This is a genomic window from Streptomyces sp. NPDC107454, from assembly GCF_055582885.1.
In genome coordinates this window covers 1-230,686 of record NZ_JBVJPA010000007.1, presented here as the reverse complement: position 1 = coordinate 230,686, position 230,686 = coordinate 1, and the positions used below count along the sequence as shown (strand labels likewise).

Genomic DNA, 230,686 nt, shown 5'->3' with positions numbered 1-230,686 from the left:
CACCCGGCACAGATCTGTGCGCCCGCACCCAGCAACACCAGGTACCCTCACGGAGCCCGCCCGCGGGCTGCCCACCGACGACCTGCGAAAACCTTCTGGAGACTGACGACGATGGCCGACCGGGTCACGGTGATCGGCTGGGACGGCTCGCCCTTGACCGCCGCGGCGCGTTCCGCCCTCGGCGCGGCCACCCTGGTGGCCGGAGCGGCACACCACCTGGCGCTCCCCGAGGTACCCCGGGCCGCCGAACGCATCCGCCTCGGCAGCGTCTCCCTCGCCGCCCGCCGCATCGCGGGCCACCGCGGCAGCGCCGTCGTCCTCGCCGACGGCGACCCCGGCTTCTTCGGAGTCGTACGCACCCTGCGGGCTCCCGAGTTCGGCCTGGAGGTCGAAGTCGTGCCCGCCGTCTCCTCGGTCGCCGCCGCCTTCGCCCGTGCCGGCATGCCCTGGGACGACGCACAGGTGGTCGTGGCGCACCGCCGCACCCTGCGCCGCGCGGTGAACGTCTGCCGCGCCCACACCAAGGTCGCCGTCCTCACCTCGCCCGGCGCCGGCCCCGCCGAACTCGGCCTGCTCCTCGAAGGAGTCCACCGCACCTTCGTCATCTGCGAGGAACTCGGCACCGCGAGCGAGCGGGTCACCATCCTCACCTCCGACAAGGCCGCCGACCACACCTGGCGCGACCCCAACGTCGTCATCGTCATCGGCGGTTTCGTGGCCGCGGCCGAGGACGGCGGCTGGATCGCCGGACGCGACCCGGGCACCGGACCGCGCGGCTGGGCGCTGCCCGCCCAGGCGTACGGCGGCGCACTGGGCGAAGGCGAAACGGATCTGCTGCGCGCCGCCCAACTCGCCCGGCTGGGCCCGCGCGTCGGAGACCTCGTGTGGGACATCGGCTCCGGCAGCGGCGCCTTCGCCACCGAGGCGGCGCGCACCGGCGCGGCGGTCATCGCCGTCGACCGCAACCCCGGTTCCTGCGCCCGTACCGAGGACTCCGCGCGCCGCTACGGCGTCCAGATGCAGATCGTGCACGGCGCCGCGCCGCACGTCCTGGAGAACCTCCCCGAGCCCGATGTCGTACGCGTCGGCGGCGGGGGAGTGCAGGTCGTCTCGGCAGTCGCCGACCGCCGTCCGCAGCGCATCGTGACGCACGCGGCGACCCGCGACGCGGCCGAACTCGTGGGACGTGATCTCAGCGAGCACGGATATCAGGTCGAATGCGCCCTCATTCAGTCCGTCGAACTCGACACAAGGGCCTGGACGGAGACCGAGCGGAGCGTCGCGTTCCTGCTCACGGGCCGTCTGCCCGATCGCAACCCGTGATCCTGTTGTCGTACTGCGCGCGGTAGGCTGGCCGATCGTTGTACCGCTCCAGGGCGATCGGCCTTTCGTAGGCCAATGTCCGGAAAACGCGCCCGTTTTGAGGCGTGTGTGGTACGGCAGAACCTGAGGACGCGCAACGTGGCGCAGTCCACAGCGGGCCGTCGCGGATCAAGCTGTCGCGAGGGTCGGACGACCGGGACAATGCCTGTTAATGGCTTTGTCGTCTTTGTTGGCGGGTCGTTCGTGCCGCTGGGCACGCACGCTCGTTCTTCACTGCGGGGCGGTCGGTGCGCCGTTCCGGGCGAGCAGGACTTGGAAGCACTAACCGATGGGCGAGGGGTACGCATGACCGACACCGGCCAGGTCCCGGGCGAGGGACTGCCGGAGAACGCAGGCATGGTGGAGCAGCCGGGCGTTCTCGCCCCGGGCGCGTACACCTTCCTCGACCCCTCCGAGAACCCCGCCGAGGACGACGACCTGCTTCTCATGCCGGGCGCACAGGGAGCATGGGGCAACGAGGTGGCCCCGCCGCCCCCGCAGCCCCTCGTCGAGGAGCAGCCTCTCGTCCATGAGCCGGGGCCGCACGAGACGGCCGGCCGGGACAGCGGTTCGCTCGACCTCAGTGGCGTCCGCGTACCCGGCGCCGCGCCCGCCCCGCAGCCGACGGCGCCGCGCCGTCCGCTGCACCTCGGGCCGCCGACTCCGGACGGCTCCGCGAGCCCGGTGCGTTCGCTCGCCGATCGCGGCCCCGCCGCCGCGCCCATGGCCACCCCGATGAACCCCGTGACTCCCCCAACTCCGGTACGGCACGCGGGTCCCCCGACGACCGGTCCCGAGTACCTCGACGTATCGCAGCTCTCCGAGATCCCGCCGCAGGGCGCGGTGCCGTGGGGAGCGCCGCCGGTGGGTCCCGAGGGGGCGGCTGCAGAAACGGTCGTCCCGTCGGCCGTCCAGGGCCCCGAGGCCGCAGGGGTCGCCGAGGCGCTGACGGTGCCGGAGGCGGCGCCGGCCGCGGAGGCCGGCGAGCCCGCGGAATTCGCTCCGGTTCCGCAGGCAGCGGAAGCGGTCGAGGCGGCCGAGGCTCAGGGATTCGTGCAGGTGCCCCAGGCTCCGGAGCCCGCCCACGCGCCCGAGGTGCCGGAGGGGCACTTCGTCCAGCAGGCGGTGGAGGTCGCGCCGAGCCCCGGGACCGGGCCGGGCCTTGAGGCCGAGCAGAGCTTCGAGATGGCGCCGAGTCCCGAGGCCGAGCAGAGCTTCGAGATGGCGCCGAGCCCCGAGACCGGGCCGAGCTTCGAGGTGGCGCCGGGACCTGAGGCCGCGCCCGCGCCGGACGGCTTCCCGGCCCCCGAGGTTCCGGAGACGACTCCCGCTTCGACGCCCTTCCCGGTGGCCCAGGACCTCCCGCACCCGGCCCCGACCGCGGACGACACCGCCGGGCACCTCGCCGACACCCCGGCACAGGTTTCCGAGGCGGCGGAGCCCTTGGCGACCGAGCAGGTGCTCCAGCCCCCGCAGGACCCGCAGTCGACGCCCGCCGCCGAGGCGGGAGCCACCGAACAGGCCCCCTCACTCGCGGACCAGGCCACCCACCTCGCCGAGCCCGTCGCTCAGGCGGTCGACCAGGCGCCCCCGTTCCCGGCTCAGGACGCCCGGTTCCCGGAAGCAGGTGTCCACACCCCGGAACCCGCGGTCCAGTCGGCGGACACCGGCGTGGAGCCCGCGTCCCACGCGGAGGCCGCGCAGCCCGAGTTCGCCCCGGAACCCCTCGTGGTGTCCGCCGCCCACGCCGCCGCCGAGGCCCAGGCGCAGGTGGCGCGCGCCGCGGACGACTCCTACGGGCACGCACTCCCCGGCGTCGAGGCCTTCCCGGTCCAGGCCGCGCAGTTCGCGGCTCCCGCCGCGGCCCACGCCGCGTTCGCCGAGGCCGGTGCCGGTGTACCGGTCGGCGTGGCCGTCCACGCTCAGGCGCCGCACGCGGCCACGAACCAGTCGCACGGCGAGCACCGCCCCGGCGACACGGCAGGCGCACCCGGATTCCAGGGCGCCCCCCTGGACTCCGCCGCGGACCAGCCCCTCGGCCGGTTCGTGCCCGTCGAGGGCACGGTGCCGACGACCCCGCACCTGGCCCCGACCCCGCCGCACGCCATGACCGTGCCGCCGCTGCCCACGGAGGAGCGACCCCCGGTCGAAGAGCCCCCGGCGATGGCGGAAGCGGTGGAGAGCCAGGAGGCTCCCCTCGCCCCGCTCGCCGAGGCGGAGCCCGCCATCGAGGCGGAGCCCGTCGCCCCGGTTCCCGCGCCCCGCGCGGCCGAAGCCGGGACGACCCCCGTACCGGAGCCGTTCGAGGCGGACCCGGAGCCCGTAGTAGTCGCACAGCAAGCGGACGACCTGGACACCCAGGTCGCCGACCAGGAAGAGAGCACGGCCGCAGTGGAAGACGTACGAGAGTCCACCGGCCCCGCGGCCCCCGGCTACGACGACGCCGAGCGCGAGGCCGTGCTGCGCGTGATGCGCGAGCGCCGCGACATCCGCAACGGCTTCCGCAGCGACCCGATCCCGCACGACGTACTGCTGCGGGTCCTCGAGGCCGCGCACACCGCGCCGTCCGTCGGCCACTCCCAGCCCTGGGACTTCGTCGTCATCCGCTCCGCCGAGACCCGGCGCACGATGCACGAACTGGCCGCCCGGCAGCGCGAGGCGTACGCCAAGTCGCTGCCCAAGGGGCGCGCGAAGCAGTTCAAGGAACTGAAGATCGAGGCCATCCTCGACACCCCGGTGAACATCGTCGTCACCGCCGACCCGACCCGCGGCGGCCGTCACACCCTGGGCCGTCACACCCAGCCCCAGATGGCCCCGTACTCCTCTGCGCTCGCGGTCCAGAACCTGTGGCTCGCGGCCCGCGCCGAGGGCCTCGGTGTCGGCTGGGTCAGCTTCTTCGACGAGCGCGAGATGGTCCGCGCCCTCGGCCTGCCCGAGCACCTGGACGTGGTGGCCTACCTCTGCGTCGGCTACGTCGACGAGTTCCCCGAGGAGCCCGAGCTGATGCAGGCCGGCTGGTCCAAGCGCCGCCCGCTGTCCTGGGTCGTGCACGAGGAGACGTACGGCCGTCGCGCGCTGCCCGGTGAGGAACCGCACGACCTGCTCGCCGAGACGGTCTCCAACATCCGCCCGCTGGACGCCAAGGCGCTCGGTGAGGCGTGGGAGCGCCAGAAGCGGATGACCAAGCCCGCGGGCGCGCTCGGCATGCTGGAGATCATCTCCGCACAGCTGTCCGGCCTGTCCCGGATGTGCCCGCCGCCGATCCCGGAGCCCGCCGCCGTCGCGATCTTCGCGGGCGACCACGGCGTGCACGCCCAGGGCGTCACCCCCTGGCCGCAGGAGGTCACCGGCCAGATGGTGGCCAACTTCCTGGGTGGCGGCGCGGTCTGCAACGCCTTCGCCAACCAGGTGGGTGCCGAGGTCTGCGTCATCGACGTGGGCGTCGCCTCCGACCTCCCCGCGACCCCGGGTCTCCTCCCGCGCAAGGTCCGCGCGGGCACCGCCGACATGACGACCGGCCCCGCGATGACCCGCGAAGAGGTCACGGCCGCCATCGAGGTGGGCATCGAGACGGCCCGCGACCTCGTGGCGGCCGGCAACAAGGCCCTGCTGACCGGCGAGATGGGCATCGCCAACACCACCGCGTCGGCGGCCCTGATCTCCGTCTTCACGGACACCGACCCGTCCGAGGTGACGGGCCGGGGCACCGGCATCAACGACGAGACCCTCGCCCGCAAGACCGAGGTCGTGCGCCGCGCCATCGAACTCCACCAGCCGGACCCGGCCGACCCCATCGGTGTCCTCGCCGCGATCGGCGGCCTCGAACACGCCGCCATGGTCGGCCTGCTCCTCGGTGGCGCCTCCCTGCGTACACCGGTGATCCTGGACGGCGTCAGCGCCGGCGCCGCCGCCCTCGTGGCCCGCGCCATCGCCCCCGAGGTCCTCGCGGCCTGCATCGCGGGTCACCGCAGCGCCGAGCCCGGCCACGTCGCCGCCCTGAACAAGCTGGGCCTGCGCCCCCTGGTCGACCTGGATCTGCGCCTCGGCGAGGGCACGGGCGCCCTGCTGGCGCTGCCGGTGGTCCAGAGCGCGGCGAGGGCGATGCACGAGGTGGCGACGTTCGACTCCGCAGGGGTCACCGAAAAGTAGACCGACGACGCACCCGCTCGTGCGGGGGTTCGGGGGCGCAGCCCCACGCGGCGGAGCCGCACAGTGTCACTGCGGGGACGGGGCGGGCTCGGGGAAGGAGCCCCTCCCGCCCCCGCCGTATCGTGGACCCGCATCCAAAACAGCACGTCAAGGCCGCTCCAGCCGAGCGCAGCGGCCCCGTACGAGGAGCCGCACCGCCATGGCCGAAAACCCCGCCTACCCCGTAGGCCTCCGCCTCACCGGTCGCCGCGTAGTCGTCCTCGGCGGTGGCCAGGTCGCCCAGCGCCGCCTCCCGGCGCTCATCGCGGCGGGCGCGGACATCCACCTCGTGTCGCCCGGTGCCACCCCCTCCGTCGAGGCGATGGCGGACGCGGGCGAGATCACCTGGACGAGGCGCCCGTACGAGGACGGCGACCTCGCCGACGCCTGGTACGCCCTGATCGCGACCAGTGACCGGCAGGCGAACACGGACGCCTCCGCCGAGGCGGAGCGCCACCGCGTCTGGTGCGTCCGCTCCGACGACGCCGACGCGGCGACCGCCTGGACCCCGGCCACCGGTCACAGCGAGGGCGTCACGGTCGCCGTCCTCACCACGAACGCCAAGGGCCGCGACCCCCGCCACACCGCCGCGATCCGCGACGCGGTGGTCGAGGGGCTGCGTGACGGGACCCTCGTGGCGCCCCACCACCGCACCCGCACCCCGGGTGTCGCCCTGGTCGGCGGGGGCCCCGGCGACCCCGACCTGATCACGGTCCGCGGCCGGCGACTGCTCGCCGAGGCCGACGTGGTCATCGCCGACCGCCTGGGCCCGCGCGACCTGCTCGCCGAACTCCCGCCGCACGTCGAGGTGATCGACGCGGCGAAGATCCCCTACGGCCGGTACATGGCCCAGGAGGCCATCAACAACGCGCTCATCGAGCACGCGAAGCAGGGCAAGTCGGTCGTCCGGCTCAAGGGCGGCGACCCGTTCGTCTTCGGCCGTGGCATGGAGGAGGCCCAGGCGCTCGCCGAGGCCGGCATCGTCTGCACGGTCGTCCCCGGCATCTCCAGTTCGATCTCGGTGCCGGGTGCGGCCGGTATCCCGGTCACCCACCGGGGTGTCGCACATGAGTTCACCGTGGTCAGCGGCCATGTCGCCCCTGACGACGAGCGATCCCTCGTCGACTGGCCGGCCCTCGCCCGGCTGCGCGGCACGCTCGTCGTCCTCATGGGCGTCGACAAGATCGGCAGGATCGCCGAGACCCTGATCGCGCACGGCAAGCCGGCCGAGACCCCCCTCGCCCTGGTCCAGGAGGGCACGACCGCCGCCCAGCGCCGCGTCGACGCGACCCTGGCCACGGTCGCCGAGACCGTACGCGCCGAGGACGTGAAGCCCCCGGCGGTGATCGTCATCGGCGAGGTCGTGAACGTGGGTGTGCACAGCCCGCTGAACGCTTCCGAGTAACCACCGGTAACCCAACCCGTGCCCAGCCGTTGGCACCGCACCCAGGACAAGGCAGTATCACCCTGTGGCCGATCTCATCACCGTTGAGAACCCCGACGACCCGCGCCTGCGTGACTACACGGGCCTGACCGACGTGGAGCTGCGCCGTAAGCGCGAACCCGTCGAGGGCCTGTTCATCGCCGAGGGCGAGAAGGTCATCAGACGCGCCAAGGACGCCGGGTACGAGATGCGCTCGATGCTCCTGTCCGCCAAGTGGGTCGACGTCATGCGCGATGTCATCGACGAGCTCCCGGCCCCGGTGTACGCGGTCAGCCCGGAACTCGCAGAGCAGGTGACCGGCTACCACGTGCACCGGGGCGCGCTCGCGTCCATGCAGCGCAAGCCGCTGCCGACGGCCGAGGAACTCCTGCGGTCCGCGCGCCGGGTGGTGGTGATGGAGGCGGTCAACGACCACACCAACATCGGCGCGATCTTCCGCTCCGCCGCGGCCCTCGGCATGGACGCGGTCCTGCTCTCCCCGGACTGCGCGGACCCGCTCTACCGCCGCTCCGTGAAGGTCTCGATGGGCGCGGTCTTCTCGGTCCCGTACGCCCGTCTCGAGACCTGGCCCAAGGGCCTGGAGACGGTCCGCGACGCGGGCTTCAACCTGCTCGCCCTCACCCCGGACGAGAAGGCGAGGTCCCTGGACGAGGCGGCCCCGCACCGGATGGACCGGGTCGCGCTGATGCTGGGCGCGGAGGGCGACGGCCTGTCCACGAAGGCCCTGATGGCGGCGGACGAATGGGTCCGCATCCCGATGGCCCACGGCGTCGACTCGCTCAACGTCGGCGCGGCGGCCGCGGTCGCCTTCTACGCGGTCGCGACGGGCCGCCCCCAGCTCTAGGGCCTGTCCGAAGCGACCTGGACCCGGCCCCAGGGCCTGTCGCCAAAAACCTAGGGCCTGTCCAGTCGGCTCCGGTACTGCTTGGCCATCAGACCGCCGGGCGATGGCGCGTACGACGACTGTGCCTGTCGTACGTCCTTGCGCGTGCCCCCGTCGTCCAGCCCGCGTGCCGGCCCCTGGCAGCCCTGCGCCGCCGCGATGCCCAGCGCGACGAGCAGCGTCACCACGACGAACACGAAGAGCCGCTGACGCAGCAGCCGCGGATTGGCCGGCCGCCGCCCGGTCCCCGTGGTCCGGGGCGCGGGACGCCCGGCGCCGCTGCGAGGCGCGGGCCTGCTGCCGGAGCGTCCGGTACCCCGGGCGGGCGCGGGTCGCGCACCCGACTGCGGCGGCCGTGAGCCCCCGTTGGTGCCGCCCGTGCGCGGCGGCGGTGTGCCCTGCGGGCGGCGCTGGGTGGGCTGCTCGGCGTACTGCTCGGCCAGGCGTCCCGTCGGCCGGTCGGGATCACTGCGCTGCGCGGGCGGGCGGACGTCCGCCATGCCCTGCGCCTCGCGCGCCGCGATCTCCTTGAGTCGCAGGGAGAGTTGGAGCGTGCTGGGACGCTCCTCGGGGTCCTTGGCCAGACACGCGCGGACGAGCGGAGCCAACGCGTCCGGAACACCGTGCAGCTGCGGTTGCTCGTGCACCACTCGGTACAGCATCACCTCGGAACTGCCGTGTCCGAAGGGCGAGTCGTTGGTCGCCGCGTACGCCAGCGTGGCGCCGAGCGCGAACACGTCGGTGGCCGGGGTGACGGCGGCGCCGCGCACCTGCTCGGGCGCGAGGAACCCGGGCGAGCCGACCGCCGTACCGACGTGCGTCAGGGTGCTCGCCCCCGTTGCCCAGGCGATGCCGAAGTCGATGATCCGCGGCCCCTTCGGGGACAGCAGGATGTTGGACGGCTTGAGGTCCCGGTGCACGACACCGGCCTCGTGCACGGCGACGAGCCCCTCGGAGAGCGCGGCCCCGACGGCGGCCACGTCGGCGGCCGACATCGGGCCCTCCTCGGCGACCTTGTCGTGCAGCGAGGGCCCCGGCACGTACTGCGTGGCGAACCACGGCCGGTCCGCCTCGAGATCGGCGGCCACGAGCCGCGCCGTGCAGCCGCCCCTGATCCGCCGGGCCGCCGAGACCTCGCGGGCGAACCGTGACCGGAACTCCTGATCCTCCGCCAGATCCGGTCGGATCACCTTCAGCGCGACCCGCTGGCCACGGCGGTCGGAGCCCAGGTAGACCACGCCCATTCCACCCGCGCCGAGCCGCCTGTGAAGCCTGAACGAGCCGACGACACGCGGGTCCTCGCGCCTCAGGCGCATCATCGCCATGTCCATCCCCGCTGCCCGGTCCGTTTGACGAGCCACAGCTTACGTTTCCGCGGCCGGGTGCGCGCAGAGGCCGCGCCCTCACGGTCCGATCGATTGTCAGTGCCGGGTGGGAAACTTGAAAGACGGTCAGGGAATGCGAGAACACGGCTGCCTTGGGCTGCCCGTGATCCCAACCGTCCGTCGCAGAAGGGGGATTGAACCTGTGAAGGGTGATCGCGTGGAGATAGTCGTGGACGCCGGGGACACGACGCGTACGTACGAGGTGGTGGCGAGCAGAGCGGGTCGCAGAGTGGAGACCGCGGTGCGCAGGGGGGTGGTGGAAGTGAGCGAAGTCACCCGAAACGGATCGGTGGTGCGCACCGCCCGCTTCATGGCGACCCGGGTGCTGGCGCTGGTCGAGCAGCCGGTGCCGAGGGAGGACGGCTCGGAACAGTCCGGGCACACCGGACGCCCCCTCCGGGAAGACCCTGAGACCTAGGTCCTCATCTCCACCCAGGGGAGTACACCGCAGGTCATCGCTCATCCTCCGGGAGGCCCGGCAATCGGTACGAGGGCATGACGACCGATCGCCGCCGCGCCCATAGATTTGAGGTCAAGCGGCGGGTGCAGCACTCGTCCCCCGAGGTCAGACACCCGCCGCTGCCAAACCACATAGATGCTCGGTCAGGAGAGGGACCATGGCCCACACGGCACCGCGGACGGCGATCCGCACAGGACGCAAGGCGTACAGCGCCGCGTTCCGCCCGCGTCGTCAGGGTCAGCGCCACCCCTTGGTGGCGACAGCGATGGTCCTTCCTCTGGCGGCCCTGCTCGTAGTCGTCTTCGGCGGCTGGGACGCGGTGGTCACACAAGCGTCGTCCGTGGGCGTGATGCTGGGGCGCTGAGCGGCGCCCCAGGCCCGGAAGAGCGGTCCGGGCGGGGACATCCGGCCATGAAACCCCGTGGGGACGGGGGTGCGGCGGACGGCACAAATGCCCGCGCAGCTGGGGAGCTGCGCGGGCATTGTTTTGCCCTGGCACCGGGGCGCAGCCCCGTGCCCCAGGGGCGCGGGGACCTGCGCGACCAGCCACAGACGGCCCGCGGCCAAGGAACCCACCCGGGGGTCTGGGGGCGGAGCCCCCAGGTACGGACGGGACGGGTAGAGGCGGAGAACGTACGCTCGCGAGGTACCGACCGCACACCCCAGGGGGCCCCGTGACCGCAGACGTGCTTCCCGCCCTGACCGCCGGGGCGCGCACCGCGGCCCACCCCGCCGACACCCCCTGCACACACCACGACTCCGTTCTCGCCGACCGCCACGACGGCACCGTCGTCCGCCACGGCGACACCGTGGCCAAGGCGCACGCCCCCGGCACGGACCACGCCGAACTCTCCCGCCGTCTCGAGCTCGCCGCACACCCCGCCCTCACCGGCATCCTCCTCGCCCCGCTCCGCCCGAAGCCCGTCGACCTCCACGGCCGCCCGGTCACCTTCTGGCCGTATGGCACCCCGGTCGACCCGGGGGCCCCCGAGGCCGCTCCCTGGGAGGCCGCCGCGACCCTGCTGGCCCGCCTCCACCGGACCCCCGCGCCGGACGGCCTGCCGCCCATGCGGGGCCCCGCCAAGGCGGCCCGGGCGATCACCCGGCTGCGGACGGCGGGCCCGCACCCGGCCGCCGCCCCGGTGCTGCGCGCCTGGGCGGCCCTGCCCGCCTGGGCCCGCGCCGAGGCCTCCATGCCGGCCGCGGGGATCCTCTGCCACGGAGACCTGCACCTGGGCCAGCTCGTCCGCCACCCCGCGCCGACCGGCCCCTGGCTCCTCATCGATGTGGACGACCTCGGCGTGGGCGTGCCGACCTGGGACCTGGCACGCCCGGCCGCCTGGTACGCCTGCGGTCTGCTCCCGCCCGACGAGTGGACCCGCTTCCTGACCGCCTACCGACGGGCCGGCGGCCCGGCCGTACCCGCCGATGGCGACCCCTGGCCCGCCCTGGACGTGGCGGCCCGCGCCCTCACCGTGCAGACCGCGGCCCTGGCGATCGCCAAGTCCGTGGAGGAGGAGCGCCCCTTGGACGAGGTGCAGCAGGCCGTGATCGACGCCTGTGACCGAATGTGAGCCGTCCCGCCCGAGTTGGCGCAGGCCCCGACCGCGTAGGGTGCAACCGTTCGAGGCCGGACAGTGTCTGTCCTGGTGGAAGCGGTACCGAACGGCGAGGAGTTGAGCCGAGCATGCAGTGTCCGAAGTGCCACGCGCCGATGCACACGTACAACCGCAATGGCGTCCAGATCGAGCAGTGCAGCGGCTGCCGCGGGATATTTCTCGACTACGGCGAGCTGGAGGCGCTGACGCGCGTGGAGGCCCAGTGGTCGCAGCCCGCGCCGCCCCCGCAGGCCTACCCCTCGGCGCCCGCGCCCGCGTGGGGTGCCCCGCAGCACGGCGGACACGGAGGCCATGGCGGCGGTCACTACGGCGGGCACCAGCGCCACAAGAGCTTCGGCCACATGCTCTTCTCCTCCTGAGCACGACCGGAGGAACGACCTGACACGACGAAGCCCCCGACCGTACGAGACGGCCGGGGGCTTCGGCTGGTGCGCGATACTGGGATTGAACCAGTGACCTCTTCCGTGTCAGGGAAGCGCTCTCCCGCTGAGCTAATCGCGCAGGTGACCCTGCAGAGGGTGCGGGTGGTGCGTACTGCGTGCGCGATACTGGGATTGAACCAGTGACCTCTTCCGTGTCAGGGAAGCGCTCTCCCGCTGAGCTAATCGCGCGGGGATCCAGATGGATCGGGTCCTTGCGGACCAGTGGACGATACTGGGATTGAACCAGTGACCTCTTCCGTGTCAGGGAAGCGCTCTCCCGCTGAGCTAATCGTCCTTGGAGGTGGAGACGGGATTTGAACCCGTGTAGACGGCTTTGCAGGCCGTTGCCTCGCCTCTCGGCCACTCCACCAGGAGTGTGGGGGTTCGGGATGATCCCCCTCTTCCTGCGAGCGGACGACCAGGTTCGAACTGGCGACCTCAACCTTGGCAAGGTTGCGCTCTACCAACTGAGCTACGTCCGCGCGTCGTTTCCGTTCGGCTTGCGCGTCCCGGCGACGTGTTGAACTCTAGCGGATTCCCGGGCCAGCACAAAAACGCGTTTGCGCAGCGTGCTGCGGTCTGTCCGGCAAAGGACACGGTCAGGGCACCCGCAGGTCACCCGACCTAGACTCGACTGCGTGCTCGACCTCCCTCCTCTCGCCCGTTTCGGTGGCCTCGTCGCGACCGGTCTCCTCGACGTCACCAGCGACCCCGCGGCCCTGGACTCGGCCGGTTTCTGGGCCGTCGCGGCCGACTTCGAGGGCGGCCTGGTCTGCGCCCGCTTCGCCGACGTACGCACCGAACCCGTGCCCGCCCCCGTCCCCGGGCAGTGGCAGGGACCCACCCCCGGTGACTGGACGTCCTCCCTCGACCACGCCGCGTACACCGCCGGCGTACGCCGCATCCGCGCCCACATAGCCGCCGGCGAGGTCTACCAGGCCAACCTCTGCCGCGTCCTGTCCGCCCCCCTCGCCCCCGACGCCGACATCGACGCCCTCACCGCGCTGCTGGCCCGCGGCAACCCGGCCCCCTACGCGGGAACGATCCGCCTGCCCCGCCACGGCGTCGAGATCGCCACCGCCTCCCCCGAACTCTTCCTGCGTCGCACCGGCCCCGTCATCGAATCCGGCCCCATCAAGGGCACCGGACGCACCGAGGCCGACCTCCTCGACAAGGACCACGCCGAGAACGTCATGATCGTGGACCTCGTGCGCAACGACCTCGGCCGCGTCTGCGCCACCGGCACGGTCACCGTCCCCGATCTGTGCGTCGTCGAAAAACACCCCGGGCTGGTCCACCTCGTCTCCACCGTCCGCGGCCACCTGCGCGCCGACACCGGCTGGCCCGATCTGCTGGCCGCCGTGTTCCCGCCCGGCTCCGTCACCGGAGCCCCCAAAACCAGCGCCCTGACCATCATCGAGGCCCTGGAGACCGCACCCCGCGGCCCCTACTGCGGCGGCATCGGCTGGGTCGACGCCGACCGCGCCACCGCCCAGCTCGCCGTCGGCATCCGCACCTTCTGGACCGACCGCGCCGAAGGCGTCCTGCGTTTCGGCACCGGCGCCGGCATCACCTGGGGCTCCGACCCCGAAAGGGAATGGCAGGAGACCGAGCTGAAGGCCGCGAGACTGCTCGCGGTAGCGTCGGGACAGTACGGAGACGCGTACGAAAGTGGAAGGACTCTCTGACGTGAAGATCTGGCTCGACGGCGGTCTGCAGGACATGGAGTCCGCCCGCGTCTCCGCCTTCGATCACGGGCTGACCGTGGGTGACGGCATCTTCGAGACCGTGAAGGCGGTGGAGGGACGGCCGTTCGCGCTGACCCGCCACCTCGACCGGATGGTCCGCTCGGCGCGCGGCCTTGGGCTGGCCGCACCCGACCTCGACGAGGTGCGCGGCGCCTGCGCCGCCGTCCTGGACGCCAACCCGATGCCGCTCGGCCGACTGCGGATCACCTACACCGGTGGCTACGGCCCGCTCGGCTCCGACCGCGGCGAACACGGCCCGACCCTGCTCGTCGCCCTCGGCGAGTCCACCCGCCGCCCCGACTCCACCGCCGTGATCACGGTGCCCTGGACCCGTAACGAGCGCGGCGCCCTCACCGGCCTCAAGACCACCTCGTACGCCGAGAACGTCGTCGCCCTGGCCCGCGCGCGCGAACAGGGCGCGAGCGAGGCGCTGTTCGCCAACACGGTCGGGCAGCTGTGCGAGGGCACGGGGTCGAACGTCTTCGTCGTCCTCGACGGCGAGATCCACACCCCGCCCGTCGCCTCCGGCTGTCTCGCCGGCATCACGCGTGCGCTCGCCGTCGAATGGACCGGCGCCAGGGAGACCGATCTTCCGCTGGATGTCCTGGAGCGTGCGGACGAGGTCTTCCTGACGTCCACGCTGCGGGACGTGCAGGGTGTGCACCGGGTCGACGGGCGTCAACTCCCGGGCGCGCCGGGCCCGGTGACCGCCAAGGCCATGCGCGTCTTCGAGGAGCGGGCCGGAAGCGACCTCGACCCGTAGAGGTCACGCGTGGCACGTCAGCGCGCAAGAAGGACGACGGCGAAACAGGATGACGGCAAAACAGGATGACGACGGGGCACGGGACGGGTAGAACACCCCTGATGACCACCACCCTGCGGCCGACCGAGCCGCTTCAGCGCGGAGGTGACGGGGCGCTGTCCCGCCGCTACAAGGTGTGCGTGAACAGTCGTCCCGTGGGCGGGATCCACCTCTCCACGCATCCGGAGTATGGCCCCACCGTGGCCCGAGTCGGAGAGCTGTACGTCGAGGAACCCGACCGTGGGCGGGGCCGGGGCACGGTGGCCGTGCTCGCGGCCGAGGAGGTCGCCCGCGGCTGGGGCTGCAAGCGCGTCGAGACGTCGGTGCCCGGGGACGCGGACGGTGTGCTCCGGCTCGCCACGACGCTCGGGTACGTCCTGAGCAACCGGGTCATGACCAAGCCCTTGGACGGCCCCGGCCCCGCACTGCCGGTCGGCAGTGTCGCCCGGCCCATGACCGAGGCCGAGTACGTGCCCTGGCTGGCGAAGGAGCGCGAGGAGTTCGCCCGCTCGCAGATCGAGCGGGGCGTGCCCGAGGCGGAGGCGTACCGCAAGACGGACCAGGGGCTCGCCCGGTTCCTGCCGGACGGACTGGCCAGCGAGAACACGGTGCTCAGTGTCCTGGAACACGAGGGGACCCCGGTCGGCACGCTGTGGCTGGTCCTGTGGCCCGACGCGGCGTTCGTGCTCGGCGTCGAGACCGGCCCCGAGCACCGGGGCCGCGGCCATGGGCGCACCCTGATGCTGCTGGCCGAGGCCCGGGCGGTGGCCGGCGAGAGGGACCGCATCGGCCTCAACGTGTTCGCGGGGAACACCCCGGCGGAGAAGCTGTACGAGTCACTCGGCTATACGACGAGCGAGTACTACCTCTACAAGAACCTGCTCTGAACCACTTCTACGAGAACCTGATCTGAATCACTTCGCGAGAACGAGGACTACGCGTCCTCGGCCAGCAGGCGGTCGGCGATCTCCTCGATGCGCTCGCGCAGGCCCTCCTGGCTCTTGCCGCCGTCGAGCCGCTCGCCGCCGATGACGTACGTCGGGGTGCCGGTCACGCCGATGGCCTTGCCCTCGGCCTGGTCGGCGTCGACGATCAGGATGTGCCGGCCGTCGATCAGGGCGGTGTCGAACTCCTCGGCGTCCAGACCGAGTTCGCGGGCCACCTCGATCAGGAAGGGCTCGCCCTTGCGGTCCAGTTCCTCGACACGGTCGAGGACCGCCTCGACGTACGGCCAGGACCGGCCCTGCTCCGCGGCCTCCTCGACGGCCTGCGCGGCGGCGAAGGCGTGCTTGTGCTTCTCCAGCGGGAAGTGCCGCAGCCGCAGCTCCAGACGGTCGCCGTAGCGGGCGCGCAGCGCACGCAGGTCGGCGAGGGCGCTGCGACAGTCGGGGCACTGGAGTTCGCACCAGACGTCCAGGACGGCGGTGGCGCGGGCTGCGGGGGAGTCGTTCATGGCACCCAGTCTCCCAGCCCTGCCGACGGCCCCCCAACCGGGACCTGGGGAGGACCCCGACCCGGAGATGTCCCTGAGGTCCGCCCGGAGCATGGCATATCGGGCGTGGGGCGGTGCAGGATGGAAGTGACGAACCGACCCGCTCTGCCGAGCGCTGCCCTGGAGGACCGGATGATTGCCGAGACTGTCTGTTCCGCCGTCTCCGCGGCCGGCCTCGGCATCGCCGCGGTCACGGCCTACCGCAAGCGGTTCCTCTCCGCCGCCCGCATCGCCGCCTACTCGCTGGTGCCGGTCGGCCTGGTGATGACCGGAGTCGTCGGCTGGCTGGCCGACACCGCCTTCAGCCCCACCGCGTGGGCGGGCTTCGGTGTGCTGGGCGTGGCCTGGCTGCTGTTCATGACCACGCGGGCGGTGGAGCGGCGTGGCGGCGGGACCCGTAAGGAACGCAAGGCGGCCGCCCGGGCCGCACAGCGGGAGGCGGTGGCCCCCGCGGCCTCGGCGCCCTCGCTGACCCAGGGCTCCCGTCCGGCCGCCCGGCCCGCGACGACGCCCCGGGCCGCGGGTTCCGACGACGACTTCAGCGACATCGAGGCCATCTTGAAGAAGCGCGGCATATGACGGACTGAAACGACACAGAGGATCATGGGAGAGCGCGGAAACGATCACGTTCGTGCCTGCTCATCGCGGATATTGGCGAACTCCCGGTCATTCCGGGCGTGTTGATCGCGGAGCGGGTGGTGGCTGCGTCATCATCGCCGCGAGATGCTGGACACAACACAGAGCGACACCGCCGCCCCTCCCGAGGAGCCGCGGGGTTGTCTCTACGCGCTTTCCCAGCCACCGCTGATGATCTTCCTTGCGGTGATCGGCTGTCTGCTGCTCATGGCTTCGCTGCACGACCTGCTGCTGCTCTGAGCCGTACACGGAGCCCCTGGCGTCACCCGCCGAGGGCTCCGTCAGCCCGCCGCGCGTTCAGCGTCCGTCAGCCCGCCGCTTCCTTGCGGCGCGCCCGGTACGCCGCCACGTGGAGCCGGTTTCCGCAGGTCCGACTGTCGCAGTAGCGGCGCGAGCGGTTCCGGGAGAGATCCACGAAGGCGTGCCGGCAGTCCGGGGCCTCGCAGCGCCGCAGCCGGTCCTGCTCCCCGGCCACCACGAAGAACGCCAGCGCCATCCCGCAGTCGGCCGCGAGGTGGTCGGCGACGGAGGCACCCGGCGCGAAGTAGTGCACGTGCCAGTCGTAGCCGTCGTGGTCGGTGAGCCGGGGAGTGGTGCCCGCGACGGCGACCAGCTCGTTGATGAGGCCCGCGGCGGTACGGGGGTCGTCGGCGGCGAAGACTCCGGCGAACCGGCCGCGGACCGCGCGTACGGCCGCGAGGTCCTGCTCCGACAGCACGCCGACATCACTGATCCCGTGCTTTCGTACGAAATTGTCGAGGGACGCGACGTCCGCGAGCCCGTCCGGCGTGTCGTTCTCCGCCGCGGTGTTCACCAGGTCCACCACGGCGTCGAGAGAGCGCCGGGTGTCGTGGGTGATCAGCACGTTTCGCTCCCTGGCCTGGGGGTCGGGCGGGCGCCCTCCGATGCTGGCCGATGGTAGTGGCTTCCTGGGATGGGGGAGCGGGGGCGGTCGATCCGCACGCGGTCCGCCATGACTCCGGGCCGGTTCACGGGCCAGTCATGGGCTGGTTCACGCCCCACGAACGGCACCTTGCACCCGCCCGAAAACAGCTCAGCCCCGTCCGGGCCGGCGCTGAGTCTGGTGGGCCGCGTGGGTCCGCCGGGTGTGCCCCGCCCGGTCTTGTCGGCCCGGCCCGACCCGACCCGACCCGGCCGGCGCCTGCCCCGTGTCCCGTGCGGCGCCCTCGTCGGCTCTCAGCGGCTCTCGCCGGCCCACGTCGGCCTCCCCGACCGGGGCAGGGCAGGAAGGCCCGCCCCGGCCCCGCGCACCGGTGCTGGGGCCGTCCAGGCCTGCCCGTGACCACGCGCACCGGCGCCGCCCCCGCGGGAGTCCGCGGCGACGGCGCCGGTGTTCGTGCCCTTTGCGGTGGTGCCCATTGCAGATGTTTAGGCCCGAGCCGTCTCCCCGAGTGGACGGCGCCGGGCGGCTCTATGGGGGTCTCGTCAGCTCTCGGCCAGGATGTGTGAGAGCTCCGTGTCGAGATCGAAATGCCGGTGTTCCGTGCCCGGGGGCACGGCGGCGTCCGTCCGCTTCAGGAACGATTCCAGGGCCCGCGCCGGGGCTTCCAGGAGGGCCTCGCCCTCCGGGGAGCTCAGGGCGATGCATACGACGCCCTGGCCGTGGCTCCGGGACGGCCAGACTCGGACGTCGCCGGTACCGGTGGGCCGATGCAGGCCCTCGGCGAGGAGGTCGCGGGCGAACACCCACTCGACGGTTTCCTCGGCTCCGGTGTGGAAGGTGGCGTGCACGGCGTAGGGATCGGCCGTGTCATACCGCAGTCCTGCGGGTACAGGCAGTGAGGACTCGCTCGACACAACGAGGCGCAGGTGCAGCTCGCAGCTGACCGTGGTGTTCATAAGCGCCAGGGCCTTTCGCTCAGTGTGCGCTCGGGGATTCGCACGTCGGCGAAATCGACATGCCACCTACGGTGCCGTTGTAAACCCCTCTGAGTGTTTTGCGTGTCTTTACGTAACTCTTCCGGCCGAGAGCAGGTTCGCCGGATAGGGCCATTCCGGTGACTGGTTTCTCTCCGGTAGGGTTTGGCCGTATGAATACGGGGAGTGACGAGCCGGGCGAGGTCGCCACGGCCGATGATGAGACGAAGATCGAGGGGCCCCTCGGATCGCGGGCGCCGGAATTCATCAAGGCCCGCCGTGCGCTGCATCTGAGCTGGCAGGTGGGTGTTTTCGTCGTGGGGCTCGCGGTGGTCGCCGCGGGCGTGATCATGCTTCCGCTGCCGGGCCCCGGCTGGCTGGTGATCTTCGGCGGCATGGCGATCTGGGCGACCGAGTTCGTCTGGGCGCAGCTGGTGCTCCGCTGGACGAAGCGCAAAGTCACGGAGGCGACACAGCGGGCACTCGACCCGAAGGTGCGGCGCCGCAACATCATTCTCACGAGTGTCGGTGTCGTCATCGTCGCGGCGCTCGGTGGCGTCTACCTCTGGAAGTTCGGCGTCCAGATGCCGTGGAACATCCAGGAATGACCGACGGGTGAAGGTCCGTTCTGGGGCTCCTTGGCTGGTCGGAGCCACCCCTGACATGGGGTAATGTTCTCTCTGCGCCCGGGCGATTAGCTCAGCGGGAGAGCGCTTCGTTCACACCGAAGAGGTCACTGGTTCGATCCCAGTATCGCCCACCAGCACGACAGGCGACCCAGTTCCACGCATCATGTGGGCAGGGTCGCCTTCGTCATTTCCGCACCACCCCGCAGGGCCGGAGGGCGCGCCCACGGCGCCGACAGGCCGCACTCCGTGCCGGCGGCGGAACCGGTAGCGGTCCTCGCGCGAGCGCCGGATGTGGGGGCCGGAGTCACGGTCGCAGCCGCCCTCGAGATCGGCGCCGGCACCCACGCTCGGACCCAGCCCCGCCCACGCCCCCGAACACCCTCCGCACGCGGACTCCGGGCGGGCGGTAAACCTCTCTCAAGCCGCTGACCTCAGTAGATGCCCGTCCCCCAGGGGGCGCCCGCCCGACCTCCGCCCCCGCACCGGTGGTTTCCCGTCATGGGTCTAGCCACGTCGATGACGCGGCTCCGCTCGCCCGTCCGGCACCGGGCGTCGGCCGGACCACCGCGCAGCTGTCCGCGCTGCTCGCGGGCATCGCCGCCGGGATGCGGCGCGGCGTCGGGTGCGTTGCAGGCATTGCCCTGGGGAGCCTTGAGCTCCGCGTAGCTACTCCGCACAGCTCCTCCGCATCGCGGCACGCGCCCCCTGCATCGGCCCGCGGACCAGGTCGAACGCCGGACCAACCCGAGCGAGCCGCTGTCGGCGGGTGCATTAAGCGGTCCGCATCGTGGGCCCCCCCGCATCGGCCTGCGGACCAGGACGAACGCCGGACCAACCCGAGCAAGCCGCCGTCGGAGCGCGCTTCAAGTGGTCCGCATCGCGGGCCCCCGGCATCGGCCCGCGGACCGGGGCGAACACCGGACCAACCCGAGCGAGCCGCTGTTGGGGCGCGCTTCAACTGGTCCGGATCGCGGGCCCCCGGCATCGGCCCGCGGACCAGGACGAACGCCGGACCAACCCGAGCGAGCCGCCGTCGGAGCGCGCTTCAAGTGGTCCGCATCGCGGGCCCCTCGCATCGGCCCGCGGACCGGGGCGAACACCGCGTCACCCCGAGCAAGCCACCGTTCGCACCAGTCGTCCCGCATCGCGGCACGCGCCCCTCACCGGCCCGCGGGCCGGGGCGAACGCCGGACCAACCCGAGCGAGCCGCCGTCGGAGCGCGCATCGAGCGGTCGGCATCGCGGGACGCCCCCACGCCGCCCCGCCGACCAGGTCGAACGCCGGACCAACCCGAGCAAGCCGCCGTCGGAGCGCGCTTCAAGTGGTCCGGATCGCGGGCCCCCGGCATCGGCCCGCGGACCAGGTCGAACGCCGGACCAACCCGAGCAAGCCACCGTACGCACCAGCCGTCCCGCATCGCGGTACGCGCCCCCACGTCGCCCCGCCGACCAGGACGAATACCCGACCACCCCGAGCGAGCCGCCGTCGGTACCCCCACCGACCGCCCACGTCGGCACGACCCGCCCAGGCCCGTCCGGACACCCGCCAAGGTCCGGTCCAGACCCACCAGCGCCCCGTCCAGACCCCCCCCGAGCCCCCGAAGCCCACCCCCTGCCCATCTCTCCGTCCTCTCCGCCCTCACCAACCCCACCCATACGTACGCCAGTTCGAACATCACCCCCTCGCGAATACCCACCCCCAACCCCCTCACTCTCGGTCCCCCACCCCTCCTCCGTCCCCACCCCGCCCCCGCATCCCCACCCGCCCGGCACTTGTTTTCGGCCCGACCCCTCGCTCGCCCGCCCCGCCGTTTCCCGTTCGAAACCCCGACCGCACGCCCCGGACCTGCGCATTCAAGCGCCCCCGCGGGAGCGGCGCCCCCGACATCCGTCGCCACGCGGCCGAACCGCGTCACATCAATTCCTGTCCGAATCATTGACGCGCCTGGAAGCCCTCCGTACCTTGTGCCAGCAAGCGCTTACTTGAAACGATTCATGCAGGCGGCAACGACGTCGCGGGGAGGCCCGACTGTGGGTAACAACGGGAGTGTTGAGAGGCGTACGGTCCTCAAGGCGGCCGGAGCTTCACTGGCCACGCTGGGGCTGGCCGCGACGACGGGCTGCGGCGGGGACAGCGGCAGTTCCGGGGACGGGACGGTCACGATCCGGTACGCCTGGTGGGGCGCCGACGAGCGGGCGAAGCGGATCAACCAGTCCATCGCGCTCTTCGAGAAGAAGTACCCGAAGATCAAGGTGAAGACCGACTTCCAGGATTACGTGGCCTTTTGGGAGAAGTTCCAGACCCAGGCCGCCGGTGGAAATCCCCCGGACGTATTCCAGAACGCGGTCGGATTCCTGCGGAAGTACGACAAGAGAGGCATCCTGCTCGACCTCAAGCCTCAGATAGACGCGGGAAATCTGAGCCTCGACAACTTCCGCGCCGGAGTCGAGAAGGTCGGTCAGGTCGACGGAAAGCAGCTCGGTATTCCGGTCGGATCCAACACCATGTCACTTGTCATCGACGAGAAGGTGTTTGAGAAGGCGGGCGTCAAGCCGAAGCAGGGCTGGACCTGGGACGAGTACTTCGCCGCCCTGAAGAAGATCCACGACACCCAGAAGCTGCCCGGCGACACCGGCTACTTCAGCATCATGTACCTGTACGACCTCTACCTTCGGCAGAACGGCAAGGCGTTCTTCACCAAGGACGGACTCGGCTTCGACGAGGCCGACCTGACGGAGTGGTGGACGGACGGCTACAACCGCGTCAAGGCGGGCATCGTCACCGACCCCAAGCGGGTCGAGCAGGACAAGCCCAAGTCCTCGCTCTCGGCGGCCCACGGCGCCTCCGAGTTCACCTGGGACAACTTCACGGTCCGCTACACCGCCGAGGGCACCAGCACCTACGGGCTCGCGCCGATCCCGACCACCGACGGCAAGCAGACCGGTCAGTACCTCGCCTCCCTGATGCTGAGCGCCTCCGCCCGCACCAAGCACCCCAAGGAGGTCGCCCAGTTCATCAACTTCATGGTCCACGACCCCGAGGTCGGCAAGATCATGGGCTACGACCGGGGCATCCTCGCCACCACCGAGCAGTTCGACGCGTACAAGCCGGCCGACGCGCCCAACCAGGCGATCGCGAAGTACGAGACGGATGTCGCCGCGGCCGGAGTGCTCGGCACCATCACCCCGCACCCGGCGGGTGCCGACACCTGCGAGTCCGCCTTCCTGCGCATCGGCGGTGACATGTCGCAGGGCACGACGAAGGTCGCCGACGCGGTCAAGCAGTTCTTCTCCGAGGCGAAGACCGCCCTCGCCGCCTGATGGGAACCGCCGTGACGCTCGTCAAGGACTCTCCGCCCGACGCCCCGGAGATACGCCCCGAGGCCCCCGCCGCCAAAAAGCGGCGGGGGCGCCGGGAAAACCTCGCCGGCTATCTCTTCATGTCCCCGTGGATCGCCGGCTTCCTGCTGCTGACCGCGGGCCCGATGGCCGCCTCCCTCTACTTCGCGTTCACCGACTACAACCTCTTCAATTCGCCGAAGTGGATCGGCTTCGACAACTTCACCAAGATGTTCCACGATCCGCGGTGGCAGAAGTCGGTCGAGGTGACGGCCAAGTACGTCGTCATCGGCACCCCGCTCAAGCTGCTGCTCGCGCTCGGAGTGGCCCTGCTGCTCGCACAGAGCCGACGGGGACAGGCCTTCTACCGGGCCGCCTTCTACGCCCCTTCGCTCATCGGCGCGAGCGTCTCCGTCGGCTTCGTCTGGCGCGCGCTCTTCTCCGACGACGCCATCGTGGACCGCACGCAGACGTTCCTCGGCTTCCACACGGGAGGCTGGGTCGGCGACCCGAACTGGGTGCTCTACAGCCTGGTCGCGCTCACCGTCTGGCAGTTCGGCGCCCCCATGGTGATCTTCCTGGCCGGACTCAAGCAGGTGCCGAGGGAGCTGTACGAGGCAGCGGAGGTGGACGGCGCCGGACCGTTCCGCAGGTTCTGGAACATCACCCTGCCGATGATCTCGCCGGTGCTCTTCTTCAACGTGCTCCTGGAGACCATCCACTCCTTCCAGATCTTCGGCTCCGCCTACGTGGTCTCCAACACCCAGTGCGGACCGGCGGACGCCACGCTCGTCTACACCTGCTACCTGTACCAGAAGGGATTCAAGGAGTCCCAGATGGGCTTCGCGTCCGCCATGGCCTGGATGCTGCTGCTCGCCGTGGCGCTGGTGACGGCCGTCCTCTTCTGGTCCCAGAAGCGTTGGGTGCACTACGAGGAGGACGCCCGATGAGCACCACCCTGCGCAAGCCACTGGAGGCCGGTGGCCGCAAGCGTGCCGGCTCGCTGGTCTGGCACATCGGCGCGCTGCTGATCCTCGCGGTCGTCCTCTACCCCGTCATCTGGGTCATCGGCGCCTCGTTCAAGCCCAGCCGGGACATCATCGGCAGCCTGAACCTGTTCCCGACCAGCCCCGTCCTCGGCAACTTCAAGGGCCTGGCCGACGGCATCGCGGACATCTCGATCGCGACCTTCTTCCAGAACTCCCTCTTCTACGCGCTCGGCTCCGTCGTCGGCATCCTCATCTCCTGCTCGCTGACTGCCTACGCCTTCGCCAAGATCCGGTTCGCCGGGCGGAACCTGCTGTTCTCGCTCATGATCGGCACGCTCCTGCTTCCGTATCACGTGCTGCTCATCCCGCAGTACGTGATGTTCCAGAAGATGGAACTGGTCAACACCTACGTTCCGCTGCTGATCGGCAAGTACCTGGCCACCGAGGCGTTCTTCGTCTTCCTCATGGTCCAGTTCATGCGGAACCTGCCGCGCGAACTCGACGAGGCGGCCCGGCTCGACGGCTGTGGCCATCTGCGGATCTACTGGTCGATCGTGCTGCCGCTGTGCCGCCCCGCGCTCATCACGAGCGCGATCTTCACCTTCATCAACGCCTGGAACGACTTCATGGGCCCGCTGATCTACCTCAACGAGCCCAGCAAGTACACGGTCTCGCTCGGCATGATGATGTTCCGCGACCAGGAGGGCGTCGCCAACTACGGCGGCATGATCGCGATGTCACTGGTCGCCCTGCTGCCGGTGCTCCTCTTCTTCCTCGCCTTCCAGCGCTACCTGATCGACGGTATGGCGACCTCCGGATTGAAGGGCTGAGATGGCCACCAGCCAGCTGCGGGCGCGGGCGGAGCGGAAAAGGCGTGCGAAGGCGCGCAAGGCACCCCGCGAATCCGTCTTCGCCGAGCGCTTCGCGGTGTTCGCGGAGTGTCTGCTCACCGGGGTGTGGATCGCGGTGGCCTCGCTGCCGCTGGTGACCTACCCCGCCGCGTTCGCGGCCGGTGCACGGCATCTGCGGCGGCGTACCTCCCACGAGGCGGGCGGTCTGCGGGAGTTCGTCGCCGACTTCCGGGCCGCCGTCCGGGGCGGCTGGATCGCCGGGGTCGCCGGCTGGGCCGCGGCCGCCGCCGTCTGGGTGGACGTCCAGGCCGTGCGCGCCGGTGTCCCCGGCGGCCCGCTCGTCGGGGCCGTCGGTCTCTTCGCCCTGATCGGCCTCGCCGTGGCCGGGCTGCGCGCGGCGGCCGTGTGGGAGCCCGGCGCCTCCTGGCGGGCGCTGCTCGCCCAGGCAGGACGCCGTACGGTCCTCGATCCGGCCGGCTCGTTCCTGCTCGTGGGCGGACTGGCCGTCGTGGCCGCTTCCGCCCTGTTCATCGCGCCGCTTGCGGTCCCCGTCCTGGGGGCCGTCGCGGCGGCGGCCGTCGCCGTCGAGGCGCGCCACCACCGCCGCTGAGCTCCTCGCAGGTCGGCGCCCCCGGCGCCGTACCTCGCTCTGTCATGCCCCTGACTTCCCCGCACGGAAAGGAAAGGCCATGTCTCCCATCCCCCGCAGGTCCCTGCTGAAGGCGGCCGCAGTCGCCGGAGCCGCCGCACAGTTCAGCTGGGCCCTGGGAAGCACGAACGCGCAGGCCGCCGCCGGATCCGAGGCCGCCGACACCGACCCCGTGACCCTGGACTGGCTGGAGGACGGCGCCCTCGGTGCCGCCCCCGGCTCCACCGTCGGCGTGCCCTGGCCCAAGGGCGCGTACCAGCAGGACCAGACCTTCGCGCTCACCGACGCCTCGGGCAAAGACGTGCCGGTGCAGTCCTGGCCGATCGCGTACTGGCCGGACGGCTCTCTCAAGTGGACGGCGCACGCCGTCAGTTCCGGCTCCGGGAAGCTCACGCTCGCCGCCGGTGCGCCCGCCGCCCCCGACAAGAAGGTGACCGTCGACAAGAGCGGCGGCACCATCGACATCTCGACCGGCGTCATCACCGCGAAGATCGGCAAGAGCGGCTCCACCCTCGTCAGATCGGTGAAGCGCGGCTCCACCGAGATCGCCAAGGACGGCCGGCTGGTGCTGATCCGCCAGCCCGAGATCGAGGACGACGACCAGGGCGCCGAGAAGTACGAACGGTTCGAGAGCGTCATCGCCGAGGTCACGGTCGAACAGGAGGGCCCGGTCCGTGCCGTCGTCCGCATCGACGGCAAGCACCGCAAGGGCAGCCGCAGCTGGCTGCCGTTCTCGATCCGGCTCTACTTCTACGCGGGCGCCGACTCCTTCCGGATGGTGCACACCATCACCTTCGACGGGAAGCAGGAGCCGGGGAAGACGAGCGGCGACTTCATCCGCGGCCTCGGCGTCCGCTTCAACGTGCCGATGCGCGACGCGGCGTACGACCGGCACATCCGCATCGGCGGCGACGGCTCCGGTCTCCTGCGTGAGGCCGTGCAAGGCATCACCGGGCTGCGCCGCGACCCGGGCGCGGCCGTGCAGGCGGCCCAGTTCGCGGGCGAGAAGCTGCCCGACCCGTCCACCTGGGACCAGCGGGTGACGACCCGCCTCCAGTACATCCCCGAGTGGGGCGACTACACCCTCTCCCAGCTCTCCGCCGACGGCTTCACCCTGCGCAAGCGCACCAAGAAGGGCCACGGCTGGATCGGCGCGGGCGGTGGACACCGGGCGAGCGGGTTCGGTTACGTCGGCGGGGCGAGCGGCGGTCTCTCCTTCGGTCTCAGGGACTTCTGGGAGAAGTACCCGGCGCAGCTCGACATCCGCGACGCGGCGACCGACGAGGCCGAGGTCACCCTCTGGCTCTGGTCGCCCGAGGCGCAGCCCATGGACCTGCGCTTCTACCACGACGGCATGGGCCAGGACACCTACGCCGAGCAGCTCGAAGGTCTCAACATCACCTACGAGGACTACGAACCCGAGTTCGGCACCCCCTACGGCATCGCGCGCACCTCCGAACTCCTCTTCTGGGCCAACGAGTCGACGCCCACGCCCGAGACCCTCGCCGGACAGGTCGCGGCCGTACGTGTGTTGCCGCAGCTCGCCGCCCCGCCCAAACAGCTCATCAAGGCCAAGGTCTTCGGCGGCCTCTTCTCCGAGCCGGACCGCTCCACCGCCGCCAAGGCGAAGATCGAGGACCACCTCGACTTCCTCTTCACCTATTACAAGGACCAGGTGGAGATGCGCCGTTGGTACGGCTTCTGGGACTACGGCGACTTCATGCACTCGTACGACACCGTGCGCCACCAGTGGCGCTACGACGTCGGCGGCTACGCCTGGGACAACTCCGAGCTGTCGCCCGACATCTGGCTCTGGATGGCCTATCTCCGCTCGGGCCGCTCGGACATCTTCCGTTTCGCCGAGGCGCTCACCCGGCACACCGGCGAGGTCGACGTCTACCACCTCGGCCAGTGGGCGGGCCTCGGCACCCGGCACGGCGTGCAGCACTACGCCGACAGCGCCAAACAGCAGCGCATCGCCAACACCACATACCGCCGCTATTACTACTACCTCACCGCCGACGAGCGGGTCGGCGACCTCATGCACGCCAACGTCGACTCCGACGAGACGTTCCTCGTCCTCGACCCGATCCGCAAGATCCGCACCGAGCCGTACACCCCCGACCGGCACGCCCTGTCCATCGGCTTCGGCACCGACTGGAGCGGTCTGGTCTCGGCCTGGCTCACGGAGTGGGAGCGCAAGGGTCCGAAGTGGGAGAAGGCCAAGGCGCGCGTGCTGTCGACGATGGAGACGATCGCCGCCCAGCCCAACGGCTTCGTCCAGGGCAGCGGGCTGTACGACCTCGACACCGGCAGGTTCGCCATCGCCTCCGCGCCGGTCGTCTCGGTCTCGCACCTCTCCGCCGTCTTCGGCCTCAACGAACTGTGCGCCGAGCTGATCGACCTGGTCGACGTGCCGAAGTTCAAGGAGGTCTACCTCGACTACTGCCGCTACTTCAACGCCACCAAGACCGAACAGGCGGCGCGCTACGGCTCCAACTTCGGCTCCCTGCTGCTGTTCCAGGGCCACTCGCGCCTCGACGCGTACGCCGCCGTCCAGACCGGCGACGCGACGCTCGCCAAGCGCGCGTGGACGAAGTTCTACAGCTCCGACGGGTACATGGAGTCCTCGCCCTGGAAGACCGAGCCGCTGAGCGGCCCGGTCACGCTGGTTCCCGGCAGCGAGGCCAACTGGGTCAGTTCGAACGACAGCGCCCTGTACGGCCTCGCCGCCATCGAGAACCTGGCACTGCTCGGCGACAAGATGCCGTAGCCCCAGCCGGCTAGCGCATTCTCCCCAGCACCTCCCGCACGCGTCGCGCGTCCCGGATCCGCTGCTCGTACGTCGCACCGAGTGCGAGCAGCACCAGACCGGCGAGTGCGGGAGGCACCCAACGCGGCAGCGCACCCGCCATCTGCACCAGGTACGGGGCGAGTTCGTGCAGGGCGTCCAGCGCGAGCACGCCGCCCCCGAGGACGAGCGGGGCCCGCAGCCGGTGCCGGGCACCGACGAGGGTGACCGCGAGGGCCGCGACTGCGAGCAGCAGGGGGCGCGGCCAGTCAGGGTCGAGCCACGCCGTCAGGAGACTCGGCACGAGCGTGACGGACAGCCCCGCTCCGTACGCCGTCCAGGACGAGGCCAGCGGATCCCTCCGGCGCATGAGCGCCCCCACCAGCAGCGCCGGGACGGTCACCGGCAGTGTGTACGCCTCGACGGAGCCGACGCCCCAGCACGCCAGCCGGACCCAGGCGGCCAGCACGAACAGGGCGGTGGCCGCGTAACCGACGGGCCGCCGGTCCTCGCGTACGGCGGTGCCCGCGGCGATCACCGCGCACAGGGCCAGGACCAGGGCCAGCAACGGCGGGTCGGGCACCGCGAGGCCGACGGCGAGCAGCCCGGCGACGGTGCCCGTCACCTCGACGGGCACACGCGCGGGGGAGCCGGCGAGGCGTGCCGCGAGCAGGGCCGCGACGACCGGGACGAGGAGGACCAGCAGCGCGATGTACTGCGGCTGCCAGCCGAGGGACGCGCCCACGGCACAGGCCAGGGCGGTGGCGTACGCGAGGGCGGCGACCGGGGCGAGGCGCGAACGCCCGGACACGGCGGCGAACAGCACGGTCAGCGCGGCGAGGACGCCCAGAGTCGTGCCCTGGGTGGCGAGGGAGAGGCACGCGAGGCTCACCGAGCCGACAAGGGCCAGGAGGAAGAGGACCGGGCGCGGCTCGGCGGAGCGGACGACGTACGCCAGTGCCGCCACGATCGTGAGTCCTTGCGCCGACATCCCGGCCCAGTAGGGGATGCCGAGGGCCGCGGGAAGGACGAGCGCGGTCGCCCAGAAGAGGGCCGACGCGCCGATCGTCGCGCTGGGGCGCCACTGCGTACCGCGGACGGCCAGGGCGAGGACGGCGGCGACGGCCACGAGGACGAGCGGGGCCGTGGCCGCGTACGGAGGCCAGGGGAGGCCGTCGCTCGCGACCGCCTCGCGCGCGGTCGAGGGGGCCCCGGTCCAGACACGTCCCACCCAGGCCAACGGGCCCAGCAGGGCTACGACGACCGGCGGCAGCGCCCACACCACCGCGACCGCCTGCACGGAGGCGGCCGCCAGGGCGAGGCCGCGCCTCATCGGCTCGGGCAGCCGGGTGCGTACGGCCGCCAACAGGGCCACCGCGCAGACCAGATACCCCGGAACCGTCCACGCGCCCGGCAGCGACGAGCGCGGGACGCCACCGAGCGCGGCGACCGTGAGCAGGCCGCCGGCCGAGGCGGCCCAGGTGGCGACGTTCCTGTCCGGCAGCCGCCACGCCGCCGCCAGAGCGATCGCCGCGGCGAAGAGGAGGAGCGCCGCCGCACGGGCGACGGCGCTCGGACCGGTGGCCGTCCAGGACAGCCAGCCGGCCGCGAAGGAGCCCCAGCCGCCCAGGCCGAACGCGCCCACGGTGGCGACGAGACGTATGGACCGCACGGGCACCCGGAGCGCGAGGGCCGTGTCGAGCGCAGCCGTGACCAGCAGCGCGGCCGTCATGGCGGGGGCGCCCGCGTCGGCCGCGGCCGCCCAGAGGATCAGCGGGAGCTGCGCGGCGGCCAGCGCGGTGGGCAGGGGCAGGCGCAGCGTGAGCCGCGCGGGGGTGGCCGGTTCACCGGTCGGCCGGCGCGGCCCGCCGAGCGCGAGTCCGTACGCCGTCCACAGGGCCGCCAGCAGGGCCGACGCGATGGCCGCGTAGCCCAGGCCGTTGGTGTCGGGGAACGCGACCTCGTGCAGCGCGTATGCGTCCAGGACCGTCAGCGCGAGTCCCAGCCCCGCCACGGCCTCCGCCGTCGAGCGCAGCCTGTGCCGGAGCAGGAGCACGGGTGAGCCGAGCGCGGCCAGCGTCACCGCGCCCAGCACCAGCGCACGCCCCGCGATCCCCATCCGGCCCCAGCTGACCAGCGTGAACGCGATCGCGGCGATGGTCAGGAGGGCGCCGCCGAGAACGAGCAGCACGTTCTGGACGCGCGGCGCCGTGGTCTCGGGCCGGCGCAGGGGCGGGGGCGGGAGCGGCGGCGCCACGGGCGGCCGGAGCGCGGTGATCAGCCAGGCGCGGCGCGCCAGCAACAGGGCCCGGCGCGCGTCGAGTTGCCGCAGCTCGGTGTCCAGGAGCCGCAACTCCTCGGCCGGGGGCGGAAGGTGGGTCATATTCCGGGAGTGTGGTCCCGGTCACCTTCTCCGGCATGAGTGCGCGTACTCATGCCGTACTCAGATGCCCGCTCGGGCACACTCCGTCCATGGACTGGAGCCATTACCGCTTCCGCAGTGTGTGGGCCCTGCCCGCGCCGCCCGCCGAGGTCTACCCCGTTCTCGAACAGGCCGAGGACTACCCGCGCTGGTGGCCCCAGGTCCGTGAGGTGACCCGGATCGACGAGCGCAGCGGCATCATGCGCATCCGCTCGTTCCTGCCCTACGACCTGGTGTTCACGGCGCGCGAGCTGCGCCGCGACCCGGCGGCCGGGGTCCTGGAGATCGCGATGGCGGGCGACATCGACGGCTGGGCGCGCTGGACGCTCACCACCGCCGGGTCCGGCACCCGCGCCCAGTACGACCAGGAGGTCGACGTGAGCAAGCCGCTGCTGCGGCGGTTCGCGGTGCCGGGAAGGCCGGTGTTCCGCGCCAACCACGCCCTGATGATGCGCGCGGGACAGCGCGGACTGGCGGCCCGGCTCACGGGTGACTGACGGCTCATCTCGAAGCGGTTTGAACCACACCCGCAGGGACCTGTATTGTTCAGTGCGTTCCCGGGCGATTAGCTCAGTGGGAGAGCGCTTCGTTCACACCGAAGAGGTCACTGGTTCGAACCCAGTATCGCCCACCCGGAGAAGACCGGTCCGTCACCGACGGACCGGTTTTTCGTTGTCCCGAGCGGGCTTAGGCCGCCGCCGGCAGTTCCGGACGCAGCGGCCACGCGGGATCCACCGCCTCCGGTGAACCGCTGCGCGCGAACCACGCCTGAAGGCCGCGCGCCTGTGCCGCGTGCCACACCGCTTGCAGGGTGTGCAGCTCGGCGGGGGAGAGCCGCTCCAGCCTGGTGGCGAAACGACGCCCCACCGCCCGTACGACCTCCATCGAGGCCAGTGCGTCCGCCGCCGCGTCGTGCGCGCCCTCCAGCACCACGTCGTAGTGCGCGCACAGGTCGGTCAGGGTGCGGCGGCCCTTGCGGTAGCGGTCCAGATGTTTGTCCAGAACGCGCGGATCGAGCACACGCAGCGGCGCCGGATTGAACCACCGGTCGAGACTGGTGGCGCGATGGCGGCGCAACTCCCGGTCCAGGAGCGTCAGATCGAACGGCGCGTTCATCACGACGAGCGGGCGGCCCGCCGCGGCCTGTTCGCCCAGCACCTTGGCTATCTCGTCCATCACCGGCGACGGCCAGCGGCCGTTGCGCTGAAGGTGTTCGTCTGTCAGCCCGTGCACCGCCGTCGCACCCGCGGGCACCGGCACTCCCGGGTTCACCAGCCAGCGGGTCACCCGGGGCCGGGAACCCGCGGCGTCCTGGACGACGACGGCGGCCGACACGATCCGGTCGGTCTCGACGTCCACGCCCGTGGTCTCCGTGTCGAACGCGGCCAAAGGGCCTTCGTACCAGCACGTCATACGTACACAACTCCTCGTTCACCCACGGCAGCTGACGCACCGTCTTCTGCCCGTTTGGTGATACCCGGGCTGTTTGCGCCGTACGCCGGAAGGAGACAACACAGGTACGGGTCTTTGCAGTTCAGCGGCCCGTCGCGGGGAATCACTTGGCTTGGAAGGCTGTTGGACTCATGGCACTCGCGCAGCCCGAGCGGGGCGGGCTGCTGCCCCAGCGGACGGCACCCCATCGCGGCACACTCGCCACCACCGCCTGCATGGAGACCTTGCAGGTGGGCTACTTGCACGCCGTCGCGGCCGCGGCGGGCTGTTCGCTGTCCCAGCCCTTTCCCGACAACGGCATCGACTGGCACGTCAGCCACAGCGCCCCCGGGCACACGGTCGACGACGAAGTCACCATCAAGGTGCAGCTCAAGTGCACGTACCAGATCCCGCCGAACCCACCTGGGCCCGCCTTCTCCTTCACGCTCGACAACGAGCACCTGGCGAAGCTCGCCCGCACCCCGGTCTCGGTGCACAAGATCCTGGTCGTGATGCTCGTGCCCAGGTCCCAGGACGACTGGCTGCGCGCCAGCCACGACCGCCTCGACCTGCGGCACTGCTGCTACTGGATCAACCTCGCCGGCCACGCGATCACCGGCCGGCGGCGGACCACCGTGCGTATACCGACCTCGCGCATCTTCGACGACAGGGCGCTCTGCGAGATCATGACGAGGGTCGGGACGGGAGGGAAACCTTGACACACCGCCCCATCGACTCCATCGGCGAACCGCTCCGGCCGGTCAGGCCGCACCCCGTCGAGTTCCACTGGACCGAGCCGCCCGAGCCGGGCCAGGTCGACCCCGCCGTCCTCAGCGCGCTGCTGCACCGCCACGGCTGGCAGCGCCGCGGCGGCGCGGCCGGACGGTACGGCCGGTGGACCCCACCCGGGCCCGGTGGCGGCGGCACGAGCCTGCTCGTGCCGGAGAACCGGGCCTTCCCCGACAGCGACGACCTCCTCGGCGAGGCGCTCGTCGCGCTCTCCCGCAGCGGCGCGCCGTCCGCGCGCGACGTGCTGGTCGCCCTCGCCGTGCCCAGCGACGAGATCCGCTGGTGGCGCGATGTGCCGACCGGACCCGTGGGCGCCACGTCCTGGAGCGTGGAGGAGCGGCTGCGCTCGGCCGCCCGCTCGATGCTGCTCGCGGCGGCGCTCGCCACACGCGCGCGTGCGGGCTATTACGGCGCCCGCCACCGCAGGCCCGCCGCCGCTTCCCTGGAGAACGTCCTCGTCGGCGCCGACCCCGGCGGGCGCCGCCTCACCGCCTTCGTGCCCGTCGACACCGGCCGGAACCTGTCCGTACGCCTGCATCAGGCGCTGTACGCGGCCCGTGAGGCCATCGACTACCAGCGGGCCACCGGCGGCATGGACGCCTTCGACGCGGCCGTCGAGGCGGGCGTCAGCCATGAACTCACCGAGGCCGTCGTCGCCCTCGTGCGCGGCACGGAGGGCGCCCGGATCGCCGTCGAGTGGGCGCCCGCCGCCGGGGTCCCCGAAGGCTGTGCGGCGCCCGACGAGGCCGTCGAGTTCTCGCCCGGCGACCTGCCCGTCCTGCGCGAGGCCGGGGCCCGCTATCTGCGCGCCGAGCCGTCCGTACCGGTGCGCCTCACCGGTGCCGTGGTGCGGATGCGCAGGTCCCAGCCGCGCGGCGAGGGCACCGTACGGCTGCGGGTGATCGCGGGAGCGGAGGTCCAGCACGTCCGCATGACGCTCGACGAGGAGGCGTACCGGATAGCGGGCCACGCCCATCTGGTGGGGCTGCCGGTGCGGGTGCTCGGGCGGCTGGAGAGCCGCGGCGGCTTCCGCAGGCTCACCGACGCCTCCGGGGTCGTACCGGTGCAGGTGGACGAGGCCGAGCGGGACCGGCTGATGAAGTCGCTCCAGGAGAACCTGGACTTCTTCGAGGAGGCGTGCAGCGGGGACTGAGGGCTTTGTGGAGCTTTGCCGGCAACCGTTTCGCGGAGGGTGCCCCGGGCTCGGTAGGATCGCCGGGCAGGCATTGCACTGCCATGCCCACTGGGTGAGCTTGCCCCCTTCAGTCAGGAGAGACCGGTGTCAGACGTCCGTGTGATCATCCAACGCGATTCCGAGCGGGAAGAGCGCGTGGTGACGACGGGCACTACGGCCGCCGACCTTTTCACCGGCGAGCGCACCATCGTCGCGGCCCGTGTGGCCGGCGAGCTGAAGGACCTCGCGTACGAGGTGCGGGACGGCGAGGAGGTCGAGCCCGTCGAGATCTCCTCGCAGGACGGTCTCAACATCCTGCGCCACTCCACCGCGCACGTCATGGCGCAGGCCGTGCAGGAACTCTTCCCCGAGGCCAAGCTGGGCATCGGCCCGCCGGTCAAGGACGGCTTCTACTACGACTTCGACGTCGAGAAGCCGTTCACGCCCGAGGATCTCAAGGCCATCGAGAAGAAGATGCAGGAGATCCAGAAGCGCGGTCAGCGCTTCTCCCGCCGCGTGGTCACCGACGAGGACGCCCGCGAGGAGCTCGCCGCCGAGCCGTACAAGCTGGAGCTCATCGGGATCAAGGGCTCCGCGTCCTCGGACGACGGCGCGGACGTCGAGGTCGGCGGCGGCGAGCTGACGATCTACGACAACCTCGACGCCAAGACCGGTGAGCTGTGCTGGAAGGACCTCTGCCGCGGTCCCCACCTGCCCACCACCCGCAACATTCCGGCGTTCAAGCTGATGCGCAACGCGGCCGCGTACTGGCGCGGCAGCGAGAAGAACCCGATGCTCCAGCGCATCTACGGCACCGCCTGGCCCTCCAAGGAGGAGCTGAAGGCGCACCTCGACTTCCTCGTGGAGGCCGAGAAGCGCGACCACCGCAAGCTGGGCAACGAGCTGGACCTCTTCTCCATCCCGGACCAGATCGGCTCGGGCCTCGCCGTCTTCCACCCCAAGGGCGGCATCATCCGCCGGGTCATGGAGGACTACTCGCGGCGCCGCCACGAGGAAGAGGGCTACGAGTTCGTCTACACCCCGCACGCGACGAAGGGGAAGCTCTTCGAGACCTCGGGCCACCTGGACTGGTACGCCGACGGCATGTACCCGCCCATGCAGCTCGACGAGGGCGTGGACTACTACCTCAAGCCCATGAACTGCCCGATGCACAACCTGATCTTCGACGCGCGCGGCCGCTCGTACCGTGAACTGCCGCTGCGCCTCTTCGAGTTCGGGACCGTGTACCGGTACGAGAAGTCGGGCGTCGTGCACGGCCTGACCCGCGCCCGTGGTTTCACGCAGGACGACGCGCACATCTACTGCACCAAGGAGCAGATGGCGGACGAGCTCGACAAGACGCTCACCTTCGTCCTGAACCTGCTGCGCGACTACGGCCTGACCGACTTCTACCTGGAGCTCTCCACCAAGGACCCGGAGAAGTCCGTCGGCTCCGACGAGGTCTGGGAGGAGGCCACCGAGACGCTGCGGCAGGTGGCCGAGAAGCAGGGCCTTCCGCTCGTCCCGGACCCGGGCGGCGCCGCCTTCTACGGTCCGAAGATCTCCGTCCAGACCAAGGACGCGATCGGCCGGACCTGGCAGATGTCGACCGTGCAGCTGGACTTCAACCTGCCGGAGCGCTTCGACCTGGAGTACACCGGCCCCGACGGCTCCAAGCAGCGTCCGGTGATGATCCACCGCGCGCTGTTCGGTTCCATCGAGCGCTTCTTCGCGGTGCTCCTCGAGCACTACGCGGGCGCGTTCCCGGCCTGGCTGGCGCCCGTGCAGGCGGTCGGCATCCCGATCGGCGACGCGCACGTGGAGTACCTGCAGAAGTTCGCCACCGAGGCGAAGAAGAAGGGTCTGCGGGTCGAGGTCGACGGCTCCTCCGACCGTATGCAGAAGAAGATCCGCAACGCCCAGAAGCAGAAGGTGCCCTTCATGGTCATCGCGGGCGACGAGGACATGACGGCCGGCGCGGTCTCCTTCCGCTACCGCGACGGCTCGCAGGAGAACGGCATCCCGGTCGACGAGGCGATCGCCAAGATCATGAAGGTCGTCGAGGAGCGCGCCCAGGTCTGACGCGCAGGCGTGACGCGTACGGTGCTTCTTTGACGCGCACGTGACGGAAGGCCCCCGGAGAGCTCAGCTCCCCGGGGGCCTTTTCCTACCCCTGTTCCCGTCGTCCCTGGCGTTCTCGTCCTCGCGCGCGAACACCTGGAGCAGCCAGGACGAGAACGAGCCGGTCACCGCGCCGAGCAGTGCCAGACCGCACACCATCAGTACCGACGCGATCGTGCGCCCCATCGGGGTCACCGGCACCACGTCCCCGTACCCCACCGTCGTGAGCGTGGTGCAGGTCCACCACACCGAGTCCCCGAACGTCCGGATCGAGGCGCCCGGCGCCCCGCGCTCCTGCTGGTAGACGGCGAGGGAGCCCGCGAAGCCGAGCAGCGCGGCCGACAACCCCGCGTAGAAGACCACGCGCGCGTGCAGGGAGAGACGGGGCTCTCCACGATGACGCTGTACGGCCTCGTAGACCTTGACGACGCGCAGCGGACGCAGCAGCGGCAGCAGGAGCGCCAGGGTGTCCACCGGGTGCGCGCGGACGAAGCCGAGGCGCTGTCCGCTCAGGATCCAGCGCACCGCGTAGTCGACGCCGAACAGCGCCCACGCGGCCAGCATCACCGCCAGACAGGCCTGCCGCCAGACGACGGGCAGCGTGTGCCCGAGGACCAGGACGGCGTAAGCGGCGAGAAACAACGCCGAGGCCAGGCTGAGCGGGACCTCGGTGCGCCTTTCCCACCGGGCCTGTCGGCTGTCGTCGTCCATCGGCCCAGCTTGGCCCGGCGAGCATTCGGGAGAGCCCCGCCGACACGCCGCGAACGGGCGAAGCAATATGCTGCACCACATGACGAGTGAGCCGGAGCAGCAGATCGGAGTGGGAACGCAGGACGCGTTCCAGCGCTTGTGGACGCCCCACCGGATGGCTTACATCCAGGGCGAGAACAAGCCCACCGGCCCGGGGGCCGACGACGGCTGTCCGTTCTGCTCGATCCCCGCCAAGTCCGACGAGGACGGGCTCATCGTGAGGCGCGGTGAGCAGGTGTACGCGGTGCTCAACCTGTACCCGTACAACGGCGGCCACCTCATGGTCGTGCCCTACCGTCATGTCGCGGACTACACCGACCTGACCGACCCGGAGACCGCCGAGCTCGGCGAGCTGACCAAGCAGGCGATGACCGCGCTGCGCACCGCCTCGGGCGCGCACGGGTTCAACATCGGCATGAACCAGGGCACGGTGGCGGGCGCGGGCATCGCCGCCCATCTCCACCAGCACATCGTCCCCCGCTGGGGCGGTGACACCAACTTCATGCCGGTCGTCGGCCACACCAAGGTGCTCCCGCAGCTCCTGGCCGACACCCGCAAGATGCTGGCAGAGGCCTGGCCGAGCGAGTAGCCCGGTCAGGGGTGCGCCCCGTAGGGGCGCGGGGAACTGCGCGATCGGCCCAAGACGCCCCGCACCCGGCGGACGGCCTTTCCTGCCCGTCCGCCGGGGGCTTACGCGTCGTAGAGGTCGGCCTTCCGGGGCGACGGGTCCTGCACCGCCGTGCTGAGGAACGCCGACCGGTTGCCGAACTTCTCCGTGTCGACCCCGTTCTCGTCGAGCACCTTGATCGCCGCCGCGTGCACGACACGGAGCACCGGCGTGGCCGCCCGCAGCGCGTCGTCGGCCATGAAGCGGTGCCGCCAGGGCTGGTCGGCCCACGCGTGCCGCAGGCCGAACGGCTCGGGCAGCGTCAGCTTGCCGCCGAGCCAGTTCAGCAGCGGCGGGTACCCGGTGAGCGGGGCGCGCGCGGTGAGACGTACGACCTCGTCCGTGGTGACCAGCGGCAGCTTCACCTTGCGGGTCTCCCAGAACTTGACCGCCTTGGCCACCTCCTTCGTCGGGGCCTCGGGCTTGCTGGTGAACAGGGAGTGCACGGGACCCAGGGCATGCCCGGTGACCTCGATGCGCAGCGTCTCGTGCAGCACGGTCACGGTGATCAGCATGGTGATGATCAACTGGCCGTCCCACAGCGTCCACTGCACGCCGAGGTAGTGCCGCTGGCCGCTGCCGAACTGCTGCTTGTTGCAGATGTCCTGTATGGCGTGGCTCTTGATCGTGTACGCCTCGACGTCCGTGCCGCCCGGCCGGGACACCTCCTTGGCGTTCTCACCGATCGGCGAGACGATCCAGTGCTTGATCGAAGGGGTGGGGAAACCGCCGGTGTTGAGCGGGCCGCGCTCCAGCATGCGGAGCTTGTCGTGGATGTTGCGGACGACGTCCCAGCTGCGGAAGGGGTGGATCTCCTTGTCCGGGTCCTTGGGGACGAGGTCCTCGGCCAGCTGCCAGCTGCCCCAGCGGGTGCCCATGCCGAGTATGCCCTTGGGCCCGGCGTAGAACACCGAGTTGGACTGCTGCTCGGCGCTGAGCGCGGCCAGGGCCTGGCGCAGCCGCTCGGCCGCCGTCTCGCCCGGGCTGCCGGGCACCGCCTCCGGGATCTTGGCGCCGAGGCCGCCGCCGGACAGCAGGCTGTCCCAGCGCTCCCGCAGGTCCTTGGCGGTCCGCTCGCAGATCTGCTTGGCCCAGAGCCAGCCGATCACCGGGAGGACCACCGACGCACGCGCGTACCAGGCCCAGAAGCCGGTGAAGGGCATGCGGACGAGGAAGACCACGGCGAGGGCGCCGAAGGCGACCAGGAGCGTGGTGCCGAGGGCGCCGGCGCGCTTGTTCGTCTGCTTGGCGATCATGGACCGGAGCTGGAAGACCAGCAGCCACGCCAGCAGCCCGGGCAGGAACAGCACACCGCACAGCACCATGACGGCCGACAGCCAGTTGTCCCGCTCCCGGCGGATGCGGTTCGCCGCGAGGCAGTGCTCGACGACGACCTGCGGCTCGGTGCCGAAGGACTGGATGAGGGGCTTGCGGCCGGCCCCCAGCATGCGGTCCACCACCGCCCGCCCGAAGGCCTCGCCGAGGTTGGGCCTGAAGATCGTGGCCCACTTGCGGCCTGAGCTCACGGTGGACTCGTGCCACTGGTTGTTCGCCTTGAGGATCTCGCCGACATCGCTGTCCCGGTACGCCGCCGAGGCCAGTGCGAAGGTCGCCGCCGTCTGTCCCGCGGAACCCGAGAGCGGCACTTGCGCCCCGGGAGTGAAATCGAAACCGTCGAACGCCACTTCCGCCCCCATCGCCGCCGCACCCGCTCCTGCGGCTTTCCCGACTTCCCTGCCCCGCACACCTGTTGATCAGGTCATCGTCTTGATCAGTTCCCAGAGTATCGGCCGCGACCGACATTCGTCGGCGGACGGCCGAAGCCGCCCGCCGAGGGTGAGAGAAGCCGAACCGTCAGGCGCTCTGGGCCTGTTCGCGCATCCTTTCGGCGATCTGCGACGGCATCGGCTCGTGCCGTGCGTAGGTGCGGTTGAAGCGTGCGGTGCCGTGCGAGAGGGAGCGCAGATCCACGGCGTACCGTCCGATCTCGATCTCCGGGACCTCGGCCCTGACGAGCGTGCGTCCGCCGCCCGCCTGCTCGGTGCCGACCACCCGGCCGCGCCGCCCCGACAGGTCGCTCATCACGGCGCCCACGTACTCGTCGCCGACCAGGACCGTCACCTCGGCCACCGGCTCCAGCAGATGGATCCTGGTGTCGGCGGCCGCCTCACGCAGGGCGAGCGCGCCCGCGGTCTGGAACGCCGCGTCGGAGGAGTCCACGGAGTGCGCCTTGCCGTCGCGCAGGGTGATCCGTACGTCGATGAGGGGATAGCCCGCGACCACGCCCTTGGCGGCCTGGGCCCGCACCCCCTTCTCGACGGAGGGGATGAACTGCCGGGGCACGGCCCCGCCGACGACCTTGTCCACGAACTCGATTCCCGAGCCGTTCGGGAGGGGTTCGACCTCGATCTCGCAGATCGCGTACTGCCCGTGCCCGCCGGACTGCTTCACATGGCGGCCGCGCCCCGCGGCCTTGTCCGCGAACGTCTCCCGCAGGGAGACCTTGTGCGGGACCACGTCGACCTGGACGCCGTACCGGTTGCGCAACCGCTCCAGGGCGACGTCGGCGTGGGCCTCGCCCAGGCACCACAGAACGACCTGGTGGGTGTTCTGGTTCTGTTCCAGGCGCATGGTGGGGTCCTCGGCGACCAGCCGGCCCAGGCCCTGCGAGAGCTTGTCCTCGTCGGCCTTGCTGTGTGCCTGGATGGCGAGCGGCAGCAGCGGGTCCGGCATCTGCCAGGGCTCCATCAGCAGCGGGTCGTCCTTGGCCGAGAGCGTGTCACCGGTCTCGGCCCGGTTGAGCTTGGCCACGCAGGCCAGGTCGCCCGCGATGCAGTGCGTCAGGGAGCGCTGCTGTTTGCCGAACGGCGCGGACAGGGCGCCGACGCGCTCGTCGACGTCGTGGTCCTCGTGCCCGCGGTCGCCGAGCCCGTGCCCGGAGACGTGCACCGTCTCGTCGGGGCGCAGGGTGCCCGAGAAGACGCGGACCAGGGAGACCCGGCCCACATAGGGGTCGCTGGCCGTCTTCACGACCTCCGCGACCAGCGGCCCGTTCGGATCGCAGGCCTTGACCTCGCGTTCCAGCCCTTCCGGGGTCGTCACGGTGGGTGCCGGGCGCTCCAGCGGGGTCGGGAAGCCGCCAGTGACGAGTTCCAGGAGTTCGACGGTGCCGAGCCCCTGGCGGGCGCCCTCGGCGGCGGGCGCGGCCGCCAGGACCGGGAAGAAGGCCCCGCGCGCCACGGCCCGCTCCAGGTCCTGCACGAGCGTCTTGATGTCGATCTGCTCGCCGCCCAGGTAGCGGTCCATGAGGGTCTCGTCCTCGCTCTCGGCGATGATCCCCTCGATCAGCCGGTTGCGCGCCTCTTCGATCAACGGCAGCTGCTCCGGTCCCGGCTCGGCCTCCTTGCGCTCCCCGGAGGAGTAGTCGAACAGCCGCTGGGTGAGCAGTCCGATCAGCCCGGTGACAGGGGCGTGCCCGTCGGGCCCCTCCGAGCCGTGCAGCGGCAGGTACAGCGGCAGTACGGCGTCGGGGTCGTCCGCGCCGAAGGCCTCGGCGCAGACCCGCGTCATGTCGTCGAAGTCGGCGCGCGCCGACTCGAGGTGGGTGATCACGATGGCGCGCGGCATGCCGACCGCCGCGCACTCCTCCCACACCATCCGGGTCGAGCCGTCCACCCCGTCCGAGGCCGAGACGACGAAGAGGGCCGCGTCCGCGGCGCGCAGACCGGCCCTGAGTTCCCCGACGAAGTCGGCGTATCCGGGGGTGTCAATGATGTTGATCTTGTATCCGTCCCAGTCGACGGGCACCAGGGACAGCTGCACCGAGCGCTGCTGCCGGTGCTCGATCTCGTCGTAGTCGGAGACGGCGGTGCCGTCCTCCACCCTGCCCGCCCGGTTCACCGCTCCCGCAGTCAGTGCGAGAGCTTCCACCAATGTCGTCTTGCCGGATCCGCTGTGGCCGACCAGCACCACATTCCGTACGGACGCGGGGTGGTCGGCCGCTGTAGCCCTGCCGGCGGCTCCGGGGTGTGCGTTCGCCTTGTCGCCCATGGTCTTGCCTCCCGTGCACGGTGAGGTCTCTTTGGGCGCGGGCATAACCGGATCCGCGTGCGGTGCGGCTCCGATGACGCCCGCGGTGTATTCGAGCTTTGCACTCGCGTCACGGTGCGTCCATACGGGGGACGCGATCCCGCCGTGACATCGATGGCATCCCACCGTGACACGGGGTGCGGGTGCCCGGCCGTCGCACAAGCGCGCGCGTGGCTACGATGGGCCAGCCGGTGGCCAGCAGGGGCCGCGCGGCGACACCGACCCTCGGGAAGGCCATGCTGAACAAGTACGCGCGTGCATTCTTCACGCGTGTCCTCACACCGTTCGCCGCGTTTCTCATCCGTCGGGGGGTAAGCCCCGACACGGTCACCCTTCTGGGTACGGCCGGAGTCATGGCGGGCGCGCTGGTCTTCTACCCCCGGGGAGAGTTCTTCTGGGGCACGATCGTCATCACGCTCTTCGTCTTCTCCGACCTGGTCGACGGAAACATGGCGCGCCAGCTCGGCCGCTCCAGCCGCTGGGGCGCCTTCCTGGACTCCACGCTCGACCGGGTCGCCGACGGCGCGATCTTCGGCGGTTTCGCACTCTGGTACGCGGGCAGCGGCGACAACAACGCCCTGTGCGCCGTCTCGATCTTCTGCCTGGCCAGCGGCCAGGTGGTCTCGTACACCAAGGCCCGTGGCGAGTCGATCGGCCTGCCCGTCGCCGTGAACGGCCTGGTCGAGCGTGCCGAGCGCCTGGTGATCTCCCTGGTCGCGGCGGGCCTCGCGGGGCTGCACAAGTTCGGGGTGCCCGGCATCCAGTGGCTGCTGCCCGTCGCGCTGTGGATCGTCGCCGTCGGCAGCCTGGTCACGCTGATCCAGCGCGTCGTCACGGTGCGGCGGGAGTCCGCGGAGGCGGACGCCGCGGCCGCGGCGCAGAACAGCGGGGCCACGTCGTGACCAGTCTCCAGGAGAGGCTGGTGGACGGGGCGTACGCGCTGGGCTGGAGCACCGTCAAGAAGCTTCCGGAGCCGGTCGCGGTGCGCCTGGGCCGCACGATCGCGGACATCGCCTGGAAACGGCGCGGCAAGGGCGTACAACGGCTGGAGAGCAACTACGCGCGTGTGCTGCCCGACGCGACCCCTGAGCGGCTCGCCGAGCTCTCCCGGGCGGGCATGCGCTCGTACCTGCGCTACTGGATGGAGTCCTTCCGCCTCCCCGCCTGGAGCAAGGAGCGCGTGCGGACGGGTTTCGACTGCAAGGACGTGCACCATCTGACGGACGGGCTCGCCTCCGATCAGGGCGTCATCCTGGCCCTGCCGCACATGGGCAACTGGGACCTCGCCGGCGCCTGGGTCACCACCAAGCTGGAGACCCCGTTCACGACCGTCGCCGAGCGCCTCAAGCCGGAGTCGCTGTACGACCGTTTCGTCGCCTATCGCGAGGGCCTCGGCATGGAGGTCCTGCCGCACAGCGGCGGCACCGCGTTCGGCACGCTGGCCCGGCGGCTGCGGGACGGCGGACTGATCTGCCTGGTCGCCGAGCGTGACCTGTCGGCCTCGGGCGTCGAGGTGGAGTTCTTCGGCGAGACGACCCGGATGCCCGCGGGCCCGGCGCTGCTCGCCCAGCAGACCGGAGCCGTCCTGCTGCCGGTCACGCTCTGGTACGACGACTCACCCGTGATGCAGGGCCGCGTGCATCCCCCCGTCGAGGTCCCCGAGACAGGCACCCGGGCCGAGAGGACGTCTGTCATGACACAGGCGCTGGCCGACGCCTTCGCCACGGGTATCGCCGAACATCCGGAGGACTGGCACATGCTGCAGCGCTTGTGGCTCAAGGACCTCGATCCCGGGAAGGATCCTGGCAACAGGGATTCTGACAGCGGAAATCCTGACAACAAGGATCCTGACCATGCCCGGCAGGATTCCGAGAAGAGGACTCCGTGAGGATCGGCATCGTCTGCCCCTACTCCTGGGACGTGCCGGGCGGCGTCCAGTTCCACATCCGTGACCTGGCCGAACATCTCATCCGCCGCGGGCACGAGGTCTCCGTGCTCGCACCCGCGGACGACGAGACACCGTTGCCGCCGTACGTCGTGTCGGCGGGCCGCGCGGTCCCGGTGCCCTACAACGGCTCCGTGGCGCGCCTGAACTTCGGCTTCCTGTCGGCGGCCCGGGTGCGGCGCTGGCTGCACGACGGCACCTTCGACGTGATCCACATCCACGAGCCGGCCTCGCCCTCGCTCGGCCTGCTCGCGTGCTGGGCCGCGCAGGGCCCCATCGTCGCCACCTTCCACACCTCCAACCCGCGCTCCCGGGCCATGGTCGCCGCGTACTCGATCCTCCAGGCGGCCCTGGAGAAGATCAGCGCGCGGATCGCGGTGAGCGAGTACGCCCGCCGCACCCTCGTCGAGCACCTGGGCGGCGACGCGGTCGTCATCCCGAACGGCGTCGACGTCGACTTCTTCGCCCGCGCCAAGCCCAAGCCCGAGTGGCAGGGCGACACCCTCGGCTTCATCGGCCGCATCGACGAGCCCCGCAAGGGCCTGCCCGTCCTCATGAAGGCCCTGCCCAAGATCCTCGCCGAGCGTCCGGGGACCCGGCTCCTGATCGCCGGACGCGGTGACGAGGAGGAGGCCGTCGAGTCCCTGCCCGCCGAGATGCGCTCGCGGGTCGAGTTCCTCGGCATGGTCAGCGACGAGGACAAGGCCCGCTTCCTGCGCAGCGTCGACGTGTACGTGGCGCCCAACACCGGCGGCGAGAGCTTCGGCATCATCCTCGTGGAGGCGATGTCGGCGGGCGCGCCGGTGCTGGCCTCCGACATCGACGCCTTCGCGCAGGTCCTCGACCAGGGCGCGGCCGGTGAACTCTTCGCCAACGAGGACGCGGACGACCTGGCCGCCGCGGCCCTGCGCCTGCTCGGCGACCCCGAGCGCCGGGCCGAACTCCGCGCGCGGGGCAGCGCCCACGTACGGCGCTTCGACTGGTCGACCGTCGGCGCGGACATCCTGTCCGTCTACGAGACGGTGACGGACGGTGCGGCGGCGGTCGCCGCGGACGAACGGACGGGGCTGCGGGCGAGGTTCGGACTGGCCCGGGACTGAGGGTGCGGGACACGTCGACGCCGGACGGGGGAGGGGCGTGCTGCGCACCCGCGCGCGCGGGGAGGCCGGTTCGCTCTTCCCACTCTCCGTACCGGTACCGCTCCCCGGTGGGCCCACGGCCGATCCTCCTCGGCCTCCTCGTCCCCGTCCCGCGCCCGACGGTGCCGCCGTCACACTGCCGGACGGCGAGTTCCGCATGGGCGACGCCTTCGGCGAGGGCTACCCGGACGACGGCGAAGGACCGGTCCGCACGGTGCGCGTCGAGCCGTTCCGGATCGACGCGACGGCCGTCACCAACGCCCGGTTCGCGTACTTCGTGCGGGCGACCGGACATGTGACGGAGGCGGAGCGGTACGGCAGTTCGTTCGTCTTCCACCTGCCGCTGCGCACCCGCGCGCGGGAGGCCGTTTTCGGGGCGGTCGCCGCGGCGCCCTGGTGGCTGGGTGTCGAGGGGCCCACTGGAGCGCGCCCGAGGGCCCGGGCTGCGACATCGAGGACCGCGCGGACCACCCCGTGGTGGACGTCTCCCACCACGACGCCCTCGCGTACTGCGCCTGGGCGGGCGCCCGGCTGCCGACCGAGGCGGAGTGGGAGTACGCGGCGCGCGGTGGCTCGGAAGGCCGCCGCTGTCCCTGGGGAGACGAGTTCGCCCCCGCCGGCCAGGAGCGCATGAACACCTGGCCGGGCGACTTCCCCCGGGTCAGCACCCGCCCCGGCGGCCGTACGGGAACCGTCCCGGTGCACTCCTACGAGCCCAACGGCTCCGGCCTGTACAACACTTCGGGCAACGTGTGGCAGTGGTGCGCGGACGCCTTCACCGCGCCCTGCGGGACCTCGGCCGAGACCTCGGCGGACCCCGGCGGGCGGGTCATCCGCGGGGGCTCGTACCTGTGCCGCGCCTCGTACTGCAACCGCTACCGGGTGGCCGCGCGGTCGAAGAACACGCCCGACTCCTCCACCGGGCACGGCGGTTTCCGTTGCGCCTGGGACGTGGGGGAGGGGTGAGCACACCCGGGTAGCCTTGCCGCCCGTGACCGCAACCCTCATCTGGATCCTCGTCGGCCTTGTCGCGATCGGCCTCTACCTGAGCTGGACCGCGGGGCGTCTCGACCGGCTGCATGCCCGGATCGACGCCGCCCGTGCCGCGCTCGACGCGCAGTTGTTGCGCCGTGCCTCGGTCGCCCAGGAGCTGGCGACCTCCGGGGTGCTCGATCCCGCCGCCTCGATCGTGCTCTACGAGGCCGCGCACGCCGCGCGGCAGGCGGAGGAGGAGCAGCGCGAGGTGGCGGAGAGCGACCTCAGCCAGGCCCTGCGGGCCGTCTTCGGAGAGGTGCAGCAGGTGGAGGCGGTGCGGGAGGCGCCTGGTGGGGACGCGGCGGCGACCGAGCTGGCGCAGGCGGTACGGCGGGTGCCGATGGCGCGGCGCTTCCACAACGACGCGGTACGTGCCGCCCGCGCTCTTCGCCGCCACCGCAAGGTCCGCTGGTTCCGCCTCGCCGGCCATGCGCCCTTCCCCATGGCCTTCGAAATGGACGACGAGCCTCCCACCGCGCTGGCGGACCGCCCCACGACCTGAGGACGGGGTTGCTTTCGGCCGCGAGTGTGTGGGCGCTGCGCCCCGGCCTCCCGACGGCCCGGTGGTTGTCCGTCTGCGGGCCGGTGGGGGCTGGTCGCGCAGTTCCCCGCGCCCCTGAGGCGGGGCCTCGCCCCGCATCCCACCTACCCCGTCCATCCACCCGCCCCGGTCGGCCCGTCTCTTTCAGCCTGTCCGGCGTTTGAGGACGAGGCCGTTCAGGCCGATGCGGGGGCTGGGGGCGGAGCCCCCAGGGATGGGACGGGTAGGGGCGGCGGGGGCGAAAAGGATCCACCGGCTCCCCATTGGCCCTTGCTGTGGACTGGTCCACTCACGTTTCCTCAGTGCTGCAGAAACCCTCTTTCACCGAGTGAGGTCACCCGTGTCCAGCACGCTCTCCAACACCGCCCAGCCCGCCGAGAACCCCGCAACCGGCACCGCCCGCGTCAAGCGCGGAATGGCCGAGCAGCTCAAGGGCGGTGTGATCATGGACGTGGTCAACGCCGAGCAGGCGAAGATCGCCGAGGACGCCGGCGCCGTGGCCGTCATGGCCCTGGAGCGGGTGCCCGCCGACATCCGCAAGGACGGCGGCGTGGCCCGTATGTCGGACCCGAACATGATCGAGGAGATCATCGACGCGGTCTCCATCCCCGTCATGGCCAAGTCCCGCATCGGCCACTTCGTCGAGGCCCAGGTCCTCCAGTCCCTCGGTGTCGACTACATCGACGAGTCCGAGGTCCTCACCCCGGCCGACGAGGTCAACCACTCCGACAAGTGGGCCTTCACGACCCCCTTCGTCTGCGGTGCGACCAACCTGGGTGAGGCCCTGCGCCGCATCGCCGAGGGCGCCGCCATGATCCGCTCCAAGGGCGAGGCCGGCACCGGCAACGTCGTCGAGGCCGTCCGTCACCTGCGCCAGATCAAGAACGAGATCGCCCGTCTGCGCGGCTTCGACAACAACGAGCTGTACGCCGCCGCCAAGGACCTGCGCGCCCCGTACGAGCTGGTCAAGGAGGTCGCCGAGCTGGGCAAGCTCCCGGTCGTGCTGTTCTCCGCCGGTGGTGTGGCCACTCCCGCCGACGCCGCGCTCATGCGCCAGCTCGGCGCCGAGGGTGTCTTCGTGGGCTCCGGCATCTTCAAGTCCGGCGACCCCGCCAAGCGCGCCGCCGCCATCGTGAAGGCGACCACCTTCTACGACGACCCGAAGATCATCGCGGACGCTTCCCGCAACCTGGGCGAGGCCATGGTCGGCATCAACTGCGACACCCTCCCCGAGACCGAGCGCTACGCCAACCGCGGCTGGTAAGAGACCGGACCGACGAGACCGGACAAAGGCATCACGTACATGACTGACGCACCTGTCATAGGCGTCCTGGCACTCCAGGGCGACGTACGGGAACACCTCATCGCCCTGGCCGCGGCCGACGCCGTGGCCAGGCCGGTGCGGCGTCCCGAGGAGCTCGCCGAGGTGGACGGCCTGGTCATCCCCGGCGGCGAGTCCACCACCATCTCCAAGCTGGCCGTCCTGTTCGGATTGATGGAGCCCCTCCGCGCGCGCGTGCGCTCAGGCATGCCCGTCTACGGCACCTGCGCGGGCATGATCATGCTCGCCGACAAGATCCTCGACCCGCGCTCGGGCCAGGAGACGATCGGCGGCATCGACATGATCGTGCGCCGCAACGCCTTCGGACGTCAGAACGAGTCCTTCGAAGCGGCGGTCGACGTCCGGGGCGTCGAGGGCGATCCTGTAGAGGGCGTCTTCATCCGCGCCCCCTGGGTCGAGTCCGTGGGAGCCGCGGCCGAAGTGCTCGCCGAGCACGGCGGTCACATCGTCGCCGTACGTCAGGGCACCGCGCTCGCCACGTCGTTCCACCCGGAACTGACCGGCGACCACCGCGTGCACGGCCTGTTCGTCGACATGGTGCGCGCGAACCGGATAGCGGAGTCCTTGTAGGATCTGGGGGTCCCCCAGATCCTCAAGGTCCGGGGGAGTTCGTACAGGATGGGTTACGCGAAGGAGACAGGCAGATGTCCGGCCACTCTAAATGGGCTACGACGAAGCACAAGAAGGCCGTGATCGACGCCAAGCGCGGCAAGCTCTTCGCGAAGATGATCAAGAATATCGAGGTCGCGGCCCGCACCGGTGGCGCCGACCCGGGCGGCAACCCGACGCTGTTCGACGCCATTCAGAAGGCCAAGAAGAGCTCGGTCCCGAACAAGAACATCGACTCCGCGGTCAAGCGCGGCGCCGGTCTCGAGGCCGGTGGCGCCGACTACGAGACGATCATGTACGAGGGTTACGGGCCGAACGGTGTCGCGGTGCTCATCGAGTGCCTCACCGACAACCGCAACCGCGCCGCCTCGGACGTCCGCGTCGCCATGACGCGCAACGGCGGCAACATGGCCGACCCGGGCTCCGTCTCGTACCTCTTCAACCGCAAGGGCGTCGTCATCGTCCCCAAGGGCGAGCTGACCGAGGACGACGTCCTGGGTGCCGTGCTCGACGCGGGTGCCGAAGAGGTCAACGACCTGGGCGAGTCCTTCGAGGTCATCTCCGAGGCCACCGACCTGGTCGCGGTCCGCACGGCCCTCCAGGACGCCGGCGTCGACTACGACTCCGCCGAGGCCAACTTCGTCCCGACCATGCAGGTCGAGCTCGACGAAGAGGGCGCCCGGAAGATCTTCAAGCTGATCGACGCCCTGGAGGACAGCGACGACGTGCAGAACGTCTTCGCCAACTTCGACGTGAGCGACGACGTGATGGCCAAGGTCGACGCCTGAGCTGCCAAGGATTCATTTCGGCGGGCCCGCGGGACACGTCCTGCAGGCCCGCCGTCGTTGTCAGTGGCAGCGGTTAGCCTGTCGAGGACGGATGATGATCGCAGTCCATCGGACCGCAACCATCACTTGAGGAACCACGACGGCGATCAGCCACTTCCGCGAGAGCGGCGGCGGTTCAGCCGCAAAAAAAAGGGGGGTTTGGGGTGCGGGTGCTGGGCGTTGACCCGGGACTGACCCGATGCGGTGTCGGGGTGGTCGAGGGAGTCGCGGGCCGACCCCTGACCATGCGCGGCGTCGGGGTCGTACGCACTCCGGCGGACGCCGAGTTGGGCCTGCGCCTCGTCGCCATCGAGCAGGGCATCGAGCAGTGGCTCGACGAGTACGAGCCCGAAGTCGTCGCCGTGGAGCGGGTGTTCAGCCAGCACAACGTGCGGACGGTGATGGGCACGGCCCAGGCCAGCGCCGTCGCCATGCTCTGCGCCGCCCGCCGCGGCCTGACGGTCGCTCTGCACACCCCGAGCGAGGTCAAGGCCGCCGTCACCGGCAGCGGACGCGCGGACAAGGCCCAGGTGGGTGCCATGGTCACCAGGCTGCTCAGGCTCGACGCGCCGCCCAAGCCCGCCGACGCGGCGGACGCCCTCGCCCTCGCCATCTGTCACATCTGGCGCGCCCCCGCGCAGAACCGGCTCCAGCAGGCCGTCGCGCAGAACCGGCTCCAGCAAGCCGCCGCCCTGCACGCGTCGAAACCCGCATCGCACCACGCTTCGAAAGGCCGTACCGCATGATCGCCTTCGTCAGCGGCCCGGTCGCCGCCCTCGCCCCGGACTCCGCGGTCGTCGAGGTCGGCGGCATCGGCATCGCCGTCCAGTGCTCGCCCAATACGCTCTCCGGGCTCCGGATGGGACAGCAGGCCAAGCTCGCCACCTCCCTCGTCGTGCGCGAGGACTCCCTGACGCTGTACGGCTTCGCCGACGACGACGAGCGCGGAACCTTCGAGCTGCTCCAGACCGCCAGCGGTGTCGGCCCCCGTCTCGCGCAGGCCATGCTCGCCACGCACTCGCCCGACGCCCTGCGCCGCGCGATCGCCACGGGTGACGAGAAGACACTCACGGCCGTACCCGGCATCGGCAAGCGGGGAGCCCAGAAGCTCCTGCTGGAGCTCAAGGACCGGCTCGGCGAGCCCCTCGGCACGAGCACCGGCATCGGCGCCCCGGTCAGCACCGGCTGGCGCGACCAGCTGCACGCCGCGCTGATCGGCCTCGGGTACGCCACACGCGAGGCCGACGAGGCCGTCTCCGCCGTCGCCCCGCAGGCCGAGGCCGCCGAGGGCACACCCCAGGTGGGCCGCCTGCTCAAGGCCGCCCTCCAGACCCTCAACCGCGCCCGCTGAGCCAGCGGCCCCCGACCACCAGACCGCGAGGCACACATGCACGCTGTGTCTTCCCGGGGAGCGCCCCCGGAGCCCCGACCGGATGACACAGCCGGCATGCCACGGCTAGGAGAACTTCAGTGAACTGGGACCACACGACCGACGAGAGCGACGCCGAGCGGCTCGTCGGCGCGTCCGCCGACCGTGAGGACCAGGCGGTCGAGGCGGCCCTGCGCCCCAAGGACCTGGACGAGTTCATCGGCCAGGAGAAGGTCCGCGAGCAGCTCGACCTCGTCCTGCGCGCCGCCCGCGCGCGCGGCGCCACCGCCGACCACGTGCTGCTCTCCGGCGCCCCCGGCCTCGGCAAGACCACCCTCTCGATGATCATCGCCGCCGAGATGGGCGCCCCCATCCGCATCACCAGCGGCCCCGCCATCCAGCACGCCGGTGACCTGGCGGCGATCCTCTCCTCGCTCCAGGAGGGCGAGGTGCTGTTCCTCGACGAGATCCACCGCATGTCCCGGCCCGCCGAGGAGATGCTCTACATGGCGATGGAGGACTTCCGCGTCGACGTGATCGTCGGCAAGGGCCCCGGCGCCACCGCGATCCCCCTGGAGCTGCCGCCGTTCACGCTGGTCGGCGCCACCACGCGCGCGGGGCTGCTGCCGCCCCCACTGCGCGACCGCTTCGGCTTCACCGCGCACATGGAGTTCTACGAGCCCGCGGAGCTCCAGCGCGTCATCCACCGCTCCGCGCATCTCCTCGACGTGGAGATCGGCTCGGAAGGCGCCGCCGAGATCGCGGGGCGCTCCCGCGGCACGCCTCGTATCGCCAACCGTCTGCTGCGCCGCGTCCGGGACTACGCGCAGGTCAAGGCGGACGGGATCATCACGCGCGAGATCGCCGCGGCCGCGCTCAAGGTCTACGAGGTCGACGCCCGTGGTCTCGACCGGCTCGACCGCGGTGTTCTGGAGGCCCTGCTCAAGCTGTTCGGCGGCGGCCCGGTCGGTCTGTCCACGCTCGCGGTCGCGGTGGGGGAGGAGCGTGAGACCGTCGAGGAGGTCGCCGAGCCCTTCCTCGTACGGGAGGGACTGCTCGCCCGTACACCGCGCGGCCGGGTGGCGACCCCGGCCGCATGGGCCCATCTCGGTCTGACGCCGCCGCGCCAGTCCACGGGGGGAAACGGACAAGGGGACCTGTTCGGGGCGTGACGGCGTGCGCACTCGCGGGGTCAGGAACCCCGGTGCCATGCTGAGCGTTGTTCCCTGAGTGCGGACTCGCTTAGACTCCGCCGGTGCCGCCCTTGTCGACGGCATACATACCCCCATCCAGCAGGCCGCTCACATCGCGGCCGAAGAAGGAAGTTCCGTCCCGTGAGTCTCGTGACCCTCCTCCCGTTCATCGTGCTCATCGGGGCCATGTTCCTGATGACCCGGTCGGCCAAGAAGAAGCAGCAGTCGGCGGCTTCCATGCGCAATGAGATGCAGCCCGGCTCCGGCGTGCGCACGATCGGTGGTATGTACGCCACTGTCAAGGAGGTCAACGAGGACTCGGTCCTCCTTGACGCCGGCCCGGGCGTCGACCTGCTGTTTGCGAAGAACGCGATCGGTGCCGTGCTCACCGACGACGAGTACAACCGCATCGTCCACGGCATCGAGCACGACCTGGACGCGGACGGGTCGGTCGTCCCCGACGACGCCTCCTCCCTCACCGAGACCGACGAGCCCGCCGCCGACGCCTCTTCCGACGCCTCCGACGACAAGCCCCTCGACCTCGGCAAGAAGGACGTGGCCGCCGAGCCGTCCGACAAGCCCGCCGAGGCGAAGGCCGACGAGGCCGACGAAGCAGAGCCGAAGAAGACCGACGGCGAGTCCGACGCGAAGTAGTCACGCCCCGGGGACGCGGCGCGATCCGCTTGCGCTCCGCACCTCCGGGACCTGCGTTTTCGCACGGAATCCCGACACCATGTCATGGCCGCCCCCGCGCTGACCCCGCGCACGGCGGCCCGAGAGGGAGAACGAGAAGGTGGCAGCACCGAAGAAGGGCCGGAGCGCGAGCGCCCAGAGCAGGCCGGGGCGCTCGCTGGCCTTCATCCTGATCGCCATCGCGGCGCTCACGGGGGGGATGTTCCTCTCCGGGCACCCCACCCCGCGTCTCGGTATCGACCTCGCCGGCGGCACGAGCATCACGCTCACGGCGAAGAACGATCCGGGCCAGCCGAACGCGATCAACAAGACCAACATGAACACCGCGGTCGACATCATGAACCGCCGTGTCAACGGTCTCGGCGTTTCTGAGGCCGAGGTGCAGACCCAGGGATCCGACAACATCATTGTCAACATCCCCAAGGGCACGAACTCCAAGGAAGCCCGGGATCAGGTCGGCACCACCGCCAAGCTCTACTTCCGTCCGGTCCTGACCACCGAGATCTCCGGTTCGGCCGCGACGGCCAGCCCGTCGCCCAGCGCCTCGGGCAGCTCCTCCTCGAAGGCCACGGGCAAGGCCACCGACAAGGCGACCTCGTCGAGCTCCGCGAGCCCGACGTCCTCCGCCACCTCCCAGGGCCGTGCGGTCACCGACGCCCTGAAGGCCGGCTCCACGCCGTCCCCGAGCAGCTCCGCGAGCTCCTCGGCCAGCCCCTCGGCCTCCTCCAGCGCCTCGCCGTCGGCGACCAGCAGCGCGAGCGCCAGTGCCGCGGCCACCAAGCTCGAGGCCCAGTACAAGGCACTCGACTGCACGGACAAGGCGCAGCGCGCCAAGGCCGGCGAAGGCGTCAAGGACACCGACCCCACCGTGGCCTGCGGCAAGAACTCCTCGGGCCAGTGGCAGAAGTACATCCTCGGCCCCGCCGAGGTCCGGGGCACGGACATCAAGACCGCCTCGGCCGTCTTCGACACCCAGAGCGCGGCGGGCTGGAAGGTCACCATGGAGTTCACCTCCGGTGGCTCCAAGAAGTTCGCCGACATCACCGGCAAGCTCGCGAAGAACCAGTCCCCGCAGAACCAGTTCGCGATTGTCCTCGACGGTGACGTCGTCTCCGACCCGTTCGTCCAGCAGGCGCTGACCGGCGGCAGCGCGGAGATCTCCGGCAGCTTCGACCAGACCGAGGCGCAGAGCCTGGCGAACATGCTGAAGTACGGCGCGCTGCCGCTCAGCTTCAAGGAGTCGAGCGTCACCACGGTGACCGCCGCGCTCGGCGGCGAGCAGCTGCACGCCGGTCTGATCGCGGGCGCCATCGGCCTCGGCCTGGTCGTCATCTACCTGGTGGTCTACTACCGGGGCCTGTCGATCATCGCCATCCCCTCCCTGCTGGTCTCGGGTGCCCTCACCTACGTGATCATGGCGCTCCTCGGCCCCACCATCGGCTTCGCGCTGAACCTGCCTGCGGTCTGTGGTGCGATCGTCGCGATCGGCATCACAGCGGACTCGTTCATCGTGTTCTTCGAACGCATCCGGGACGAGATCCGCGAGGGCCGCTCCCTGCGCCCGGCCGTCGAGCGTGCCTGGCCGCGCGCCCGGCGCACCATCCTGGTCTCCGACTTCGTGTCGTTCCTCGCCGCCGCGGTGCTCTTCATCGTCACCGTCGGCAAGGTCCAGGGCTTCGCGTTCACGCTCGGTCTGACCACGGTGCTCGACGTGGTCGTCGTGTTCTTCTTCACCAAGCCTCTGATGACGCTCCTCGCCCGCCGGAAGTTCTACGCGAGCGGCCACAAGTGGTCCGGCCTCGACCCCAAGGCCCTGGGCGCCAAACCACCGCTGCGCCGTACGCGCCGTCCCTCCGCCCCCGTCGACCCGAAGGAGGCGTGAGATGTCGAAACTCGGCACCCTCGGCGCCCGGCTCCACCGCGGCGAGATCGGCTACGACTTCGTCGGCAAGCGCAAGATCTGGTACGGCATCTCGATCCTGATCACCATCACGGCCATCCTCGGCCTGACGGTGCGCGGCCTGAACATGGGCATCGAGTTCCAGGGCGGGGCCGTCTTCACCACCGACAAGACCAGCGTCTCGGTGGCCCAGGCCGAGACGTACGCGCAGGACTCGTCCGGCCACGACGCGGTCGTCCAGAAGCTCGGCAACGGTGGACTGCGCATCCAGGTCGCCGGCATCGACACGGACAAGTCCGACAAGATCAAGGCCGACCTCGCCAAGAACCTGCACGTCAACGCGGAGTCGATCAACGCGGACCTGGTCGGCCCCAGCTGGGGTGACCAGATCGCCAACAAGGCCTGGGAGGGCCTGGCGATCTTCATGGTCCTCGTCGTGATCTACCTGGCGATCGCGTTCGAGTGGCGCATGGCCGTGGCCGCGCTCGTGGCCCTGATCCACGACATCACGATCACGGTCGGCATCTACGCCCTGGTCGGCTTCGAGGTCACCCCGGGCACCGTGATCGGTCTGCTCACCATCCTCGGTTACTCGCTCTACGACACGGTCGTCGTCTTCGACAGCCTCAAGGAGCAGACGAAGGACATCACCAAGCAGACCCGCTACACGTACAGCGAGATCGCCGACCGCTCGATCAACGGCACCCTGGTCCGTTCGATCAACACCACGGTGGTCGCGCTGCTGCCGGTCGCCGGCCTGCTGTTCATCGGTGGCGGTGTCCTCGGCGCGGGCATGCTCAACGACATCTCGCTGTCGCTGTTCGTCGGCCTCGCGGCCGGTGCGTACTCCTCGATCTTCATCGCCACGCCGCTCGTCGCCGACCTCAAGGAGCGCGAGCCGCAGATGAAGGCCCTCAGGAAGCGCGTCCTCGCCAAGCGGGCCCAGGCCGCCGCCAAGGGCGAGCCCCTGGAGACCGAGGTCTCCGACGTGATGCTGGACGACGAGCCGGAGGACGACGGGCCCATGGTCGTCGGCCCGCGCAACCAGCCCGCGTCCCGCAACCGCGGTCGCGGCCGACCCTCGGGGAAGCGCCGATGACCGAGCTCACGGACATCACGACGCTGCTGCTCAGCCGTATACGCGACGTGGCCGACTACCCGGAGCCGGGTGTGATGTTCAAGGACATCACACCGCTCCTGGCGGACCCGGCGGCCTTCACGGTGCTCACCGACGCCCTGGCGGAGATCGCCGTGCGCGCCGAGGCCACGAAGATCGTCGGTCTGGAGGCCCGTGGCTTCATCCTCGGCGCCCCGGTCGCCGTCCGCGCCGGGATCGGCTTCATCCCCGTGCGCAAGGCGGGCAAGCTCCCCGGAGCGACCCTGTCGCAGGCGTACGACCTGGAGTACGGCTCGGCCGAGATCGAGGTGCACGCCGAAGACCTGGGCGCGGCCGACCGCGTCCTGGTCGTCGACGACGTCCTCGCCACCGGCGGCACCGCCGAGGCCTCGCTCCAGCTCATCCGCCGGGCGGGCGCCGAGGTCGCGGGCGTTGCCGTGCTGATGGAGCTCGGGTTCCTCGGCGGCCGCGGCCGTCTGGAGCCGGCTCTCGCGGGCGCTCCGCTGGAGGCGCTCCTCAAGGTCTGAGGGCCGCGTTGGCGACACCTGGGGGAAAGCCCCGGGAAAGGCCTGGGAAGGCCCTGAGACACCCGTAGGACACCGTGGAGGCGGGCCCGGAGGAATCCGGAGCCCGCCTCTCGCGTTCCTCCTGTACGAGGCCGCCCCAGCGGCCGAAAGCGAGCCCTGCGCCCAGGATCGCTACCATGGGGTTTCCGGAGCCTGACCGGGGGACCCGGAACGCGCACGAGGAGCCCTCTTGCCAGACGAGGCCCAGCCACTCACCGCCGCCAAGCCCGAGCCTGCCTCGGCCCCCGCGGCGACGCCCGCCAAGAACGCCACGAGCGGGCCGGTCGAGCACGCCCAGTCGGCGCCCGACGGCAAGGCGGCAGAGCAGCCACGCCCCAAACCGGCCCTTTCCGAGCGCCCCGCCAAGACTCCGGCGGTCCGTTCCGCGGCCGCCCCGTCCGGCCGCCCCAGTTCCTCCTCCAACCGCGTCCGCGCCCGCCTGGCCCGGCTCGGCGTGCAGCGCTCGAACCCGTACAACCCGGTCCTGGAGCCGCTGCTGCGGATAGTGCGCAGCAACGACCCGAAGATCGAGACGTCGACGCTGCGGCAGATCGAGAAGGCCTACCAGGTCGCCGAGCGCTGGCACCGCGGTCAGAAGCGCAAGAGCGGCGACCCGTACATCACGCACCCGCTCGCCGTCACGACCATCCTCGCCGAACTGGGCATGGACCCCGCCACGCTGATGGCCGGTCTCCTGCACGACACCGTCGAGGACACCGAGTACGGCCTGGACACGCTCAAGCGCGACTTCGGCGACCAGGTCGCCCTGCTCGTCGACGGCGTCACCAAGCTCGACAAGGTCAAGTTCGGTGAGGCCGCGCAGGCCGAGACCGTCCGCAAGATGGTCGTCGCCATGGCCAAGGACCCCCGCGTCCTGGTCATCAAGCTCGCCGACCGCCTGCACAACATGCGCACCATGCGCTACCTCAAGCGCGAGAAGCAGGAGAAGAAGGCGCGCGAGACCCTGGAGATCTACGCGCCGCTCGCCCACCGCCTGGGCATGAACACCATCAAGTGGGAGCTGGAGGACCTCGCGTTCGCGATCCTCTACCCCAAGATGTACGACGAGATCGTGCGCCTGGTCGCCGAGCGCGCGCCCAAGCGCGACGAATATCTCGCCATAGTGACCGACGAGGTCCAGGCCGACCTGCGCGCCGCCCGCATCAAGGCGACGGTCACCGGCCGCCCGAAGCACTATTACTCCGTCTACCAGAAGATGATCGTGCGAGGCCGTGACTTCGCGGAGATCTACGACCTGGTGGGCATCCGCGTCCTCGTGGACACCGTCCGCGACTGCTACGCGGCCCTCGGCACCGTGCACGCGCGATGGAACCCGGTCCCCGGCCGGTTCAAGGACTACATCGCGATGCCCAAGTTCAACATGTACCAGTCGCTGCACACGACGGTCATCGGGCCCAACGGCAAGCCGGTCGAACTCCAGATCCGCACGTTCGACATGCACCGCCGTGCCGAGTACGGCATCGCCGCGCACTGGAAGTACAAGCAGGAGACCGTCGCCGGTTCTTCCAAGATCCGTACGGACGTCCCCCGGGCGGCCAAGGGCAGCGCGGGGCAGGACACCGTCAACGACATGGCGTGGCTGCGCCAGTTGCTCGACTGGCAGAAGGAGACCGAGGACCCGAGCGAGTTCCTGGAGTCCCTGCGCTTCGACCTGTCCCGCAACGAGGTCTTCGTCTTCACGCCCAAGGGCGACGTCATAGCGCTCCCGGCCGGCGCGACACCGGTGGACTTCGCGTACGCGGTCCACACGGAGGTCGGCCACCGGACGATAGGCGCACGGGTCAACGGACGCCTCGTTCCGCTCGAATCCACCCTGGACAACGGCGACTTGGTGGAGGTCTTCACCTCCAAGGCGGCCGGTGCGGGACCCTCCCGCGACTGGCTGGGCTTCGTGAAGTCCCCGCGCGCCCGCAACAAGATCCGCGCCTGGTTCTCCAAGGAGCGCCGCGACGAGGCCATCGAGCAGGGCAAGGACGCGATCGCCCGGGCGATGCGCAAGCAGAACCTGCCGATCCAGCGCATCCTCACCGGCGACTCCCTGGTCACCCTCGCGCACGAGATGCGCTACCCCGACATCTCCTCGCTGTACGCGGCGATCGGCGAGGGCCATGTCACCGCGCAGAGCGTCGTGCAGAAGCTGGTGCAGGCCCTCGGCGGCGAGGAGGCGGCCACCGAGGAGATCGACGAGAGCGTTCCGCCCGCGCACGGGCGTGGCCGCAAGCGCCGCTCCAACGCCGACCCGGGTGTCGTCGTCAAGGGCGTCGACGACGTGTGGGTCAAGCTCGCCCGCTGTTGTACGCCCGTCCCCGGCGACCCGATCATCGGCTTCGTGACCCGCGGCAGCGGCGTGTCGGTGCACCGCAGCGACTGCGTCAACGTCGACTCGCTCTCCCGCGAGCCGGAGCGCATCCTCGAGGTCGAGTGGGCGCCCACCCAGTCCTCGGTCTTCCTGGTGGCCATCCAGGTCGAGGCCCTGGACCGCTCCCGGCTCCTGTCGGACGTCACCCGCGTCCTGTCCGACCAGCACGTCAACATCCTGTCCGCGGCCGTCCAGACCTCCCGCGACCGCGTCGCCACCTCCCGCTTCACCTTCGAGATGGGCGACCCCAAGCACCTGGGGCACGTCCTGAAGGCGGTCAGGGGCGTGGAGGGCGTGTACGACGTGTACCGGGTGACCTCGGCGCGCAGGCCCTCCGACGGGTCCTGACGTCCGAGGCCCGGCCGCCGTCGACAGGCAGCCGTCGCCGACGGGCCACTACGTAGAGGGGCTCCCGTACGCACCGTACGGGAGCCCCTCTACGTAGTGGCGGGAAAACCCAGCCGCCTCGGCAGCCTCAGCCGCCGAACTCCTGGAGACCCTTCAACGCCTGGTCCAGCAGCGCCTGACGGCCCTCGAGCTCCTTCTGGAGCTTGTCGGCCCGCGAAGCGTTGCCCGCGGCGCGCGCCGTCTCGATCTGGCCCTGGAGCTTGTCCACGGCGGCCTGCAGCTGACCGGTCAGACCCTCGGCACGCGCGCGTGCCTCCGGGTTGGTCCGGCGCCACTCGGTCTCCTCGGACTCCTGCAGAGCCCGCTCCACCGCGTGCATCCGGCCCTCGACCTTCGGGCGGGCGTCGCGGGGCACGTGGCCGATGGCCTCCCAGCGCTCGTTGATGGAACGGAAGGCGGCGCGGGCGGCCTTCAGGTCCTGCACCGGGACGAGCTTCTCGGCCTCCTCGGCCAGCTCCTCCTTGAGCTTCAGGTTCTCCGACTGCTCGGCGTCCCGCTCGGCGAAGACCGAGCTGCGCGCCGCGAAGAACACGTCCTGGGCGCCGCGGAAGCGGTTCCACAGGTCGTCCTCGTGCTCACGCTGCGCGCGGCCCGCGGCCTTCCAGTCCGCCATCAGCTCGCGGTAACGCGCCGCCGTCGGACCCCAGTCCGTGGAAGCGGACAGCGACTCGGCCTCCGCGACCAGCTTCTCCTTGAGCTTGCGGGCGTCCTCGCGCTGCGCGTCCAGCGAGGCGAAGTGCGCCTTGCGGCGCTTGGAGAACGCCGAGCGCGCGTGCGAGAAGCGGTGCCACAGCTCGTCGTCCGACTTGCGGTCGAGTCGCGGCAGCCCCTTCCAGGTGTCCACCAGGGAGCGCAGCCGCTCACCGGCCGCCCGCCACTGGTCGCTCTGCGCCAGCTCCTCCGCCTCGACGACCAGCGCCTCCTTGGCGTGCCGCGCCTCGTCGGACTGCTTCGCACGCTGGACCTTGCGCTCCTCACGGCGCGCGTCGACCGTCTCGACGAGCTTGTCCAGCCGCTTCTTCAGCGCCTCCAGATCGCCGACCGCGTGGTGGGCGACCACCTGTTCGCGAATATGGTCGATCGCGATCTGGGCATCCTTCGCCGACAGGTCGGTGGTTTTCACTCGTCGCTCGAGGAGGCCGATCTCGACAACCAGGCCTTCGTACTTGCGCTCGAAGTAGGCCAGCGCCTCATCAGGAGAGCCGGCCTGCCAGGAACCGACGACCTGCTCGCCGTCGGCCGTACGCACGTACACGGTCCCCGTCTCGTCGACGCGGCCCCACGGGTCGCTGCTCACAGCGCCTCCTCCACATGATGCCTGCGAGGGGCTTCAGCGCCCCTGGGCATCGTCCACAGTTTCGTCACGGCCAACATAGGCGACCAGCCCGGCGGCTGTCCGCATCCAGCGCGACCGAAATTTCGCAGTTGACGGTCAGGATTTCGTCACGGTCAGCTTGTTGATCACGACCGTCGCGTTGGGCGCCCCGTCGCCCTGGCCTGTGCTCTCTCCGGCCGCGGCGATCTTTTTGAGAACCGTGAGGCCGGACTTGGAAATAGTTCCGAACGGTGTGTAGCTGGCCGGTAGCTGACTGTCCTGGTACACCAGGAAGAACTGGCTGCCACCGGTGTGCTTCTGGCCCGTGTTGGCCATCGCGATCGTGCCCGCCGGGTAGATGCCGCCCTTGAGGCTGGTGTCCTTCAGGTTCTCGTCCGGGATCGTGTACCCGGGACCGCCGCTGCCGGTGCCCTTCGGGTCACCGCACTGCAGCACGTAGATGCCGTTCGTGGTGAGCCGGTGGCACTTGGTGTGGTCGAAGAACCCCTTGCCCGCGAGGAAGTCGAACGAGTTCACCGTGTGCGGGGCCGCGGCCGTTTTCAGCGCGACGTCTATGTCGCCGCAGGTCGTCGCCAGCTTCATCGTGTAGCCCGCCGACTTGTCGATGGCCATCGCCGGCTCCGTCTTCCAGCTCAGCGACTTCACCGCGCCTTCGGCGGGCTTGGCGCACGGGTCCGGCGCCTTGCTGGTCGGGGAGGCGCTCGGCGTGACCTCCGCGCCCGCGTTGGCCTTCTTGTCGTCGTTCTTGAAGAGCCCGGTCGCGTACGACACCACACCGCCGACGACGACCACGCCGAGGACCGACGCGACCACCGTATTGCGCATGTGTGACTTGCGCCGCGCGGCCGTACGCCGCTGCTGCTGCCGCAAGAACTTCTCCCGGGCGAGCTGACGCCGCCGCTGTTCCTGGGTGACCACCGGGTTATCTCCTCATGCGTCTCGTACGTCAGGTGGGACGCGTGCGTCTTGTGAGCCGACCGCCTGCGTGTGCCCCGTACCGTATATGGGTTAGCTGAGGAATCGGCAGCGCCGGTAGGCTCTGATCCACAGCCACCCACCCCGTACGGCATCACGCGTACGCCACCACGAAGGACGATCGTGCTCATTGCCGGGTTCCCCGCCGGGGCCTGGGGCACCAACTGTTACCTGGTCGCCCCCGCCGCCGGTGAGGAGTGCGTGATCATCGACCCGGGCCACCAGGCCGCCCAGGGAGTCGAGGACGCACTCAAGAAGCATCGGCTCAAGCCCGTCGCCGTCGTCCTCACCCACGGCCACATCGACCATGTGGCCTCGGTCGTGCCCGTCTGCGGCGCCCACGACGTACCGGCCTGGATCCACCCCGACGACCGGTACATGATGAGCGACCCGGAGCGGGCGCTCGGCCGGTCCATCGGCATGCCGCTGATGGGCGAGCTGACCGTGGGGGAGCCGGACGACGTGCGGACGCTCACCGACGGCACGCGGCTGGAGCTGGCCGGTCTTGAGCTGTCCGTCGCGCACGCGCCCGGCCATACGAAGGGGTCGGTGACCTTCCAGATGCCCGAAGCCCGTGACGGAACGGACATTCCGTCGGTCTTCTTCTCGGGCGATCTGCTCTTCGCCGGCTCCATCGGACGCACCGACCTGCCCGGTGGTGACATGGACGAGATGCTCGGCTCGCTGGCCCGTGTGTGCCTGCCGCTCGACGACTCGACCGTGGTGCTGTCCGGCCACGGCCCCCAGACGACCATCGGCCAGGAGCGCGCCACCAACCCGTATCTGCGGCAGGTGGCGGCGGACCGCCAAGGGCGCGGCGCCGAACCCGCTCCCCGACGAGGAATGTGACGAGAGACTTTCGTGAGCACCTTCAAGGCCCCCAAGGGCACGTACGACCTGATCCCGCCGGAGAGCGCCAAGTACCTCGCCGTGCGCGAGGCGATCGCCGCGCCGCTGCGCAACTCCGGCTACGGCTACATCGAGACGCCCGGCTTCGAGAACGTCGAGCTCTTCGCGCGCGGTGTCGGTGAGTCCACCGACATCGTGACCAAGGAGATGTACGCCTTCGAGACCAAGGGCGGCGACCAGCTCGCCCTGCGCCCCGAGGGCACGGCCTCCGTACTGCGCGCCGCGCTGGAGGCCAACCTGCACAAGGCCGGCAACCTCCCCGTCAAGCTCTGGTACTCGGGCTCCTACTACCGCTACGAGCGTCCCCAGAAGGGCCGTTACCGCCACTTCTCGCAGGTCGGCGCCGAGGCGATCGGTGCGGAGGATCCGGCGCTCGACGCCGAGCTGATCATCCTGGCTGACCAGGCGTACCGGTCCCTTGGGCTGCGGGACTTCCGCATCCTGCTGAACTCGCTGGGCGACCAGGAGTGCCGTCCGGTGTACCGGGCCGCCCTGCAGGACTTCCTGCGCGGCCTCGACCTGGACGAGGACACGCTGCGCCGCGCCGAGATCAACCCCCTCCGGGTCCTCGACGACAAGCGCGACGACGTGCAGAAGCAGCTGGTGGGCGCGCCGTTGCTCCGTGACTACCTCTGCGACGCGTGCAAGGCGTACCACGAGGAGGTGCGCGAGCTGATCACGGAGGCAGGGGTCGCCTTCGAGGACGACCCGAAGCTGGTGCGCGGCCTGGACTACTACACGCGGACCACCTTCGAGTTCATCCACGACGGTCTGGGCTCCCAGTCCGCGGTGGGCGGCGGCGGGCGCTACGACGGGCTGTCGGAGATGATCGGCGGCCCCGCACTGCCTTCGGTGGGCTGGGCGCTCGGTGTCGACCGCACGGTGCTCGCCCTGGAGGCGGAGGGTGTCTCGCTCGAACTCCCCGCGGCCACGAGCGTGTTCGCCGTTCCGCTCGGTGAGGAGGCCCGTCGGGTGCTCTTCGCCAAGACGACCGAGCTGCGCAAGCTCGGTATCGCCGCCGACTTCTCCTACGGGTCCAAGGGGCTCAAGGGGGCGATGAAGAACGCGAACCGGTCGGGGGCGCGGTACACGATCGTCGCCGGTGAGCGGGATCTCGCCGAGGGCGTGGTGCAGCTCAAGGACATGGAGTCCGGTGAGCAGGTGGCGGTCGGGGTGAACGAGATCGTGGCGGAGCTCGAGACGCGCCTGGGCTGAGGGTCGTCGACCGCGGGCGGCGAGGGCCGGGCGCGCCCACGCGGCGGAGCCGCGGATGTCACAGCCCCCCCGCCCCCGAAATCCTGGGGGCGGGGGTCAGTCCAGGAGGCCGAAGCGCATCGCGCTCGTCACCGCCGCGGTTCGGTCATCCACCCCCAGTTTGGTGAAGGCCCGCAGCAGATGGGTCTTCACGGTGGACTCGCCGATGAACAGGCGGCGCCCGATCTCGGCGTTCGTGCAGCCCTCCGCCACCAGCCGCAGCACCGCCGTCTCACGTTCGGACAACCTCGGCCGCTCCGGCTTCGTGCGGAGCTGGTCGACGAGCCGGGCGGCGACGGACGGGGCCAGCACGGTCTCGCCGCGCGCGGCGGAGCGGACGGCGTCGGCGAGTTCGGCGCGAGGGAGGTCCTTGAGGAGATAGCCCGCGGCTCCTGCCTCGACCGCCCGCAGAATGTCCCGGTCCGTCTCGTACGTGGTCAGCACGATGACCCGGCAGCCCAACCCCGCCTCGGTCATCCGCACGATCGAGTCGACACCCCCGCCCCCCGGCATCCGCAGGTCCATCAGGACGATGTCCGGCCGGAGTTCGGCCGCCAGCGCCTCCGCCTGCGGCCCGCTCGACGCGTCGGCGATCACATCGAGGTCGGGCTCGGCACTGAGCATCGCGCGCAGCCCTTCCCGTACGACGGGATGGTCGTCGGCCAGGACGATGCGGATCACGGGTCACTCCTTGGAACGGGCAGACAGACGGTGATGGTCGTGCCCTCGCCGGGCGCGCTGCGCACCCGGGCCCTGCCGCCCACTTCCGCGGCGCGGGCGCGCAACCCGGTCAGACCGTAACCGCCGACCGGCGCGGCGGGGTCGAAGCCGGGGCCGTCGTCCCGTACGGAGAGCGTCAGCGAATCGTGGGCGTACGTCAGGGCGACCGCGATCGTCGACGAACTCCCCGCGTGCTTACGGGCGTTGGCAAGCGCCTCCTGGCAGGAACGCAGGACCACGACCTCGGGCCCGGCGGGCAGCGCGCGCACGGGGCCGCAGACGTCGACCGTCGCCTCGTGGCGCGCGGCCAGCCGGCGCAGCGCGTCGGGCAGCGAGGCCCCGTCGAGGTCGGCGGGCGCGCCCCCGGCGACCAGGGCCCGCGCCTCGGCGAGGTTCTGCCGGGCCGTCTCCGCCATCAGGGACAGGTGGCGGCGGGCCTGCGGCACGTCGTGGTCGAGTTCGGCCTCGACCGCCTGCACCAGCATCAGCAGGCTCGTGAAGCCCTGCGCGAGCGTGTCGTGGATCTCCCGGGAGAGCCGTTCCCGCTCGGCCAGCGCGCCGTGCGCCGACGAGAGCCGGGAGAGCTCGTGGCGACTGGCGTCCAGTTCGGCGATCAGCTCGGCCCGTTCCTGACTCTGCTCGATGATGCGGGTGGTCCAGTTGCCGAAAGCCGCCGAGAAGACGAGGGTGACCACGCCGAACAGCGAGTTGAAGAAGACGTCCTGGCCGCTCGGCCACCACAGCAGCGCCCAACCCGCCACCGGCGCGATGTTGATGACCGTCACGGCCACCAGTGCCCAGCGCAGCCGCAGCGCCATGAAGCACTGGGGGACGAGCGCGAAGGCCATCAGCCGGGTCTCACCGACGAGGATCCCCGACGGCAGGAACAGCACGATCGCCCCCGCGAGATAGCCGAGGGCCCGGCGTTCGTCGGGCGGGTCGCCGCCGAGGACGGGCCGCCCCACCATCACGTACCAGGGAATCAGCGCCACCAGCAGCGCCGCCGAGACGAGACGCAGGGGCCACCCCGGATGCCCCGTGCCGAGCACGAACACCAGGGTGGCCACGCACACGAGAGCGAAATACGAGTCCCAGAGCCGGAAGGAGCGGTCCCAGGTGTACGAGCTCTTCGCGCCGCCGGGTCCGGCGATCCGTTCGGTCATCCGTCGCGGCGGTTCTTCCAGCGGAAGGTCAGCAGACACAGCAGCAATCCTCCGACGCACCAGGCCCCCAGCACCAGGGCGATCCGCCCGAACTCCCAGCCGCCCGCCTGCTCCAGGACCTTCGCCGACTCGGGCAGGAACACCCCGCGCAGCCCCTGGCACATCCACTTCAGCGGGAACAGGGCGCCGATGTTCAGCATCCAGTCGGGAATCGTGTCGATGGCGATGTAGACCCCGGAGATGAACTGCAGCACGAGGAAGGGGAGCACGACGACGGACGTGGCACTCTTGCCGGTCTTCGGCACCGAGCTGATCGCGATGCCGAGCAGGGCGCAGGCCGTCAGGCCCAGGACGAAGATCCAGGCGAAGTCGGCCCACTTGGCGGGATCCGAGGGCAGCTTCACGTCGTACAGCGACGTGCCGACGACGAGCAGGATCGCCGTCTCCAGGAGGCCGGTGACCAGGACCAGCCAGATCTTGCCCAGGAAGTACGCGGCCGGCGGCATCGGAGTGCCACGCAGCCGCCGCAGCACCTTCTCGTCCCGCTCGATGGCGATGGAGATGCCGAGGGACTGGAAGCTGGTGGACATGATGCCCGCGGCCATCATCGCGGGGACGTACAACTGGGAGGCGGTGATGCCCGCGCCCCGCACGTCGTCGCTGAAGATCGACGCGAAGAGGAACAGGAAGACGACGGGGAAGGCGAAGGTGAACACCACCTGGTCGCGCTGACGGAAGAACTGCTTGATCTCCAGGGCGCCCCGCCGCAGGCCGAGGCCCCAGGCTCCGGGCAGCCGCACGGAGGAGGCCTCGCCGCGTACGCGTACGGTCGTCAGGGTCATCGCGCGTTCTCCTGTCCGGTCAGGCGGAGGTAGACGTCCTCCAGGGTCGGGCGGGTCACGCTCAGCCCGGGTATCTCGCCGTCGAAGCGGCGGGTGAGCTCCGCGACCGTGCGCGTGGGGGTGTCCGTGCGCTCGCTGCGCGTCGTGCCGTCGGCCTCCGTCCACTCGACGGTCGCCTCGGTGCCGAAGCGTTCGCGGAGCGCGGCGGGTTCGCCTTCCGCGACGACGCGGCCCCGCGCGACGACCGCGAGCCGGTGCGCCAGCGCTTCCGCCTCCTCCAGGTAGTGCGTGGTGAGCAGGATGGTCGTGCCCTCGTCGGCCAGTTTGCGGATCAGGTCCCAGAACTGGCGGCGGGCGGCCGGGTCGAAACCGGTCGTCGGTTCGTCCAGGAGCAGCAGCTCGGGGCCTCCGATCACCCCGAGCGCCACGTCCAGACGCCTGCGCTGGCCGCCCGAGAGCGTCTTGATGCGGCTGCCCGCCTTCGCCTCCAGACCGACGAGCCCGATGACCTCCCGCGGGTCGCGGGGCCGCGGGTAGTAGCGGGCGAAGTGCCGTACGGTCTCGTCGACCGTCAACTCCGCGGGTGCCGATTCGTCCTGCCAGACGATGCCGACCCGAGAGCGCCACGCGCGTGTGCCCGTCGCCGGGTCCGCGCCGAGCACGGACACCTCGCCCGCGTCCCGCCCGCGGTTGCCTTGGAGGATCTCCACCGTGGTGCTCTTGCCCGCGCCATTGGGTCCGAGCAGGCCGAACACCTCGCCGCGGCGGATGCCGAGATCGATGCCGTCGACGGCGGTCACGTCCCCGTACTGCTTGCGCAGCCCCCGTACGTCCACCGCGAGTTCGTTCGCGTGTGTTGTCATGCCGACGAGCCTGCCGCCGGAACGAACGCTTCGGGACGACCGTGCGTACCTCCTTATGTCCATCGAACGGTGGACACACATGTGGGTGCGGCACAATGTCGGTTGCCCGCAGGCCCTTCGAGACTACGGAAACGGCGTGATGAGCAAGACGACAGTCAAGGACGTCTCCATCGACCAGGAACGCTCCGACGGTCCCCGGACGGTCGGCGGCAGCCGTGCGTTCGCCGTGCTGCTGGTGATCACCGGTGCGGCCGGTCTGCTCGCCGCGTGGGTCATCACGATCGACAAGTTCAAGCTGCTGGAGAACCCGAACTTCGTGCCGGGATGCAGCCTGAACCCGGTCGTCTCCTGCGGCAACATCATGAAGAGCAAGCAGGCCGCGGCCTTCGGGTTCCCCAACCCGATGCTCGGTCTCGTCGCGTACGGCATCGTGATCTGCGTCGGGATGAGCCTGCTCGCGCGGGCCACCTACCCGCGCTGGTACTGGCTGACCTTCAACGCCGGCACCCTCTTCGGCGTCGGATTCTGCACCTGGCTGCAGTTCCAGTCGCTGTACCGGATCAACTCGCTGTGCCTGTGGTGCTCGCTGGCCTGGGTCGCCACGATCATCATGTTCTGGTACGTGACCTCGTCGAACGTCCGCAACGACTTCCTGCCCGCCCCGCGCTGGCTGAAGAGTTTCTTCGGTGAGTTCACCTGGGTCCTGCCCGTCGTGCACATCGGGATCATCGGGATGCTGATCCTGACCCGCTGGTGGGACTTCTGGACCAGCTGACAGCCCCGCGGGGATTGTCAGTGGCGTGACATAGGGTTTTGGACGTGGAGCCCGACCTGTTCACCGCCGCAGCAGAAGAACGCCAGGAGAAGGACCCGTCCAGCAGCCCCCTGGCCGTACGGATGCGCCCGCGTACCCTCGACGAGGTCGTGGGCCAGCAGCATCTGCTGAAGCCGGGCTCACCTCTGCGCAGACTCGTCGGCGAGGGGAACGGCGGGCCGGCCGGACCCTCCTCGGTGATCCTCTGGGGCCCGCCCGGCACCGGCAAGACGACCCTCGCGTACGTCGTCTCCAAGGCCACCAACAAGCGCTTCGTGGAGCTCTCCGCGATCACCGCGGGCGTCAAGGAAGTCCGCGCGGTCATCGACGGCGCCCGCCGCGCCACCGGCGGCTTCGGCAAGGAGACCGTCCTCTTCCTGGACGAGATCCACCGCTTCAGCAAGGCCCAGCAGGACTCCCTGCTCCCGGCCGTCGAGAACCGCTGGGTGACGCTGATCGCCGCCACGACCGAGAACCCGTACTTCTCGGTGATCTCCCCGCTCCTGTCCCGCTCCCTCCTGCTCACCCTCGAACCGCTCACCGACGACGACCTGCGCGGCCTGCTGCGCCGGGCGCTCACCGACGAGCGCGGCCTCAAGGAGGCCGTCACCCTCCCCGAGGACACCGAGCGGCACCTGCTGCGCATCGCCGGGGGAGACGCCCGGCGCGCCCTGACCGCCCTGGAGGCCGCCGCCGGCGCGGCGCTCGACAAGGGCGAGCCGGAGATCACCCTCCAGACCCTGGAGGAGACCGTCGACCGCGCCGCCGTGACGTACGACCGCGACGGCGACCAGCACTACGACGTGGCGAGCGCCCTCATCAAGTCCATCCGCGGCTCCGACGTGGACGCCGCACTGCACTACCTGGCCCGGATGATCGAGGCGGGCGAGGACCCCCGCTTCATCGCCCGCCGTCTGATGATCTCCGCCAGCGAGGACATCGGCCTCGCCGACCCGAACGCGCTGCCGATAGCCGTGGCCGCCGCCCAGGCCGTCGCCATGATCGGCTTTCCCGAGGCCGCGCTGACCCTCAGCCACGCCACCATCGCCCTCGCCCTGGCCCCGAAGTCCAACGCCGCGACCATGGCCATCGGCGCCGCGATGGAGGACGTACGCAAGGGGCACGCGGGCCCGGTGCCGATGCATCTGCGCGACGGGCACTACAAGGGCGCGGCCAAGCTCGGGCACGCCCAGGGGTATGTGTATCCGCACGACCTGCCCGAGGGCATCGCCGCCCAGCAGTACGCCCCGGAAGAGCTCAAGGACCGGGAGTACTACACCCCGACCCGGCACGGCGCCGAGGCGCGCTACGCGGACGCGGTGGAGTGGACCAGGAAGCACCTCGGTAGAGGGCGGTCCTGAGCACCCTGTAACATGACGCGAAGCGCTGCGTCCCGTGTCCGGCTCCGGTCGGCACCACCAGAACGGGACATCCAGCCGGAGCCCCTGCCGTCACGGAGGGATTCCAGGAGCGTCGCGCACCGTCGAAGGTGTCGCGGGCAGCCCACCACCACCCGGTCTCCGGGGACGGTCGGTGGGCCACTCGCGTGCTGCACGTATGTGCCCAGACCCAGGAGCGGCTGCCCAGCAGGTCCCCCGAGGACCCGCGGGGTTTCCCGGGCTGCGGATTGCGACCTCCCTTAACTCTGGTGAGCCGAAATCACGGAAAGAGAAAAAGTGGCGAATCAGTCCCGCCCCAAGGTCAAGAAGTCGCGTGCCCTCGGCATCGCGCTGACCCCGAAGGCCGTCAAGTACTTCGAGGCCCGCCCCTACCCGCCGGGCGAGCACGGCCGCGGCCGCAAGCAGAACTCGGACTACAAGGTCCGTCTGCTCGAGAAGCAGCGTCTGCGCGCGCAGTACGACGTGTCCGAGCGTCAGCTCGTCCGCGCCTACGAGCGTGCCTCCAAGGTCCAGGGCAAGACCGGTGAGGCCCTGATCATCGAGCTCGAGCGCCGTCTCGACGCGCTGGTCCTGCGTTCGGGCATCGCCCGCACGATCTACCAGGCCCGCCAGATGGTCGTTCACGGCCACATCGAGGTCAACGGCCAGAAGGTCGACAAGCCGTCCTTCCGCGTCCGTCCCGACGATGTCGTGATGGTCCGCGAGCGCAGCCGCAGCAAGACGCTGTTCGAGGTCTCCCGCGCCGGTGGCTTCGCCCCCGACGGCGAGACCCCGCGCTACCTCCAGGTGAACCTCCCGGCCCTGGCGTTCCGCCTGGACCGCGAGCCGAACCGCAAGGAGATCCCGGTGATCTGCGACGAGCAGCTCGTCGTCGAGTACTACGCCCGCTGATCGTCTTCCAGCGGACGTAGCACCACCTGCGCGTCAGCCCGTCGTCTCCCCGCCCTTCGAGGTGGGCGAGACGGCGGGCTTCCGCACGTCCGGGGGCAGCCCGCGCGGCGAGGGCACCGCACCCAGCGGCCGGGGACCGGGCCGCCGCAGTGCCCGCGCGACCGCCGCCTCCAGCCCGAGCCGAGACCCCGCCTGTACGCACTCCTCGTACCGCTCGTCGCCCAGCCGCCGCCGGGCCCCGGCCTCGCACCGCTCGTGCGGCACGTTGTAGTACGCCGAGCCGAACAGACGCAGGCCCACCGAGGGCCACAGCCGGGCCGCCGCCCCCTGCAGCAGCGCGGCCTCGGCCGGATCGCCCTCCGCCTCCGTGACCAGCGCCAGCAGTTCGATCGCGAGGACCGTGCCGAGCAGGTCGTGGAAGGCGTGCCCGATGGCCAGGCTCTGTTCCAGGAGCTTGCGCGCGCGCCCCGGATCGCCCGCGGTCTGGGCCTCGTACGCCAGCACATACAGCGCGTAGGCGAGCGCCCAGCGCTCCCCGTGGTCCTCGCAGACCCGCCGGACGTCCTCGCACAGCCGCACCGCGCCCGGCAGATCGCCCCGGAACGCCAGCGCCATCGCCAGCTCCACCTGGGCCATCAGCACGTTGCTGTTGAGCTCGCCGATCGCGTGATAGCGGTCGAGCGCCGAGCGCAGCAGGGTTTCCGCGCGTGCCATGTCGTCGCCGATCAGCGCCAGACAGCCGGTGCGGTGCTCGGCGTAGGCGATCGCGGTGGGGTTGTCGGTGCGCTCTGCCTCCTCGCGGCACTCCTGGAGCGCGGTGAGCGCGGGCACCATGTCGCCCTGGAGGATCGCCACGTAGCCGAGCACCCACAAGGCCTTCAGCCGCGACTGGTCGCGGTCGCTGTCGAGCTCCACCCCGCGCTCCAGCCAGTGCCGCCCCTCCGCCAGCCGGCCGCAGCCGACCCAGTAGAACCACAGGCTGCCCGCCAGGTACTGGCCCAGATGTGTCTCGCCCGGTTCGGTCAGGCTGTACTCCAGGGCGCAGCGCAGATTCGGCAGCTCCGTCTCGATGCGCGCGGCCACCTCACCCTGCCGTGGCGAGAACCAGTCGAGCTCGCACCAGGTGGCCAGGCCCATGTACCAGTCGCGGTGGCGGCGGCGCAGCCGGCTCGCGTCGCCCGCCGCCACCAGCCAGTCCGCGCCGTACGCCCGGACCGTGTCCAGCATCCGGTAGCGCAGGCCGGCCGCCGTCTCCTCGCGCGCCAGCACCGACTGCGCGAGCAGCTCGCCCAGCACGTCGAGGACGTCGTCGGCGCGCAGTCCGTCACCGCTGCACACGTACTCGACGGCCTCCAGGTCGAACGGTCCGGCGAACACCGAGAGCCGCGACCACAGCAGCCGTTCCTCGGGCGTGCACAGCTCATGGCTCCAGCCGATCGCCGTCCGCAGCGTCTGGTGGCGTGGCAGGGCGTCGCGCCCACCGCCGGTGAGCAGCCGGAAGCGGTCGTCGAGCCGGGACAGCAGCTGCCCGGGGGAGAGGGCGCTCAGCCGGCCGGCGGCCAGTTCGACGGCGAGCGGGATCCCGTCCAGGCATCGGCACAGCTCCAGGACGTCCGCCCGGTTGCCGTCGTCCAGCGCGAACCCGGGTACCCGGGCCGCCGCCCGGTCCGTGAACAGCTCCGCGGCCTCCCGCTCGGGCAGCGGGGCCAGCGGGAACAGCAGCTCGCCCTCGACCTCCAGCGGCCTGCGGCCCACGGCGAGCACCCGCAGGCCCGGCGCATGCCGCAGCAGTTCGCCCACCAGCGCGGCGCACGCGTCCACCAGATGCTCGAACCCGTCCACAACCAGCAGGAGTTGACGCTCGGCGAGATGGTCGAGGAGCAGCGTGCGGGGCGGCCTCGACGTCTGGTCCGCCAGAGCGAGGGCCTCCACGAGCGCGTACGCGACGAGATCCGGATCGCGCACGGAGGCCAGCTCCACCCGCCATGATCCGTCGCGCGGCCGGGTGTGTGCGGCGGCCCGTGCCGCGAGGCGGGACTTGCCCACGCCGCCCGTGCCCGTCACCGTCACCAGCCGGGCCTGCCCCAGCGCCTCCGCCAGCCGTGCGAGTTCGGCCGTGCGCCCCACGAACGCGTTGAGTTCCAGGGGCAGATTGCCGGGTGCGGACCTGTCGGAGCACTCAGAAGCTCGCATGGGACACGGAGCGTACTGACCCGTAAGCGGTCCGTACAATCACTTCGCGCAAGTCCGGGCCCGGCAGCCGGTAATGCGGTACGGAGCGGCGGCCCCGGCGCGATAGGCTCGGGGGACGACTTTTTGATGTTCAGACACGATGTCCAGACGCGATGTCCAGGCAGGTATCAGACACGGTGTCCGGGCAGGTACTGGCAGGCACGTACTAGGGAGCGGGTGCGAACAGTGTCCGGTGGAGAGGTGGCCGGGATCCTGGTGGCCGTCTTCTGGGCGATCCTGGTCTCCTTCCTCGCCGTCGCACTGGCGAGGCTGGCCCAGACGCTCAGGGCGACCACCAAGCTCGTGGCGGACGTGACCGACCAGGCTGTCCCGCTGCTGGCCGACGCCTCCGCGGCGGTGCGCTCCGCGCAGACCCAGATCGACCGGGTCGACGCCATCGCGTCGGACGTCCAGGAGGTCACCTCGAACGCGTCGGCGCTCTCCACGACCGTCGCGTCCACCTTCGGCGGCCCGCTGGTGAAGGTCGCGGCGTTCGGCTACGGCGTCCGCCGGGCCATCGGCGGCCGCAAGGACAATGTGCCCCCCAAGGCCTCCCGTCGTACCGTGATCGTGGGCCGCACCGTCCCGTCCGCGCGACGGGGAAAGCGGAAGAAGGACTGACGCAGCGATGTTCCGCCGTACGTTCTGGTTCACCGCCGGCGCAGCCGCGGGTGTGTGGGCCACCACCAAGGTCAACCGCAAGCTCAAGCAGCTGACCCCCGAGAGCCTCGCGGCCCAGGCCGCGAACAAGGCGATCGAGGCCGGGCACCGGCTCAAGGACTTCGCGCTCGACGTCCGCGACGGCATGGCCGAGCGGGAGGCCGAACTCGACGAGGCACTCGGGCTCGATCGCCACCCCGAACTGCCCGCGCCCCGGCGTATCGCCGCGATCGAGAACAGTCCGAAACACAGCAAGAACCCGACGTACGTCGAGAGGTCGACGTACTCGTACAACCGGAATGAGGACCACTGATGGAGTCGGCCGAGATTCGCCGCCGCTGGTTGAGCTTCTACGAGGAGCGCGGTCACACTGTCGTTCCCTCGGCGTCGCTCATCGCGGACGACCCGACTCTGCTCCTGGTCCCCGCGGGCATGGTGCCCTTCAAGCCGTACTTCCTCGGTGAGGTCAAGCCGCCGTGGTCGCGCGCCACCAGCGTGCAGAAGTGCGTGCGCACACCCGACATCGAAGAGGTCGGCAAGACCACCCGGCACGGCACGTTCTTCCAGATGTGCGGCAACTTCTCCTTCGGCGACTACTTCAAGGAAGGCGCGATCACCTACGCCTGGGAGCTGCTCACCTCGCCCCAGGACAAGGGTGGTTACGGGCTCGACCCCGAGCGCCTGTGGATCACGGTCTACCTCGACGACGACGAGGCCGAGTCCATCTGGCGCGACAAGATCGGTGTCCCGGCCGAGCGCATCCAGCGCCTGGGCAAGAAGGACAACTACTGGTCCATGGGCGTCCCGGGCCCCTGCGGCCCCTGTTCCGAGATCAACTACGACCGCGGCCCCGAGTTCGGCGTCGAGGGCGGCCCGGCCGTCAACGACGAGCGGTACGTGGAGATCTGGAACCTGGTCTTCATGCAGTACGAGCGCGGTGAGGGCACCTCGAAGGAGGACTTCGAGATCCTCGGCGAGCTGCCCAGCAAGAACATCGACACCGGCCTCGGCATGGAACGCCTCGCCATGATTCTGCAGGGCGTGCAGAACATGTACGAGATCGACACCTCCATGGCCGTCATCAAGAAGGCCACCGAGCTCACGGGCGTCGAGTACGGCGCCGCCCACGAGTCCGACGTCTCGCTGCGCGTGGTCACCGACCACATGCGCACCTCCGTGATGCTCATCGGCGACGGCGTGAGCCCCGGCAACGAGGGCCGCGGCTACGTGCTGCGCCGCATCATGCGCCGCGCCATCCGCAACATGCGGCTGCTCGGGGCCACCGGTCCGGTCGTCAAGGACCTCATCGACGTCGTGATCGAGATGATGGGCCAGCAGTACCCGGAGCTCGTCACCGACCGGCAGCGCATCGAGACCGTGGCCCTCGCCGAGGAGGCCGCCTTCCTCAAGACGTTGAAGGCCGGCACGAACATCCTCGACACGGCCATCACCGACACCAAGGAGTCCGGCGGCACGGTGCTCGCCGGCGACAAGGCCTTCCTGCTCCACGACACCTGGGGCTTCCCGATCGACCTCACCCTCGAAATGGCCGCCGAGCAGGGCCTTTCGGTGGACGAGGACGGCTTCCGGCGTCTGATGAAGGAGCAGCGGGACAAGGCCAAGGCCGACGCCCAGGCCAAGAAGACGGGTCACGCCGACCTCGGCGCCTACCGTCAGATCGCCGACGCCGCCGGCGAGACCGAGTTCATCGGCTACGACCGGACCGACGGCGAGTCGCGCATCGTCGGCATCCTGGTCGACGGTGTCTCCTCGCCCGCGGCCACCGAGGGCGACGAGGTCGAGATCGTCCTCGACCGCACCCCGTTCTACGCCGAGGGCGGCGGCCAGATCGGTGACACCGGCCGCATCAAGGTCGACACCGGTGCCGTCATCGAGATCCGCGACTGCCAGAAGCCCGTCCCGGGTGTGTACGTCCACAAGGGCGTCGTCCAGGTCGGCGAGGTCACTGTCGGTGCCCAGGCCCAGGCCACCATCGACTCCCGTCGCCGGACGGCCATCGCCCGCGCCCACTCGGCCACGCACCTCACCCACCAGGCCCTGCGCGACGCCCTCGGCCCGACGGCCGCCCAGGCCGGTTCCGAGAACCAGCCCGGCCGCTTCCGCTTCGACTTCGGTTCCCCCTCGGCCGTTCCGACGGCCGTCATGACCGACGTCGAGCAGAAGATCAACGAGGTGCTCACCCGCGACCTGGACGTGCACGCCGAGATCCTGAGCCTCGACGAGGCCAAGAAGCAGGGTGCCATCGCCGAGTTCGGCGAGAAGTACGGCGAGCGCGTCCGCGTCGTGACCATCGGCGACTTCTCCAAGGAGCTGTGCGGCGGCACGCATGTGCACAACACCTCCCAGCTCGGCCTGGTCAAGCTGCTCGGCGAGTCCTCGATCGGCTCCGGCGTACGGCGTATCGAGGCCCTGGTGGGCGTCGACGCCTACAACTTCCTGGCCCGCGAGCACACGGTCGTCGCCCAGCTCCAGGAGCTGATCAAGGGCCGTCCCGAGGAGCTCCCGGAGAAGGTCTCCGCCATGCTCGGCAAGCTGAAGGACGCCGAGAAGGAGATCGAGAAGTTCCGCGCGGAGAAGGTGCTGCAGGCCGCCGCCGGTCTCGTGGAGTCCGCCAAGGACGTCCGCGGTGTGGCTCTTGTCACCGGCCAGGTCCCGGACGGCACGAGCGCCGACGACCTGCGCAAGCTGGTCCTCGACGTGCGCGGCCGCATCCAGGGCGGACGGGCCGCCGTGGTGGCCCTGTTCACCACCGCGGGCGGCAAGCCGCTCACGGTCATCGCCACCAACGAGGCCGCCCGCGAGCGTGGCCTCAAGGCCGGTGACCTGGTCCGTACGGCCGCCAAGACCCTCGGCGGCGGCGGTGGCGGCAAGCCGGACGTCGCCCAGGGCGGCGGCCAGAACCCGGCCGCCATCGGCGAGGCCGTCGACGCGGTCGAGCGGCTCGTCGCCGAGACGGCCAAGTGAGCACGGACGATCAGCAGCGGAGCGAGGACGGCCGGGGCATGCGCCGCGGCCGCCGGCTCGCGATCGATGTCGGGGACGCCCGGATCGGGGTCGCCTCGTGCGACCCCGACGGGATCCTCGCGACTCCGGTCGAGACCGTGCCGGGGCGCGATGTCCCGGCCGCTCAGCGCCGGTTGAAGCAACTCGTCGAGGAGTACGAGCCGATCGAGGTCGTCGTCGGGCTCCCTCGCTCCCTCAAGGGGGGCGAGGGTCCCGCCGCCGTGAAGGTGCGGGCCTTCGCCCAGGAGCTGGCCCGGGCGATCATGCCCGTCTGCGTTAGGCTCCTCGACGAGAGGATGACCACAGTGACGGCCAGTCAGGGTCTACGCGCGTCGGGCGTGAAGTCCAAAAAGGGCAGGTCCGTCATCGACCAGGCGGCCGCCGTCGTCATCCTGCAGCAGGCTCTGGAGTCCGAACGGGCGTCAGGCAACCCACCGGGTGAGGGCGTCGAAGTGGTCATCTGATCGCGATACGGTAACGTTCCGCGCGATGTGGTGGTGTTCGAACAGCCACCGCACAGCGAAGAGGCGGACGGGAGCCGAGCCACCAGCGACAGCAGCCACCGCCTCGCGGCTCTAGGGGATCGATGACTGAGTATGGCCGGGGCCCAGGCTCCGAACCGTGGAATCCGGAGGACCCGTTGTACGGGGACGGCGGATGGGGAGGACAGGCCGCCGACGGCCAGTCCCCCTACGGCGGCCAGCCGCAGCACTACCCGCAGCAGCCGCAGCAGCAGCACCAGCAGTCCCAGTACGGCGAGTGGAGCCCCGACCAGCAGGGCGGCTACGGCCAGGAGCAGCAGTACGGCGCCCAGAACCAGCAGCAGTACGAGGGCCACGGCGGGCAGCAGTATCACGACCAGGGCCGGCAGCACTTCCACGGTCAGGGGCAGCAGCAGTACCCGCAGCAGTACCCCGGCCAAGGGCAGCAGCAGTACGTCGATCAGGGTCAGCAGCAGTACAACGGACAGAACCAGCAGCAGTACCACGATGGCGGCTGGGACAACGGGACGCAGCACCAGGTCGGCTACGCCACCGACCCGAACGACCCGTACGCGAACCAGGCCGCCGGGTACACCGGTGAGCAGCCCGACTTCTACAACACTCCCGACGCGTATCCGCCGCCGGAGCCGCCCGCCCGTCGCCGCGCCGAGCCCGAACCGGAGACCGACTGGGATCCGGGACCCGACCAAGGCGAACACGCCTTCTTCGCGGGCGGCGACGACGATGACGACCTCGACGACGACGATCCGAAGGCCGGCCGCGATCGGAAGGGCCGCGCAGGCAAGGGCGACAAGGGCAAGAAGCGCCGCAGCGGCTGCGCCTGCCTGATGGTCGTGCTGGTCTTCGGCGGCGGTATCGGCGGAATCGGATATTACGGGTACCACACCTATCAGAATCGCTTCGGCCCTGCTCCGGACTATGCGGGTGGCGGCACGGGCGAGGTGACGGTCGAGATCCCCAAGGGGGCGTTGGGCTCGGCGATCGGGCGGGTGCTGAAGGAAGCCGGAGTCGTCAAGAGTGTCGACGCCTTCGTGTCCGCCCAGCAGCAGACACCCGATGGGGACAAGATCCAGGCGGGCGCGTATGTGCTGAAGAAGGGCATGTCGGCCGCCAGTGCGGTCAAGCTGATGCTCGATCCGAAGAGCCAGAACAACGTGATCGTCGCTCCTGGACAGCGCAACGTCGTCGTCTATCAGGCGATCGACAAAAGGCTCGATCTCGCGGACGGCACCACCGGGAAGATCGCCAAGAAGGAGTACAAGACCTTCGGACTTCCCAGCTGGGCGAACGACAACAAGGACATAAAGGATCCGCTGGAAGGATTCCTCTACCCGGCGACCTATCCCGCCGCCAAGGGCATGAAGCCCGAGGCGATCCTGAAGCAGATGGTGACGCAGGCCAAGGAGAAGTACGCGGCGTACAACCTCGAGGCCAAGGCCAAGGAACTGAACCTGCAGAACCCGCTCCAGGTCGTCACGGTGGCGAGCCTCGTCCAGGCCGAGGGCAAGACGCACGACGACTTCCGCAAGATGGCCGAGGTGGTCTACAACCGTCTCAAGGTCACGAACACGGAGACCAACAGGCTGCTCCAGTTCGACTCGACCTTCAATTACCTGAAGGGCCAGAGCAACATCCACATCAGCGAGTCCGAGATCAACAGCAACAAGGACCCGTACAACACCTATACGCGCAAGGGCCTGCCGCCCGGCCCGATCGGCAACCCCGGTGACGACGCGATCACGGCGACGTTGAACCCGACCAGCGACGGCTGGATCTATTTCGTGGCGACCGACGGTCAGAGCAACACCGAATTCGCCAAGAACCTTGCGGAATTCCAGAAGCTCAAGGACAAGTTCAATGCCAACTCGGGCAACTGACGCCCGGCGGGCTGCTGTACTCGGCTCCCCGATCGCCCATTCCCTCTCCCCGGTGCTGCACCGCACCGCGTACCGGGAGCTGGGACTCGGTGACTGGTCCTACGACCGTTTCGAGATCGACGAGGAGGCGCTGCCGGGCTTCTTCGGGGACCTCGGTCCCGAGTGGGCGGGTCTGTCGCTGACCATGCCGCTCAAGCGGGCCGTGATCCCGCTGCTCGACGAGGTCAGTGAGACGGCGGCCTCGGTCGAGGCCGTCAACACGGTCGTGTTCACCGAGGACGGCCGTCGCGTCGGCGACAACACCGACATCCCCGGGATGGTCGCCGCGCTGCGCGAGCGCGGGATCGAGCAGGCGGACTCCGCCGCGATCCTCGGCGCGGGCGCCACCGCCTCCTCCGCGCTGGCCGCGCTCGCCCGGATCTGCACCGGAGAGGTCGTCGCCTACGTCCGCAGCGCGGAGCGGGCCGCCGAGATGCGGCAGTGGGGCGAGCGGCTCGACGTGGAGGTCCGTACGGAGGACTGGGCGCACGCCGCGCAGGCCCTGCGCGCCCCGCTCGTGATCGCCACCACCCCCGCGGGTACGACGGACTCCCTGTCGGCTGCGGTCCCGGAACGGCCCGGGACGCTCTTCGACGTGCTGTACGACCCGTGGCCCACCGACCTCGCGGCCCGCTGGTCCGGCTACGGCGGCGCCGTGGTCAGCGGACTCGACCTGCTCGTGCACCAGGCGGTGCTCCAGGTCGAGCGGATGACCGGACGCGCCCCGGCGCCCCTCGACGCCATGCGGAAGGCGGGCGAGCAGGCCCTCGCGAGCCGCTGAGCACCGCCGCGCCGGGCCGGGTGCCGTCCCGCCTGATGGACCTGCGGCGGGGCACCGCGCCCGGACGTGGGAGGATCGGGGGTGGCGGACCCGGGCCGCGCACCCGGTCGCGCCGTCGCCGTACACGAGGACGCGTGTACGCAGCAGCAGTACCAGGGCGCGAGCATGAGGAGCACCGTTGAGCAGGTTGCGCTGGCTGACCGCGGGGGAGTCCCACGGTCCCGCACTTGTCGCGACGCTGGAGGGCCTTCCCGCCGGCGTGCCGATCACCACGGAAATGGTGGCGGACCACCTCGCCCGACGGCGCCTGGGCTATGGACGCGGTGCCCGGATGAAGTTCGAGCGCGACGAGGTCACCTTCCTGGGCGGTGTCCGGCACGGTCTCACCCTCGGCTCGCCGGTGGCCGTCATGGTCGGCAACACCGAGTGGCCCAAGTGGGAGCAGGTCATGGCGGCCGACCCGGTCGACCCGTCGGTGCTGGCGGAGGTGGCCCGCAACGCGCCGCTGACCCGGCCCCGGCCCGGCCACGCCGACCTCGCGGGTATGCAGAAGTACGGCTTCGACGAGGCCCGGCCGATCCTGGAGCGCGCCTCCGCCCGGGAGACCGCGGCCCGTGTCGCGCTGGGTGCCGTGGCCCGTTCGTACCTGAAGGAGACGGCCGGGATCGAGATCGTCTCGCACGTCGTCGAGCTGGCCGCGGCGAAGGCCCCGTACGGCGTCTACCCCAAGCCCTCGGACGTCGAGAGGCTCGATGCCGACCCGGTGCGCTGCCTCGACGCCGACGCGTCGAAGGCGATGGTCGCGGAGATCGACCAGGCCCACAAGGACGGCGACACGCTCGGCGGCGTCGTCGAGGTGCTCGCGTACGGCGTGCCGGTGGGCCTCGGCTCGCACGTGCACTGGGACCGGCGCCTCGACGCCCGGCTCGCGGCCGCGCTGATGGGCATCCAGGCGATCAAGGGCGTCGAGGTCGGCGACGGCTTCGAACTGGCCCGTGTGCCCGGTTCCAAGGCCCACGACGAGATCGTCCACACCGAGGACGGCATCCGCCGCACCTCCGGCCGCTCCGGCGGCACCGAGGGCGGTCTGACCACCGGCGAGCTGCTGCGCGTCCGCGCCGCGATGAAGCCGATCGCGACCGTGCCGCGCGCGCTGGCCACGATCGACGTGGCGACCGGCGAGGCCGCCAAGGCCCACCACCAGCGCTCCGACGTCTGCGCGGTCCCGGCCGCCGGAATCGTCGCCGAGGCCATGGTCGCCCTCGTCCTCGCGGACGCGGTGGCCGAGAAGTTCGGCGGCGACAGCGTGCCCGAGACGCGGCGCAACGTCGAGTCCTACCTCGAGAACCTGGTCGTGCGGTGACCGCTGGACCGCTGGTCGTCCTCGTCGGGCCGATGGGTGTCGGCAAGTCCACCGTCGGCGCGCTGGTCGCGGCCCGGCTCGGCTGCGCCTACCGCGACACGGACGACGACATCGTGGCCGAGCAGGGCCGCACCATCGCCGACATCTTCGTCGACGAGGGCGAGCCGGCCTTCCGCGCCATCGAGAAGAGCGCCGTGCACAAGGCGCTGGCCGAGCACGACGGGGTACTGGCGCTGGGCGGCGGCTCGATCCTCGACGCCGACACCCGCGCGCGGCTCGCCGGGCACCGGGTCGTCTACCTCTCCATGGACGTGGAGGAGGCGGTCCAGCGCACCGGACTGAACGTGGCCCGTCCGCTGCTCGCCGTCAACCCGCGCCGGCAGTGGCGCGAGCTGATGGAGGCCCGCCGCCACCTGTACACCGAAGTCGCCCGCGCGGTCGTGCCCACCGACGGCCGCACCCCCGAAGAGGTCGCCCAAGCCGTCCTCGACGCACTGGAGTTGAAGGAAGCATGAGCGAGGCAGTGACGCGTATCCAGGTCGGCGGCACCGCGGGCACCGACCCGTACGAGGTCCTGGTGGGCCGTCAACTCCTCGGTGAACTGGGCGCGTTGATCGGCGACAGAGCCCAGCGCGTCGCGATCATCCACCCCGAGGCGCTCGCCGAGACCGGGGACGCGCTCCGCGCCGACCTGGCCGGACAGGGCTTCGAGGCCGTCGCCGTCCAGGTGCCCAACGCGGAGGAGGCCAAGACCGCGGAGGTCGCCGCCTACTGCTGGAAGGCGCTCGGCCAGTCCGGCTTCACCCGCACCGACGTCATCGTCGGCGTGGGCGGCGGCGCCACCACCGACCTCGCCGGGTTCGTCGCGGCGACCTGGCTGCGCGGGGTGCGGTGGATCGCCGTTCCCACCACCGTGCTCGGCATGGTGGACGCGGCGGTCGGCGGCAAGACCGGCATCAACACCGCCGAGGGCAAGAACCTCGTCGGCTCCTTCCACCCGCCCGCGGGCGTGCTCTGCGACCTGGCCGCGCTCGACTCGCTGCCGGTCAACGACTTCGTCTCCGGGCTCGCGGAGATCATCAAGGCCGGCTTCATCGCCGACCCGGTGATCCTCGAGCTCATCGAGTCCGACCCCGAGGCGGCGCGGACGCCCGCGGGCCCGCACACCGCCGAGCTCATCGAGCGCTCCATCAAGGTGAAGGCCGAGGTCGTCTCGGGCGACCTCAAGGAGTCGGGGCTCCGCGAGATCCTCAACTACGGCCACACCCTGGCGCACGCCATCGAGAAGAACGAGCGCTACAAGTGGCGGCACGGCGCGGCGGTCTCCGTCGGCATGCACTTCGCCGCCGAACTGGGCCGACTGGCGGGCCGGCTGGACGACGCGACCGCCGACCGCCACCGCACGATCCTGGAGTCCGTCGGCCTCCCGCTCAGCTACCGCTACGACCAGTGGCCCAAGCTGCTGGAGAACATGAAGGTCGACAAGAAGTCCCGCGGCAACCTGCTGCGCTTCATCGTCCTCGACGGGCTGGCCAAGCCGACCGTCCTGGAGGGCCCCGACCCGGCGGTGCTCCTCGCCGCATACGGCGAAGTGGGGGAGTAGCTCCCAACGGGCCCCTGCTTGGCCCTTTTTGCCCTCCGTTCATGGGCACTCCCCAGCTTCCCCGGCCGTTCACACAACGACGGCCGGGGAAGGTACCGTTCGGTAGGGGTCGCTCCCGCGCCCTTCAGGCTGTGGGGGACAGTGGGAGGCTCCGCTCGTCGGCGTCAATCGCCCGCCGCGAGCGAACGGGCGAAAAGATCACGAGACGGAGTGGCACCGGATGCAGCACGCAGTGGGGGCTCCGCTGCCGCCGCCCCACCAGCCGGGGCAAGGACCCGCCGCCGGCTGGTCGCCGGCCGCACAGCACCCGGGACACCCGGGCGGACCCCCCGGTCCTGCGCCCACGAGCCCACCCGCCCCCGGCTTCACCGGTCCGCCGCCGGGACATCCGGCGCCGCCCGCGCACCTGCCCCATCCCGCGCCCCCGCAGCACGCCCCCGCGGCGCCGATCCCCGACACGACGGGTCATGTGCAGCTGCCCCCGGGCGGTCCGGTCGCCATGCCCAGCGCCCCGGGCGCCCCCGACCCCGCGGCGACCACCCTCGCCGTGCTGCTCATCGGGCCCGCGGGTGCGGGCAAGACGAGCGTCGCCAAGTACTGGGCGGACCACCGCCGGGTGCCGACCGCCCACATCAGCCTCGACGACGTACGGGAATGGGTGCGCTCGGGCTTCGCCGACCCGCAGTCGGGGTGGAACGACCATTCGGAGGCGCAGTACCGCCTGGCCCGCCGCACCTGCGGCTTCGCCGCGCGGAACTTCCTGGCGAACGGCATCTCCTGCATCCTCGACGACGCGGTCTTCCCGGACCGCCCGGTCGTCGGCCTCGGCGGCTGGAAGCGGCACGTCGGGCCGGGGCTGCTGCCCGTGGTGTTGTTGCCGGGCCTGGAGATAGTCCTGGAGCGCAACGCCGAGCGCTCCGGAAACCGCCGCCTGACCGACGAGGAAGTCGCCCGTATCCACGGCCGCATGGCCGGCTGGTACGGCTCCGGGCTCCCCATCATCGACAACTCCCAGCTCGACGTCCCGTCCACGGCCCGCGTCCTGGACGAGGTCCTGGCCCGCTCCATCGCGAGCCCACCGCAGTGGTAGCCCCGCGGCACGGCGTCGGTGGCGACCCCGTCGGGGGTGCCGCGTCCTTGGTGTCGCCCCCCGCCGTTGTCCGGACGGTCATGGCGCGACGCCCCGCGAGTCGGGTCGCGCCGCCCGTCGGGCCCCGCTGATCGCAGTCGCGGAACCGGCCCCCGGCCCCACCCGCGGCGCCTCCGTCTCACCGTCGAGCGCCTGGCGCCCATCCGGCCCCGCTGGAACGGCGGCATCGCGTGGACGCTCGTAGGCTCGATTTATGTCAGAGGTGTACGCGGCGCGACGCGAGCGGCTTCGGGAGCGCTGCGCGGCGGGCGGCAGCGCGACGGCGCTCGTCACCCGCCCGGCCAACGTGAGGTACCTCGCCGGCGCGGCCCCGCGCGGTGCCGTCCTCCTGCTGGGCAGCAGTGAGGACCTGCTGCTCTGCGGCGCTCCGCCGAGCGGCGAGGCCGAGGAGGGGCGTCCCGACGAGGCGCTGCGCGTGCAGGTGCTGCCGCGCGCCGGGGGCGACGCGGCCGTGGCCGCCGCCGACGCCGCCATCGCCCAGGGCGCCGACTCCCTCGCGGTCGAGGAGCACCACCTCACCGTGGCCCGGCACCGGGCCATCGGGTCCGTGGCACCCGGACTGCGCCTCGCCGACCTGGGCGGTGCGGTGGAGCAGCTGCGGGTGATCAAGGACGAGGAGGAGATCTCCTGTCTGCGGATCGGCGCCGAGATCGCCGACCAGGCGCTCGGAGAGCTCCTCGAATCGATCCTCGTCGGCCGCACCGAGCGGCATCTCGCGCTGGAGCTGGAGCGCCGGCTCGTCGACCACGGTGCCGACGGCCCCGCCTTCGCGACCTCCGTGGGCACCGGCCCGAACTCCGGGCGGCGCGGGCACCGGCCCACCGACCGGCGCGTCGAGGAGGGAGATTTCCTTTCCGTCTGCCTCGGCGCGACCTACCGCGGCTACCGCTGCGAAATCGGCCGTACCTTTGTGATCGGTACCTCTCCCGCCGACTGGCAGATCGAGTTGTACGACCTCGTCTTTGCCGCGCAGCGGGCCGGACGCGAGGCGCTGGTACCCGGCGCCGCCTACCGTGACGTGGACCGGGCCGCACGCCACGTGCTCGACTCCGCGGGCCACACGGAAGGCCTTCCCGCACTGACCGGGCACGGTGTGGGGCTCGAAATCGACGAGGACCCGCAGCTGGCCCCCGCGGCCATGGGTAAACTGGACACTTGCGTGCCGGTCACCGTCGAACCGGGGGTCCACCTCCCGGGCCGGGGCGGTGTCAGGATCGATGACACGCTCGTCGTACGCCCCGAGGCGGACGGCGGACCCGAGCTACTCACCATCACGACCAAGGAACTGCTCGCGCTGTAGCCAATCGCTACGCGCGTGTCCCGGGGTCGTCCACGTCAGTCCAGGAGATTCCGCAACCGTGGCTTCCACGAACGACCTCAAGAACGGCCTGGTGCTCAAGCTCGACGGAGGCCAGCTCTGGTCCGTCGTCGAGTTCCAGCACGTCAAGCCCGGCAAGGGCCCGGCCTTCGTGCGCACCAAGCTGAAGAACGTGCTCTCCGGCAAGGTCGTCGACAAGACGTTCAACGCCGGCGTCAAGGTCGAGACGGCCACGATCGACAAGCGCGACATGCAGTTCTCGTACATGGACGGCGAGTACTTCGTCTTCATGGACATGGACACGTACGACCAGCTCATGGTCGACCGCAAGTCTGTCGGCGACGCCGCCAACTTCCTGATCGAGGGCTTCACCGCCACCGTGGCGCAGCACGAGGGCGAGGTGCTCTTCGTCGAGCTGCCGGCCGCCGTCGAGCTCGTCATCCAGGAGACCGAGCCGGGTGTCCAGGGCGACCGCTCCACCGGCGGCACCAAGCCCGCCACCCTGGAGACCGGTCACCAGATCCAGGTCCCGCTCTTCATCACCACCGGTGAGAAGATCAAGGTCGACACCCGCACGAGCGACTACCTCGGCCGGGTGAACAGCTAACCGTGGCTGCCCGCAACACGGCCCGCAAGCGCGCCTTCCAGATCCTCTTCGAGGGCGACCAGCGCGGCGTGGACGTCCTGACGGTCCTCGCGGACTGGATCCGGCACTCCCGGACCGACACCCGGCAGCCGCCGGTCAGCGAGTACACGATGGAGCTGGTCGAGGGCTACGCCACCAAGGCGAAGCGGATCGACGAGCTCATCGCGACGTACGCCGTCGACTGGACGCTGGACAGGATGCCGGTCGTCGACCGCAACATCCTGCGCCTCGGCGCCTACGAGCTGATCTGGGTCGACGGGACCCCCGACGCCGTGGTCCTCGACGAGGCGGTGCAACTGGCGAAGGAGTTCTCCACGGACGAGTCGCCCTCGTTCGTGAACGGCCTGCTGGGCCGCCTGAAGGACCTGAAGCCGTCGCTGCGCCGCGACGAGGCCTGAGCGCTCCGCTGGAAGCGCCAGGACGTGCCGTCGGTCGTCTGCGGCGCCATCGTGGCCGGCCGCGCAGTTCACCGTGCCCCTTCAGGGCGCTGGGGAACCGCGGCGGACTTCGCCCGGCCCGCTCAGCGCGTACGGCGCCCGTGGAACGTACGCGCCCGTAGACGACGTACGAAAACGCCGGAGGGCCCGCAGCACGTCCGCTGCGGGCCCTCCGGCGTTCCCGTACCCCAGCTGGCTCCCGAGGCCCGCACAAAGCCGCCGGGGTGGGCGGAACACATGGTTCCGGCCACCCCGGCGGCACGTTTCTGCTGAACTCCCCGAAGGGGTCAGCCCTCGTCGTGGGAGACGGCGCGGCGCGCGTCCGCGTCCAGCACGCCCCAGCTGATCAGCTGCTCGGTGAGGACCGAGGGCGACTGGTCGTAGATGACGGCGAGGGTGCGCAGGTCGTCCTGGCGGATCGACAGCACCTTGCCGTTGTAGTCACCGCGCTGGGACTGGATCGTCGCGGCGTAACGCTGCAGCGGACCCGCCTTCTCGGCCGGCACGTGGGCCAGCCGCTCCAGGTCGAGGACGAGCTTCGGCGGCGGCTCGGCGGCTCCGCCAGGAGTGGTGCCGGGCAGCAGCTCCTGCACGGGCACCCCGTAGAAATCCGCCAGTTCGGCGAGGCGCTGCACGGTGACGGCGCGGTCGCCGCGCTCGTACGACCCGACCACTACCGCCTTCCAGCGTCCCTGTGACTTCTCCTCGACTCCGTGGAGAGAAAGGCCCTGCTGGGTGCGGATGGCCCGGAGCTTGGCCCCGAGCTGTTTGGCGTATTCGCTGGACATATAGCTCCCCGGACGCTGTATCAACGTGCGGCTCCGCCGCGCGGCTGGTGACTCTGGTGACTCACTGTGAGGTTACGCAGCGTTACTCTCCCCCGTCAAGCCGAATGGTCCGGACCGACCCTCGCGCGGGAAGTCACCGGCGGTGGCCCACGGGGTGGTGATCAGGCGCGTTGCCGGGCTGGTACCGTGGATGGCGCAAATCCGACGTCCTTTAATGATCCGTCCCGTGAGGCGGAGAAGGAGGTCCGTTTCGTATGGACACCGAGCAGGACAAGCAGCAGTACGAAGCCGATGCGCGGCCCGTTCTGGAAGCCCCCGACATCGCGCGGGTGCTGACCCGCATCGCCCACGAGATCGTCGAACGCGCCAAGGGTGCCGACGACGTGGTGCTCCTCGGCATTCCGACCCGGGGTGTCTTCCTGGCCCGCAGACTGGCCGACAAGCTCGAAGAGATCACCGCTCGCAAGATCCCGGTCGGGTCGCTCGACATCACCATGTACCGCGACGACCTGCGCATGCACCCGCCGCGTGCGCTGGCCCGCACCGAGATCCCCGGTGACGGCATCGACGGCCGCCTGGTCGTCCTCGTCGACGACGTGCTCTTCTCCGGCCGCACCATCCGCGCCGCGCTCGACGCGCTGAACGACATCGGCCGGCCGCGCGCCGTGCAGCTCGCGGTCCTCGTCGACCGCGGCCACCGCGAACTGCCCATCCGTGCCGACTACGTCGGCAAGAACCTCCCCACGTCGCTGCGGGAGACGGTCAAGGTCCAGCTCGCCGAGGAGGACGGTCGCGACACCGTGCTGCTCGGTGCGAAGCGGACCTCCCCGGGCGCACAGCAGTAGCACTCCGGAGTACGTCACCGCCGTACGCCCCCGAGTGCGCTCCTCGCGCGCCCGCCTGCCCGAATTCTCCTGAACTGCCTTACGGAGCCTGACAGATGCAGCGTCATCTCATCTCGGCCGCCGACCTCACCCGCGACGACGCCGTCCTGATCCTCGACACCGCCGAGGAGATGGCCCGGGTCGCCGACCGGCCGATCAAAAAGCTGCCGACCCTGCGCGGCCGCACCGTGGTCAACCTCTTCTTCGAGGACTCGACCCGTACCCGGATCTCCTTCGAGGCCGCCGAGAAGCGCCTCTCCGCGGACGTCATCAACTTCACCGCCAAGGGTTCCTCGGTGTCCAAGGGGGAGTCCCTGAAGGACACCGCCCAGACCCTCGAAGCCATGGGCGTCGACGCCGTCGTCATCCGGCACGGCGCCTCCGGAGCCCCGTACCGGCTCGCCACCTCGGGCTGGATCGACGCCGCCGTCATCAACGCGGGTGACGGCACCCACCAGCACCCCACGCAGGCCCTGCTCGACGCCTTCACCATGCGCCGCCGCCTGGTCGGCCGCGACGCCGGGATAGGGCAGGACCTGGCCGGCAAGCGGATCACGATCGTCGGCGACATCCTGCACAGCCGGGTCGCCCGCTCCAACGTCGACCTGCTGCACACCCTCGGCGCCGAGGTCACCCTCGTCGCCCCGCCCACCCTGGTGCCGGTCGGCGTGGGGTCCTGGCCCTGCGAGATCTCCTACGACCTCGACAGCACCCTTTCCAAGTCCGACGCGGTGATGATGCTGCGCGTCCAGCGCGAGCGGATGAACGCGGCGTTCTTCCCGACCGAGCGCGAGTACTCGCGGCGCTACGGCCTCGACGGCGACCGCATGGCCAAGATGCCCGAGCACGCCATCGTGATGCACCCCGGCCCGATGGTCCGCGGCATGGAGATCACCGCCGAGGTCGCCGACTCCGACCGCTGCACCGTCGTCGAGCAGGTCGCGAACGGCGTCTCGATCCGCATGGCCGTGCTCTACCTGCTCCTGGGCGGCAACGAGCCCGCCGTCACCCACACCCGTACCGAGGAGAAGTAAGAACATGAGCAAGATCCTGATCCGTGGTGCGAAGGTGCTCGGGGGCGAGCCGCAGGACGTGCTGATCGACGGCGCCGTGATCGAGGCGGTCGGCACCGGTCTCCCGGACGAGGGCGCCGAGGTCGTCGAGGCCGACGGCAAGGTCCTCCTGCCGGGCCTCGTCGACCTGCACACCCATCTGCGGGAGCCCGGTCGTGAGGACTCCGAGACCGTCCTGACCGGTACGCGAGCGGCGGCGAGCGGCGGCTACACCGCCGTCTTCGCCATGGCCAACACCTTCCCCGTCGCCGACACCGCCGGTGTGGTCGAGCAGGTCTACCGGCTCGGCCAGGAGCACGGCTACTGCGACGTGCAGCCCATCGGCGCCGTCACGGTCGGCCTGGAGGGCAAGAAGCTCGCCGAGCTCGGCGCGATGCACGAGTCCGCGGCCGGCGTCACGGTCTTCTCGGACGACGGCAAGTGCGTGGACGACGCGGTGATCATGCGCCGGGCCCTGGAGTACGTGAAGGCCTTCGGCGGTGTGGTCGCGCAGCACGCGCAGGAGCCCCGCCTCACCGAGGGCGCCCAGATGAACGAGGGCGTCGTCTCCGCCGAGCTGGGACTCGGGGGCTGGCCCGCGGTGGCCGAAGAATCGATCATCGCCCGGGATGTCCTGCTCGCCGAGCACGTCGGCTCGCGCGTCCACATCTGCCACCTGTCGACCGCCGGCAGCGTCGAGATCGTGCGCTGGGCCAAGTCCCGCGGCATCGACGTCACCGCCGAGGTCACCCCGCACCACCTCCTCCTCACCGACGAGCTGGTCCGCACGTACAACCCGGTCTACAAGGTCAACCCGCCGCTGCGCACCGAGCGCGACGTGACGGCGCTGCGCGAGGCGCTCGCCGACGGCACCATCGACATCGTCGCCACCGACCACGCGCCGCACCCGCACGAGGACAAGGACTGCGAGTGGGCCGCCGCCGCCATGGGCATGGTGGGCCTCGAGACCGCGCTCTCCGTCGTCCAGCAGACGATGGTGGAGACCGGGCTGCTCGACTGGGCCGGCGTCGCCGAGCGCATGTCCTTCAAGCCCGCCCGGATCGGGCAGGCCGCGGGCCACGGCCGTCCCGTCTCGGCAGGTGAGCCCGCCAACCTCACGCTCGTCGACACGGCATACCGTGGGTCCGTGGACCCCGCGGGCTTCGCCTCGCGCAGCCGCAACACCCCCTACGAGGGCCGTGAGCTGCCGGGCCGGGTCACGCACACCTGGCTGCGGGGCAAGGCCACCCTCGTCGACGGGAAGCTCGCGTGACATCTCTCATCCCGATGGCCGCCTCCTTGGCTGCCGAACAGAAGTCGGCCGAAGTGACCGACTGGGCCGCCCGGATCGGCTGGCTCGTCGGCCTCGTCCTGTTCGTCGCCCTCGTCTACTGGCTGATGCGCGAGGGCTGGAAGTGGCGCGGCACCCTTCAGAGTGACCTGCCGGAGCTGCCCACCGCGCCGGAAGACCCCGGCCCGGTGAAACTGAGCATGAGCGGCCGCTACCACGGCTCCACCACCGCCGGGCAGTGGCTGGACCGCATCGTGGCGCACGGCCTGGGCACCCGAAGCCGGGTCGAGCTCACGCTGACGGACGCGGGACTGGACGTCGTACGCCCCGGCGCCGGCGACTTCTTCATCCCGGCCGAGGCACTGCGCGAGGCCCTGCTCGGCAAGGGCATCGCGGGGAAGGTCCTCAGTGAGGGCGGTCTGCTCATCGTCACCTGGGCGCACGGCGACAAGCTGATCGACTCCGGTTTCCGCGCGGACCGCGCGGCCGAGCACACCGAGTGGGTCGACACCCTGAACAACATGATCAACAAGAGCACCAAGACGGAAGGCGCACGATGACGACCTCCAACCAGGGAGCCGCCTCGCAGAGGCACAAGGCAGCTCCCGCCGTACTCGTCCTGGAGGACGGCCGGACCTTCCGTGGCCGCGCCTACGGGGCCGCGGGGGTGACCTTCGGCGAGGCCGTGTTCTCGACCGGGATGACGGGCTACCAGGAGACCCTCACCGACCCGTCGTACCACCGCCAGGTCGTCGTCATGACCGCCCCGCACGTCGGCAACACCGGCGTCAACGACGAGGACCCCGAGTCGAAGCGGATCTGGGTCGCCGGCTACGTCGTCCGTGACCCCGCGCGCGTGCCCTCCAACTGGCGCGCCCGGCGCTCGCTGGACGAGGAACTGCGCAGCCAGGGCGTCGTCGGCATCAGCGGTATCGACACCCGCGCCCTCACCCGCCACCTGCGTGAGCGCGGCGCCATGCGCGTCGGCATCTTCTCCGGCAACGCGCTGCCCGACGAGGGCACCATGCTCGCCGAGGTGCGCCAGGCGCCCGAGATGAAGGGCGCGAACCTCGCCGCCGAGGTCGCCACCAAGGAGACGTACGTCGTCCCCGCCATCGGCGAGAAGAAGTTCACCGTCGCCGCCGTCGACCTGGGCATCAAGGGCATGACCCCGCACCGCATGGCCGAGCGCGGCATCGAGGTGCACGTGCTGCCCGCCACGGCCACCGCCGAGGACGTGTACGTCGTGAACCCCGACGGGGTCTTCTTCTCCAACGGCCCCGGTGACCCGGCCACCGCCGACGGTCCCGTCGCCGTCATGCGGGAGGTCCTCGCCCGCAGGACCCCGCTCTTCGGGATCTGCTTCGGCAACCAGATCCTGGGCCGCGCCCTCGGGTTCGGCACGTACAAGCTGAAGTACGGCCACCGCGGCATCAACCAGCCGGTCCAGGACCGTACGACCGGCAAGGTCGAGGTCACCGCGCACAACCACGGCTTCGCCGTCGACGCGCCGCTCGACAAGGTCTCCGAGACCCCCTACGGCCGCGCCGAGGTCTCCCACGTCTGCCTGAACGACCAGGTCGTCGAGGGGCTCCACCTCCTCGACCAGCCGGCCTTCAGCGTCCAGTACCACCCCGAAGCGGCAGCCGGCCCGCACGACGCCGCCTACCTGTTCGACCGCTTCGTTTCCCTGATGGAGGGCCAGCGTGCCTAAGCGCACCGATATCCAGTCCGTCCTGGTCATCGGCTCCGGCCCGATCGTCATCGGCCAGGCCGCCGAGTTCGACTACTCCGGCACCCAGGCGTGCCGCATCCTGCGCGCCGAGGGCCTGAGGGTCATCCTGGTCAACTCCAACCCGGCGACGATCATGACGGACCCGGAGATCGCCGACGCCACCTACGTCGAGCCGATCACCCCCGAGTTCGTCGAGAAGATCATCGCCAAGGAGCGCCCCGACGTCCTGCTGCCGACCCTCGGCGGCCAGACGGCCCTCAACACCGCGATCTCCATGCACGAGCAGGGTGTGCTGGAGAAGTACGGTGTCGAGCTCATCGGCGCCAACGTCGAGGCGATCAACAAGGGTGAGGACCGCGACCTCTTCAAGGGCGTCGTCGAGGCCGTGCGCGAGAAGATCGGCCACGGCGAGTCCGCCCGGTCCGTGATCTGCCACTCCATGGAGGACGTCCTCAAGGGCGTCGACACGCTCGGGGGTTACCCCGTCGTGGTGCGTCCCTCCTTCACCATGGGCGGCGCCGGCTCCGGCTTCGCGCACGACGAGGAGGAGCTGCGCCGCATCGCGGGCCAGGGCCTCACGCTCTCCCCGACCACCGAGGTGCTCCTGGAGGAGTCCATCCTCGGCTGGAAGGAGTACGAGCTGGAGCTGATGCGCGACAAGAACGACAACGTCGTGGTCGTCTGCTCCATCGAGAACTTCGACCCCATGGGCGTCCACACCGGCGACTCCATCACGGTCGCCCCGGCCATGACGCTGACCGACCGCGAGTACCAGCGGCTGCGCGACATCGGCATCGCGATCATCCGCGAGGTCGGCGTCGACACCGGCGGCTGCAACATCCAGTTCGCGGTCAACCCCGACGACGGCCGCATCATCGTCATCGAGATGAACCCGCGCGTGTCGCGCTCCTCGGCCCTCGCCTCCAAGGCGACCGGCTTCCCGATCGCCAAGATCGCCGCGAAGCTCGCCGTCGGCTACACGCTCGACGAGATCCCGAACGACATCACGGAGAAGACCCCGGCCTCCTTCGAGCCGACGCTCGACTACGTGGTCGTGAAGGCCCCGCGCTTCGCCTTCGAGAAGTTCCCGTCCGCCGACTCCACCCTGACGACCACCATGAAGTCGGTCGGCGAGGCCATGGCGATCGGCCGCAACTTCACCGAGGCGCTGCAGAAGGCGCTGCGGTCGCTGGAGAAGAAGGGCAGCCAGTTCACGTTCGTCGGCGAGCCCGGTGACAAGGCGCTTCTCCTGGAAGAGGCCGTGCGGCCCACGGACGGCCGGATCAACTCCGTCATGCAGGCGATCCGCGCGGGCGCCACGCCCGAGGAGGTCTTCGAGTCGACGAAGATCGACCCGTGGTTCGTCGACCAGCTCTTCCTGATCAAGGAGATCGCTGACGAGCTGGCCGCCGCCGACAAGCTCGACCCCGAGCTGCTCGCCGAGGCCAAGCGGCACGGCTTCTCCGACGCCCAGATCGCCGAGATCCGCGGGCTGCGCGAGGACGTGGTGCGCGAGGTGCGGCACGCGCTGGGCGTACGACCGGTGTACAAGACGGTCGACACCTGCGCCGCCGAGTTCGCGGCGAAGACGCCGTACTTCTACTCCTCCTACGACGAGGAGACCGAGGTCGCGCCGCGCGAGAAGCCCGCGGTGATCATCCTGGGCTCCGGTCCGAACCGTATCGGCCAGGGCATCGAGTTCGACTACTCCTGCGTCCACGCCTCCTTCGCGCTCAGCGACGCGGGCTACGAGACCGTGATGGTCAACTGCAACCCCGAGACCGTCTCCACGGACTACGACACCTCCGACCGTCTGTACTTCGAGCCGCTGACGCTCGAGGACGTGCTGGAGATCGTCCACGCGGAGTCGCTGGCCGGCCCGATCGCCGGTGTCATCGTCCAGCTCGGCGGGCAGACCCCGCTGGGCCTGGCCCAGGCACTCAAGGACAACGGCGTGCCGGTCGTCGGCACGTCCCCCGAGGCGATCCATGCCGCCGAGGACCGCGGCGCCTTCGGACGCGTTCTCGCGGAGGCCGGCCTCCCGGCCCCCAAGCACGGCACCGCCACCACCTTCGCCGAGGCCAAGGCCATCGCGGACGAGATCGGCTACCCGGTCCTCGTACGGCCGTCGTACGTCCTCGGCGGGCGCGGCATGGAGATCGTGTACGACGAGACCCGGCTGTCGTCCTACATCGCCGAGTCGACCGAGATCAGCCCCTCCCGGCCGGTCCTGGTCGACCGCTTCCTCGACGACGCGATCGAGATCGACGTCGACGCCCTGTACGACGGCGAGGAGCTGTACCTCGGCGGCGTCATGGAGCACATCGAGGAGGCCGGCATCCACTCCGGCGACTCGGCGTGCGCGCTGCCCCCGATCACGCTGGGCGGCTTCGACCTCAAGCGGCTGCGGGCCTCGACCGAGGCCATCGCCAAGGGTGTCGGGGTCCGTGGCCTGATCAACATCCAGTTCGCGATGGCGGGCGACATCCTCTACGTCCTCGAAGCCAACCCGCGAGCCTCCCGCACGGTCCCCTTCACCTCGAAGGCGACCGCGGTGCCGCTGGCGAAGGCCGCCGCCCGGATCTCGCTGGGCGCGACCGTCGCCGAGCTGCGGGCGGAGGGGCTGCTCCCCGCGCACGGTGACGGCGGCGAGCTGCCGTTCGACGCGCCGATCTCCGTCAAGGAGGCCGTCATGCCGTGGTCGCGCTTCCGCGACATCCACGGACGCGGCGTCGACACCGTCCTCGGCCCGGAGATGCGCTCCACCGGTGAGGTCATGGGCATCGACTCCGTCTTCGGCACGGCGTACGCCAAGTCGCAGGCGGGTGCCTACGGTCCGCTGCCGACCAAGGGCCGCGCCTTCATCTCGGTCGCCAACCGCGACAAGCGCTCGATGATCTTCCCGGCGCGCGAGCTGGTCGCACACGGCTTCGAGCTGCTGGCCACCTCCGGCACGGCCGAGGTGCTCAAGCGCAACGGCATCAACGCGACGGTCGTGCGCAAGCAGTCCGAGGGCACAGGACCGAACGGCGAGCGGACCATCGTCCAGCTGATCCACGACGGCGAGGTCGACCTCATCGTCAACACGCCGTACGGCACCGGTGGCCGCCTCGACGGCTACGAGATCCGTACGGCCGCGGTGGCACGCTCCGTGCCGTGCCTGACGACCGTCCAGGCACTCGCCGCCGCCGTCCAGGGCATCGACGCGCTCAACCACGGCGACGTGGGCGTGCGCTCACTCCAGGAACACGCCGAGCATCTGACAGCGGCCCGCGACTAGCAGCCCTGAGGGGGACACCGGAAACGGTGTCCCCCTCTTCATGAGGCTCATGAGGCTTCACGAAGACGCTTCACGAAGACACTGAGAGCTTCAAGAGGACACTGAGACATGTACAAGCTTTTCTTCCGCCTGGTCTTCAAGCGGATGGACCCCGAGCAGGCCCACCACCTCGCCTTCCGCTGGATCCGGCTCACCGCCCGTATCCCGGTGCTGCGTACGTTCGTCGCCGCCGCGCTCGCGCCCCGCCACAAGGAGCTGCGGACCGAGGCGTTCGGCCTGCGGATGCACGGTCCCTTCGGGCTCGCGGCGGGCTTCGACAAGAACGCCGTCGCGATCGACGGGATGTCGATGCTCGGCTTCGACCACATCGAGATCGGCACGGTCACGGGGGAGCCGCAGCCGGGCAACCCCAAGAAGCGGCTGTTCCGCCTCGTGCCGGACCGGGCGCTGATCAACCGCATGGGGTTCAACAACGAGGGCTCCGCGGCCGTCAGCGAGCGCCTGAGGGCCCGTACGCCCGTCTTCAAGACCGTCGTGGGCGTCAACATCGGCAAGACCAAGGTCGTCCCCGAGGAGGAGGCCGTCGGCGACTACGTGAAGTCGACCGAGCGGCTCGCCCGGCACGCGGACTACCTCGTGGTGAACGTGAGCTCGCCGAACACGCCCGGCCTGCGCAACCTCCAGGCCACCGAGGCACTGCGGCCGCTGTTGAGCGCCGTCCGCGAGGCCGCCGACCGCGCGGTCACCGGCCGGCGCGTGCCGCTGCTCGTCAAGATCGCGCCCGACCTCGCGGACGAGGACGTCGACGCGGTCGCCGACCTCGCCGTCGAGCTCGGCCTGGACGGGATCATCGCCACGAACACCACCATCGCGCGCGAAGGACTCGGTTTGAAGTCCGAACCCTCGCTCGTCAAGGAGACCGGCGGACTCTCGGGCGCGCCGCTGAAGGCACGCTCCCTGGAGGTGCTGCGCCGCCTCTACGCGCGCGTGGGCGACCGGATCACCCTGGTGGGCGTCGGTGGCATCGAGAACGCCGAGGACGCCTGGCAGCGCATCCTGGCCGGCGCCACGCTGGTCCAGGGGTACAGCTCGTTCATCTACGAGGGTCCCTTCTGGGGCCGGGCGATCCACAAGGGGCTCGCCGCCCGCCTCCGCACCAGCCCGTACGCCACCCTCGCCGACGCGGTCGGCGCCGACGTGAGGAAGTCCGCATGAGCCTGGAACCCTTTGGCGCACGTCTTCGCCGTGCCATGGACGAGCGCGGCCCGCTGTGCGTCGGCATCGACCCGCACGCCTCGCTGCTCACCGGCTGGGGCCTGAACGACGACATCGCGGGCCTGGAGCGGTTCTGCCGCACCGTCGTCGAGGCGCTGGCCGAGCGGGTCGCGGTCCTCAAGCCGCAGAGCGCGTTCTTCGAGCGGTTCGGGTCGCGGGGCATCGCCGTCCTGGAGAAGTCGGTCGAGGAGGCGCGGGCGGCCGGGGCGCTGGTCGTGATGGACGCCAAGCGCGGTGACATCGGCTCCACCATGGCCGCGTACGCGGAGACCTTCCTGCGCAAGGACGCGCCGCTCTTCTCGGACGCGCTGACCGTGTCGCCGTACCTCGGCTACGGCTCGCTGAAGCCCGCGGTGGACCTGGCGCGCGAGAACGGGGCCGGGCTCTTCGTCCTCGCGCTCACCTCGAACCCGGAGGGTGGCGAGGTGCAGCACGCGGTCCGCGGGGACGGCCGTGACGTCGGAGCGACCATGCTGGCCCACCTCGCCGCCGAGAACGCGGGAGAGACGCCCCTGGGGTCCTTCGGCGCGGTCGTCGGCGCCACGCTGGGCGATCTCTCCTCCTACGACCTGGCCATCAACGGACCGCTCCTGGCACCCGGCATCGGTGCTCAGGGAGCCACGGCGGCCGATCTGGCGGGCGTCTTCGGGGCGGCGGTGCGCAATGTCGTGCCGAACGTGAGCCGGGGTGTTCTTCGTCACGGTCCCGACGTGGTCGCGCTGCGTACGTCCGCCGAACGCTTCGCGGAGGAGATCAGAGCCGCCGTGGCGGCCGTCTGAGTCCTCCGACAGCCGTTCGGGAGTCCTCCGATGAGTGCCTTCGGAGCGTCGCGAGTCTGAATACATCCTCAAATCCGGGGCAGTATGTCGTAAATGTCCGGCTCCAGGGAGGCTGACCAGGACTTTTCCGCTGTTCTCGCTGACTCCGGCGCGCTTGCCCGCTAGTCTCCGTCGAGAGCGAATGGGCAAGCGTGTTGCTCGTAGCTCCCCAGGTGTGGGGTCGACTAGGTTCCTCACCGGTCCGTATCCGACAGTTCGACATCCGAGGTGACGTAGGCGTGGCTCTTCCGCCCCTTACCCCTGAACAGCGCGCAGCCGCGCTCGAAAAGGCCGCCGCGGCTCGCCGGGAGCGGGCCGAGGTCAAGAATCGACTCAAGCACTCCGGCGCCTCCCTTCACGAGGTCATCAAGCAGGGCCAGGAGAACGACGTCATCGGCAAGATGAAGGTCTCCGCCCTCCTGGAGTCCCTGCCGGGCGTGGGCAAGGTCCGCGCCAAGCAGATCATGGAGCGACTCGGTATCTCCGAGAGCCGCCGCGTACGCGGCCTCGGCTCGAACCAGATCGCTTCTCTGGAGCGTGAGTTCGGCGGCTCCGGCGCCTGAGTCCTGGGCATACCGGGATTGCTGGAATAATCGCTGCATGAGTGAACGTCCGCGGCTGACCGTGCTCTCCGGCCCCTCTGGGGTCGGCAAGAGCACGGTCGTCGCCCATATGCGCAAGGAACACCCCGAGGTCTGGCTCTCGGTGTCGGCGACGACCCGCAAGCCGCGCCCCGGTGAGAAGCATGGAGTCCACTACTTCTTCGTCTCCGACGAGGAGATGGACAAGCTGATCGCCAACGGCGAGCTGCTGGAGTGGGCCGAATTCGCCGGCAACCGCTATGGGACGCCGCGTGCCGCCGTCCTGGAGCACCTGGAGTCGGGTGTGCCCGTCCTCCTGGAGATCGACCTCCAGGGTGCGCGGCAGGTCCGCGAGTCCATGTCGGAGGCCCTGCTCGTGTTCCTGGCTCCGCCCTCCTGGGACGAGCTGGTGCGCAGGCTCACCGGACGGGGCACCGAACCGCCCGAGGTGATCGAGCGCCGCCTGGAGGCGGCCAAGATCGAACTGGCGGCCGAGCCGGAGTTCGATGTCACCCTGGTCAACACCTCCGTCGAGGACGTGGCGCGTGAGCTGCTAGCCTTGGTGGAAGTTGTTTGATCTTTCAGGTCACTTTTAGGTCATTTCCACCTTTCGGAAGGCAGAGCGTGTCCTCTTCCATTACCGCTCCCGAGGGCATCATCAACCCTCCGATCGACGAGCTCCTCGAGGCCACCGACTCGAAGTACAGCCTCGTGATCTACGCGGCCAAGCGCGCCCGCCAGATCAACGCGTACTACTCGCAGCTCGGCGAGGGCCTCCTTGAGTACGTCGGTCCGCTCGTCGACACCCACGTCCACGAGAAGCCGCTGTCGATCGCCCTGCGCGAGATCAACGCGGGTCTGCTGACGTCCGAGGCCGTCGAGGGCCCCGCGCAGTAGTCGTTCAATCGCTCATCCCAGGCCCGGCGGCGCGACCGCCGGGCCTGTGGTGTGTCATGGAGTCGTACGTTTCCGAGCTCGGGGAGAGACGGTGGACAAGCCCAAGGTCGTGCTGGGAGTCAGCGGTGGCATCGCCGCGTACAAGGCCTGTGAGCTGCTGCGCAGGCTGACGGAGTCGGGCCACGACGTGCGCGTCGTCCCCACCGCCTCCGCGCTGCACTTCGTCGGCGCCGCCACCTGGTCCGCGCTCTCCGGCCACCCTGTCTCCACCGAGGTCTGGTCGGACGTCCACGAGGTCCCGCACGTCCGCATCGGACAGCACGCGGACCTGGTGGTGGTGGCTCCGGCGACGGCCGACATGCTGGCCAAGGCCGCCCACGGCCTGGCCGACGACCTCCTCACCAACACCCTGCTCACGGCCCGCTGCCCGGTCGTCTTCGCGCCCGCCATGCACACCGAGATGTGGGAGCACCCCGCCACCCAGGAGAACGTGGCGACGCTGCGCCGCCGTGGCGCCGTCGTCATCGAGCCCGCGGTGGGGCGCCTGACCGGTGTCGACACCGGCAAGGGACGGCTGCCCGACCCCACGGAGATCTTCGAGGTCTGCCGCCGGGTGCTCGCCCGCGGCGTGACCGAGCCCGATCTGGCCGGCCGCCACGTCGTCGTCAGCGCCGGCGGTACCCGAGAGCCCCTCGACCCCGTCCGCTTCCTCGGCAACCGCTCCTCAGGCAAGCAGGGGTACGCCCTGGCGCGCACGGCGGCCGCGCGGGGCGCCCGGGTCACGCTGATCGCCGCCAACACCGGACTGCCGGACCCGGCGGGCGTGGACGTGGTGCAGGTCGGGACGGCCGTGCAGCTGCGCGAGGCGGTCCTCAAGGCGGCCTCGGACGCCGACGCCGTGGTGATGGCGGCCGCGGTGGCGGACTTCCGCCCCGCCGCCTACGCGGCCGGGAAGATCAAGAAGAAGGACGACCAGGAACCGGAGCCGATCGTTCTGGTCCGCAATCCGGACATCCTCGCGGAGATCTCGGCGGACCGTGCCCGCCCCGGCCAGGTGGTCGTCGGTTTCGCCGCCGAGACGGACGACGTCCTCGCCAACGGCCGTACGAAGCTGGCGCGCAAGGGGTGCGATCTTCTCGTCGTGAACGAGGTGGGGGAGCGCAAGACCTTCGGTGCCGAGGAGAACGAGGCCGTGGTGCTGGGGGCCGACGGCAGTGAGACCCCGGTGCCGTACGGACCCAAGGAGGCTCTGGCCGAGATGGTGTGGGACCTGGTGACACGCCGACTGGTGTGAATGTCTCATTAACCCCACCAGCCGCGTCCATCAGCGCGAAATCGCCCGTGGTGACCCTGGTGGAGACCGATCGTCATGGCGCAGAATGCCCGTGCCGCAGGTCACAGCGCTTCCGAGAAGCGAGACAGGGGGGCCTGTGGGCGAGTGCGACCGATAAACTGTTCTCGGACGACGCCGAGCGCAGCTCTCGTCCCGTCCACCAATGATCAGCCAGCAGCCGCTGCAACCACAGGGAGCGTTGTGTCCCGTCGCCTGTTCACCTCGGAGTCCGTGACCGAGGGTCACCCCGACAAGATCGCTGACCAGATCAGCGACACCATTCTCGATGCGCTTCTGCGCGAGGACCCGACGTCCCGGGTCGCCGTGGAGACGCTGATCACGACCGGCCTGGTGCACGTGGCCGGCGAGGTCACGACCAAGGCGTACGCGCCGATCGCCCAGCTGGTCCGCGACAAGATCCTGGAGATCGGTTACGACTCGTCGAAGAAGGGCTTCGACGGAGCTTCCTGTGGTGTCTCGGTGTCGATCGGCTCGCAGTCGCCCGACATCGCGCAGGGTGTCGACACGGCGTACGAGAACCGGGTCGAGGGCGACGAGGACGAGCTCGACAAGCAGGGCGCGGGCGACCAGGGCCTGATGTTCGGGTACGCGACGGACGAGACGCCGGAGCTGATGCCGCTCCCGATCCACCTCGCGCACCGCCTGTCGCGCCGCCTCTCCGAGGTCCGCAAGAACGGGACGATCCCCTACCTCCGTCCCGACGGCAAGACCCAGGTCACCATCGAGTACGACGGCGACAAGGCGGTCCGCCTGGACACGGTCGTCGTCTCCTCGCAGCACGCGTCGGACATCGACCTCGACTCCCTCCTCGCCCCCGACATCCGCGAGTTCGTGGTCGAGCCCGAGCTCAAGGCTCTCCTCGACGACGGCATCAAGCTGGAGACCGAGGGCTACCGCCTTCTGGTGAACCCGACCGGCCGCTTCGAGATCGGCGGCCCGATGGGCGACGCGGGCCTCACCGGTCGCAAGATCATCATCGACACGTACGGCGGCATGGCCCGCCACGGCGGCGGCGCCTTCTCGGGCAAGGACCCGTCCAAGGTCGACCGCTCCGCCGCCTACGCCATGCGCTGGGTCGCCAAGAACGTCGTCGCCGCGGGCCTCGCCTCCCGCTGCGAGGTCCAGGTCGCCTACGCCATCGGCAAGGCCGAGCCGGTCGGCCTCTTCGTCGAGACCTTCGGCACCGCCAAGGTCGACGCCGAGAAGATCGAGACCGCCATCGCCGAGGTCTTCGACCTCCGCCCGGCGGCCATCATCCGCGACCTCGACCTGCTGCGCCCGATCTACTCCCAGACGGCCGCCTACGGTCACTTCGGCCGCGAGCTGCCCGACTTCACGTGGGAGCGCACGGACCGCGTGGAGGCCCTGCGCAAGGCCGTCGGCCTGTAGACGACGTCTGCACGGTGAGGCCCGGTACCCCTTCGGGGGCGCCGGGCCTCACCGTTTCCCGGCGGGAGTCAGTCAGGGGCCGGGCGCGGCGGTTGGACAAATCGGTGGTGCGGGTGGGGTCGGGGTTCGTAGGGTCGGGGTCTCCCGGTGCGATGGCCGCGGTTACTTCGGTGGAGTGCGCCCAGGGCGCGCGGTGATTCTGGATCATGGTCCGCTGCCGCTTGGAACTCGGGAGGACTGACGTCGTGGCGTCCGGTGCGATGGTCACGGGTACTTCCGGGGTGTGATCCCCTCGCAGGTTCGAATCCTGCTGCCGGTCCTTGGACCGGTATGGCCGAGTGGTCCATGGCAGAAGCGCCCTCGGGGCGTTCGTGATCCGTGGCCGGCTTGATCTCGGGCGCGCGGCGGTGTCAGTGGGGTCTGGTAGGAATGTTGCTGTGAGCAGCGCGAACGGGTGGGGTGAGGGCGGCGCGGAGGGTGCGCCGCCCGAGCAGCTTGCGTTGATCCGGGAAGGGGTGCGGCAGGCCAGGGCACCCAAGGCGAAGCCGCGCACGTGGCGGGGGGCGAAGCTCGCCGAGGAGCTGCCGGTCGCACGGGTCCTCGTCGACAAGGGCGTGCTGCACCTCGACCGTTATTTCGACTACGCCGTGCCCGCGGAGCTGGACGCCGAGGCACAGCCGGGCGTGCGGGTCCGGGTGCGGTTCGGGGCCGGGCGGCACCGGGTGCGGGAGGGCCGCCGTGAGGGCGGAGGGCTGATCGACGGGTTCCTCGTCGAGCGGCTCGCCGAGTCCGACTACTCCGGGCCGCTCGCCGCGCTCGCCCAGGTCGTGTCGCCCGAGCCCGTGCTCGGGCCCGAGCTGCTGGGACTCGCGCGCGCCGTCGCCGACCGGTACGCGGGGAGCCTCGCCGACGTGCTGCAGCTCGCGGTCCCGCCGCGCAACGCGCGGGCCGAGCAGAAGCCCTCGCCCGCGCCGCTTCCTCCGCCCGGCATACCCGAGACCGGTTCCTGGACGCGATACGGGCGGGGGGCCGCCTTTCTCGAGTCGCTCGCCGCGGGCGGGGCACCGCGGGCCGTGTGGAACGCGTTGCCGGGGCCCGGCTGGGCCGACGAGATCGCCAGAGCCGTGGGCGCGACGCTCGCCTCGGGGCGGGGCGCGCTCGTCGTCGTGCCGGACGGCCGGGCCGTCACACGGGTGGACGCCGCGCTGTCCGCTGTGCTGGGAGAGGGGCAGCACGCGGTGCTCACGGCCGAGGCCGGCCCCGAGAAGCGGTACCGGGAGTGGCTGGCCGTGCGGCGTGGGTCCGTACGGGCCGTCGTGGGGACCCGGGCCGCCATGTTCGCGCCAGTACGGGATCTGGGACTCGTCGTCATCTGGGACGACGGCGACGACAGCCACAGCGAGCAGCACGCGCCGCAGCCGCATGCCCGGGAAGTGCTGCTGCTGCGGGCAGCCCATGACAAGTGCGCCTTCCTGTTGGGGAGTTGGGGCTGCACGGTGGAGGCGGCGCAGCTGGTCGAGAGCGGGTGGGCGCTGCCGCTGGTCGCCGAACGGGAGCAGGTGCGGGCGAGCGCGCCGCTCGTGCGGACCGTGGGGGACGGGGACCTCGCGCGGGACGAGGCGGCGCGGGCCGCCCGGCTGCCGACCCTCGCCTGGCAGGTGGTGAGGGACGGCCTGCGGCACGGGCCCGTACTGGTGCAGGTCCCGCGGCGTGGATACGTACCGCGAATGGCCTGTGCGCAGTGCCGGGCTCCGGCTCGCTGCCGGCACTGCGCGGGACCGCTGGAGGCGCGGGACGCCGGGGCACTGCAGTGCACCTGGTGCGGGCGGGACGAGGCGGCCTGGCACTGTCCCGAGTGCGGGGGGTTCCGGCTGCGGGCCCAGGTCGTGGGCGCGCGGCGGACCGCGGAGGAGCTGGGGCGGGCGTTTCCGGCCGTGCCCGTGCGGACGTCGGGACGCGAGCAGGTGCTCGACACGGTCCCGGGTGCGCCCGCGCTCGTCGTGAGCACGCCGGGGGCCGAGCCCGTCGCCGAGGGCGGGTACGCGGCGGCGTTGCTGCTCGACGGCTGGACGATGCTGTCGCGGCCCGATCTGCGGGCCGGCGAGGACGCGCTGCGACGGTGGATCGGCGCGGCGGCACTGGTCCGCGGGCAGGGGGCGGGGGGCACGGTCGTGGTCGTCGCGGAGCCGACCCTGCGGCCCGTGCAGGCACTCGTGCGGTGGGATCCCGTCGGGCACGCGGTGCGGGAGCTCGCCGAGCGGGCCGAGCTCGGGTTTCCGCCGGTGTCCCGGATGGCGGCGGTGTCGGGTACGGCGGAGGCGCTCGCCGGGTTCCTGGCCGTGGTGGAGCTTCCGGGCGATGCGGAGGTGCTGGGGCCGGTGCCGCTGCCCGTCACACAGGCCGGGGGACCGCGGCGGGTGGGGGCGCCGCCGCCGGGGGAGCAGTGGGAGCGGGCGCTCGTTCGGGTGCCGCCGGGGAGCGGGGCGGCGCTGGCGGCCGCGCTGAAGGCCGCCCAGGCGGCGCGGATGGCACGGGGCGGCAGTGAGCCCGTACGGATTCGGATCGATCCGCCGGACATCGGGTGACGAGCGTCGGTCCGCCCCCCGTCCGGGCCCCCCGACCTGGGCCGCCTCCCGGCTTCGATGGTGCCGGGAGGCAGGCGAGAGGTGGGGTCAGCCGTTGCGGGGGCCCGGGAACGCTGTGGGCCTGACCTCGTCGCGGAGGGTGGGGCTGCCCGCGGTCGGCTGGGTCGGCATGGAGCGGGCGGCGGGGACCGTCGCCGCCGTGGGGATGCCCGTGTTGACGGCGACCGTGCGGGTGCCCGAGGTCTCCGTGGAGCGCTCGGCCTCGGCGGCGGCCTGCGCGGCGGCGCGGCGGGCGCCGTAACGGCGGTGCACCGCCTGCTTGGTGACCCCGAGGGCGGAGCCCACCGCGTCCCAGGAGAAGCCCAGGGAGCGGTCGAAGTCCACGGCGGCCGTGACCAGGGTCTCGACGCTGTCCCGCAGCTCCTGGGCGAGGCGGACGGTCGGGGCGGGGGCGCGTCCGTAGACGACGAAGCCCGCGGAGGGGCCGGAGCGGCGCGGGCGGTAGACATTGCCCAGTTGTGCGGTGAGCGTGCGCAGTGCGTCCACCTGCCGGCGGACCCGCTCGATGTCCCGCACCAGCAAGTGCAGGCTGGCCCGAGCCTGGGCGTCGTGGGTTGCGTGGTCGGCCATGAACAAGCCTCTCGAACCGGCGTTGAAAAGGATCGGGCCGCGATCGCGGCCCGTTGTGGTCAACTCTCTCTTGACCAACGCGTTTGCGGGTGAGTGGTCACGCTGCGGGGGCGTAAGGGCATATGCACAGGGCGCGTCCGGGGGCGTACGCCCCCGGTGCGCCGTTGTCCCGCCTCGGTCTTCGGCGCTTGTTCGTATGTTCGACGCGCTGCCCGTCGAACCCCCGGGCCGCCGAGCCGTCGAGCCGCATAGACTGGTGCGCTGCCCCGTACCCCGTCAGGACCGGCGGGTGTGCAGGGCCCTGAAGCGTTCCCGCCCGAGAGGCCAGCCGCCACCCATGAAGCTCGTCTTCGCAGGTACCCCCGAGGTCGCCGTTCCCGCACTCGACGCCTTGATCTCCTCCGGGCGGCACGAGGTCGCCGCCGTGGTCACGCGGCCCGACGCGCCCGCCGGCCGGGGACGGCGGCTTGTCGCGAGTCCGGTCGCCGAGCGGGCGGAGGAGGCCGGCATCGAGGTGCTGAAGCCGGTCAAGCCGCGGGACGAGGACTTTCTGGCCCGGCTGAGGGAGATCGGGCCCGACGCCTGCCCCGTGGTGGCGTACGGGGCGCTGCTGCCCCGGGTCGCCCTCGACGTGCCGGCCCACGGATGGGTCAATCTGCACTTCTCCCTGCTGCCCGCCTGGCGCGGCGCCGCCCCCGTGCAACACGCGGTCATGGCGGGCGACGAGATCACCGGTGCCTCCACCTTCCTCATCGAGGAGGGGCTCGACTCGGGGCCGGTGTACGGGACCGTCACCGAGGAGATCCGGCGCACCGACACCAGCGGGGACCTGCTCACCCGGCTCGCCTTCGCCGGTGCCGGCCTGCTCGTCGCGACCATGGACGGCATCGAGGACGGCACCCTGAAGGCCGTACCGCAGCCTGCCGACGGCATCACCCTGGCGCCGAAGATCACCGTCGAGAACGCCCACGTCGACTGGTCCGCACCGGCGCTGCGCGTCGACCGGATGGTGCGCGGGTGCACGCCCGCGCCCGGTGCCTGGACCGCCTTCCGCGGCGAGCGGCTCAAGCTCATCCACGCCACGCCCGTGCCCGAGCGCACCGACCTCGCCCCGGGCGAACTGTCCGTGGGCAAGAACAACGTGTACGTCGGGACCGGCTCGTACGCCGTGGAACTGCTCTGGGTCCAGGCCCAGGGCAAGAAGCCGATGCGTGCGGCCGACTGGGCCCGTGGGGTGCGCATCGCCTCCGGGGAGCGGCTCGGGGCCTGACGCGCGGCCGTACGTCCACCGTGAGGTGACCCCGTAGTACTTGTCGGCCGGCCGCTGGAAGTCCGCGGCCGCCGCGTCCCGCGGCGGGCGGAACTCCCGCTGTGGTTGTACAACTCCCGTGGTGACACGCGAAGTTGACGCACCGTCCGGGATCCGGAGCCGGGCTGCGGCGACGCCCTCTTCGCGCTCGGCATCACCCCGTCGCCTGATCGAGGCCTTCGCCCGGCAGCACGGGTGCGCGCGGGACGCCGCGCCACCCGACCTGGGCGTGCTGACCTCGCGCGACGCGAGGTCGAGGTGCTGAAGCTGACCGCCCGGAGCCTGTCCGACCTGGAGGTCCACTGATGATCCCGGGCGGCTGAGGTGCGGGCGGGCCGGCCAGGAGACGTGGGCCGTCCGGCCGACCACGTCCGTCCGGAAGTACGCTGGAAGGGTCGAACCATCCAGGATCCGGAGCACCTTTTTCGTGACTGAGCAGTCCCGCGGGCCGCGCAAGCCCGGCAAGCCCTACCGCCGCCCCCAGAAGGACCCGGTCCGCATGCTCGCCTTCGAGGCGCTGCGGGCCGTGGACGAGCGCGACGCGTACGCGAACCTCGTGCTGCCGCCGCTGCTGCGGAAGGCGCGCGAGAAGGAGGGCCCGGAGAAGTTCGACGCGCGGGACGCGGCGCTGGCCACCGAGCTGGTGTACGGGACGCTGCGCCGGCAGGGGACGTACGACGCCGTCATCGCGGCCTGTGTGGACCGGCCGCTGCGAGAAGTCGATCCGCCCGTGCTCGATGTGCTCAGCCTCGGCGTGCACCAACTGCTCGGGACGCGCATCCCGACGCACGCCGCCGTGTCCGCCTCCGTCGAACTCGCCCGCGTCGTACTCGGCGACGGGCGCGCCAAGTTCGTCAACGCCGTGCTGCGCAAGGTCGCCCGGCAGGATCTCGACGCCTGGCTGGAGCAGGTCGCGCCGCCCTACGACGAGGACCCCGAGGACCACCTCGCCGTCGTGCACTCGCACCCGCGCTGGGTCGTCTCGGCGCTGTGGGACTCGCTGGGCGGCGGCCGTGCCGGGATCGAGGACCTGCTGGAGGCCGACAACGAGCGGCCCGAGGTGACGCTCGTGGCGCGGCCCGGGCGTTCCACCGCAGGCGAACTCCTCGGCGTCCTCGGGGAGGAGTCCGCGCTGCCGGGACGCTGGTCGCCGTACGCCGTGCGGCTCAGCGAGGGCGGCGAGCCCGGTGCCATCGACGCCGTACGGGAAGGGCGTGCGGGCGTCCAGGACGAGGGCAGCCAGCTGGTGGCGCTCGCTCTCGCGAACGCGCCGCTCGACGGCCGGGACAAGGCGTGGCTGGACGGCTGCGCGGGCCCCGGCGGCAAGGCCGCCATGCTCGCCGGACTGGCCGCCGAGCGCGGCGCCGCGCTGCTCGCCGCGGAGAAGCAGCCGCACCGGGCGGGTCTGGTGGCGAAGGCGCTCGCGGGCAATCCCGGCCCCTACCAGGTCATCGCCGCCGACGGCACCCGTCCGCCGTGGCTGCCCGGCACCTTCGACCGGGTGCTCATGGACGTGCCCTGCACAGGTCTTGGCGCCCTGCGCCGCCGCCCCGAGGCCCGCTGGCGGCGCCGTCCCGAGGACCTGGACGGCTTCGCGCCCCTCCAGCGCGGGCTGTTGCGGACGGCGCTGGACTCCGTACGGGTCGGCGGCGTCGTCGGGTACGCGACCTGCTCGCCGCACCTCGCCGAGACCCGCGCGGTCGTGGACGACGTCCTCAAGCACTACGACACGGGCTCCGCCGAACTCCTCGACGCCCGCCCGCTCCTGCCCGGCGTACCGGCGCTGGGCGACGGCCCCGACGTACAGCTGTGGCCGCATCTGCACGGTACGGACGCCATGTATCTGGCGCTGATCCGCCGGACGGCGTGACCTCTCCCAGCGCCGACAACAGCCCGAAGGCGTACCCTTTCTCGTATTCGGAGAAAAGGCAGGAGCGGAGTAGGACGAGGCGTGTTCACCCCCGTCCGAGCGCAATATGAGAGATATCGCCTGATCCTCCGAGTTCACCATTCTCGTATTTGAGGGCGTGAATGATGGCAGCGCGTGTGGATCCCGATCGTTCCGAGTGGGACGTCATCGTCCTGGGCGGTGCCGCGGCCGGGGAGAACGCGGCCCGGTACGCCACGCAGTTCTCCGGTCTGGACGCGGTGCTGGTCGAGGCGGAGTTGCTGGGCGGCGAGTGCTCGTACTGGGCCTGCATGCCCAGCAAGGCCCTGTTGCGCCCGGCCGAGGTGCTGGACGGCGGACGGCATGTGCCGGGTGTGTCCTCGCTGTTGACCGGGCGCGAGCTGGACGTGCGGGCGGTACTGGCCCGCCGGGACACCGTCGTGAACGGCCTCGACGACTCCTCGCAGATCGGCTGGGCGCTCGGCGTCGGCATCGATGTCGTGCGCGGGTACGGGCGGCTCGCCGGGGAGCGCGCGGTGGTGGTGGAGACGGCGGCCGACGGCACCCGGGTGCTGACCGCACGGCACGCGGTGGTGATCGACACGGGCTCCTGCACCACCGTGCCGACGATCCCCGGCATGAGCGAGGCACTCCCCTGGACGTCCCGCGACGTCACCAATCTGCACGAGGTGCCGCGCCGGGTCGTGGTGCTGGGCGGTGGGGTGGTCGCGTGCGAGGCGGCGACCTGGCTGAAGCCGCTGGGCGTCGAGGAGTTGAGCGTCGTGTACCGGCGCTCCGGCCTGCTGGCCCGGGCGGAGCCCTTCGCCGGGAGCATGGTGGGTGACCGGTTGACGGCCGCGGGGGTGCGGTTGCTTCCCGGCCGGTCGATCACCGAGGTGCGGCGCGACGATCCCCGCGACACGGGGGTCGGGCTGCCGCACGGCGGCGAGGTCACCGTCCTGCTGGACGACGGGAGCACGCTCGTCGCCGACGAACTGGTGCTCGCCACCGGCCGTACGCCGAACACCCAGGACATCGGCCTGTCGTCGGTGGGATGCCCCGACGGCGGCTTTCTGGAGGTCGACGACGAGCAGGCCGTACGGGCGGTGGACGGGCACTGGCTGTACGCGGTCGGTGATGTCTGCGGACGTGCGCTGCTGACCCACATGGGCAAGTACCAGGCGCGGATCGCCGGTGAGGTGATCGCCGCCCGTGCCACGCAAGGGCGGTTGGACGGAGCGGGGAGTGGCGTGCCGGGCTCCGCCGACGGACACCGGGGCAATCCGCAGGTGACCTTCACCGACCCGGAGGTCGGATCGGCCGGCATGACCGAGCGGGAGGCGCGCGCGGCAGGACTCGACGTGGCGACGGTCGAGTACGACATGGCCGCGCTGGCCGGCACCTACGTGCGGCGCGAGGACTACCTCGGGCGCGCCAAACTGGTCGTCGACCGGGGTACCGACACGGTGGCGGGCGCGACGTTCGTCGGCTCGGGCGTCGCGGAACTCGTCCACTCCGCCACGACGGCCATCGTCGCGCGCGTGCCGCTTCCCGTGCTGTGGCATGTCGTGCCCAGCTACCCCACCGCGAGTGAGGTGTGGCTCCGCCTGCTGGAGGCGTACCGCGCGGAAGAGCGGCGTGTCGGGTAGCGTGAAATTCCCGTCATGCATTTCAGCCGATCAGGGATCCCGCACGTAACTCGATCGAAAGAAATACGCCATGCCTTTCATTTCCACGAAGGATGACACGGAAATCTATTACAAGGACTGGGGTACGGGGCAGCCGGTCGTGTTCAGCCATGGCTGGCCGCTGAATGCCGACGCCTGGGACCCCCAGGTCCGCATGATGGCCGAAAACGGCTTCCGTGCGATCGCGCACGACCGCCGCGGCCACGGACGCTCGGGTCAACCGTGGGACGGAAACGACCTGGACACGTACGCGGACGACCTCGCGCAGTTGATCGAGGCCCTCGATCTGCGTGATGTGATCCTGGTCGGCCACTCCACCGGTGGCGGCGAGGTGACGCGCTACATCGGCCGCCACGGCACGGGACGGGTCGCCAAGGCCGTCCTCCTCGGCGCGATCCCGCCGCTGATGCTCAAGACGGAAGCGAACCCCGAGGGGCTGCCGTTGGAGGTCTTCGACGAGATCCGCAAGGGCGTCGCGACCGACCGCTCGCAGTTCTACGAGGACCTCAGCGCGCCCTTCTTCGGTGCCAACCGGCCCGGTTCGCAGGTGTCCCAGGGCACGCGGGACGCGTTTTGGCTGTGGTCCCTGCAAGTGGGGATCAAGGGCTCGTACGACTGCGTAAAGGCGTTCTCCGAGACCGACCTCACCGAGGACCTGAAGCGGTTCGACGTCCCCACCCTGATCGCGCACGGCGACGACGACCAGATCGTGCCCATCGTCGCGGCCGCGGAGAAGTCCTCGAAAATCGTCAAGGACGCCACGCTGAAGGTGTACCCGGGTGCCCCGCACGGCCTGTCGATGGTCGCCCCGTTCAAGGACGTCTTCGACGCCGACCTGCTGGCCTTCGCCCGCGGCTGAAGCCACCGGCGGCACCCCGACCGTGTCGGGCGCGACACCCGCGAAGCGGTCCCGTCGCCGCCCCGGTGCGGCCCGGGCACGGCGCGTGTAGGGCACAGGTAGGGCGCCGGTATGTCTCAGGTACGGTCCAGGAGCCGGACCGAGGAGAGCAACCGGCCCGGGGCATGGCAGGCTTGGGGCATGGCCGTGCAGATCAACCCCAGCATTCTGTCCGCGGACTTCGCCCGTCTTGCCCAGGAGGCACAGGCGGTGGAGGGCGCGGACTGGCTCCATGTCGACGTCATGGACAACCATTTCGTCCCGAACCTCACGCTCGGTGTGCCGGTCGTAGAGTCCCTGGCCCGTGCGACGGACACGCCGCTGGACTGCCATCTGATGATCGCGGACCCCGATCGGTGGGCACCCCAGTACGTCGAAGCGGGTGCCGGTTCCGTCACCTTCCATGTCGAGGCGGCCGCCGCGCCGGTGCGGCTCGCCCGCGAGATCCGGGCCAAGGGCGCCCGCGCCTCCATGGCGCTCAAGCCCGCGACCCCCATCGAGCCGTACGAGGACCTGCTTCCCGAGCTCGACATGCTGCTGATCATGACGGTCGAGCCCGGTTTCGGCGGCCAGGCGTTCCTGGACATCATGCTGCCGAAGATCCGCCGCACCCGAGAGCTGATCAGCAAGCACGGCCTCGAGCTCTGGCTTCAGGTCGACGGCGGTGTGTCGGCGTCCACCATCGAGCAGTGCGCGGAGGCGGGCGCGGACGTCTTCGTCGCCGGCTCGGCCGTGTACGGGGCCGCGGATCCGGCCCAGGCGGTACATGCATTGCGCACTCAGGCTCAGGGCGCGACGGCCCATGCGGCGTGGGCGTGCGACCACTGACCAAAGGGAACGTGAACGCCGCCCATCAGGGCTGATCAAGTACGCCGGATCTGCAAGGATGAACGGCGAATCCAGAGTGTGAACAGCAGTGAGGAGATCGCCGTGTCGGGTATGTCGGCGGGCCGGTCAGCCATGCGGATGGGACCCGCTGAGCTGGTGCAGGCGGCGGCCATGGCCCGCCGCTTCTACCTCGAGGGCAAATCCAAGATCCAGATCGCCGAGGAGTTCGGCGTCAGCCGCTTCAAGGTGGCCCGGGTCCTGGAGACCGCGCTCGAACGGGATCTCGTGCGGATCGAGATCCGGGTGCCCGCCGAGCTGGACGCGGAGCGCTCGGACGCGCTGCGCGCCCGCTACGGCCTGCGGCACGCCGTCGTGGTCGAGTCCCCGGCGGATGCCGAGGAGTCGCCCGACCCCGAGAACCTCGGTGAAGTCGCCGCCGACCTGCTCGGTGAGCTGGTCAACGAGGGCGATGTGCTGGGCCTGGCCTGGGGCCGCTCCACCATCCACATGGCGGCGGCGCTCGACCGGCTCCCGCCGTGCACGGTGGTGCAGCTGACGGGCGTGTACGACGCCGGGACCGCGGAGCGCGGGTCGGTGGAGGCGGTACGCCGCGCCGCGCAGGTGTCGGGCGGCGACGCCCACCCCATCTACGCGCCGATGCTGCTGCCCGACGCGGCCACCGCGGCCGCGCTGCGCAGCCAGACCGGGATCGCCCGTGCCTTCGAGTACTTCGACAAGGTCACGGTCGCCTGCGTGTCGATCGGCTCCTGGGAGCCCGGCATCTCGACGGTGCACGACATGCTCACCGAGGAGGAGCGCGCCCACTACGCCACCCTCGGTGTCGCCGCCGAGATGTCCGCGCACCTCTTCGACACCGAGGGGCGGCGGGTCGGCCGTGACCTGGGCGAGCGGTGCATCACCGTCGAGGCCGACCGGTTGCGGCGCATCCCCGAGGTCGTGGCGATCGCGGGCGGACAGCGCAAGGCCGCCGCCATCGACGCGGTGCTGCGGTCCGGGCTCGTCACCAGCCTGGTGACGGACACGTCCGCAGCGGACTACCTGATGACTGCGGGCACGACTCCCCGCCCCGCCCTGAACCGGGCGGACCCGGACGGTCCGTGACCCGATAGGAGGCGCTTCGGGGTATCGCCGCGCCGCGCGGCGGGGGGCGTGGCAGCATCGGCGGCATGGTGGTGGTGCGGTGGGTGCCCCGGGCGCTCGTGGGCCTGTTTCTGTGTTTCGGCGTGCTCCTGACGGGCTGCTCGTCGACGGAGCCGGCCGGTACGGGTGCGGTGACGGGAGCCCCGTCGGCGGCCCGTTCGGCGGTTCCGTCCTGGGCCCACGGGATGGGGACGGCCGACGCGGCCCGGCTTCCCGCCGAGGCCCGCACGACGCTCGCCCTCATCGACAAGGGTGGCCCCTTCCCGTACGCCAGGGACGGCATCGTCTTCGGGAACTTCGAGGGCCTGCTGCCCAAGCACCAGCGCGGCTATTACCACGAGTACACGGTCAAGACCCCCGGCGCACAGGATCGGGGAGCCCGTCGCATTGTCACCGGGCAGGGCGGTGAGATCTACTACACCGATGATCACTACAAGTCGTTCAGGGCGGTGCTGAGATGACGGACGGCCCGTTGGCGGAGGTGTTCCGCGCGGCGCGCGCGGTCGGATGGCAGGTCAGCGTCCTCGACCTCACCGGAGTCTCGGACAAGGCGGCCTTCATGGAACGCTGCGTCCGCGCCCTCGACCTGCCCGAATGGTTCGGCCGGAACTGGGACGCCCTCGCGGACTGCCTGGGCGACCCCGACTGGGGTCCCGCCAGCCCGGGCCGCGTCATCCTGGTGAGCGGCTGGCGGTACTACGCCAAGGCCCGCCCCGACGAGTGGGAGATCGCCCAGGAGGTGCTGGAATCGGCCACCGGGCACTACCAGGAGCACGACGCCACGCTGTCGGTCGTCCTCTCCCTTGGAGGATCCGACCAACTGCCCCCTGACCAGCCTGGATGATCTGTCCGGGCATCACATGCAGGTCGCCATGGGACAATGAAGTACGTGCTCTTCCCCCTGGCTGACCTGTCCGGGGGCCACCTCTGATCGACTGGGATGTGCAGCACGTGCGTTTCCTCAACGACATCCAGCCTCCGTACGACCTGACGTACGACGACGTCTTCATGGTCCCCAGCCGCTCCGCGGTGGGCTCCCGGCAGGGCGTGGACCTCAGTGCCCCGGACGGCACGGGCACCACGATCCCGCTGGTCGTCGCCAACATGACCGCGATCGCGGGCCGCCGGATGGCCGAGACCGTCGCCCGCCGGGGTGGTCTCGTGGTCATCCCGCAGGACATTCCGATCGAGGTCGTCACCGAGGTCGTCTCCTGGGTCAAGGGACGCCACCTGGTGCTCGACACCCCCATCGTCCTGGCCCCCCACCAGACCGTCGCCGACGCGCTGGCGCTGCTGCCCAAGCGTGCCCACAACGCGGGCGTCGTCGTCGACGAGGACGGCCGTCCTATCGGCGTGGTCACCGACGCCGACCTCACCGGCGTAGACCGGTTCACGCAGCTGGCCGAGGTCATGTCCCGGGACCTGCTGCTCCTCGACGCCGGCATCGAGCCGCGCGAGGCGTTCAACAAGCTGGACGGCGCCAACCGCCGCTACGCCCCGGCGGTGGACGCCGAGGGCAAGCTCGCCGGCATCCTCACCCGCAAGGGCGCCCTGCGCGCCACGCTCTACACCCCGGCCACCGACGCCGACGGCAAGCTGCGCATCGCGGCCGCCGTGGGCATCAACGGCGATGTCGCGGGCAAGGCCAAGCAGCTCCTCGACGCGGGCGTCGACACGCTCGTCATCGACACCGCGCACGGCCACCAGGAGTCGATGATCAGCGCGATCAGGACCGTGCGCGCGCTCGACCCGCAGGTCCCGATCGTCGCGGGCAACATCGTCGCCGCCGAGGGCGTCAAGGACCTCATCGACGCGGGCGCGGACATCATCAAGGTCGGCGTCGGCCCCGGCGCCATGTGCACCACCCGCATGATGACCGGCGTCGGTCGGCCGCAGTTCTCGGCCGTCCTCGAGTGCGCCGCCGAGGCGAAGAAGTACGGCAAGCACGTGTGGGCCGACGGCGGCGTCCGCCACCCGCGCGACGTGGCCATGGCACTGGCCGCGGGCGCGTCCAACGTGATGGTCGGTTCCTGGTTCGCGGGGACGTACGAGTCACCGGGCGACCTCCAGCAGGACGCCGACGGGCGCCTGTACAAGGAGTCGTTCGGCATGGCGTCCGCGCGCGCGGTCCGCAACCGTACGAGTGAGGAGTCGGCCTACGACCGCGCCCGCAAGGCCCTCTTCGAGGAGGGCATCTCCACCTCGCGGATGTTCCTCGACCCGGGCCGCCCGGGCGTCGAGGACCTGATCGACTCGATCATCGCGGGCGTCCGTTCCTCCTGCACGTACGCGGGCGCGGGCTCCCTGGAGGAGTTCGCCGACAACGCGATCGTCGGCATCCAGAGCGCGGCCGGCTACGCGGAGGGCAAGCCCCTGCACGCCAGCTGGAGCTGACCCCTTTCCACCGTCGTACGGCCCCCGTGGTGCGCCCGCGGGGGCCGTCGGCGTACCTGCCGCGGATCGCCGTACGGGGGCGTGCGCAACCATCGAAAGGCCCCGCGCAACGAACACGCGCCGAGGTGCGATGAACGCAACGATCTTGCGGAGATGCGCAAGGTTGCCGCATTACGCCCGTGAAGCCCGGACTCGTAGGGTCAAGCGCTGTACATGGCGTGGCGGGGACCCCGCTCGGTGGGTCCCTGCTGCCAGGGGTGCCGCCGGTTCCCGCCGTATCGACCGGCAGCGATGAAGGAGCCACCGCGTGCTCGATCCAGGCGCACCCCCGCAGTCCCGCACAGAGTCCGCCGCACCGTCCCCGGGTGTCGGCGCGCGCCTCATGCGCCGCAAGCCCGTGGAACGCCTGGTGGCCGAGGGCGGCCAGGGCGAGGGAGGCTCGCTCAGGCGCTCCCTCGGGCTGTGGCAGCTCACCATGATCAGCATCGGCGCCACCCTCGGCACCGGCATCTTCGTGGTCCTCGGCGAGGCCGTCCCCAAGGCCGGACCCGCGGTCACCCTCTCCTTCGTGATCGCCGGCCTCACGGCGCTCTTCTCGGCTCTCTCGTACGCCGAGCTGGCCGGCACCATCCCGGTCGCCGGCTCCTCGTACTCGTACGCGTACGCAACGATGGGTGAGCTGATCGCCTGGATCTGCGGCTGGTGTCTGGTCCTGGAGTACGGCGTGTCGGTGGCAGCCGTCGCGGTCGGCTGGGGCGAGTACCTCAACGAACTGCTCGACGGCACGATCGGCGTCACCATCCCGGACGCGCTCTCCGCACCCCCCGGCGACGGCGGCATCTTCAACCTGCCCGCCCTGATCGTCGTGATGCTCGCCATGGCCTTCCTGCTCGGCGGCGCCAAGGAGTCCGCGCGCGCCAACACGATCATGGTGGCCGTGAAGATCGTCGCGCTGCTGCTGTTCTGCGCGATCGGCATCCAGGGCTTCAAGTCCGGCAACTACGAGCACTTCATGCCGCTCGGCATGGCGGGTGTCAGTGCCGCCGGTGCCACGCTGTTCTTCTCGTACATCGGCTTCGACGCCGCCTCCACCGCGGGTGAGGAGGCCAAGAACCCGCAGCGCGACCTGCCGCGCGCGATCATGCTCTCGCTGGTCATCGTGACGGCGCTGTACGTCGTCGTCGCGGCCGTCGCCGTCGGCGCCAAGCCCTGGCGGAAGTTCAACGACTCGGAGGCCGCGCTCGCCGAGATCATGAAGAACGTCACCGGGCAGACCTTCTGGGGCACGCTGCTCGCCGCCGGTGCCGTCATCGCCATCGCCAGCGTCGTCCTGACCGTGCTCTACGGCCAGACCCGCATCCTGTTCGCGATGTCCCGCGACGGGCTCGTGCCCAAGGTGTTCTCGCGCGTCCACCCGAAGACCGGCGCGCCTCGCGCGGGCACCGTGATCGTCTCGCTGTTCTGCGGTGTCCTCGCCGCCGCGATCCCGCTCGGCCAGCTCGCCGACGCCACCAGCATCGGCACCCTCTTCGCCTTCGCACTGGTCAATGTGGCCGTCGTGGTGCTGCGCCGGACGCGCCCGGAGATGCGGCGCACCTTCCGGGTGCCGTTGTCGCCGGTGATGCCCGCGATCGGCTTCGCCCTGTGCGTGTGGATGATGGGCAGCCTCTCGGCCGTCACCTGGGTGGTCTTCGGAGTCTGGATGGCCGCCGGGCTCGTGTTCTACTTCAGTTACGGCTACCGCCGCTCCCGTCTCGCGCCATCAGAAAAGTGAAACACCCGCAGTGCTGAACGATCTCGACGAACGCATCGTGCACGCCCTCGCCGAGGACGCCCGCCGCTCCTACGCCGACATCGGCCAACTGGTCGGCCTGTCCGCGCCCGCCGTGAAGCGCCGGGTGGACCGCCTGCGGGCCACGGGTGCCATCACCGGGTTCACCGTGCGGGTGGATCCGGCGGCGCTGGGGTGGGAGACGGAGGGGTTCGTCGAGATCTACTGCCGCCGGAACACCTCGCCGGAGACCATTCAGCGGGGGCTGGAGCGGTATCAGGAAGTGGTGGCCGCTTCCACCGTCACGGGGGAGGCGGACGCGGTGGTGCAGGTCTTCGCTTCCGACATGCGGCACTTCGAGCGGGTGTTGGAGCGCATTGCCGGGGAGCCGTTCGTCGAACGGACCAAGTCGGTGCTGGTGTTGTCTCCTTTGCTGCGGCGGTTTTCGTCCGGGTCGCCCACGTAGGCGCTTCGCCGGGGTGCGTTGTCCGCGTGCGGGTTGGTTGTGGCTGGGCGCGCTCCGCGGCGGAGCCGCTGCATGTCACAGCCTCGCGCCCCTGAAAACGGGGCGCTATCCCCTGCGCCCGCCTACGAGCCGCCCTTACTCCGCCGTCTTCCTCGCCAGCGCGTTGTTGCCGATCGAGTTGCGGACGCTGAAGCTCACCGCGTCCGAGCGGTAGCGGTCGTCGGACCATTCCACCGGGCGGCCTTCGCGGGTGGTGGTGACACGGCGGACCCTCAGGAGGGGACTGGTGCGGCGGACGCCGAGGAGGTCGGCGTCCTGGGCGCCCGCCGCCACCGCGTCGATGACGTGCTCGCCGTAGGCGAAGACCAGGCCGGTGTCCTCGTAGAGCCGCTGGGTGACCGAGGGGCAGTCGGGCTCGATGGCCTCGACGGCGGGGGAGATCCAGTCCGCGTACACGGTCCGCTCCAGGAGGACCGGCTCGCCGTCCAGGCCGCGGACCCGCAGGACGTGCAACACCGGTGTCTGCTCGGGGAGTTGGAGGCGTACGGCGTCCTCCGTGGTCGCCGGGCGGTGCTCCTGCTCGACGACGTGTCCCGTCGCCTCCCGGCCCATCGCGCGGGCCCACTGGGCGAAGCTGCGCAGTTCGGCGAAGCTCTGGCTGCGGCGGCTGGCGAGGACCACCCGGCGGGCGCCCTGGCGGGAGCCGATGAGGCCCTCGGCGGTCAGGGCCGCGACGGCCTGGCGGACCGTGCCGCGTGCCACGCCGTACTGGGCCGCGAGGTCCGTCTCCGCGGGCAGCAGACTGCCCACCGTGTACTCCTCGCGGTCGATGGCGCGCCGCAGCTCGTCGGCGATCTCCTCGTGTCGCGCCGGCATGCTTCCCCTCTGATTCGACTGCTGTGCACAGCGTGACCAGCCTAATCGAGATCGGACGGTGATCTGCGCGCCCCGGGATTGTGCAGGGAATCAGGGTGCAGCGTTTCGCCAGTGTTTACGAACAGGACACCAGCGACGGGCCTACTGAGGCCAACTTGTTCAGACAAGTTCGCCGCACTACTCAAACCCTCGTGCGTACTCCTGGAGAGACCGTGACCGTGTTCCTGCCGAGGACCGCCGTCCTCACCGGCGGCCTCGCCGTCGCCGCCGCCCTCGCCCTCAGCGCCTGTGGCGCGGCCCCTGACGACAAGTCGACCACCGCCGACGGCAAGAGCGCGGCCACCGCGACCTCCGCCGCGGACTTCGGCGGCCTCGACGCCCTGGTCAAGGCCGCCAAGAAGGAGGGCACGCTGCACGCGATCGCGCTGCCCCGTGACTGGGCCAACTACGGCGCCCTGATCGACGGCTTCAAGAAGAAGTACGGCATCAAGATCGAGGTGGAGAACCCGGACGGCTCCAGCCAGGACGAGATCAACGCCGTGACGTCGAGGAAGGGGCAGGACCGTGCCCCGGACGTCCTCGACCTGGGCAGCTCGTTCGCGCTCAGCGCCGCCCAGCAGGGGCTGCTCGCGCCGTACAAGGTGACCGCCTTCGCCGACATCCCCGAGGGGCAGAAGGACGCGCAGGGCCGCTGGTTCAACGACTACGGCGGCTACATCTCCATCGGCTGCGACGCCAAGAAGGTCAAGGAGTGCCCGAAGACCTTCAAGGACCTGCTCAAGCCGGAGTACAAGGGCCAGGTCGCCCTCAACGGCAACCCGACCAAGTCCGGTTCGGCCTTCGGCGGCGTGTACGCGGCCTCGCTCGCGGCCGGCGGTTCGTTCGACGACATCCAGCCCGGCCTGGACTTCTTCGCCAAGCTGAAGAAGAACGGCAACTACACGCCCGTCGAGTCGACCCCGGCCACCGTCGAGAAGGGCGAGACCCCCATCAGCATCGACTGGGACTACCTGAACGCCGGTTACGCCGACGAGTTCAAGTCCAAGGGCGTCGACTGGACGGTCACGGTCCCCTCGGACGGCAAGTTCTCCCAGTACTACTCCCAGGCCATCAACAAGGCCGCCCCGCACCCGGCGGCCGCCCGCCTGTGGCAGGAGTACCTCTACAGCGCCGAGGGCCAGAACCTCTGGCTCAAGGGCTACGCCCGCCCGGCCCTGATGACCGCCATGCAGACCGCCGGCACCCTCGACAAGACCGCCGCCGCCAAGCTCCCCGTGGTGTCCGGCACGCCGAGCTTCCCGACCGAGGCCCAGCAGGCCAAGGCCAAGACGGTCCTCGCGCAGGGCTGGGGCAAGGCCGTCTCCGGATGACCACCGTCCTCACTGAGGCCGAGGCCGACGTGACGCCCGCCGCCGCCGCTTCCCAGCGGCGGCGGCGCCGCGCCCCCGGCTGGCTCGCCGTGCTCCCGCTGCTCGTCTTCGTCGCGATCGCCTTCGGCATCCCCGCCCTGGCCATGCTCAACGGCGCCTTCACCGTCAAGGACCAGACGACCGGCGCCACCTCGTACACCACGGCCAACCTGACCGACTCGCTCCAGGGCGCCTACCTCACCGCCCTGATCGGCAGCGTCAAGCTGTCCGCGGTCTCCGCGGGCATCGCGACCCTCCTCGGACTGCCGCTCGCGCAGGCCGTGGTGACCTCCCGCTTCCGCGCCCTGCGCGAGGCGGTCCTCACCGCGTCCGGCGTCCTCGCCAACTTCGGCGGCGTCCCGCTGGCCTTCGCGTTCGTCGCCACCCTCGGCAACGCGGGTGTCCTGACCGAGCACCTGAGCCTGAAGGACAAGGGCTGGAACCTCTACAGCTTCTGGGGCCTGGTCATCGTCTACCTGTACTTCCTGATCCCGCTGATGGTCCTCACCATCACGCCCGCCCTGGACGGCCTGCGCTCCCAGTGGCGCGAGGCGGCGCAGAACAACGGCGCCACCGGAATCCAGTACTGGCGGCACATCGCCCTCCCCGTCCTCACGCCCTCCCTGCTCGGCGGCCTCGTGCTGCTCTTCGGCAGCGCCTTCGCCGCGTACGCCACCGCGGCGGCCATGGTGGGCAGTGCGGTCCCGCTGGTCACCCTGCAGATCGCCGACGCCATCTCCGGCAACGTCCTGGTCGGCCAGGAGAACGTGGCGCTCGCCCTCAGCCTCGACATGGTCCTCATCGCGGGCCTGGTCATGGCCGTGTACCTGCCCCTGCAACGACGGAGCGCGCGATGGCTGGAAGCCTGAACAATCCCGCTCGGGTCCCGAAGCCCGCCCGCGGGGCGAACAAGTCCGTACGCGTACGTCCCTGGCGCGGGGTCGTCCTCGTCTGCGCCGGGCTCTACTTCCTGGTCCCGCTCGCCGCGTCCGTGATCTTCACGGTCGACGTGCCGAACCAGGGGATCACCTTCGACGCGTACCGCCAGATCGTCTCCGCCGACGGCTTCGGCTCCAGCCTGCTGCTCTCGCTGGAACTGGCCGCCGCCACCATCGCCGTGGTCCTGCTGCTGATGGTGCCCGCGATGGTCGCGCTGCGGCTCGGCGCGCCCAGGCTGCGCCCGGTGGTGGAGGTGATCTGCTCGCTGCCGCTGGTCGTCCCGCCGATCGCCTTCGTCGCCGGGATCGCCACGGTCCTCAAGTGGGGACCCGAGCATCTCTCCCGCACCCCGCTGTTCGAGACGTTCGTGGCCCTCCAGAACCCCGGCTTCCCGTTCGTGCTGGTCCTCGCGTACGTCGTGATGGCGCTGCCGTTCGTGTACCGGGCCCTGGACGCCGGGCTGCGCGCCGTCGACGTACGCACCCTCGTCGAGGCCGCGCGCAGCTGCGGGGCGAACTGGCCGCAGGCGCTGGTACGGGTCGTGCTGCCCAATCTGCGCGGGGCGCTGCTCAACGCCTCCTTCCTCACGCTGGCCCTGGTGCTCGGCGAGTTCACCGTCGCCCAGCTGCTCGGCTTCCAGCCCTTCGCCGTGTGGATCTACAGCGTCGGCGGCTCGCAGGCCCAGCTCTCCGTCGCCGTCTCCGTGCTCAGCCTGCTCGTCACCTGGGCCCTGCTCCTCTCGCTCGCCGGGCTCGGCGGGCGCTCCCGTTCCGCTTCCGCATCCCGGGGATGAACCATGACCGTCACCACGCTTGAGAAGGCCGCCGACGCCAAGGCCGCCACCGTCGAATTCCGGGGCCTTCGTCGGGAGTTCGGCCCGACCGTCGCCCTCGACGGCCTCGACCTGACCGTCCGTCCCGGTGAACTCCTCGCCCTGCTCGGCCCCTCCGGCTGCGGCAAGACCACCGCGCTGCGCATGCTCGCCGGGTTCGAACACCCCGACTCCGGCGAGGTGCTGGTCGACGGCGAGGACGTCACCCGGGTCCCGGCCCACCGCCGCGACGCGGGGATGGTCTTCCAGTCCTACAGCCTCTTCCCGCACCTCAGCGCCCTCGACAACGTGGCCTTCGGGCTGCGGATGCGCAAGGTGCGTACTGCCGAACGGCGTTCCCGCGCGGCCGAGTTGCTCGACCTCGTGGGCCTCGCCGACAAGGGCGAGCGGTTCCCGCACCAGCTCTCCGGCGGCCAGCAGCAGCGCATCGCGCTGGCCCGCGCGCTCGCCCTGCGTCCGCGCGTGCTGCTGCTCGACGAGCCTCTCTCCGCCCTGGATGCCAAGGTGCGGCTCACCCTGCGCGAGGAGATCCGCCGGCTTCAGCAGGAACTCGGCATCACCACACTGTTCGTGACGCACGATCAGGAGGAGGCGCTGTCCATGGCGGACCGTGTCGCCGTGATGCGGGCCGGGCGGCTCGAACAGTGCGCCGCGCCCGCCGAGCTGTACGGGCGGCCCGCGACCGCCTTCGTCGCCGAGTTCGTCGGCACGATGAGCCGGATTCCGGGGCGGCTGGACTCCGGCGTGGCCGAGGTGCTCGGACAGCGGCTGCCGGTCGACGGGGACGCGCCCGCCGCGACCGAGATCGACGTGCTCGTACGGCCCGAGGCGGTGCGGGTACGGGCCGACGAGGCCGGGACCGCCCGCGTCGTCGCCACCGCCTTCCTCGGCGCCGCCACCCGCGTCACCGTCCGGCTCCCGGACGCCACCGAGGTCAAGGCCGACCTGCCCACGCACGAGGCCGCCGGGCTCGGCTCGGGCGCCGCCGTGACGGTGAGCCTGCCGGAGCGGCCGGTGCTGGTCGCCGAGCGCACGCAGTAACCGACGCATCCCCCCACTGAGTTACGCCGAGTGAAAGAGAGCACCGTGACCCTCCGCACCACCTCCCCCCGACTCCCCCTCCAGGCCGTCCTGTTCGACATGGACGGCACGCTCGTGGACACCGAGCGGCTGTGGTGGGAGGCGGTGGAGCAGGTGGCCGAGGGGCTCGGGCGCCGGCTGACCGGGGCCGACCAGCCGGAGGTGCTCGGCCGGCCCGTCGAGTACACCGCCGGCTGGCTGGGCGGGATCACGGGCGCCGAGGTGGGGGAGATCGCCGCCGAGCTGCACCGGGAGTTCGCGCACCGGGTCCGCACCGGGATCGTGCCCCGCCCGGGTGCGCTGCGGCTCCTTGGCGAACTGGTCCGCGAGGGTGTCCCCACCGCCCTCGTGACCGCGTCGCCGCGCGCGGTCGCCGACACGGTCCTCGCGGCCCTCGGCGCCGAACACTTCGCGGTCTCCGTCACGGCCGACGACACCGAACGCACCAAGCCCGCCCCCGACCCCTACCTCGCCGCCTGCCAAGCCCTCGGCGTCGATCCCGCCGCGTGTGTGGCCGTGGAGGACACCGAGACGGGTGTGGCGTCCGCCGAGGCCGCGGGGTGTGCCGTGCTCGCCGTGCCCTCGCTCGCGCCGATCGACTCCGTACCCGGACGCACCGTCCTGACCAGCCTGGAGGAGGTGACCCCGGCCCGGCTGCGCGCCATGGTCGCGCCCCGCGAGCTGCGGGTGATGAGCTGGAACCTCTGGTACGGCGGGACGAAGGTCGACGACCACCGCGAGAAGCAGCTCAAGGTCATCGCCGAGACGGGCGCGGACGTGGTCGGCCTCCAGGAGACGTACGGCACCTCGGCACAGGAACTCGCCGAGGCCCTCGGCTGGCACCACCACCGGGCCGGCGAGAACCTCGGCGTCATCAGCCGCTACCCGATCACCGCCCGCCACGGCGACCCGGACGTCGGCTTCTACGGCGGCACCGGAGTACGCGTCCGGCTGGACGGTGGCCAGGAGGTGGACGTCTGGAGCGCCCACCTCGACTACACGCCGTACGGACCCTACGAGGCCCGCTTCGACGGGCTCCCGGCGGCCGAGCTGATCGCCCACGAGGGTGTCCGGCTGGAGCAGATGCGGGAGATCCTGCGGCGGATCACCGAGTCGGCGGCCGAGGCGGTCCCCGTGGTCCTGGTCGGTGACTTCAACGCGCCCTCGCACCTGGACTGGCCGGACGTCGAGTGGCCCGTGACCCGGGCCGCCGAGGAGGCGGGCCTGCGCGACTCCTACCGCGAGGCCCACCCCGACCCCGTGCGGGAGCCCGGCCACACCTGGTCGCCCGTCCACGTGGAGCACGAGGACGGCAGCGGGCGGCCCGAGCCGCAGGACCGGATCGACTTCGTGCTGCACCGGGGACTGACGGTGCTCGACTCCCGGGCGCTCGTCACCGGCACGCCGCGCCCCTGGCCCGAGGTCGCCGGCAACGACTGGCCCTCGGACCACGCCGCGGTCCTCACCACCTTCGCCGTCTGAACCGAGCGGCGGTCCAGGAAACCATTGCGGTGCGGGCGCGCCATCACGTAGGTTGATCCGCGCCCGCTACCAGCGAGTAACACCGATGGGTAACCAACCGTCGCCCGGCCACCCGACCGTCCTGTCGTCCTGGGGAGTCCATGCGCTGGTCCTTCGGCCGTCCCACCACGGTCCGTACGCGCATCGTGGCGCTCGCGCTCGCACCGGTGGTCGCCCTCATGGTGCTGTGGAGCTTCGCCATGGTGTCCGTCACCGGCGAACTGCGCGCGCTCGTCCGGGTCCAGGGGGTGTACGACGACTTCGGGACGCCCGTCGACACGGCGGTCGGCCAGATCCAGATCGAACGGCGGCTCGCGGCCACCTATCTGGGTGCCGACCACGGCACGGCGGCGGCCCTCGACCTGATGGAGCAGCAGCGCCGCACCGACCGCGCAGTGACCGCCATGCGGACGGCGATCCGGGACGGCGACCGCGGGCGGCTCTCCGGCAGACAACGGCAGGTGCTCGACGCCGTGCTGCGCTCCTTCGACGGGCTGGAGGGGCTGCGGGAGCGGGTGCTGTCCCGCGCCATCAGCTGGGACCGGGCGGTCACCGAGTACGGCGCCCTCGTGGAGCCGGGCTTCGACGTCCAGTCCGCCCTCACCGCGCTGCAGGCCGGACAGTTGGCTCGCGAGGCCCAGGTCGTCATCGAGCTGGTGCGAGTGAGGGAGTTCGTCTCGCGGGAGGACGCGCTCGTCGCCGGGGCGCGAGCCGCCGGATCGCTCACCGACCGCCAGTACGACACGCTCACCGCGACGATCGAGGACCGCCGGGTCTTCGAGCGGACGTATGTGCCCGACCTGCCCGCCGACTCGCGCGCCCTCTTCGAGGAGTTCCAGCGCGGCTCCCTGTACCGGGAGCTGACCCGGGGTGAGGACGCGCTGCTGCGGGCGGGCGCACGGGGTGCGGGGGAGGCCGTCGCGGCCGGCTCCTGGCGCACCACCACCGACCGGGCCGTCAAGCGGTACATGCAGCTGTGTACGCGGTCGGCCGTCAACTCCGCCGAACGCGGACGGGCCCTCGCCTACCGGGAGCTGGCCAAGGCGGCGATCGTCGGTGCACTCGGACTCGCCGCTGTCGGACTGTCCCTGTGGTTCGCCGTGCGCGGCGCCCGGCGCATCTCGCGCCGCCTGGAGACCCTCCGGGACGCCGCCGACCTCCTCACCACCCGCCAACTGCCCGACGTGATGCGGCGGCTCGGCGCGGGCGAGGACGTGGACGCCGCCACCGAGGCACCGCCCCTGGCCGACGGGGAGGCGGGAGCCGACGAGATCGGCCAGGTCGGCCGGTCCTTCAACACCGCCCGCCTCGCGGCCGTCGAGGCCGCCGTCAAACAGGCCACCCTGCGCCGCGGGCTGTTCGCGGTGCTCCTCAACATCGCCCGCCGCAACCAGGCGCTCGTCCACCGCCAGCTCAAACTGGTCGACACGCTGGAGCGGCGCACCGAAGACCCGGACGTCCTGGATGACCTGTTCCGGATCGACCACCTCACCACCCGGATGCGGCGCCACGCGGAAAGCCTGATCATCCTCTCCGGCGCGGCGCCCGGCCGCAGATGGCGCAGGCCCGTACCGGTCGCCCGGGTGGTGGCCTCCGCGGTGAGCGAGATCGAGGAGTACGCGCGCGTCGTGGTCCCGCCGATGCCGGAGGTGGGCGTGGCGGCGGACGCCGTCGCCGACGTCGTCCATCTGATCGCCGAACTCGTCGAGAACGCCACCGTGTTCTCACCGCCCCAGACCCAGGTCACCCTGCGCACCGGCCGGGCCGGGGGCGGGTTCGTCCTGGAGATCGACGACCGGGGCCTCGGTCTCGAACCCGAACAGATCGAGGAGGCACACCGCACCCTCACCACGCCGGACGACTTCGACCCGACCCGGCACGACCGGCTCGGGCTGTACGTGGTGGGGCGGCTCGCCGCACGGCACGGCATCGAGGTCACGTTGTGCCGGTCGCCGTACGGCGGTACGACGGCGGTGGTGCTGCTGCCGGAGACGGTCCTCGCGCCGGTCGACCCCGAGCGGCCGGGACCGGCGGCGGACAGGGACCCGCGGGCACTGCCGTCGCGCACCTCCCGGACCTCGGAGACGTCCTGGACCTCCGAGGCCTCCCGGAAGGGCGCCGCGGTCCTTGAGAAGCAGCGGGAGGCACCTGAGCGGCACGCGGACCGTGCGCCCAGGAACGCCCCCGCCACGAGCCCGCCCGCGCTGCCCACCCGCGTCCGGCAGACCTCCCTCGCCCCCGAACTGCGCACCGAGGGCCCCGCCGCCGACGAGCCGTCGCAGCGCGAGGTCACCCCCGAGGAGGTCCGCGCGGTCTTCGGCGCCTTCCAGCGCGGCCTCGACCGTGGCCGCAAGGGCCTGCCCACCGGGCCCGGATCCGAGCGGCGAACCGACACCGAGGAAGGGACGGATGCCGACGATGCTCCGTGACCAGAGCCCCGAGCACTCCGAGCGGGCCTCCGAGCCCCGGGGCAGCACCCCCGAACCGCCCGGCACGGACCTCGGCTGGCTGCTCGACGACCTCGTGGCCAGGACCGACCACGTCCGCCAGGCCGTGCTCCTCACCGCCGACGGCCTCCCGCTGAGCTGCTCGGACGGCATGCGCCGACGGGACATCGAGCACCTCGCCGCCGTCTGCTCCGGCTTCCACAGCCTGGCCCGCTCGGCCGGTGAACGCTTCGCCGCGGGGGAGGTGCGCCAGACCATGGTGATGCTCGACGACGCCTACCTCTTCATCACCCCGGCGGGCGACGGCAGCCGGCTGGCCGTCCTGAGCGAGGTGCAGACGGACGTCGGACAGCTCGCCCACGAGATGGCGTTGCTGGTGCGCCGCGTCGGCCGCCACATGGCCGCCGCCGTACGGTCGGCCGCCGACCCCGCGGGCCCCTGACCCGGCCGTGACCGACGACCACTGGTACGAGGACGAGACCGGGTCGATGGTGCGGCCCTACACCGTGACCCGGGGCCGGACCCGGCCCTCGGACCGGCACACGATCGATCTGATGTCGCGGGTCACCGCCCTGAGGACGGAAGAGGGCCGGCCGGGTGTCGACCACGCAGGCGCCGCCCTGCTGGCCCTGGTGCGCCACGGACCCCGGCCGGTCGTCGAGCTCGCCGCCGACGCCGACCTGCCCCTGACCGTCGTACGCGTGCTGCTCGGCGATCTGGCCGAGGCCGGTCTCGTACGCATCGACGCGCCCCGGCGGCCGGAACAGGGCGGCCCGGCGGCCGACCCCGAGCTGCTGCGCGAGATCGTGGAGCGACTGCGCGCGCTGTGAGAACGGGACGCGGGCCGTGCGGCCGGGACGGCTCCGCACGGCGAGGTCGCGTCGGCTCGTCACGGCGTCTGTGACCTGCGCCTCAGCGGTTTTGGGCCCCGCCCGGGGGCGCGCAACGAATCGCCGCCGGAGGCGAGGCGCACGCAACGATTCGTCCACCGGCGCGCAACGGCTCCTCCTTGTCCCCCCGAGCCCCCCGCCCGTACCGTCTAAGCAGCCCCCGACACCCCTCCGTACCCGTGAGGACCACGCATGCGCACAGCCCTGCTCCAGAGCTCCGGCCGCCCCGGCTCGGTCGTCGAGAACCTGAAGGTCCTCGACGAGGCCGCGGGCCGCGCCGCCGCTGCCGGCGCCGGGCTCGTGGCGGCGCCGGAGATGTTCCTCACGGGGTACGCGATCGGCGACGACATCGGCCGCCTCGCCGAGCCCGCCGACGGGGACTCCGCCGACGCGATCGCGGCGATCGCCACCCGCCACGGCGTCGCCGTCGTCTACGGCTACCCCGAGCGCGAGGGCGATACGGTCTACAACTCCGCGCAGATCGTCTCCGCCGACGGCACCCGCCTCGCGAACTACCGCAAGACCCACCTCTTCGGCTGCTTCGAGCGCGACCACTTCACGCCCGGCGAGCAGCCCGTCGTCCAGGCGGAGCTGAACGGCCTCCGCGTCGGCCTCATGATCTGCTACGACGTCGAGTTCCCGGAGAACGTCCGGGCGCACGCCCTCGCCGGCACCGACCTCCTCGTCGTGCCGACCGCGCAGATGCACCCCTTCCAGTTCGTCGCCGAGGCCGTCGTCCCGGTGCGCGCCTTCGAGAACCAGATGTACGTCGCGTACGTCAACCGGGTCGGCCAGGAGGGCGAGTTCGAGTTCGTCGGACTGTCCACGCTGGCCGGCCCCGACGGGATCGCCCGTACCCGGGCCGGACGCGGTGAGGAACTCGTCCTGGCCGACGCCGACCCCGACTTCCTCGCGGCCTCGCGCGAGGCGAACCCGTATCTGAAGGACCGCCACCCCGGCCTCTACGGGTCGCTCGTCTGACAACCCGGCCGCTCCCCGGCGCCTCGCCTCCCCTCACCAGCTTTCCCGCAAGGAGTCCGTACCCCATGACGTCCACGGTGCCCACCGCCGTCCAGCACGCCGACGCGCAGCAGCCGCCGATCACCATGTTCGGGCCGGACTTCCCGTACGCGTACGACGACTTCCTCGCCCACCCGGCGGGCCTCGGCCAGATACCCGCGACCGAGCACGGCACCGAGGTCGCGGTCATCGGCGGCGGCCTGTCCGGCATCGTGGCCGCCTACGAGCTGATGAAGATGGGCCTCAAGCCCGTCGTCTACGAGGCCGACGAGATCGGTGGTCGCCTGCGGACCGTGGGCTTCGAGGGGTGCGACCCGTCGCTCACCGCCGAGATGGGCGCCATGCGCTTCCCGCCCTCCTCCACCGCCCTCCAGCACTACATCGACCTGGTGGGTCTGGAGACCCGGCCGTTCCCCAACCCGCTCGCGGAGTGCACCCCCTCGACGGTCGTCGACCTCAAGGGCGAGTCGCACTACGCGACCACCGTCGACGACCTGCCGCAGGTCTACCGCGACGTGATGAACGCCTGGAACGCCTGCCTCGAAGAGGGCGCCGACTTCTCCGACATGAACCAGGCCATGCGTGAGCGCGATGTGCCGCGCATCCGCGAGATCTGGGCGAAGCTCGTCGAGAAGCTCGACAACCAGACCTTCTACGGTTTCCTCTGCGACTCGGACTCCTTCAAGTCCTTCCGGCACCGCGAGATCTTCGGCCAGGTCGGCTTCGGCACCGGAGGCTGGGACACCGACTTCCCGAACTCGATCCTCGAGATCCTGCGCGTCGTCTACACCGAGGCCGACGACCACCACCGCGGCATCGTCGGCGGCTCCCAGCAGCTGCCGCTGCGCCTGTGGGAGCGCGAGCCGCAGAAGATCGTGCACTGGGCCTACGGCACCTCGCTCGCGAAGCTGCACGACGGCACGCCGCGCCCGGCCGTGACCCGGCTGCACCGCACCGCGGGCAACCAGATCACCGTCACCGACGCGAACGGCGACATCCGCACCTTCAAGGCGGCGATCTTCACCGCCCAGTCCTGGCTGCTGCTCTCCAAGATCGCCTGCGACGACTCGCTCTTCCCGATCGACCACTGGACGGCGATGGAGCGCACCCACTACATGGAGTCGAGCAAGCTCTTCGTACCCGTGGACCGGCCCTTCTGGCTCGACAAGGCCGTCGACGACAGGGGAAATCCGACGGGGCGTGACGTCATGTCGATGACGCTCACCGACCGCATGACCCGCGGGACCTACCTCCTCGACGAGGGCCCGGACAAGCCCGCCGTCATCTGCCTCTCGTACACGTGGTGCGACGACAGCCTGAAGTGGCTGCCGCTGTCCGCGAACGAGCGGATGGAGGTCATGCTGAAGTCGCTCGGCGAGATCTACCCGCAGGTCGACATCAGGAAGCACATCATCGGCAACCCGGTGACCGTGTCCTGGGAGAACGAGCCCTACTTCATGGGCGCGTTCAAGGCCAACCTGCCCGGCCACTACCGCTACCAGCGCCGCCTGTTCACGCACTTCATGCAGGACACACTGCCCGAGGACAAGCGGGGCATCTTCCTCGCGGGCGACGACATCTCCTGGACGGCAGGCTGGGCCGAGGGCGCCGTGCAGACCGCGCTGAACGCGGTCTGGGGCGTCATGCACCAGCTGGGCGGAGCGACCGACCCGACCAACCCCGGGCCCGGCGACCTCTACGACGAGATCGCGCCGGTGGAACTGCCCGAGGACTAGGACCTGTCCGGGCCGGCCTTCGTGGGGCGGCCGGTCAGATTCCGGCCGCGCGGGCCGCCGCGTACACCTCGGCGGCCAGGTCCTTGAGCTCCTCGGCGTCCCGCGGGCCGTCCTGGAGGTCGACGAAGTACTCGTCGAGGCCGATCTCGGCGTACGGCACCAGGTCCGACACGATCTGGTCGACGTTGCCCTGGAAGGGCTGGCGGTCCGCGCCGTCGTAGGCCTTGGCGGAGTAGCGCGTGTTGATCCGCGCCACCGACTGGATCGGCTCGGTGCGCCCGCGCTCGGCCGCGAAGTCCTGCACCTGCCGCCACTGGGCGGCGAGTTGGTCGGCGCCTCCCTGGGCCACGGGTTGCCAGCCGTCGCCGCGGTCCACGAGCCGGGTCAGCGCCTTCTTGCTGAAGGCGGGCAGCAGGATCGGGATCGGCCGGGCCGGCTTCGGGGCGACCACGGCCGACTCGATCTTGGTCAGGCGGCCCTCGTACGACACCGGGTCCGGGCCCCACACCGCGCGGCACACGTCGAGGACCTCGTCCAGGACCCGGCCCCGCTCCTCGAACGGCGCCACGCCCGCCGCGGCGTACTCGTCGAGCGACCAGCCGGTACCGAGCCCCGCCACGACCCGGCCGCCGCTCGCCGCGTCCAGTGTGCCGAGGGCCCTGGCCAGCTGGAACGGGCCGTGCAACGGGGCGACCAGGACGCTGGTGCCCAGCCGCGCCCGCTGCGTGGCCGCCGCGGCCAGCGTCAGGGTCACCAGCGGCTCGGCGACCCCGCGGTAGGAGTCGGGCCAGGGCAGGTCCGGGACGCCGTACAGCCCCTGCGTGGCGGGGTCCGGGAACAGGGCGCGCTCGAACACCCACAGGCTCTCGTAGCCGATCTCCTCAGCCGTGCGCGCCACGTCCGGGACGTCTCGACCGATGTCGTACTGGCGTGTTTGAGGAAGACTCAGACCCAGCCGAGCAGCCATGCTTGTGCTCCTTCGCGTCAGGCACTTGAACCGTGAACGTATCGCGTACGAGCGTGAGTTACATGCCGTACGCGGGGATATGGCCTGATCCGTCCCCCAGGGGCGTGAGCAGCATCCGGCCCGCCAGGCCGACCGCGGCGCCGAGACGGTCGGCGAACTCCTCGGCGAGGTCGGGGAGTCCGCGCAGCGCCCACAGAGCCCGCGCCGCCGACCAGGCCGCGTCGCGGGCCCTCTCCAGGCTCCACGAGCCGAGCAGATGGGTGAGCGGATCGGCGATCTGGAGGAGGTCGGGGCCCGGCATCAGATCTTCGCGGACGCGCTCCTCCAGCGAGACGAGGAGGTCACCCACGCGCTCGAACTCGTCCTCCAGGTCGGCTGGTTCGCAGCGGAGCGTACGGCAGGTGTCCACAACGGCGAGCGCCAGATCGTGTCCGATGTGCGCATTGATGCCCGCGAGCGCGAACTGCAGCGGGCGTACTCCCGGATGGCGCCGGAACTGGAACAACGGGCGCCAGCAAGCGGGCGGGGACCCCTCCTCGGCCACGCGCAGATAGCGCTCGGCGAAACGTACATCCAGCGTGACCGCGGCCTCGCCGTCCGGGAATTCCCCCGCGTCCAGGCGCCGTTCGACCTCCTCCGTGACGGTGAGGTAGACGCGGTTGAAGACCGCGATTCCGTCCTGCTCCGGCAGGGTCGCCGCCAGGGTGCGCATCCGGGAGGCGATGGCGTCCACGGGGGTGGTGAACTGTTCCAACTGCGTCATGGGGGCAGGTTCCCAGCCCTAGGCTGACCGGAGTCGCCGCCTGGCCGGGCGCATCCCCAGAACGGGGGAACTCGCCCGTGTCGTCAGGCGCGGATGTTGCCGGGAGTGGCGGAAACGTGGTGGGAACCGGGGGGAGCGGTACGTGTCAGGCTTACGTGCGCGGCGCCTGGCCGCACGCAGGGCCGAGCGCAGGCGGGCGGCCCGGCGCGCCGCCATGGTCGCGGCGGCCTCGGTCGTCGTGGCGGTCGGCGCGGTGACGGGGATGATGTCCGCCCTCGACCGCGAGCGCCTCTCCGACGACGCCCGACCGCTGGTGACCCGCTCGCCCGGCCTCCGGCCGCCGCCCGCCGTACCGACTCCCTCCCCGCCCGGGACCTCTGCCGCGCCGTCCCCGTCCCCGTTCTCGTACCCCCCGTCCCCGAAGCCGAGCCCGACGCCCTCACCGAGCAGGAAGGAGCCGGCGACCGTGGCAGCCCCCGCCCTGCTCTACAGCCACCCCGACTCCCAGGTCCTGGACTGGGTCGCGTCCCACCCCGGCGACCACCGGCGCGCGGTCATCGAGTCCCGGATCGCCGACCGCCCGGCCGCCGTCTGGTTCGCCGACTTCACCCCCGCCACCATCACCGCGCGGGTCAGGGCGGTGACCGCGGGCGCCGCGGCCGAGGGCCGGGTCCCGGTCGTCGTGCCGTACGCCATCCCGCAGCGCGACTGCGGCGGGGCCTCACAGGGCGGCGCACCCGACCTCGCCGCGTACGACGGCTGGATCGACGGCTTCGCGGCGGGCCTCGGCGACGACGAGGTCATCGTCGTCCTGGAGCCCGACTCGGTCGCCCAGGCCGACTGCCTCCCCGCGACCGACCGGGCCGCCCGCTTCGCCTCGCTGGCCCGCGCCGGCCGCGTCCTCAAGGCCGCCGACCCCCGGGCCCGCGTCTACTACGACGCCGGCCACTCGGGCTGGAACCCGGCCGCCCAGCAGGCCGCGCTCCTCGCACGGGCGGGCGCCGCCTCGGCCGCCTCCTCCGACGGCGTCTTCACCAACGTGTCCAATTTCCACCGTACGAGCGACGAGATCGCGTACGCCCGGCAGGTGCTGTCCGCGCTGGGCGGCCCCGCGAGTCTCGGCGCCGTCATCGACACCAGCCGCAACGGCAACGGTGCCCCGGCCGACGGGGAGTGGTGCGATCCAGCGGGCCGGAAGATCGGCCGGGCGCCGACCCTGAACACCGGGGAGGCAAGGATCGACGGCTATCTGTGGGTGAAGCTGCCGGGGGAGTCGGACGGGTGCAAGGGCACACCTGGAACGTTCTCGGCGGAGTACGCCTATGAGCTGGCGCGCTGATCGTCCGCGTCGTCGTACGAGGACGTGCCGGAGTCCAGCAGGGGCTCCTGGGTCTTGAGGTGGGCCGGGGCCATCGCCCGCAGCGCGTGGTACCCGGTGATCACGACGAGCGTGCCGAGCGCGATGCCGCTGAGCGAGAAGTTGTCCGTGAACTTCAGTGAGACGCCACCGACGCCGATGATGATGCCCGCGGCGGCCGGCACCAGGTTCAGCGGGTTGCGCAGGTCGACCCGGGCGTTGAGCCAGATCTGGGCGCCGAGCAGGCCGATCATGCCGTACAGGATGACGGTGATGCCGCCGAGCACGCCGCCCGGGATCGCGGCCACGATCGCGCCGAACTTGGGGCAGAGGCCGAAGAGGAGGGCGAAGCCCGCGGCGGCCCAGTAGGCGGCCGTGGAGTAGACGCGGGTCGCGGCCATCACGCCGATGTTCTCGGAGTACGTGGTGTTGGGCGGGCCGCCGACCGCCGTGGAGAGCATCGAGGCGACGCCGTCCGCGGAGATCGCGGTGCCCAGCTTGTCGTCCAGCGGATCACCGGTCATCTCGCCGACGGCCTTGACGTGCCCCGCGTTCTCGGCGACCAGCGCGATCACGACCGGCAGCGCGACGAGGATCGCCGACCACTGGAACGACGGGCCGTGGAAGGACGGCAGTCCGATCCAGTCCGCCTTGCCGACGCCGGAGAGGTTCAGCCGCCAGTGGTCGGTGAGTTTGCCGCTCGCGTCCACCGAGTGGATCTTTCCGAAGACCCGGTCGAAGACCCAGGAGATCCCGTACCCGAAGAGCAGGCCCAGGAAGATCGCGATCCGTGACCAGAAACCGCGCAGACACACGACCGCCAGACCGGTGAGCAGCATGGTGAGCAGGGCCGTCCACTGGTCCTGCGGCCAGTACGTGGACGCCGTCACCGGCGCCAGGTTGAAGCCGATCAGCATGACGACCGCGCCCGTGACGATCGGTGGCATCGCGGCATGGATGATCCGGGCCCCGAACCGCTGCACGGCCAGGCCCACCAGGAACAGCGCGACGCCGACGACGAACACCGCGCCGGTCACCGTGGCGCTGGTGCCGCCCTGTGCGCGGATCACCGCGGCGACGCCCACGAAGGAGAGCGAACAGCCGAGGTAGCTGGGCACCCGGCCGCGGGTGGCGAGCAGGAAGATGACCGTCGCGAAGCCGGACATCATGATCGCGAGGTTCGGGTTCAGACCCATGAGCACGGGTGCCACGAACGACGCCCCGAACATCGCCACCACGTGCTGGGCGCCGAGCCCGATCGTGCGCGGCCACGAGAGGCGTTCATCGGGGCGGACAACCGCTCCGGGCGCGGGCGTCCGCCCGTCGCCGTGCAGTTTCCAGCGCACGCCGAGGTCCATGGTGAGTTTCGCTTTCTTCGTACGTGAAACTTTGTCCGGACCATTGTCACGGGTACCTGGCGGTCCTACGCTCGCACGGTCTTACTCATGAACTGCGTTCATATTTCTGATCGGAGGCTTGATGAGTGCGCGACCCCGTCTGGCTGTCCTCCTCGCCGCCGTGGCCACCTTCGCGGCGGTCGTCGTCCCCTCCGCCTCGGCCCACGCGGCGCCGAAGGCCCCCCGGACCGCCGTCCTCGACGGCACCCGGCTCCAGCAGACCCGACTCCGCCTCGACCGCGGGGATCCCCAACTGAAGCGCGCGCTCAAGGACTTGACGGCCCGCGCCGACAGCTGGCTGCCCCAGGGCCCCTGGACGGTCGTCGACAAGCCCAAGCCCGCCCCCGGCGGCGACGTCCACGACTACCTGAGCCAGGCCCCGTACTGGTGGCCCTCCCAGCCCAAGACCGCGGACAACCCCTGGGGCTGCCCGTACGTCCAGCGCGACGGCCAGCGCAACCCCGAGGTCGACACCGGCACCGACCGGCAGGACGTCGAGAAGGTCTTCGACTCGACGTACGACCTCGCCCTCGCCTGGTACTACACCGGCAGAAAGCAGTACGCCGAGAAGGCCGCCACCGTGCTGCGCACCTGGTTCCTCGCCCCGGCCACCCGGATGAACCCGAACCTCGACCACGGGCAGTTCATCCCCTGCAAGTACGACGGCCGGGCCATCGGCATCATCGACTTCTCGCAGTCCTACACCAGCGTCCTGGACGCGATCGCGATCCTGGAGACGGGCGCACCCGGCTGGTCGAAGAGCGACCGCACCGCCATGCGCGCCTGGAACACCGACTTCCGCGACTGGCTGGAGAACAGCGCCTTCGGCGGCGAGGAGGGCGCCGCCAAGAACAACCACGGCACCTTCTACGACATGCAGCTCGCCGCCCTGGCGTACGCGACCGGCGACGAGGACCTCGCCCGCCGGACCGTCCTCGGTGCGGAGTCCAAGCGGATCGACCCGCAGGTCGCCGCGGACGGCAGCCAGCCCCAGGAGCTCTCCCGCACCCGCAGCTGGCACTACTCGACCTTCGACCTCGTCGCCTATACCCGCCTCGCGGCCATCGGCCGGCACGTCGGCGTGAACCTGTGGCGGTACACGGGGCCGGACGGCCAGACCCTGGCGAAGGCGGTCGACTATCTGCTGCCCGCCGCGACGGGCACCGCGCCGTGGTCCTACCCGGAGCTGGAGTTCCACCGCTACGCGGCGAGCGACATCGTGCACGCGGCGGCCGACGCGGGGGACCGGGCGGCCCGGGCCGCGGTGCCGAAGCTGGAGACACCGCCCGGCGGCGACCTGTGGACACTGCGGCCCGCCGCCGAGCAGCTGGACTCGATCGCCGGCTGACCGGAGAGCCCCCGAACACCCTGATCAGGGGCTCCTGAGCGGCCGCTTAGGATGGGGGTGTCCCCACCGTCCCCACCGGCACCCTCAGGAGCCCCGCCCGTGACCGCCGAAGCACCCGCCGCCCCCGCCCTCTCCCACGGGCGGCTCCTCCCCGTCACCGTCCACTTCGACGACCTGGACGCACTCGGCCTGCTCCACAACGCCCGCTACCCGGTCATGGTCGAACGCGCCTGGACGGCCCTGTGGAACGACCAGGGATTCCTGGCCTACGAGGGTGACTGGGAGGCGGCGGGCGACTTCTGCAACGCCGTCAAGGAACTGCGGATCAGCTACGAGGCCCCGGTCAACCGCCCCGGCGAGTACGCCGTCCACCTCTGGCTGGAGCGCCTGGGGAACACCGGACTGACGTACGGCTTCCGCTTCTGCTCGGCCGACGGCGCGCTCACGTACGCGCACGGGACGCGGGTCCTCGTCCGGCTCGACGCCGCGACGCTGCGCCCCACGCCCTGGAGCGACCGCTTCAGGGCCGTGGGTCGGGAACTGCTGCGGTCGCGGGACTGACCTTGGGCCGGTTGCGCTCGCCCGCGCGCAGCACCCCCGCGAACGCGGCAAGGCCGCACGCCAGCACCGTCACCAGCCCGAACGACACCACCAGGCTCGTCGCCTGTGCCAGCGTGCCGATCGCGCTCGGCGCGACCAGGCCGGAGGTGTACGTGATGGTGGCGACGCCCGCGATGGCCTGACTGGGGTTGGGGCCGCTGTGCCCCGCCGCCGCGAAGCAGAGCGGGACGACGACCGCGATGCCGAGACCCATCAGGGCGAAGCCGCTCATCGCCACGGCAGGCTGGTCCGCGACGACGACGAGCAGCCCCCCGAGCACGGCGAGACCGCCGCCGGCCCGCACCGTGCGCACCGCGCCGAACCGGTTGACCACCGCGTCGCCCACGATCCGGGCCAGTGCCATGGTCAGCATGAATCCGGTCGTCGACGCGGCCGCAAGACCGGCAGAGCTGCCCAGCTCGTCCTTCAGGTACACCGCCGACCAGTCCAGACTGGCGCCCTCCGCGAACACGGCGCAGAAGCCGACCGCGCCGATGAGCAGGGCGGACTTGGGCGGCAGCGCGAAGCGCGGCGGCGGGGCCTCGTCCTCGGTCGGTCGCAGGTCCAGCACCCATCGGCAGGCGGTCAGACCCAGGACCGTCAGGACCCCGGCCGCCAGCGTGTGGTGCAGGCGCGCGTCCGAACCGAGGTGGGCGGCGAGGGTGCCGCCCGCCGAGCCGACCAGGGCGCCCGCGCTCCACATCCCGTGCAGCCCCGACATGATCGACTTGCCGAGGCGGCTCTCGATCTCGACGCCGAGCGCGTTCATCGCCACGTCCGCCATGCCCGCCGACGCGCCGTAGACGAAGAGTGCCGGGCACAGCGTGTAGATGTTCGGCGCGAGGGACGGGAGGATCAGCGACAGCGTCCACAGGGACATCAGCCCGCGCAGCGCGGTACGGGCGCCGAAGCGGTGGCTGATCCGGCCCGCCAGCGGCATCGCGACGGAGGCCCCGATCGCCGGGAACGCGAGGGCCAGTCCGAGCTGGCCGGTGCTGACGGACGCGTGGTCCTGGATCCAGGGGACACGGGTCGCGAACGAGCCCGTCACCCCTCCGTGCACGGCGAAGACGGCGGCCACGGCGTACCGCGCCCGCTTCACCTCACGCAGGTCGTAGACCATGTAACCCATCTTTCCCGCCCCTCCAGGCTCTGCTCCCCGCGCTGCCGCCGTAAACTATCAGGAACCCTGCCTGATAGATAGATGATTTACTGGCCACCGACTGCGCGACTGATCTGGGAGGATCCCGGCATGCCCGCATCACCAAGCACAGCCCGGGCCATCAACGACCGCCTCGCCCTGCGCCTGCTCCAGCAGGAAGGCCCCCTGACGGCAGGACAGTTGAAGCAGCTCACGGGACTGTCCCGGCCCACCGTCGCCGACCTCGTCGAACGCCTCGCGGCCGCCGGACTGATCGAGGTGGTGGGGGAGTCGGGGGAGCAGCGCCGCGGCCCCAACGCCCGTCTGTACGGGATCGTCGCCGACCGGGCCCATCTCGCCGCCCTCGACGTCCGCACCGAGGGCGTCTCGGTCGTCGTCTCGGACCTCCTCGGCAGGGAGCTGGCCCGGGCGTCGGTGCCGATCGCGGACGATACCGGCACCGGGCCCGCCGTCGAGCAGGCGGTCACGCTGGTCGAACGCGCGGCCAAGGAGGCCGGGGCGGAGCGCCTGCACACCGTCGGCGTCGGAGCCCCCGGCCTCATCGACCCCGCCACCGGCGAACTCCGCGACTCCTCCGGCCTGCCCGAGTGGCACCGCCGTCTGGTCGCCGCCCTCCAGGAACGGCTGCCCGCCCGCGTGATCGTCGAGAACGAGACGAACCTCGCCGCCCTCGCGGAGCAGCGTGACGGCGCCGCCCGCGACCGCGACACGTTCGTCCTGCTCTGGCTCGGCCACGGCACCGGCGCGGCCGTCGTCCTCGACGGCAGACTCCGTCGTGGGGCGTCCGGCGGCACCGGCGAGATCGGCTTCCTGCCGGTGCCGGGCACGTCGACGCTGCCCTCGGCCACGGACTGCGAGGGCGGGTTCCACTCCCTGGCGGGGTCCGCCGCGATCGCGGAACTCGCGGCCGGCCACGGGCTGGTGGCGACAGCGGTGTCGCCCGGCGAACCGGAAGCGGCGGCGCTGGTGAGGCAAGCGGTGGCGGCCCTCACCTCGCCCTCTCCTTCGCGCTCCCTCGCCCCCTCCCCCTCTCCTTCGCCTTCCCCCTCCCCTTCTCCTGCGGCTTCCTCCGCAGCCGACCGCTTCCTCTCCGCCCTCGCCGACCGCCTCGCCATCGGCGCGGCGTCCGTCGTGGCCGTTCTCGACCCCGGGTGCGTGGTGCTCGGCGGTGAGGTGGGGCAGGTGGGCGGTGAGGTGCTGGCCGCGCGGGTCGGCGAGCGACTCGCCCGGATGTCCCCGCTGCCGGTCGAGGTGCGCGCGAGCGTGCTGGGCGGCGGCGCGGTACTCCGCGGAGCGCTCCTGACGGCCCGGGAGTCAGCCCAGGACGACCTCTTCGCGCCACGCTCCCGGTGATTCGATGCGGGCGCGCCCCGCAAGGGGAGACCCGGCGGCGGGGCAAGGGCCTCCGTCACCGCCGCCGGGTCGCTCAAGGGGCGAGTGCGACACCTCGGCTTCGACAAACCATTGATCATGGACTCTAAGTGGACTAGACCAGGGCGGTCAATGGGTACGGACCAAGGGGCGATCGCGTCAAGCGCGAGAAGTCTCGCGGGAGTTGACCTCCCGCGATGCGCCGGAGAAGTCCATCAGGACGACCTGTGAGGCACCCCACAGGCGTTCGCTCGCATGGACGTGGATCAGACGTGGCACACTGATGCTGTACCAGAAGCAGCGCACTCCGGGGTCGGTGAAAGTCCGAACCGGCGGTTATAGTCCGCGACCCGGTCGCTTCCAGCGGCCGGTTGACCAGGTGAAATTCCTGGACCGACGGTTAAAGTCCGGATGGGAGGCAGTGCGCGGCGGGCGGGCATTCGTGCGCGCTGCCGTTTGTTTCGGCGCGTCCTTCGGGACGTGTCGCCCCATGCGGCTCGCTCCCGGTGTCGCAGTCCGCTCATTCTGTCGTCATCGACAGGCCCCGGAGTCCGTGCCCCATGAGGCAGGAGGACCCGGGAAGTGTTCACCGGAATCGTCGAAGAGCTGGGTGAGGTCACCGCCGTCGAAATTCTCGACGACGCCTCCCGTTTCCGTCTGCGTGGCCCCGTCGTCACACAGGGCGCACAGCATGGCGACTCCATCGCCGTGAACGGCGTCTGTCTCACGGTCGTCGAACACGAAGGCGACGAATTCACCGCCGACGTCATGGCCGAAACCCTGGACCGCTCCAGCCTCGGCGCCCTGACCGTCGGCTCCCGCGTCAACCTGGAACGCCCGATGGCCGTGGGCGAGCGCCTCGGCGGCCACATCGTCCAGGGCCATGTCGACGGCACGGGCACGGTCATCGAGCGCAAGCCGTCCGAGAACTGGGAGATCGTGAAGATCTCCCTCCCCGCGGACCTCTCCCGCTACGTGGTCGAGAAGGGTTCCATCACCGTCGACGGCATCAGCCTGACGGTGGTCGACGCGGGCCCGGACTTCTTCACCGTCAGCCTCATCCCCACCACCCTCGACCTGACCACGCTCGGCCACAAGCAGGCCGGCGACCCGGTGAACCTCGAGGTGGACGTCATCGCCAAGTACGTCGAGCGACTGCTCGGCGCCCGTGGCGAGCGGCCGGCCGCGCTGCCCGACACCCAGGGGAGCGGACGGTGAACTGGCTGAACTCCGAGGCGTTCACGCTCCTCGGACAGCACATCAAGTGGTCGGACATGATCGGCAACATCATCGGTCTGATCGGCCTCGCACTCGGCTGGCTGCGCTCCATATGGAGCTGGCCCGTACAACTCCTGTCCGGCGTCGTCCTGTTCGCGGCCTTTGCCAGCGGCCATCTCTCCGGCAGCGCCGGAAAGCAGGTCGTGGTCATCGTCGTCGCCGTGTGGGGCTGGTGGCAGTGGAACCGCGGCAAGGCGGAGGGCCAGGGCGGCCACATCTCCGTACGGTTCGCCACCTGGCGCGAGCGCGCCTGCATGGTGGGCGCCGCCGCCGTCGGCACGCTCGCGGTCAGCGGTCTGTTCCACGCGTACCCGAACCTGTCCTGGGACCCCTGGCCGGACGCGTACATCTTCGTCGGCACGATCGTCGCCATGTATGCGCAGGCCCGCGGCATGGTCGAGTTCTGGTTCGCCTGGCTGCTGGTCGACGTGGTGGGCGTCCCGCTCAACTTCGCCAACGGCTACGCCTTCTCCGGTTTCGTCTACGTCGTCTACGGCGCACTCGTCCTGTCGGGCATGCGCGACTGGTGGCTGCGCTCCCGCAAGGCCGGGCAGCCCGTTCTGGAAGGAGCCCCCGCATGACCATGGCACCCGTCTGGTACAGCACGGGACACGATCAAGATGCTTCGGACTTCGCGCTCGACCCGGTCGAGAAGGCCATCGCCGACATCGCGGCGGGCCGACCGATCGTGGTCGTCGACGACGAGGACCGGGAGAACGAGGGCGACCTCGTCATCGCCGCCGAGAAGGCGACCCCCGAGATCATCGCCTTCATGATGAGCGAGTGCCGCGGGCTGATCTGCGCACCCATGGAGGGCGACGAACTCGACCGCCTCCAGCTTCCCCAAATGGTCGAGAACAACACCGAGTCGATGAAGACCGCGTTCACCGTCTCGGTGGACGCCTCCGCCGCCCACGGCGTGTCCACCGGCATCTCCGCGGCCGACCGCGCCACCACCCTGCGGCTGCTGGCCGGCGGCGAGGCCGAGGCGGGCGACTTCGTGCGCCCCGGCCACATCTTCCCGCTGCGCGCCAAGCCCGGCGGTGTCCTCGTCCGCAACGGTCACACCGAGGCCGCCGTCGACCTCGCCCGGCTCGCCGGCCTGCGCCCGGCCGGCGCGATCGTCGAGATCGCCGGGGAGGACGGACGCATGCTCCGCCTGCCCGAGCTGATCCCGTTCGCCCGCAAGCACGGTCTGACGATCATCTCCATCGAGGACCTGATCGCCTACCGCCGCACCGCGGAGCCCACCGTCCGCCGCGAGGCCAAGACGCAACTGCCCACCGCCTTCGGCGAGTTCACGGCGTACGGCTATCGCTCCACCGTGGACGGCGTCGAGCACGTCGCCCTGGTGCACGGCGAGATCGGCGACGGCGAGGACGTCCTCGTCCGTGTCCACTCCGAGTGCCTGACCGGTGACATCTTCCACTCGCTGCGCTGCGACTGCGGCCCCCAGCTCCAGACCTCCATGGAGCGCATCCAGGCCGAGGGCCGGGGTGTCGTGGTCTACCTGCGCGGGCACGAGGGGCGCGGCATCGGCCTGTTGTCCAAGCTGCGCGCCTACGAGCTCCAGGAGCGGGGCCGCGACACCCTCGACGCCAACCTGGAACTCGGCCTGCCCGTCGACGCCCGGGACTACGGCGCGAGCGCGCAGATCCTGGAGGACCTCGGCGTCCACAGCCTGCGTCTGCTGACCAACAACCCCGACAAGACCGACGCGCTGGTCCGGCACGGCCTCAAGGTCACGCGCCGGGAGCCGATGCCCGTACAGGCGGGCGAGCACAACCTCCGTTACCTGCGCACCAAGCGGGACCGGATGGGTCACGACCTGCCCTGGCTCGACACGGCCCCCGTGTCCGCCTGCGGCAACCAGTAACAAGAAAGCACTGAGGAGAGACGTGAGCGGCAAGGGTGCACCTGAACTGTCCGTACGCAACTGCGGCGACCTGCGGGTCGCGGTCATCGCGGCGCAGTGGCACGAAAAGGTGATGGACGGCCTCGTCAACGGCGCGCTGCGCGCCCTGCACGAGCTCGGGATCGACGAGCCGACCCTACTCAGGGTTCCCGGCAGCTTCGAACTGCCGGTCGTCGCCAAGGTCCTCGCGGGCCGCGGCTACGACGCGGTTGTCGCGCTCGGCGTCGTCATCCGCGGCGGTACCCCGCATTTCGAATACGTGTGCCAGGGCGTCACCCAGGGCCTCACCCAGGTCTCCATCGAGACCGGCGTCCCCATCGGCTTCGGCGTGCTGACCTGCGACACCGAAGAGCAGGCTCTCGACCGTGCGGGTATCGAGGGCTCGAACGAGGACAAGGGGCACGAGGCGGTGACGGCCGCCGTGGCGACCGCGGCCACACTGCGCTCAGTATCCGAACCCTGGCACTGAGGCAGGGGCGGTAGCGCGTAGGGTGGGCAGCATCATGTCCAAGAAGACGTTCGAGGAGCTCTTCACCGAGCTCCAGCACAAGGCCGCCACCGGCGATCCCACCACTTCGCGCACCGCCGAACTGGTCGGCAAGGGCGTCCATGCCATCGGCAAGAAGGTCGTCGAAGAGGCCGCCGAGGTCTGGATGGCCGCCGAGTACGAGGGCAAGGACGCCGCCGCCGAGGAGATCTCGCAGCTCCTCTACCACGTTCAGGTGATGATGGTGGCGCGCGGGATCTCCCTCGACGACGTGTACGCCCACCTCTGAGCCGTAAACCCCGCAATCCCGTACGTATCGTACGCACGAACGAAGGAAGCCGACCTCATGCTGCGCATCGCCGTCCCCAACAAGGGTTCCCTGTCAGGCCCTGCGGCGGAGATGCTGCATGAGGCCGGCTACCAGCAGCGCCGGGAGTCCAAGGAACTGCGCATCGTCGACCCGGGCAACGAGGTCGAGTTCTTCTACCTCCGCCCCCGCGACATCGCGATCTACGTCTCCTCCGGTCGCCTGGACATCGGCATCACCGGCCGCGACCTGCTCATCGACTCGGGCGCCAACGCGGAGGAGATCCTCCCGCTCGGCTTCGCCCGCTCGACGTTCCGCTTCGCCACCAAGCCCGGCACCGCCAAGGGCATCGAGGACCTCGGCGGTATGACGGTCGCCACCTCCTACGAGGGCATCGTGGCCAAGCACCTCGCCGACAGCGGCATCGACGCCTCCGTCGTCCACCTCGACGGCGCCGTCGAGACCGCGATCGAACTCGGTGTCGCCGAGGTCATCGCGGACGTCGTCGAGACCGGCACCTCGCTGCGCAACGCGGGCCTCGAGGTCTTCGGCGACCCGATCATGAAGTCCGAGGCCGTCGTCATCCGCCGGGTCGGGGCCGACACCTCCGAGGATGCCGAGCCCAAGGTGCAGCAGTTCCTGCGCCGCCTCCAGGGCGTCCTGGTCGCACGGACGTACGTGATGATGGACTACGACTGCCGCGCCGAGCACCTGGAGAAGGCCGTCGCGCTCACGCCCGGCCTGGAGTCGCCGACCATCTCCCCGCTGCACAACGAGGGCTGGGTCGCCGTCCGTGCCATGGTGCCCGCCAAGGAGGCCCAGCAGATCATGGACGACCTGTACGCCCTCGGCGCGCGGGCCATCCTGACCACGGCCATCCACGCCTGCCGCCTCTGAGGACCCCGACCGAAGCCATGCCCGACCTTCCCACGCTCCCCGTCACGTTCCGGCCGTCCCTCACCCGGGCCGTGCTGCTCACCGCGGGCGTCGCGATCTTCGTCGTCATAACGACGGTCGCGCTGCTCCTCGAACAGCTCAGCCCGGGGGAGAAGCTCAGCTTCGTCTTCATCGGCGCGCTGCTCTTCGGTGTCCTGCTGATGCTCTCGCGGCCCAAGGTCGTCGCCGACGAGACCGGCGTCACCGTGGTGAACATCACCAGCAGGCGGCGCCTGGAGTGGGCGGAGATCCTCCAGGTCAACCTGCGCCCCGGCGACCCCTGGGTGTTCCTCAACCTCAGCGACGGCACCAGCCTGCCCGTGCTCGGCATTCAGCCGGGCATCGCCAAACAGCGCGCGATCCAGGACGCCCGCGCCCTGCGCGCGCTCGCCGAGGCCCGCTCCATCGGCGACCGGGAGCAACATCACGGCTGACTCTCGGCCTTCCACCCTGCCGTACGGGCCCATGTCTTGATTAACCTGTTGGCGGAGGCGTTTTCGTTGCGCCTCCGCCGCTGATGTTCCACCTGGTGACTCAGAGGCCCCCTGCTACCCGAGGAGTGACTCCCTCCAGCGATGGACGGATCGTCCTGTAGTACCTGCGCCGCCCCCTCCCGACATATCGAGGCGGCGGCATCATGACCATCCCCCTGCTGCTCCTTGGGGCGGCGTTCCTGCTGATCCTCGCCAACGGCTTCTTCGTGGCGGCCGAGTTCGGCCTCGTCACGGTCGAGCGGCCCGACGCCGAGAAGGCGGCGGCCGAAGGCGACCGACGGGCCGGTACGGTCGTCGAATCGCTCAAGGAGCTGTCCTTCCAGCTCTCCGGCACCCAGCTCGGCATCACCATCACCTCGCTCGTCGTCGGCATGCTCGCCGAACCCGCGCTCGCCGAACTGCTGCACGGACCCTTCACCGCGATCGGACTGCCCGAGGGCGCCGTGTCCGGTGTCGCCGTGGTGGTCGGCATGCTGCTCGCCGCCGCCGTGCAGATGGTGATCGGCGAACTCGTGCCCAAGAACTGGGCGGTCTCCAAGCCGCTTCAGGTCGCCCGCTTCGTCGCGGGTCCGCAGCACGTCTTCTCCCGCCTCTTCCGGCCGGTGATCGCCGCGCTCAACACGGTCGCCAACCGGCTGGTACGGGCCCTGGGTGTCGAACCCGCCGAGGAGCTGGCCTCCGCCCGCACCCCCGGCGAGCTCGTGTCCCTGGCCCGGCACTCGGCCCAGGCCGGCGCCCTGGAGCAGGACACCGCGGATCTCTTCGTACGGACCATGTCGCTCGCCGACCTGACCGCGCAGCACGTCATGACCCCGCGGGTACGGGTCAGCGCGCTCCAGTCCTCCGCCACGGCCGAGGACGTCGTCAACCTCACCCGCGCCACCGGCCTCTCCCGCTTCCCCGTCTACCGGGAGCGGATCGACGAGATCGTCGGCATGGCGCACCTCAAGGACGCCCTGGCGATCCCCTCCCAGGACCGGCTGCGCACCCCCGTCGGCCGGATCGCCCAGGCCCCGCTGCTGGTCCCGGAGACGCTGCCCGTGCAACCCCTGCTCGAACAGCTGCGCAGCCAGCAGCCGATCGCCGTCGTCGTCGACGAGTACGGCGGTACGGCGGGCGTGGTCACCCTGGAGGACATCGTCGAGGAACTCGTCGGCGAGGTCCGCGACGAGCACGACGCCAAGGACCTGCCGGAGCTCGCCGCCGTAGCGCCCGAGGACGGGCGGCCCGCCTGGGACGCCGACGGCAGCTGCCGGGTCGACATCCTGCAGCGCATAGGCCTCGACGTGCCCGAGGGTCCGTACGAGACCGTCGCGGGCCTCGTCGCCGATCTGCTCGGCCGGATCCCGGCCCCCGGCGACAAGGCCGAACTGCCCGGCTGGCGTCTGTCGGTACGCCAGGTCGGGCACTACCGGGCCGAACGGGTCCGGCTGGTCAGGACCGCCGACGCGGTTGCCGCGCCGGAGGCCGTCCGATGAGCGTGCTCCAACTCCTGTTCGCCGTGTTGCTGGTGCTCGCCAACGGGTTCTTCGTCGGCGCCGAGTTCGCGCTCGTCTCCGTACGGCGCAGTCAGATCGAACCGCTCGGGTCCGCGCGGGCCCGCCAGGTCCTGTACGGCCTGGAGCGGCTGCCGCAGATGATGGCGGCGGCCCAGTTCGGCATCACCGTCTGCTCGTTGACGCTCGGCGCGGTGGCCGAACCGACGGTGGCGCATCTGCTGGAGCCCGTCTTCGAGGCGGTGCACCTCCCCGAAGGGGTGATCCACCCCCTCGGATACGTCATCGCGCTCGCCCTCGTCGTCTTCTTCCACCTCGTCATCGGCGAGATGGTCCCGAAGAACCTGGCGATGGCCGCGCCCGAGAAGACGGCGCTGTGGCTGAGCCCCGGCCTGGTGGCCTTCGCACGCCTGTGCCGTCCCGTCACCGTCGCCCTGGGCGCCTGCGCCCGCCTCATCCTGAAACTCTTCCGGGTCGAACCCAAGGACGAGGTCGAGGCGGTCTTCACGAGCGAGCAGCTCAACCGGCTCGTCGAGGACTCCGGTCAGGCGGGCCTGCTGGACCCCGAGGAGCAGGAACGCCTCGAAGACGCCCTGGAACTGGGCTCCCGCCCGGTCAACGACGTCCTCCTGGACCACGGCTCCCTGGTCACCGTCGGCCCCTCCGTCACCCCCGGCCAGGTCGTCGCGCTCACCGCCCGCACCGGGTACTCCCGGTTCCCGGTGGTCGCGGAGAACGGCGCCTTCATGGGCTATCTGCATGTGAAGGACGTACTCGACCTGGAGGAGTCCGAACGGGCGGTTCCCCAGCACCTGTGGCGGCACATGACCACCCTGAGTTCCGAACTCCCGCTGGACGACGCCCTGACCGTGATGCGCCGCGCCGCGACGCACCTCGCGCAGGTCGCTGACGCGTCGGGGAAGGTTCTGGGTCTTGTCGCGCTGGAGGACGTCCTGGAGCTCCTCGTGGGCGAGGTACGCGACCCGGCCCATCGGGACGCTGCCGCTGTGGCCACGCCGCTCATGGAACCCCACCTCAGCGGGGCCCCGGAGCAGGCCCTGGCCACCTGACGCGGGTGCGCGGGGGACTGTTCGCGCAGTTCCCCGCGTCCCTGAAAGCCTCGGCGCCTGTGGCGTTCGAGGCCGGGGGCGTGGGTTACATCGCCGAAGGGTCCTGCGGTCCCCGGCCCGACAGCACCTCCCCGTACGCCTGCATGAGGTCCGGCAGCCGGAGTGTCGACAAATCGTCGCGGGAGGGCGTGTTCGGGTAACCGGAGAGACGCAGGTCCCGGTACGCGCAGCTCTTCTCGTACAGGGTGCGCAGGAACCGGCCGTTGCCGAGCTCGTCGATCCAGCCCTGATCGACCACGTGCCCGGCGATGGAGCGGAGCTCGTCGAGCGCCTCCTCGTCCCAGATGTCACCGTTCTCGGCGGCGAGCACCTCACCGATGGAGGTGAGTTCCAGGGGGCGGTAGGAGGGGAAGTCGACCCGGGTGGTGAAGCGGGAGGAGAGGCCGGGGTTGGCGGCCAGGAGACGGTCCATGCCCTCCGGGTAGCCGGCGAGGATGACCACGAGGTGGTCGCGGTTGTCCTCGGCCCGCTTCAGCAGCACCTGCAGCGCCTCGTCCCCGTATGCGTCCCCCTTGCCGTAGCCCGAGTTCGACAGCGCGTACGCCTCGTCCACGAAGAGGACCCCGCCGATGGCCGAGTCGATCAGTTCGTTGGCCTTGACGGCGGTCTGGCCCAGGTACTCGCCCACGAGGTCCGCCCGCTGCGCCTCCACGAGGTGGTCACCGCCGAGCAGACCGAGCGCGTAGAAGACCCGTCCGAGAATGCGAGCCACCGTGGTCTTGCCGGTGCCCGAGGGGCCGGAGAAGACGAAATGGCGCTTCGGCGGCTGGACGGGCAGGCCCTGTCCGGCCCGCAGCCGCGCCATGTTCAGCTGCGCCGACAACGCCTTGACCTGGCGCTTCACCGGCTCCAGCCCGACCATGCGCTCCAGTTCGGCGAGCGCTTCGTCAAGTAAGGCGGGGTCGGTCGGCCCGGTAGGCAACGGCTGCACCGGCACCACGGCCTTCTCGCGTACCACATCGGTCTCCGGCGGCAGCGCGCCCGGCGGGAGAGGATCGGGCTCGGAGAGTTTCAGGTCGCGGCCCTCGACGCCGAAGAGGGGATCGATTCCGTCGGGGCCGTCCATGACGTCCTGCCCGACCCCGGCGAGGGTGATCGCCGCGAGATCGGCCGCGGCATCGTCGTACCCGTCGCCCTCGGAGATCGCCGCCAACCGGGCCGAGGTGTCCATGAAGGCCGGGTCGACGCGGTGCACCGCCCGGTACAGAGGCAGCGCGGCGGCCGACCGCCCGGTGCCCTCGTGGGCCCGCGCGAGCCAGTACCGCAGCTCCTTGCGCTGGGGCTGCTCGCTGCGGCAGCGCATCAGCGCGGCGGACAGGAGCGGCTCCGCCTGGCCGAACATCTCCAGGCGGACCCGGGCCATGCCGCCGAAGAGGCCGGCCTCTATGCCCAGCATGGGGTCGTCGATCAGCGGATCCGTGTGCCGGACCAGCTGCTCCCAGTCCTTGACCAGATAGGCCCGGCAGGCGTGCAGAAACCGCACCTGATGATCGGCGTCGACCGGCGGCAGCCCCGCGAGCGCCCGGTCCAGCTCGGGCACATGGCGGCCGTCCAGCCAGTGCGAGGCGTGCGCGAGCAGCAGATCGCGCGGGCTCTCCAGTACCGGCTGCACCCACCAGCCCAGCCAGTACCAGGAGTTGAGCGTGCGCCGGTGGCGCGAGCGCTGCTCACCGAAGCGGTCCCGGTGCCGGAACATCCGCAGCAGCGCGGTCGTCGTGTCCACCCGCAGCGCGTGCAGTCCGAGCCAGCCGTCCGCCATGCCCGGGTCCATCCGGACCGCGGTGCGGAACTCCTCCTCCGCCTGCGGATAGGCCCCCATGGTGTAGGCGTCCACACCTCGCATCCAGGCGAGGTCGGCCGGGGCCTCCGGGCCCTGCATGCCGAAGTCCATCACGTCCCCCACAAACCGTGCCCCCGATGCTTCTCCGAACGGGCCGGTGCCCGTCGGCAGCTTTGGTCGAACCCCTGTGCCGCGGACGGGAGTTGCACCGGTGCGCAGAGCAGCCGTCCGAAGGTCGCACCGAGAGGCATCGTACCTGCGGTTGATGGGCGTGCCGAAGGGTGCCGCACGCCCCCGTTCCGCGAGGTGGGAGCAGATGGGGCGCACTTGACTCGGTGACCGAGGGTGAGCAATTCGCGGCGCGGAGCGCCCGAAAAGAGAGGGTGTGGGCAGAACGAAGCCCCCGATCACGGGGGAACAACCGGGGGCTTCGCGACTGCGGGCGGCTTCGAAAGGCCGCACATTCAGAACGTAAGTCCTGTACGGCCCCCGGGTCAAGCCGAGTTGAGGCACTTGGAGAACTTCCCTCGCACGGCTCTTCACAAGTTCAGCACATTGCGGATGATCCGTCACCGTGAGTGAGGGGCTGGTCCGGTCCAGCGGTCCCAGTGGGTCCCGAAAACACCTCGTACCCCTCAGAACACTGCCGCACCAGAAGATCGGCAAAGGGTTTTGAGGGATCCTCGACGAAGTGCTGACGCTCGGCGGCGACCCACCCGGCCCAGAACGCGCTCTGCGCCTCGCCGTCCCGTCGCCGCCCTCGTGTCCAGGCCTCGTCGCGCGCCAGTTCCATCCACAGCAGCCGCGCCAGATACGGGCGCAGCGCCCGGCGCCCGGCGCCGACCCCCTCCAGCAGGATCACGGGCGCGGGCGGCAGTTCGCGGACCGGACCGAAGGCGCGGGCGCTCCAGTCGTACGGGAAGTAGCGCGCCGTCTCGCCGCGGCTCAGCGGCTCGACCACCTGGCGCAGCAGCCGCCGGGTCCAGCCGAACAGTTCCTCGTGCGTCGCGATGTCGTCGAGGTGCAGCACGGGCGCGTCGCCCAGTGCCGCGGCCAGCCGTCCGGCGAAGGTGGTCTTCCCGGAGCCGGCGTGCCCGTCGACACCGATCAGGCGGACGGGTCCGCAGGAGGGCGGCAGGGCACGCAGGCGCGCGGCGAGGTCGCGAATGACGGTTCCCGAGGTGCGGTGAGACGCGGGCGCATCTGCCCGGCGGGCACACGCACCCCTGTACGAGGAACACTCTAGTGGCGGCCGGCGCGCCCCCGCCGGAACCGAGGCGTCGCAGGTCATGCCAGTGGTTGCGACCAATATTGGTGGGCGCGGCACAGGTCGAAGTGCTGGCAGGAGCCGCCTTCCACCGTCCATAGTGGGGAGCCGCCGCTTCCGGACGAACTGGGGGTCCCTCGCCCATGACCAGAGCTTCAGAGCCGTCCCGCAGAGCCCTTCTGGCCGTGGCGGTCGCCGCGGCGGCGACCGGTACCGCGGGCTCCGCGGCCGCGGCCACGCCGGCCGGGGCGGTGCACTCGCACGCGGAGCCGGGCACCGTGGACAACCGGGCCTGGACCTCGTACGCCGACTGGCGGACCGGTACCGCGAAGGGCACGCGGGCCCTCGCGGCCGCCCGTCCCGGCCTGGTGATCGCGACCCCGGCCGGCACCGCGGACTACACCGACCCGCACACCGGAAAGACCGCGACCTGGGAGTACGCGACCTGGACCTCCCCGGTCCACCGGCTCACCGTCCCCGCCACCGAGGCCATCGCCTCCTGGAACGCGCACACCCCGGCGGGTACCTGGATCCAGGTCGAGCTCACGGGCACGTACTCCGACGGCACCGCCGCTCCCTGGTACGTGATGGGCCGCTGGGCGGCCGGCGACCAGGACATCAAACGGACCTCCGTGGACGGCCAGAAGGACGGCAGGAGCAGTATCTGGACGGACACCTTCGCGATCGACGACGCGGCCTCGGGCCTGCGCCTAGTCTCCTGCCGGCTCCGTCTCACCCTCTACCGCGCCCCTCGCTCCGGGCTCACGCCGACGGTCTGGCGGCTCGGCGTGATGGGCTCCGACATCCCCGACCGTTTCACCGTCCCGGCCTCCACTCCCGGGCTCGCGAAGGAGTTGAAGGTCCCGCGCTACTCCCAGGAGATCCACGCGGGCCAGTACCCCGAGTACGACAACGGCGGCGAGGCCTGGTGCAGCCCCACCTCCTCGCAGATGATCATCGAGTACTGGGGGCGCAAACCCACGGCGAAGCAACTCGCCTGGGTCGACCCGGCCTTCGCCGACCCACAGGTCTGCCACGCGGCCCGCTTCACCTACGACTACCAGTACAACGGCTGCGGCAACTGGCCCTTCAACGCGGCGTACGCGGCGACGTACAAGGACCTCCAGGGGGTGGTCACCCGCCTCCGCTCGCTCACCGACCTGGAGAAGCTGATCGCCGCCGGCATCCCGGCCATAACGTCCCAGTCGTTCCTGAAGTCCGAGCTGACGGGGGCGGGGTACGGGACCGCGGGCCACCTCATGACCGTCATCGGATTCACCGCGGGCGGCGATGTGATCGCCAATGACCCCGCCTCGCCGGGCGACGACGCCGTGCGCCGGATCTACAAACGGCGCGAGTGGGAGAACATCTGGCTCCGTACCAAGAGGTACAACGCCTCCGGGAGCGTCGTCTCCGGTACGGGCGGGGTCTGCTACCTGTACTTCCCGGCGAATCCGTCGGCGAAGCAGCGGGGGGCGCTCAAGGCGGTCGGAGTCCGTTGAGCCAGGGGGCGACCCCCGTGGTGCCGCCCCCTCACTCAGCCCTCAGCTCTGGACCGGGTTGACCACCCAGTCCGGGTGATGCGGCATCGGCGGGGTCTTGGCGCCGTAGAGCCACGGGTGCAGGAAACCGTCGAGGTCCTGGCCCGCGACCTTGGACGCCAGGTCGATGTAGTCCTGGGTGCTGGCGATCTTTCCGCGGTACTCGGTGACCCAGGCCCGCTCGATCCTCCCGAACGTCTCCTGGCCCACCTTCTCGCGCAGCGCGTACAGGACGAGCGTCGAGCCGTCGTAGCGCATCCGCTTGAAGAGGTTCGGTTCGGTCGGTTCGGCGGGGGCGCCGTAGTCGTGGCGCCACTGGTCGTGGCTCGCGTACGCCGTCTTCATCGTGGCCTCGAAGCTGTCGCCGCCGTGCGCCTCCGAGTACAGCCGCTCGTAGAAGCGGGCGTGGCCCTCGCTCAGCCACAGGTCGGACCAGGTCTTGATGCCGACGCTGTCGCCGGTCCACTGGTGGGTGAGCTCGTGCACCAGGTTGCGCTCGGCGCTGACCCGGTCGCCGAGCAGGTCGGCCTTCGGGATCAGGGAGAGCGTCTGTGTCTCCAGGGCCACGCCCAGGTCGGTGTCGCCGACGAGGAGGCCGTAGCGGTTGAAGGGGTAGGGGCCGAGCCGCTCCTCCAGCCACGCGATGTGGTCGGCCGTGAGCTTGCGGTACTGATCGGTCGAGGCGACCAGGTCGTCCGGGACCACATCGCGGATCGGCAGCCCGTGCGGACCGGTGCCGTCGACGAAGGTGAACCTGCCGATCGCCAGCTGGGCGAGCTGGGTGGCGACGGGCTGTCCGGAGTCGTACGTCCACGTCACGCGGCCGTCCGCCTGCTCGGCGCGGCCGGTGAGCTCGCCGCCCGCGACGGCCGTGAGGCCAGGCGGGGTGGTGATGCGGAAGGTGATCGGGGCGCGCTGGCTCGGGTGGTCGTTCGACGGGAAGATCATCTTGGCGCCGTCGGGCTGGGGGTACAGCACCGTGCCGTCCGGCGTGGGGATCCAGCCGTAGTCCTCGATGGCGTCGTCGCGGTGCCGTATCCGGGTCGGGTCGGCGGTGTAGGTGACCTTGACCGTGAAAGGCCTGCCCTTGGCGAGCGGCCTGGCCGGGGTGATCACCAGTTCGTCGCCGTCGCGTACGGCCTTGGCGGTCGTGCCGTCCACGGTCACCGTGTGCAGGGTGTTGCCCGCGAAGTCCAGGTCGAAGCGGGACAGGGCCTGGGTGGCGGTCGCCTTGACCGTCGTGGCGGCCTCGAAGGGCGTCCTGGGTGCCTGCCAGTCGAAGTCGAGGAGGTAGCGGTTCACCTTGTAGCCGCCGTTGCCGTCGAGCGGGAAGATCGGGTCGCCGAGGCCCGGCGCACCCGGGGAGGGCGCGGCGGACGGGGACGTGGGGGCGGACGGGGATCCGGCGGCTTGTGAGACCGGCCCCGTCAAGGCGGCTGCCACCGTGATCGCCGTCGCCAGAGCGAGGCGGGCTCTGCGGCGAGGCGTCCGGAACGTGCTCATCGAGGACCTTTCGGTTGGCTGGCCACTGTCCTGTGAGGAGACCCACACGCCCGGCACATCGTTGCCGAAAGGCGAGGTATTCGAAGGTGGTCGAAGTGTCCGGGGTGTCCCGTCGAGGTGTTCGAGGTGCCCGGGGTGACCTGGGTCTCTACCGCTGAAACCCGTCCGGTGGCAAGGTGGTCGAGTCGGTGGGGAGCCGGCGTGAGGCGGGGGATGTCACCGCACCACTACGTCAGCGAGAAACCATGACCGCGAGCTCCGCCACCGCCGCCCGACTCCGCGCCCGCACCGGCGGTCCCAAGGACGACGGCCCCAAGATCCTCGAACATGTCGCGGGCTGGACCTTCGTCGTGGTCCTCGCGATGCTCGTCACCCAGCTCGGCCTGCTGTGAACCGAACCGGCGGACCTGCTGTGAACTGAACCGGCGGACGTCGGGGCGCGCCGAGCCCACACGACAGTTTCCCCCAAGACCGCGCCCGGTCGATCAGAGTCGAACGAGTGGGTGGTACCGGTCTGCCATACTGCCAACGTCCCGCTGGCAGTCGGAGACTAGGGCTGGAATTGAATCATAGTCAACAGCGCGCCGTCGACCGCCCCCGGGCGCGCGGCACCGATCGCTCACTGGCGCGCCGCACCGAACTCATCGCCATCGGGCGGAAGTTGTTCGCCGACACGTCCTACGACGCGCTGTCGATGGATGACATCGCCCGCCAGGCGCATGTCGCCAAAGGGCTGATCTACTACTACTTCAAGTCCAAGCGCGGCTATTACCTCGCGATCGTCGAGGATTCGGTCGCGGACCTGATCTCCCGGGCGGCGAGCGGCCTCGAACTGCCCTCGGTCGAGCGGGTGCACCGCACCATCGACGGCTATCTGCGCTATGCCGAGCACAACCAGGCCGCGTACCGCACGATCATCACCGGCGGAGTCGGCTTCGACACCGATGTGCAGACCATCCGCGAGGGCGTGCGCGAGGTCATCGTCGAGACCATCGCCGAAGGGGCCTACGGCCGACGCAAGATAGCGCCGCTGCCCCGTATGGCGCTGCTCGGCTGGCTCTACAGCGTCGAGGGCGCGACCCTCGACTGGATCGGCAACCCGGTTCTGCCGCGCGACACGGTCCGCGAGCTGCTGGTGAAGATGCTGGGCGGCGCGATGCGCGCGGTCGAGGAACTCGACCCCACCTACCGGGCCCCGCAGCCGGCCCGCCGGGAGACCTGAGCGAGGGGCGGGGGCAACCGAACCCCCGCCCCGGCTCACGGACGAAACCGGCTAGTTGATCGCCTTGATCAGCTCCCCGTTCGAGGTGTCACCGCTCAGCTCCCAGAAGAAGGTGCCGCCCAGGCCCTGCTGGTTCTTGTAGGTCATCTTCCCCGCGATGGTCGACGGGGTGTCGTAACTCCACCAGTTCGTACCGCACTTGGCGTACGCCGTGCCGCCGACCGTGCCCGTCGCCGGGCACTTCGTCTTCAGCACCTTGTAGTCGTCGATGCCCTGCTCGTACGTTCCCGCCGCCGGTCCGGTGGCCGTGCCGCCGGGGGCCGCCTGGGTGACGCCGGTCCAGCCGCGCCCGTAGAACCCGATGCCCAGCAGCAGCTTCGAGGCCGGGACGCCCAGGCCCTTGAGCTTCGCGATCGTGGCGGAGGTGTGGTAATCCGCCTTGGGGATACCGCTGTAGGAGTTCAGCGGGGAGTGCGGAGCCGTGGGGCCGGCCGCGTCCCAGGCGCCGAAGAAGTCGTACGTCATCGGGTTGTACCAGTCGACGTACGGCGCCGCGCCCGCGTAGTCCGTCGCGTCGATCTTGCCGCCCGCGGTGGCGTCCGCCGTGATCGCCGCGGTGACCAGGTTGCCGGAGCCGAACTTCGCCCGCAACGCCGCCATCACGTTCTTGAAGGCCGCCCTGCCGCTGGTGTCGCAGGTGTTGCCGCAGGCGTTCGGGTACTCCCAGTCGATGTCGATGCCGTCGAAGACGTCCGCCCACTTGGAGTTCTCGACCAGGTCGTAGCAGGACTGCGCGAACGCGGCCGGGTTCTTGGCGGCCTCTCCGAAACCGCTCGACCAGGTCCAACCACCGAAGGACCAGAGGACCTTGAGGTTCGGGTGCTTCTTCTTCAGCTTGCGCAACTGGTTGAAGTTGCCGCGCAGGGGCTGGTCCCAGGTGTCGGCGACCCCGTCCACCGACTGGTCGGCGGTGTACGCCTTGTCGGTCGCCGCGTAGGCGTCGCCCATGGCGCACTTGCCGCCGGTGACATTGCCGAAGGCGTAGTTGATGTGGGTGAGCTTGGCGGCCGAGCCGGACGTCTCGACGTTCTTGACGTGGTAGTTCCGGTCGTAGACGCCCCATTCCGTGAAGTAGCCGACGACCTTGGAACCGGCGGCCTGCTGGGCCGAGGGGGTCGCGGTGGTCGCGGTGGCCGTGCCCGCGCCGGCGAGCAGCGTGGCGCCGAGGGCGGCACAACAGGCGGCGGACAGGAGTGTGCGGAAGCGGGAGCGAGGGCGGTGCGGTCGGAGCATCGGTTCTCCTCGTGGGGGAGGGGAGCGTGGGGGAGGCATGCTGGGACCTGCGCGTGTTGTTTGGCATGAACGCGGTGAGGCGTTGACCGAACAGTAGGAGGACTAGACCAGTGCGTCAATGGTTCGGACCAATCGCGCGGAGCGGTCGGATCGGTTCCCCTTTCTTTCGGTAAGCGGTCGTTAACTGGTGACGCGGTGCCCCCGAACGGGCATACTCACAGCGCCACAGCCGCTGATCAGGCCGTTCTCCACCCAGGAACGACAGCATCGGCTGGGCCGTGAGACCCGGCGACGCCGCCCCACCCCTGGCGCGCGTACGCCGATGCGCCCGACAGGGAGGAGAGCGTCGCCATGCCCGACCGCGCCCCGCAGCCGGTGGACCGTCAACTGCCCACGGATGAGGCCCGGGATCTGATCTCGCTCGTCCGTGACATCGCGCAGCGCGAGATAGCCCCGAAGGCGGCCGAGGAGGAGGACGCCGGACGCTTTCCGCGCGAGATCTTCGGCCTGCTCTCCGATTCCGGACTGCTCGGACTGCCGTACGACTGCGAGTACGGCGGCGGCGACCAGCCGTACGAGGTCTACCTCCAGGTCCTCGAAGAACTCGCCATGGCCCGTCTCACCGTCGGCCTCGGCGTCAGCGTGCACACCCTCTCCTGCCACGCCCTGGCGAACTACGGCACCAAGGAACAGCGGGCCGAGTACCTGCCCGCGATGCTCGGCGGCGGCCTCCTGGGGGCCTACTGCCTCTCGGAGCCGTCCTCCGGCTCGGACGCCGCCTCCCTGCGGACGAAGGCCGTCCGGGAGGGCGGGGGAGAAACCGGGAGCGGCGACGAGTGGGCGATCACGGGCACCAAGGCCTGGATCACGCACGGCGGCGTCGCCGACTTCTACACCGTGCTCGCCCGCAGCGGCGGCGCGGGCCCGCGCGGCATCACCGCGTTCCTGGTGCCCGGCCACGCCGAGGGGCTGAGCGCCGCCCCGCCCGAGAAGAAGATGGGCATGAAGGGCTCGCCCACCGCGCAGATCCACTTCGACGGCGTACGGGTGTCCGACGGCCGGCGCATCGGCGACGAGGGGCAGGGCTTCGCGATCGCCCTCGCCGCGCTCGACTCCGGCCGGCTCGGCATCGCGGCCTGCGCCATCGGTGTCGCCCAGGCGGCCCTCGACGAGGCTCTCGCGTACGCGACCGGGCGCGAGCAGTTCGGCCGGCCGGTCTCCGACTTCCAGGGCCTGCGATTCATGCTCGCGGACATGGCGACGCAGATCGAGGCGGGCCGGGCGCTCTACCTGGCCGCGGCACGGCTGCGCGACGCGGGGCGGCCCTTCGCCAAACAGGCCGCCATGGCGAAGCTGCTGTGCACGGACACGGCGATGAAGGTCACCACGGACGCCGTCCAGGTGCTCGGCGGGTACGGCTACACCGCGGACTTCCCGGTCGAGCGCTATCTGCGCGAGGCCAAGGTCCTCCAGATCGTCGAGGGGACCAATCAGATCCAGCGGATGGTCATCGCCCGTCACCTCGCCGGGCCGGAGTCACACTGAACTGCCCGTAGCCGTACAGGACCGGCGGCGCCACCAGCCGGACCCACTCCGGGTCGTGGCGCCCCGGCAGTGTGCGGCCGCGGTCGGCCCAGGCGCGGATCAGCGCGCGGTAGATGGGGGGATCCTGGGGCGCCGGCGCGGCGGCTGCCGGCCGAACCGATTCTGCCGGAGCCGGGACGAAGATCCGGCGAGGCCGCTCGGTCGCCGCGTATGTGGGGGTCATACCGGGGCAACGCGCGGACGAGTGCGCAGGTCACCCGCCCACCTAATCGAGCGTGGGTTCGCGGCGGGCCCCTACGGGGGGTGCCCCGACGTGCAGGTGTCTGGCCCCGGGCCGTCATCTGACGTACCGTCAACTCGCGCCGCCGGGGGCCGCACCCCTCCGGGGGACGTCAACCGCCGTGCCCCCAGGGAGGCTTGAAGTGCCCGACGACCGTCCCGTTGCCCTCGACGAGTACCCCGTGCACCAGGTGCCCCTGTCCATGAAGCACCTCGCGACCGGGGACCGGAACGCGTACGACCGCTGCATCTTCCACGTCTTCGACCACCAGGGCCGGGCGCTGCTGATCCTGGGTCTCGGCGTCTATCCGAACGTCGGGGTCGTCGACGCCTACGCCACCCTGCGACTCGGCGACCGCCTGCACGCCGTGCGCGCCTCGGACGCGCTCGGGGACGACCGGATGCGCCTCGCCGTCGGCCCGCTGCGCATCCTCGTCGAACGCCCCCTGAGGACCTTCGTACTGAGCTGCGCTGCCGACCCCGCCGACCCGGAGGGACTGTCGTACGAGATCACCTGGACGGCGGACTTCCCGGCCCTGTGGGAGCCGCACCACCTCCAGCGGCGCGGCGGCCGGCTCACGCTGGAGGGCAAACGCTTCGTGCAGGCCGGGCACTGCGAGGGCTGGATCCGGATCGGTGGCGAGGAGATACGTCTGGAGCGCGGCCGCTGGACCGGCACCCGCGACCGCAGCTGGGGCGTGCGCCCGATCCCGGGGGAGGAGGGCGGCCGGCTCGCGGAGGAGAACCCGACGGAGGGCTTCCACTGGCTGTGGTGCCCGGTCCGGTTCGAGGACCGGTTCCTGATGGTCGTCGTCCAGGAGGACGCCGACGGCTTCCGGACGCTGAACGACGCGACACTCGTACGCAACGCGGAGCGCGACGTGCAACTGGGCTGGCCCCAGGCCGACATCACCTATCGCTCCGGCAGCCGCCACCCGACGTCCGCCGTCATCCACCTCACCCGCCCGGGTGACCGCAAGCCCATGGAGCTGGACGTGGAGGTGCTCACCTCCTCCCCGCTCGCCGTCGGTGCCGGCTATCCGCCCGCCGACGACTGGCAGCACGGCACCTGGGTCGGGCGCGACTGGACCGACCGCCGCGCCTACGACCTCTCCGACCCGTCCGCACACCCCCGCGCGGCATACGGGGTGATCGACCACGCGGCCCGCTGCACGCTGGACGGGCAGGTCGGCCACGGCATCTTCGAACACGGCTCGTTCGGCCGCCACGACCCGAGCGGGTTCAGTGGCTTCGACTCGGTCACGCCCTGAGGGGGAACGAGATGGCCACGGCACCGCGCCCGCGCACGACCACCCGCGACCCGGAGGAACTGGGCCGCCGGCTGACCACCTGGCTCACCGCCCGCCTCCCGGGCGCCAAGGCGGCCCATGTCACCGTCCCCGCGTCCAACGGCATGTCCAGCGAGACCCTGCTCTTCGACATCGAGCATCCCGAACCACCGCTGACCTCCTGCGCGTTGCGGCTGGCGGCGGACCCGGCGGCGTACACCGTCTTCCCCGTCTACGACATGCCCCGCCAGTACCGCACGATGAGACTGGTCGCCGAGCGCACCGATCTCCCCGTGCCGCGGGTGCTGTGGCTGGAGGAGGACCCCGCCCCGCTCGGCGCGCCGTTCTTCGTCATGGAACGGGTCGAGGGGCGCGTCCCGCCTGACGTCATGCCCTACACGTACGAGGGGAACTGGCTGCACGCGGCGAGCGACCAGGAACGCGAACGGCTGGAGGCGGCCTCGGTGGGTCTCCTGGCCCGGCTGCACGACCAAGTCCCGCTGCCGGAAGCCGACTTCCTGACCTTCCCGGGGGAAGGAAGCCCCCTCCGTCGTCACGTCGAGGCCCAACGCGCCTACTACGAATGGGTGATCGACGGTCTGTCACGCTCACCCCTGATAGAGAGCGCGTTCGACCGGCTCGACGAGCTGTGGCCGCGTGACGAGGGCGAGTCGGTGCTCAACTGGGGCGACGCGCGCATCGGGAACGTCGTCTACGACGGGTTCGCCCCCGCGGCCGTCCTCGACTGGGAGATGGCGGCCCTCGCCCCGCGCGAGGTCGACCTCGGCTGGACGGTCTACCTGCACCGCTTCTTCCAGGACCTGACGGCGAGCTTCGGCCAGCGCGGACTGCCCGACTTCCTGCGCCGTGACCGCGTCGAGCGGCGCTACGCCGAACTCACCGGCCACACGCCCCGGGACATGGACTTCCACACGCTGTACGCGGCACTGCGGCACGCGATCGTCATGCTGCGCGTCGCCTACCGCCAGGTGCACTTCGGCGAGGTCGCCGTACCACCTGACCCGGACACACTGATCCTGCACCACGGCAGCCTGCGAGCCATGGTGCAGGGCAGTTACTGGGAGGGACCGGTCGCCGGTCGCTGAACGCGAGGGCCGGTCAGGCGGCCTGACGGCGCATCTCGGGGACCCGCATCGGGCGCGAGGCCGGACCGCCGACGTGCGAGAACGGCTGCGTCCGCCAGTCGAGTCCCTGAGGGAGCGTCAACAGGAGTGCGGCGTCCTGCTCCTGAGGCTCCACCGACTCGTCGGCGGGGCGGGCGTCGCCCGCCGCACGGCCCGTGCCCGCGCAGACCGTCAGCCCGAACGGGTTCCACGGCGAGGCGCACAGCGCGTGCTCGGGCAGGCTCTCCTCGTCCGCGAGGAGCGCGATGGGCTGGGCGCAGTCCGGGCAGATCACCCGGTACATCTCGAAGGTGTCGTAGGCGTCGAACTCCTCACCGTCGACGGCGTCGGGTTCGACGCCCTCCGGCTCGGGTTCGACGACCAGCTTGGGCCGCCTGGATGCGGGACGACCAGGGCGCTTAAGACTCTGCATGGGATTCTCCCCCTCGGGTGGGCCGACAAGGCGCTGCGGCCTCGACCACAGCAAGCATTTCCCGTCCCGTCTCTGCGGTAATCACGAGAACATCACGGACCCGGTTGCGGCACTGTGTCGTTCGTCACATGCCGCCCGCAGGTGCCCGGCGCGGTGGATTTGTCCACCAGGCGGTTCACATGCAGCACTCTGCCACATCACAAAGCGGGTATGACCTGCGCCGCTGAGGTATCCGACGAGATCAAGGGCCCTGTAGGTTCTTGCGTCATGGAGGAGCTGGACCGACAGATCGTGCAGCTGCTCGTCGCAGACGGGCGGATGAGCTACACCGACCTGGGCAAGGCCACGGGCCTGTCCACGTCCGCCGTGCACCAGCGGGTGCGCAGGCTCGAACAACGCGGTGTCATCCGCGGCTATGCCGCGGTCGTGGACCCCGAGGCCGTCGGGCTGCCCATGACCGCCTTCATCTCGGTGAAACCGTTCGACCCGAGCGCCCCCGACGACATCGCGGAACGCCTCGCCGGCGTGCCCGAGATCGAGGCCTGCCACAGCGTCGCGGGCGACGAGAACTACATCCTGAAGGTGCGGGTCTCGACCCCGCACGAACTGGAGGAGCTCCTCGCCCGCCTGCGCACCCTGGCAGGCGTGTCGACCCGCACGACCGTGGTGCTGTCGACGCCGTACGAGGCGCGCCCGCCTCGCGTCTGACCCACCCGGGGACCGACCGGACACCGGCAGGCGCGAGACTGTTCCCCATGAGTGAGAGCACCGCCACGTCGGACACCGTGCTGTTGCGCGGTGGAGAAGTCCACAGTCCCGCCGATCCCTTCGCCACCGCGATGGTCGTCGAACGCGGACAGATCGCCTGGGTCGGCTCGGAGGGCGCGGCCGACGCCTTCGCCGACGGGGTCGCCGAGGTGGTGGACCTGGAGGGCGCACTGGTCACCCCGGCGTTCACCGACGCCCACGTCCACACCACCTCCACCGGGCTCGCGCTCACCGGCCTCGACCTGTCCGACGCGCCTTCCCTGGACGCAGCCCTCGCCCGCGTACGCGAGTTCGCCGCCGCCCGCCCCGCCGACCGGGTGCTGCTCGGCCACGGCTGGGACGCGGCCCGCTGGCCCGGTGGCCGCCCCCCGACGCGCGCCGAGCTCGACGAGGCGGCCGGCGGACGCCCGCTCTACCTCTCCCGCATCGACGTGCACTCCGCCGTGGTCACCACCGCACTCCTGGACCTGGTCCCGGGGGTCACCGCACGAGCGGGTTACGCCGCCGACGGCCCCCTGACCCGGGACGCCCACCACGCCGTGCGCGCCGCCGCGCTCGGCGCCGTCACCCCGGCCCAGCGCACCGAGGCCCAGCGCGCCGCGCTCGCCCACGCCGCCTCGCTCGGCATCGGATCCGTGCACGAGTGCGCGGGCCCGGAGATCTCCTCCGAGGACGACTTCACCGGACTGCTGCGGCTCGCCGCCGAGGAAGCCGGCCCCCGGGTCGTCGGCTACTGGGCCGAACAGGATGTCGAAAAGGTCCGGGCGCTGGGCGCGCTGGGCGCCGCGGGCGACCTCTTCGTCGACGGATCCCTGGGTTCGTACACCGCCTGCCTGCACGAGCCCTACGCCGACGCCGACCACACCGGCACCGCCTACCTGGACGCAGCCGCCGTCGGCGCGCATGTGGTCGCCTGCACCGAAGAGGGCCTCCAGGCGGGCTTCCACGCCATCGGGGACGTCGCCGTGGCCGCCGTGGTCGAGGGAGTCCGCGCAGCCGCCGAGAAGGTCGGCCTGGCCCGTGTGCGCGCCGCCCGGCACCGCGTCGAGCACGCCGAGATGCTCACCCCCGAGACCATCGCCGGCTTCGCCGAGCTCGGCCTCACCGCCTCCGTGCAGCCCGCCTTCGACGCGCTGTGGGGCGGCGAGGACGGCATGTACGCCCAGCGCCTGGGCGCCGAGCGGGCCCGCGCCCTCAACCCGTTCGCGGCCCTGCTGCGCACCGGCGTGCCGCTGGCCTTCGGTTCCGACAGCCCCGTCACCCCCCTCGACCCGTGGGGCACCGTGCGCGCCGCCGCGTTCCACCGCACGCCGGAGCACCGGGTCTCCGTGCGCGCCGCGTTCACGGCGCATACGCGCGGCGGGTGGCGGGCGATCGGACGGGACGACGCGGGAGTCCTGGTGCCGGGCGCGCCCGCCGACTACGCCGTGTGGCGCACCGAGGAACTGGTCGTGCAGGCCCCCGACGACCGGGTCGCACGCTGGTCGACCGACCCTCGTTCGGGTACTCCTGGACTGCCCGATCTGAGCCCCGGCGGCGACCTGCCGGTGTGCCTGCGGACGGTCGTCGGCGGGCGGACGGTCTTCGTACGGCCGGGCGAGTGATCTCCGGGGGTGGCGCCGCGGTGATCATCCGCCGCGGCCCTGTCGCTCGACCTGCGCATCCTCCGCGCTGACCAGGCAATTGAGGGAAAACCAGCAGGTCAGACGAGTGTTGACAGCTGGCCTCGGGGGGCCGGTAGGTTCGGCCGGGTCCACCACCGGACGTCCGACCGGAGAACTTCCACGCAGTCGCCGGAGCGCCGCTGGGTCAGGGGTTGGTGTGCCGCACCGGCGCACCACCACTGGGAGCCAGGCTCAGCGCCAGTGCGACGGCGAGGGAACGTTCATGCCTGTCGGAAGGGTGTGACCCGGGTGGGGCCCGGACGTCCAGTAGACAACGGCTTTCGGTCGACCCGCAGCCAGCGGGTCCCAGGTCGGCCCGAAGGGCGCCGGGCCCCGATCCGCAGTACGGTGCTCCGGCGCGGCGGGCTCTCTTACCCGGCTCTTGCCGAATCGACACCCCCGTACTAACGCGCCGACGCTTCAGTGCAGGCTGCGGCCACTATGGTGGACCCCTGCGTACGGACATGAAGGGGCAGTAGTGAACGACGGCGACGGGACCCTCGCGGCAGGAGCCAAGGGGAGGCAGTTCGGCCCGCTCGGCACGGCCTTGGTGATCATCCCGACCTACAACGAGGCGGAGAACATCAAGAAGATCGTCGGCCGGGTACGAGCCTCGGTGCCCGATGCACACGTTCTCGTGGCGGACGACAACAGCCCGGACGGCACGGGCAAGCTCGCCGACGAGCTGGCCGCCGAGGACGACCATGTCCAGGTGCTGCACCGCAAGGGCAAGGAAGGCCTGGGCGCCGCGTATCTCGCGGGCTTCGCCTGGGGCCTGGAGCGCGGCTACGGCGTCCTCGTGGAGATGGACGCGGACGGCTCGCACCAGCCCGAGGAACTGCCCCGGCTGCTGACCGCGCTCAAGGGAGCCGACCTCGTGCTGGGGTCGCGCTGGGTGCCGGGTGGACGGGTCGTGAACTGGCCCAAGTCCCGCGAGTTCATCTCGCGCGGCGGCAGCATGTACTCCCGCCTCATGCTCGACGTGCCGATCCGGGACGTCACCGGAGGCTTCCGTGCCTTCCGCCGCGAGACCCTCGAAGGTCTCGGACTCACTGAAGTCGCGTCCCAGGGGTACTGCTTTCAGGTGGACCTGGCCCGGCGCGCGGTCAAGTCCGGTTTCCACGTCGTCGAGGTGCCCATCACCTTCGTCGAGCGCGAGCTCGGCGACTCCAAGATGAGCCGCGACATCCTCGTGGAGGCGCTGTGGCGGGTCACCACGTGGGGCGTGGGGGAGCGGGTCGGCCGGATCACCGGCCGGAAGCGCACGTCGTAGGAGCGCTTGCGAAGCGGGGGGCGGGCCCGGGTGGGGCCGCCCCCCACTCCCACGTCACCCTCGCTTCACTCCACAGCTACGGCTGATCATCCGCTTATCCCGTACTGAGCTGTGCCCAGGCACACTGGGTGCATGACGACTGGCGCACCGACCCCTACATACCCTGCGCGGCCGCGGCGATCCCGGCTGCGCACCTACCTGCCGCTCGGCATCGCCGTCTGGCTGGTGCTGGAGATCTGGCTGCTGACCGTGGTCGCGGGCGCGGCGAGCGGTTTCGCGGTCTTCCTGCTGCTGGTCGCCGGTTTCGTCCTCGGTTCCGTGGTCATCAAGCGGGCCGGCCGCCGTGCCTTCCGCAACCTCACCGAGACGCTGCAACAGCAGCAGAGCGGGGTGACTCCCACGAGCGGGGGCGGCGAAGGCAACGGGCTGATGATGCTCGGCGGTCTGCTGCTGATGATCCCCGGGCTCATCTCCTGCGCGCTGGGCCTGCTCCTGCTGATCCCGCCCGTCCAGAAGGCCCTGAGCCGTTACGCCGAGCGCGCCATCGACCGCAAGATCCGCGAGGCCGCGCCGGGCAGCGTCGGCGACGCCTTCCAGCAGGCCCGTATCCATCGCCCCGACGGCAAGGTCGTCCAGGGCGAGGTCATCAGGGAAGAGAACCCGACGACGGACCCGGGCCCGCGTCCGCCACTGAACCGCTGACCCAGGCTTTTCCCTCGCGGGCCCGTGGGTGTTTTCACCCGCGGGCCGGTGGGGGCTGGTCGCGCAGTTCCCCGCGCTCCTGAGGGGGCGCGATGGCCGGGCGCCGGTCCATATCCACCGCACCGCACCGCCACGCGGACAACGCACAGAGCCGCGGGCCCCGTACGACTTGCGTACGGCGCCCGCGGCTGCGTGCGTGATATGCCGCCCAACCCCCGGAGGGGTTACGCGGACTTGCGGCTGTCCCGCGGATGCACCGCGATGTTCATCGCGCCGGAGCGCAGAACGGCCAGGCGCTCCTCGAGGACCTCTTCGAGCTCCTCTCGGGTGCGCCGCTCCATCAGCATGTCCCAATGCGTACGCGCGGGCTTGGCCTTCTTTTCCTCAGGGCCGTCGCCGTCCACCAGGAGTGCCTGGGCCCCGCAGACCTTGCACTCCCACTCGGGCGGAATCTCCGCCTCGACCGAGAAGGGCATCTCAAACCGGTGCCCCTTCTCGCATGCGTACTCCACGGCCTGGCGCGGGGCCAGGTCGATGCCGCGGTCCGTCTCGTAGCTGGTCACCACGAGGCGCGTGCCGCGAAGAGCTCGCTCACTCATGAATCGTGCCTCCCGGGCTTGTCGCCCACAGGACAGGTGTCGCTGTCGTCGTCATCCGGTCAACGTCCGGTCGGCGGTAAAGATTCCCGTTCCGGGTCATGCGTCGCCGTCGTAGCCGCCCCTTGTTGTACCCACCGACGCCCGGTTTGTCACATCTGGCAGCAGATGTCACCCAACGCTTCAGTATCTTTGACGCGCAGTAACGGTACGCCTGGCAGGCCAAACGCGTACACTACCGGCCTTTGGCCTCAGGTGCTAAATCCTGTCCGGTACGGGATTGCCCGCGTCGTGCACGGCCTGCCGCACCGGAACCCTCGCGAGCAGCACGAATCCGATGACGAAGAAGGCCACGAGCGAGATGATCGCGTCCCGATAACTTCCCGTCAGCTGGTAGGTCAAACCGAACAGAAGCGGACCGAGCCAGCTCATCCCCCGGTCGCTCATCTCGTACGCGGAGAAGTACTCGGCCTCCTTCCCGCTCGGCACCAGATGGGAGAACAGCGAGCGCGAGAGCGCCTGGCTGCCGCCCAGGACCAGGCCGATCCCGGCGGCCAGGACGAAGAACCAGACGGGCGCGCCCGCCGGCAGGAAGTACCCGGCGCCGAGGGTCACGGTCCAGGCGACGAGCGAGCCGAGGATCGTGCGCTTCGCACCGTACGTCCGTGCGAGCCGTCCCATCCCCAGGGCGCCCCCGACCGCGAGCACCTGTACCAGCAGCACGGCGACGATCAGGGTCGACTGGCTCAGCCCCAGCTCCTCCGATCCGTACACAGACGCCTGCGAGATGACCGTCTGGATTCCGTCGTTGTAGACGAGGTAGGCGAACAGGAAGGCGAGGGTGAGCGGTTTGCCCCGCATGTCGCGCACGGTGGCCGCCAGCTGCCGCCATCCGTGCCCCGGCGCCTGCCCCGCGGACACCGTGGGCCGGTCCCGCAGCCGCTTCAGCGGTACGAGGGTGAAGGCGCCCCACCAGACGCCCGCCGAGGCCAGACAGATGCGGACGGCCGTCGACTCGGAGACACCGAAGGAGTCGTGGGCCGAGTACAGGACCAGGTTCACGACCAGCATCAGCGAGCCCGCCGCGTAGCCGAAGGCCCAGCCGCGGGACGAGACCGCGTCACGCTCCTCGGGCGGGGCGATCTGCGGCAGGTAGGAGTTGTACAGCACCATCGACACGGCCACCGAGGCATTGGCGACGATCAGCAGCAGACCGCCGAGCAGATACCGGTCGCCGTCCAGGAAGAACATGCCCGTGGTGGCCGTGGCGCCCAGATAGGCGCAGAGCGCGAGCAGGGGCTTCTTGCGGCCGGTGCGGTCGGCGGCCGCGCCCGCCATCGGCATCACGAAGATCGACACGATGACGGACGCCGAGACCGTGTAGGCGAAGAAGGAACCCGCGCGGACCGGGACGCCCAGCGGATGGACGAAGCCGTCCGCGTCCGCCGCGTGCTTGGCGACGGATGTGAGGTAGGGGCCCAGGAACACGGTGAGCACGCTCGTCGAGTAGACGGAGCACGCCCAGTCGTAGAAGTACCAGCCACGCTGCTCGCGCCGCCGTTCGGTGATCTCTTCGGTCGCCTGTGCCCGCACGGTTTCGGTGCCCACCCGTGCCCCCTCGCTTCCCGCTGAACGAACCGCGCGAGAGGGCTCAGACCCAGGTGCCCCGGTCCTCCAGGACCCTGCGCAGCGTGTCGATGTGATCGGTCATGATGCCATCGACGCCCAGGTCCAGGAGCCGGTGCATCCGATCGGGTTCGTTGACCGTCCACACGTGGACCTGCAGGCCGCGCGCGTGGGCGGCGCGCACGAAGCGCCGGTCGACCACCGGCACGCCCGACTGGGACTCGGGCACCTGGGCCGCGATCGCCGAGTCGCGCAGCGCGGCCGGGATGCCGTACGAGCGCAGCCGCAGCCCCACGACACCCTTGGTGCCGTACGAGGTCGCCAGCCGAGGTCCGGCCAGACGCTGGGCGCGAAAGACCCGTGCCTCGGAGAACGAGCCGACGCAGACGCGGTCCCAGGCGTCGAGACGGCCGATGAGGTTCAGCAGGGGGTGGAGGGCGGGTTCGGCCTTGACGTCGACGTTCCAGCGGACGTCGGGGAAGGTTTCGAGGAGCTCCTCGAAGAGGGGGACCGGTTCCTTGCCCGCCACGCGCGCGTGGCTCACGTCGTCCCAGGGCAGGTCCGCGATCCGGCCCGCGCCGTCCGTCACCCGGTCCAGGGTCGCGTCGTGGAAGGCCACGAGCTTGCCGTCCGACGTCGCGTGCACATCCGTCTCGATGTAGCGGTAGCCCGCTTCCACCGCGCGGCGGAACTGGGCGACGGTGTTCTCCAGACCGTCCGCCGCGCCGCCCCGGTGGGCGAAGGCGATCGGGCCGGGGTGGTCGAGGTACGGGTGGCGTATGCGCGGGCTCACCCTGGAAGTATCGCTCGCTCCGGTTGACCGGCGGCAACGACCGTGCTGCCGCCCGGTGCCGGGCGGACGGCGAACACGCGCAGGAAGAGCTGGGCGAGCGGCCCGATCGCGACGGCGTACAGCACCGTGCCGACGCCGACCGTGCCACCGAGCGCGAATCCGGTCGCGACGACCGCCACCTCCAGGACCGTGCGCACGAGCCGGACCGAGCGCCCCGTACGCCGGTGCAGGCCCGTCATCAGACCGTCACGGGGACCCGGACCGAAGCTGGCCGAGATGTAGAGGCCCGTCGCCACGCCGTTCAGCACGATGCCCGCCACGAGCAGCGGAATCCGCACGGCCAAGGAGTGGGCGTCCGGCACCAGGGCGAGCGTGCCGTCCAGGGCGATGCCGACCACGAACACATTGGAGACCGTGCCGAGGCCCGGGCGCTGGCGCAGCGGGATCCACAGGAGCAGTACCGCCGCGCCCACGGCGATCGACACCACGCCGATCGTCAGACCCGTCAGTTCGGCGAGCCCCTGGTGCAGCACGTTCCAGGGCTCCAGACCGAGGCCCGACTCCACCAGCAGGGCCGAACTCGCGCCGTACAGCGCGAGGCCCACGTACAGCTGGACGAGGCGACGAGGAAGCCGTCGCCCGGATCGCCTGCGTTCCCGGTGCGGGGAGTCGGCGTGTGTGGACAAGAGGTGCCCCCTGTGGTGATGACCCGTGCTGGTGCGTGATGACCCGCGGTGGTGATAGTGGCCTGGCTCGTGACATTCTGTGGCCTGAAGGATGGTGCGATCCAAGGCCAATCCGAGGAAGGTGGACTGGGAATCATGACGCAGTGGACTTCGGCGATGGGTGCCGCGCAGCTCGCCCGGCTGCTCAACTCCCAGCAGGAGCGCCCCGCGGGGCCCGGCACCCGACGCCCGCCCGCCTATCGCGCGCTCGCCGACGGCATCCGGCTGCTCGTCCTCGAAGGCCGGGTTCCGGTCGCCGCGCGGCTGCCCGCGGAGCGAGAGCTCGCGCTGTCCCTCTCCGTCAGCCGTACGACGGTCGCCGCGGCCTACGAGGCGCTGCGCGGCGAAGGGTTCCTGGAGTCCCGCAGGGGAGCGGGCAGTTGGACCGCCGTCCCCGCCGGGAACCCGCTGCCCGCGCGCGGCCTCGAACCGCTGCCGCCCGAGGCCCTCGGCTCCATGATCGACCTCGGCTGCGCGTCACTCCCCGCGCCGGAGCCCTGGCTCACCCGTGCCGTGCAGGGCGCCCTGGAGGAGCTGCCACCGTACGCGCACACGCACGGCGACTATCCGGCGGGCCTGCCCGCGCTGCGCGCGATGATCGCCGAGGGGTACACCGCGCGCGGCATTCCGACCATGCCCGAGCAGATCATGGTGACGACCGGCGCGATGGGCGCGATCGACGCCATCTGTCATCTCTTCGCCGGGCGCGGCGAACGCATCGCCGTCGAGTCCCCCTCCTACGCCAACATCCTCCAGCTGATGCGGGAGGCGGGCGCCCGGCTCGTCCCCGTCGCCATGGCCGAGGGGCTCGCCGGCTGGGACGTGGAGCGTTGGCGCCAGGTCCTGCGCGACGCCGCGCCCCGGCTCGCGTACGTCGTCGCCGACTTCCACAACCCGACGGGAGCTCTCGCGGACGAGGACCAACGCCGCCGCCTGGTGGACGCGGCGCGGTCGGCGGGGACCGTCCTGGTGGTCGACGAGACGATGAGCGAGCTGTATTTGGAGGAGGGGCTGTCGATGCCCCGCCCCGTGTGCGGCTTCGACCCCTCCGGGTCCACGGTCATCACCGTGGGCTCGGCCAGCAAGGCGTTCTGGGCGGGGATGCGGATCGGGTGGGTCCGTGCGGCCCCCGATGTCATCCGCAGTCTCGTCTCCGCGCGCGCGTACGCCGACCTCGGAACGCCCGTGCTGGAGCAGCTGGCCGTGAACTGGCTTTTCAGCACCGGGGGATGGGAGCGGGCCGTGGAGATCCGGCGTGCGCAGGCCCGCGAGAACCGGGACGCGCTCGTCCTCGCCGTGCGCCGTGCGCTGCCCGACTGGGAGTTCACTGTGCCGCGGGGCGGGCTGACGCTGTGGGTGCGCACCGGCGGGCTGTCCGGCTCGCGGATCGCCGAGGCGGGCGAGCGGGTGGGGGTACGGGTGCCCTCCGGGCCGCGGTTCGGGGTCGACGGCGCCTTCGAAGGGTATGTGCGGCTGCCGTTCACCGTGGGGGGTGCGGTGGCCGAGGAGGCGGCGGTCCGGTTGGCCGCGGCGGCGCACCTGGTGAAAACGGGCGCGACCGGGGGCAACGAAGCGCCTCGCACGTTTGTGGCCTAGCGGCTGACCGGACCCCCGGTGGGTTCGTCGGCTGCGGGCCGGTGGGGGCTGGTCGCGCAGTTTCCCGCGCCCCTGAAGACTCCCGGCCCCGACTCACCTGCAGTCGAAGAGCACTCCCGGGCTCAGGTCTCCGCCACCGCGGCCTCCGCGGGGACGGGGGCCGCCTCTGCCGGAGTCGTGCGTTCCGGCAGCAGGTCGAGGACGGCGCGTCGATGGGTCTCGCTGGTGGCGTCGTCGTAGGGGTCCGGCGTAGCCGGAACCTGGAGGCGCAGGACGGGACCCGCGCCCAGCCGGGCGTACCCGCGGCCGGGCGGCACCTCCCTCGTAGGAGTGGTGTGCGGCGGCGCGCCGAGGACGGCCTCCAGCTGGACCGGAGAAGCCGGACCGAGGACCACGCGCGCGCGGGTGTGCTGCCGCACGGCCTCGCTGAGCGCCTCGAGATCCTCGAACTGCTCGGCGATGACGACCGTGACGCCCGCCGCGCGCCCGTGCCGGAGCGGGACCTGAAGGAGTGCCTGGGGATCGTTGCGTCCGTCGGCGGCGGCGAAGTGGCCGAGCGCGCTCGGCCGGTCGAGCAGGATCCACAGGGGGTTCTTGGTGTCGTCGGGAGCCGGGTGCCCCGCCTGCCGCGCACGGTTGGCGGAGATCAGCCGCCGCTCCGTCTCGTTCGCGGCCCACTCCAGACTCGCGAGCGCCCCGGCGAGGCCGGACTCGACGGCGAGGACGCCGGCCCGGCCGGTCAGGCACGCGTACTCGCCGGTGCCGCCGCCCTCGACGATGACGACATCGCCGTACTGAAGGGCCTGGAGCGCGATGGAGCGCACGAGTGTGGTCGTGCCGCTGCCGGGATTGCCGGCGATCAGCAGGTGCGGCTCGGTGGAGCGGATGCCGGTGCGCCAGACGACCGGGGGGACATCTCGCTGTTCCTCCCCGTAGGTGAGGGGGAGGGTGCGCTGGACGTCGGCCGGGTCGGTGAACCCGAGGACGGTCTCGCCGGGTGAGGAGACGAAGCGCTGGGCGGCGATGTCGGTGGGAAGCGGCGGGAGGACGGTGACGGTGAGTTCGTTGCCCTCCTCGTCCCAGTCGAAGTGGTACTCGCGACCGCGGCCCGACTTGGCGTGCAGAAGCTGCTCGATCCGGGCCCGGGACTCCGCCTCGCCGTCGGTGAAGTACGCCGGGTAGCGGATGAGCAGCCGGGACACACGCCCGTCGTCGTCGAAGTCGTGCGTGGGGAAAGCCTTCTCCCAGTCGCCGCCGTGGGCGTACAGAGGGGCCGGGTCCTCGGCCACGGAGAAGTACGGGACGAGGGCGTCGTACAACGACTGGAGTCGTTGGATCTGCGCCTCGTCGGGGCCCGCCGGCTCCGACGAGGCCGGCTGACGGCCCGTCCACGCTGCCGCCGCCATCAGGGTGATGGCGGCGAGCAGCGGTCCGTACGGCGCCAGCGCCACGACCAGGATCACCGAGGCCACCAGGAACAGCAGCGGCCCGCGCCGGTCCTTGGGGGTGGCGGCCCACTTGCGCCCGCCGGCGGCTGCCAGCCGGCGCAGTCCACGGGTGACCGTGATCAGTGGGTGGAGGACGTCGGTGGCGCTGTCGGCTGCCGTTCGGGCCAGCTCCCGGCTTCGGGCGATCTGTGCGCTGCCGTTGCTGAGGATGCGGGGGAGAGGGCGCCGGGCCACTGCTGTCTCCTGAAGGTGCGTGCGATGGGCAGGGACGTCAGAACTTGATCCCGCCGAGGAGGCTCGCCAGGCTCTCCCCGCCCGCCTTGATGCTCGGCGCGATGGCCGTGCTGGCGAGGTAGAAGCCGAAGAGCGAGGACACACAGGCGTGCGACGCCTTGAGTCCGTCCTTGCGGAAGAAAAGGAAGACGATGATGCCGAGCAGGACGACGCCTGACATGGACAGAATCATTTGTGCTCTCCTGGTTCGTGGGGACAGTCACCATGAGTACTTCCAGGATCACAGGATGTATCCATACGATAAAAGGTGCAACTGAGTGAAATTCGGCCGATTTCATCCAGTCGGCGGAGCCGTTCCGGGCCCCCTGGGCAGGTTTGTTGCCCCCCGTCGGCTCTTGGACGGCTTGTGGTGATCTTTGCCTCGGTCGGCGCCGGTCATGTGCCGCCGGAGCCAGTACGCTGGCGAATCACCCGTACGGCCGCACACTTCGCTGTCGTACGGACCTGCGCATGACAGCCCACCCGCTGTCGTACGCTCCCGCAGTCCCCCTGACGTAGCTGTCGTTGTCCTTGTGAGAGGTGGTCCGGCCGATGAGTGAAGCCCCCGACCCCGAAGTCGTGGAGCTGGCGACCAAGATCTTCGATCTGGCGCGCCGAGGGGAGACCGAGGCGCTCGTGGCGTACGTCGACGCGGGTGTGCCGGCCAACCTCACCAACGACCGCGGTGACTCGCTGGTGATGCTCGCCGCCTACCACGGCCACGCCGAGGCGGTGCGCGCCCTGCTGGAGCGCGGCGCCGAGGCCGACCGCATCAACGACCGCGGCCAGACCCCCCTCGCGGGGGCCGTCTTCAAGGGCGAGGCGGCGGTCATCCGGGCGCTTCTGGACGGCGGCGCCGACCCGGCCGCGGGCACCCCCTCGGCCGTCGACACCGCCCGGATGTTCGGCAAGACGGAACTGCTCGAATTGTTCGGCGCGCGCTGATCCGTCCGCGCTGACCAGGTACAACACCGAAAACGGGGGAGGCGGTACGGGGCCGCCGGAAATACGGTCGCGGCAAGAAGAACTGCCGAGTCATCATGACGTCGTGATTCACGGACGCGATGGCTGGGCAGGTGTTGCCGCACCGCGCGGGCCGTGACGCGGCCCGTATGGGCCACCGACGAGAGGCAGAGGAAGATGGTCTACAGCAAGCAAGAAACGGCGGGCGCTCCGACGTGTTGTCACGCGGCCAGGTAATGCAGGATCCCGGTTGCGTCGACGCTTGATGTGAGGCTGTTTCCCATGTTCGATCCGGTCATAGCGCCCAGCGGTACGCTGCTCGGCCTGCTTCAGAGGGGCCGCGGCGACGGTACGCTGCACGCGCTCACCGCACCGCGCGCCGAAGCGCTCGCGGCACTGAACCACTGTGTGCTGCGCGATCCCCGCCACGACTGGCAGGTGGAGAACCGCTCCCTGTACTACGCCCGTCTCTACCTCGATCTGAGCGGTGAGCTCGACGAGATCGAGCGGCACCTCTTCGACGCCGAGGACGTCCTCGACGACTGCGAGTCACGCACGGGGCTCGCCCTCGCGGTCCTCGGCCACCTCGCCTCGTACGGCAGGCGGGACGCCCTGGAACTGCTGCGCAGGTACGCCGCCTCCGGCACCAACTGGGCCTGGGCCCTGGACGAGCTGGCGCTGCGCGACGACGACGCGGGACTGCGCGCCCTCGCCGTGCCCGTCCTCGCCCGCTTCCCGGCCGATCCGGAGGGCGAGGCCGCGCTCGTCGCCCAGGTGCGCGACGCCTTCGAGCCCCGGCCCTGGCGGCTGTGGGCGGACGATTCCCGCGAATCCATCGCCACGCGTGTGCGGGCAGCCCAGGAACAGGGCTCCTTCGACCGATGGCAACGGCAACTGCGCCCCACCGGACCACGTCCGGGATGGAGTGTGCGGGCCGTGTTCGAGTGGGCCCAGCAGGGCCTCGACCGCGGAGCCGCACTCCATGTGCCGGCCGCGCGCTGCCTCACGGCCGTCGCGGGCCCCGAGGACCGGCCCGAGATTCTCCAGGCCGCCCGGGACGGCGGCGACGGAGCCCGCTGTACCGCTTTGCGCTACCTCGCCGACAGCAACGATCCGGACGCTCTCGATCTGATCGAGGCCGCCGCGACCGGCGGCACGGCGACCGTCGGGGAGGCCGCCGTCGACGCGTTCGAACGTATGCGCAGTGTCGCCGCCGTCGAGCGGGCCCGACGGTGGGCCGAGCGGCCCGACGCCCTCGGCGCCGCCGCGGGACGGATGCTTGCCTGCCGGGGCGGCACCAAGGACAGCGAACTGGTGCTGGGCGCCCTGCGTGAAGCCGTACGCGGCGAAGGCCCCGACGCACCCACACTCTGGACCCTCGTCGACGGAGCCGGGCGCCTCGGCATCGTCTGCGCCGCTCCCGTGCTGCGCCATGTCTACCGGGAGACGGCGTCGTCCCATCTGCGCGGGCGAGCCGCCCGCGCCCTCGCCGCCACCGACCCCTCCTTCCCCGCCGGCTTCGCCGTCGAGTGCCTGTGGGACTGCGAGGAGTCGACCCGTGAGGTGGCCGCTCGACACGCCGAAACCGGTGACGCGCGCGTCGTCGATCAGTTGCGGCGGCTGGCGTCGGATCCGGCCGAGGAAGCGGAAGTACAGACGGCCGTACGCAGCCGGATAGGGCCTGACGCACCCGCCGTATGAACGCGAAGTGACTCGCGGGTCAGGAGGGCGTGGCCGCGGGCTGACCTGGAAAAGCGTGCAGTACAACGCTCACGGGGCGTTCCCCGGTAGGAAAGATCGACGTTGACGCGGCCACGTCCAGCACGGCGACAACACGGGTATGCGTGTCGTCATCGTGACCGAATCCTTTCCCCCCGATGTGAACGGCGTGGCCCACTGCGCGCTCCAGACCGCCCGGCACCTCGTCGATCGCGGTCACGCTCCCCTCGTCGTCGCCCCGGCCACTGCGGCCGGGCACGGGCCCGACGCCCTCGCGCCGTGTCCTGTCGTCCGTGTCCCCTCCCTACCGCTCCCCGGCTACCCCCAGGTCCGCGTCGCTCTCCCCAGCCGACGCGTCGCCGCCGCGATCACCGAACACCGCGCCGACATCGTCCACCTGGCCAGTCCCTTCATCCTCGGCGTCCGCGGCATGGCGGCCGCCGCCCGGCTCGGCGTCCCCGCCGTCGCCGTCTACCAGACCGACCTCGCCGGTTACGCCCGTACGTACGTGGGTGCGGGCGAAGCCACCGCTTGGCGGCGTATCCGCTCCGTCCACGCCGCCGCCGACCGGACGCTCGCCCCGTCCAGCGCGGCCCAGCACGACCTGGAGGCACACGGTGTGCCCCGGGTGCGGCTGTGGCCGCGCGGTGTGGACACCGTCCGCTTCCGCCCCGAGCACCGGGACGAGGCCCTCAGGCGCGAGCTGGCGCCGAACGGTGAGCTGATCGTCGGCTACGTCGGCCGGCTCGCCCCCGAGAAGCAGGTCGAACTGCTCGCCGGAGCCTGCGGCCTGGAAGGCGTACGCGTCGTGATCGTGGGCGACGGGCCCAGCGAGACGAGCCTGCGCGAGGCGCTTCCCGGCGCCGTCTTCCTCGGGCGTCGCACCGGCGACGAACTCGCCCGGATCTTCGCCTCCCTGGACGTCTTCGCGCACACCGGCCCCTTCGAGACCTTCTGCCAGACCGTCCAGGAGGCCATGGCCAGCGGCGTACCCGTCGTCGCACCCGCCGCGGGCGGACCGCTGGACCTGGTCGCACACGGCCGTACGGGGCTACTGGTGCCGCCCCGCGACGAGGCCGCCGTGCGCGACGCGGTGGGGGCGCTCGCCGCCGACCCGGCGCTGCGAGCGGCCTACGGCGCCGCCGGGCGGGCCACCGTCGAGGGCCGCACCTGGGCGGCCGTCGGCGACCAGCTCATCGACCACTACGCCGACGTGCTCACCGCGCGGACGGTGGTGGCGGCATGAGCCTGCGCATCGTACGGCTGGCCAACTTCGTCGCCCCCGCGTCGGGCGGTCTGCGCACCGCCCTGCGGGAGCTCGGCAGCGGCTACCTGGCCGCAGGACACGAGCCCGTGCTCATCGTCCCCGGCGAGCGTGCCACCGACCGCGAGACCGAGCAGGGGCGGGTCATCACGCTGCCCGGTCCGCTGCTGCCCGGAACCGGCGGCTATCGCGTCCTCACGGACAAGCGGCGGGTCGCCCGGCTCCTGGAGTCGCTCGCGCCCGACCGCCTCGAAGTCTCCGACCGGACCACCCTGCGCTGGACCGGGGTCTGGGCGCGGCGCGCCCGGGTGCCCGCGGTCATGGTCTCCCACGAGACCGCCGACGGCGTGCTGCGGACCTGGGGGCTCTCCGAGGGAATGGCCCGCAGGGCCGCCGACGCCCTCAACATCCGTACGGCGCACACCTACGCGCGGGTCGTGTGCACCACGGAGTTCGCGGAGCGCGAGTTCGTCCGCATCGGGGCCCGCAATGTCGTACGGGCCCCGCTGGGTGTCGACCTGGCCGGCCGCCACCCCGGGCTGCGCGATCGCGAGGTGCGCGAGCGGTACGCGCGCGCGGACGAGGTGCTGCTCGTGATGTGCTCCCGGCTGTCCGTCGAGAAGCGGCCCGGTACGGCGCTCGACGCGCTGGAGGCGTTGCTGCGGCGCGGCGAGCGTGCCGTGCTCGTCGTCGCCGGGGACGGGCCGCTGCGGGCCCGGCTCGAACAGCGGGCCCGGGAGCGGCGGCTGCCCGTCACCTTCCTCGGGCATGTCGCCGACCGCGCACTGCTCGGCGCGTTGCAGGCCTCCGCCGACGTGTGCATGGCGCCGGGGCCCGCCGAGACGTTCGGGCTGGCCGCCCTGGAGGCGATGGCCTGCGGTACGCCCGTGGTGGCCAGCGCGGTGTCGGCGCTGCCGGAGGTGGTCGGCTCCGCCGGAGCCACCGCCGCGGACAGCGGGGACTCCTTCGCGGACGCGGTACGCCTGCTCCTGGGGCGCCCCGAGGCCGCGCGCAGGGAAGCCGCACGCGCGCGTGCGGAGTGTTTCGGCTGGGGCACCGCCGTGGAGGCGTTCCTCGCCGCGCACGACGCGGCGGTCGAGTCCCGGCCCCGCCTCCAGGAGGGCGTCGGATGAGACCCCTTCGGTTCGTCGCCCTCGGTGACTCGTTGACCGAGGGCGTGGGCGACCCCGTCGGCGAGGCCTGGCGGGGCTGGGCCGCGCTGCTCGTCGACGGGCTGTCCGACGGCCCGGACACGTCCGTGGAGTTCACCAACCTCGCGGTGAGCGGGGCCCAGACACGCGACGTCCTGGAACGGCAGACCCCGGCGGCGCTGGCCCTGAACCCGGACGTGGTGTCCGTCGTGATCGGTGTGAACGACACCCTTCGCTGCACCTTCGACATCCACGCCGTGGCCGCGCGGCTCGACCAGGTGTACGCGGCTTTCCGGGCCCAGGGCGCCGTCCTGCTGACCGCCTGCCTGCCGGATCCCGGCGCGATGCTCGGGCTGCCGGGGGTGCTGGCCAGGCCCCTGGCCCGGCGGCAGCGGGCCGTCAACACGGTCGTGCACGCCCTGTCCGAGCGCCATGGAGCCGTGCACCTGCACGCGGCGGAGGGCGCCTGGCTCATGGACCGGGCGATGTGGAGCGCGGACCGGCTGCACCCGGGGGAGCGGGGGCACCGGCAACTCGCCCTGCGTTTCCACGCGCTGCTCGCACAGGAGGGCATCGCCACCGGGGACACCCCCTCGGCCGAGCCGGAGTTCCCCGCGCCCACACGGTCGGCCAGTCTGTGGTGGCTGGCCACCGCGGGGACGGGGTGGGTGGCCCGGCGGTGCACCGACCTGCTGCCGCAACTGCTCACCCTGGCCGCCGCCGAGGTGCGACACCGGGCGCGCGGCACCAGCGCCCGGCTCGACCTCAGCGCCTCGCACGCCGTGGCGTCCGCGCTGGCCGCCCTGTCGGTGGCGGAACAGCCGGACGCGGCATGACGGTCCGAGGCGGTGGGCCGACGCACCTCAGCGGCGGCGTACGGCCGTGAAGCGCACCGGCGTGCCCGGGACCGCCTGAGCGGCCGCGGGGAGGTCGGCGCCACGGACCACGCCGATCACCGGGTACCCCCCGGTGGTCGGATGGTCGGCGAGGAAGACGACCGGTCTGCCGTCGGGCGGCACCTGCACGGCCCCCAGCACCATGCCCTCACTGGGGAGTTCGCCGGAAACGGCCCTCTCCAGTGAGGGCCCTTCCGTACGCAGCCCTATGCGGTTGCTCGCGGAGGACACCCGGTAGGTGCCCGTCGCCAGGGTCCGCAGGGCCGAGGCCGTGAACCAGTCGTCGCGTGGGCCCGGTGTCACCCGCAGGACCAGCTCCGAGGGCGGCCCGGGATGCGGAACCACGTCCACACGCGTGTGCATGCCGTCGGGGCGCCCCAGAGGCAGCACCGTGCCGTCCGTGAGCGGCGGCGGACCGAGCCCCGAGAGGAGGTCCGTGGAGCGGCTGCCGAGGACCGGATCCACGGCCACTCCGCCCGCGACGGCCACATAACTGCGTACCCCCGCGCGGGCCGGGCCGATGTCCAGCAGCGCTCCGGCGGGGACGCGCACGGGCGCTCCCCAGGGCGCCGGACGGCCGCCCACCGTGACCGGGCAGGGCGCGCCCGTGACGGCCACGGTGACCACCGAACGCGGGCGCAGGGCGCATCCGTTGAGCGTCGTCTCCAGTACGGCCGCCTCGATCGGGTTGCCGACGAGCCGGTTGGCCAGCGCCGCGGCGGGCGCGTCCAGCGCGCCGGAGCGGGGTACGCCGAGGTGGGCGTGGCCGGGGCGGCCCCGGTCCTGGACGGTGGTCAGGGCCCCGGCGCGCACGACGGCGAGGGCCCGGTCGGTCATGAGCACCCCGCCGGTACGAACCGGACGCGCGTCCCCGGGGCGAGCAGCGCGGCCGGCACGCGCGCGTGGTCCCACAGCACCGCGTCCGTCGTGCCGATCAGCTGCCAGCCGCCCGGCGAGGAGCGTGGGTAGACGCCCGTGTACGGGCCCGCGAGCGCCACGGAACCCGCAGGAACCGCCGTCCGCGGAGTCGCCCGGCGCGGCACGTCGTACCGGGCCGGCAGCCCCGTGAGATAGCCGAAGCCTGGCGCGAACCCGCAGAACGCGACACGGAACTCGGCCGCCGCGTGGATCGCGGGCACCTCGCGTTCGGGCACCCCCCACAAAGCCGCGACATCCGCCAGGTCGGGACCGTCGTATCGTACGGGGATCTCGATCGCCTCCTCCGCGCGCGCGGCGTGCGGTGGGATCTCCCACCCGGGGAGCTGCTCCGCCAGCCGCCGGGGGTCCTCCAGACCGTCCAGAAGTACCGTGCGGGCCGCGGGGACGATCTCCGCGGCGCGGAGCGAGCCCTCGGCGCGCCGGCGCAGCAGTTCGGCGTGCAGGGCCTGGGCCGCCGCGACCGAGGAGACCTCGACGAGCAGGGCGTGGTCACCGACCGGCAGCGCCCTCGCGCCGCCGGCCGGAACAGCCTTCATACGAAGGCCTTCACGTGCACGCCCGAGGACTCCAGACGCGCGCGGACCCGACGGGCCAGGTCCACCGCGCCCGGGGTGTCGCCGTGCAGGCACAACGAGCGGGCGCGGACCGGGATGCGCGCACCGGAGTGCGACGTGACCACGCCGAAGCGGGCCAGGCCCAGCGAGCGCTCGACGACCGCCTCGGCGTCCGTGATCACCGCGTCGGCCTGGCTGCGGGGCACCAGGGTGCCCTGCTCGGTGTAGGCGCGGTCCGCGAACGCCTCCGTGGCGGTGGGCAGCCCGGCCTGCTCGGCCAGCTTCAGGAACCGGGAGGACGGGAGACCGAGGACGGGCAGCGCGGCGTCCGCGAGCAGCACGCCCTCGACGACCGCCGCCGCCTGCTCCTCGTCGTGCACGACGCGGTTGTAGAGCGCGCCGTGCGGTTTCACGTACGACACACACGCCCCGGCCGCGCGTGCGAAGACCTCCAAGGCACCGATCTGGTAGGCCACTTCGGCCGCCAGCTCGTCGGACGGCACGTCCATCGCGCGCCGCCCGAAGCCCGCCAGGTCACGGTAGGAGACCTGGGCGCCGATCCGTACACCCCGCTCGGCCGCCAGCTCGCACACCCGCCGCATGGTGGCCGCGTCCCCGGCGTGGAAGCCGCAGGCCACGTTGGCGCTGGTCACGACGGACAGCAGTTGTTCGTCATCGGTCAGCCGCCAGCGGCCGAAGCCCTCGCCGAGGTCGGCGTTGAGGTCGATCGGGGTCATGAGGTGCGGTCTCTCCTTCGTCGGTCGTTCTCAGGCCACGCGGTACTGCTCGTCGCGGGCGTCGGTGAGGAACATCTGTCCTGGTGCGTGGGTGATGGCGAAGGGCGGGCGGGACGCCATCACGGCCGCCTGGGGTGTCACCCCGCAGGCCCAGAACACCGGGATGTCGTCCGGCTCGGCGTCCACCGCGTCGCCGAAGTCGGGGCGCGAGAGATCCTTGATGCCCAGCCCCGACGGCTCGCCGCAGTGCACCGGGCTGCCGTGCACGGCCGGCAGCAGGCTGCTCTCCCTGATCGCCGCGGCCACATGCTCGGGAGGGACCGGGCGCATCGACACCACCATCGGTCCGTGCAGCCGCCCGGCGGGGCGGCACTCGCGCTCCGTCACATACATGGAGACGTTGCGGCCCTGCTCGATGTGGCGCATCGGGACGCCCGCCTCGGTCAGCGCCCACTCGAAGGTGAAGCTGCATCCGATGATGAACGACACCAGGTCGTCGCGCCAGCGGTCGATCACGTCCGTGGGCTCGTCGACCAACTCGCCGTGCTCCCACACCCGGTAGCGCGGCAGGTCCGTGCGCAGGTCCGCGTCCTGGGCGAGCGGGGTGGTCCAGGAGCCGGCGTCGGTGACGTCGAGGACCGGGCAGGACTTCGGGTTGCGCGTGCAGAACAGCAGCATGTCGTAGGCCCAGTCGGCGGGCACCGAGATCAGGTTCGCCTGGGTGTGGCCGGTGGCGACTCCGGCGGTGGGGCCGGACACACCCGAACGGAACCGGGCGCGCGCCTCCTTGGGGGTCCACCGGTGCGCGTGGCCGTCGATGGGCAGGATGCTCGAAGGGCGTTCCTGAAGGGTGTGCTTCACAGCAGTTCCTTCCCACGGGTCTCGGGGAGTCCGATCAGTGCCAGGGCGGCGAGGGCGTAGCCGATCGCGCCGAAGACCAGGGCGCCGCCCACGCCCCAGCTGTCGGCCAGGAAGCCGACGGTGGTGGGGAAGGCGGCCCCCACGGCGCGCCCGGTGTTGTACGTGAAGCCCTGCCCCGTGCCGCGCACCGCCGACGGGTACAGCTCGCTGAGGAAGGAGCCGAACCCACTGAAGATCGCCGACATGCAGAAGCCGAGCGGGAAACCGAGCACAAGGAGAAGCGTGTTGGCGCCGCTCGGAATGTTGGCGTAGGTGAGGATGCAGGCCGCGGAGAGGATCGCGAAGAGCAGGATGTTCCGTTTGCGGCCCAGTTTGTCGGTGAGGTAGCCGCCGGTGAGGTAGCCGATGAAGGCCCCGGAGATCAGGAACGTGAGGTAGCTGCCGGTGCCGACGACGGACAGACCGCGCTCCGTCTTCAGATACGTGGGCACCCAGGTGGCCAGCGTGTAGTAGCCGCCCTGGACGCCGGTGGAGAGCAGGACCGCGAAGAAGGTGGTGCGCAGCAGGCCGGGACCGTCGGCCGAGGCGGGCTTGAAGATGGCGACGAACGAGCCCTTCTCGGCGCTCTTCTCGCGCACGGCGGCCGCCTCCGGGGCGTCCTGCACCCGGCGCCGCACCCACACGACGAGCAGTGCGGGCAGCGCGCCGGTCCAGAACATCACGCGCCAGGCGAGGTCGTTGCCGAGGAACTGGAATACCAGGGTGTAGACGATCACCGCCAGCCCCCAGCCGACGGCCCAGGAGCTCTGGATCGCGCCGAGTGTGCGCCCCCGGTGCCGGGCGCTCGAGTACTCGGCGACGAGGATCGCGCCGACCGCCCACTCACCGCCGAAACCGAGGCCCTGAAGGGCACGGAAAACCAGCAGCGTCTCGTAGTTGGGCGCGAAGCCGCAGGCCACCGTGAACACCGCGTACGTGATCACGGTGATCATCAGTGCCTTCACACGTCCGATCCGGTCCGCGACCACACCCGCGATCGCGCCGCCGACCGCCGAGACGACCAGCGTGACGGTGGTGAACAGGCCGGTCTGGCCGCTGTCCAGGCCGAAGTACGCCGCCAGCGCGACCATGCTCAGCGGCAGCGTGAAGTAGTCGTACGAGTCCAGGGCATAGCCGCCGAACGCGCCGGCGAAGGCCCTGCGGCCCTGCGGACCGAGGGCGCGCAGCCAGGCCAACGCGCCGTCGTCCGAGGTGAGTTCGCCCGTTCCGGCGTGTGTGCCAGTGGTCAGGGCCTGTGGTGGAGGGGTCGTGCTCATGGGCACCTCGCAGTGGGAGGACGGAGGGTGCTTGAGGACTGAGCCGTGCCGTGCGGAAGCCGTCGGCGCTCGGGTGAGCGGGCGGCGCCGTGTGTAGCAAGGTAGAGGATCGTTGAACGATCCCTCAATACCCGTGTTGTTTCGTTCTTATTTCTGCGATTGAATTCCGGGCATGGCAGAGCTGACGGGACTGGCCGACGATCGCGCCCTGCTGGGCCGCACCAGCACCGCCGAGCGGGTCTCGGACATCCTCAGGAGCCGTATCGCCGAGGGGTACTTCCCGCCCGGGACACGACTGTCCGAGGACAGCATCGGCGGGGCGCTCGGCGTCTCCCGCAACACACTGCGCGAGGCGTTCCGGCTGCTCACGCATGAACGGCTCCTGGTGCACGAGCTCAACCGCGGGGTCTTCGTGCGGGTGCTGACCATCGAGGACGTCGAGGACATCTACCGCACCCGCACCCTCGTCGAGTGCGCCGTGGTCCGTGGCCTCGGCGAGCCGCCGTACGCCGTGGACGACCTCGCCCAGGCCGTCGCCGACGGGCAGCGGGCGGCGCGCGAAGGTGACTGGAAAGGCGTCAGTACGGCCAACATCCACTTCCACAGGGAACTGGTGGCGCTCGCCGGGAGCGACCGCACCGACGAACTCATGCGCAGCGTCTTCGCCGAACTGCGCCTCGCCTTCCATGTGGTGGCCGACCCGCGGCGACTCCACGAGCCGTATCTCGCGCGCAACCATGAGATCCTCAGGACGCTCCGGGCGGGCGACCGCGACGGGGCCGAGCGACTGCTCGCGGTCTATCTCGACGACTCGCTCACCGGGGTCGTGGAGGCCTATGCACGGCGGGTTGCCGACGGGGCGCAGGGGATCGGCTGAACCGGGTCGTGGTTCTCGGGGACGGCCGCGGCGGCGGTTCGCTCCGCCGCACTCGCCACTGCTTCCGGCGTCACTGCTCCCGGCGCCGCTCTCGCGAGGCGGCGACCGAGAGGCGCTGCGCGGAGCCGTCGTGACGTGCGGCGCGGAGCCGGTGTGACGGCGGTCGCTTCTGCGTCGTTTCGACCGTTGTCAGACCGAGGACCTAGTCTGTGCACCGTGACTTCGCCTGCATCGACGGACAGCGTTCCGCCCCAGCTCAGCGCGGGGCCGCGCCCCGCTCCGGGCCCGGCCGCCGACGAGGGCCTGGCGCGGCGGCTGCGCGCGCTCGCGTGCACCGCGCCGCTGCACGACCTCGATGTGCGCAAGGCGAATCTCGCGGGCGAGTACACGGTGTACGGGATGGCCGAGGTGGCCCTCGCCGCCATCGACCTCGTCACACTGAACATGGACTTCGACACGGGCGCCGACCACGACCAGATAGTGGCCCGGCTCATCCCGCGCATCGCCGCGCAGGCCCCCCAGCGCCCCGTCGGCGAGCACGAGCGCGTGGCCAGGTGGGTCCTGGAGAACCTGATCAACGTCGGCAGCGTCGACCGCGGCTTCCGCGCCGTATACGGCACCTTCGCCCCCGACGGCTCCTATGTGCGCCGCGACTACGACTTCAAGCTGATCGAGGAGGTGCCCGGGTACGGGGGGACCGTCTACCTCCGTACGACGGACGAGGCGGTCAACGTCCTCGTCGGCGCCCTCGACACCGATGTCACCAGCGCGCAGATCGCCGCCGAGGTCAAGCTCGAGGTGTTGATCAGCCGCGGCCGCCTCGCCGACGCCCAGCTCGCCGCCGAGCAGGCCCGCTACCGGACCGTGCAGTACTCGGAGACCCTCCGCAGGGCGCTCGACGCGACCCGGCGCAATGTGCGCGCCGTCGACTGGCTCCAGGCCGTGCCCGACATGATCGCCGAGGCGCTCGACCACGTCGCCGACCGCTACCGCCACGAGAACGCGATCCTCACCAACATCCGCAAGGCCCGCGACGAGTCCGAGGACCCCGAGCAGAAGCGCCGCGCCGCCGAGCTCGTCGACATCGTCAAGGACTGCATCCGCCGGCACACGCAGTTGCAGTCCCGGCTTCTGGAGGCCGGGCCCCTGTTCCGTGCCGAGCAGGACCGGCAGGCCTTCGCCACACCCATGACGACCTCGGGGATCGACCTCTACGGCCACCTCGTCGCGCCCGTGCTGCCGCTGCCCGTCGCACAGGCCCGGCGCGTGACGGACGCGTTCTTCGCACGTGGAACGGGGCTGCGCACGCCGGTGGCCGTACGGGTGGGGGATCTTGTCGAGCTCCTGCTGACACCACCCCTGGAGCGGGAGCACCTCGGTGCGGAGATGCCCGAACCGGACCTGATCGCCACGCCGGACGACAGCCGGTTCAGTGAGGAGCAGCTCGCCTCCGCGAGGGAGCTGCTGGATCTGCCGGCGGACGCGCCGCGACGGCTGTCCGGGCTGCTCGCCGAAGCGCGCCGCCGGGATCCCGAACTGCCCTACCTCGTCGCCCTGTTGGCCGTGCACGCGGCCAGTCCGCCGGTCGGTACCGCGTATCGGCAGGGTGAGGAGAAACTGTTGTTCGCCGTCGACGACGGGGTGCAGCTGGACGATCCCGAGTTCGGCGGGGCCGATCTGATCGTGGGCATGGCTCTGCTCGACGCGGCGGGGATGGCGGCGGATCGGTCGTGAACGCACAGTCGCCAGGGAACCGCGCCTCGCTCGTCGCCCGCGAGGTGTTCGTGGCTCGCCGCGCCCGCGCCGGGCAGCCGCAGATGTCACCGCCCCGCGCCCCTGACAGGGCGCTTGTCCGCACCCCCGTATCTCAGACCATGGAGCCCCAGTCGTGACCGAGCAGCACGTCGAGTGGAGTGAGCCGGATGCCGTCGCCGCGCCGGCGAACGCTCCCGTCACACCCGCCGACGCCGCCGACGCGGCGCGGCTCGTCGCCTTCGGGCTCCAGCCCAAACTGCAGCCCGCGCGGGACCAGGAGTACGCGGAGTTGTTGCGGCGGTACCGAGAGGACCCGGCGTTCGCCCGCCTCGCCGACGCCGTGGCCGCCGGGCTCGGGCTGGTCGTGCTGGAGGTGTCCCCGCGCGCGGGGATGGCCGTGACGGCCGCCGAGGACTCGGTGTTCGCCGTCCGGATGGGCGACTACGCCCGTCGCACCTCGGCCGACTCCGCGGACCGCTTCCTGCACGGCCTCGCCCACCTTGCCGTCGCCGCGATGGCCTTCCCACGCCCCGAGGACCTCGCGGACGACGGGTACATCGGGCGGGTCTCGGTCAACGGCGTCGACGCGTTCGTACGACAGGCCTGCCGCCGTCTGGAGGAGCGGGCCGAGGAGCAGGGCGAGAACACCGATCCGGCGACCGAGGCGCCCGGCCTGGAGGCGGCCTGGCGGATCTGGGCACGGCGCAGCTCCACCGGCGCCACCAAGGACGCGCGAAGACTGTCCGGTTCGACCACCGGCATCATCGGCAAGGCCGTCGCCTTCCTCACCGACTCCGGATTCCTTCAGCGGACCGGGGACGACTCCGGGGGGACGTACCGGACGACGGCCCGCTACCAGCTCCAGGTGCGGGACATGGCGGGCAGCGCCGCCATGGCCGAACTCCTCGAGCTGGGCGTCGTCCCGGTGACCGACGGCACCCCGACGCTGCTGCCCGCCGAGCACACCGACGACCTGGAGCTGGTGGCCGGCGCAGGCCTGCCGTTCCACTCCTGACCCACCTACGTAGCTCCCCTGCGTATCTCCCCTACGTATCCGAAGACTTACTACGAGAGTCCGCCGCCATGTACGAGCTGTCCCGGGTCCGCCTCTACTCCATCGGGCCTGCTGGCGCGCGCTATGCCGACACCGTCCTTGACCTGAGGGGTGTCGGCGAGCCCGTGCCCGACCCCGCCCCCACCCAGGCGGAGTTCTTCGAGGAGGAGCCCGTCGGGCCGCCGCGCCGGCCCGCGCCCGCGGGCGTGCTCTTCCTGGAGAACGGCGGCGGCAAGTCGGTGCTGCTCAAGCTGATCTTCTCGGTGATGCTGCCGGGCCACCGCAACACCCTGGGCGGCGCCAGCTCCGGTGTGCTGCGCAAGTTCCTGCTCGCCGACGACTGCGGTCATGTCGCGCTGGAGTGGCAGCACACGCTGACCGGCGAGTGCGTCGTGGTCGGCAAGGCCAGCGAGTGGCGGGGACGGCAGGTCTCCAACGACCCGCGGAAGTTCGCCGAAGCCTGGTACTCCTTCCGGCCCGGGCCCGGCCTGAGCCTGGACAACCTGCCCGTCGCCGAGGCGACCGCCGTCCGCCCGCCCGTCGAGGGCGCGTCCGGCGCGCAGGGACGGCGGCGGACCATGAAGGGCTTCCGCGACGCCCTCACCGAGGCCGGAAAGGCGTATCCGCACCTCGAAGTGCACTGGGAAGAGATCCACGACCGCTGGAACGAGCATCTGACGGACCTCGGCCTGGATCCCGAACTCTTCCGCTACCAGCGGGAGATGAACGCCGACGAGGGTGAGGCCGCCGGTCTCTTCGCCGTCAAGAAGGACTCCGACTTCACCGACCTGCTGCTGCGCGCGGTCACCGACACCCGGGACACCGACGGGCTCGCCGACCTGGTCGGCGGCTTCGGCAACAAGCTGGGGCGGCGCGCCGAGCTGATCGCCGAGCGGGACTTCACGGCGGGGTCCGTGGATCTGCTCGGCCGGATCGTCGAGGCCGCCGAGGCACGGGCACGCGCGCGTGACATCCACGCGGGCGCCGAGCGGCGTACCCGCACCCTGGCCCGGCGGCTGTCCGCGCGAGGCGTGCGGGAGCGCGTCCGCGCCGGTGAGCTCGCACAGCGCGTGACCGCCGCCGCGTACGCCGTCACCCACGCCGAGGGCGCACGCGAGCGCAGTGCCCTCATCGCCGCCGAACTCGCCTACCGGCATGCCTCGTTGGCGCTCGCCGGGGCCGAGAAGTCGGCGGCCGCCCAGAAGCGCGAACTGGCCGACGCGCGCACCCTGCACTCCTCCTGGCAGGCCGCCGAGCTCGTACTGCGGCACCGTGCCGCCGCCGACCGCTCCGCGCGCGTGGCCGCCGCGATCCTCGAGGCCGAGCGGGACGCCGCGCCCGCCCTCGCCGCCCGCGCCAAAGCCGCCGTCGACCTCGTCCGCGCGCTGCACCGCGCCGCCGATGGCGCCGAGGCGCTCGCCAACGAGGAGGAGGAGCGCTCCGCCGGACTCCAGGAGGTCGGCGAGACCGCGTACGCCGACTCGACCGCCGCGGCCACCGCCGCCCAGCGTGCCCGCAGCGAGGTCGGACATCTGCGCCAGCGCCTGAGCGAGGTCGAGCAGGAGACCGCCGAGGCGGTCCGCGCCGGCTGGCTCGACGACAGCGCCCCCGACGCCGACCCGGCCCGCGCCGCCCTCGCCGCCAGCGACGCCGAGAAGACGGCCGTCGCGGCGTGGGACACCGCACGGGAGGCCTCGCGACGGGCCTCGGAGCACGGCCGCGAGGCGGCGTCCGCCGAGTCCCGCGCCGAACTGACGGCCGCCCGCGCGGCGGACGCGGCGACGGCGGCCGAGCGCGCGTACGACGGTGAGCGCCGTACGGCCGAGGCACTGGCGGGGGAGGAGCGGCTCGCTGAGCTGCTCAGCCTGCCGGGCGCCGCCGGAACGCGGCACGGCGGGGTACCGGTGCCCCGGGCGGCCGGGGACGCCGCTGCCTCGACCGGCCACGGCAAGGGCGGCGACACCGGCCGAGGTGCCCGCGGCAACTCCGCCGACGTCTGGGCGGAGACCGAAGGCGCCCTCACGCCCGAGGAGCTGGACCAGTACGCCGACGAACTGCGCGAGCTGCTCGACGACGGAGTCGCCTCCGCCGAGCGCCAGCTCTTCGAGCTGCGCACCGCGGCGGCCGACGACGCCCGGATCCTCGGCGCCCTCGGCGACGGCGGACTCCTGCCGCCCGGCCCCGACGTGCTGGCCACGGTCGAGTACCTCGGTGAGCACGGCATCCCCGCCCTGCCCGGCTGGCGCTATCTCGCGCAGGCCGTCGACCCCGTCGACCACGCGCGCGTGCTGGCCGCCAGGCCCGAGCTCGTCGACGGCGTGATCATCACCGACCCGGACACCCACGCGCGGGCCCGTGCGGCGCTCAGCGAAGCGGCGCTGCTGCCGCGCTCCGCCGTCGCCGTCGGTACGGCCGCCGCGCTGCTCGCCCCGACCCCGGCCGCCGACGCGGGCGACGGCGGCGTCTTCCTCGTACCGCCGAACCCGGCCATGCACGACGAGCACGCCGCCGACGAGGAACGGCAGGCGCTGCGCACCCGCGCGACCGAGCGGGACGAGGAGATCCGCACCCTCGCGGCCCGGCTCGGCAAGGACCGGGAGCTCGCGGCGCGGCTCGCCTCCTGGCGCACCGGCTGTCCCGCCGGGCGGCTCGTCGAACTGGCCGTGGCCGCCCGGGAGGCGCGCGCGTTCGCCGAAGAGGCCGAGGCCGAGCTCGCCGAGGCGCGCACCGTGCGGGCCGAGGCCGACGAGGCGGCGGCCGAGGCGGCCCTCGTGCGCGACGAGCGCCAGGACGCCGCCCAGCGCGCCCGGCGCGCGGCCGACGCGCTCGCCGGACTCGCCTTCCGCCTGCGCGAACGCGCCGGCTGGCAGGTCAAGGTGCGCGAACTCGCCGACGAGGCCACCGAGTCGGAGGCCCGCGCCCAGGTCTGCCTGGAGCGCGCCCGCGCCGCCGACGAGGACCGCCGCGCCGCCCAGCGCGCCGCCGACGACGCCCGCCGCACGGCCCGTGCGCTGCGCGCCGAGCGCGCCGAGATCGCCGGCGCCCCCGACGACGTACCGGAGGACGCGTCGGAGACGGCGAAGTCCTCGCTGCCCGCCCTGCGCGAGGCCTACCGGGCCGCGTCACAGCTGTACGAGAAGGTCGGCGTCGGCGCCGATCTGCGTGCCGAGCAGGCCCGCGCCGAGAGCGACGAGACCGCGGCCCTGGCAGAGCTGGACCGGCTCAGCAACAAGGTGCGCACGCGCGCCGCACAGCTCCTTCAGGCGCCGGAGGGTTCCGACGGGCCGTCCCGGCAGGCGGCCGCCGCCCGTGCCGAGGAGCTCGTGCAGCTCCTGGAGACCCGTATGTCCACCGCGAGCGAGCAGCTCGGGCGGCTGCGCGGCGAGGCCGAGCGGCACGCGCCCGAGGACGGCGAGGCCCACACCGAGCTGTCGCAGGAGCTGGTCCCGCGCGACGCCGAGCACGCGCAGTCGCTACTGCGCACGGCCACCGGTGAACTCGCCTCCCGCACCGAGGCGCTCAGCCAGGCACGCGAGGCGCACGCCGAGCTGCTCGACGCGCACCGCGCCGCCGAGGACGCGGCCGGTGGCTTCGACGAGACGGCCGCTCTGCTCAGGGACCTGCTGCGGGAGCACTCCGACGAGGAGCAGGAGGAGCCCGAGCCCTACCCCGGCACCCTCGAGGAGGCCCGGCACTCCGCCGCCGAGACCCGCCGCTCCCTGCGCGGCTGCGCCGCCGACCTCTCCGCGGCCGAGGGCGCCGTGCGCGAGGCGAGCGACATCCTCGTACGGCATGCCAACTCCAACCGGTACGAGCAGGTGCGCACCCCTGCCCGGCAGCAGATCCGTGAGCTGCCCGCGTCCGCGCTGCCCGAACACGCCCAGAAGTGGGCGGACGCCTTCGCGCCCCGACTGAGGGTGCTGACCGACGAGTTGGCGCAGCTGGAACGCAACCGGGACTCGATCGTGGACCGGCTGAGGGGGCTGGTGGAGTCGTCGCTCGCCACCCTGCGGTCCGCGCAGCGGCTGTCCCGGCTGCCGGAGGGGCTCGGGGAGTGGTCCGGGCAGGAGTTCCTGCGCATCCGCTTCGAGGAGCCGGATCAGGCCACGCTCGCCGAGCGGCTCGGTGAGGTCGTCGACGAGGCCACCCGCGCGGCGGTCAAGAAGAACTCCGACATGCGGCGCGACGGCATGTCACTGCTGCTGCGCGGAGTCAGCGCCGCCCTCGAGCCGAAGGGCGTCGCCGTCGAGATCCTCAAGCCGGACGCCGTACTGCGCGCCGAGCGCGTCCCCGTCGGGCAGATGGGTGACGTCTTCTCCGGCGGCCAGCTGCTGACCGCGGCCATCGCCCTGTACTGCACGATGGCCGCGCTGCGCAGCAACGACCGGGGCCGTGACAAGCACCGGCACGCCGGCACGCTCTTCCTCGACAACCCCATCGGACGCGCCAACGCGACCTACCTGCTGGAGCTGCAGAGGGCCGTCTCGGACGCGCTCGGTGTCCAGCTCCTCTACACCACCGGCCTGTTCGACACGACCGCGCTCGCCGAGTTCCCCCTCGTCATCCGTCTGCGCAACGACGCCGACCTGCGCGCCGGGCTGAAGTACATCAGCGTGGAGGAACACCTGCGGCCGGGGCTCCCGCAGCAGGCCCCGGCCGGGGAAGGTGAGTCGGTGCACAGCGAGATCACGGCGACAAGGATGTTCAAGAGGCCCGCACCGAGCGCCCCGTGAGGGGCGCGGGAAACCGCACCCTACCTGTCCTCCTTCAAAAGGTCCGCGCACTTCTCGCCGATCATCATGGTCGTGATGCAGGGGTTGACGGAGATGAGATCCGGCATCACCGAACCGTCCGCGACCCGCAGACCCTCGACCCCCTTGACCCGCAGCCGCGCGTCGAGCGGGGCCGAGGAGTCGTCGTCGGCGCCCATCTTCACGGTGCAGGACGGGTGGTAGACGGTGTTGTGGGTCTTGTGGAGGTAGTCGAGCAGCTCGTCGTCCGTCCGGACCTCCGGCCCGGGGGCCAGCTCCGCGCCCGCCCAGCCGCTCAGCGCCGGCTGGGAGGCGATCTTCCGCGCCAGTTTCAGCCCGTACGTCATCACGCGCACGTCGTGCTCGTGCGTGAAGTAGCGCGGATCGACCATCGGCTTGTCCCGGTAGTCCCGGGTGCGCAGCCGCACCGTGCCGCGTGACTTCGCGCGCGTCACGTTCGGCGTGAGGCAGAACGCGTTCTCGGACGTCGGGAACCCGTGCCGAGCCGTGTTCATGTCGAACGGCACCGAACCGTAGTGGTACATCAGGTCGGGCCGGTCCAGGCCCGGTTCGGTGTCGTAGAAGATGCCCGCCTCCCACCACTGGCTGGACGTGGTGGTCATGGGCTGCTTGGCCTCCCACATGATGACGCCCTCGGGGTGGTCCTGGAGGTTCTTGCCGACCCCCGCCGAGTCCACCACCACCTCGACCCCCACCTCGCGCAGATGCGCGGCGGGCCCGATGCCCGACAGCATCAGCAGCTTGGGAGTGTCGATGGACCCGCAGGACACGATCACCTCGCGGCGTGCGCGCACCGTCCGGGTGTGGATCAGGTCCGGGTCCAGGTACTCGGCGCCCACACAGCGGCGGCCGTCGAGCACGAGTTTCTTGGCCCGTACCCCGGTGCGCACGTCCAGGTTGGTCCGCTTGTCCATGACCGGATGCAGATACGCGACCGACGAGGACTGCCGGATGTTGTTCTCGTCGGAGTTGATCTGGAACCAGTTGGCGCCACGGACCACGGTCTTGCCGGTGTTGAACGCGGTGGTCGGAATGCCCGCCTGCGCACACGCCTCCAGCAGGGCGGAGCCACAGGGGTCCGCACCCTTCAGCGTGCGCAGCTTCACCGGTCCGGTGCGGCCGTGGTGGTCGCCGGGAGCGTCGTTCGACTCCAACCGCTGGTAGAGCGGGAAGAGTTCGGCCGCGCTCCACCCCGTACAGCCCGCGGCGGCCCAGTCGTCCAGGTCCTCCGCGGGTGCCCAGAAGGCGATGCAGGAGTTGTGCGAGGAACAGCCACCGAGCACCTTGGCGCGGGCATGCCGCATGAAACTGTTGCCGCTGACCTGCGGTTCGACCGGGTAGTCCCAGTCGTATCCGGACTCCAGCAGTCCCATCCAGCGTTCCAGCTTCAGGACGTCGTCGTCGCCGACATCGCTGGGGCCCGCCTCGAGGACGCACACGGTGACGGACGGATCCTCGGAGAGCCGGGCCGCGACCACGTTGCCCGCGGTGCCGCCGCCGACCACGACATAGTCGAACTCATCGACGTTCATGGGGAGTTGACCTCCTTGCTTTGCTCTTCGGTCGGTCGTGTGACGGTCCTTCAGTCGGTCGCGGGGGTCACGGGGGCCGCGACGGAAGCCGTCGCGGAGGCCTGGAACTGGTGCTCGGCGAGCACCCCGGTCCGGTGCCGCTGCACGAACCAGTAGTAGGCGAAGCCGCCGCCCGCGACGACGCCCACGAACAGGACGGCACCCCAGCGCAGGTACCAGTGGTACGGCGCGGCCGCGTTGTAGACCTCGGAGCGCGGCCAGATCAGGTTGATCGTCATGGCCGCGCCCCACACCACGGCGACGATGTTGACGAGCAGCCCCCAGCGGCCGAGCGAGAACTTGCCGTCGCCCGCGGGCTGCCACTTGCCACGCAGCCGTGCGATCAGCATCGGACCGGTCACCAGCAGATACGCCAGGTAGATCATGATGATGCCGATGCTGGTGACCACGGTGAAGATCTGCGGCTGGCGGATGTTGACCACCAGGATCGCCAGTGCGAGCACACCGATGATGACGGTCGGCAGGATCGGCGTCTGGAAGCGCGCGTTGACCTTGGCCAGCTTCGAGGAGGCGGGCAGGTTGTTGTCGCGGGCCATCGCGAAGGCCAGCCGGATCGCCGCCGTGTGCACGGCCAGGGCGCACACCGTGACCGCGATCAGCACGCACCACAGCATCGCCTTGCCGGCCGTCGGGCCGAGCACATCGAGGACGATGTACTGCAGACCGTCGGTGGAGAGCTTGTCGCCCTTCAGGCTGGAGACGCTCATCAGCGCGAGCAGCAGCACGAGCCCGCCGAGGACGAACGAGGCGACGATGGCACGGATGATGGCGCGCGGCGCGTTGCGCGACGGGTCGAGGCACTCCTCACCGAGCGAGGAGGCCGTGTCGAATCCGTACATGACGTACGCGGACGCCAGCGAGGCCACCAGGAAGGCGCCGAGGTAGCCGAACGACTGCCCGTGGCCGGTGCCCTGAGTGTCCATCACCACCTGCGGACCACGTGTGATGTGCACCGCGAACAGGATGATCAGTACGACGGTGGCGATCAGCTCGATGAAGACGCCCGCCGTGTTGATGGTCGCCATCAGCTTCACACCGAAGGCGTTCACCACGGTGGTGAACAGGATCAGTACGGCCGCCAGCAGAACCGCGTTGGTGGCGACGTCGTACTTGCCCGTGCCGTCACCCACGAACTGGAAGGTGGAGGAGATCTGGGGAAGCGTCAACTGATAGGCGAGTGCCACGGCCGAGATCGTCACGATCGACGCGAGCAGCATCATCCAGCCCGCGAGCCAGCCTATGTGCGGATTGCCCACCTTCTTCGACCAGTTGTAGACGGAGCCGGCCACGGGATAGCGGGCGGCGAGCTCGGCGAAGCAGAGGGCGACCATGAACTGGCCGATGAAGACCATCGGCCAGGACCACCAGTAGGCGGGGCCACCGCTGCCGTAGCCGAAGTAGAAGAGCTGGAAGGTGCCGGTGAGGATGGAGATGTAGCTGATGCCGGCGGCGAAGGTGTGGAAGTTGCCAAGGGTGCGCTTGAGTTCGGGCTTGTAGCCGAACTCGGAGAGTTCGGCGTCGTCGTTCTGCTCGGTCGCGGGTGGATGGGTGGTCATGAGCGGCCTCCTGGATCAGGGGAGAGGGGCGCGGCTCGTGCGGGTGGTGGGGGGAATCAGGGGATCAGATCATCCGGACGTCACCGGGGGATCATCAGGGGATTACGCGAACCACCCCTGTGGGGACGGGTTGGTGTTGCGCCAGATGTGCTTGGCCTCGCGGTACTCGGCCAGGCCGGCGGGTCCGAGCTCGCGCCCGAAGCCGGACTGCTTGAAACCGCCCCATTCCGCCTGAGGGACGTAGGGGTGGTAGTCGTTGATCCAGACCGTGCCGAGCCGCAGCCGGGCCGCCACGCGCTGGGCCTTGGCCTCGTCGGTGGTGAAGACGGCGCCCGCGAGCCCATAGATCGTGTCGTTGGCGAGCCGCACGGCCTCCGCCTCGCCGCTGAAACGCTCCACGGTCAGCACCGGCCCGAAGGACTCGTCCTGGACCACGGACATGTCGGACGAGCACTCGTCCAGCACGGTCGGCGGATAGTAGAAGCCCGCCTCGAACTCGGGTCCGGAAGGCCGCGCGCCGCCGCAGCGCAGCACCGCGCCTTCCGCCAGCCCCTTGGCGACGTACGCCTCGACCTTGGCGCGATGCGCCGCCGAGACCAGCGGCCCGCTCTGTGCCCGCTCGTCGAACGGGCCGCCGAGCCGGATCTCCGAGGCCCGGCGGACGACCTCGTCGACGAACCGGTCGTGCAGCGAGTCCTCGACCAGCAGCCGGGCCCCGGACGAACAGACCTGCCCCGAGTGCAGGAAGACCGCGGTCAGCGCCATGTCGACGGCCGTCTCGAAGTCGGCGTCGGCGAACACGATGTTCGGGTTCTTGCCGCCGAGTTCCAGGGCCACCTTCTTCACCGTCCCGGCCGCGGCGGCCATCAGCAGCCGCCCGGTGTGCAGCCCGCCGGTGAAGGAGACGAGGTCGACGTCCGGATGATCGCCGAGCGGGGCCCCTGCCTCGGGGCCCGCGCCGAGGACGAGGTTGGCCACTGCGGGCGGCAGCCCGGCCTCCTCCAGCAGCCGCATCAGATGGATCGCCGTGTGCGGGGTGAGCTCGCTCGGCTTGAGGACGAAGGTGTTGCCCGCGGCGAGCGCAGGGGCGACCTTCCAGGCAGTCTGCAGGAGCGGGTAGTTCCAGGGTGTGATCAGCGCGCACACCCCGACCGGTTCGTACACGACCCGGCTGTCGACGCTCGCCGTACCGGTCTCGACGACCCGGCCCGTCTCGACGGTGGCGGCCCGCCCGAAGTAGCGGAAGCAGTTCGCGATGTCGTCGATGTCGTACTCGCTCTCGACGAGCCGCTTGCCCGTGTCGAGCGACTCGGCGCGGGCGAGCGCGTCCTTGTCACGTACGAGGAGGTCGGCGACGCGCAGCAGCAGGTCACCGCGGTCCGCGGCCGGGGTCGTGGGCCAGGGCCCCTCGTCGAAGGCGCGGCGCGCGGCGGCGATCGCCTCCACGGTGTCCTTGCCGCCCGCCTCGTCGACGACGCCCACCAGGGAGCCGTCGGCGGGGCAGCGGATCTCGCGCGTGCGCCCGTCGAGAGCGCTCCGCCACGTACCGTCGATGAACAGGTCAGGCACTGGGGCCTCCCAATTGCTGGATCAGCCACTCGTGGAAGATCCCGATGTGGTGCTCGGTGGGCACCAGGACACCACCCTTCCGGTAGGCCCGCGAGGTCATGGCCGGCTGCGTACGTTCACATGCCTCGAAATCCTGTTCGTTGACCCGGTGGAAGAGCTCGACCGACTTGGACACGTCCGCGCCGGACTTCACGACCTCCGGCGCGTAGAGCCAGTCGCACTCGACGACCGTGCGGTCCTCGGCGAGCGGGAACATGCGGTGCAGGATGACATGGTCGGGGACCAGGTTGATGAAAACCGTCGGTTTCACAGTGATCGCGTAGTAGCGACGGTCCTGGTCGTCCGCTATGTCCGGCAGCCGGCCGAAGCCCTCGCTGCCGTCGACCGTGAAGCCCTGGATGTCCTCGCCGAACTCGGCGCCGTGCCCCACGTAGTACTGGGCCGCGTAGCCTTCCGCGAACTCCGGGAGGACGTCGACGAGTTCGGGGTGGATCGTCGCGCAGTGGTAGCACTCCATGAAGTTCTCGACGATCAGCTTCCAGTTCGCCTTCACGTCGTAGGTGATGCGCTTGCCGAGGGCCAGCTTCTCGGTGCCGTAGTGCCCGATGGCGGCCGCGTTGCCCAGCCGCTCCACGGCCGCGCCCATCACCGTCTCCTCGAAGGAGGGCGGCTCGTCGGCCAGGCACACCCAGGCGTACCCGAGCCACTCGCGCAGCGCGACCTTGACCAGGCCGTACTCCACGCGGTCGACGTCCGGCATCTTGATCAGGTTCGGCGCGGCGACCAGCTTGCCGTCGAGGTCGTAGGTCCAGGCGTGATACGGGCACTGCAGATTTCGGCGGACCTCCCCGGACTCCTCGGTGCACAGCCGGGCCCCGCGGTGACGGCAGATGTTCAGGAAGGCGCGCAGCTCACCCGTGCGGGAGCGGGTGATCAGGACGCTCTCGCGGCCCACCTGGACGGTGCGGAAGGCGCCGGGCCGGGCGAGATCCGCGGAGCGGACGGCGCAGAACCACATCGACTCGAACAGGGACTCCTGCTCCTGCCGGAAGATCTCCGGATCGGTGTAGTAGTGCCCGGGGAGGGTGGCGATCAGGCTGGGGGAGATGGGGGACGGGGAGACGGGGATCGTCGTCACGTGCGTACTCCTCAGGCGGGCGCGGCGGCGAGGCGGCGGGGGTCGAACAGTCCGATCGGGTGATCGGTGGCGCCGGTCAGGACGCGGTCGGCGACGATCTCGCCGACGACCGGCACGAACTTCGGCTTCAGCGGCGGATTCGGTTCATCTTCGGGTCGAAGAGGGGTTCATCCGCGACGGTCGCGGGGACCTTCTCGCCGAAGTACTCGATGTGCACGCCCGTACCGGTCGGGAGCGCCGGCAGCCAGGCGTAGGCGATGCAGCGGCCCAGCGTGTAGCCGTACGAGGCGCTGGTCACGTAACCGGCCGGGGCGCCGTCGACGTAGACGGGCTCCTTGCCGAGCACGACGGCGACCGGGTCGTCGAGGAGGAGAGGGGTGAGCCTGCGCGCGGGTTCCTCCGTGGCGAGGCCTTGCAGCGCCTCCTGGCCGACGAACCCGTCCTTGTCCATCCGGACCGCGAAGCCGACCCCCGCCTCGAACGGGTTGTGCTCGTCGGTCATGTCCACGCCCCAGGCGCGGTAGCCCTTCTCCAGGCGCAGACTGTTGAAGGCGGAGCGCCCGGCCGCGATCACGCCGTGCTCCTGGCCCGCCTCCCACAGCGTGTCCCAGAGCCTGAGCCCCAGATCGGCGGACGTGTACAACTCCCAGCCCAGCTCGCCGACGTACGACAGCCGCAGCGCCGTCACCGGGACGTGTCCGAGGCAGGTCTCCTTCGCGCGGAAGTAGCCGAAGCCCTCGTGTGAGAAGTCGTCGCGGGTCAGCGGCTGCACGAGCTCGCGGGCCAGCGGACCCCAGACGCCGATGCAGCAGGTGCCGGAGGTGATGTCCCTGATCCGCACGTCGTCCGGGGCGCGCCGCACCAGCCAGTCCAGGTCGGTGGGGGAGTTGGCGCCCACCTGGAACCGGTCCGGGGCGAGGCGCGCGACCGTGAGGTCGGAGCGTACGCCGCCCGTCTCGTCCAGGAGCAGCGTGTAAGTGACCGCGCCCGGCTTCTTGCGGAGGTTGTTGGAGGTCATGCGCTGGAGGAAGCCGAGGGCCCCGGGCCCGCTGACTTCGAGGCGGCGCAGCGGGGTCATGTCGTACAGGGCGACCTTCTCGCGGGTCGCCTTCGCCTCGGCGGCCGCGATGGGCGACCAGTAGCGGGCCGACCAGGCGTCGCGCTCGGGGAGCCGCAGACCGTCCACGAGCGGGGCGTTCGCCTCGTACCAGTGCGGGCGCTCCCAGCCGCCGCCCTCCAGGAAGTACGCGCCGAGTTCCTGCTGCCGGGCGTAGAAGGGGCTGACGCGCAGGGGGCGCGGGTGCTCCATCGGCTGGAGGGGGTGCAGGACGTCGTACACCTCGACGAACTGCTGCGAGCCGCGTTCGCGGACGTACGACGGTGAGCGCTGCGCGTCCTCGAAGCGTGCGAGGTCGCATTCGTGCAGGTCGATGGAGGCGCGCCCGTCGACCATCCATTCGGCGACCGCCTTGGCGACCCCCGCGGAGTGGGTGACCCAGACGGCCTCGGCCAGCCAGAATCCGCGCAGCTCGCGCGATTCCCCCAGCACCGGCATGCCGTCCGGGGTGAAGGAGAAGACGCCGTTGAAGCCCTCCTCGATCTCCGTCTCGCGCAGGGCGGGCATCAGCCAGCGGCAGTCGTCCCAACTCGGCGCCCAGTCCTCCTCGGTGAAGGGGTACGACGACGGCATCTCCATGTCGTTCGCGCGCGCCTCGTCGTAGGGGAGGATCCCGAACGGGTCGACGGGCAGCGGCTTGTGGGCGTAGCTGCCGATGCCGATGCGGTCGTGGTGCTCGCGGAAGTAGAGGTCGCGGTCCTGGAAGCGGAGGATGGGCTTCGAGGCGTCGGTGGGAGTGTGAGCAGTGGTTTCAGCCGTGGTCTCAGCGGTGGCTTCGGAGGTGGCCTCCGGGCTCGCTCCGGAGGTGGCTTTCGGGGTGGATTCGGCCAGTTCAGGGAGCGGCTTGGTCTTTGCGTACTGGTGTGCGAGCGGCTGAAGGGGGACATCGACCCCGGCCATCCGGCCGATGACCGGGCCCCAGAAACCGGCCGCGGAGACGACGTGGTCGGCGGGGAGGGTGCCGCGGTCGGTGACCACGGCGGTGACCTTGCCGTCCTCCTGTTCGATACCGGTGACCGTGTGGCGGTCGAGGAAACGGGCGCCCCGTTCGGTGGCGCGTTCCCTCTGCGCCCGGGACGCGAGCACGGCGCGGGCCAGGCCGTCGTCGGGGGTGTGGAAGCCGCCGAGGACGGCCGACTGGTCGATGAGCGGCCACAGTTCCTTGCAGCGGGTCGCGCTGACGATCTCGCCGCGTACGCCCCACGAGGCGGCATAGCCGGCCTTGCGGTGCAGGTCGGCGAGGCGCTCGGGCGTGGTCGCGAGTTCGAGACCGCCGACCGGGTTGAAGCAGGAGACGCCCTCGACCTGGAGCGAGTTGAACTTCTCCACGGTGTACCGGGCGAACGCCGTGAGTGTCTTGGACGGGCTGGTCTGGAACACCAGGCCCGGTGCGTGCGAGGTGGAGCCGCCCGGGGCGGGCAGCGGTCCCTGTTCGAGAACGGTGACGTCGGTCCAGCCGCGGGCGGTCAGCTCGTCGGCGAGCGAGCAGCCGACGATGCCGGCGCCGATGATGACGACACGGGGATGGTTTGCGGGCGTGCTGGACATGCCCCTCCTTGCCGGGGTGGGGAGTGGACGCGCTCGGGGGTGGATCAGACGGTCGGGACGTGGGGGCGTTCGGCGGCGATGGTGGTGTCCTCGCCGTGCCCGGTACGGACCACCGTGTTGCCGGGGAGGGTGAGGAGCCGGTTGCGGAGCGAGGCCTCGATGGTGGGCCGGTCCGAGTACGAGCGGCCGGTCGCGCCGGGGCCGCCGTGGAAGAGGGTGTCCCCGGTGAAGACCGTGTCCAGGAACGGGGCGTGGAGGGAGCAGCTGCCCCAGGTGTGGCCGGGGCTGTGGATCACCTGGAGTTCGATACCGGCGACCGCCAGGATCCGGCCGTCACGCAGTTCCCCGTCCGGCTTGCGCCCGGGGTGGGTGAAGGACCACAGCTCGTTGTCGTCGGGATGCAGGAGCACGGGCGCGCCGGTCAGTACGGAGAGCTCGGCGGCCGCGTCGATGTGGTCGTCGTGCGCATGGGTGCAGACGATCGCGGTGACACGGCGTCCGGCGACGGCCTTGTGGATCGTACGGGCGTCGTGGGCGGCGTCGACGATCAGTACCTCCTCGTCGTCGCCCACGAGCCAGACGTTGTTGTCGACGTCGAAGGTCTCGCCGTCGAGGCTGAAGGTGCCCGAGGTGACGACGCGTTGGACCCGTACCGTGTGGTCCTGTTCGTGACCGTGTCCCTGGGGCCCGGCTTGGCTCACAGGACCACCACCGACCGCAGTACCTCACCGCGGTGCATCTTCGCGAACGCCTCCTCGACCTGGTCGAGCGAGATGGTCTCGCTGACGAAGGCGTTGAGGTCGAGCAGCCCGTACAGGTACTGGTCGATGAGGAACGGGAAGTCGCGGCTCGGCAGGCAGTCGCCGTACCAGGAGGACTTCAGCGCACCGCCGCGCGAGAACAGGTCGATCAGCGGGAGGTCGATCTTCATCTCGGGGTCGGGGACGCCGACCTGGACGAGCACACCCGCGTGGTCGCGCATGTAGAAGGCCTGTTTGTACGTCTCCGGTCGGCCCACCGCGTCGATGGCGATGTCGACCCCGAAACCGTCGGTGAGCGCACGGACGGCCTCGACGGGATCCGTCCCGCGCGAGTTCACCGTGTGGGTGGCGCCGAACTTCTCGGCCTGGTCGAGCTTCTTGTCGTCGATGTCGACGGCGATGACCTTCATCGCGCCGTTGAGACAGGCGCCCGCGATCGCCGCGTTGCCGACGCCTCCGCAGCCGATGACGGCGACCGTGTCGCCGCGCCCGACGTTGCCGGTGTTGACCGCCGCGCCGTATCCGGCCATCACGCCGCAGCCGATCAGACCCGCGGCCTCGGGGCGGGCGGCCGGGTCGATCTTCACCGCCTGCCCGGCCGCGACCAGGGTCTTCTCGGCGAAGGCACCGATGCCCAGCGCGTTGCTGAGCGGGGTGCCGTCGAGCAGCGTCATCGGCTGGGTGGCGTTACGGGAGTCGAAGCAGTACCAGGGGCGCCCGCGACGACAGGAGCGACAGGTTCCGCAGGGCGCCCGCCAGGCGAGGACCACGTAGTCGCCCGGGACCAGGTCGCTGACGCCGTCGCCGACCGCCTCGATCGTGCCGGCCGCCTCGTGGCCGAGCAGGAAGGGGAAGTCGTCGGTGATCGCGCCCTCCCGGTAGTGCAGATCCGTGTGGCAGACCCCGCAGGCCTGGACGTTGACGAGCACCTCTCCGGGTCCCGGGTCGGGAACGACGATCGTCTGCACCTCGACGGGTGCACCCTTCTTGACGGCGACTACGGCACGGACCTCGTGTGGCACGACAAGCTCCTCTGCTGTTGCGCAATGCACGATGGGTTGCGCGATGAGGAACATATTGAGAACGCCGTCATGGGGTCGTCAAGGGGTCGGCGTTAACCCTTGGCAAAAGGAACGGGCCGCCCGAAACGTGCCGGACACACGGACTGGGCATACGGACTGGGCATACGGACTGGACACACGAAGGGGCGGGGCCGGGAGAATCCCGCGCCCCGCCCCTTCGCCCCTGCGGGCCCTCAGAAGCCGTACCCCATCCGGCGCGACAACTCGGCCCCCGCCGCCACCGTCCGCTTCGCCAGCTCCGGCAGTCGGTCGGAGTTCAGCCGGTACACCGGACCCGACACGCTGATCGCCCCGATCACTTTCCCGTCGTGCGCCCGGATCGGCGCGGCCACGGCGGCGAGCCCCAGCTCCAGTTCCTCGATGGTGACCCCGTAGCCCTGCTCGACCACGGCCTCCAACTCGGCGCGCAGCACGGACGTACCCGTGATGGTGCGCTCGGTGAACCGTGGCAGGGCGCGCGCGAGCAGACCTTCGCGCAGGGTGGGCGGCATGTGCGCGAGCAGCACCTTGCCGCTGGAGGTCGCGTGCAGCGGGGTGCGTCTTCCCAGCCAGTTCTGCGCGGTGACCGACGCGGTGCCGCGTGCCTGCATGATGTTGACCGCCGCGTCGTCGTCGAGCACCGCGACGTTGACGGTCTCGCCCAGTTCGTCGGCGAGTTCGCGGCAGACCGGCACGCCTTCCTGGGAGATGTCGAGGCGCACCGCCGCCGCCCCCGCCAGACGCAGTACGGCGGCCCCCAGGTAGTACTTCCCGCGGTCCTTGGCCTGGGCCACCAGACCGCGGTTCTCCAGGACACCGAGCAGGCGGAAGGCGGTGGACTTGTGCACGTCCAGCTCCTCGGCGATCTCGGTGACCCCGGCCTCCCCGACCCGGGCGAGGATCTCCAGCACGCTCACGGCGCGGTCCACCGACTGGACGGCGCTGCCGGCCCCTCTCCCGTGCTGCTTCTCGGAACCGTCCCGGTTGTGCTCAGCCTGCTTCTGCGTGCGGGTCATAGCTCAACTCTCACCACCTGACGGCCCGGTTTGGGCCGCATCTGCGGGAAGCCCTTGACGTGACGGGACCCCCGCGCGGATTCTGTTGCGCATAGCGCTCCCTCGTGCGCCATGCGAAACAACATGTTACCGAAGCGTCCGGAACCCGAAAGGTCTCCGGACCCACCTGGACCAGGAGGTCCCGGACGAAGAGTCCAGGACCGAGAGGGGGGCCCATGATTCCCGTCTGCCGCCTCGAAGACCTCCCCGCGGGCGAATCCGTCCGTGTCGACACCACGCCGCCCATCGCGGTGTTCAACGCCGACGGCGAGTTGTACGCCATCGACGACACCTGCACCCACCAGGACGCCTCCCTCTCGGAGGGCTGGCTGGAGGGCTGTCTGGTCGAATGCCCGCTGCACGCCGCCTCATTCGATCTCCGTACGGGCCTGCCGACGTGCCTGCCCGCACGCCGCCCCGTCCGCACCCACCGCGTCACCGTCGACGACGGAGTCATCCACGTCCACCTGGCCGCGGAGGAGGGCACCGCCGCATGAACGCCCTGACCGAGTGCGCCCAAGAGCGCGCCTCATGAGGACCGTGACCGTCGTCGGTGCCTCCCTCTCCGGGCTGTACGCCGCCCGGGAACTCCGGGCTCAGGGGTTCGACGGCCGCCTGGTGATCGTCGGGGACGAGCCCCATCAGCCGTACGACCGCCCACCCCTCTCCAAGGACTTCCTCACCGGCCGCGCCGACGAGACCCGGCTCGCCCTCACCGACACCGAGGAGGCCGCCGAACTCGACGCCGAGTGGCTGCTCGGCGTACGCGCCCGCGGCCTCGACGCCCGGGGGCGCACCGTCCTCCTCCACGACGGCCGCACCGTCTCCACGGACGGCGTGGTCATCGCGACCGGCGCCTCGGCCCGTCGGCTCCCGGGGGACGGACTCGTCGGCGTGCACACCCTGCGCACGCTCGACGACGCCCGCGCCCTGCGTGCGGAACTCTCCCGGGGCCCGCGCAGCGTCGTCGTCATAGGCGGCGGCTTCATCGGAGCCGAGACCGCGTCCTCGTGTGCCGGACTCGGCCACGACGTCACCGTCGTCGAGGCCGCACCCCTGCCCCTCGTTCCCCAAATCGGCCCGGAGATGGCCGCCGTGTGCGCCGCCCTGCATCGCCGCGGTGGAGCAGGCCTCGTGACCGGCATCGGTGTCGCCGGCCTGCGGGGGAGCGGCACCGTCACGGGTGTGGAGCTCTCCGACGGCCGGGTCCTGCCTGCCGATGTCGTGATCGTGGGCATCGGCGCCACCCCCAACACCGGCTGGCTCGCCGGTTCGACACTCGCTCTGCACGATGGCGTGCTGTGCGACGACGGTTGCGTGACCGCACTGCCGCAGGTGGTCGCCGTCGGCGACGTCGCCCGCGTCGGAGGCGCCCGCGCCGAGCACTGGACCTCCGCCACCGAACAGCCCCGTGTCGCGGTCCGCAACTTGCTCGCCGGGCGCACCGTCGAGAGCGCACGGTCCCTGCCCTACTTCTGGTCCGATCAGTACGGCGCACGGATCCAGTTCGCGGGGCGCCGGCACGCGGCGGACGCCGTCCGCATCACCGAGGGCGCACTCGACGACGGCGCACCGGCCGAAGGCGGCCTTCTCGCCCTGTACGAGCGCGGCGGACGCACCACGGCCGTGCTGTCCATCGACCGCCCCCGCCCGTTCATGAAGGCACGCCGTGAACTGGCGCGCAGCGAGGACCCGATGGAGCCGGCCGGCGCCGTGTCGAGCTGACGGCCTGTGGGCGGACCCACGGACGGGGGCCAACTGGACCACCAGGTTCACGGGCACCACGGCGTCCGTGGAGCCCGCCCCTCGGCCGTGCCGTGGGCAGCGGTGAGCCGGGCTCAGTCACGAGCCGGGCTCAACTGCGAGTCGCACCGTACTCAGTCGCGAGCCGCACTCGTTGCGAGCCGTACTCCTCGCGAGCCGTACTCACGGGTGCGACAACTGTCCGGTGCCGCCCTGCCGCCGTATTCGCTCCTGAGCGCGCTCCGTCGCGCGTGCCTGCCGTCGGGCCCGGCGCCGCTCGCGCCTCAAGGTCCTTGCGGTGCTGCTCGGTTCGGACACCACGCCATTGCGCTGGTTCCACACCTGGCGGGTGACCCAGACGTCGAGGGCGGCCCAGGTGGCCACCACCGTGCTGGCCACGCTGCTCAGGACCATCGGGAAGGCGAGCCAGGACTCCGCCAGCGTGGACAGAAAGGCGATCACGGCCTGGATCAGCGTCACCGCGATGATGAGCACCGCACGTACGGCCGACGTGCGCACCGGATCGGGCAGCCGTCGCCGACGCGCGGGCTCCTCGATCCACAACGGCCGGTAGTACGCCTGCTCTTCGTATCCGTCCTCGTGCCCGACAACTGCCCGCGCCTGCCCGCCGGCACGCCGCTGACCGTCAGCGGCACCCTCTCCGACCGCCCGCGCCTGCCCGCCGGTGACCGTGCCCCGCCCGCCCACCGGCTCGGGCCCGCCCTCGGCCACGGCCTGGGCGCTCTTGCGCTCGCTTCCGATCCCGGCGGCACCCGTCCGGTCGTTCTTCCGGTCGCGTCCCTCCGGGGCCACGCTCTGCCGGCTCACCCGATCGCGCCCGTCCGTCACGACGCCTTGTCCGCTCACTTCGTCGCGTCCGTCCGCCGAGTCCGCCGGTATGCCGCGATCCGGTGTCCGTGTGGCCGATCGCACCGCCACAGGCGCCGCAGTTCCCACCCCTGGTGTCCCGCCCCGCTCCGCCGTGCCCATCAACTTGTCACTCCCCACCGCCCAGCAGACCCTCGCACGGGTGTCATACGACACCTGCTCCCCAGTGGCTGCCCGGCTTGCGCTGTTTTACGCCGCCTGGACGCGGCATGCGGCCCCTGTGGCCGATTCCGCCCCCATTTCCCGTAGAGAAGGACGAACAATGTGCCCGGAAGATTCCCGACAAGCGAAAAATTCCGGCCAACTGACCAAGTTCACTGGCCCGATGAGCTCCGGCTCGCCATGCCGGATTCGGGGCGGCAATCTCCCCCAATGAACGGACAACTGCCCATCTCCGGTTCCCTCAAGAGCCCGGGTTCCACCCTCTTCACGCCGGGCGGCCGCCCGGACACGTCTTCGAGTTACCTGTGCGTCAGTAGTAGGCTCACGCCGTTTGTTGACGCACAGGTGTGCCCCCGGGCCGGAGGGGGTCGAGCTGGGGGAGGCCATGCGCTTTCGCGGGAAGTCCATCCGCCGGAAGATCGTGGCGCTGCTCCTCGTGCCGCTCCTCTCCCTGACAGGGATCTGGGCCTTCGCGACGGTACTCACCGGCCGCGCGGCCAACCAGCTGTTCAACGTGTCGGACGTGGTCGAGAAGATCGGCTACCCCACCGAGGACACCATCAGCGTTCTCCAGCAGGAACGCCGCCAGACACTCGTCTATCTCGCCGATCCCCGCGCCTCCGACGCGCTGACGGCGCTGAAGCGCAGTCGCACCGCGACCGACCGGGCCGTGGCGAAGGTCCGCAACAACGCCAAGGACGAAGACGTACAGGAAGAGATGAACGGGGGCACCTCACAGCGCCTCACCACCATCCTGGACGCCCTCGACGGCATCGACTCGCTGCGCCGCAGTGTCGAGGAGGGCACCGTCAACCGGGCCCAGGCCCTCGACCTCTACAACCGTCTGGTCGACCCCTGTTACACACTGATGGCCAACCTCCACGTCGTGGACAACGTGGAGATGGACAAGCAGGGCCGCGCCCTCGTCAACGTCGCCAACGCCCGCGAACTGCTCTCCCGCGAGGACGCCCTCCTCGGTTCCGCGCTGGTCGCGGGCCGCGTCACCCGCGACGACATCCGCGACATCTCCGATCTCGTCGCGCAGCGCACCCTGCTGTACGACATCAGCCTGCCGCTGCTGCCCTCCGCGGAACGCGGTCGCTTCGAGCGCTACTGGTCGAACGCCGACACGGCTCCCCTGCGCGTGGCGGAGCAGGCTGTCGTCACCTCCCCGGCCGGATCCCCGCACGGTGTCACCGCGCAGAGCTGGGACCGGGCGGCCGGACACGTGCTCGACGAACTCGCCGACCTCGACGACAAGGCCGGCGACCGCTACCAGGACCGTGTCCGCCCCGTGGCCACGGGCGTCATCGTCAAGGCGGTCATCGCGGGTGTCCTCGGACTCATCGCCCTGCTGGCCTCGCTCGTCATGTCCGTACGCATCGGCCGGGGCCTCATCCGCGACCTGCGCCGGCTGCGCCTGGACGCCCACGAGGCGTCAGGCGTCCGGCTTCCCAGCGTCATGCGCCGCCTCTCCGGGGGCGAACAGGTCGACGTCGAGACCGAAGTGCCCCGCCTGGAGTACGACAAGAACGAGATCGGCGAGGTCGGCCAGGCCCTCAACACCCTTCAGCGCGCGGCCGTCGAGGCCGCCGTCAAACAGTCCGAACTCCGGGACGGCGTCTCCGAGGTCTTCGTCAACCTCGCCCGCCGCAGCCAGGTCCTGCTGCACAAGCAGCTCACCCTCCTCGACACCATGGAACGCCGGACCGAGGACACCGACGAACTCGCCGACCTGTTCCGCCTCGACCACCTGACCACCCGAATGCGCCGGCATGCCGAGGGCCTGGTCATCCTGTCCGGCGCGGCCCCGTCCCGGCAGTGGCGCAAGCCCGTCCAGCTCATGGACATCGTCCGCGCCGCCGTCGCCGAGGTCGAGGACTACGAGCGCATCGAGGTACGCCGACTGCCCCGCGTCGCCGTCACCGGGCCCGCGGTCGCCGACCTCACGCACCTGGTCGCCGAACTCCTGGAGAACGCCACGGTGTTCTCGCCCCCGCACACGGCCGTGCAGGTCGTCGGTGAACGCGTCGCCAACGGTTTCACCCTGGAGATCCACGACCGCGGTCTGGGCATGGCGGCCGAAGCGCTCCTCGACGCCAACCTACGGCTCGCCGAGACCCCCGAGTTCGAACTGTCCGACACCGACCGGCTCGGTCTCTTCGTGGTCAGCCGGCTCGCGCAGCGGCAGAACGTCCGTGTCTCCCTCCAGCCTTCTCCGTACGGCGGCACCACCGCCGTGGTGTTCATCCCCGACGTGCTGCTCACGGACGACGTCCCGGACACCAACGGCATCGGCTTCCGTCTCGACCGAGCGCTGCCCTCGAAGGAGGGCAAGATCGAGGAGGACCGCAAGGCGGCGCTCTCCGACGTACCGGTGCGCCTCCCCGGCCTGCCTGCCGCGATCCTCGACGGGCCGGTCGAACTGGAGGCGCCGGTCGATCTGGACGTGCTCGGCGGCTTCCCGGGCGCCCTCGACGACGAGGACGCCGAGCAGGGCGGTCTGTTCCGGCCGCGCCGCTCCATAGCGGGTGTCCCGGTCGAGCAGCACCGGCCCCACCAGCAGCCCCGCGCGGGCGGCGCGGAGACGGCCCGCTCCGGCGACGACGACCACGCGGGGGGCCCGGTCCCCCTGCCGCGCCGCGGAACTCCCAAGCTGGTCAGCTCGCACGGTCGTCCCGTGACCCGGACGAGGCCCCGGCGCGGCGAGGCGGGCGAGGAGCTCCCCGAGGCGCTGAAGCCGGTGGAGAACCTCGAACCGGTCCTCGAGCCGGTGGAGCGGCAAGGCATCGCGGAGAGGGCGAGCGCACAGTCGTCGACCGCCCGGCGTGCTGACCGCACCGAGCCCTCTGGGCGCCGCAACAACGACCGCACCGAAATCTCCGGGCGCCGCAACGGCGAACGCCCCGAGACTCCGGGCCTTCGCTCCGAGGCATCCGGCCTCCGAGAGGCCCCCGCTCTCCCCCGGCGCACTCGCTCCGCCGGCGCGCCGGCGGGCAGGGCCGGGACCACCCGGGGCTCCGCCGCCACGACGCAAGGGGCAGAATCGGGTGCCAGCCCGCTGCCCCGCCGCGTCCGACAGGCCAATCTGGCCCCCCAGTTGAAGGACGGACCAGAACGGCGCGCCGAGCGCGACAAGGACCACACCCCGAAGGGGGCGGAACTCGCCGATCGCGACGCCGACGAGGTACGCAGCCGGATGGCCTCGCTCCAGCGGGGCTGGCAGCGGGGCCGCGAGGAGAACGCCGCGGGCGACGGGGCCCAGGGCGGCACAGCACCAGGAACGACGAAGGGGGACGGTCGATGACCGCACCGAAGGCCACAGGGCCCACCGCGACCAGCAAGACGTCGGGAGAGCTGAACTGGCTGCTCGACGACCTGGTGGACCGCGTCGCCAGCATCAACAAGGCGATCGTGCTCTCCGGCGACGGCCTTGCCACCGGGGCCTCCAAGGATCTGACCCGGGAGGACAGCGAGCACCTGGCCGCCGTCGCCTCCGGCTTCCACAGCCTCGCCAAGGGCGTCGGCCGCCACTTCGAGGCGGGCGGTGTCCGGCAGACCGTGGTCGAGCTCGAGGAGGCCTTCCTCTTCGTCACGGCCGCCGGGGACGGCAGCTGTCTCGCCGTTCTTTCGGACGCCGACTCCGATGTCGGGCAGGTCGCCTACGAAATGACGCTTCTGGTGAAGCGGGTCGGCGCACATCTGGCCGCCGCTCCGCGCACCGATCTGCCCTCGGGCGGGTAGTGGGATGGCATGAGCGGAGACGGTCAGGGAAAACGCCACTGGTTCGACGACGACGCCGGACCGGTGGTCCGTCCTTATGCCATGACACGCGGGCGCACCACGAGTCCTGCCCAGCATCGCCTCGACCTGATCGCGGTGGTCGTCACGGAGCCCCACGCGGACGACCCCGAAGCCGACCATTCGCTGTCCCCGGAACACGTGGACATAGTCGAGCTCTGCCGCGACACCCCCCAGTCGGTCGCCGAGCTGGCCGCCGAGCTCGACCTGCCCATCGGAGTGGTCCGGGTCCTCATCGGGGACCTCGTGACCGAGGAAATGGTCCATGTGACACGTCCCGTACCCCCTGCCGAGCTGCCGGACGAGAGTATTCTGCGCGACGTGATCAGCGGCCTCCGGGCGCTCTGAGCTGGGCGGAAGCGGGGAACAGACGTGACAGGCTGGCAGTTCTGGGTCGACCGAGGCGGCACCTTCACCGACATCGTCGCGCGACGCCCGGACGGCCGCCTGCTCACACACAAACTGCTGTCCGAGCACCGGGCGAGGTACGCCGACGCGGCGGTGGCGGGTGTTCGTGAACTCCTCGGCGGCCAGGACGCCCAGGGCGCGCGGATCGACGCCGTCCGCATGGGAACCACCGTCGCCACCAACGCCCTGCTGGAACGCAAGGGAGAGCGCACCCTCCTCGTCGTCACCCGAGGCTTCCGCGACGCCCTGCGCATCGCCTACCAGAACCGCCCCCACATCTTCGCCCGCGCGATCGAACTGCCCGAGCTGCTCTACGAACGCGTGGTCGAGGTCGACGAGCGGATCGCCGCCGACGGCACGGTCCTGCGCGCGCCCGACCTGGACGCCCTGGCCGGGCCCCTCCAGGAGGCGTACGACTCCGGTATCCGGGCCGTCGCCGTCGTCTGCATGCACAGTCATCTCCACCCCGCCCATGAAGAGGCCGTCGGTGAACTGGCGGCACGCACCGGCTTCCCGCAGATCTCGCTCTCCAGCGAGGTCAGCCCGCTGATGAAGCTCGTCCCGCGCGGTGACACGGCCGTCGTCGACGCCTACCTGTCGCCCGTGCTGCGCCGCTACGTCCAGCACGTCGCCGATGAGCTCCAGGGCGTGCGACTGATGTTCATGCAGTCCAACGGAGGCCTCGCCGAAGCGGGTCAGTTCCGCGGCAAGGACGCCATCCTGTCCGGCCCGGCGGGCGGCATCGTCGGCATGGCCCGGATGTCGCAGCTCGCCGGCTTCGACCGTGTCATCGGCTTCGACATGGGCGGCACCTCCACGGACGTCTCGCACTTCGCGGGCGAGTACGAGCGGGTCTTCACCACCCGGATCGCCGGGGTCCGGCTGCGGGCGCCCATGCTGGACATCCACACCGTCGCTGCGGGCGGCGGCTCGGTGCTCCACTTCGACGGCTCCCGCTACCGGGTGGGCCCGGACTCGGCGGGCGCCGACCCCGGCCCCGCCTGCTACCGCGGTGGCGGCCCGCTCACCGTCACGGACGCCAACGTCGCACTCGGCCGCATCCAAGCCACCCACTTCCCCGAAGTGTTCGGCCCCGACGGCGACCAGCCCCTCGACGACACCCTCGTCCGCGACCGGTTCGCCGCCCTCGCGCGGGAGATCAGCGAGAAGACCGGGGACGACCGCACCCCGGAGCAGGTGGCGGAGGGTTACCTGCAGATCGCCGTGGCCAACATCGCCAACGCGGTCAAGCGGATCTCGGTCCAGAAGGGCCACGACGTCACTCGGTACGCGCTCACCACCTTCGGCGGTGCGGGCGGCCAGCACGCGTGCATGGTCGCCGACTCGCTCGGCATCCGCACCGTCCTCGTCCCGCCCATGGCCGGTGTCCTGTCCGCCCTCGGCATCGGACTCGCCGACACGACGGCCATGCGCGAGCAGTCCGTGGAGGCACCCCTTGAGGCGTCCGCGATGCCCGGCATCCTCAAGACCGCCGACGACCTGGAGGGCGCCGCCCGCACCGAACTCCTCGCCGAGGACGTGCCCGAGGACCGCATCCGCGTCACCCGCCGCGCCCAACTCCGCTACGACGGAACGGACACGGCGCTCACCGTCGAGCTCACCGAGCCCGACACCATGAACCACGCCTTCGAAGAACGCCATCGCGCCACCTACTCCTTCACCCTCGACCGTCCGGTCGTCGTGGAAGCCCTCTCCGTAGAGGCCACCGGACTCACCGAACCCCCCGATCTCTCCGCCCTCGCGACCTCTTCGTCCGCCCGAGGCGCGGCGCAGACGGTCAGCCTCCACACGGGCGGCGCCTGGTGCGACGTACCCCTGCACCGCCGCGAGGAACTGCCGCCCGGTGAAACGGTCACCGGCCCCGCGATCATCACCGAGGCCAGCGCGACGACCGTCGTCGACGACGGCTGGCGGGCCGCGATGACCGACGACGGGCATCTGGTCATGGAACGCGTGGCGGTTACGCAGAGTTCCGATCTCGGCACGGAAGCGGACCCGGTTCTCCTCGAGGTCTTCAACAACCTCTTCATGTCCATCGCCGAGCAGATGGGTGCCCGCCTGGAGTCCACGGCCCAGTCGGTCAACATCAAGGAACGCCTGGACTTCTCCTGCGCGCTCTTCGACCCCGACGGCAGCCTTGTCGCCAACGCCCCTCACATCCCTGTCCACTTGGGCTCGATGGGCACAAGCGTGCAGGAGGTCATCCGGCGACGCGGCGACAGCATGCGCAAGGGTGACACGTACGCGGTCAACGACCCGTACCACGGAGGCACTCACCTCCCCGACGTCACCGTGATCACCCCGGTCTTCGACACGGAGGGTGAGCGCATCCTGTTCTACGTCGCCTCGCGCGGACACCACGCCGAGATCGGCGGCATCGCCCCGGGCTCCATGCCCGCGAACAGCCGCACCATCGAGGAAGAGGGCATCCTCTTCGACAACTGGCTGCTCGCCGAGAACGGCCGCTTCCGCGAGGCCGAGACGCTTCGCCTGCTCACCGAGGCGCCCTACCCCTCGCGCAATCCGAAGACCAACCTCGCCGACCTGCGTGCGCAGATCGCCGCCAACCAGAAGGGCGTCGACGAAGTCGCCCGCATGATCGAGAACTTTGGCCTCGACGTCGTCCAGGCCTACATGCGGCACGTGCAGGACAACGCGGAAGAAGCCGTACGCCGCGTCATCGACGCTTTGGAAGACGGTGAGTTCGCCTACGAGACCGACTCCGGGGCGGTCATCCGTGTCCGGGTCGCCGTGGACCGCGAAAGCCGTTCCGCCACGGTCGACTTCACGGGTACGTCCCCGCAGCTCAGCACCAACTTCAACGCGCCCTTCGCGGTGGTCAACGCCGCTGTCCTGTACGTCTTCCGCACTCTGGTCGCCGACGACATCCCGCTCAACGACGGCTGTCTGCGCCCGCTCGACATCGTCGTGCCGCGTGGCTCGATGCTCGCTCCCGAGGCCCCCGCCGCCGTGGTCGCGGGCAATGTGGAGACCTCTCAGGCGATCACCGGCGCGCTGTACGGAGCCCTGCGCGTACAGGCCGAAGGGTCCGGAACGATGAACAACGTCACCTTCGGCAACGAGCGCTACCAGTACTACGAGACCGTGGCCTCCGGATCCGGCGCGGGAGACGGCTTCCCCGGCGCCTGCGTCGTACAGACCCACATGACCAACTCGCGGCTCACCGACCCCGAGATCCTGGAGTGGCGACTGCCGGTCCGGCTCGAAGAGTTCGCGGTCCGGCCGGGCAGTGGCGGAGCCGGGCGCTGGAGCGGCGGGGACGGCGCCGTGCGCCGTATCCGGTTCCAGCAGGCCATGACAGTCTCCACACTGACCCAGCACCGCAGGGTCCCGCCCTACGGCATGGCCGGCGGCGAGCCCGGAGCGCTCGGCGCCAACCGGGTGGAGCGCGCGGACGGCACGGTCACGGAACTTGGCGCAAGTGATACGGCCGACGTCGGCCCCGGCGACGTACTTGTCATCGAAACCCCCGGCGGCGGAGGCTACGGCCCACCGTCCCACGACCCCCATCAAGCAGGAGAAGAGATCGATGATCTTCGGGCGTTCTGAGCGCGGCAAGCCCCCGGTCGAGCCCGTCACGCTCAAGATCCTGGTGGCCGGTGGCTTCGGGGTGGGCAAGACGACCCTGGTCGGCGCGGTCAGCGAGATCAAACCGCTGCGCACCGAGGAGGTGCTCACCGAGGCGGGCCGCCCGGTCGACGACACCAGCGGTGTGGAGGGCAAGCACACCACCACCGTCGCCATGGACTTCGGCCGCATCACGCTCCGCGAGGACCTGGTGCTCTACCTCTTCGGGACGCCCGGACAGGACCGCTTCTGGTTCCTGTGGGACGAGCTCGCCTCCGGCTCCCTGGGCGCCGTCGTGCTCGCCGACACGCGCCGCCTGGAGGACTGCTTCGCCGCCGTCGACTACTTCGAACGGCGCTCCATACCCTTCGTGATGGGCGTCAACTGCTTCGAGGGATCGTCCCGGTACCCGGTCGACGATGTCCGCCAGGCACTCGACCTCGACGACGACGTTCCGGTCGTCCTGTGCGACGCGAGAGACCGGGAGTCGGCCAAGGAGGTCCTCATCGAGGTCGTCCAGCATGCGATGGCGTACGGAGCCGACCGACGCGAACCGGTCACCACCTGACCCGTACATACGGTCCGAACCGCGCATACGGCCCGTACCCCCGCCGACCGGGGTACGGGCCGTCGTCCCGCACGCGCGTGTGGCTCACGCGAGACGCACGCGCGCGTGGACCCCTGTCTCAGCTGACGTCGTCCTCGTGCCAGCCGAAGCTCTTCTCCACCGCCTTGCGCCAGTTGTGGTATTCACGGTCGCGCACGGAGGCCTCCATGGACGGTGTCCACTCGACGTCCTTCTGCCAGTGCGACTTCAGCTCGTCGAGGTCGTTCCATACACCGGTCGCGAGCCCGGCCGCGTAGGCAGCGCCCAGACAGGTCGTCTCGGACACGCGGGGACGGATCACCGGCACGCCCAGGACATCCGCCTGGTGCTGCATCAGCAGATTGTTCTTGGTCATGCCGCCGTCCACCTTCAGGGTGGTGATCTGCACGCCGGAGTCCTGGAACATGGCGTCGACGACCTCACGGGTCTGCCAGCTCGTCGCCTCCAGGACCGCGCGGGCGAGGTGCGCCTTGGTGACGTACCGGGTGAGGCCGGTGACGACACCGCGCGCGTCGGAGCGCCAGTAGGGCGCGAACAGGCCCGAGAACGCCGGCACGATGTACGCGCCGCCGTTGTCGTCGACGCTCGCGGCCAGCGTCTCGATCTCGTCGGCGTTGCGGATGATGCCCAGCTGGTCGCGGAACCACTGCACCAGGGCGCCGGTGATCGCGATCGACCCTTCGAGGCAGTAGACGGGCGCCTCGCCGCCGATCTTGTAGCCCATGGTCGTCAGCAGCCCGTTCTTCGAGGGGACGGGCCGGTTGCCGGTGTTGAGCAGCAGGAAGCTGCCGGTGCCGTACGTGTTCTTGGCGGTGCCCACGTCGTAGCAGGCCTGCCCGAAGACCGCCGCCTGCTGGTCGCCGAGCGCCGAGGCGACGGGGACGCCCGCCAGTTGGCCCACGGCGGTGCCGTACACCTCGGCCGACGACCTGATCTCGGGCAGCACCGCCTCGGGGACGTTCATCGCCGCGAGGATCGACGGGTCCCACTGAAGGGTCTCCAGGTTCATCAGCATGGTGCGCCCGGCGTTGGTGACGTCGGTGACGTGCCGACCGCCGTCCGTGCCGCCCGTGAGGTTCCAGATCAGCCAGGAGTCGATGGTGCCGAAGGCGATCTCGCCGCGCTCGGCACGCGCGCGCAGCCCCGGCACGTTGTCGAGCAGCCAGGCCGCCTTGGGGCCGGAGAAGTAGCTGGCCAGCGGCAGGCCGGTCTGTTCGCGGAAGCGGTCCTGGCCGTCCGTGCCGCCCAGCTGGTTGCAGAGCGCCGAGGTCCGGGTGTCCTGCCACACGATCGCGTTGTGCACGGGCTTGCCGGTGGCCCGGTCCCACAGGACCGTCGTCTCGCGCTGGTTGGTGATGCCGAGCGCGCTCAGCTGGTCGGCGCGCAGCCCCGCCTTGGCGATCGCTCCCGCGACGACCGCCTGCACCTTGGACCAGATCTCGGTGGCGTCGTGTTCCACCCAGCCCGGTTTGGGGAAGATCTGGCGGTGCTCGCGCTGGTCGACGGCGACGATCGCGCCGCTCCGGTCGAAGATGATGCAGCGGCTGGAGGTGGTGCCCTGGTCGATTGCGGCGACGTATTTCTCGGCGTTCTCCGTCATGACGTCCCCTTACGTCTTCTTCGTCAGAAGGCTGCGTTGGAAGCCTGCGTTCTCGTCAGAAGGCTGCGTTGTAGATCGCGGCCCCGATGGCGGCACCGGCGATCGGGCCGACGACCGGGATCCAGGAGTAACTCCACTCCGAGGTGCCCTTGTTGGGAATCGGCAGCAATGCGTGGGTGAGGCGCGGTCCCAGGTCACGGGCCGGGTTGATGGCGTACCCGGTGGGCCCGCCCAGCGAGAGTCCGATACCGACCACGAGGAACGCGATGAGCTGGACGGGCAGTCCCGCGTCGCCGATCCCGGCCACGTGTTTGTGGCCGCCGACCATGGCCAGAATGGGCAGCATCAGGCCGATGGTGGCGATGGTCTCGGTGATGAGGTTCTGCACGGGATGGTTGATCTCTGGCCGGGTCGAGAAGATGCCCAGCGTCTCGATGGCCTTGTCCTCGTCGGCGTTGAGGTTGAACTGGCCGAGGTAGAGCAGCCAGCAGAGCACGGCGCCGATGATGGCGCCCGCGAACTGGCCCAGAATGTAGAAGGGCACGTCCTCCCACTTCGTCGAGCCCTCGATGGCGAAACCGATGGTCACGGCGGGGTTGATCTGACCGCCGGACAGCGGCGCCGCGGTGTAGGCACCGGCGAGCACGCCGAAACCCCATCCGAACGCGATGACGACCCAGCCGGCGCCCTGCGCCTTGGACTTGTTGAGGGTGACCGCGGCGCAGACCCCCGCGCCGAACAGAATCAGAATCGCAGTGCCGATCAACTCGCCGACAAAAATGTTGCCGTTGCTCATGGCGGCTCCTAGGCCTCGCCCGGAGCGGTCCGCTCCGGGCCACCGTGCGGGGTGCGTTTCCCATGGCTACTTCAGCCGAAGGCAGGGAGGTCCCGCGCCCCGCCCGGCGTCCGTGACGAGCGTGCCGTCGCAGCGGAATCGCCCGTGGGGGACGGCCTTGGAAACAGGTCGGGAACCCGAGCGCCGCGGTGCCTGAAGACGCCCGAATGCGGCGATGCCGACTGACATCCGGAAGTGTTCACCGGCGCCCAGAGGGCGTCAAGGTCGCCGACGGCAACGGTTGAAGGCCGTGAACGAGCCAAGATCGGGGCACGGTACGGGCCTGCCCGGGGCACGGTCTCGGGCAGGCCGTCGCTTCGCCCTCACCCGTCACAGGGGCCCCGGGCGGCACGGCCGTTGCTCAGAACCCTCCCGGTCCGTCGCTCAACCGGCCTGTGCCCGCTCCGCCCCCGAACCACGCAGGACCTCATGTCCCGGCAGTCCCGCCCGCCCCAGCACCCAACTCGCCCCGCTCAGAGCCTTGGCGGCCTGCTTGAGCGGTGCAAGACAGGCCGCCGCCTGTCGGTGGTCGGTCACGCTGCCCGGTGCGCACAGGACCGTGGCCAGCGACAAGGTGACGGGGCGTCCGCCCGCCGACCAGGGCGCGTCGAGTACCGTGCCGGCCAGCGGGCCGAGAGTCTCCGGATCCGCGAGGACCAGGAAGTCGTCGCCGCCGATGTGCCCCACCCGGGTCGTCCCGGAAGCCGCGTGCTGCAGCGTCCGCCCGACCTCCCGGATCAGTTCGTCGCCCGCGGCGAAGCCCGCTCCGTCGTTGACCTGCTTGAAGTGGTCGACATCGAGCCAACTGAGTGCGAACGGCCGGCCGTCGGCGATCCGCAGGTCCACCTCGCCGGTGATCGCGTCCGAACCGGGCAGCCTGGTCAGCGGGTTGAGCCCGGCCGCCTCCTCGACCCGGCTCTCGGAGAGCGCTCGTACGAGATCGGCCAGGCGTACGACCCCCACGCACCGCCCGTAGTGATCGACGACCGCGACATCGTCCGACGTACGGTCCCGCTCGCCGTCCGCCACCACGTCGAGGACCTCCCACGCGGTCGCGTCGACGCCGACCGTACGCGGCGGATCGCCGAGCTTGGCGGCCGGCCGGTCGGCGTACAGGGCATGCCCGTACGGCCCCGACATCGACAGCAGGAAGCGCGACCGGTGCACCGAGCGGACCGGGATCCCGGAGGGATCCACGAGCAGCACACCGGACACGTCGGGCGAGCCGGTGAGCAGCGCCCGCACCTGCCCCGCGGACGCCGTCGCGGGCAGCAGCGCGGCGGGCCGCACGAACTGCCGCACCGACGGTCCCGACCGGGGGGCGGCCGCGGCGCCGGGGGAGAGGGCCGGAACGTATACGTCCGCGACGGGCAGCCGTGCGGGCGGCGCGAACAGCTCGCCCTGCGCCAGCTGCGCCCCCGCCGACACCGCGGCCGCGCACTGCAGCTCCGTCTCGACGCCCTCCACGGACAGCAGCGCGCCCAACTGCTCGCACAGTGTCCGCATCGCCCTGACCGCCGCAGGCCGCGTCAGCAGGGACGCATCGAGTTTCACCAGTTCGGGCGCGAGGTCCGTGAGCAGCCGCAGGGGTACGTCGCCGTCGCCCACCCCGTCCGCACAGATCCGGAAACCTTCGCTCCGCATCGTGGACACCGCCTCCAGCAGGGCCTGGTGCGGCACGTGCGTGTACGGCGGACCGATGTCGATCGTCACCTCCCACGGCAGCCGACCGGCCTCGCGCACGGCGTCGCGCAGCGCCGCGAGCCGTCCGAGATCGGCCAGTGTCCCCGCGAAGACGTTCACGTGCAGCGGCAGCATCGTCTCCCTGCGGGCCGCTGCGCGGATCGCCAACGCCGCCAGCCGCCCGTCGAGTTCGGGGTCGCGGCGGGCCTGTGCCAGGATGTCACCTGACTCGGGACGGGCGAGTATCTCCAGCGCCGCGACCCCTCCGGTCGTCAGGTTGACGACCGGCTGGAAGGCGAAGCGGACAGTATCCGTCCAGGAGGGCACGGGAGCATACTGGCCCCGCCCGCGCAGGCCCGGGCGCGATTCACGAGCTGTTCACGCAGCATTCCGAGGTCGTCACACCGAGTGCGGACGGCCGCGGGCGAGCGTCGGTGGGTGACCGTCTTCGCGGCGCACGCCGCCCCTGGACCCGGTGCATTCGGCCGGCTGCCGACTCAGCGGACGGCGACGACCGACGAACCGTGTCCGAACAGCCCCTGGTTCGCCGTGATTCCCACGCGCGCGCTCGCGACCTGCCGGTCGCCCGCGTCCCCGCGCAGTTGCCATGTCAGCTCGCACACCTGGGCTATGGCCTGCGCCGGAACGGCCTCTCCGAAGGAGGCCAGTCCGCCGCTGACATTCACCGGTATGCGCCCGCCCAGCGACGTGGCACCCTCCCGCAGCAGCTTCACGGCCTCCCCCTCCCCGCACAGCCCCAGGTCCTCGTACCACTGCAATTCCAGGGCCGTGGAGAGGTCGTACACCTCGGCGAGCGAGAGGTCCTCGGGACCGATGCCCGCCTCCTCGTACGCCGCCCGCGCGATCGAGGCCCGGAAGGTGCCGGCCGAGGGTTCCACCGCGACGGCGGAGTCCGTGGCGATGTCCGGGAGGTCGAGCACGGTGGTGGGGTAGCGCGGTGTCACCGTCGACACCGCGCGGATCCGCACGGGGTCCGCCGCCCCGTGCCGTCGCGCGAAGTCCATGCTCGACAGCACGAGGGCGGCGCCCCCGTCGGACGTCGCACAGATGTCGAGCAGCCGCAACGGGTCGGCGACGACGGCGGAGACCGCCACCTCTTCGGCCGTGACCCTCTTGCGGTACCGCGCGTTCGGATTCAGCGCCCCCAGGGCGGCGTTCTTCACCTTGACCTGCGCGAAATCCTCCAAGGTGTCCCCGTGCACGGCCATCCGCCGCCGCGCGTACAGCCCGAAGTACGTCGGATTCGTCGCGCCGAGGACCCGGAACCGCAGCCAGTCGGGATCGTCCGGCCTGTCCCCGCCCGCCGGACGGAAGAACCCCTTGGGCGCGGCGTCGGCACCGACCACGAGAACCACGTCCGCGAGACCCGAAAGGATCTGCGCCCGCGCCGTGTTGATGGCCTGCGCCCCCGACGCGCACGCGGCGTACACACTCGTGACCCGCGCTCCCTGCCAGCCCAGGGCCTTCGCGAACGTCGCTCCCGCCACGTACCCCGGATAGCCGGCGCGCACGGTGTCCGCGCCCACGACCGAGCCGACGTCCCGCCAGTCGATCCCCGCGTCGGCCAGCGCCGCACGCGCCGCCACGACCCCGTACTCGACGAATCCGTGCCCCCACTTGCCCCACGGGTGCATGCCCGCGCCGAGCACCGCCACCTCACCGCTCATGCCGGCACCCCCGTACGCCACATGCCCTTCATGCCGTCACCCCCGTCGGCCGCCAGTGCCACGTCGTCCAGGTCGTCTCCTCGTCCTCGTTCAGCACACCGGGGACGACCTCCACCTCCATGCCCACCGCCAGGTCGGAGACGGTGATCCCGGGAACCGTCTGACCGAGTACGACGAGTCGCTCGGATTCCAGTTCCACAGCGATCAACGCATAGGGTTCCCACGAGAGTTCCGGGTCGGTCACATACGGTGACGGAGGCCGGTAGCGGCTGTCGGTGTACGACCAGACCCGACCGCGCCGGGACAGCGGAACCTCGGTCAGCTCACCGCCCCGGCACCGCGGATTTCGGCAGAAGATGTCCTCGCGGGGGAAGAAGACCGAGGCGCACGCGGAGCAGCGCGTGCCGAGGAGACGGAAGTCGTCCCCCTCCCCGGCGAACCATCCGGTGACCACGGGTGTACGTGTACGCGACAAGACCCCTCCACGACACTGGATCTGACGGAACGTCAGAAGTGTGCCACGGGCATCGGGAAATGGGCAGCGCGACGGAGAGAACCGTGGAGGCCTCCTGGGCGTCGGAGTATCGGGAGGTGCGGCCGGGGCCCACGGGGGTGGTTCCGGCCGTGCCTCCCGGTGCGGCTCCGGGGCGCGTCGGGCGATCCGCCGATTCCCTCACTCGATGGTGCCCGACCGCCTGTGATCCCTTCCCCGACGGATCCCGCACCTGATAGATGCAGGGGGCATGACACGACTCTCCACCGCCGTACGCGGTCTGGTGACCACGCTCGCCGCCTTACTGGCCGTGACCGCCGCCTCCGCCACCGCCCGGGCGACGCCCGAGCCGAAGGCTCCCGAGGACTTCGTGGCCCTGGGATCCGTGGACCCCACGATCATCCAGGAGATGCGCTACTTCACGCCGCACAACTTCGTGGGCGAGCGCGTCGACGGCTACCGGCAGCCGATCTGCATCCTCACCCGACCCGCCGCCGAAGCCCTCCACAAGGCCCAGGTGACACTGCTGCACGAGGGCTACACCCTCAAGGTGTACGACTGCTACCGGCCGCAACGCGCCGTCGACCACTTCGTGCGATGGGCCGAGGATCTCGACGACCAGGCGATGAAGCCGGAGTTCTATCCGCAGGTCGACAAGACCCGTCTGTTCGAGGATGGTTACATCGCCGAGAAGTCCGGACACAGCCGCGGCTCGACGATGGACCTCACGATCGTGCGGCTGCCGGCGAAGCCGACCCGCCCGTACGTCCCCGGAGAACCCCTCGTGCCCTGCTACGCGCCCCAGGCCGAGCGCTTCCCGGACAACTCCGTGGACATGGGTACCGGCTTCGACTGCTTCGACACCCTCGCGCACACGCTGGACCCACGCGTCCAGGGCATGCAGCGAGCCAACCGGCTGCTCCTTAAAAGCACCCTTGAAGACCTCGGATTCGTCAACCTCGCCGAGGAGTGGTGGCACTACACGTACAAGCCCGAGCCCTACCCCGACACGTACTTCGACTTCCCCGTGTCCAAGAAGTCACTGACTTCGTCCCCCTGAGCCGGGCCGGTCCGCCCCGGTCCGCCCCGTGGCGGCGGGGCGGACCGCATCACGAGACGCACTGCGACAGGCGCCCGGACCCGCACCTGATGAGGCACCCGAAGACGAGCGAGAAGTGATCGGCTACAGTCCGCGGCGTGTCCGCAACCCCGCACCCACCCGCCGACTTCGCGCCGGACTCACACTGTTCGAGCTGCGGAGCACCCTACGGAGAAGGCAACTCCGGCTGGCCCCGCACCTGCGCCGTCTGCGGCGGCGTGGCCTACCGCAATCCGCTGCCGGTCGCGGTGGCCCTGCAGCCCGTGTACGACGACAGGGGCACCGCCCTGGTCGTCATCACCCGGACCATCGCCCCCGCGCGCGGAGGCATCGCGCTGCCCGGAGGGTTCATCGACCACCGGGAGGACTGGCGGCACGCCGTCGCCCGGGAACTCAAGGAGGAGACGGGAATCGACGTGGCGAGCCGCGAGGTACGGCTCGCCGACGCGATGAGCTCTCCCGCCGGTCACCTGCTGCTCTTCGGGCTCCTACCGGAGCGCCCGGCCGCCGAACTGCCGCCGTCCGCCGCCACGGACGAGACCGAGGGCTGGCACCTGCTGCGCCGGCCCACCGAGCTCGCCTTCCCGCTGCACACCTTGGCGGCGCGCGCATGGTTCGAGGGACGGTACGTCTGAGGAGCCCCACGGGGGCTCTCAGAGGCCGTCAACGCGCCCCGAGGCCCCGGACACGGACCGGATACTCCGGCTTGCCCGCTCCGCCCTCTCCGGCCCGCCGCACGACCACGTGCTGCCCCTCCCAGCGCGTCACGTAGCGTTCGAGCTCGGGCTCGTCCCAGCCGTCGCCGCGGTCCGGCACGGCGAGCCCGCCCCCGACCCGCCCGCGCGCCGGAGCCCACGCCTCCAGCTCCAGGCCACCGTCGTCGCCCCGGACGGGCACGACGGCACCCGCGCGCGCCAGCACCGGGATCCGCGACGAGGGGGCATCGAGCAACACCTGGGCCGGTCCCTCGTACGCCTCCTCGGTGACCGTGTCGTACCAACGCCCCCGGGGCAGCTGCACCGCACGACGGTCGGCCCCGTGGTCCAGCACCGGTGCCACAAGGAGGCTGTCACCCAGCATGAAGGCGTCCTCGCAGTCCCTGAGCGCCCGGTCCTCGGGCGCCGCCCACCACAGGGGCCGCACATAGGGTGCGCCCGTGCGGCGCGCCAGCAGCGCCAGCGTCATGAAGTACGGGAGCAGCCGCCGCCGCTCGACGAGGGCCGCGCGCGCGTGCTCCAGTACGTCGTCACCGAACTCCCACGGCTCCCGGCGCCCCGCCCGCAGGCTCGCGTGCGTACGGAACAGCGGCAGATACGCGCCGAGCTGGAACCATCGCAGGTACAGCTCGGGAGACGGGCTGCCGTCGAAACCGCCCACGTCGGGACCCGAGTACGGAACCCCGCACAGCCCGAGCCCCAGCACCAGTGACAGTGAGGCCCGCAGTCCGGGCCAGCCCGTGGCCACATCTCCGGACCAGGTCCCTCCGTAGCGCTGCATTCCGGCCCACCCGGAGCGCGAGAAGAGGAACGGCCGCTCCTGGGGATCCAGTTCGCGCAGGCCCTCGTACGCGGCTCGTGCCATGCCCAGGGCGTAGACGTTGTGCGCCTCACGATGGTCGCCGCCGCGTCCCTCCAGGGAGTGCCGAGCCGACCTCGGCAGCGTCGACTCCCCGAACGCCGTGAACGACGTCGGCTCGTTCATGTCGTGCCAGAATCCCGCGAACCCCTGCGCCAGCCGTTCCTCGTAGAGGCCGCCCCACCACTCCCGCACACGCGCGTGCGTGAAGTCCGGATAGACCGACTCCCCGGGCCATGCGACTCCCCGTACAAGCCGGCCCGAGCCGTCCCGCACGAAGGCGTCCTCGGCGAGACCGCTGTCGTACACCGCGTTGCCCGGTGCGGCCTTGACCGCCGGGTCGACGATCGACACGAGCCGGATGCCGTCGCGGCGCAGCTCCTCGGCGAGCACCGGCAGCTTCGGGAAGCGTTCCCGGTCCACCGTGAACACCTGGTGGGCGTCATAGTGATCGATGTCCAGGTGGACCGCGTCGAGGGGCAGACCGCGCTCCTGATAGCCCGCGACGATCCGCCGCACCTCCTGCTCGCTGCCGAAGCCCCAGCGCGCGTGATGGTGTCCCAGCGCCCACGCGGGCGGCAGCGCGGGGGCCCCGGTGAGCGAGGCCCAGGCGTGCAGCACGCGCGCGGGGGTGCCCACCATCAACCAGCAGCGCAGCGGGCCGCCGTCCATCCGCAACTCGCACGTGCCCGCCCGGTCGTGCCCCGACCCCGCGCCCTCCTCGCCCTCGCGCAGGGTCACCGTGCCGTCCCAGGAGGTGTCATGGAACACGAGATGCGTGCCCGCGTCGGAGACCACCATCTGCACGGGCATCGTGATGTACAGCGGATCGTCGCCCGGCGCGAAGGCGTGCCCGGGATCCGTGTTCCACAGCCGGTACGTCCCATCACGCAGTCTGGGACCGGCCGCGCGCCCGCCCAGACCGAAGAACCGGGCGTCGGCGGCCACTTCCGAGCGCTGCATCCACCGCGCGCCGCCCCCGTCGGCCGGCTCCCACCAACGGGGCGGCAGATCACGGCGCAGGATCACACCACCCGGGGTTCGCACCTCGACGGCGCCGTGCCGCGAGACGACGACCGTCACCCGTTCGGCCACCACCCGCCAGCCGCCGTCCTTGTCGGGCTCCAGAACGGCCCGCGGGTCCGGCTCCGGGCAACGGCCCGCGAGCGCGTAGGACGGCTCCGGACCGGCCCCGTCCCAGCCCCAGAACACCGCCCCGCTCACCGCGACCGTGATCCGCAACTCGGACCGTGCGAACCGGACGATCCCACCCCCGGGCCCCGGCTCCGCCCCCTCCACCGGGCCGGGCACCCGCGCGCGCTCGGCCCCCCGCCGCGGCAGCCCGGCGGCGTCGGCACGCCTCCTTCGCCATGCGGCCCGCACGGTACGCAAGCCCTGGGCCGCCCCCGTCGAACCGACCGTCTTCACCGAACGCACCAGGTCACGACCGTCCATGCTGCTCACCCTGCCATTGCCTGCGCCAAATGAGTGAGTCGTTCAACTGCCGTTCACCCGCGACAGGGGCACATCTTCACGCGGACGACCATCTGCGGCGCACCCTGGTGCGGAAGTCGATCACATGGCATCGTCCGTGTCAGCCGCGTGACGCGCACACCCCAGCTCGTGCGCGACCGACGCACACAGTCCGGGAGCCGATTCATGTCCACCGCGAACCCCTCAGCGCTCTGGCAGCCCGACCCAGGGCGCATCGACCAGGCGCAGGTCACGAAGTTCCAGGCCTGGGCGGCCGAGCACCACGGAGCCCCGTCCGACGGCGGCTACCCGGCACTGCACAGCTGGTCCGTACGGGAACTGGACACGTTCTGGAAGGCCGTCACCGAGTGGTTCGACGTACGGTTTTCGACCCCCTACGCGCGCGTGCTCGGTGACCGCTCGATGCCCGGCGCCGAATGGTTCCCCGGGGCGACCGTGAACTACGCCGAGCACGCCCTGCGCGCGGCCGGGACCCGTGCGGACGAACCGGCGCTCCTGTACGTCGACGAGACGCACGAGGCGACCCCGGTGAGCTGGTCCGAACTTCGCCGTCAGGTCGGCTCCCTGGCCGCCGAGCTGCGCGCCCTCGGGGTACGGCCGGGGGACCGCGTCAGCGGCTATCTCCCGAACATTCCCGAGGCCGTGGCCGCCCTGCTCGCCACGGCCGCCGTAGGGGCCGTGTGGACGTCCTGTGCCCCGGATTTCGGCGCGCGCAGCGTCCTCGACCGCTTCCAGCAGGTCGAACCCGTCGTGCTCTTCACGGTCGACGGCTACCGCTACGGCGGCAAGGAGCACGACCGCCGGGACGTGGTCGCCGAGCTGCGCCGCGAACTGCCGACCCTGCGTGCCGTCGTCCACATCCCACTGCTCGGCACCGAAGCCCCCGAAGGCGCCCTCAACTGGTCCGAGCTGACCTCGGCGGACGTGCCGCCCGTCTTCGAAGAGGTCCCTTTCGACCACCCTTTGTGGGTGCTCTACTCCTCCGGCACGACCGGCCTCCCCAAGGCCATCGTCCAGTCCCAGGGCGGCATTCTCGTCGAGCACCTCAAGCAACTGGGCCTGCACTGCGACCTCGGCCCCGAGGACCGCTTCTTCTGGTACACGTCCACCGGCTGGATGATGTGGAACTTCCTCGTCTCCGGCCTGCTCACGGGCACCACGATCGTCCTCTACGACGGCAGCCCCGGATACCCGGACACGGGTGCCCAGTGGCGGATCGCCGAACGCACGGGAGCGACCCTCTTCGGCACGTCCGCCGCGTATGTGATGGCGTGCCGCAAGGCGGGCGTCCACCCCTCCCAGGACTTCGACCTCACGCGTGTGCGGTGCGTCGCGACGACCGGCTCGCCGCTGCCGCCCGACGGTTTCCGCTGGCTGCACGACGAGGTCCGCGACGATCTGTGGATCGCCTCCGTCAGCGGTGGCACGGACGTGTGCTCCTGCTTCGCGGGAGCGGTGCCGACGCTCCCGGTGTACATCGGGGAACTCCAGGCCCCCGGCCTCGGCACCGACCTCCAGTCCTGGGACCCCAGCGGCAAGCCCCTGATCGACGAAGTCGGTGAGCTGGTGGTCACCAACCCGATGCCGTCCATGCCCATCCGCTTCTGGAACGACCCCGACGGCAGCCGCTACCACGACAGCTACTTCGACACGTATCCCGGAGTGTGGCGCCACGGTGACTGGATCACCGTCACCTCGCGCGGTTCCGTCGTCATCCACGGCCGCTCGGACTCGACGCTCAACCGCCAGGGCGTGCGCATGGGGTCGGCCGACATCTACGAAGCCGTCGAACGTCTCCCCGAGATCAAGGAGTCGCTCGTCATCGGTGTCGAACAGCCCGACGGCGGCTACTGGATGCCCCTCTTCGTCCACCTCGCCCCTGGAGCCGCGCTGGACGAGGCACTCCTGAACCGCATCAAGCAGACCATCCGCGAACAGCTCTCCCCGCGCCACGTCCCCGACGAGATCATCGAGGTGCCCGGCGTCCCGCACACCCTCACGGGCAAACGCATCGAGGTTCCGGTCAAGCGCCTTCTCCAGGGAGCCCCTTTGGACAAGGCGGTCAACGTCGGCTCCGTGGACAACGTCGAGCTGCTGCACTTCTACGAAGAGCTGGCCCGCAAGCGCGGCTGATCAACCTCCGTAGGTGGCCTCGGACTCGCCGAGCACGGCAGCGAAGTCCGAGGCCAGGCGCACTGCGTCGGACGGTTCGAGTTCCGCGACCGAGATCCGTACACCGGGCGCGGAAGCGAGCCTGAACCGCGCACCCGCCGCGACCCACCACCCGTAGGACCGCAGTCCATTGACGACGGCCGACTCGTCGCGCACCGGTACCCAGACATTCATTCCGCTCACGGAATGGGACGGGATCCCCTGTTCCGCGAGCTGGCGTCGCAGCGCGTTCCGCCGCAGCGCGTACGTCTCCTGTGCGCGGGCGACCAATGCGCGCGTGTCGTCGTCCGTCATCAGCTCGTACACCGTCTCCTGGAGCAGGTGGCTGACCCAGCCGGAGGTGAGCAGCATCCGGCCGTCGTGCCGGGCGAGTGTGATCGGATCGCAGGCCGCGGCCGCCCACCGCAGGTCCGTCCCGAGGAACTTGCTCACGGTCCGCACATGCACCCAGCGCGCAAGGCCGCCCGCGGCCAGAGCATGAAGAGGCGCGTCGGCGACGGCGGACGCATGGTCGTTCTCCACCACGAGCACATCGGGCTCTTCCTGGAGTACGGCGACCAGAGCGTCGCGGCGCTCCGCCGAGAAGCGACCGCCGTACGGATTCTGCGCCCGCGGACTGCACGCCACCGCTCGTACGCCGGCCCGTAGCGCGTCGCGCAGGGCCTCGGGCCGCATCCCCTGGTCGTCCACGGCCACCGGGACCGTACGCAGCCCCAGCGCCGTGATCAGGTCCAGCAGATGGTGATAGCCGGGGTCCTCCATCGCGACGGCGTCACCGGGACGCAACTCCACCGACAGCAGTCGCCCGATCAGATCGAGCGCGCCGTGCGCGAAGGTCACGTGTTCCGTCGGCACCCCGTCCCGTCTCAGCCAGTCGCGCACGACGTCCTCCAACCGCGCCAGACGCGGCGTGCTGCGGTGCGACCGCGCGCCGGGGGAGAGCCGCGAGGGCGGCACCAGGTGCGGAAGCAGCCGAGGGTCGGGATGGCCACCCGCCAGGTCCCGCAGTCCGTCCGGCACTTTCGGTGGTCGTCGCGACGCCACCGAGGGAGCCGCGGCGACCACAGTGCCGCCCCGCCCGCGCGTCACGACGATCCCGCGCCGCCGCAGTTCCTTGTACGCCGTCGCGACCGTCCCTGGGCTCACCCCGAGCTCGTCGGCAAGCCTGCGCACCGGAGGCAGTGCCGCACCCGGTCCCAACGCGCCCTCGGCCACGCCTCGTTCGACGGACGAGGCAATTCCCTTGGCCGTCGTACCACTGATCCCATATTGTGTTGCCACGTTACCAAGTATGTATCAATACATAAGTGGAAGCAAGGGGGAACGGTGGGACCGATCAGCCGCGCAGCCGCATGGTCGACACGCATTCCAGGAGGCCCCGACGGCCGAAGAATGCTCTGGATCGCCCTCGTCGACCGGACCGGCAGCGGCCTGTGGGCAGCCGTGTCGGTCCTGTACTTCACCTACGTCACCGGCCTGTCCGTGGCACAGGTCGGCACCCTCGCCGCGGTCTCGGGGGCCATCGGCATCGCCGGCGCACCGCTCGGCGGCCGCATTGCCGACCGCCTGCCCCTCACCCGCGTCCTGATCTCCCTGCAGATCCTGCGAGCCCTGGCTTCCCTCGCCCTGCTCACCACCGACAACTACGCCCTGCTGCTGGCCTTCTCGGCCGCAGGCAGCTTCGGCGACAGGGCCGCCAACGTCCTCACCAAGCTGTACGCCACCCGCGTCTCCGGACCCGACCGCGTCCGCTATCAAGCCGTCACCAGAACCGTCGCCAACGCCGGATGGGCCCTGGGCGGCCTCACCGCCGCGGCCGCTCTCACGATCGGGACCACCACCGCCTACCAGTGGCTCCTGGCAGGAGACGCGCTGTCGTTCGTCGCCGCCGCCCTCCTCACCGTGCGCTGCGCCGAACCACCGTCCCCCGCACGCACGATCGCCACGTCCAAGGACCCCGCCCCCACCACCAGACCGGCCAACCCCTGGCGCGACCGCGGGTATCTCGCGTATGTCGCCACCGAGACCGTCCTCTTCCTCGACGACGCCGTGTTCAAGGTCGGCCTGCCGCTCTGGATCGCCCACTCCGACCAAGCCCCGCACGGCCTCGCCCCCTTGCTCATGGTTCTCAACAACCTGATGGTCGTGGCCCTTCAGGTCCCCCTGGCCCGCTTCGGCGCCACGACGGCTGCCGCGCGCTCCCTGCTCCTCCCCCTCTCCGCCGCCTTCGCTCTCGGCGGCGCCGCCATGGCACTCTCGGCCGCGGGCGGAGCCTTCACCGCCACGCTGTTCCTCACGACCTCGGCCGTCGCCTTCACCGTGGCGGAGATGCTGCACGCCACCGTCTCCTGGGAACTCTCCGTCGCCCTCGCGCCCGGGACGGCCCAGGGCGCCTACCTGGGCGTCCATGGACTGGCGCAGTCCGCCCAGCGCAGCATCGGACCACTCGCCGTCACCGCGGCCATCGCGACAGGCCCCCTCGGCTGGACGGCCTTCGGCGCGACCATCGCCGTGACCTGCGTGTTTCAGCATCACCTGGTGCGAGACCAACTCTCCCGCACGGCGTTGTCAGTGCCGCCAGTTACTGTGAGTGAGCATTGATCGACTGCGCACAGGGGGAAACATGGCGCACACCGAGCACCAGACCATGCGACGCGTCCTGCGCCGCGAAATCGCGGGCACCATCGGTCTGCTGACCGACGAGCACGACTTCACGGCGATGCGGCGCTACCGCACTTTCACCTTCGACGACCACACGACCTACCTCCACCAGGTGGAATCCCTGCTCAGGACCCTGGCAGCCCAAGGCAGCCACACCACGGTCGCGCTCTTCGACCCCGAGGAGTACGCGGAGTTCTGCGCCCACAACGGCCTGGAACCCGACACCGCCGCCAGCCGCACACGCTTCACCGCCGAACTCGCCGCCACCGGCCCCACCGTCGCGTACGAGGGACAGCCCCTCGACGAACTCGTCCCCGACCTCGTCGACGAAGCCGTCCGCAAAGCGACCTGGGAGTACGCGACCACGCTCCTGGCCCGCATCGGCAACTGCGCGTCCTGCGGAGAGGACATCGGACGAGCGTCCTTCGCCCGCGCCTCCCACCTGCTCACCCGCGTCCTCGACACCGCGAGCCCCGGCGCGCACCATCTCGTGTGCAGCGTCTCCGCGGCACCAGAAACACTCGTCGCGGCGCTGCGGGCCGACGACGACGCAGAGGGCACCACCCGCCTCGACGAGGCGGAAGCCCTCGAATTCACCACCGTCCTGGCCCTGGGTCTTGCCACCGGCAGCGCCGGAGGACTCGTCATGCGCACCACCGCCCCCGACACGACCGACCGCGTCTACGGATGGCGACTGCGTCGAGAAGGCCTGCAACCCCTCACCGCAGGCGAGGTCTTCGACGCCTACTGCACCGATGTCGCATCCGGAGATCTGGTCTCCCCGGAGTCAGGCGTCGACTACTGCGTACCACCCGACCTCGGCGACGGAGAGGAGGCGACGGGCCACACGCACTGAACGCGAAGGGGCGCCCCACCCGCAGGTGGAGCGCCCCTGAGCAACCGTCGCTCGACGAACGGCCCCGGCTATTCGCCGGACAGCACCGCCTGGGCCGCCGTGCGCGCCTCGTCGGCCGTGTCCGTGGCACGTGCCGCCGCGGCGGCACGCTCGCACTGCGCCAGCGTGTACTTGGCGAGCGTCGCCCGGACATAAGGAATCGACGCGGCACCCATCGACAGGGAGGTGACCCCCAGACCGGTCAGCACACACGCGAGCAGCGGATCGGACGCGGCCTCACCGCAGACACCACAGCTCTTGCCCTCGGCCTTCGCAGCCTCGGCGGACACGGCGACCAGGTCGAGCAGCGCGGGCTGCCACGGGTCCTGCAGGCGGGACACCGCGCCCACCTGCCGGTCGGCGGCGAAGGTGTACTGCGCGAGGTCATTGGTCCCCAGCGACAGGAACTCGACCTCCTGGAGGATCGAGCGAGCCCGCAGCGCGGCCGACGGAATCTCCACCATCGCGCCGAACTTCGCCTTCAGCCCGGCGGCACGGCACGCGTCCGCGAACGCCTTGGCGTCGATGCGGTCGGCGACCATCGGCGCCATGACCTCGAGGTAGACCGGCAGACCCTCCGCGGCCTTCGCGAGCGCCGTCAGCTGCGTCCGCAGGACATCGGGGTGGTCGAGCAGAGTGCGCAGACCCCGGACACCCAGTGCCGGGTTCGGCTCATCGGCCGGAGTGAGGAACTCCAGCGGCTTGTCCGCGCCCGCGTCCAGCACCCGCACCACGACACGCCCCTCGGGGAACGCCTCCAGCACCTGCCGGTACGCCTCGACCTGCTTCTCCTCGGACGGCGCCTGCTTGCTGTCGTCCAGGAAGAGGAACTCGGTACGGAAGAGACCGACACCCTCGGCGCCGGCCTCGACGGCGGCCGGCACATCGGCGGGACCGCCGACATTGGCCAGCAGCGGCACCTTGTGTCCGTCGGAGGTGGCACCCGGTCCGGTCGAGGCCGACAGCGCCGCCTTCCGCTCGGCAGCCGCGGCCTCCAGCTGCGCCCGCTTCTCGGCGCTCGGCTCCACGAAGATCTCGCCGGTGCTGCCGTCCACGGCGATCATCGTGCCTTCGGCGAGCTCTCCGGCGCCGGGGAGCGCGACGACGGCGGGAACTCCGAGTGCCCGAGCGAGGATCGCGCTGTGGCTGGTCGGGCCGCCCTCCTCGGTGACGAAGCCGAGGACGAGGGTGGGGTCGAGCAGAGCCGTGTCCGCGGGCGCGAGGTCACGAGCAATAAGGACGTACGGCTCGTCGCTGTCGGGGACGCCCGGCATGGGCACTCCGAGCAGCCGGGCGACGATACGGTTCCGCACATCGTCGAGGTCGGCCACGCGACCGGCGAGGTACTCACCGGCACCCGCCAGCAGCGCGCGATAGGAAGCGAACGCGTCATAGACGCCACGCTCGGCCGTGCTGCCGACCGCGATACGCCGATCCACGTCCGCCATCAGCTCGGGATCCTGGGCCATCATGGCCTGGGCCTCGAGCACCGCCTGGGCTTCGCCCCCCGCCAGATTGCCGCGCGCCATCAGATCGGCCGCCACAGCCTCGACGGCCTTACGGGCGCGCCCCTGTTCGCGCTCCGCGTCCTCCGCCGGGATCTGCTTGGCAGGCGGCTCAAGCACCGCCGTTCCCATGTGCCGAACCTCGCCGATGGCCACACCGTGGCTCACGCCGACGCCTCGCAGCGTTGTCTCCATCTCACCCGTCTCCGGTAGTGCGGCGCGTCCCGCCGCCGCGGTGGTTTTCGAACCTGCCGTCTATGACGGCAGCGCTGTTGATGTCACTGCCAGCTGAAAAGGGCGTCGCCGGCCTTCACATCGCCGTCCTCGCGAAGATCGGAGAGGGAGTCGGCCGTCGCCTCGAGCGCCACGATCGGGCAGATCGGGGACTTGCCGGCCACCTCGACGGCAGCCGGGTTCCAGCGCACGACGGCCTGACCGCGGGTCACGGTGTCACCCTTGTTGACGAGGAGCTCGAAGCCCTCGCCATTGAGCTGCACTGTGTCGATGCCCAGGTGCGTGAGCACGCCATGGCCCTCTGTGTCGACGACGACAAAGGCATGAGGGTGAAGCGAGACGATCACCCCGTCCACGGGGGCGACAGCCTCCCCGGGCTCACGCACGGGGTCGATCGCCGTGCCGGGGCCTACCATCGCTCCGGAGAAGACGGGATCCGGTACCGCGGTGAGTCCGATGGTGCGTCCTGCAAGAGGGGACGTCACGATGGTCATGGGAAGCCTCCCAGGGGTGGAGATTCATATGGGCCGTCACTGCCTGTACCGGACGGCGCACTGTTGAGCAGGGTATGTCATACGAACTGCCGGTTCCGCATGAGAGGTCCCGGTTGGCGGCCCTAGAGCACCGCGCAAACGATTTGCGCGCGCTCCAAACCCCCATGTAGAGTCGTACTCCTGCTTGAGGCCGAGTGACGCGACCAAGCGTCCTTGCCTGGCAGCACCCAACTTGTCAGATCCTATCTCGGGGTCTGGTTCTGCATGTCCGCAGAGCCGTGGTCAGAGAGACGGAAAATCGCTGATAGTGTTTGGACCGCCGGAAAGGGAAACGCGAAAGCGGAAACCTGGAAAGTGCCGAGGAAATCGGATCGGGAAACGGTCTGATAGAGTCGGAAACGCAAGAACAAAGCAAGACAGCAAGACCGAAGGGAAGCGCCCGGAGGAAAGCC

General features: G+C 71.0%; 194 protein-coding genes, 7 tRNA genes, 1 pseudogene and 1 riboswitch. Of the genes and pseudogenes, 140 read left to right on the top strand and 62 right to left on the bottom strand.

Annotated features, from left to right (window positions below; all coding sequences use genetic code 11):
* Positions 1-111 precede the first annotated feature (111 nt).
* The 4 genes from cbiE (at position 112) to ACZ69M_RS19270 (ending at position 7,838) form a co-directional block, all read left to right on the top strand.
* Entirely contained in the window at positions 112-1,323 is a 1,212-nt protein-coding gene (cbiE, locus tag ACZ69M_RS19285) for a precorrin-6y C5,15-methyltransferase (decarboxylating) subunit CbiE (protein ID WP_470051263.1), read from the top strand.
* A gap of 345 nt (positions 1,324-1,668) precedes the next feature.
* Positions 1,669-5,511, top strand: a complete 3,843-nt coding sequence (gene cobT, locus ACZ69M_RS19280) for a nicotinate-nucleotide--dimethylbenzimidazole phosphoribosyltransferase (RefSeq protein WP_470051261.1) — start codon at positions 1,669-1,671, stop codon at positions 5,509-5,511.
* A 199-nt stretch (positions 5,512-5,710) separates the two neighbouring features.
* Positions 5,711-6,955 carry a uroporphyrinogen-III C-methyltransferase gene (gene cobA, locus ACZ69M_RS19275; protein ID WP_470051259.1) on the top strand — a complete coding sequence of 415 codons (1,245 nt, stop codon included), beginning with the start codon at positions 5,711-5,713 and terminating at the stop codon, positions 6,953-6,955.
* Positions 6,956-7,019: 64 nt separating this feature from the next.
* The gene (locus tag ACZ69M_RS19270) at positions 7,020-7,838 is read left to right on the top strand and encodes a TrmH family RNA methyltransferase (RefSeq protein ID WP_060902351.1); all 819 of its coding nucleotides are present in this window, start codon (positions 7,020-7,022) and stop codon (positions 7,836-7,838) included.
* A 50-nt stretch (positions 7,839-7,888) separates the two neighbouring features.
* Here ACZ69M_RS19270 and ACZ69M_RS19265 read toward each other — a convergent pair whose 3' ends face one another.
* Positions 7,889-9,208, bottom strand: a complete 1,320-nt coding sequence (locus tag ACZ69M_RS19265; protein ID WP_470051257.1) for a serine/threonine-protein kinase — start codon at positions 9,206-9,208, stop codon at positions 7,889-7,891.
* Between the two features lie 196 nt (positions 9,209-9,404).
* On the opposite strand from ACZ69M_RS19265, the gene ACZ69M_RS19260 reads away from it, so the two are divergent.
* The 4 genes from ACZ69M_RS19260 to ACZ69M_RS19245 all read left to right on the top strand — a co-directional run bounded on the left by ACZ69M_RS19260 (position 9,405) and on the right by ACZ69M_RS19245 (position 11,700).
* A complete protein-coding gene (locus tag ACZ69M_RS19260) occupies positions 9,405-9,680 on the top strand; it encodes a hypothetical protein (protein ID WP_470051255.1) in 276 nt (91 codons plus the stop codon).
* 199 nt (positions 9,681-9,879) lie between these two features.
* Complete coding sequence (locus ACZ69M_RS19255; protein WP_054230606.1) at positions 9,880-10,086, top strand: hypothetical protein; 207 nt, start codon at positions 9,880-9,882, stop codon at positions 10,084-10,086.
* Between the two features lie 310 nt (positions 10,087-10,396).
* Positions 10,397-11,296, top strand: a complete 900-nt coding sequence (locus ACZ69M_RS19250) for an aminoglycoside phosphotransferase family protein (RefSeq protein WP_470051253.1) — start codon at positions 10,397-10,399, stop codon at positions 11,294-11,296.
* Positions 11,297-11,409: 113 nt separating this feature from the next.
* On the top strand, positions 11,410-11,700 hold the full coding sequence (locus tag ACZ69M_RS19245; protein WP_470051251.1) for a TFIIB-type zinc ribbon-containing protein: 291 nt from the start codon (positions 11,410-11,412) through the stop codon (positions 11,698-11,700).
* A gap of 67 nt (positions 11,701-11,767) precedes the next feature.
* Here ACZ69M_RS19245 and ACZ69M_RS19240 read toward each other — a convergent pair.
* The 5 genes from ACZ69M_RS19240 to ACZ69M_RS19220 all read right to left on the bottom strand — a co-directional run bounded on the left by ACZ69M_RS19240 (position 11,768) and on the right by ACZ69M_RS19220 (position 12,245).
* Positions 11,768-11,842, bottom strand: a tRNA-Val gene (locus tag ACZ69M_RS19240).
* Between the two features lie 38 nt (positions 11,843-11,880).
* Positions 11,881-11,952 (bottom strand) — tRNA-Val (locus ACZ69M_RS19235).
* Positions 11,953-11,986: 34 nt separating this feature from the next.
* Positions 11,987-12,058: transfer RNA gene (locus ACZ69M_RS19230), tRNA-Val, on the bottom strand.
* A 1-nt stretch (position 12,059) separates the two neighbouring features.
* A tRNA-Cys gene (locus ACZ69M_RS19225) sits at positions 12,060-12,133 on the bottom strand.
* Positions 12,134-12,172: 39 nt separating this feature from the next.
* A tRNA-Gly gene (locus ACZ69M_RS19220) sits at positions 12,173-12,245 on the bottom strand.
* 156 nt (positions 12,246-12,401) lie between these two features.
* Here ACZ69M_RS19220 and ACZ69M_RS19215 point away from each other — a divergent pair.
* From ACZ69M_RS19215 to ACZ69M_RS19205, 3 genes are all read left to right on the top strand, one after another.
* A complete protein-coding gene (locus ACZ69M_RS19215) occupies positions 12,402-13,451 on the top strand; it encodes a chorismate-binding protein (protein ID WP_470051249.1) in 1,050 nt (349 codons plus the stop codon).
* A 1-nt stretch (position 13,452) separates the two neighbouring features.
* Positions 13,453-14,274, top strand: coding sequence for an aminotransferase class IV (locus tag ACZ69M_RS19210; protein WP_470051248.1), 822 nt, complete (start codon positions 13,453-13,455; stop codon positions 14,272-14,274).
* A gap of 101 nt (positions 14,275-14,375) precedes the next feature.
* Positions 14,376-15,200 (top strand): GNAT family N-acetyltransferase, encoded by an 825-nt coding sequence (locus ACZ69M_RS19205; protein ID WP_470051246.1) that lies wholly within the window; start codon positions 14,376-14,378, stop codon positions 15,198-15,200.
* 47 nt (positions 15,201-15,247) lie between these two features.
* On the opposite strand, the gene ACZ69M_RS19200 is transcribed toward ACZ69M_RS19205, so the two are convergent.
* The gene (locus ACZ69M_RS19200) at positions 15,248-15,766 is read right to left on the bottom strand and encodes a DsbA family protein (protein WP_470051244.1); all 519 of its coding nucleotides are present in this window, start codon (positions 15,764-15,766) and stop codon (positions 15,248-15,250) included.
* Between the two features lie 171 nt (positions 15,767-15,937).
* On the opposite strand from ACZ69M_RS19200, the gene ACZ69M_RS19195 reads away from it, so the two are divergent.
* Entirely contained in the window at positions 15,938-16,384 is a 447-nt protein-coding gene (locus tag ACZ69M_RS19195; RefSeq protein ID WP_470051242.1) for a hypothetical protein, read from the top strand.
* A 144-nt stretch (positions 16,385-16,528) separates the two neighbouring features.
* Positions 16,529-16,681 carry a hypothetical protein gene (locus ACZ69M_RS19190; RefSeq protein WP_168490065.1) on the top strand — a complete coding sequence of 51 codons (153 nt, stop codon included), beginning with the start codon at positions 16,529-16,531 and terminating at the stop codon, positions 16,679-16,681.
* 67 nt (positions 16,682-16,748) lie between these two features.
* Here the strand turns inward: ACZ69M_RS19190 and ACZ69M_RS19185 are convergent, their stop codons facing one another.
* Together ACZ69M_RS19185 and ACZ69M_RS19180 are read right to left on the bottom strand one after the other, a co-directional pair.
* Positions 16,749-17,306: a CGNR zinc finger domain-containing protein gene (locus ACZ69M_RS19185; RefSeq protein WP_352047930.1), complete on the bottom strand. Its 558-nt coding sequence runs from the start codon at positions 17,304-17,306 to the stop codon at positions 16,749-16,751.
* 581 nt (positions 17,307-17,887) lie between these two features.
* Positions 17,888-18,301 (bottom strand): SsgA family sporulation/cell division regulator, encoded by a 414-nt coding sequence (locus tag ACZ69M_RS19180; protein WP_003959770.1) that lies wholly within the window; start codon positions 18,299-18,301, stop codon positions 17,888-17,890.
* 191 nt (positions 18,302-18,492) lie between these two features.
* Here ACZ69M_RS19180 and ACZ69M_RS19175 point away from each other — a divergent pair, with 191 nt between their 5' ends.
* From ACZ69M_RS19175 to ACZ69M_RS19145, 7 genes are all read left to right on the top strand, one after another.
* Positions 18,493-18,927 (top strand): TIGR02611 family protein, encoded by a 435-nt coding sequence (locus ACZ69M_RS19175; protein WP_470051240.1) that lies wholly within the window; start codon positions 18,493-18,495, stop codon positions 18,925-18,927.
* Positions 18,928-19,007: 80 nt separating this feature from the next.
* Positions 19,008-19,082 (top strand) — tRNA-Val (locus ACZ69M_RS19170).
* Between the two features lie 1,896 nt (positions 19,083-20,978).
* A complete protein-coding gene (locus ACZ69M_RS19165; protein ID WP_470051238.1) occupies positions 20,979-22,268 on the top strand; it encodes an ABC transporter substrate-binding protein in 1,290 nt (429 codons plus the stop codon).
* A gap of 11 nt (positions 22,269-22,279) precedes the next feature.
* Complete coding sequence (locus tag ACZ69M_RS19160; protein ID WP_470051236.1) at positions 22,280-23,236, top strand: carbohydrate ABC transporter permease; 957 nt, start codon at positions 22,280-22,282, stop codon at positions 23,234-23,236.
* Positions 23,233-24,105 (top strand): carbohydrate ABC transporter permease, encoded by an 873-nt coding sequence (locus ACZ69M_RS19155; protein ID WP_355428426.1) that lies wholly within the window; start codon positions 23,233-23,235, stop codon positions 24,103-24,105. The genes ACZ69M_RS19160 and ACZ69M_RS19155 overlap by 4 nt, the downstream gene beginning before the upstream one ends.
* 1 nt (position 24,106) lies before the next feature.
* On the top strand, positions 24,107-24,736 hold the full coding sequence (locus ACZ69M_RS19150; protein WP_470051234.1) for a hypothetical protein: 630 nt from the start codon (positions 24,107-24,109) through the stop codon (positions 24,734-24,736).
* A gap of 79 nt (positions 24,737-24,815) precedes the next feature.
* Positions 24,816-27,548, top strand: a complete 2,733-nt coding sequence (locus tag ACZ69M_RS19145; RefSeq protein WP_470051232.1) for an exo-rhamnogalacturonan lyase family protein — start codon at positions 24,816-24,818, stop codon at positions 27,546-27,548.
* A 10-nt stretch (positions 27,549-27,558) separates the two neighbouring features.
* Here ACZ69M_RS19145 and ACZ69M_RS19140 read toward each other — a convergent pair whose 3' ends face one another.
* A complete protein-coding gene (locus tag ACZ69M_RS19140; RefSeq protein ID WP_470051230.1) occupies positions 27,559-29,949 on the bottom strand; it encodes an SCO7613 C-terminal domain-containing membrane protein in 2,391 nt (796 codons plus the stop codon).
* Between the two features lie 89 nt (positions 29,950-30,038).
* Here ACZ69M_RS19140 and ACZ69M_RS19135 point away from each other — a divergent pair, with 89 nt between their 5' ends.
* Entirely contained in the window at positions 30,039-30,485 is a 447-nt protein-coding gene (locus ACZ69M_RS19135; RefSeq protein WP_470051228.1) for an SRPBCC family protein, read from the top strand.
* 62 nt (positions 30,486-30,547) lie between these two features.
* Positions 30,548-30,619, top strand: a tRNA-Val gene (locus ACZ69M_RS19130).
* Positions 30,620-30,675: 56 nt separating this feature from the next.
* Here the strand turns inward: ACZ69M_RS19130 and ACZ69M_RS19125 are convergent.
* Positions 30,676-31,401 (bottom strand): exonuclease domain-containing protein, encoded by a 726-nt coding sequence (locus ACZ69M_RS19125; RefSeq protein ID WP_470051226.1) that lies wholly within the window; start codon positions 31,399-31,401, stop codon positions 30,676-30,678.
* Between the two features lie 170 nt (positions 31,402-31,571).
* On the opposite strand from ACZ69M_RS19125, the gene ACZ69M_RS19120 reads away from it, so the two are divergent.
* From ACZ69M_RS19120 to thrS, 3 genes are all read left to right on the top strand, one after another.
* Positions 31,572-32,138: a DUF4365 domain-containing protein gene (locus tag ACZ69M_RS19120; protein ID WP_054233932.1), complete on the top strand. Its 567-nt coding sequence runs from the start codon at positions 31,572-31,574 to the stop codon at positions 32,136-32,138.
* Positions 32,135-33,361 (top strand): hypothetical protein, encoded by a 1,227-nt coding sequence (locus ACZ69M_RS19115; protein ID WP_470051224.1) that lies wholly within the window; start codon positions 32,135-32,137, stop codon positions 33,359-33,361. The genes ACZ69M_RS19120 and ACZ69M_RS19115 overlap by 4 nt, the downstream gene beginning before the upstream one ends.
* 126 nt (positions 33,362-33,487) lie before the next feature.
* Complete coding sequence (thrS, locus tag ACZ69M_RS19110; protein ID WP_470051222.1) at positions 33,488-35,464, top strand: threonine--tRNA ligase; 1,977 nt, start codon at positions 33,488-33,490, stop codon at positions 35,462-35,464.
* 63 nt (positions 35,465-35,527) lie between these two features.
* On the opposite strand, the gene ACZ69M_RS19105 is transcribed toward thrS, so the two are convergent.
* On the bottom strand, positions 35,528-36,214 hold the full coding sequence (locus ACZ69M_RS19105) for a potassium channel family protein (protein WP_470051220.1): 687 nt from the start codon (positions 36,212-36,214) through the stop codon (positions 35,528-35,530).
* A gap of 67 nt (positions 36,215-36,281) precedes the next feature.
* Between ACZ69M_RS19105 and ACZ69M_RS19100 the strand changes: the two genes are divergently transcribed.
* The gene (locus tag ACZ69M_RS19100; protein ID WP_470051218.1) at positions 36,282-36,842 is read left to right on the top strand and encodes an HIT family protein; all 561 of its coding nucleotides are present in this window, start codon (positions 36,282-36,284) and stop codon (positions 36,840-36,842) included.
* A 101-nt stretch (positions 36,843-36,943) separates the two neighbouring features.
* On the opposite strand, the gene ACZ69M_RS19095 is transcribed toward ACZ69M_RS19100, so the two are convergent.
* On the bottom strand, positions 36,944-38,617 hold the full coding sequence (locus tag ACZ69M_RS19095) for a hypothetical protein (RefSeq protein ID WP_352047921.1): 1,674 nt from the start codon (positions 38,615-38,617) through the stop codon (positions 36,944-36,946).
* A gap of 157 nt (positions 38,618-38,774) precedes the next feature.
* On the bottom strand, positions 38,775-40,970 hold the full coding sequence (locus ACZ69M_RS19090; protein ID WP_470051700.1) for an elongation factor G-like protein EF-G2: 2,196 nt from the start codon (positions 40,968-40,970) through the stop codon (positions 38,775-38,777).
* A 218-nt stretch (positions 40,971-41,188) separates the two neighbouring features.
* On the opposite strand from ACZ69M_RS19090, the gene pgsA reads away from it, so the two are divergent.
* The 16 genes and pseudogenes from pgsA (at position 41,189) to ACZ69M_RS19010 (ending at position 58,013) form a co-directional block, all read left to right on the top strand.
* Complete coding sequence (pgsA, locus tag ACZ69M_RS19085; protein ID WP_075027572.1) at positions 41,189-41,911, top strand: phosphatidylinositol phosphate synthase; 723 nt, start codon at positions 41,189-41,191, stop codon at positions 41,909-41,911.
* Positions 41,908-42,897: a phosphatidylinositol mannoside acyltransferase gene (locus tag ACZ69M_RS19080; protein ID WP_470051216.1), complete on the top strand. Its 990-nt coding sequence runs from the start codon at positions 41,908-41,910 to the stop codon at positions 42,895-42,897. Before pgsA ends, ACZ69M_RS19080 begins: the two co-directional genes overlap by 4 nt.
* Entirely contained in the window at positions 42,894-44,054 is a 1,161-nt protein-coding gene (locus tag ACZ69M_RS19075; RefSeq protein ID WP_470051214.1) for a glycosyltransferase family 4 protein, read from the top strand. The genes ACZ69M_RS19080 and ACZ69M_RS19075 overlap by 4 nt, the downstream gene beginning before the upstream one ends.
* A 196-nt stretch (positions 44,055-44,250) precedes the next feature.
* Positions 44,251-44,981, top strand: a pseudogene (locus ACZ69M_RS19070) (SUMF1/EgtB/PvdO family nonheme iron enzyme); the annotation flags it as partial.
* A gap of 103 nt (positions 44,982-45,084) precedes the next feature.
* A complete protein-coding gene (locus ACZ69M_RS19065) occupies positions 45,085-45,630 on the top strand; it encodes a LemA family protein (RefSeq protein WP_054233941.1) in 546 nt (181 codons plus the stop codon).
* Between the two features lie 379 nt (positions 45,631-46,009).
* Positions 46,010-46,933, top strand: coding sequence for a pyridoxal 5'-phosphate synthase lyase subunit PdxS (gene pdxS / locus ACZ69M_RS19060; protein WP_351436056.1), 924 nt, complete (start codon positions 46,010-46,012; stop codon positions 46,931-46,933).
* Between the two features lie 39 nt (positions 46,934-46,972).
* A complete protein-coding gene (gene pdxT, locus ACZ69M_RS19055; RefSeq protein WP_470051212.1) occupies positions 46,973-47,581 on the top strand; it encodes a pyridoxal 5'-phosphate synthase glutaminase subunit PdxT in 609 nt (202 codons plus the stop codon).
* A gap of 74 nt (positions 47,582-47,655) precedes the next feature.
* Positions 47,656-48,408 (top strand): YebC/PmpR family DNA-binding transcriptional regulator, encoded by a 753-nt coding sequence (locus ACZ69M_RS19050; RefSeq protein WP_054233944.1) that lies wholly within the window; start codon positions 47,656-47,658, stop codon positions 48,406-48,408.
* Between the two features lie 203 nt (positions 48,409-48,611).
* The gene (gene ruvC / locus ACZ69M_RS19045; RefSeq protein WP_060902372.1) at positions 48,612-49,193 is read left to right on the top strand and encodes a crossover junction endodeoxyribonuclease RuvC; all 582 of its coding nucleotides are present in this window, start codon (positions 48,612-48,614) and stop codon (positions 49,191-49,193) included.
* Positions 49,190-49,798, top strand: coding sequence for a Holliday junction branch migration protein RuvA (gene ruvA / locus ACZ69M_RS19040; RefSeq protein WP_470051209.1), 609 nt, complete (start codon positions 49,190-49,192; stop codon positions 49,796-49,798). The genes ruvC and ruvA overlap by 4 nt, the downstream gene beginning before the upstream one ends.
* A gap of 119 nt (positions 49,799-49,917) precedes the next feature.
* Complete coding sequence (gene ruvB, locus ACZ69M_RS19035) at positions 49,918-50,988, top strand: Holliday junction branch migration DNA helicase RuvB (protein ID WP_351308621.1); 1,071 nt, start codon at positions 49,918-49,920, stop codon at positions 50,986-50,988.
* A gap of 162 nt (positions 50,989-51,150) precedes the next feature.
* Entirely contained in the window at positions 51,151-51,663 is a 513-nt protein-coding gene (gene yajC, locus ACZ69M_RS19030; protein ID WP_470051207.1) for a preprotein translocase subunit YajC, read from the top strand.
* Between the two features lie 139 nt (positions 51,664-51,802).
* Complete coding sequence (secD, locus tag ACZ69M_RS19025) at positions 51,803-53,584, top strand: protein translocase subunit SecD (RefSeq protein ID WP_470051205.1); 1,782 nt, start codon at positions 51,803-51,805, stop codon at positions 53,582-53,584.
* A gap of 1 nt (position 53,585) precedes the next feature.
* Entirely contained in the window at positions 53,586-54,701 is a 1,116-nt protein-coding gene (secF, locus tag ACZ69M_RS19020; protein ID WP_470051203.1) for a protein translocase subunit SecF, read from the top strand.
* Complete coding sequence (locus ACZ69M_RS19015) at positions 54,698-55,246, top strand: adenine phosphoribosyltransferase (RefSeq protein WP_470051201.1); 549 nt, start codon at positions 54,698-54,700, stop codon at positions 55,244-55,246. Before secF ends, ACZ69M_RS19015 begins: the two co-directional genes overlap by 4 nt.
* A gap of 229 nt (positions 55,247-55,475) precedes the next feature.
* Positions 55,476-58,013, top strand: a complete 2,538-nt coding sequence (locus ACZ69M_RS19010) for a RelA/SpoT family protein (RefSeq protein WP_470051199.1) — start codon at positions 55,476-55,478, stop codon at positions 58,011-58,013.
* A gap of 127 nt (positions 58,014-58,140) precedes the next feature.
* On the opposite strand, the gene ACZ69M_RS19005 is transcribed toward ACZ69M_RS19010, so the two are convergent.
* Positions 58,141-59,370 (bottom strand): DUF349 domain-containing protein, encoded by a 1,230-nt coding sequence (locus ACZ69M_RS19005; protein ID WP_470051197.1) that lies wholly within the window; start codon positions 59,368-59,370, stop codon positions 58,141-58,143.
* A 135-nt stretch (positions 59,371-59,505) separates the two neighbouring features.
* A complete protein-coding gene (locus ACZ69M_RS19000; RefSeq protein ID WP_352047910.1) occupies positions 59,506-60,327 on the bottom strand; it encodes a peptidylprolyl isomerase in 822 nt (273 codons plus the stop codon).
* 180 nt (positions 60,328-60,507) lie between these two features.
* Here ACZ69M_RS19000 and ACZ69M_RS18995 point away from each other — a divergent pair, with 180 nt between their 5' ends.
* Positions 60,508-61,233 (top strand): MBL fold metallo-hydrolase, encoded by a 726-nt coding sequence (locus tag ACZ69M_RS18995; RefSeq protein WP_352047909.1) that lies wholly within the window; start codon positions 60,508-60,510, stop codon positions 61,231-61,233.
* 12 nt (positions 61,234-61,245) lie between these two features.
* Positions 61,246-62,508 (top strand): histidine--tRNA ligase, encoded by a 1,263-nt coding sequence (gene hisS, locus ACZ69M_RS18990; RefSeq protein ID WP_470051194.1) that lies wholly within the window; start codon positions 61,246-61,248, stop codon positions 62,506-62,508.
* A gap of 96 nt (positions 62,509-62,604) precedes the next feature.
* On the opposite strand, the gene ACZ69M_RS18985 is transcribed toward hisS, so the two are convergent.
* The 4 genes from ACZ69M_RS18985 to ACZ69M_RS18970 are packed head-to-tail and all read right to left on the bottom strand — an operon-like array spanning position 62,605 to position 66,135.
* Entirely contained in the window at positions 62,605-63,228 is a 624-nt protein-coding gene (locus tag ACZ69M_RS18985) for a response regulator (RefSeq protein ID WP_266416313.1), read from the bottom strand.
* Positions 63,225-64,430 carry a sensor histidine kinase gene (locus ACZ69M_RS18980; protein ID WP_470051192.1) on the bottom strand — a complete coding sequence of 402 codons (1,206 nt, stop codon included), beginning with the start codon at positions 64,428-64,430 and terminating at the stop codon, positions 63,225-63,227. The genes ACZ69M_RS18985 and ACZ69M_RS18980 overlap by 4 nt, the downstream gene beginning before the upstream one ends.
* A complete protein-coding gene (locus ACZ69M_RS18975) occupies positions 64,427-65,272 on the bottom strand; it encodes an ABC transporter permease (protein WP_403694869.1) in 846 nt (281 codons plus the stop codon). The genes ACZ69M_RS18980 and ACZ69M_RS18975 overlap by 4 nt, the downstream gene beginning before the upstream one ends.
* Positions 65,269-66,135, bottom strand: a complete 867-nt coding sequence (locus ACZ69M_RS18970; RefSeq protein WP_470051190.1) for an ABC transporter ATP-binding protein — start codon at positions 66,133-66,135, stop codon at positions 65,269-65,271. Before ACZ69M_RS18970 ends, ACZ69M_RS18975 begins: the two co-directional genes overlap by 4 nt.
* A gap of 139 nt (positions 66,136-66,274) precedes the next feature.
* On the opposite strand from ACZ69M_RS18970, the gene ACZ69M_RS18965 reads away from it, so the two are divergent.
* The 3 genes from ACZ69M_RS18965 (at position 66,275) to rpsD (ending at position 69,240) form a co-directional block, all read left to right on the top strand.
* Complete coding sequence (locus tag ACZ69M_RS18965; RefSeq protein ID WP_470051188.1) at positions 66,275-66,910, top strand: vitamin K epoxide reductase family protein; 636 nt, start codon at positions 66,275-66,277, stop codon at positions 66,908-66,910.
* A gap of 44 nt (positions 66,911-66,954) precedes the next feature.
* A complete protein-coding gene (locus tag ACZ69M_RS18960) occupies positions 66,955-68,310 on the top strand; it encodes a replication-associated recombination protein A (protein ID WP_054233988.1) in 1,356 nt (451 codons plus the stop codon).
* 315 nt (positions 68,311-68,625) lie between these two features.
* Complete coding sequence (gene rpsD, locus ACZ69M_RS18955) at positions 68,626-69,240, top strand: 30S ribosomal protein S4 (RefSeq protein ID WP_054233962.1); 615 nt, start codon at positions 68,626-68,628, stop codon at positions 69,238-69,240.
* A 33-nt stretch (positions 69,241-69,273) separates the two neighbouring features.
* On the opposite strand, the gene ACZ69M_RS18950 is transcribed toward rpsD, so the two are convergent.
* Positions 69,274-71,433, bottom strand: coding sequence for an ATP-binding protein (locus ACZ69M_RS18950; RefSeq protein ID WP_470051186.1), 2,160 nt, complete (start codon positions 71,431-71,433; stop codon positions 69,274-69,276).
* A gap of 216 nt (positions 71,434-71,649) precedes the next feature.
* On the opposite strand from ACZ69M_RS18950, the gene ACZ69M_RS18945 reads away from it, so the two are divergent.
* The 13 genes from ACZ69M_RS18945 (at position 71,650) to nusB (ending at position 84,834) form a co-directional block, all read left to right on the top strand.
* Positions 71,650-72,093: a DUF948 domain-containing protein gene (locus ACZ69M_RS18945; protein ID WP_075027554.1), complete on the top strand. Its 444-nt coding sequence runs from the start codon at positions 71,650-71,652 to the stop codon at positions 72,091-72,093.
* A 7-nt stretch (positions 72,094-72,100) separates the two neighbouring features.
* Positions 72,101-72,445 (top strand): DUF6167 family protein, encoded by a 345-nt coding sequence (locus tag ACZ69M_RS18940; protein ID WP_067365972.1) that lies wholly within the window; start codon positions 72,101-72,103, stop codon positions 72,443-72,445.
* Positions 72,445-75,117, top strand: coding sequence for an alanine--tRNA ligase (alaS, locus tag ACZ69M_RS18935; RefSeq protein ID WP_470051183.1), 2,673 nt, complete (start codon positions 72,445-72,447; stop codon positions 75,115-75,117). The genes ACZ69M_RS18940 and alaS overlap by 1 nt, the downstream gene beginning before the upstream one ends.
* Before the next feature lie 38 nt (positions 75,118-75,155).
* Positions 75,156-75,620 carry a Holliday junction resolvase RuvX gene (gene ruvX / locus ACZ69M_RS18930; RefSeq protein ID WP_470051698.1) on the top strand — a complete coding sequence of 155 codons (465 nt, stop codon included), beginning with the start codon at positions 75,156-75,158 and terminating at the stop codon, positions 75,618-75,620.
* A gap of 122 nt (positions 75,621-75,742) precedes the next feature.
* Positions 75,743-77,536, top strand: coding sequence for an endolytic transglycosylase MltG (gene mltG / locus ACZ69M_RS18925; RefSeq protein WP_470051181.1), 1,794 nt, complete (start codon positions 75,743-75,745; stop codon positions 77,534-77,536).
* Positions 77,517-78,356 carry a shikimate dehydrogenase gene (locus tag ACZ69M_RS18920; RefSeq protein WP_470051179.1) on the top strand — a complete coding sequence of 280 codons (840 nt, stop codon included), beginning with the start codon at positions 77,517-77,519 and terminating at the stop codon, positions 78,354-78,356. Before mltG ends, ACZ69M_RS18920 begins: the two co-directional genes overlap by 20 nt.
* Positions 78,357-78,534: 178 nt before the next feature.
* Positions 78,535-79,719, top strand: coding sequence for a chorismate synthase (gene aroC / locus ACZ69M_RS18915; protein ID WP_168490030.1), 1,185 nt, complete (start codon positions 78,535-78,537; stop codon positions 79,717-79,719).
* Positions 79,716-80,234, top strand: a complete 519-nt coding sequence (locus tag ACZ69M_RS18910) for a shikimate kinase (RefSeq protein ID WP_470051177.1) — start codon at positions 79,716-79,718, stop codon at positions 80,232-80,234. The genes aroC and ACZ69M_RS18910 overlap by 4 nt, the downstream gene beginning before the upstream one ends.
* Complete coding sequence (gene aroB / locus ACZ69M_RS18905) at positions 80,231-81,322, top strand: 3-dehydroquinate synthase (protein WP_470051176.1); 1,092 nt, start codon at positions 80,231-80,233, stop codon at positions 81,320-81,322. The genes ACZ69M_RS18910 and aroB overlap by 4 nt, the downstream gene beginning before the upstream one ends.
* Positions 81,323-81,542: 220 nt before the next feature.
* A complete protein-coding gene (locus ACZ69M_RS18900) occupies positions 81,543-82,412 on the top strand; it encodes a Pro-rich N-terminal domain-containing protein (protein WP_470051174.1) in 870 nt (289 codons plus the stop codon).
* A 253-nt stretch (positions 82,413-82,665) separates the two neighbouring features.
* Positions 82,666-83,772, top strand: a complete 1,107-nt coding sequence (locus ACZ69M_RS18895; protein ID WP_470051172.1) for a M24 family metallopeptidase — start codon at positions 82,666-82,668, stop codon at positions 83,770-83,772.
* Between the two features lie 58 nt (positions 83,773-83,830).
* A complete protein-coding gene (efp, locus tag ACZ69M_RS18890) occupies positions 83,831-84,397 on the top strand; it encodes an elongation factor P (protein WP_010988257.1) in 567 nt (188 codons plus the stop codon).
* A 2-nt stretch (positions 84,398-84,399) separates the two neighbouring features.
* Positions 84,400-84,834, top strand: a complete 435-nt coding sequence (nusB, locus tag ACZ69M_RS18885) for a transcription antitermination factor NusB (RefSeq protein WP_067366002.1) — start codon at positions 84,400-84,402, stop codon at positions 84,832-84,834.
* 326 nt (positions 84,835-85,160) lie between these two features.
* Here nusB and bldD read toward each other — a convergent pair whose 3' ends face one another.
* On the bottom strand, positions 85,161-85,661 hold the full coding sequence (gene bldD, locus ACZ69M_RS18880) for a transcriptional regulator BldD (protein WP_067366005.1): 501 nt from the start codon (positions 85,659-85,661) through the stop codon (positions 85,161-85,163).
* A 254-nt stretch (positions 85,662-85,915) separates the two neighbouring features.
* Here bldD and pyrR point away from each other — a divergent pair, with 254 nt between their 5' ends.
* The 14 genes from pyrR to ACZ69M_RS18810 all read left to right on the top strand — a co-directional run bounded on the left by pyrR (position 85,916) and on the right by ACZ69M_RS18810 (position 102,802).
* Positions 85,916-86,506: a bifunctional pyr operon transcriptional regulator/uracil phosphoribosyltransferase PyrR gene (gene pyrR / locus ACZ69M_RS18875; protein ID WP_470051170.1), complete on the top strand. Its 591-nt coding sequence runs from the start codon at positions 85,916-85,918 to the stop codon at positions 86,504-86,506.
* 95 nt (positions 86,507-86,601) lie between these two features.
* The gene (locus tag ACZ69M_RS18870; protein WP_352049287.1) at positions 86,602-87,579 is read left to right on the top strand and encodes an aspartate carbamoyltransferase catalytic subunit; all 978 of its coding nucleotides are present in this window, start codon (positions 86,602-86,604) and stop codon (positions 87,577-87,579) included.
* A gap of 4 nt (positions 87,580-87,583) precedes the next feature.
* Entirely contained in the window at positions 87,584-88,870 is a 1,287-nt protein-coding gene (locus ACZ69M_RS18865) for a dihydroorotase (RefSeq protein WP_470051168.1), read from the top strand.
* A 14-nt stretch (positions 88,871-88,884) separates the two neighbouring features.
* A complete protein-coding gene (locus ACZ69M_RS18860; RefSeq protein WP_470051696.1) occupies positions 88,885-89,448 on the top strand; it encodes a PH-like domain-containing protein in 564 nt (187 codons plus the stop codon).
* Positions 89,445-90,602, top strand: a complete 1,158-nt coding sequence (gene carA, locus ACZ69M_RS18855; RefSeq protein ID WP_470051166.1) for a glutamine-hydrolyzing carbamoyl-phosphate synthase small subunit — start codon at positions 89,445-89,447, stop codon at positions 90,600-90,602. The genes ACZ69M_RS18860 and carA overlap by 4 nt, the downstream gene beginning before the upstream one ends.
* A complete protein-coding gene (gene carB / locus ACZ69M_RS18850) occupies positions 90,595-93,903 on the top strand; it encodes a carbamoyl-phosphate synthase large subunit (RefSeq protein ID WP_470051164.1) in 3,309 nt (1,102 codons plus the stop codon). Before carA ends, carB begins: the two co-directional genes overlap by 8 nt.
* Before the next feature lie 108 nt (positions 93,904-94,011).
* The gene (locus tag ACZ69M_RS18845; protein ID WP_470051162.1) at positions 94,012-95,118 is read left to right on the top strand and encodes a quinone-dependent dihydroorotate dehydrogenase; all 1,107 of its coding nucleotides are present in this window, start codon (positions 94,012-94,014) and stop codon (positions 95,116-95,118) included.
* Positions 95,115-95,957, top strand: coding sequence for an orotidine-5'-phosphate decarboxylase (pyrF, locus tag ACZ69M_RS18840; protein ID WP_470051160.1), 843 nt, complete (start codon positions 95,115-95,117; stop codon positions 95,955-95,957). Before ACZ69M_RS18845 ends, pyrF begins: the two co-directional genes overlap by 4 nt.
* A 278-nt stretch (positions 95,958-96,235) precedes the next feature.
* On the top strand, positions 96,236-96,559 hold the full coding sequence (locus ACZ69M_RS18835) for an integration host factor (protein ID WP_016638838.1): 324 nt from the start codon (positions 96,236-96,238) through the stop codon (positions 96,557-96,559).
* Between the two features lie 37 nt (positions 96,560-96,596).
* Entirely contained in the window at positions 96,597-97,154 is a 558-nt protein-coding gene (gmk, locus tag ACZ69M_RS18830; RefSeq protein WP_054233983.1) for a guanylate kinase, read from the top strand.
* A gap of 47 nt (positions 97,155-97,201) precedes the next feature.
* Complete coding sequence (gene rpoZ, locus ACZ69M_RS18825; protein WP_003982715.1) at positions 97,202-97,474, top strand: DNA-directed RNA polymerase subunit omega; 273 nt, start codon at positions 97,202-97,204, stop codon at positions 97,472-97,474.
* Between the two features lie 91 nt (positions 97,475-97,565).
* Positions 97,566-98,768, top strand: coding sequence for a bifunctional phosphopantothenoylcysteine decarboxylase/phosphopantothenate--cysteine ligase CoaBC (gene coaBC, locus ACZ69M_RS18820; RefSeq protein ID WP_470051157.1), 1,203 nt, complete (start codon positions 97,566-97,568; stop codon positions 98,766-98,768).
* Positions 98,769-99,008: 240 nt separating this feature from the next.
* Entirely contained in the window at positions 99,009-100,217 is a 1,209-nt protein-coding gene (metK, locus tag ACZ69M_RS18815; RefSeq protein WP_054233985.1) for a methionine adenosyltransferase, read from the top strand.
* A 437-nt stretch (positions 100,218-100,654) separates the two neighbouring features.
* Positions 100,655-102,802, top strand: coding sequence for a primosomal protein N' (locus tag ACZ69M_RS18810; RefSeq protein WP_470051155.1), 2,148 nt, complete (start codon positions 100,655-100,657; stop codon positions 102,800-102,802).
* An 87-nt stretch (positions 102,803-102,889) separates the two neighbouring features.
* On the opposite strand, the gene ACZ69M_RS18805 is transcribed toward ACZ69M_RS18810, so the two are convergent.
* Positions 102,890-103,432, bottom strand: a complete 543-nt coding sequence (locus tag ACZ69M_RS18805; RefSeq protein ID WP_470051153.1) for a hypothetical protein — start codon at positions 103,430-103,432, stop codon at positions 102,890-102,892.
* 337 nt (positions 103,433-103,769) lie between these two features.
* Here ACZ69M_RS18805 and fmt point away from each other — a divergent pair, with 337 nt between their 5' ends.
* The 11 genes from fmt (at position 103,770) to ACZ69M_RS18750 (ending at position 115,835) form a co-directional block, all read left to right on the top strand.
* Complete coding sequence (gene fmt, locus ACZ69M_RS18800; protein ID WP_352049277.1) at positions 103,770-104,702, top strand: methionyl-tRNA formyltransferase; 933 nt, start codon at positions 103,770-103,772, stop codon at positions 104,700-104,702.
* A 466-nt stretch (positions 104,703-105,168) separates the two neighbouring features.
* Positions 105,169-106,611, top strand: a complete 1,443-nt coding sequence (locus ACZ69M_RS18795; protein ID WP_470051152.1) for an RsmB/NOP family class I SAM-dependent RNA methyltransferase — start codon at positions 105,169-105,171, stop codon at positions 106,609-106,611.
* A gap of 161 nt (positions 106,612-106,772) precedes the next feature.
* On the top strand, positions 106,773-108,278 hold the full coding sequence (locus ACZ69M_RS18790) for a dihydrolipoyl dehydrogenase family protein (RefSeq protein WP_470051150.1): 1,506 nt from the start codon (positions 106,773-106,775) through the stop codon (positions 108,276-108,278).
* 70 nt (positions 108,279-108,348) lie between these two features.
* Positions 108,349-109,176, top strand: a complete 828-nt coding sequence (locus tag ACZ69M_RS18785) for an alpha/beta fold hydrolase (protein ID WP_470051148.1) — start codon at positions 108,349-108,351, stop codon at positions 109,174-109,176.
* Positions 109,177-109,356: 180 nt separating this feature from the next.
* Positions 109,357-110,043 (top strand): ribulose-phosphate 3-epimerase, encoded by a 687-nt coding sequence (rpe, locus tag ACZ69M_RS18780; RefSeq protein WP_470051146.1) that lies wholly within the window; start codon positions 109,357-109,359, stop codon positions 110,041-110,043.
* A gap of 78 nt (positions 110,044-110,121) precedes the next feature.
* Complete coding sequence (locus tag ACZ69M_RS18775) at positions 110,122-111,165, top strand: sugar-binding transcriptional regulator (protein ID WP_470051144.1); 1,044 nt, start codon at positions 110,122-110,124, stop codon at positions 111,163-111,165.
* Between the two features lie 68 nt (positions 111,166-111,233).
* A complete protein-coding gene (locus tag ACZ69M_RS18770; RefSeq protein WP_470051694.1) occupies positions 111,234-111,665 on the top strand; it encodes a guanyl-specific ribonuclease in 432 nt (143 codons plus the stop codon).
* Entirely contained in the window at positions 111,662-112,048 is a 387-nt protein-coding gene (locus tag ACZ69M_RS18765; protein WP_470051142.1) for a barstar family protein, read from the top strand. The genes ACZ69M_RS18770 and ACZ69M_RS18765 overlap by 4 nt, the downstream gene beginning before the upstream one ends.
* 107 nt (positions 112,049-112,155) lie before the next feature.
* Positions 112,156-113,598 (top strand): GuaB1 family IMP dehydrogenase-related protein, encoded by a 1,443-nt coding sequence (locus ACZ69M_RS18760; RefSeq protein WP_470051692.1) that lies wholly within the window; start codon positions 112,156-112,158, stop codon positions 113,596-113,598.
* Positions 113,599-113,905: 307 nt separating this feature from the next.
* Positions 113,906-115,372, top strand: coding sequence for an amino acid permease (locus tag ACZ69M_RS18755; protein ID WP_470051140.1), 1,467 nt, complete (start codon positions 113,906-113,908; stop codon positions 115,370-115,372).
* A 10-nt stretch (positions 115,373-115,382) separates the two neighbouring features.
* A complete protein-coding gene (locus ACZ69M_RS18750; RefSeq protein ID WP_015661832.1) occupies positions 115,383-115,835 on the top strand; it encodes an Lrp/AsnC family transcriptional regulator in 453 nt (150 codons plus the stop codon).
* A gap of 135 nt (positions 115,836-115,970) precedes the next feature.
* Here the strand turns inward: ACZ69M_RS18750 and ACZ69M_RS18745 are convergent, their stop codons facing one another.
* Positions 115,971-116,711 carry a GntR family transcriptional regulator gene (locus ACZ69M_RS18745; RefSeq protein ID WP_470051138.1) on the bottom strand — a complete coding sequence of 247 codons (741 nt, stop codon included), beginning with the start codon at positions 116,709-116,711 and terminating at the stop codon, positions 115,971-115,973.
* A 212-nt stretch (positions 116,712-116,923) separates the two neighbouring features.
* On the opposite strand from ACZ69M_RS18745, the gene ACZ69M_RS18740 reads away from it, so the two are divergent.
* From ACZ69M_RS18740 to ACZ69M_RS18695, 10 genes are all read left to right on the top strand, one after another.
* Positions 116,924-118,081 (top strand): ABC transporter substrate-binding protein, encoded by a 1,158-nt coding sequence (locus ACZ69M_RS18740; RefSeq protein ID WP_470051136.1) that lies wholly within the window; start codon positions 116,924-116,926, stop codon positions 118,079-118,081.
* Positions 118,078-118,989, top strand: coding sequence for an ABC transporter permease (locus ACZ69M_RS18735; protein WP_470051134.1), 912 nt, complete (start codon positions 118,078-118,080; stop codon positions 118,987-118,989). The genes ACZ69M_RS18740 and ACZ69M_RS18735 overlap by 4 nt, the downstream gene beginning before the upstream one ends.
* The gene (locus ACZ69M_RS18730) at positions 118,974-119,852 is read left to right on the top strand and encodes an ABC transporter permease (protein ID WP_470051132.1); all 879 of its coding nucleotides are present in this window, start codon (positions 118,974-118,976) and stop codon (positions 119,850-119,852) included. The genes ACZ69M_RS18735 and ACZ69M_RS18730 overlap by 16 nt, the downstream gene beginning before the upstream one ends.
* Before the next feature lie 3 nt (positions 119,853-119,855).
* Positions 119,856-120,932 (top strand): ABC transporter ATP-binding protein, encoded by a 1,077-nt coding sequence (locus tag ACZ69M_RS18725; protein WP_075027524.1) that lies wholly within the window; start codon positions 119,856-119,858, stop codon positions 120,930-120,932.
* Positions 120,933-120,977: 45 nt separating this feature from the next.
* Positions 120,978-122,453 (top strand): HAD-IA family hydrolase, encoded by a 1,476-nt coding sequence (locus ACZ69M_RS18720; RefSeq protein ID WP_470051130.1) that lies wholly within the window; start codon positions 120,978-120,980, stop codon positions 122,451-122,453.
* A gap of 140 nt (positions 122,454-122,593) precedes the next feature.
* Positions 122,594-124,921 (top strand): sensor histidine kinase, encoded by a 2,328-nt coding sequence (locus ACZ69M_RS18715; RefSeq protein ID WP_470051128.1) that lies wholly within the window; start codon positions 122,594-122,596, stop codon positions 124,919-124,921.
* A complete protein-coding gene (locus ACZ69M_RS18710) occupies positions 124,911-125,381 on the top strand; it encodes a roadblock/LC7 domain-containing protein (RefSeq protein WP_470051690.1) in 471 nt (156 codons plus the stop codon). The genes ACZ69M_RS18715 and ACZ69M_RS18710 overlap by 11 nt, the downstream gene beginning before the upstream one ends.
* A gap of 7 nt (positions 125,382-125,388) precedes the next feature.
* Positions 125,389-125,769 carry a DUF742 domain-containing protein gene (locus tag ACZ69M_RS18705; protein WP_403694961.1) on the top strand — a complete coding sequence of 127 codons (381 nt, stop codon included), beginning with the start codon at positions 125,389-125,391 and terminating at the stop codon, positions 125,767-125,769.
* 252 nt (positions 125,770-126,021) lie between these two features.
* On the top strand, positions 126,022-126,810 hold the full coding sequence (locus ACZ69M_RS18700) for a carbon-nitrogen hydrolase family protein (RefSeq protein ID WP_470051126.1): 789 nt from the start codon (positions 126,022-126,024) through the stop codon (positions 126,808-126,810).
* A 65-nt stretch (positions 126,811-126,875) separates the two neighbouring features.
* A complete protein-coding gene (locus ACZ69M_RS18695) occupies positions 126,876-128,585 on the top strand; it encodes a flavin monoamine oxidase family protein (protein ID WP_470051124.1) in 1,710 nt (569 codons plus the stop codon).
* Between the two features lie 34 nt (positions 128,586-128,619).
* Here ACZ69M_RS18695 and ACZ69M_RS18690 read toward each other — a convergent pair whose 3' ends face one another.
* Together ACZ69M_RS18690 and ACZ69M_RS18685 are read right to left on the bottom strand one after the other, a co-directional pair.
* Entirely contained in the window at positions 128,620-129,552 is a 933-nt protein-coding gene (locus tag ACZ69M_RS18690; protein ID WP_470051123.1) for an LLM class F420-dependent oxidoreductase, read from the bottom strand.
* Positions 129,553-129,610: 58 nt separating this feature from the next.
* Positions 129,611-130,315, bottom strand: a complete 705-nt coding sequence (locus tag ACZ69M_RS18685; protein ID WP_470051121.1) for a DUF5995 family protein — start codon at positions 130,313-130,315, stop codon at positions 129,611-129,613.
* Between the two features lie 214 nt (positions 130,316-130,529).
* Between ACZ69M_RS18685 and ACZ69M_RS18680 the strand changes: the two genes are divergently transcribed.
* On the top strand, positions 130,530-131,654 hold the full coding sequence (locus ACZ69M_RS18680; RefSeq protein WP_470051688.1) for a glycoside hydrolase family 6 protein: 1,125 nt from the start codon (positions 130,530-130,532) through the stop codon (positions 131,652-131,654).
* Here the strand turns inward: ACZ69M_RS18680 and ACZ69M_RS18675 are convergent.
* Complete coding sequence (locus ACZ69M_RS18675; RefSeq protein ID WP_470051120.1) at positions 131,636-133,030, bottom strand: uracil-xanthine permease family protein; 1,395 nt, start codon at positions 133,028-133,030, stop codon at positions 131,636-131,638. The genes ACZ69M_RS18680 and ACZ69M_RS18675 overlap by 19 nt on opposite strands.
* A gap of 121 nt (positions 133,031-133,151) precedes the next feature.
* Between ACZ69M_RS18675 and ACZ69M_RS18670 the strand changes: the two genes are divergently transcribed.
* Entirely contained in the window at positions 133,152-134,417 is a 1,266-nt protein-coding gene (locus tag ACZ69M_RS18670) for an alginate lyase family protein (RefSeq protein WP_470051118.1), read from the top strand.
* 99 nt (positions 134,418-134,516) lie between these two features.
* Positions 134,517-134,978, top strand: a complete 462-nt coding sequence (locus tag ACZ69M_RS18665; RefSeq protein WP_470051116.1) for an acyl-CoA thioesterase — start codon at positions 134,517-134,519, stop codon at positions 134,976-134,978.
* Here ACZ69M_RS18665 and ACZ69M_RS18660 read toward each other — a convergent pair.
* Positions 134,938-136,140, bottom strand: coding sequence for an MFS transporter (locus ACZ69M_RS18660; protein ID WP_470051686.1), 1,203 nt, complete (start codon positions 136,138-136,140; stop codon positions 134,938-134,940). The two genes, ACZ69M_RS18665 and ACZ69M_RS18660, sit on opposite strands and share 41 nt — an antisense overlap.
* A gap of 129 nt (positions 136,141-136,269) precedes the next feature.
* Here ACZ69M_RS18660 and ACZ69M_RS18655 point away from each other — a divergent pair, with 129 nt between their 5' ends.
* From ACZ69M_RS18655 to ACZ69M_RS18610, 10 genes are all read left to right on the top strand, one after another.
* Positions 136,270-137,532, top strand: coding sequence for an ROK family transcriptional regulator (locus ACZ69M_RS18655; protein WP_470051114.1), 1,263 nt, complete (start codon positions 136,270-136,272; stop codon positions 137,530-137,532).
* Positions 137,533-137,848: 316 nt separating this feature from the next.
* A riboswitch (FMN riboswitch) is annotated at positions 137,849-137,979 on the top strand.
* A gap of 153 nt (positions 137,980-138,132) precedes the next feature.
* Positions 138,133-138,768, top strand: a complete 636-nt coding sequence (locus tag ACZ69M_RS18650) for a riboflavin synthase (RefSeq protein ID WP_470051112.1) — start codon at positions 138,133-138,135, stop codon at positions 138,766-138,768.
* A complete protein-coding gene (gene pnuC, locus ACZ69M_RS18645; protein WP_470051110.1) occupies positions 138,765-139,409 on the top strand; it encodes a nicotinamide riboside transporter PnuC in 645 nt (214 codons plus the stop codon). The genes ACZ69M_RS18650 and pnuC overlap by 4 nt, the downstream gene beginning before the upstream one ends.
* Positions 139,406-140,704 (top strand): bifunctional 3,4-dihydroxy-2-butanone-4-phosphate synthase/GTP cyclohydrolase II, encoded by a 1,299-nt coding sequence (locus ACZ69M_RS18640; protein WP_470051109.1) that lies wholly within the window; start codon positions 139,406-139,408, stop codon positions 140,702-140,704. Before pnuC ends, ACZ69M_RS18640 begins: the two co-directional genes overlap by 4 nt.
* Before the next feature lie 22 nt (positions 140,705-140,726).
* Positions 140,727-141,212, top strand: coding sequence for a 6,7-dimethyl-8-ribityllumazine synthase (gene ribH / locus ACZ69M_RS18635; RefSeq protein ID WP_352049238.1), 486 nt, complete (start codon positions 140,727-140,729; stop codon positions 141,210-141,212).
* A 34-nt stretch (positions 141,213-141,246) separates the two neighbouring features.
* The gene (locus ACZ69M_RS18630) at positions 141,247-141,519 is read left to right on the top strand and encodes a phosphoribosyl-ATP diphosphatase (protein WP_054236279.1); all 273 of its coding nucleotides are present in this window, start codon (positions 141,247-141,249) and stop codon (positions 141,517-141,519) included.
* Between the two features lie 57 nt (positions 141,520-141,576).
* Positions 141,577-142,434: an ATP phosphoribosyltransferase gene (gene hisG, locus ACZ69M_RS18625; protein ID WP_075027511.1), complete on the top strand. Its 858-nt coding sequence runs from the start codon at positions 141,577-141,579 to the stop codon at positions 142,432-142,434.
* Between the two features lie 17 nt (positions 142,435-142,451).
* A complete protein-coding gene (locus ACZ69M_RS18620; RefSeq protein WP_470051106.1) occupies positions 142,452-142,907 on the top strand; it encodes a PH domain-containing protein in 456 nt (151 codons plus the stop codon).
* Positions 142,908-143,110: 203 nt separating this feature from the next.
* A complete protein-coding gene (locus ACZ69M_RS18615; protein WP_470051104.1) occupies positions 143,111-144,445 on the top strand; it encodes a hemolysin family protein in 1,335 nt (444 codons plus the stop codon).
* On the top strand, positions 144,442-145,533 hold the full coding sequence (locus ACZ69M_RS18610) for a hemolysin family protein (RefSeq protein ID WP_470051102.1): 1,092 nt from the start codon (positions 144,442-144,444) through the stop codon (positions 145,531-145,533). The genes ACZ69M_RS18615 and ACZ69M_RS18610 overlap by 4 nt, the downstream gene beginning before the upstream one ends.
* Before the next feature lie 85 nt (positions 145,534-145,618).
* Here ACZ69M_RS18610 and ACZ69M_RS18605 read toward each other — a convergent pair whose 3' ends face one another.
* Positions 145,619-147,484, bottom strand: a complete 1,866-nt coding sequence (locus tag ACZ69M_RS18605; RefSeq protein WP_470051100.1) for an AAA family ATPase — start codon at positions 147,482-147,484, stop codon at positions 145,619-145,621.
* A gap of 436 nt (positions 147,485-147,920) precedes the next feature.
* Complete coding sequence (locus ACZ69M_RS18600; protein ID WP_470051684.1) at positions 147,921-148,541, bottom strand: uridine kinase family protein; 621 nt, start codon at positions 148,539-148,541, stop codon at positions 147,921-147,923.
* Positions 148,542-148,783: 242 nt separating this feature from the next.
* Here ACZ69M_RS18600 and ACZ69M_RS18595 point away from each other — a divergent pair, with 242 nt between their 5' ends.
* Positions 148,784-150,142, top strand: coding sequence for a peptidase C39 family protein (locus tag ACZ69M_RS18595; RefSeq protein ID WP_470051098.1), 1,359 nt, complete (start codon positions 148,784-148,786; stop codon positions 150,140-150,142).
* A 42-nt stretch (positions 150,143-150,184) separates the two neighbouring features.
* Here ACZ69M_RS18595 and ACZ69M_RS18590 read toward each other — a convergent pair whose 3' ends face one another.
* Complete coding sequence (locus tag ACZ69M_RS18590) at positions 150,185-151,684, bottom strand: M1 family metallopeptidase (RefSeq protein ID WP_470051096.1); 1,500 nt, start codon at positions 151,682-151,684, stop codon at positions 150,185-150,187.
* A 245-nt stretch (positions 151,685-151,929) separates the two neighbouring features.
* Between ACZ69M_RS18590 and ACZ69M_RS18585 the strand changes: the two genes are divergently transcribed.
* Both ACZ69M_RS18585 and ACZ69M_RS18580 read left to right on the top strand, forming a co-directional pair.
* The gene (locus ACZ69M_RS18585; protein WP_107308905.1) at positions 151,930-152,076 is read left to right on the top strand and encodes an SCO1431 family membrane protein; all 147 of its coding nucleotides are present in this window, start codon (positions 151,930-151,932) and stop codon (positions 152,074-152,076) included.
* Positions 152,077-152,246: 170 nt separating this feature from the next.
* Positions 152,247-152,906, top strand: a complete 660-nt coding sequence (locus tag ACZ69M_RS18580) for a TetR/AcrR family transcriptional regulator (RefSeq protein WP_470051094.1) — start codon at positions 152,247-152,249, stop codon at positions 152,904-152,906.
* Positions 152,907-152,957: 51 nt separating this feature from the next.
* Here the strand turns inward: ACZ69M_RS18580 and ACZ69M_RS18575 are convergent, their stop codons facing one another.
* A complete protein-coding gene (locus ACZ69M_RS18575; protein ID WP_470051092.1) occupies positions 152,958-154,199 on the bottom strand; it encodes a glycoside hydrolase family 18 protein in 1,242 nt (413 codons plus the stop codon).
* A 351-nt stretch (positions 154,200-154,550) separates the two neighbouring features.
* On the opposite strand from ACZ69M_RS18575, the gene ACZ69M_RS18570 reads away from it, so the two are divergent.
* The 3 genes from ACZ69M_RS18570 to ACZ69M_RS18560 all read left to right on the top strand — a co-directional run bounded on the left by ACZ69M_RS18570 (position 154,551) and on the right by ACZ69M_RS18560 (position 158,418).
* Positions 154,551-155,744: an acyl-CoA dehydrogenase family protein gene (locus ACZ69M_RS18570; RefSeq protein WP_470051090.1), complete on the top strand. Its 1,194-nt coding sequence runs from the start codon at positions 154,551-154,553 to the stop codon at positions 155,742-155,744.
* 422 nt (positions 155,745-156,166) lie between these two features.
* A complete protein-coding gene (locus ACZ69M_RS18565) occupies positions 156,167-157,294 on the top strand; it encodes an Rv3169 family protein (protein ID WP_470051088.1) in 1,128 nt (375 codons plus the stop codon).
* An 11-nt stretch (positions 157,295-157,305) separates the two neighbouring features.
* Positions 157,306-158,418 carry a phosphotransferase family protein gene (locus ACZ69M_RS18560; RefSeq protein ID WP_470051086.1) on the top strand — a complete coding sequence of 371 codons (1,113 nt, stop codon included), beginning with the start codon at positions 157,306-157,308 and terminating at the stop codon, positions 158,416-158,418.
* Between the two features lie 13 nt (positions 158,419-158,431).
* Here the strand turns inward: ACZ69M_RS18560 and ACZ69M_RS18555 are convergent, their stop codons facing one another.
* The gene (locus ACZ69M_RS18555; RefSeq protein WP_470051084.1) at positions 158,432-158,869 is read right to left on the bottom strand and encodes a hypothetical protein; all 438 of its coding nucleotides are present in this window, start codon (positions 158,867-158,869) and stop codon (positions 158,432-158,434) included.
* 267 nt (positions 158,870-159,136) lie between these two features.
* Here ACZ69M_RS18555 and ACZ69M_RS18550 point away from each other — a divergent pair, with 267 nt between their 5' ends.
* The 4 genes from ACZ69M_RS18550 to fxsA all read left to right on the top strand — a co-directional run bounded on the left by ACZ69M_RS18550 (position 159,137) and on the right by fxsA (position 163,276).
* Positions 159,137-159,577 carry an Lrp/AsnC family transcriptional regulator gene (locus tag ACZ69M_RS18550; RefSeq protein ID WP_470051082.1) on the top strand — a complete coding sequence of 147 codons (441 nt, stop codon included), beginning with the start codon at positions 159,137-159,139 and terminating at the stop codon, positions 159,575-159,577.
* Positions 159,578-159,624: 47 nt separating this feature from the next.
* Entirely contained in the window at positions 159,625-161,241 is a 1,617-nt protein-coding gene (locus ACZ69M_RS18545; RefSeq protein ID WP_470051080.1) for an amidohydrolase, read from the top strand.
* 538 nt (positions 161,242-161,779) lie between these two features.
* Positions 161,780-162,574 carry a polyprenol monophosphomannose synthase gene (locus ACZ69M_RS18540; RefSeq protein WP_470051078.1) on the top strand — a complete coding sequence of 265 codons (795 nt, stop codon included), beginning with the start codon at positions 161,780-161,782 and terminating at the stop codon, positions 162,572-162,574.
* Between the two features lie 132 nt (positions 162,575-162,706).
* Positions 162,707-163,276 (top strand): FxsA family membrane protein, encoded by a 570-nt coding sequence (fxsA, locus tag ACZ69M_RS18535; RefSeq protein ID WP_470051076.1) that lies wholly within the window; start codon positions 162,707-162,709, stop codon positions 163,274-163,276.
* A gap of 224 nt (positions 163,277-163,500) precedes the next feature.
* On the opposite strand, the gene ACZ69M_RS18530 is transcribed toward fxsA, so the two are convergent.
* The 4 genes from ACZ69M_RS18530 to yczE form a co-directional block, all read right to left on the bottom strand.
* The gene (locus tag ACZ69M_RS18530; protein WP_003977404.1) at positions 163,501-163,875 is read right to left on the bottom strand and encodes an RNA polymerase-binding protein RbpA; all 375 of its coding nucleotides are present in this window, start codon (positions 163,873-163,875) and stop codon (positions 163,501-163,503) included.
* Between the two features lie 255 nt (positions 163,876-164,130).
* On the bottom strand, positions 164,131-165,480 hold the full coding sequence (locus tag ACZ69M_RS18525) for an MFS transporter (protein WP_470051074.1): 1,350 nt from the start codon (positions 165,478-165,480) through the stop codon (positions 164,131-164,133).
* Positions 165,481-165,523: 43 nt separating this feature from the next.
* A complete protein-coding gene (locus ACZ69M_RS18520) occupies positions 165,524-166,291 on the bottom strand; it encodes a glycerophosphodiester phosphodiesterase (protein WP_470051072.1) in 768 nt (255 codons plus the stop codon).
* Complete coding sequence (yczE, locus tag ACZ69M_RS18515; protein ID WP_470051070.1) at positions 166,288-166,977, bottom strand: membrane protein YczE; 690 nt, start codon at positions 166,975-166,977, stop codon at positions 166,288-166,290. Before yczE ends, ACZ69M_RS18520 begins: the two co-directional genes overlap by 4 nt.
* Positions 166,978-167,112: 135 nt before the next feature.
* Here yczE and ACZ69M_RS18510 point away from each other — a divergent pair, with 135 nt between their 5' ends.
* Positions 167,113-168,612, top strand: coding sequence for an SCO1417 family PLP biosynthesis transcription factor (locus tag ACZ69M_RS18510; protein ID WP_470051068.1), 1,500 nt, complete (start codon positions 167,113-167,115; stop codon positions 168,610-168,612).
* 122 nt (positions 168,613-168,734) lie between these two features.
* Here the strand turns inward: ACZ69M_RS18510 and ACZ69M_RS18505 are convergent, their stop codons facing one another.
* Together ACZ69M_RS18505 and ACZ69M_RS18500 are read right to left on the bottom strand one after the other, a co-directional pair.
* On the bottom strand, positions 168,735-170,294 hold the full coding sequence (locus tag ACZ69M_RS18505) for a P-loop NTPase family protein (RefSeq protein WP_470051066.1): 1,560 nt from the start codon (positions 170,292-170,294) through the stop codon (positions 168,735-168,737).
* Positions 170,295-170,331: 37 nt separating this feature from the next.
* Positions 170,332-170,526, bottom strand: coding sequence for a hypothetical protein (locus tag ACZ69M_RS18500; protein WP_235455802.1), 195 nt, complete (start codon positions 170,524-170,526; stop codon positions 170,332-170,334).
* Between the two features lie 359 nt (positions 170,527-170,885).
* Between ACZ69M_RS18500 and ACZ69M_RS18495 the strand changes: the two genes are divergently transcribed.
* From ACZ69M_RS18495 to ACZ69M_RS18475, 5 genes are all read left to right on the top strand, one after another.
* Complete coding sequence (locus ACZ69M_RS18495) at positions 170,886-171,278, top strand: ankyrin repeat domain-containing protein (protein ID WP_067366209.1); 393 nt, start codon at positions 170,886-170,888, stop codon at positions 171,276-171,278.
* 300 nt (positions 171,279-171,578) lie between these two features.
* Positions 171,579-172,997, top strand: a complete 1,419-nt coding sequence (locus tag ACZ69M_RS18490) for a HEAT repeat domain-containing protein (protein WP_382177920.1) — start codon at positions 171,579-171,581, stop codon at positions 172,995-172,997.
* Positions 172,998-173,136: 139 nt separating this feature from the next.
* On the top strand, positions 173,137-174,261 hold the full coding sequence (locus tag ACZ69M_RS18485) for a glycosyltransferase family 4 protein (protein ID WP_470051063.1): 1,125 nt from the start codon (positions 173,137-173,139) through the stop codon (positions 174,259-174,261).
* The gene (locus tag ACZ69M_RS18480) at positions 174,258-175,412 is read left to right on the top strand and encodes a glycosyltransferase (protein WP_470051061.1); all 1,155 of its coding nucleotides are present in this window, start codon (positions 174,258-174,260) and stop codon (positions 175,410-175,412) included. The genes ACZ69M_RS18485 and ACZ69M_RS18480 overlap by 4 nt, the downstream gene beginning before the upstream one ends.
* On the top strand, positions 175,409-176,266 hold the full coding sequence (locus tag ACZ69M_RS18475) for an SGNH/GDSL hydrolase family protein (protein ID WP_470051059.1): 858 nt from the start codon (positions 175,409-175,411) through the stop codon (positions 176,264-176,266). Before ACZ69M_RS18480 ends, ACZ69M_RS18475 begins: the two co-directional genes overlap by 4 nt.
* Before the next feature lie 27 nt (positions 176,267-176,293).
* On the opposite strand, the gene ACZ69M_RS18470 is transcribed toward ACZ69M_RS18475, so the two are convergent.
* Genes ACZ69M_RS18470 through ACZ69M_RS18450 form a run of 5 tightly spaced genes read right to left on the bottom strand, consistent with a single transcriptional unit; the run spans position 176,294 to position 180,733 of the window.
* Positions 176,294-177,163, bottom strand: coding sequence for a 5-oxoprolinase subunit C family protein (locus ACZ69M_RS18470; protein WP_470051057.1), 870 nt, complete (start codon positions 177,161-177,163; stop codon positions 176,294-176,296).
* Complete coding sequence (gene pxpB, locus ACZ69M_RS18465; RefSeq protein ID WP_470051055.1) at positions 177,160-177,801, bottom strand: 5-oxoprolinase subunit PxpB; 642 nt, start codon at positions 177,799-177,801, stop codon at positions 177,160-177,162. The genes ACZ69M_RS18470 and pxpB overlap by 4 nt, the downstream gene beginning before the upstream one ends.
* Complete coding sequence (locus tag ACZ69M_RS18460) at positions 177,798-178,556, bottom strand: LamB/YcsF family protein (protein WP_470051053.1); 759 nt, start codon at positions 178,554-178,556, stop codon at positions 177,798-177,800. The genes pxpB and ACZ69M_RS18460 overlap by 4 nt, the downstream gene beginning before the upstream one ends.
* 30 nt (positions 178,557-178,586) lie before the next feature.
* Complete coding sequence (locus ACZ69M_RS18455; protein WP_470051051.1) at positions 178,587-179,417, bottom strand: putative hydro-lyase; 831 nt, start codon at positions 179,415-179,417, stop codon at positions 178,587-178,589.
* A complete protein-coding gene (locus ACZ69M_RS18450) occupies positions 179,414-180,733 on the bottom strand; it encodes an MFS transporter (RefSeq protein ID WP_470051049.1) in 1,320 nt (439 codons plus the stop codon). The genes ACZ69M_RS18455 and ACZ69M_RS18450 overlap by 4 nt, the downstream gene beginning before the upstream one ends.
* A gap of 172 nt (positions 180,734-180,905) precedes the next feature.
* Between ACZ69M_RS18450 and ACZ69M_RS18445 the strand changes: the two genes are divergently transcribed.
* From ACZ69M_RS18445 to ACZ69M_RS18430, 4 genes are all read left to right on the top strand, one after another.
* Positions 180,906-181,610 (top strand): GntR family transcriptional regulator, encoded by a 705-nt coding sequence (locus tag ACZ69M_RS18445; RefSeq protein WP_470051047.1) that lies wholly within the window; start codon positions 180,906-180,908, stop codon positions 181,608-181,610.
* A gap of 216 nt (positions 181,611-181,826) precedes the next feature.
* The gene (locus tag ACZ69M_RS18440) at positions 181,827-183,344 is read left to right on the top strand and encodes a hypothetical protein (RefSeq protein ID WP_470051045.1); all 1,518 of its coding nucleotides are present in this window, start codon (positions 181,827-181,829) and stop codon (positions 183,342-183,344) included.
* A gap of 154 nt (positions 183,345-183,498) precedes the next feature.
* Positions 183,499-184,380 (top strand): hypothetical protein, encoded by an 882-nt coding sequence (locus tag ACZ69M_RS18435; RefSeq protein ID WP_470051043.1) that lies wholly within the window; start codon positions 183,499-183,501, stop codon positions 184,378-184,380.
* A gap of 68 nt (positions 184,381-184,448) precedes the next feature.
* On the top strand, positions 184,449-189,152 hold the full coding sequence (locus tag ACZ69M_RS18430) for a hypothetical protein (protein ID WP_470051041.1): 4,704 nt from the start codon (positions 184,449-184,451) through the stop codon (positions 189,150-189,152).
* A gap of 20 nt (positions 189,153-189,172) precedes the next feature.
* On the opposite strand, the gene ACZ69M_RS18425 is transcribed toward ACZ69M_RS18430, so the two are convergent.
* From ACZ69M_RS18425 to ACZ69M_RS18390, 8 genes are all read right to left on the bottom strand, one after another.
* Positions 189,173-190,723, bottom strand: coding sequence for a GMC family oxidoreductase (locus ACZ69M_RS18425; RefSeq protein ID WP_470051039.1), 1,551 nt, complete (start codon positions 190,721-190,723; stop codon positions 189,173-189,175).
* A 50-nt stretch (positions 190,724-190,773) separates the two neighbouring features.
* Positions 190,774-192,339, bottom strand: a complete 1,566-nt coding sequence (locus ACZ69M_RS18420) for an APC family permease (RefSeq protein ID WP_470051037.1) — start codon at positions 192,337-192,339, stop codon at positions 190,774-190,776.
* Between the two features lie 102 nt (positions 192,340-192,441).
* A complete protein-coding gene (locus ACZ69M_RS18415) occupies positions 192,442-193,908 on the bottom strand; it encodes an aldehyde dehydrogenase family protein (protein ID WP_470051035.1) in 1,467 nt (488 codons plus the stop codon).
* Positions 193,901-195,046 carry an aromatic ring-hydroxylating oxygenase subunit alpha gene (locus tag ACZ69M_RS18410; RefSeq protein WP_470051033.1) on the bottom strand — a complete coding sequence of 382 codons (1,146 nt, stop codon included), beginning with the start codon at positions 195,044-195,046 and terminating at the stop codon, positions 193,901-193,903. Before ACZ69M_RS18410 ends, ACZ69M_RS18415 begins: the two co-directional genes overlap by 8 nt.
* Positions 195,047-195,173: 127 nt before the next feature.
* The gene (locus ACZ69M_RS18405; protein ID WP_470051031.1) at positions 195,174-197,711 is read right to left on the bottom strand and encodes a GcvT family protein; all 2,538 of its coding nucleotides are present in this window, start codon (positions 197,709-197,711) and stop codon (positions 195,174-195,176) included.
* A 44-nt stretch (positions 197,712-197,755) separates the two neighbouring features.
* On the bottom strand, positions 197,756-198,412 hold the full coding sequence (locus tag ACZ69M_RS18400; RefSeq protein ID WP_470051029.1) for an MBL fold metallo-hydrolase: 657 nt from the start codon (positions 198,410-198,412) through the stop codon (positions 197,756-197,758).
* A complete protein-coding gene (locus ACZ69M_RS18395) occupies positions 198,409-199,494 on the bottom strand; it encodes an S-(hydroxymethyl)mycothiol dehydrogenase (protein WP_470051027.1) in 1,086 nt (361 codons plus the stop codon). The genes ACZ69M_RS18400 and ACZ69M_RS18395 overlap by 4 nt, the downstream gene beginning before the upstream one ends.
* Positions 199,495-199,727: 233 nt before the next feature.
* Positions 199,728-200,549, bottom strand: coding sequence for an IclR family transcriptional regulator (locus ACZ69M_RS18390; protein ID WP_470051025.1), 822 nt, complete (start codon positions 200,547-200,549; stop codon positions 199,728-199,730).
* Positions 200,550-200,764: 215 nt separating this feature from the next.
* Between ACZ69M_RS18390 and ACZ69M_RS18385 the strand changes: the two genes are divergently transcribed.
* Together ACZ69M_RS18385 and ACZ69M_RS18380 are read left to right on the top strand one after the other, a co-directional pair.
* Positions 200,765-201,085 carry a bifunctional 3-phenylpropionate/cinnamic acid dioxygenase ferredoxin subunit gene (locus tag ACZ69M_RS18385; protein WP_470051023.1) on the top strand — a complete coding sequence of 107 codons (321 nt, stop codon included), beginning with the start codon at positions 200,765-200,767 and terminating at the stop codon, positions 201,083-201,085.
* A gap of 34 nt (positions 201,086-201,119) precedes the next feature.
* Positions 201,120-202,313, top strand: a complete 1,194-nt coding sequence (locus ACZ69M_RS18380) for an NAD(P)/FAD-dependent oxidoreductase (RefSeq protein ID WP_470051021.1) — start codon at positions 201,120-201,122, stop codon at positions 202,311-202,313.
* Between the two features lie 201 nt (positions 202,314-202,514).
* Here the strand turns inward: ACZ69M_RS18380 and ACZ69M_RS18375 are convergent, their stop codons facing one another.
* On the bottom strand, positions 202,515-203,198 hold the full coding sequence (locus tag ACZ69M_RS18375) for a hypothetical protein (protein WP_470051020.1): 684 nt from the start codon (positions 203,196-203,198) through the stop codon (positions 202,515-202,517).
* 568 nt (positions 203,199-203,766) lie between these two features.
* Here ACZ69M_RS18375 and ACZ69M_RS18370 point away from each other — a divergent pair.
* The 5 genes from ACZ69M_RS18370 to ACZ69M_RS18350 are packed head-to-tail and all read left to right on the top strand — an operon-like array spanning position 203,767 to position 211,767.
* Positions 203,767-206,688, top strand: a complete 2,922-nt coding sequence (locus ACZ69M_RS18370) for a sensor histidine kinase (RefSeq protein WP_470051018.1) — start codon at positions 203,767-203,769, stop codon at positions 206,686-206,688.
* A complete protein-coding gene (locus tag ACZ69M_RS18365; protein ID WP_388523229.1) occupies positions 206,685-207,125 on the top strand; it encodes a roadblock/LC7 domain-containing protein in 441 nt (146 codons plus the stop codon). The genes ACZ69M_RS18370 and ACZ69M_RS18365 overlap by 4 nt, the downstream gene beginning before the upstream one ends.
* 9 nt (positions 207,126-207,134) lie before the next feature.
* Entirely contained in the window at positions 207,135-207,530 is a 396-nt protein-coding gene (locus ACZ69M_RS18360; protein WP_054237191.1) for a DUF742 domain-containing protein, read from the top strand.
* A gap of 24 nt (positions 207,531-207,554) precedes the next feature.
* Positions 207,555-211,181, top strand: a complete 3,627-nt coding sequence (locus ACZ69M_RS18355; protein ID WP_470051016.1) for a hydantoinase B/oxoprolinase family protein — start codon at positions 207,555-207,557, stop codon at positions 211,179-211,181.
* Positions 211,162-211,767, top strand: a complete 606-nt coding sequence (locus tag ACZ69M_RS18350) for a GTP-binding protein (RefSeq protein ID WP_470051014.1) — start codon at positions 211,162-211,164, stop codon at positions 211,765-211,767. The genes ACZ69M_RS18355 and ACZ69M_RS18350 overlap by 20 nt, the downstream gene beginning before the upstream one ends.
* A gap of 118 nt (positions 211,768-211,885) precedes the next feature.
* Here ACZ69M_RS18350 and glpK read toward each other — a convergent pair whose 3' ends face one another.
* The 5 genes from glpK to ACZ69M_RS18325 all read right to left on the bottom strand — a co-directional run bounded on the left by glpK (position 211,886) and on the right by ACZ69M_RS18325 (position 218,066).
* The gene (glpK, locus tag ACZ69M_RS18345; protein WP_095855875.1) at positions 211,886-213,406 is read right to left on the bottom strand and encodes a glycerol kinase GlpK; all 1,521 of its coding nucleotides are present in this window, start codon (positions 213,404-213,406) and stop codon (positions 211,886-211,888) included.
* A 55-nt stretch (positions 213,407-213,461) separates the two neighbouring features.
* Positions 213,462-214,202, bottom strand: coding sequence for an MIP/aquaporin family protein (locus ACZ69M_RS18340; RefSeq protein WP_470051011.1), 741 nt, complete (start codon positions 214,200-214,202; stop codon positions 213,462-213,464).
* A 423-nt stretch (positions 214,203-214,625) separates the two neighbouring features.
* A complete protein-coding gene (locus tag ACZ69M_RS18335; RefSeq protein WP_470051009.1) occupies positions 214,626-216,251 on the bottom strand; it encodes an EAL domain-containing protein in 1,626 nt (541 codons plus the stop codon).
* 170 nt (positions 216,252-216,421) lie between these two features.
* Complete coding sequence (locus tag ACZ69M_RS18330; RefSeq protein WP_470051007.1) at positions 216,422-217,612, bottom strand: lipid-transfer protein; 1,191 nt, start codon at positions 217,610-217,612, stop codon at positions 216,422-216,424.
* Between the two features lie 28 nt (positions 217,613-217,640).
* Positions 217,641-218,066 carry a Zn-ribbon domain-containing OB-fold protein gene (locus tag ACZ69M_RS18325; RefSeq protein WP_470051683.1) on the bottom strand — a complete coding sequence of 142 codons (426 nt, stop codon included), beginning with the start codon at positions 218,064-218,066 and terminating at the stop codon, positions 217,641-217,643.
* A gap of 289 nt (positions 218,067-218,355) precedes the next feature.
* Here ACZ69M_RS18325 and ACZ69M_RS18320 point away from each other — a divergent pair, with 289 nt between their 5' ends.
* Positions 218,356-219,165 (top strand): M15 family metallopeptidase, encoded by an 810-nt coding sequence (locus ACZ69M_RS18320; protein ID WP_470051005.1) that lies wholly within the window; start codon positions 218,356-218,358, stop codon positions 219,163-219,165.
* A gap of 137 nt (positions 219,166-219,302) precedes the next feature.
* The gene (locus ACZ69M_RS18315; RefSeq protein WP_371648478.1) at positions 219,303-219,839 is read left to right on the top strand and encodes an NUDIX domain-containing protein; all 537 of its coding nucleotides are present in this window, start codon (positions 219,303-219,305) and stop codon (positions 219,837-219,839) included.
* A 28-nt stretch (positions 219,840-219,867) separates the two neighbouring features.
* Here the strand turns inward: ACZ69M_RS18315 and ACZ69M_RS18310 are convergent, their stop codons facing one another.
* A complete protein-coding gene (locus tag ACZ69M_RS18310) occupies positions 219,868-222,234 on the bottom strand; it encodes a glycoside hydrolase family 31 protein (RefSeq protein ID WP_470051003.1) in 2,367 nt (788 codons plus the stop codon).
* Positions 222,235-222,438: 204 nt separating this feature from the next.
* Here ACZ69M_RS18310 and ACZ69M_RS18305 point away from each other — a divergent pair, with 204 nt between their 5' ends.
* Entirely contained in the window at positions 222,439-224,406 is a 1,968-nt protein-coding gene (locus ACZ69M_RS18305; protein ID WP_470051001.1) for an acetoacetate--CoA ligase, read from the top strand.
* On the opposite strand, the gene ACZ69M_RS18300 is transcribed toward ACZ69M_RS18305, so the two are convergent.
* Positions 224,407-225,726 carry an aminotransferase class I/II-fold pyridoxal phosphate-dependent enzyme gene (locus ACZ69M_RS18300; protein ID WP_470050999.1) on the bottom strand — a complete coding sequence of 440 codons (1,320 nt, stop codon included), beginning with the start codon at positions 225,724-225,726 and terminating at the stop codon, positions 224,407-224,409.
* Between the two features lie 111 nt (positions 225,727-225,837).
* On the opposite strand from ACZ69M_RS18300, the gene ACZ69M_RS18295 reads away from it, so the two are divergent.
* Positions 225,838-227,046, top strand: coding sequence for an MFS transporter (locus ACZ69M_RS18295; protein WP_470050997.1), 1,209 nt, complete (start codon positions 225,838-225,840; stop codon positions 227,044-227,046).
* Positions 227,047-227,068: 22 nt separating this feature from the next.
* Positions 227,069-227,962, top strand: coding sequence for a hypothetical protein (locus ACZ69M_RS18290; protein WP_470050995.1), 894 nt, complete (start codon positions 227,069-227,071; stop codon positions 227,960-227,962).
* Positions 227,963-228,030: 68 nt separating this feature from the next.
* On the opposite strand, the gene ptsP is transcribed toward ACZ69M_RS18290, so the two are convergent.
* Positions 228,031-229,701: a phosphoenolpyruvate--protein phosphotransferase gene (gene ptsP, locus ACZ69M_RS18285; protein ID WP_470050993.1), complete on the bottom strand. Its 1,671-nt coding sequence runs from the start codon at positions 229,699-229,701 to the stop codon at positions 228,031-228,033.
* 83 nt (positions 229,702-229,784) lie between these two features.
* Positions 229,785-230,234, bottom strand: a complete 450-nt coding sequence (locus ACZ69M_RS18280) for a PTS sugar transporter subunit IIA (RefSeq protein WP_470050991.1) — start codon at positions 230,232-230,234, stop codon at positions 229,785-229,787.
* Between the last annotated feature and the right edge of the window lie 452 nt (positions 230,235-230,686).

Coding starts and splice junctions, on each gene's coding strand:
- ACZ69M_RS18380 (WP_470051021.1), top strand. CDS start 201,120: ATGAGGACCGTGACCGTCGTCGGTGCCTCCCTCTCCGGGCTGTACGCC.
- ACZ69M_RS19100 (WP_470051218.1), top strand. CDS start 36,282: ATGCTGCACCACATGACGAGTGAGCCGGAGCAGCAGATCGGAGTGGGA.
- hisG (WP_075027511.1), top strand. CDS start 141,577: ATGCTGCGCATCGCCGTCCCCAACAAGGGTTCCCTGTCAGGCCCTGCG.
- ACZ69M_RS19140 (WP_470051230.1), bottom strand. CDS start 29,949: ATGACCCACCTTCCGCCCCCGGCCGAGGAGTTGCGGCTCCTGGACACC.
- ACZ69M_RS18895 (WP_470051172.1), top strand. CDS start 82,666: ATGTCAGAGGTGTACGCGGCGCGACGCGAGCGGCTTCGGGAGCGCTGC.
- glpK (WP_095855875.1), bottom strand. CDS start 213,406: ATGACGGAGAACGCCGAGAAATACGTCGCCGCAATCGACCAGGGCACC.
- ACZ69M_RS18590 (WP_470051096.1), bottom strand. CDS start 151,684: ATGAGCACGTTCCGGACGCCTCGCCGCAGAGCCCGCCTCGCTCTGGCG.
- ACZ69M_RS18970 (WP_470051190.1), bottom strand. CDS start 66,135: ATGACAACACACGCGAACGAACTCGCGGTGGACGTACGGGGGCTGCGC.
- ACZ69M_RS19245 (WP_470051251.1), top strand. CDS start 11,410: ATGCAGTGTCCGAAGTGCCACGCGCCGATGCACACGTACAACCGCAAT.
- alaS (WP_470051183.1), top strand. CDS start 72,445: ATGGAGTCGGCCGAGATTCGCCGCCGCTGGTTGAGCTTCTACGAGGAG.
- ACZ69M_RS18980 (WP_470051192.1), bottom strand. CDS start 64,430: ATGACCGAACGGATCGCCGGACCCGGCGGCGCGAAGAGCTCGTACACC.
- ACZ69M_RS19180 (WP_003959770.1), bottom strand. CDS start 18,301: ATGAACACCACGGTCAGCTGCGAGCTGCACCTGCGCCTCGTTGTGTCG.
- ACZ69M_RS18640 (WP_470051109.1), top strand. CDS start 139,406: ATGACCATGGCACCCGTCTGGTACAGCACGGGACACGATCAAGATGCT.
- ACZ69M_RS18700 (WP_470051126.1), top strand. CDS start 126,022: ATGCGCACAGCCCTGCTCCAGAGCTCCGGCCGCCCCGGCTCGGTCGTC.
- ACZ69M_RS18510 (WP_470051068.1), top strand. CDS start 167,113: ATGACGCAGTGGACTTCGGCGATGGGTGCCGCGCAGCTCGCCCGGCTG.
- aroB (WP_470051176.1), top strand. CDS start 80,231: ATGAGCGAGGCAGTGACGCGTATCCAGGTCGGCGGCACCGCGGGCACC.
- ACZ69M_RS18360 (WP_054237191.1), top strand. CDS start 207,135: ATGAGCGGAGACGGTCAGGGAAAACGCCACTGGTTCGACGACGACGCC.
- ACZ69M_RS19135 (WP_470051228.1), top strand. CDS start 30,039: ATGGACTGGAGCCATTACCGCTTCCGCAGTGTGTGGGCCCTGCCCGCG.
- ACZ69M_RS18425 (WP_470051039.1), bottom strand. CDS start 190,723: ATGAACGTCGATGAGTTCGACTATGTCGTGGTCGGCGGCGGCACCGCG.
- ACZ69M_RS18710 (WP_470051690.1), top strand. CDS start 124,911: ATGCTCCGTGACCAGAGCCCCGAGCACTCCGAGCGGGCCTCCGAGCCC.
- ACZ69M_RS18370 (WP_470051018.1), top strand. CDS start 203,767: ATGCGCTTTCGCGGGAAGTCCATCCGCCGGAAGATCGTGGCGCTGCTC.
- ACZ69M_RS18450 (WP_470051049.1), bottom strand. CDS start 180,733: ATGAGCACGACCCCTCCACCACAGGCCCTGACCACTGGCACACACGCC.
- ACZ69M_RS18900 (WP_470051174.1), top strand. CDS start 81,543: ATGCAGCACGCAGTGGGGGCTCCGCTGCCGCCGCCCCACCAGCCGGGG.
- ACZ69M_RS18340 (WP_470051011.1), bottom strand. CDS start 214,202: ATGAGCAACGGCAACATTTTTGTCGGCGAGTTGATCGGCACTGCGATT.
- ACZ69M_RS18365 (WP_388523229.1), top strand. CDS start 206,685: ATGACCGCACCGAAGGCCACAGGGCCCACCGCGACCAGCAAGACGTCG.
- ACZ69M_RS18460 (WP_470051053.1), bottom strand. CDS start 178,556: ATGACCCCGATCGACCTCAACGCCGACCTCGGCGAGGGCTTCGGCCGC.
- ACZ69M_RS18735 (WP_470051134.1), top strand. CDS start 118,078: ATGACCACCGTCCTCACTGAGGCCGAGGCCGACGTGACGCCCGCCGCC.
- ACZ69M_RS19155 (WP_355428426.1), top strand. CDS start 23,233: ATGAGCACCACCCTGCGCAAGCCACTGGAGGCCGGTGGCCGCAAGCGT.
- ACZ69M_RS18950 (WP_470051186.1), bottom strand. CDS start 71,433: ATGCGAGCTTCTGAGTGCTCCGACAGGTCCGCACCCGGCAATCTGCCC.
- ACZ69M_RS18670 (WP_470051118.1), top strand. CDS start 133,152: ATGAGTGCGCGACCCCGTCTGGCTGTCCTCCTCGCCGCCGTGGCCACC.
- ruvX (WP_470051698.1), top strand. CDS start 75,156: ATGCGCCGCGGCCGCCGGCTCGCGATCGATGTCGGGGACGCCCGGATC.
- ACZ69M_RS18805 (WP_470051153.1), bottom strand. CDS start 103,432: ATGGCCGACCACGCAACCCACGACGCCCAGGCTCGGGCCAGCCTGCAC.
- ACZ69M_RS18445 (WP_470051047.1), top strand. CDS start 180,906: ATGGCAGAGCTGACGGGACTGGCCGACGATCGCGCCCTGCTGGGCCGC.
- ACZ69M_RS18715 (WP_470051128.1), top strand. CDS start 122,594: ATGCGCTGGTCCTTCGGCCGTCCCACCACGGTCCGTACGCGCATCGTG.
- ACZ69M_RS19150 (WP_470051234.1), top strand. CDS start 24,107: ATGGCCACCAGCCAGCTGCGGGCGCGGGCGGAGCGGAAAAGGCGTGCG.
- cbiE (WP_470051263.1), top strand. CDS start 112: ATGGCCGACCGGGTCACGGTGATCGGCTGGGACGGCTCGCCCTTGACC.
- ACZ69M_RS18630 (WP_054236279.1), top strand. CDS start 141,247: ATGTCCAAGAAGACGTTCGAGGAGCTCTTCACCGAGCTCCAGCACAAG.
- ACZ69M_RS18305 (WP_470051001.1), top strand. CDS start 222,439: ATGTCCACCGCGAACCCCTCAGCGCTCTGGCAGCCCGACCCAGGGCGC.
- ACZ69M_RS18495 (WP_067366209.1), top strand. CDS start 170,886: ATGAGTGAAGCCCCCGACCCCGAAGTCGTGGAGCTGGCGACCAAGATC.
- pdxT (WP_470051212.1), top strand. CDS start 46,973: ATGACTGACGCACCTGTCATAGGCGTCCTGGCACTCCAGGGCGACGTA.
- ACZ69M_RS18310 (WP_470051003.1), bottom strand. CDS start 222,234: ATGGACGGTCGTGACCTGGTGCGTTCGGTGAAGACGGTCGGTTCGACG.
- gmk (WP_054233983.1), top strand. CDS start 96,597: ATGAGTGAACGTCCGCGGCTGACCGTGCTCTCCGGCCCCTCTGGGGTC.
- pyrF (WP_470051160.1), top strand. CDS start 95,115: ATGAGCCTGGAACCCTTTGGCGCACGTCTTCGCCGTGCCATGGACGAG.
- ACZ69M_RS18725 (WP_075027524.1), top strand. CDS start 119,856: ATGACCGTCACCACGCTTGAGAAGGCCGCCGACGCCAAGGCCGCCACC.
- pyrR (WP_470051170.1), top strand. CDS start 85,916: ATGGACACCGAGCAGGACAAGCAGCAGTACGAAGCCGATGCGCGGCCC.
- ACZ69M_RS18475 (WP_470051059.1), top strand. CDS start 175,409: ATGAGACCCCTTCGGTTCGTCGCCCTCGGTGACTCGTTGACCGAGGGC.
- carA (WP_470051166.1), top strand. CDS start 89,445: ATGACGACCTCCAACCAGGGAGCCGCCTCGCAGAGGCACAAGGCAGCT.
- ACZ69M_RS18390 (WP_470051025.1), bottom strand. CDS start 200,549: ATGACCCGCACGCAGAAGCAGGCTGAGCACAACCGGGACGGTTCCGAG.
- bldD (WP_067366005.1), bottom strand. CDS start 85,661: ATGTCCAGCGAATACGCCAAACAGCTCGGGGCCAAGCTCCGGGCCATC.
- ACZ69M_RS18765 (WP_470051142.1), top strand. CDS start 111,662: ATGACGGACGGCCCGTTGGCGGAGGTGTTCCGCGCGGCGCGCGCGGTC.
- ACZ69M_RS18575 (WP_470051092.1), bottom strand. CDS start 154,199: ATGCTCCGACCGCACCGCCCTCGCTCCCGCTTCCGCACACTCCTGTCC.
- ACZ69M_RS19190 (WP_168490065.1), top strand. CDS start 16,529: ATGCTGGACACAACACAGAGCGACACCGCCGCCCCTCCCGAGGAGCCG.
- ACZ69M_RS19205 (WP_470051246.1), top strand. CDS start 14,376: ATGACCACCACCCTGCGGCCGACCGAGCCGCTTCAGCGCGGAGGTGAC.
- ruvA (WP_470051209.1), top strand. CDS start 49,190: ATGATCGCCTTCGTCAGCGGCCCGGTCGCCGCCCTCGCCCCGGACTCC.
- ACZ69M_RS18480 (WP_470051061.1), top strand. CDS start 174,258: ATGAGCCTGCGCATCGTACGGCTGGCCAACTTCGTCGCCCCCGCGTCG.
- ACZ69M_RS19090 (WP_470051700.1), bottom strand. CDS start 40,970: ATGGGCGACAAGGCGAACGCACACCCCGGAGCCGCCGGCAGGGCTACA.
- fmt (WP_352049277.1), top strand. CDS start 103,770: ATGAAGCTCGTCTTCGCAGGTACCCCCGAGGTCGCCGTTCCCGCACTC.
- ACZ69M_RS18405 (WP_470051031.1), bottom strand. CDS start 197,711: ATGTCCAGCACGCCCGCAAACCATCCCCGTGTCGTCATCATCGGCGCC.
- ACZ69M_RS18655 (WP_470051114.1), top strand. CDS start 136,270: ATGCCCGCATCACCAAGCACAGCCCGGGCCATCAACGACCGCCTCGCC.
- ACZ69M_RS18555 (WP_470051084.1), bottom strand. CDS start 158,869: ATGCAGAGTCTTAAGCGCCCTGGTCGTCCCGCATCCAGGCGGCCCAAG.
- secF (WP_470051203.1), top strand. CDS start 53,586: ATGTCGAAACTCGGCACCCTCGGCGCCCGGCTCCACCGCGGCGAGATC.
- ACZ69M_RS18870 (WP_352049287.1), top strand. CDS start 86,602: ATGCAGCGTCATCTCATCTCGGCCGCCGACCTCACCCGCGACGACGCC.
- ACZ69M_RS18660 (WP_470051686.1), bottom strand. CDS start 136,140: ATGGTCTACGACCTGCGTGAGGTGAAGCGGGCGCGGTACGCCGTGGCC.
- ACZ69M_RS18320 (WP_470051005.1), top strand. CDS start 218,356: ATGACACGACTCTCCACCGCCGTACGCGGTCTGGTGACCACGCTCGCC.
- ACZ69M_RS18940 (WP_067365972.1), top strand. CDS start 72,101: ATGTTCCGCCGTACGTTCTGGTTCACCGCCGGCGCAGCCGCGGGTGTG.
- pgsA (WP_075027572.1), top strand. CDS start 41,189: ATGGGCCAGCCGGTGGCCAGCAGGGGCCGCGCGGCGACACCGACCCTC.
- ACZ69M_RS18385 (WP_470051023.1), top strand. CDS start 200,765: ATGATTCCCGTCTGCCGCCTCGAAGACCTCCCCGCGGGCGAATCCGTC.
- ACZ69M_RS18965 (WP_470051188.1), top strand. CDS start 66,275: ATGAGCAAGACGACAGTCAAGGACGTCTCCATCGACCAGGAACGCTCC.
- ACZ69M_RS18745 (WP_470051138.1), bottom strand. CDS start 116,711: ATGCCGGCGCGACACGAGGAGATCGCCGACGAGCTGCGGCGCGCCATC.
- mltG (WP_470051181.1), top strand. CDS start 75,743: ATGACTGAGTATGGCCGGGGCCCAGGCTCCGAACCGTGGAATCCGGAG.
- ACZ69M_RS18290 (WP_470050995.1), top strand. CDS start 227,069: ATGGCGCACACCGAGCACCAGACCATGCGACGCGTCCTGCGCCGCGAA.
- ACZ69M_RS18920 (WP_470051179.1), top strand. CDS start 77,517: ATGCCAACTCGGGCAACTGACGCCCGGCGGGCTGCTGTACTCGGCTCC.
- ACZ69M_RS18585 (WP_107308905.1), top strand. CDS start 151,930: ATGACCGCGAGCTCCGCCACCGCCGCCCGACTCCGCGCCCGCACCGGC.
- ACZ69M_RS19255 (WP_054230606.1), top strand. CDS start 9,880: ATGGCCCACACGGCACCGCGGACGGCGATCCGCACAGGACGCAAGGCG.
- ACZ69M_RS19105 (WP_470051220.1), bottom strand. CDS start 36,214: ATGGACGACGACAGCCGACAGGCCCGGTGGGAAAGGCGCACCGAGGTC.
- ACZ69M_RS18860 (WP_470051696.1), top strand. CDS start 88,885: ATGGCCGCCTCCTTGGCTGCCGAACAGAAGTCGGCCGAAGTGACCGAC.
- ACZ69M_RS18420 (WP_470051037.1), bottom strand. CDS start 192,339: ATGACCACCCATCCACCCGCGACCGAGCAGAACGACGACGCCGAACTC.
- ACZ69M_RS18350 (WP_470051014.1), top strand. CDS start 211,162: ATGATCTTCGGGCGTTCTGAGCGCGGCAAGCCCCCGGTCGAGCCCGTC.
- ACZ69M_RS19125 (WP_470051226.1), bottom strand. CDS start 31,401: ATGACGTGCTGGTACGAAGGCCCTTTGGCCGCGTTCGACACGGAGACC.
- ACZ69M_RS18570 (WP_470051090.1), top strand. CDS start 154,551: ATGCCCGACCGCGCCCCGCAGCCGGTGGACCGTCAACTGCCCACGGAT.
- ACZ69M_RS19195 (WP_470051242.1), top strand. CDS start 15,938: ATGATTGCCGAGACTGTCTGTTCCGCCGTCTCCGCGGCCGGCCTCGGC.
- rpe (WP_470051146.1), top strand. CDS start 109,357: ATGGCCGTGCAGATCAACCCCAGCATTCTGTCCGCGGACTTCGCCCGT.
- ACZ69M_RS18550 (WP_470051082.1), top strand. CDS start 159,137: ATGGAGGAGCTGGACCGACAGATCGTGCAGCTGCTCGTCGCAGACGGG.
- ACZ69M_RS19050 (WP_054233944.1), top strand. CDS start 47,656: ATGTCCGGCCACTCTAAATGGGCTACGACGAAGCACAAGAAGGCCGTG.
- ACZ69M_RS18790 (WP_470051150.1), top strand. CDS start 106,773: ATGATGGCAGCGCGTGTGGATCCCGATCGTTCCGAGTGGGACGTCATC.
- ACZ69M_RS18330 (WP_470051007.1), bottom strand. CDS start 217,612: ATGAGCGGTGAGGTGGCGGTGCTCGGCGCGGGCATGCACCCGTGGGGC.
- ACZ69M_RS18470 (WP_470051057.1), bottom strand. CDS start 177,163: ATGACCGACCGGGCCCTCGCCGTCGTGCGCGCCGGGGCCCTGACCACC.
- ACZ69M_RS18490 (WP_382177920.1), top strand. CDS start 171,579: ATGTTCGATCCGGTCATAGCGCCCAGCGGTACGCTGCTCGGCCTGCTT.
- ACZ69M_RS18595 (WP_470051098.1), top strand. CDS start 148,784: ATGACCAGAGCTTCAGAGCCGTCCCGCAGAGCCCTTCTGGCCGTGGCG.
- ACZ69M_RS18680 (WP_470051688.1), top strand. CDS start 130,530: ATGGTCGCGGCGGCCTCGGTCGTCGTGGCGGTCGGCGCGGTGACGGGG.
- ACZ69M_RS18845 (WP_470051162.1), top strand. CDS start 94,012: ATGTACAAGCTTTTCTTCCGCCTGGTCTTCAAGCGGATGGACCCCGAG.
- ACZ69M_RS19015 (WP_470051201.1), top strand. CDS start 54,698: ATGACCGAGCTCACGGACATCACGACGCTGCTGCTCAGCCGTATACGC.
- ACZ69M_RS19145 (WP_470051232.1), top strand. CDS start 24,816: ATGTCTCCCATCCCCCGCAGGTCCCTGCTGAAGGCGGCCGCAGTCGCC.
- ACZ69M_RS18975 (WP_403694869.1), bottom strand. CDS start 65,272: ATGACCCTGACGACCGTACGCGTACGCGGCGAGGCCTCCTCCGTGCGG.
- ACZ69M_RS18865 (WP_470051168.1), top strand. CDS start 87,584: ATGAGCAAGATCCTGATCCGTGGTGCGAAGGTGCTCGGGGGCGAGCCG.
- ACZ69M_RS19175 (WP_470051240.1), top strand. CDS start 18,493: ATGAATACGGGGAGTGACGAGCCGGGCGAGGTCGCCACGGCCGATGAT.
- ACZ69M_RS18530 (WP_003977404.1), bottom strand. CDS start 163,875: ATGAGTGAGCGAGCTCTTCGCGGCACGCGCCTCGTGGTGACCAGCTAC.
- ACZ69M_RS19200 (WP_470051244.1), bottom strand. CDS start 15,766: ATGAACGACTCCCCCGCAGCCCGCGCCACCGCCGTCCTGGACGTCTGG.
- ACZ69M_RS19095 (WP_352047921.1), bottom strand. CDS start 38,617: ATGGGGGCGGAAGTGGCGTTCGACGGTTTCGATTTCACTCCCGGGGCG.
- ACZ69M_RS18545 (WP_470051080.1), top strand. CDS start 159,625: ATGAGTGAGAGCACCGCCACGTCGGACACCGTGCTGTTGCGCGGTGGA.
- ptsP (WP_470050993.1), bottom strand. CDS start 229,701: ATGGAGACAACGCTGCGAGGCGTCGGCGTGAGCCACGGTGTGGCCATC.
- ACZ69M_RS18500 (WP_235455802.1), bottom strand. CDS start 170,526: ATGATTCTGTCCATGTCAGGCGTCGTCCTGCTCGGCATCATCGTCTTC.
- ACZ69M_RS18730 (WP_470051132.1), top strand. CDS start 118,974: ATGGCTGGAAGCCTGAACAATCCCGCTCGGGTCCCGAAGCCCGCCCGC.
- ACZ69M_RS18560 (WP_470051086.1), top strand. CDS start 157,306: ATGGCCACGGCACCGCGCCCGCGCACGACCACCCGCGACCCGGAGGAA.
- ACZ69M_RS18675 (WP_470051120.1), bottom strand. CDS start 133,030: ATGGACCTCGGCGTGCGCTGGAAACTGCACGGCGACGGGCGGACGCCC.
- cobT (WP_470051261.1), top strand. CDS start 1,669: ATGACCGACACCGGCCAGGTCCCGGGCGAGGGACTGCCGGAGAACGCA.
- ACZ69M_RS18610 (WP_470051102.1), top strand. CDS start 144,442: ATGAGCGTGCTCCAACTCCTGTTCGCCGTGTTGCTGGTGCTCGCCAAC.
- ACZ69M_RS18430 (WP_470051041.1), top strand. CDS start 184,449: ATGTACGAGCTGTCCCGGGTCCGCCTCTACTCCATCGGGCCTGCTGGC.
- ACZ69M_RS18620 (WP_470051106.1), top strand. CDS start 142,452: ATGCCCGACCTTCCCACGCTCCCCGTCACGTTCCGGCCGTCCCTCACC.
- ACZ69M_RS19120 (WP_054233932.1), top strand. CDS start 31,572: ATGGCACTCGCGCAGCCCGAGCGGGGCGGGCTGCTGCCCCAGCGGACG.
- ACZ69M_RS18685 (WP_470051121.1), bottom strand. CDS start 130,315: ATGACGCAGTTGGAACAGTTCACCACCCCCGTGGACGCCATCGCCTCC.
- ACZ69M_RS18485 (WP_470051063.1), top strand. CDS start 173,137: ATGCGTGTCGTCATCGTGACCGAATCCTTTCCCCCCGATGTGAACGGC.
- ACZ69M_RS18295 (WP_470050997.1), top strand. CDS start 225,838: ATGCTCTGGATCGCCCTCGTCGACCGGACCGGCAGCGGCCTGTGGGCA.
- ACZ69M_RS18690 (WP_470051123.1), bottom strand. CDS start 129,552: ATGGCTGCTCGGCTGGGTCTGAGTCTTCCTCAAACACGCCAGTACGAC.
- ACZ69M_RS18615 (WP_470051104.1), top strand. CDS start 143,111: ATGACCATCCCCCTGCTGCTCCTTGGGGCGGCGTTCCTGCTGATCCTC.
- pxpB (WP_470051055.1), bottom strand. CDS start 177,801: ATGAAGGCTGTTCCGGCCGGCGGCGCGAGGGCGCTGCCGGTCGGTGAC.
- ACZ69M_RS19265 (WP_470051257.1), bottom strand. CDS start 9,208: ATGGACATGGCGATGATGCGCCTGAGGCGCGAGGACCCGCGTGTCGTC.
- fxsA (WP_470051076.1), top strand. CDS start 162,707: ATGACGACTGGCGCACCGACCCCTACATACCCTGCGCGGCCGCGGCGA.
- ACZ69M_RS18695 (WP_470051124.1), top strand. CDS start 126,876: ATGACGTCCACGGTGCCCACCGCCGTCCAGCACGCCGACGCGCAGCAG.
- ACZ69M_RS18280 (WP_470050991.1), bottom strand. CDS start 230,234: ATGACCATCGTGACGTCCCCTCTTGCAGGACGCACCATCGGACTCACC.
- cobA (WP_470051259.1), top strand. CDS start 5,711: ATGGCCGAAAACCCCGCCTACCCCGTAGGCCTCCGCCTCACCGGTCGC.
- ACZ69M_RS18785 (WP_470051148.1), top strand. CDS start 108,349: ATGCCTTTCATTTCCACGAAGGATGACACGGAAATCTATTACAAGGAC.
- ACZ69M_RS18605 (WP_470051100.1), bottom strand. CDS start 147,484: ATGGACTTCGGCATGCAGGGCCCGGAGGCCCCGGCCGACCTCGCCTGG.